This window comes from Pseudomonas sp. stari2 (assembly GCF_040760005.1).
Classification (GTDB): Bacteria; Pseudomonadota; Gammaproteobacteria; order Pseudomonadales; family Pseudomonadaceae; genus Aquipseudomonas.
Genome location: NZ_CP099760.1, coordinates 3783884 through 4005062 on the forward strand (window position 1 = coordinate 3783884; position 221179 = coordinate 4005062).

Annotated in this window: 231 protein-coding genes, 3 pseudogenes and 1 riboswitch (2 of these 235 cut by a window edge); of the genes and pseudogenes, 128 read left to right on the top strand and 106 right to left on the bottom strand. The window is 60.6% G+C overall.

The features are described from left to right. The 3 genes from NH234_RS17020 to NH234_RS17030 all read right to left on the bottom strand — a co-directional run. Window positions 1–1137, bottom strand: the 5' portion of a protein-coding gene (locus tag NH234_RS17020) for a cryptochrome/photolyase family protein (RefSeq protein ID WP_367253473.1). It extends 402 nt beyond the left edge of the window; 1137 of the gene's 1539 nt are visible here — the first part of the coding sequence; it begins with the start codon at window positions 1135–1137; its stop codon lies beyond the left edge, outside the window. Between the two features lie 204 nt (window positions 1138–1341). Then, window positions 1342–2700, bottom strand: a complete 1359-nt coding sequence (locus tag NH234_RS17025; RefSeq protein WP_367253475.1) for an ArnT family glycosyltransferase — start codon at window positions 2698–2700, stop codon at window positions 1342–1344. 285 nt (window positions 2701–2985) lie between these two features. Continuing rightward, window positions 2986–3507 (bottom strand): AidA/PixA family protein, encoded by a 522-nt coding sequence (locus NH234_RS17030; protein ID WP_085731812.1) that lies wholly within the window; start codon window positions 3505–3507, stop codon window positions 2986–2988. Between the two features lie 381 nt (window positions 3508–3888). On the opposite strand from NH234_RS17030, the gene NH234_RS17035 reads away from it, so the two are divergent. After that, window positions 3889–4269, top strand: a complete 381-nt coding sequence (locus tag NH234_RS17035) for a c-type cytochrome (protein ID WP_367253476.1) — start codon at window positions 3889–3891, stop codon at window positions 4267–4269. Between the two features lie 18 nt (window positions 4270–4287). Here the strand turns inward: NH234_RS17035 and NH234_RS17040 are convergent, their stop codons facing one another. Then, window positions 4288–4791, bottom strand: coding sequence for a hypothetical protein (locus tag NH234_RS17040; protein ID WP_367253477.1), 504 nt, complete (start codon window positions 4789–4791; stop codon window positions 4288–4290). Window positions 4792–4935: 144 nt separating this feature from the next. After that, entirely contained in the window at window positions 4936–5592 is a 657-nt protein-coding gene (locus NH234_RS17045; protein ID WP_367253478.1) for an O-methyltransferase, read from the bottom strand. Window positions 5593–5704: 112 nt separating this feature from the next. Here NH234_RS17045 and NH234_RS17050 point away from each other — a divergent pair, with 112 nt between their 5' ends. Continuing rightward, on the top strand, window positions 5705–6337 hold the full coding sequence (locus NH234_RS17050) for a TetR family transcriptional regulator (protein WP_367253479.1): 633 nt from the start codon (window positions 5705–5707) through the stop codon (window positions 6335–6337). Here NH234_RS17050 and mug read toward each other — a convergent pair. Further along, window positions 6310–6819, bottom strand: a complete 510-nt coding sequence (gene mug / locus NH234_RS17055; RefSeq protein WP_367253480.1) for a G/U mismatch-specific DNA glycosylase — start codon at window positions 6817–6819, stop codon at window positions 6310–6312. The two genes, NH234_RS17050 and mug, sit on opposite strands and share 28 nt — an antisense overlap. A 7-nt stretch (window positions 6820–6826) precedes the next feature. Beyond that, on the bottom strand, window positions 6827–7450 hold the full coding sequence (locus NH234_RS17060) for a TetR/AcrR family transcriptional regulator (protein WP_367253482.1): 624 nt from the start codon (window positions 7448–7450) through the stop codon (window positions 6827–6829). A gap of 250 nt (window positions 7451–7700) precedes the next feature. Between NH234_RS17060 and NH234_RS17065 the strand changes: the two genes are divergently transcribed. The 5 genes from NH234_RS17065 (at window position 7701) to NH234_RS17085 (ending at window position 13705) form a co-directional block, all read left to right on the top strand. Further along, window positions 7701–8825, top strand: a complete 1125-nt coding sequence (locus NH234_RS17065) for an HlyD family secretion protein (RefSeq protein WP_367253484.1) — start codon at window positions 7701–7703, stop codon at window positions 8823–8825. Beyond that, window positions 8825–10291, top strand: a complete 1467-nt coding sequence (locus NH234_RS17070) for a DHA2 family efflux MFS transporter permease subunit (RefSeq protein WP_367253486.1) — start codon at window positions 8825–8827, stop codon at window positions 10289–10291. The genes NH234_RS17065 and NH234_RS17070 overlap by 1 nt, the downstream gene beginning before the upstream one ends. A 19-nt stretch (window positions 10292–10310) precedes the next feature. Further along, window positions 10311–11729, top strand: a complete 1419-nt coding sequence (locus tag NH234_RS17075; RefSeq protein WP_367253488.1) for an efflux transporter outer membrane subunit — start codon at window positions 10311–10313, stop codon at window positions 11727–11729. A gap of 19 nt (window positions 11730–11748) precedes the next feature. Further along, window positions 11749–12699, top strand: a complete 951-nt coding sequence (locus NH234_RS17080; RefSeq protein WP_367253489.1) for an aldo/keto reductase — start codon at window positions 11749–11751, stop codon at window positions 12697–12699. Between the two features lie 70 nt (window positions 12700–12769). Continuing rightward, on the top strand, window positions 12770–13705 hold the full coding sequence (locus NH234_RS17085; protein ID WP_367253490.1) for a LysR family transcriptional regulator: 936 nt from the start codon (window positions 12770–12772) through the stop codon (window positions 13703–13705). 45 nt (window positions 13706–13750) lie between these two features. Here NH234_RS17085 and NH234_RS17090 read toward each other — a convergent pair whose 3' ends face one another. Then, window positions 13751–14011 carry a DUF2790 domain-containing protein gene (locus NH234_RS17090; RefSeq protein WP_367253491.1) on the bottom strand — a complete coding sequence of 87 codons (261 nt, stop codon included), beginning with the start codon at window positions 14009–14011 and terminating at the stop codon, window positions 13751–13753. A gap of 126 nt (window positions 14012–14137) precedes the next feature. On the opposite strand from NH234_RS17090, the gene NH234_RS17095 reads away from it, so the two are divergent. Next, a complete protein-coding gene (locus tag NH234_RS17095) occupies window positions 14138–14296 on the top strand; it encodes a hypothetical protein (protein WP_367257276.1) in 159 nt (52 codons plus the stop codon). 48 nt (window positions 14297–14344) lie between these two features. On the opposite strand, the pseudogene NH234_RS17100 reads toward NH234_RS17095, so the two are convergent. Beyond that, window positions 14345–14572: pseudogene (locus NH234_RS17100) on the bottom strand (pirin family protein); the annotation flags it as partial. 84 nt (window positions 14573–14656) lie between these two features. Next, window positions 14657–15094: a DoxX family protein gene (locus NH234_RS17105; protein WP_114882599.1), complete on the bottom strand. Its 438-nt coding sequence runs from the start codon at window positions 15092–15094 to the stop codon at window positions 14657–14659. A gap of 169 nt (window positions 15095–15263) precedes the next feature. On the opposite strand from NH234_RS17105, the gene NH234_RS17110 reads away from it, so the two are divergent. From NH234_RS17110 to NH234_RS17160, 11 genes are all read left to right on the top strand, one after another. Beyond that, window positions 15264–16172, top strand: a complete 909-nt coding sequence (locus NH234_RS17110) for a LysR family transcriptional regulator (RefSeq protein ID WP_367253493.1) — start codon at window positions 15264–15266, stop codon at window positions 16170–16172. Window positions 16173–16206: 34 nt separating this feature from the next. Continuing rightward, window positions 16207–16413: riboswitch (cobalamin riboswitch) on the top strand. A gap of 91 nt (window positions 16414–16504) precedes the next feature. Further along, window positions 16505–18442, top strand: coding sequence for a TonB-dependent receptor plug domain-containing protein (locus NH234_RS17115; protein WP_367253495.1), 1938 nt, complete (start codon window positions 16505–16507; stop codon window positions 18440–18442). Beyond that, entirely contained in the window at window positions 18442–18801 is a 360-nt protein-coding gene (locus NH234_RS17120) for a ferredoxin (protein ID WP_367253497.1), read from the top strand. Before NH234_RS17115 ends, NH234_RS17120 begins: the two co-directional genes overlap by 1 nt. Then, window positions 18798–19709, top strand: coding sequence for an ABC transporter substrate-binding protein (locus tag NH234_RS17125; RefSeq protein ID WP_367253498.1), 912 nt, complete (start codon window positions 18798–18800; stop codon window positions 19707–19709). Before NH234_RS17120 ends, NH234_RS17125 begins: the two co-directional genes overlap by 4 nt. Window positions 19710–19828: 119 nt before the next feature. After that, complete coding sequence (locus NH234_RS17130) at window positions 19829–20866, top strand: alpha/beta hydrolase family protein (protein ID WP_367253500.1); 1038 nt, start codon at window positions 19829–19831, stop codon at window positions 20864–20866. 65 nt (window positions 20867–20931) lie between these two features. Beyond that, window positions 20932–21255: a gamma-glutamylcyclotransferase gene (locus tag NH234_RS17135; protein ID WP_367253502.1), complete on the top strand. Its 324-nt coding sequence runs from the start codon at window positions 20932–20934 to the stop codon at window positions 21253–21255. After that, the gene (locus tag NH234_RS17140; protein ID WP_367257199.1) at window positions 21230–21910 is read left to right on the top strand and encodes a phytanoyl-CoA dioxygenase family protein; all 681 of its coding nucleotides are present in this window, start codon (window positions 21230–21232) and stop codon (window positions 21908–21910) included. Before NH234_RS17135 ends, NH234_RS17140 begins: the two co-directional genes overlap by 26 nt. 79 nt (window positions 21911–21989) lie before the next feature. Then, window positions 21990–22913 (top strand): helix-turn-helix domain-containing GNAT family N-acetyltransferase, encoded by a 924-nt coding sequence (locus NH234_RS17145; protein WP_085731826.1) that lies wholly within the window; start codon window positions 21990–21992, stop codon window positions 22911–22913. A 36-nt stretch (window positions 22914–22949) separates the two neighbouring features. Further along, a complete protein-coding gene (locus tag NH234_RS17150; protein ID WP_256576013.1) occupies window positions 22950–23219 on the top strand; it encodes a barstar family protein in 270 nt (89 codons plus the stop codon). Window positions 23220–23232: 13 nt separating this feature from the next. Continuing rightward, window positions 23233–23700 carry a metallophosphoesterase family protein gene (locus tag NH234_RS17155; protein ID WP_085731828.1) on the top strand — a complete coding sequence of 156 codons (468 nt, stop codon included), beginning with the start codon at window positions 23233–23235 and terminating at the stop codon, window positions 23698–23700. A 43-nt stretch (window positions 23701–23743) separates the two neighbouring features. After that, complete coding sequence (locus tag NH234_RS17160) at window positions 23744–24364, top strand: LysE family translocator (protein ID WP_367253504.1); 621 nt, start codon at window positions 23744–23746, stop codon at window positions 24362–24364. Between the two features lie 117 nt (window positions 24365–24481). On the opposite strand, the gene NH234_RS17165 is transcribed toward NH234_RS17160, so the two are convergent. Then, window positions 24482–24943, bottom strand: coding sequence for a hypothetical protein (locus tag NH234_RS17165; protein WP_367253506.1), 462 nt, complete (start codon window positions 24941–24943; stop codon window positions 24482–24484). A 50-nt stretch (window positions 24944–24993) separates the two neighbouring features. Further along, on the bottom strand, window positions 24994–25476 hold the full coding sequence (locus NH234_RS17170; RefSeq protein WP_367253507.1) for a hypothetical protein: 483 nt from the start codon (window positions 25474–25476) through the stop codon (window positions 24994–24996). Between the two features lie 100 nt (window positions 25477–25576). On the opposite strand from NH234_RS17170, the gene NH234_RS17175 reads away from it, so the two are divergent. The 3 genes from NH234_RS17175 to arsH are packed head-to-tail and all read left to right on the top strand — an operon-like array spanning window position 25577 to window position 27105. Then, the gene (locus tag NH234_RS17175) at window positions 25577–25924 is read left to right on the top strand and encodes a metalloregulator ArsR/SmtB family transcription factor (protein ID WP_085731831.1); all 348 of its coding nucleotides are present in this window, start codon (window positions 25577–25579) and stop codon (window positions 25922–25924) included. Between the two features lie 9 nt (window positions 25925–25933). Next, on the top strand, window positions 25934–26404 hold the full coding sequence (locus NH234_RS17180) for an arsenate reductase ArsC (protein ID WP_085731832.1): 471 nt from the start codon (window positions 25934–25936) through the stop codon (window positions 26402–26404). An 11-nt stretch (window positions 26405–26415) separates the two neighbouring features. After that, entirely contained in the window at window positions 26416–27105 is a 690-nt protein-coding gene (arsH, locus tag NH234_RS17185) for an arsenical resistance protein ArsH (RefSeq protein ID WP_085731833.1), read from the top strand. A gap of 56 nt (window positions 27106–27161) precedes the next feature. On the opposite strand, the gene NH234_RS17190 is transcribed toward arsH, so the two are convergent. From NH234_RS17190 to NH234_RS17210, 5 genes are all read right to left on the bottom strand, one after another. Beyond that, window positions 27162–27512, bottom strand: a complete 351-nt coding sequence (locus NH234_RS17190; RefSeq protein WP_367253509.1) for a copper-binding protein — start codon at window positions 27510–27512, stop codon at window positions 27162–27164. Beyond that, window positions 27509–30667: an efflux RND transporter permease subunit gene (locus NH234_RS17195; protein ID WP_367253510.1), complete on the bottom strand. Its 3159-nt coding sequence runs from the start codon at window positions 30665–30667 to the stop codon at window positions 27509–27511. Before NH234_RS17195 ends, NH234_RS17190 begins: the two co-directional genes overlap by 4 nt. Continuing rightward, window positions 30664–31911, bottom strand: coding sequence for an efflux RND transporter periplasmic adaptor subunit (locus tag NH234_RS17200; protein WP_367253512.1), 1248 nt, complete (start codon window positions 31909–31911; stop codon window positions 30664–30666). Before NH234_RS17200 ends, NH234_RS17195 begins: the two co-directional genes overlap by 4 nt. Continuing rightward, window positions 31908–33164 carry a TolC family protein gene (locus NH234_RS17205; RefSeq protein ID WP_367253514.1) on the bottom strand — a complete coding sequence of 419 codons (1257 nt, stop codon included), beginning with the start codon at window positions 33162–33164 and terminating at the stop codon, window positions 31908–31910. Before NH234_RS17205 ends, NH234_RS17200 begins: the two co-directional genes overlap by 4 nt. A gap of 99 nt (window positions 33165–33263) precedes the next feature. After that, window positions 33264–33605, bottom strand: coding sequence for a hypothetical protein (locus tag NH234_RS17210; RefSeq protein WP_367253516.1), 342 nt, complete (start codon window positions 33603–33605; stop codon window positions 33264–33266). Window positions 33606–33761: 156 nt separating this feature from the next. Between NH234_RS17210 and NH234_RS17215 the strand changes: the two genes are divergently transcribed. From NH234_RS17215 to NH234_RS17230, 4 genes and pseudogenes are all read left to right on the top strand, one after another. Beyond that, entirely contained in the window at window positions 33762–36146 is a 2385-nt protein-coding gene (locus NH234_RS17215; protein WP_367253518.1) for a DUF3772 domain-containing protein, read from the top strand. Window positions 36147–36283: 137 nt separating this feature from the next. Next, on the top strand, window positions 36284–37930 hold the full coding sequence (locus NH234_RS17220) for an alkaline phosphatase D family protein (RefSeq protein WP_367253520.1): 1647 nt from the start codon (window positions 36284–36286) through the stop codon (window positions 37928–37930). A gap of 113 nt (window positions 37931–38043) precedes the next feature. Further along, window positions 38044–38181 (top strand): annotated as a pseudogene (locus NH234_RS17225) (fluoride efflux transporter CrcB); the annotation flags it as partial. Window positions 38182–38191: 10 nt separating this feature from the next. Continuing rightward, window positions 38192–38527, top strand: a complete 336-nt coding sequence (locus NH234_RS17230) for a DUF190 domain-containing protein (RefSeq protein WP_367253522.1) — start codon at window positions 38192–38194, stop codon at window positions 38525–38527. A gap of 48 nt (window positions 38528–38575) precedes the next feature. Here the strand turns inward: NH234_RS17230 and NH234_RS17235 are convergent, their stop codons facing one another. Further along, complete coding sequence (locus NH234_RS17235; RefSeq protein ID WP_085731841.1) at window positions 38576–38740, bottom strand: DUF2986 domain-containing protein; 165 nt, start codon at window positions 38738–38740, stop codon at window positions 38576–38578. A gap of 68 nt (window positions 38741–38808) precedes the next feature. Further along, window positions 38809–39690: a LysR family transcriptional regulator gene (locus NH234_RS17240; RefSeq protein WP_367253524.1), complete on the bottom strand. Its 882-nt coding sequence runs from the start codon at window positions 39688–39690 to the stop codon at window positions 38809–38811. Between the two features lie 102 nt (window positions 39691–39792). Between NH234_RS17240 and NH234_RS17245 the strand changes: the two genes are divergently transcribed. After that, complete coding sequence (locus NH234_RS17245; protein WP_367253526.1) at window positions 39793–40386, top strand: isochorismatase family protein; 594 nt, start codon at window positions 39793–39795, stop codon at window positions 40384–40386. A gap of 62 nt (window positions 40387–40448) precedes the next feature. On the opposite strand, the gene NH234_RS17250 is transcribed toward NH234_RS17245, so the two are convergent. The 3 genes from NH234_RS17250 to NH234_RS17260 all read right to left on the bottom strand — a co-directional run bounded on the left by NH234_RS17250 (window position 40449) and on the right by NH234_RS17260 (window position 42734). Next, window positions 40449–41144, bottom strand: a complete 696-nt coding sequence (locus NH234_RS17250; RefSeq protein WP_367253528.1) for a tRNA (adenine(22)-N(1))-methyltransferase TrmK — start codon at window positions 41142–41144, stop codon at window positions 40449–40451. 105 nt (window positions 41145–41249) lie between these two features. Next, entirely contained in the window at window positions 41250–41846 is a 597-nt protein-coding gene (locus NH234_RS17255; RefSeq protein ID WP_367253530.1) for a LysE family translocator, read from the bottom strand. A gap of 51 nt (window positions 41847–41897) precedes the next feature. Further along, window positions 41898–42734 carry an AraC family transcriptional regulator gene (locus NH234_RS17260; protein ID WP_367253532.1) on the bottom strand — a complete coding sequence of 279 codons (837 nt, stop codon included), beginning with the start codon at window positions 42732–42734 and terminating at the stop codon, window positions 41898–41900. 159 nt (window positions 42735–42893) lie between these two features. Here NH234_RS17260 and NH234_RS17265 point away from each other — a divergent pair, with 159 nt between their 5' ends. Together NH234_RS17265 and NH234_RS17270 are read left to right on the top strand one after the other, a co-directional pair. After that, a complete protein-coding gene (locus NH234_RS17265) occupies window positions 42894–43088 on the top strand; it encodes a PLDc N-terminal domain-containing protein (protein WP_085731845.1) in 195 nt (64 codons plus the stop codon). A 220-nt stretch (window positions 43089–43308) separates the two neighbouring features. Beyond that, entirely contained in the window at window positions 43309–44370 is a 1062-nt protein-coding gene (locus NH234_RS17270) for an alpha/beta fold hydrolase (protein WP_367253534.1), read from the top strand. A gap of 21 nt (window positions 44371–44391) precedes the next feature. Here the strand turns inward: NH234_RS17270 and NH234_RS17275 are convergent, their stop codons facing one another. Then, on the bottom strand, window positions 44392–45417 hold the full coding sequence (locus NH234_RS17275; RefSeq protein ID WP_085731847.1) for a GlxA family transcriptional regulator: 1026 nt from the start codon (window positions 45415–45417) through the stop codon (window positions 44392–44394). Window positions 45418–45770: 353 nt separating this feature from the next. Here NH234_RS17275 and NH234_RS17280 point away from each other — a divergent pair, with 353 nt between their 5' ends. Further along, window positions 45771–47081: an MFS transporter gene (locus NH234_RS17280; protein ID WP_367253536.1), complete on the top strand. Its 1311-nt coding sequence runs from the start codon at window positions 45771–45773 to the stop codon at window positions 47079–47081. A gap of 60 nt (window positions 47082–47141) precedes the next feature. Here NH234_RS17280 and NH234_RS17285 read toward each other — a convergent pair whose 3' ends face one another. The 4 genes from NH234_RS17285 to NH234_RS17300 all read right to left on the bottom strand — a co-directional run bounded on the left by NH234_RS17285 (window position 47142) and on the right by NH234_RS17300 (window position 50897). Next, entirely contained in the window at window positions 47142–49130 is a 1989-nt protein-coding gene (locus tag NH234_RS17285) for a U32 family peptidase (protein WP_085731849.1), read from the bottom strand. 125 nt (window positions 49131–49255) lie between these two features. Then, window positions 49256–49636, bottom strand: a complete 381-nt coding sequence (locus tag NH234_RS17290; RefSeq protein ID WP_007955413.1) for a RidA family protein — start codon at window positions 49634–49636, stop codon at window positions 49256–49258. Window positions 49637–49737: 101 nt separating this feature from the next. Continuing rightward, window positions 49738–50469: a DUF72 domain-containing protein gene (locus NH234_RS17295; protein ID WP_367253538.1), complete on the bottom strand. Its 732-nt coding sequence runs from the start codon at window positions 50467–50469 to the stop codon at window positions 49738–49740. Continuing rightward, window positions 50466–50897, bottom strand: a complete 432-nt coding sequence (locus tag NH234_RS17300) for a DNA methylase (protein ID WP_085731851.1) — start codon at window positions 50895–50897, stop codon at window positions 50466–50468. Before NH234_RS17300 ends, NH234_RS17295 begins: the two co-directional genes overlap by 4 nt. Window positions 50898–51362: 465 nt before the next feature. Between NH234_RS17300 and NH234_RS17305 the strand changes: the two genes are divergently transcribed. Together NH234_RS17305 and NH234_RS17310 are read left to right on the top strand one after the other, a co-directional pair. Continuing rightward, window positions 51363–51746, top strand: coding sequence for a DUF6124 family protein (locus NH234_RS17305; RefSeq protein ID WP_085731852.1), 384 nt, complete (start codon window positions 51363–51365; stop codon window positions 51744–51746). A gap of 333 nt (window positions 51747–52079) precedes the next feature. Continuing rightward, window positions 52080–53762, top strand: a complete 1683-nt coding sequence (locus tag NH234_RS17310; protein ID WP_085731853.1) for an MFS transporter — start codon at window positions 52080–52082, stop codon at window positions 53760–53762. Window positions 53763–53806: 44 nt separating this feature from the next. Here NH234_RS17310 and NH234_RS17315 read toward each other — a convergent pair whose 3' ends face one another. The 5 genes from NH234_RS17315 to NH234_RS17335 are packed head-to-tail and all read right to left on the bottom strand — an operon-like array spanning window position 53807 to window position 58604. Beyond that, complete coding sequence (locus NH234_RS17315) at window positions 53807–55840, bottom strand: LTA synthase family protein (RefSeq protein WP_367253541.1); 2034 nt, start codon at window positions 55838–55840, stop codon at window positions 53807–53809. Window positions 55841–55843: 3 nt separating this feature from the next. Beyond that, the gene (locus NH234_RS17320; RefSeq protein WP_367253543.1) at window positions 55844–56446 is read right to left on the bottom strand and encodes a hypothetical protein; all 603 of its coding nucleotides are present in this window, start codon (window positions 56444–56446) and stop codon (window positions 55844–55846) included. Continuing rightward, window positions 56446–57741, bottom strand: a complete 1296-nt coding sequence (locus NH234_RS17325) for an exo-alpha-sialidase (RefSeq protein WP_367253545.1) — start codon at window positions 57739–57741, stop codon at window positions 56446–56448. The genes NH234_RS17320 and NH234_RS17325 overlap by 1 nt, the downstream gene beginning before the upstream one ends. Before the next feature lie 51 nt (window positions 57742–57792). Continuing rightward, on the bottom strand, window positions 57793–58338 hold the full coding sequence (locus tag NH234_RS17330; protein ID WP_367253547.1) for a cytochrome b/b6 domain-containing protein: 546 nt from the start codon (window positions 58336–58338) through the stop codon (window positions 57793–57795). Continuing rightward, window positions 58338–58604 carry a PepSY domain-containing protein gene (locus tag NH234_RS17335; RefSeq protein WP_085731858.1) on the bottom strand — a complete coding sequence of 89 codons (267 nt, stop codon included), beginning with the start codon at window positions 58602–58604 and terminating at the stop codon, window positions 58338–58340. The genes NH234_RS17330 and NH234_RS17335 overlap by 1 nt, the downstream gene beginning before the upstream one ends. A 169-nt stretch (window positions 58605–58773) precedes the next feature. Between NH234_RS17335 and NH234_RS17340 the strand changes: the two genes are divergently transcribed. The 4 genes from NH234_RS17340 to NH234_RS17355 all read left to right on the top strand — a co-directional run bounded on the left by NH234_RS17340 (window position 58774) and on the right by NH234_RS17355 (window position 62703). Next, window positions 58774–59436 carry a response regulator gene (locus NH234_RS17340; protein WP_367253549.1) on the top strand — a complete coding sequence of 221 codons (663 nt, stop codon included), beginning with the start codon at window positions 58774–58776 and terminating at the stop codon, window positions 59434–59436. Beyond that, window positions 59433–60824 carry an ATP-binding protein gene (locus NH234_RS17345; protein WP_367253550.1) on the top strand — a complete coding sequence of 464 codons (1392 nt, stop codon included), beginning with the start codon at window positions 59433–59435 and terminating at the stop codon, window positions 60822–60824. Before NH234_RS17340 ends, NH234_RS17345 begins: the two co-directional genes overlap by 4 nt. Window positions 60825–61032: 208 nt before the next feature. Then, on the top strand, window positions 61033–61596 hold the full coding sequence (gene mntP, locus NH234_RS17350) for a manganese efflux pump MntP (RefSeq protein ID WP_367253552.1): 564 nt from the start codon (window positions 61033–61035) through the stop codon (window positions 61594–61596). A gap of 132 nt (window positions 61597–61728) precedes the next feature. Further along, window positions 61729–62703 (top strand): AraC family transcriptional regulator, encoded by a 975-nt coding sequence (locus NH234_RS17355; protein ID WP_367253554.1) that lies wholly within the window; start codon window positions 61729–61731, stop codon window positions 62701–62703. Between the two features lie 28 nt (window positions 62704–62731). On the opposite strand, the gene NH234_RS17360 is transcribed toward NH234_RS17355, so the two are convergent. Continuing rightward, entirely contained in the window at window positions 62732–64642 is a 1911-nt protein-coding gene (locus NH234_RS17360) for a tyrosine-protein phosphatase (RefSeq protein WP_085731862.1), read from the bottom strand. Between the two features lie 214 nt (window positions 64643–64856). On the opposite strand from NH234_RS17360, the gene NH234_RS17365 reads away from it, so the two are divergent. From NH234_RS17365 to NH234_RS17385, 5 genes are all read left to right on the top strand, one after another. Beyond that, on the top strand, window positions 64857–65141 hold the full coding sequence (locus NH234_RS17365) for a DUF4880 domain-containing protein (protein WP_085731863.1): 285 nt from the start codon (window positions 64857–64859) through the stop codon (window positions 65139–65141). A 115-nt stretch (window positions 65142–65256) separates the two neighbouring features. Next, the gene (locus tag NH234_RS17370; protein WP_367253556.1) at window positions 65257–65763 is read left to right on the top strand and encodes a PaaI family thioesterase; all 507 of its coding nucleotides are present in this window, start codon (window positions 65257–65259) and stop codon (window positions 65761–65763) included. After that, the gene (locus NH234_RS17375; protein ID WP_367253557.1) at window positions 65760–66143 is read left to right on the top strand and encodes a hypothetical protein; all 384 of its coding nucleotides are present in this window, start codon (window positions 65760–65762) and stop codon (window positions 66141–66143) included. Before NH234_RS17370 ends, NH234_RS17375 begins: the two co-directional genes overlap by 4 nt. 32 nt (window positions 66144–66175) lie before the next feature. Next, window positions 66176–66583: a RidA family protein gene (locus NH234_RS17380; protein WP_367253559.1), complete on the top strand. Its 408-nt coding sequence runs from the start codon at window positions 66176–66178 to the stop codon at window positions 66581–66583. Window positions 66584–66613: 30 nt separating this feature from the next. Next, window positions 66614–67276, top strand: coding sequence for a glutathione S-transferase family protein (locus tag NH234_RS17385; RefSeq protein ID WP_367253561.1), 663 nt, complete (start codon window positions 66614–66616; stop codon window positions 67274–67276). Between the two features lie 9 nt (window positions 67277–67285). On the opposite strand, the gene NH234_RS17390 is transcribed toward NH234_RS17385, so the two are convergent. From NH234_RS17390 to NH234_RS17405, 4 genes are read right to left on the bottom strand one after another with little or no spacing between them, the layout of a single operon-like run. Beyond that, the gene (locus NH234_RS17390; RefSeq protein ID WP_367253563.1) at window positions 67286–68404 is read right to left on the bottom strand and encodes an agmatine/peptidylarginine deiminase; all 1119 of its coding nucleotides are present in this window, start codon (window positions 68402–68404) and stop codon (window positions 67286–67288) included. Window positions 68405–68451: 47 nt separating this feature from the next. Next, window positions 68452–69555, bottom strand: a complete 1104-nt coding sequence (locus NH234_RS17395; protein ID WP_367253564.1) for an extracellular solute-binding protein — start codon at window positions 69553–69555, stop codon at window positions 68452–68454. 1 nt (window position 69556) lies between these two features. After that, window positions 69557–70465, bottom strand: coding sequence for an N-carbamoylputrescine amidase (gene aguB, locus NH234_RS17400; RefSeq protein ID WP_367253566.1), 909 nt, complete (start codon window positions 70463–70465; stop codon window positions 69557–69559). A gap of 3 nt (window positions 70466–70468) precedes the next feature. Continuing rightward, window positions 70469–71521 carry an agmatine deiminase family protein gene (locus NH234_RS17405; RefSeq protein ID WP_367253567.1) on the bottom strand — a complete coding sequence of 351 codons (1053 nt, stop codon included), beginning with the start codon at window positions 71519–71521 and terminating at the stop codon, window positions 70469–70471. A gap of 137 nt (window positions 71522–71658) precedes the next feature. Here NH234_RS17405 and NH234_RS17410 point away from each other — a divergent pair, with 137 nt between their 5' ends. After that, window positions 71659–72519, top strand: a complete 861-nt coding sequence (locus NH234_RS17410) for a LysR substrate-binding domain-containing protein (protein WP_367253568.1) — start codon at window positions 71659–71661, stop codon at window positions 72517–72519. Here NH234_RS17410 and NH234_RS17415 read toward each other — a convergent pair. Next, window positions 72482–73423: a LysR family transcriptional regulator gene (locus NH234_RS17415; protein WP_367253570.1), complete on the bottom strand. Its 942-nt coding sequence runs from the start codon at window positions 73421–73423 to the stop codon at window positions 72482–72484. The two genes, NH234_RS17410 and NH234_RS17415, sit on opposite strands and share 38 nt — an antisense overlap. Before the next feature lie 133 nt (window positions 73424–73556). Between NH234_RS17415 and NH234_RS17420 the strand changes: the two genes are divergently transcribed. The 5 genes from NH234_RS17420 to NH234_RS17440 all read left to right on the top strand — a co-directional run bounded on the left by NH234_RS17420 (window position 73557) and on the right by NH234_RS17440 (window position 80218). Beyond that, window positions 73557–73964 carry a RidA family protein gene (locus NH234_RS17420; RefSeq protein ID WP_085731874.1) on the top strand — a complete coding sequence of 136 codons (408 nt, stop codon included), beginning with the start codon at window positions 73557–73559 and terminating at the stop codon, window positions 73962–73964. 90 nt (window positions 73965–74054) lie between these two features. Further along, complete coding sequence (locus NH234_RS17425) at window positions 74055–74561, top strand: GNAT family N-acetyltransferase (RefSeq protein ID WP_367253573.1); 507 nt, start codon at window positions 74055–74057, stop codon at window positions 74559–74561. A gap of 193 nt (window positions 74562–74754) precedes the next feature. Further along, the gene (locus tag NH234_RS17430) at window positions 74755–75999 is read left to right on the top strand and encodes an exonuclease SbcCD subunit D C-terminal domain-containing protein (RefSeq protein WP_367253575.1); all 1245 of its coding nucleotides are present in this window, start codon (window positions 74755–74757) and stop codon (window positions 75997–75999) included. Next, window positions 75996–79637 carry an AAA family ATPase gene (locus NH234_RS17435; protein ID WP_367253576.1) on the top strand — a complete coding sequence of 1214 codons (3642 nt, stop codon included), beginning with the start codon at window positions 75996–75998 and terminating at the stop codon, window positions 79635–79637. The genes NH234_RS17430 and NH234_RS17435 overlap by 4 nt, the downstream gene beginning before the upstream one ends. Then, the gene (locus tag NH234_RS17440) at window positions 79634–80218 is read left to right on the top strand and encodes a glutathione S-transferase (RefSeq protein ID WP_367253577.1); all 585 of its coding nucleotides are present in this window, start codon (window positions 79634–79636) and stop codon (window positions 80216–80218) included. The genes NH234_RS17435 and NH234_RS17440 overlap by 4 nt, the downstream gene beginning before the upstream one ends. 5 nt (window positions 80219–80223) lie before the next feature. Here NH234_RS17440 and NH234_RS17445 read toward each other — a convergent pair whose 3' ends face one another. The 8 genes from NH234_RS17445 to NH234_RS17480 all read right to left on the bottom strand — a co-directional run bounded on the left by NH234_RS17445 (window position 80224) and on the right by NH234_RS17480 (window position 86798). Beyond that, window positions 80224–80481, bottom strand: a complete 258-nt coding sequence (locus NH234_RS17445; RefSeq protein WP_085731879.1) for a hypothetical protein — start codon at window positions 80479–80481, stop codon at window positions 80224–80226. Beyond that, window positions 80478–80690, bottom strand: coding sequence for a hypothetical protein (locus NH234_RS17450; RefSeq protein ID WP_085731880.1), 213 nt, complete (start codon window positions 80688–80690; stop codon window positions 80478–80480). Before NH234_RS17450 ends, NH234_RS17445 begins: the two co-directional genes overlap by 4 nt. Window positions 80691–80944: 254 nt before the next feature. Further along, window positions 80945–81124, bottom strand: coding sequence for a hypothetical protein (locus tag NH234_RS17455; protein WP_011334602.1), 180 nt, complete (start codon window positions 81122–81124; stop codon window positions 80945–80947). 156 nt (window positions 81125–81280) lie between these two features. After that, on the bottom strand, window positions 81281–82456 hold the full coding sequence (locus NH234_RS17460; RefSeq protein ID WP_085731881.1) for a lactonase family protein: 1176 nt from the start codon (window positions 82454–82456) through the stop codon (window positions 81281–81283). Beyond that, window positions 82453–82761: a DUF5629 family protein gene (locus tag NH234_RS17465; RefSeq protein WP_085711602.1), complete on the bottom strand. Its 309-nt coding sequence runs from the start codon at window positions 82759–82761 to the stop codon at window positions 82453–82455. The genes NH234_RS17460 and NH234_RS17465 overlap by 4 nt, the downstream gene beginning before the upstream one ends. Window positions 82762–82857: 96 nt before the next feature. Further along, on the bottom strand, window positions 82858–84438 hold the full coding sequence (locus tag NH234_RS17470; protein WP_367253581.1) for an aldehyde dehydrogenase (NADP(+)): 1581 nt from the start codon (window positions 84436–84438) through the stop codon (window positions 82858–82860). A gap of 9 nt (window positions 84439–84447) precedes the next feature. Beyond that, the gene (gene araD1, locus NH234_RS17475) at window positions 84448–85440 is read right to left on the bottom strand and encodes an AraD1 family protein (RefSeq protein WP_367253583.1); all 993 of its coding nucleotides are present in this window, start codon (window positions 85438–85440) and stop codon (window positions 84448–84450) included. Window positions 85441–85475: 35 nt separating this feature from the next. Continuing rightward, a complete protein-coding gene (locus NH234_RS17480) occupies window positions 85476–86798 on the bottom strand; it encodes an MFS transporter (protein WP_085731884.1) in 1323 nt (440 codons plus the stop codon). Window positions 86799–86991: 193 nt separating this feature from the next. Here NH234_RS17480 and NH234_RS17485 point away from each other — a divergent pair, with 193 nt between their 5' ends. Continuing rightward, window positions 86992–88728, top strand: coding sequence for an IlvD/Edd family dehydratase (locus tag NH234_RS17485; RefSeq protein ID WP_085731885.1), 1737 nt, complete (start codon window positions 86992–86994; stop codon window positions 88726–88728). Between the two features lie 125 nt (window positions 88729–88853). Further along, complete coding sequence (locus tag NH234_RS17490) at window positions 88854–89573, top strand: FadR/GntR family transcriptional regulator (protein ID WP_085711331.1); 720 nt, start codon at window positions 88854–88856, stop codon at window positions 89571–89573. A 56-nt stretch (window positions 89574–89629) separates the two neighbouring features. On the opposite strand, the gene NH234_RS17495 is transcribed toward NH234_RS17490, so the two are convergent. After that, entirely contained in the window at window positions 89630–92014 is a 2385-nt protein-coding gene (locus NH234_RS17495) for an RND family transporter (RefSeq protein ID WP_085731886.1), read from the bottom strand. Window positions 92015–92042: 28 nt separating this feature from the next. After that, on the bottom strand, window positions 92043–93071 hold the full coding sequence (locus NH234_RS17500) for a WD40/YVTN/BNR-like repeat-containing protein (protein WP_367253586.1): 1029 nt from the start codon (window positions 93069–93071) through the stop codon (window positions 92043–92045). Between the two features lie 325 nt (window positions 93072–93396). Here NH234_RS17500 and NH234_RS17505 point away from each other — a divergent pair, with 325 nt between their 5' ends. The 7 genes from NH234_RS17505 to NH234_RS17535 are packed head-to-tail and all read left to right on the top strand — an operon-like array spanning window position 93397 to window position 98605. Next, a complete protein-coding gene (locus tag NH234_RS17505; RefSeq protein WP_085731888.1) occupies window positions 93397–93987 on the top strand; it encodes an amino acid synthesis family protein in 591 nt (196 codons plus the stop codon). Window positions 93988–94018: 31 nt separating this feature from the next. Then, window positions 94019–94852, top strand: coding sequence for an alpha/beta fold hydrolase (locus NH234_RS17510; protein WP_085731889.1), 834 nt, complete (start codon window positions 94019–94021; stop codon window positions 94850–94852). Further along, the gene (locus tag NH234_RS17515; RefSeq protein WP_085731890.1) at window positions 94849–96330 is read left to right on the top strand and encodes an aldehyde dehydrogenase; all 1482 of its coding nucleotides are present in this window, start codon (window positions 94849–94851) and stop codon (window positions 96328–96330) included. The genes NH234_RS17510 and NH234_RS17515 overlap by 4 nt, the downstream gene beginning before the upstream one ends. Window positions 96331–96342: 12 nt before the next feature. Beyond that, window positions 96343–96828 (top strand): flavin reductase family protein, encoded by a 486-nt coding sequence (locus NH234_RS17520; RefSeq protein WP_096820064.1) that lies wholly within the window; start codon window positions 96343–96345, stop codon window positions 96826–96828. 11 nt (window positions 96829–96839) lie between these two features. Then, a complete protein-coding gene (locus NH234_RS17525) occupies window positions 96840–97229 on the top strand; it encodes a carboxymuconolactone decarboxylase family protein (protein ID WP_085731892.1) in 390 nt (129 codons plus the stop codon). 58 nt (window positions 97230–97287) lie between these two features. Then, complete coding sequence (locus tag NH234_RS17530) at window positions 97288–98040, top strand: GntR family transcriptional regulator (protein ID WP_085731893.1); 753 nt, start codon at window positions 97288–97290, stop codon at window positions 98038–98040. Between the two features lies 1 nt (window position 98041). Then, on the top strand, window positions 98042–98605 hold the full coding sequence (locus NH234_RS17535) for an NUDIX hydrolase (RefSeq protein WP_367253587.1): 564 nt from the start codon (window positions 98042–98044) through the stop codon (window positions 98603–98605). 56 nt (window positions 98606–98661) lie between these two features. On the opposite strand, the gene NH234_RS17540 is transcribed toward NH234_RS17535, so the two are convergent. Continuing rightward, on the bottom strand, window positions 98662–99144 hold the full coding sequence (locus tag NH234_RS17540; RefSeq protein ID WP_367253589.1) for a hypothetical protein: 483 nt from the start codon (window positions 99142–99144) through the stop codon (window positions 98662–98664). Window positions 99145–99281: 137 nt separating this feature from the next. After that, complete coding sequence (locus NH234_RS17545) at window positions 99282–99575, bottom strand: DUF1330 domain-containing protein (RefSeq protein WP_367253590.1); 294 nt, start codon at window positions 99573–99575, stop codon at window positions 99282–99284. A 65-nt stretch (window positions 99576–99640) separates the two neighbouring features. Here NH234_RS17545 and ribBA point away from each other — a divergent pair, with 65 nt between their 5' ends. The 5 genes from ribBA (at window position 99641) to NH234_RS17570 (ending at window position 104873) form a co-directional block, all read left to right on the top strand. Beyond that, window positions 99641–100750 carry a bifunctional 3,4-dihydroxy-2-butanone-4-phosphate synthase/GTP cyclohydrolase II gene (gene ribBA, locus NH234_RS17550; protein ID WP_085711338.1) on the top strand — a complete coding sequence of 370 codons (1110 nt, stop codon included), beginning with the start codon at window positions 99641–99643 and terminating at the stop codon, window positions 100748–100750. Window positions 100751–100916: 166 nt separating this feature from the next. Then, window positions 100917–101942 (top strand): ABC transporter substrate-binding protein, encoded by a 1026-nt coding sequence (locus tag NH234_RS17555; protein ID WP_367253591.1) that lies wholly within the window; start codon window positions 100917–100919, stop codon window positions 101940–101942. After that, on the top strand, window positions 101939–102886 hold the full coding sequence (locus NH234_RS17560) for an ABC transporter permease (protein ID WP_085731897.1): 948 nt from the start codon (window positions 101939–101941) through the stop codon (window positions 102884–102886). The genes NH234_RS17555 and NH234_RS17560 overlap by 4 nt, the downstream gene beginning before the upstream one ends. A 6-nt stretch (window positions 102887–102892) precedes the next feature. Continuing rightward, a complete protein-coding gene (locus tag NH234_RS17565) occupies window positions 102893–103702 on the top strand; it encodes an ABC transporter permease (protein ID WP_085711341.1) in 810 nt (269 codons plus the stop codon). A 16-nt stretch (window positions 103703–103718) separates the two neighbouring features. Continuing rightward, window positions 103719–104873: an ABC transporter ATP-binding protein gene (locus tag NH234_RS17570; RefSeq protein ID WP_367253594.1), complete on the top strand. Its 1155-nt coding sequence runs from the start codon at window positions 103719–103721 to the stop codon at window positions 104871–104873. A gap of 62 nt (window positions 104874–104935) precedes the next feature. Here NH234_RS17570 and map read toward each other — a convergent pair whose 3' ends face one another. Together map and NH234_RS17580 are read right to left on the bottom strand one after the other, a co-directional pair. Further along, window positions 104936–105727, bottom strand: coding sequence for a type I methionyl aminopeptidase (map, locus tag NH234_RS17575; protein ID WP_367253595.1), 792 nt, complete (start codon window positions 105725–105727; stop codon window positions 104936–104938). Next, window positions 105724–105984 (bottom strand): ParD-like family protein, encoded by a 261-nt coding sequence (locus NH234_RS17580; RefSeq protein WP_085731900.1) that lies wholly within the window; start codon window positions 105982–105984, stop codon window positions 105724–105726. The genes map and NH234_RS17580 overlap by 4 nt, the downstream gene beginning before the upstream one ends. A gap of 296 nt (window positions 105985–106280) precedes the next feature. On the opposite strand from NH234_RS17580, the pseudogene NH234_RS17585 reads away from it, so the two are divergent. The 3 genes and pseudogenes from NH234_RS17585 (at window position 106281) to NH234_RS17595 (ending at window position 109758) form a co-directional block, all read left to right on the top strand. Next, window positions 106281–106947: pseudogene (locus NH234_RS17585) on the top strand (hypothetical protein). A gap of 259 nt (window positions 106948–107206) precedes the next feature. Then, window positions 107207–108583 carry a pyridoxal-phosphate dependent enzyme gene (locus tag NH234_RS17590; protein ID WP_085711346.1) on the top strand — a complete coding sequence of 459 codons (1377 nt, stop codon included), beginning with the start codon at window positions 107207–107209 and terminating at the stop codon, window positions 108581–108583. Next, complete coding sequence (locus tag NH234_RS17595) at window positions 108580–109758, top strand: cystathionine gamma-synthase (RefSeq protein WP_085731901.1); 1179 nt, start codon at window positions 108580–108582, stop codon at window positions 109756–109758. The genes NH234_RS17590 and NH234_RS17595 overlap by 4 nt, the downstream gene beginning before the upstream one ends. A gap of 566 nt (window positions 109759–110324) precedes the next feature. On the opposite strand, the gene NH234_RS17600 is transcribed toward NH234_RS17595, so the two are convergent. Beyond that, complete coding sequence (locus NH234_RS17600; protein ID WP_367253598.1) at window positions 110325–110849, bottom strand: hypothetical protein; 525 nt, start codon at window positions 110847–110849, stop codon at window positions 110325–110327. A gap of 327 nt (window positions 110850–111176) precedes the next feature. On the opposite strand from NH234_RS17600, the gene NH234_RS17605 reads away from it, so the two are divergent. Both NH234_RS17605 and yecR read left to right on the top strand, forming a co-directional pair. Beyond that, on the top strand, window positions 111177–111491 hold the full coding sequence (locus tag NH234_RS17605) for a hypothetical protein (protein WP_085731902.1): 315 nt from the start codon (window positions 111177–111179) through the stop codon (window positions 111489–111491). Between the two features lie 44 nt (window positions 111492–111535). Continuing rightward, window positions 111536–111844, top strand: coding sequence for a YecR family lipoprotein (yecR, locus tag NH234_RS17610; RefSeq protein WP_007950440.1), 309 nt, complete (start codon window positions 111536–111538; stop codon window positions 111842–111844). On the opposite strand, the gene NH234_RS17615 is transcribed toward yecR, so the two are convergent. After that, window positions 111816–113453, bottom strand: a complete 1638-nt coding sequence (locus NH234_RS17615) for a hybrid sensor histidine kinase/response regulator (RefSeq protein ID WP_367253601.1) — start codon at window positions 113451–113453, stop codon at window positions 111816–111818. The two genes, yecR and NH234_RS17615, sit on opposite strands and share 29 nt — an antisense overlap. Before the next feature lie 113 nt (window positions 113454–113566). On the opposite strand from NH234_RS17615, the gene NH234_RS17620 reads away from it, so the two are divergent. Next, window positions 113567–114172, top strand: a complete 606-nt coding sequence (locus NH234_RS17620) for a LuxR C-terminal-related transcriptional regulator (RefSeq protein ID WP_367253604.1) — start codon at window positions 113567–113569, stop codon at window positions 114170–114172. A 15-nt stretch (window positions 114173–114187) separates the two neighbouring features. Here the strand turns inward: NH234_RS17620 and NH234_RS17625 are convergent, their stop codons facing one another. After that, window positions 114188–115186, bottom strand: coding sequence for a bile acid:sodium symporter family protein (locus NH234_RS17625; RefSeq protein ID WP_265814171.1), 999 nt, complete (start codon window positions 115184–115186; stop codon window positions 114188–114190). An 84-nt stretch (window positions 115187–115270) separates the two neighbouring features. On the opposite strand from NH234_RS17625, the gene NH234_RS17630 reads away from it, so the two are divergent. Together NH234_RS17630 and NH234_RS17635 are read left to right on the top strand one after the other, a co-directional pair. Then, a complete protein-coding gene (locus tag NH234_RS17630) occupies window positions 115271–116059 on the top strand; it encodes a helix-turn-helix transcriptional regulator (protein WP_367253606.1) in 789 nt (262 codons plus the stop codon). A gap of 138 nt (window positions 116060–116197) precedes the next feature. Then, window positions 116198–117910, top strand: coding sequence for an amidase (locus NH234_RS17635; RefSeq protein WP_085731907.1), 1713 nt, complete (start codon window positions 116198–116200; stop codon window positions 117908–117910). A gap of 37 nt (window positions 117911–117947) precedes the next feature. On the opposite strand, the gene NH234_RS17640 is transcribed toward NH234_RS17635, so the two are convergent. Then, entirely contained in the window at window positions 117948–118883 is a 936-nt protein-coding gene (locus NH234_RS17640; protein WP_367257201.1) for a Dyp-type peroxidase, read from the bottom strand. Window positions 118884–119089: 206 nt separating this feature from the next. On the opposite strand from NH234_RS17640, the gene NH234_RS17645 reads away from it, so the two are divergent. After that, window positions 119090–120067 (top strand): TerC family protein, encoded by a 978-nt coding sequence (locus NH234_RS17645; protein ID WP_085731909.1) that lies wholly within the window; start codon window positions 119090–119092, stop codon window positions 120065–120067. Between the two features lie 36 nt (window positions 120068–120103). Here NH234_RS17645 and NH234_RS17650 read toward each other — a convergent pair whose 3' ends face one another. Further along, window positions 120104–121204: a polyamine ABC transporter substrate-binding protein gene (locus NH234_RS17650; RefSeq protein WP_367253608.1), complete on the bottom strand. Its 1101-nt coding sequence runs from the start codon at window positions 121202–121204 to the stop codon at window positions 120104–120106. 254 nt (window positions 121205–121458) lie between these two features. After that, window positions 121459–122865 (bottom strand): cytosine permease, encoded by a 1407-nt coding sequence (locus NH234_RS17655; RefSeq protein ID WP_367253609.1) that lies wholly within the window; start codon window positions 122863–122865, stop codon window positions 121459–121461. A gap of 322 nt (window positions 122866–123187) precedes the next feature. On the opposite strand from NH234_RS17655, the gene NH234_RS17660 reads away from it, so the two are divergent. Continuing rightward, window positions 123188–123673, top strand: a complete 486-nt coding sequence (locus NH234_RS17660) for a flavin reductase family protein (protein ID WP_007950450.1) — start codon at window positions 123188–123190, stop codon at window positions 123671–123673. Window positions 123674–123740: 67 nt separating this feature from the next. Further along, window positions 123741–124784: an LLM class flavin-dependent oxidoreductase gene (locus NH234_RS17665; RefSeq protein ID WP_367253611.1), complete on the top strand. Its 1044-nt coding sequence runs from the start codon at window positions 123741–123743 to the stop codon at window positions 124782–124784. Between the two features lie 47 nt (window positions 124785–124831). Here NH234_RS17665 and NH234_RS17670 read toward each other — a convergent pair whose 3' ends face one another. The 3 genes from NH234_RS17670 to NH234_RS17680 all read right to left on the bottom strand — a co-directional run bounded on the left by NH234_RS17670 (window position 124832) and on the right by NH234_RS17680 (window position 126367). Then, complete coding sequence (locus NH234_RS17670; protein WP_367257203.1) at window positions 124832–125311, bottom strand: hypothetical protein; 480 nt, start codon at window positions 125309–125311, stop codon at window positions 124832–124834. A gap of 55 nt (window positions 125312–125366) precedes the next feature. Then, a complete protein-coding gene (locus tag NH234_RS17675) occupies window positions 125367–125681 on the bottom strand; it encodes a hypothetical protein (RefSeq protein ID WP_367253613.1) in 315 nt (104 codons plus the stop codon). Between the two features lie 236 nt (window positions 125682–125917). After that, entirely contained in the window at window positions 125918–126367 is a 450-nt protein-coding gene (locus NH234_RS17680; protein WP_367253615.1) for a winged helix-turn-helix transcriptional regulator, read from the bottom strand. A gap of 183 nt (window positions 126368–126550) precedes the next feature. Here NH234_RS17680 and NH234_RS17685 point away from each other — a divergent pair, with 183 nt between their 5' ends. From NH234_RS17685 to NH234_RS17715, 7 genes are all read left to right on the top strand, one after another. Next, window positions 126551–127369 (top strand): alpha/beta hydrolase, encoded by an 819-nt coding sequence (locus NH234_RS17685; protein WP_085731915.1) that lies wholly within the window; start codon window positions 126551–126553, stop codon window positions 127367–127369. A gap of 259 nt (window positions 127370–127628) precedes the next feature. Beyond that, window positions 127629–128936, top strand: coding sequence for a flavin-containing monooxygenase (locus tag NH234_RS17690; RefSeq protein ID WP_367253616.1), 1308 nt, complete (start codon window positions 127629–127631; stop codon window positions 128934–128936). Between the two features lie 58 nt (window positions 128937–128994). Continuing rightward, the gene (locus tag NH234_RS17695; protein ID WP_007950460.1) at window positions 128995–129411 is read left to right on the top strand and encodes a RidA family protein; all 417 of its coding nucleotides are present in this window, start codon (window positions 128995–128997) and stop codon (window positions 129409–129411) included. Between the two features lie 27 nt (window positions 129412–129438). Continuing rightward, entirely contained in the window at window positions 129439–130116 is a 678-nt protein-coding gene (locus tag NH234_RS17700) for a DUF1028 domain-containing protein (protein ID WP_085731917.1), read from the top strand. After that, window positions 130113–131261 carry an acetylornithine deacetylase gene (gene argE / locus NH234_RS17705; protein WP_367253617.1) on the top strand — a complete coding sequence of 383 codons (1149 nt, stop codon included), beginning with the start codon at window positions 130113–130115 and terminating at the stop codon, window positions 131259–131261. The genes NH234_RS17700 and argE overlap by 4 nt, the downstream gene beginning before the upstream one ends. Before the next feature lie 289 nt (window positions 131262–131550). Further along, on the top strand, window positions 131551–132966 hold the full coding sequence (locus tag NH234_RS17710; protein ID WP_085731919.1) for a cytosine permease: 1416 nt from the start codon (window positions 131551–131553) through the stop codon (window positions 132964–132966). A 99-nt stretch (window positions 132967–133065) separates the two neighbouring features. Beyond that, entirely contained in the window at window positions 133066–133689 is a 624-nt protein-coding gene (locus NH234_RS17715; protein ID WP_367253618.1) for a glutathione S-transferase family protein, read from the top strand. A 6-nt stretch (window positions 133690–133695) separates the two neighbouring features. Here NH234_RS17715 and NH234_RS17720 read toward each other — a convergent pair whose 3' ends face one another. After that, window positions 133696–134193 carry a helix-turn-helix domain-containing protein gene (locus NH234_RS17720; RefSeq protein WP_065259801.1) on the bottom strand — a complete coding sequence of 166 codons (498 nt, stop codon included), beginning with the start codon at window positions 134191–134193 and terminating at the stop codon, window positions 133696–133698. A gap of 99 nt (window positions 134194–134292) precedes the next feature. On the opposite strand from NH234_RS17720, the gene NH234_RS17725 reads away from it, so the two are divergent. Next, window positions 134293–134931, top strand: a complete 639-nt coding sequence (locus tag NH234_RS17725; protein WP_085731921.1) for an isochorismatase family cysteine hydrolase — start codon at window positions 134293–134295, stop codon at window positions 134929–134931. Continuing rightward, window positions 134928–136493 carry an aldehyde dehydrogenase (NADP(+)) gene (locus NH234_RS17730; RefSeq protein ID WP_367253620.1) on the top strand — a complete coding sequence of 522 codons (1566 nt, stop codon included), beginning with the start codon at window positions 134928–134930 and terminating at the stop codon, window positions 136491–136493. The genes NH234_RS17725 and NH234_RS17730 overlap by 4 nt, the downstream gene beginning before the upstream one ends. Before the next feature lie 45 nt (window positions 136494–136538). On the opposite strand, the gene NH234_RS17735 is transcribed toward NH234_RS17730, so the two are convergent. Beyond that, the gene (locus NH234_RS17735; RefSeq protein WP_085731923.1) at window positions 136539–137201 is read right to left on the bottom strand and encodes a M24 family metallopeptidase; all 663 of its coding nucleotides are present in this window, start codon (window positions 137199–137201) and stop codon (window positions 136539–136541) included. A gap of 88 nt (window positions 137202–137289) precedes the next feature. Next, window positions 137290–138171, bottom strand: a complete 882-nt coding sequence (locus tag NH234_RS17740) for a LysR family transcriptional regulator (RefSeq protein WP_085711607.1) — start codon at window positions 138169–138171, stop codon at window positions 137290–137292. 103 nt (window positions 138172–138274) lie between these two features. Between NH234_RS17740 and NH234_RS17745 the strand changes: the two genes are divergently transcribed. Further along, window positions 138275–139666 carry an aldehyde dehydrogenase family protein gene (locus NH234_RS17745; RefSeq protein WP_367253622.1) on the top strand — a complete coding sequence of 464 codons (1392 nt, stop codon included), beginning with the start codon at window positions 138275–138277 and terminating at the stop codon, window positions 139664–139666. 198 nt (window positions 139667–139864) lie between these two features. Here NH234_RS17745 and NH234_RS17750 read toward each other — a convergent pair whose 3' ends face one another. Both NH234_RS17750 and NH234_RS17755 read right to left on the bottom strand, forming a co-directional pair. Further along, window positions 139865–141034 (bottom strand): DUF1624 domain-containing protein, encoded by a 1170-nt coding sequence (locus tag NH234_RS17750; protein WP_367253624.1) that lies wholly within the window; start codon window positions 141032–141034, stop codon window positions 139865–139867. Window positions 141035–141139: 105 nt separating this feature from the next. After that, window positions 141140–144169 (bottom strand): FAD-binding and (Fe-S)-binding domain-containing protein, encoded by a 3030-nt coding sequence (locus NH234_RS17755; protein ID WP_367257205.1) that lies wholly within the window; start codon window positions 144167–144169, stop codon window positions 141140–141142. A 159-nt stretch (window positions 144170–144328) separates the two neighbouring features. Between NH234_RS17755 and NH234_RS17760 the strand changes: the two genes are divergently transcribed. Continuing rightward, window positions 144329–145213, top strand: coding sequence for a LysR substrate-binding domain-containing protein (locus NH234_RS17760; RefSeq protein ID WP_367253625.1), 885 nt, complete (start codon window positions 144329–144331; stop codon window positions 145211–145213). Between the two features lie 189 nt (window positions 145214–145402). Here NH234_RS17760 and NH234_RS17765 read toward each other — a convergent pair whose 3' ends face one another. The 6 genes from NH234_RS17765 to NH234_RS17790 form a co-directional block, all read right to left on the bottom strand. Then, on the bottom strand, window positions 145403–146008 hold the full coding sequence (locus NH234_RS17765; RefSeq protein ID WP_367253627.1) for a DUF6338 family protein: 606 nt from the start codon (window positions 146006–146008) through the stop codon (window positions 145403–145405). A 123-nt stretch (window positions 146009–146131) separates the two neighbouring features. Next, entirely contained in the window at window positions 146132–147745 is a 1614-nt protein-coding gene (locus tag NH234_RS17770) for a GMC family oxidoreductase (protein WP_367253629.1), read from the bottom strand. Window positions 147746–147805: 60 nt separating this feature from the next. Next, on the bottom strand, window positions 147806–149023 hold the full coding sequence (locus NH234_RS17775) for a mandelate racemase/muconate lactonizing enzyme family protein (RefSeq protein ID WP_367253631.1): 1218 nt from the start codon (window positions 149021–149023) through the stop codon (window positions 147806–147808). A 1-nt stretch (window position 149024) separates the two neighbouring features. Continuing rightward, window positions 149025–150344 carry a nitrate/nitrite transporter gene (locus NH234_RS17780; RefSeq protein WP_085703614.1) on the bottom strand — a complete coding sequence of 440 codons (1320 nt, stop codon included), beginning with the start codon at window positions 150342–150344 and terminating at the stop codon, window positions 149025–149027. Window positions 150345–150426: 82 nt separating this feature from the next. Next, entirely contained in the window at window positions 150427–151851 is a 1425-nt protein-coding gene (aldA, locus tag NH234_RS17785; RefSeq protein WP_367257206.1) for an aldehyde dehydrogenase, read from the bottom strand. A 107-nt stretch (window positions 151852–151958) separates the two neighbouring features. Beyond that, entirely contained in the window at window positions 151959–152891 is a 933-nt protein-coding gene (locus NH234_RS17790) for a LysR substrate-binding domain-containing protein (RefSeq protein WP_367253633.1), read from the bottom strand. A gap of 185 nt (window positions 152892–153076) precedes the next feature. Here NH234_RS17790 and NH234_RS17795 point away from each other — a divergent pair, with 185 nt between their 5' ends. Then, window positions 153077–154255, top strand: coding sequence for a hypothetical protein (locus NH234_RS17795; RefSeq protein ID WP_367253635.1), 1179 nt, complete (start codon window positions 153077–153079; stop codon window positions 154253–154255). Window positions 154256–154395: 140 nt separating this feature from the next. Continuing rightward, window positions 154396–155271: a LysR substrate-binding domain-containing protein gene (locus NH234_RS17800; RefSeq protein ID WP_367253636.1), complete on the top strand. Its 876-nt coding sequence runs from the start codon at window positions 154396–154398 to the stop codon at window positions 155269–155271. 10 nt (window positions 155272–155281) lie between these two features. On the opposite strand, the gene NH234_RS17805 is transcribed toward NH234_RS17800, so the two are convergent. The 5 genes from NH234_RS17805 to NH234_RS17825 all read right to left on the bottom strand — a co-directional run bounded on the left by NH234_RS17805 (window position 155282) and on the right by NH234_RS17825 (window position 161219). After that, complete coding sequence (locus NH234_RS17805; protein ID WP_367253638.1) at window positions 155282–156646, bottom strand: MFS transporter; 1365 nt, start codon at window positions 156644–156646, stop codon at window positions 155282–155284. An 88-nt stretch (window positions 156647–156734) separates the two neighbouring features. Continuing rightward, a complete protein-coding gene (locus NH234_RS17810) occupies window positions 156735–158168 on the bottom strand; it encodes an NAD-dependent succinate-semialdehyde dehydrogenase (RefSeq protein ID WP_367253640.1) in 1434 nt (477 codons plus the stop codon). Next, the gene (locus NH234_RS17815) at window positions 158165–159199 is read right to left on the bottom strand and encodes an aldo/keto reductase (RefSeq protein ID WP_367253641.1); all 1035 of its coding nucleotides are present in this window, start codon (window positions 159197–159199) and stop codon (window positions 158165–158167) included. The genes NH234_RS17810 and NH234_RS17815 overlap by 4 nt, the downstream gene beginning before the upstream one ends. 10 nt (window positions 159200–159209) lie before the next feature. Then, window positions 159210–159722: a formaldehyde-activating enzyme gene (gene fae, locus NH234_RS17820; protein WP_367253642.1), complete on the bottom strand. Its 513-nt coding sequence runs from the start codon at window positions 159720–159722 to the stop codon at window positions 159210–159212. A gap of 291 nt (window positions 159723–160013) precedes the next feature. Further along, the gene (locus tag NH234_RS17825; protein WP_367253644.1) at window positions 160014–161219 is read right to left on the bottom strand and encodes an NAD(P)/FAD-dependent oxidoreductase; all 1206 of its coding nucleotides are present in this window, start codon (window positions 161217–161219) and stop codon (window positions 160014–160016) included. 336 nt (window positions 161220–161555) lie between these two features. On the opposite strand from NH234_RS17825, the gene NH234_RS17830 reads away from it, so the two are divergent. After that, complete coding sequence (locus tag NH234_RS17830) at window positions 161556–162104, top strand: Rrf2 family transcriptional regulator (protein WP_367253645.1); 549 nt, start codon at window positions 161556–161558, stop codon at window positions 162102–162104. 78 nt (window positions 162105–162182) lie between these two features. Here the strand turns inward: NH234_RS17830 and NH234_RS17835 are convergent, their stop codons facing one another. Beyond that, window positions 162183–162518, bottom strand: coding sequence for a hypothetical protein (locus tag NH234_RS17835; protein WP_085731937.1), 336 nt, complete (start codon window positions 162516–162518; stop codon window positions 162183–162185). 230 nt (window positions 162519–162748) lie between these two features. Here NH234_RS17835 and NH234_RS17840 point away from each other — a divergent pair, with 230 nt between their 5' ends. Then, entirely contained in the window at window positions 162749–162988 is a 240-nt protein-coding gene (locus NH234_RS17840; protein ID WP_065259780.1) for a hypothetical protein, read from the top strand. A 53-nt stretch (window positions 162989–163041) separates the two neighbouring features. On the opposite strand, the gene NH234_RS17845 is transcribed toward NH234_RS17840, so the two are convergent. Continuing rightward, window positions 163042–163230 (bottom strand): DUF2188 domain-containing protein, encoded by a 189-nt coding sequence (locus tag NH234_RS17845; protein ID WP_085731938.1) that lies wholly within the window; start codon window positions 163228–163230, stop codon window positions 163042–163044. A 216-nt stretch (window positions 163231–163446) separates the two neighbouring features. On the opposite strand from NH234_RS17845, the gene NH234_RS17850 reads away from it, so the two are divergent. Continuing rightward, window positions 163447–163809, top strand: coding sequence for an NUDIX hydrolase (locus NH234_RS17850; protein WP_367253647.1), 363 nt, complete (start codon window positions 163447–163449; stop codon window positions 163807–163809). Window position 163810: 1 nt separating this feature from the next. Here the strand turns inward: NH234_RS17850 and NH234_RS17855 are convergent, their stop codons facing one another. From NH234_RS17855 to NH234_RS17865, 3 genes are all read right to left on the bottom strand, one after another. Next, window positions 163811–164053: a DUF1652 domain-containing protein gene (locus tag NH234_RS17855; protein WP_085731940.1), complete on the bottom strand. Its 243-nt coding sequence runs from the start codon at window positions 164051–164053 to the stop codon at window positions 163811–163813. Window positions 164054–164171: 118 nt separating this feature from the next. Beyond that, complete coding sequence (locus tag NH234_RS17860; protein ID WP_367253649.1) at window positions 164172–165071, bottom strand: polysaccharide deacetylase family protein; 900 nt, start codon at window positions 165069–165071, stop codon at window positions 164172–164174. A gap of 133 nt (window positions 165072–165204) precedes the next feature. Continuing rightward, window positions 165205–166152 carry an ABC transporter substrate-binding protein gene (locus NH234_RS17865; protein ID WP_367253651.1) on the bottom strand — a complete coding sequence of 316 codons (948 nt, stop codon included), beginning with the start codon at window positions 166150–166152 and terminating at the stop codon, window positions 165205–165207. A 293-nt stretch (window positions 166153–166445) separates the two neighbouring features. On the opposite strand from NH234_RS17865, the gene NH234_RS17870 reads away from it, so the two are divergent. From NH234_RS17870 to NH234_RS17885, 4 genes are all read left to right on the top strand, one after another. Then, on the top strand, window positions 166446–167429 hold the full coding sequence (locus tag NH234_RS17870) for an aliphatic sulfonate ABC transporter substrate-binding protein (protein ID WP_367253653.1): 984 nt from the start codon (window positions 166446–166448) through the stop codon (window positions 167427–167429). 61 nt (window positions 167430–167490) lie between these two features. Beyond that, entirely contained in the window at window positions 167491–168327 is an 837-nt protein-coding gene (locus NH234_RS17875; RefSeq protein WP_085731944.1) for an ABC transporter permease, read from the top strand. 51 nt (window positions 168328–168378) lie between these two features. After that, window positions 168379–169059 (top strand): SOS response-associated peptidase family protein, encoded by a 681-nt coding sequence (locus tag NH234_RS17880; protein ID WP_367253655.1) that lies wholly within the window; start codon window positions 168379–168381, stop codon window positions 169057–169059. 290 nt (window positions 169060–169349) lie between these two features. Further along, on the top strand, window positions 169350–169622 hold the full coding sequence (locus NH234_RS17885; protein ID WP_085731946.1) for a hypothetical protein: 273 nt from the start codon (window positions 169350–169352) through the stop codon (window positions 169620–169622). A gap of 46 nt (window positions 169623–169668) precedes the next feature. On the opposite strand, the gene NH234_RS17890 is transcribed toward NH234_RS17885, so the two are convergent. The 3 genes from NH234_RS17890 to NH234_RS17900 all read right to left on the bottom strand — a co-directional run bounded on the left by NH234_RS17890 (window position 169669) and on the right by NH234_RS17900 (window position 170889). Next, a complete protein-coding gene (locus tag NH234_RS17890) occupies window positions 169669–169815 on the bottom strand; it encodes a hypothetical protein (RefSeq protein WP_169430743.1) in 147 nt (48 codons plus the stop codon). A gap of 64 nt (window positions 169816–169879) precedes the next feature. Beyond that, on the bottom strand, window positions 169880–170194 hold the full coding sequence (locus tag NH234_RS17895; protein WP_085731947.1) for an AzlD domain-containing protein: 315 nt from the start codon (window positions 170192–170194) through the stop codon (window positions 169880–169882). Further along, window positions 170191–170889 (bottom strand): AzlC family ABC transporter permease, encoded by a 699-nt coding sequence (locus NH234_RS17900; protein ID WP_085731948.1) that lies wholly within the window; start codon window positions 170887–170889, stop codon window positions 170191–170193. The genes NH234_RS17895 and NH234_RS17900 overlap by 4 nt, the downstream gene beginning before the upstream one ends. Window positions 170890–171043: 154 nt before the next feature. Between NH234_RS17900 and NH234_RS17905 the strand changes: the two genes are divergently transcribed. Further along, a complete protein-coding gene (locus NH234_RS17905) occupies window positions 171044–171430 on the top strand; it encodes a DUF2784 domain-containing protein (protein WP_367253657.1) in 387 nt (128 codons plus the stop codon). On the opposite strand, the gene NH234_RS17910 is transcribed toward NH234_RS17905, so the two are convergent. After that, entirely contained in the window at window positions 171427–171948 is a 522-nt protein-coding gene (locus tag NH234_RS17910; protein WP_085731950.1) for a DUF3087 domain-containing protein, read from the bottom strand. The two genes, NH234_RS17905 and NH234_RS17910, sit on opposite strands and share 4 nt — an antisense overlap. Here NH234_RS17910 and NH234_RS17915 point away from each other — a divergent pair. The 4 genes from NH234_RS17915 to NH234_RS17930 all read left to right on the top strand — a co-directional run bounded on the left by NH234_RS17915 (window position 171934) and on the right by NH234_RS17930 (window position 174746). Further along, window positions 171934–172164 carry a hypothetical protein gene (locus NH234_RS17915; RefSeq protein ID WP_139831729.1) on the top strand — a complete coding sequence of 77 codons (231 nt, stop codon included), beginning with the start codon at window positions 171934–171936 and terminating at the stop codon, window positions 172162–172164. The genes NH234_RS17910 and NH234_RS17915 overlap by 15 nt on opposite strands. Continuing rightward, window positions 172161–173534 carry a nucleotide 5'-monophosphate nucleosidase PpnN gene (ppnN, locus tag NH234_RS17920; protein WP_085731951.1) on the top strand — a complete coding sequence of 458 codons (1374 nt, stop codon included), beginning with the start codon at window positions 172161–172163 and terminating at the stop codon, window positions 173532–173534. Before NH234_RS17915 ends, ppnN begins: the two co-directional genes overlap by 4 nt. A 163-nt stretch (window positions 173535–173697) precedes the next feature. Next, complete coding sequence (locus NH234_RS17925; RefSeq protein WP_367253660.1) at window positions 173698–174432, top strand: substrate-binding periplasmic protein; 735 nt, start codon at window positions 173698–173700, stop codon at window positions 174430–174432. Between the two features lie 107 nt (window positions 174433–174539). After that, on the top strand, window positions 174540–174746 hold the full coding sequence (locus tag NH234_RS17930) for a hypothetical protein (RefSeq protein WP_085731953.1): 207 nt from the start codon (window positions 174540–174542) through the stop codon (window positions 174744–174746). Here NH234_RS17930 and NH234_RS17935 read toward each other — a convergent pair. The 3 genes from NH234_RS17935 to NH234_RS17945 all read right to left on the bottom strand — a co-directional run bounded on the left by NH234_RS17935 (window position 174740) and on the right by NH234_RS17945 (window position 178386). Further along, window positions 174740–176143: an FAD/NAD(P)-binding protein gene (locus NH234_RS17935; protein WP_367253661.1), complete on the bottom strand. Its 1404-nt coding sequence runs from the start codon at window positions 176141–176143 to the stop codon at window positions 174740–174742. The two genes, NH234_RS17930 and NH234_RS17935, sit on opposite strands and share 7 nt — an antisense overlap. Before the next feature lie 59 nt (window positions 176144–176202). Beyond that, window positions 176203–177606 (bottom strand): LLM class flavin-dependent oxidoreductase, encoded by a 1404-nt coding sequence (locus NH234_RS17940; protein ID WP_085731955.1) that lies wholly within the window; start codon window positions 177604–177606, stop codon window positions 176203–176205. A 216-nt stretch (window positions 177607–177822) separates the two neighbouring features. After that, complete coding sequence (locus NH234_RS17945; protein ID WP_085731956.1) at window positions 177823–178386, bottom strand: helix-turn-helix domain-containing protein; 564 nt, start codon at window positions 178384–178386, stop codon at window positions 177823–177825. 85 nt (window positions 178387–178471) lie between these two features. Here NH234_RS17945 and NH234_RS17950 point away from each other — a divergent pair, with 85 nt between their 5' ends. The 7 genes from NH234_RS17950 to NH234_RS17980 all read left to right on the top strand — a co-directional run bounded on the left by NH234_RS17950 (window position 178472) and on the right by NH234_RS17980 (window position 185556). After that, window positions 178472–179410, top strand: a complete 939-nt coding sequence (locus tag NH234_RS17950) for a DMT family transporter (RefSeq protein WP_085731957.1) — start codon at window positions 178472–178474, stop codon at window positions 179408–179410. A gap of 106 nt (window positions 179411–179516) precedes the next feature. Further along, a complete protein-coding gene (locus tag NH234_RS17955; protein ID WP_367253663.1) occupies window positions 179517–182417 on the top strand; it encodes a monovalent cation/H+ antiporter subunit A in 2901 nt (966 codons plus the stop codon). After that, entirely contained in the window at window positions 182417–182761 is a 345-nt protein-coding gene (locus NH234_RS17960) for a Na+/H+ antiporter subunit C (RefSeq protein ID WP_003192163.1), read from the top strand. The genes NH234_RS17955 and NH234_RS17960 overlap by 1 nt, the downstream gene beginning before the upstream one ends. Further along, entirely contained in the window at window positions 182758–184437 is a 1680-nt protein-coding gene (locus NH234_RS17965) for a monovalent cation/H+ antiporter subunit D (protein ID WP_085731959.1), read from the top strand. The genes NH234_RS17960 and NH234_RS17965 overlap by 4 nt, the downstream gene beginning before the upstream one ends. Next, window positions 184434–184922 (top strand): Na+/H+ antiporter subunit E, encoded by a 489-nt coding sequence (locus NH234_RS17970; RefSeq protein ID WP_085731960.1) that lies wholly within the window; start codon window positions 184434–184436, stop codon window positions 184920–184922. The genes NH234_RS17965 and NH234_RS17970 overlap by 4 nt, the downstream gene beginning before the upstream one ends. After that, entirely contained in the window at window positions 184919–185197 is a 279-nt protein-coding gene (locus NH234_RS17975) for a K+/H+ antiporter subunit F (protein ID WP_003225959.1), read from the top strand. The genes NH234_RS17970 and NH234_RS17975 overlap by 4 nt, the downstream gene beginning before the upstream one ends. After that, a complete protein-coding gene (locus NH234_RS17980; protein WP_085731961.1) occupies window positions 185194–185556 on the top strand; it encodes a Na+/H+ antiporter subunit G in 363 nt (120 codons plus the stop codon). The genes NH234_RS17975 and NH234_RS17980 overlap by 4 nt, the downstream gene beginning before the upstream one ends. Here NH234_RS17980 and NH234_RS17985 read toward each other — a convergent pair. After that, the gene (locus NH234_RS17985) at window positions 185553–185993 is read right to left on the bottom strand and encodes a DUF3995 domain-containing protein (protein ID WP_282317678.1); all 441 of its coding nucleotides are present in this window, start codon (window positions 185991–185993) and stop codon (window positions 185553–185555) included. The genes NH234_RS17980 and NH234_RS17985 overlap by 4 nt on opposite strands. 94 nt (window positions 185994–186087) lie before the next feature. Between NH234_RS17985 and NH234_RS17990 the strand changes: the two genes are divergently transcribed. Together NH234_RS17990 and NH234_RS17995 are read left to right on the top strand one after the other, a co-directional pair. Then, window positions 186088–186474 (top strand): DUF2946 domain-containing protein, encoded by a 387-nt coding sequence (locus NH234_RS17990; protein WP_085731963.1) that lies wholly within the window; start codon window positions 186088–186090, stop codon window positions 186472–186474. Between the two features lie 93 nt (window positions 186475–186567). After that, window positions 186568–188700 (top strand): TonB-dependent receptor, encoded by a 2133-nt coding sequence (locus NH234_RS17995; RefSeq protein WP_367253666.1) that lies wholly within the window; start codon window positions 186568–186570, stop codon window positions 188698–188700. A 30-nt stretch (window positions 188701–188730) separates the two neighbouring features. Here the strand turns inward: NH234_RS17995 and NH234_RS18000 are convergent, their stop codons facing one another. The 3 genes from NH234_RS18000 to NH234_RS18010 form a co-directional block, all read right to left on the bottom strand. Beyond that, window positions 188731–189744, bottom strand: a complete 1014-nt coding sequence (locus tag NH234_RS18000; RefSeq protein WP_367253668.1) for an ABC transporter substrate-binding protein — start codon at window positions 189742–189744, stop codon at window positions 188731–188733. Between the two features lie 127 nt (window positions 189745–189871). Beyond that, window positions 189872–190069: a hypothetical protein gene (locus tag NH234_RS18005; RefSeq protein ID WP_085731966.1), complete on the bottom strand. Its 198-nt coding sequence runs from the start codon at window positions 190067–190069 to the stop codon at window positions 189872–189874. A gap of 5 nt (window positions 190070–190074) precedes the next feature. Beyond that, a complete protein-coding gene (locus NH234_RS18010; protein WP_085711422.1) occupies window positions 190075–190545 on the bottom strand; it encodes a hypothetical protein in 471 nt (156 codons plus the stop codon). Between the two features lie 406 nt (window positions 190546–190951). Between NH234_RS18010 and NH234_RS18015 the strand changes: the two genes are divergently transcribed. Together NH234_RS18015 and NH234_RS18020 are read left to right on the top strand one after the other, a co-directional pair. Further along, window positions 190952–191215: a hypothetical protein gene (locus NH234_RS18015; RefSeq protein WP_367253671.1), complete on the top strand. Its 264-nt coding sequence runs from the start codon at window positions 190952–190954 to the stop codon at window positions 191213–191215. A gap of 39 nt (window positions 191216–191254) precedes the next feature. Beyond that, window positions 191255–191491 (top strand): DUF2789 family protein, encoded by a 237-nt coding sequence (locus tag NH234_RS18020; RefSeq protein ID WP_085687730.1) that lies wholly within the window; start codon window positions 191255–191257, stop codon window positions 191489–191491. A 6-nt stretch (window positions 191492–191497) separates the two neighbouring features. Here the strand turns inward: NH234_RS18020 and NH234_RS18025 are convergent, their stop codons facing one another. The 3 genes from NH234_RS18025 to NH234_RS18035 all read right to left on the bottom strand — a co-directional run bounded on the left by NH234_RS18025 (window position 191498) and on the right by NH234_RS18035 (window position 194052). After that, the gene (locus NH234_RS18025; RefSeq protein WP_367253673.1) at window positions 191498–191701 is read right to left on the bottom strand and encodes a hypothetical protein; all 204 of its coding nucleotides are present in this window, start codon (window positions 191699–191701) and stop codon (window positions 191498–191500) included. A 113-nt stretch (window positions 191702–191814) separates the two neighbouring features. After that, window positions 191815–193419 carry a methyl-accepting chemotaxis protein gene (locus NH234_RS18030; RefSeq protein ID WP_367253675.1) on the bottom strand — a complete coding sequence of 535 codons (1605 nt, stop codon included), beginning with the start codon at window positions 193417–193419 and terminating at the stop codon, window positions 191815–191817. A gap of 228 nt (window positions 193420–193647) precedes the next feature. Continuing rightward, a complete protein-coding gene (locus tag NH234_RS18035; RefSeq protein WP_007935965.1) occupies window positions 193648–194052 on the bottom strand; it encodes a TraR/DksA C4-type zinc finger protein in 405 nt (134 codons plus the stop codon). 413 nt (window positions 194053–194465) lie between these two features. Between NH234_RS18035 and NH234_RS18040 the strand changes: the two genes are divergently transcribed. Then, window positions 194466–195071: a glutathione S-transferase gene (locus NH234_RS18040; protein WP_085731970.1), complete on the top strand. Its 606-nt coding sequence runs from the start codon at window positions 194466–194468 to the stop codon at window positions 195069–195071. A gap of 2 nt (window positions 195072–195073) precedes the next feature. Then, window positions 195074–196180, top strand: a complete 1107-nt coding sequence (locus NH234_RS18045; protein ID WP_367253678.1) for a DNA alkylation repair protein — start codon at window positions 195074–195076, stop codon at window positions 196178–196180. Window positions 196181–196324: 144 nt separating this feature from the next. On the opposite strand, the gene NH234_RS18050 is transcribed toward NH234_RS18045, so the two are convergent. Next, on the bottom strand, window positions 196325–196594 hold the full coding sequence (locus NH234_RS18050) for a hypothetical protein (protein ID WP_085731972.1): 270 nt from the start codon (window positions 196592–196594) through the stop codon (window positions 196325–196327). A 247-nt stretch (window positions 196595–196841) separates the two neighbouring features. Here NH234_RS18050 and NH234_RS18055 point away from each other — a divergent pair, with 247 nt between their 5' ends. Continuing rightward, a complete protein-coding gene (locus tag NH234_RS18055) occupies window positions 196842–197243 on the top strand; it encodes a hypothetical protein (protein ID WP_256576014.1) in 402 nt (133 codons plus the stop codon). 68 nt (window positions 197244–197311) lie between these two features. Here the strand turns inward: NH234_RS18055 and NH234_RS18060 are convergent, their stop codons facing one another. Further along, window positions 197312–197674 carry a hypothetical protein gene (locus tag NH234_RS18060; protein ID WP_367253680.1) on the bottom strand — a complete coding sequence of 121 codons (363 nt, stop codon included), beginning with the start codon at window positions 197672–197674 and terminating at the stop codon, window positions 197312–197314. A 512-nt stretch (window positions 197675–198186) separates the two neighbouring features. Between NH234_RS18060 and NH234_RS18065 the strand changes: the two genes are divergently transcribed. Then, window positions 198187–198765 (top strand): DUF4337 domain-containing protein, encoded by a 579-nt coding sequence (locus NH234_RS18065; protein ID WP_085731974.1) that lies wholly within the window; start codon window positions 198187–198189, stop codon window positions 198763–198765. Between the two features lie 209 nt (window positions 198766–198974). On the opposite strand, the gene NH234_RS18070 is transcribed toward NH234_RS18065, so the two are convergent. Beyond that, window positions 198975–199529 (bottom strand): cytochrome b, encoded by a 555-nt coding sequence (locus NH234_RS18070; RefSeq protein ID WP_367253682.1) that lies wholly within the window; start codon window positions 199527–199529, stop codon window positions 198975–198977. A gap of 208 nt (window positions 199530–199737) precedes the next feature. On the opposite strand from NH234_RS18070, the gene NH234_RS18075 reads away from it, so the two are divergent. The 7 genes from NH234_RS18075 to NH234_RS18105 are packed head-to-tail and all read left to right on the top strand — an operon-like array spanning window position 199738 to window position 205638. Beyond that, window positions 199738–200415: a thermostable hemolysin gene (locus NH234_RS18075; RefSeq protein ID WP_367253684.1), complete on the top strand. Its 678-nt coding sequence runs from the start codon at window positions 199738–199740 to the stop codon at window positions 200413–200415. Continuing rightward, window positions 200405–201886: an AMP-binding protein gene (locus NH234_RS18080; RefSeq protein WP_367253686.1), complete on the top strand. Its 1482-nt coding sequence runs from the start codon at window positions 200405–200407 to the stop codon at window positions 201884–201886. Before NH234_RS18075 ends, NH234_RS18080 begins: the two co-directional genes overlap by 11 nt. Continuing rightward, a complete protein-coding gene (locus NH234_RS18085; RefSeq protein ID WP_367253688.1) occupies window positions 201883–202557 on the top strand; it encodes a TenA family transcriptional regulator in 675 nt (224 codons plus the stop codon). Before NH234_RS18080 ends, NH234_RS18085 begins: the two co-directional genes overlap by 4 nt. Continuing rightward, the gene (locus NH234_RS18090) at window positions 202544–203353 is read left to right on the top strand and encodes an SDR family oxidoreductase (RefSeq protein WP_367253690.1); all 810 of its coding nucleotides are present in this window, start codon (window positions 202544–202546) and stop codon (window positions 203351–203353) included. The genes NH234_RS18085 and NH234_RS18090 overlap by 14 nt, the downstream gene beginning before the upstream one ends. After that, complete coding sequence (locus NH234_RS18095; protein WP_085731980.1) at window positions 203319–203600, top strand: tetratricopeptide repeat protein; 282 nt, start codon at window positions 203319–203321, stop codon at window positions 203598–203600. Before NH234_RS18090 ends, NH234_RS18095 begins: the two co-directional genes overlap by 35 nt. 11 nt (window positions 203601–203611) lie before the next feature. Continuing rightward, on the top strand, window positions 203612–204274 hold the full coding sequence (locus NH234_RS18100; RefSeq protein WP_085731981.1) for a response regulator: 663 nt from the start codon (window positions 203612–203614) through the stop codon (window positions 204272–204274). Then, window positions 204271–205638, top strand: coding sequence for an ATP-binding protein (locus NH234_RS18105; protein ID WP_085731982.1), 1368 nt, complete (start codon window positions 204271–204273; stop codon window positions 205636–205638). Before NH234_RS18100 ends, NH234_RS18105 begins: the two co-directional genes overlap by 4 nt. 31 nt (window positions 205639–205669) lie before the next feature. Here NH234_RS18105 and NH234_RS18110 read toward each other — a convergent pair whose 3' ends face one another. Both NH234_RS18110 and NH234_RS18115 read right to left on the bottom strand, forming a co-directional pair. Beyond that, window positions 205670–206932 (bottom strand): MFS transporter, encoded by a 1263-nt coding sequence (locus tag NH234_RS18110; RefSeq protein WP_367253692.1) that lies wholly within the window; start codon window positions 206930–206932, stop codon window positions 205670–205672. A 99-nt stretch (window positions 206933–207031) separates the two neighbouring features. Beyond that, the gene (locus NH234_RS18115) at window positions 207032–207919 is read right to left on the bottom strand and encodes a LysR family transcriptional regulator (RefSeq protein WP_085731984.1); all 888 of its coding nucleotides are present in this window, start codon (window positions 207917–207919) and stop codon (window positions 207032–207034) included. A gap of 133 nt (window positions 207920–208052) precedes the next feature. Here NH234_RS18115 and NH234_RS18120 point away from each other — a divergent pair, with 133 nt between their 5' ends. Next, window positions 208053–209699, top strand: a complete 1647-nt coding sequence (locus tag NH234_RS18120; protein ID WP_367253694.1) for a GMC family oxidoreductase — start codon at window positions 208053–208055, stop codon at window positions 209697–209699. Window positions 209700–209769: 70 nt separating this feature from the next. Further along, window positions 209770–211392 (top strand): MFS transporter, encoded by a 1623-nt coding sequence (locus NH234_RS18125; protein ID WP_367253695.1) that lies wholly within the window; start codon window positions 209770–209772, stop codon window positions 211390–211392. Window positions 211393–211441: 49 nt separating this feature from the next. Here NH234_RS18125 and NH234_RS18130 read toward each other — a convergent pair whose 3' ends face one another. Then, window positions 211442–211810, bottom strand: coding sequence for a DUF427 domain-containing protein (locus NH234_RS18130; protein WP_085731987.1), 369 nt, complete (start codon window positions 211808–211810; stop codon window positions 211442–211444). Between the two features lie 153 nt (window positions 211811–211963). Next, the gene (locus NH234_RS18135) at window positions 211964–213370 is read right to left on the bottom strand and encodes a serralysin family metalloprotease (RefSeq protein ID WP_367253696.1); all 1407 of its coding nucleotides are present in this window, start codon (window positions 213368–213370) and stop codon (window positions 211964–211966) included. Window positions 213371–213649: 279 nt separating this feature from the next. Between NH234_RS18135 and NH234_RS18140 the strand changes: the two genes are divergently transcribed. Further along, complete coding sequence (locus NH234_RS18140) at window positions 213650–215593, top strand: DNA topoisomerase III (protein WP_367253698.1); 1944 nt, start codon at window positions 213650–213652, stop codon at window positions 215591–215593. A 47-nt stretch (window positions 215594–215640) separates the two neighbouring features. Next, the gene (locus NH234_RS18145; RefSeq protein ID WP_367253700.1) at window positions 215641–216144 is read left to right on the top strand and encodes a GNAT family N-acetyltransferase; all 504 of its coding nucleotides are present in this window, start codon (window positions 215641–215643) and stop codon (window positions 216142–216144) included. A gap of 12 nt (window positions 216145–216156) precedes the next feature. Here NH234_RS18145 and NH234_RS18150 read toward each other — a convergent pair whose 3' ends face one another. After that, window positions 216157–216528, bottom strand: a complete 372-nt coding sequence (locus NH234_RS18150) for a hypothetical protein (protein ID WP_367253702.1) — start codon at window positions 216526–216528, stop codon at window positions 216157–216159. A 127-nt stretch (window positions 216529–216655) separates the two neighbouring features. Here NH234_RS18150 and NH234_RS18155 point away from each other — a divergent pair, with 127 nt between their 5' ends. Continuing rightward, window positions 216656–216985 (top strand): hypothetical protein, encoded by a 330-nt coding sequence (locus NH234_RS18155; RefSeq protein WP_047293552.1) that lies wholly within the window; start codon window positions 216656–216658, stop codon window positions 216983–216985. Window positions 216986–217057: 72 nt separating this feature from the next. Here the strand turns inward: NH234_RS18155 and cynR are convergent, their stop codons facing one another. After that, window positions 217058–217936 carry a transcriptional regulator CynR gene (gene cynR, locus NH234_RS18160; RefSeq protein WP_085731992.1) on the bottom strand — a complete coding sequence of 293 codons (879 nt, stop codon included), beginning with the start codon at window positions 217934–217936 and terminating at the stop codon, window positions 217058–217060. A 119-nt stretch (window positions 217937–218055) separates the two neighbouring features. On the opposite strand from cynR, the gene cynS reads away from it, so the two are divergent. From cynS to NH234_RS18180, 4 genes are all read left to right on the top strand, one after another. Beyond that, complete coding sequence (gene cynS / locus NH234_RS18165; protein ID WP_367253704.1) at window positions 218056–218520, top strand: cyanase; 465 nt, start codon at window positions 218056–218058, stop codon at window positions 218518–218520. Between the two features lie 84 nt (window positions 218521–218604). Further along, entirely contained in the window at window positions 218605–218841 is a 237-nt protein-coding gene (locus tag NH234_RS18170) for a DUF2790 domain-containing protein (RefSeq protein WP_085731994.1), read from the top strand. Window positions 218842–218853: 12 nt separating this feature from the next. Next, window positions 218854–219513, top strand: a complete 660-nt coding sequence (locus NH234_RS18175; protein ID WP_119427328.1) for a carbonic anhydrase — start codon at window positions 218854–218856, stop codon at window positions 219511–219513. Window positions 219514–219684: 171 nt separating this feature from the next. Next, window positions 219685–220458 carry an alpha/beta fold hydrolase gene (locus NH234_RS18180; protein WP_367253707.1) on the top strand — a complete coding sequence of 258 codons (774 nt, stop codon included), beginning with the start codon at window positions 219685–219687 and terminating at the stop codon, window positions 220456–220458. 47 nt (window positions 220459–220505) lie between these two features. Here NH234_RS18180 and NH234_RS18185 read toward each other — a convergent pair whose 3' ends face one another. Then, window positions 220506–221179: the end of an aldehyde dehydrogenase family protein gene (locus tag NH234_RS18185; protein WP_085731997.1), read on the bottom strand. Its footprint extends 829 nt past the window's final position; only the last 674 of its 1503 coding nucleotides appear in the window; the start codon falls outside the window, past its right edge; the stop codon is at window positions 220506–220508.

Genomic DNA, 221179 nt, shown 5'->3' on the forward strand with positions numbered 1-221179 from the left:
GAGTAGTGCGAAGTTGCCGGTCACCATCAATCGCTGGATGTGGTGGGCGTAGGCATGTTCCAGGCTCTGGTTGATGGCCTGGCGCATGCAGTTCATCTGTGTTTGCCCCGTCCAGTAGAACTCTGGAAGCGAACGCGTATTACCAAAGGCATTTCCCTGGGCATAGTCAGGCATCTTCAGCCAGTAGACACCCCGGACATACTCACGCCAGCCGATCAGTTGCCGAATAAAGCCTTCGGCGGCGTTGAGTGCAATGCTGCCGGACCAATAGGCAGATTCCACATCGCTGCAAAGCTTACGAAGATCCAGCAAGCCGATATTCAGTGCCGCGCTGATACGCGCATGAAACAGAAACGGCTCATCGCTGGCCATGGCGTCTTGATAGTCGCCGAAGGCTGCCAGCCCCCAATCGAGAAAGTACTCCCACAGGGCCTGCGCTTCGGCGTGGGTGACCGGATAGTCGAACGTATCGAGGGCGCCGTAGTGGCCGGAAAAGTTGTTGGAAACTAACGCAAGCACCTCACGGGTGATTGCATCTGGCGTAAAACGGGCTGGCGAAGGCGGCCTGACACCCTTGGGCAAGGCTTTGCGGTTTTCCGCATCAAAATTCCAGGCGCCTCCGACCGGGCTGCCGTCGCCATTGAGCAACAACCTGCTCTTGCGGCGCATCTCTCGATAAAAGAACTCCATGCGCAGCTGTTTTTTGCCCTGCGCCCATTGAGCGAACTCGGCACGTGAGCAAAGAAAGCGATTATCGCAATGCCAGTGGATCGCCAGGCCACAGTCCCTGAGCGAATGCTCCAGTCGCCAGTCACCGCACTCTGTCATGTGCAGTTCATCCGGCTGTAGACGTGAGTGCCAGCGGTGCAACTCGCTCGGCACGGATCCGGTATTTTGCGGATCATCGAGCGTTACGTACTGCACCTTGACGCCTCTCTGCCGCAAGGCTTCGGCGAAGTGGCGCATGGCGCTGAATATGAGGGCGATCTTTTGCGGATGATGAGGAACATGGCTAGCCTCCTCCATCACCTCGACCAGCAGCACCGTATCGCTGTGTTGATCCAGCACCTGCAGAGAGGCGAGATCGAACGATAACTGGTCGCCCAGGACGAGGCACAATCGGCGAGTCGTGTTCATCAATCAGGTTCCAGTTGATGGGGGCGTTCAGGCTGACTGCGTAGAGTTGATCCACTGAACGGCTTTCAACAAGCGAGAGCCTGAATTCTTGTACAAGAGCACTAAAATGTACAATTTTATTGCAAGAGATTGGCTGGCCACACCATGAAATCAGCCCAGGCGTGGCGCCGTGTAGAGGCGGCCGATGGCTGCTTCTACAGCCATTTACCAAAACCAATACGGCAAAAACTTCGGCGTAGGCTCGATCATCAGTTCCAGGTGATAAGTGATCGGATTGAAGAAAAACATATCCAGAATCAAAAACGCCCCTACCCCAAACGACAACGTCATGAACTCGCGATAAGGATGTTCAGCAAAGTACTCGCGTTTGGCGTGATAGAAGCTCAACAGCGCAATCAATCCCAACCCTGCGCCCAGGTAGTTGGGCTGTAACGGGACTTCGGCGAAGTTGTTGTAGACCAGCACCGACACCAGCATCCCCAACCCAAGCATGGGCAACTTCAGGCAGAACTTCAGCAGGCCGTTTTTGGCGCGCACGAACGCGGCTTCCTGGCTGACAAAGATATACGCGGCCAGCAGTGAAATGGCCGGGGTGATTGCCAGGATGTAGCGTGCTTTTTTGGAACTCGGGATGGTGAACAGCACCAGCAGCACCAACAGCCACCCGGTCAGATAGAGCAACAGGTCGATGTCTTTGTCACGGGTCGGGCGGAAGAACAATTTGTACTTCTGCAGGATCACGTTGATGGCGTAAAACACCGTGAAGCCATAGGTAAACAGGCCTGCGGAGAAGTAGAAGTAATAGCGCGGCGCGTGGTCGGAGCCGAAGCGGCCGATGCCCTGCATGTTAAGCATGTCTTCGAGGAACGTTTGCCCCCCTTGCAGGTACGCCGCCCAGGCCAGCAGCACAACTCCGGCGGCCAGGATCAGGCCCGACAGAAATGAAAACAGCAGTAGCATGCGCCATTGGCGGCTCAGCAAGTAATAAGCCCCGATGACGCAAGCGGGCCCTATCAAACCGATCGGCCCACGAAACGCAAAGCCCAGCGCCAGCCCGACGAACAGAAAAGCCAGGCGTCGCGGGTCTTTTTTCAGTTCGGCGGAATAGGCCACGTAGAAGCACATCACCGTAAACAGCGCCGGGTAGATATCCAGTGCCAGCGAGTTCACGCCGTCGAGAAAGGCCCAGGTCAACAGGCTGAAAAGCACGCCGTACGCGCCCCACCTCTTGCTGTGCAGCGCCCCCAGCCGATAAATGAACACCAGCATCAGGGACGCGGCCACGCAGGACGGAAATCCCATGGAAAGTATCGACACCCGGCCGAAAGGCAAGGAAACCAGATAGACCAACAAGGTATTGAGGACGGTGTAGTCGGGATAAGGCTTGAGGTCGTCTGCAATGGGAAACAGCGTGACGCCGTGCTGCAACATGTACTCGGCAAAGTCGACAAAGCGTGTTGTGTAGTTGAGGACAGCAGGTTTGTACTGCAACACCATGAACACGGTCAGTGTCGTGAAGAAAATGCTCAGGCATGGATTTCTTGTAATCAATCCCTTCAACATGCCGGCCCGCCAAGTGCGCTCTACAACAAGCGGGGCATCATATCGATCCATCGTTAACCCTTTAGTGAAGTTGTTCTTTTGGCCACCATCCTGAAAGCCCGGATACACCGGAATTAATGTTCTGCTTTCCGGGAAGTTGAATTTGAGCCTAGCCCACAGCGGGGACTATTCAAGCATGACGCGCCCCAACACTCCCTGAACAAGATGGATGAAAGTCAACAAAAAAGCCCGGCCATAGACTCTCGTCATCCACGAGAGTCTATGGCCGGGCTGTGTACTTTTCAGTTACTGGTTATTCACGGTGATGTAGGGATCCCAGGTGTGGTCTGTGCCAATCTGGTTAAGGTCACGGTCGTACAGGGCGAAGTTGATGGTGTACCAGAGTTTGCCTGGATTCAGAGCAGTGGCTTGCCACAGGGAGTACGTCACATCGGTTTTGGAAATACCGCCGGGAGCCCCCTTGTTCAGATAGATCACCACACCGGGCACGTTGAAAGAGATAGGTGGAGAGATGGTGCCTCTGTAATCGCCGCCCTGGTGTGGGTCGCCGGGCTGGACGTTCTTGATTTGTGCGATGCGATCGAAGTTGCGCGACAGCGTGGTGGCACGCCAGCGGATGTTGTCGCCGGTTTTGACATCGATCCACAGCTCGTTGCCGCCTTCGCCGGTGTTGCCGCTGGCATGTGGATCGACGGCATCGCGCGTCACCAGCATGGAAATCGCACCGCCAACGTCGTTGGGATGGGCAATCAGGTAGTCGGCATCGATGTTGACGAGCACGTCGTAAGTATTGGTCGCACTGGACATTTTGCTGCTCCTTGATGGAATGGCATGAACGACCGCGCCCGCAAAGGCTGTCCGGCTCATCCGGTCCCTGGATGCGGTCTGCGAAGAACGATAGGAGATGGTTGGATGGTGTCAACGTGCGATCAGTTGACGCGGAAAAAATGCAGCGAAATACGCCGCTGCCAAAGCGTTGATCCAGGACTGTCCAAGTCGATCCCCTCATCGACTACGAGGCATTTTCTGACACGTTGAACCGCCGAAAACATATAGACGTTGCCGGTATTCACCGAATGGCATGTACCTGAAACCCCGCCATCGCCCAATGACGACAACAACAAGGAATATGGATAGTATTGCGGCGTTTTTTCCCAGCATTCAAAACGGACGAAAGCTGATTCCACAATGAAAACATCGCTCATTGTCTTGATGACTGTCGCGCTATCAATTCAAACCACACACGTCTTCGCCGATAACACCAACGGCAAGAACCTCTACGTTCAAAGATGCGCCGTGTGCCACGGACCCGATATCAAGGGAACAGGCCCACTGGCCCATAAAAGCAATCCACCGACACCTGATCTGACAACACCTGCCTTCAAGAAACGGCTCAATGACTATCCGGGCGTGATCGTCTCTTCGATCATCCTTCGCCCGAACGGAGACCTGATTCCAAAAACCTTGCGCGAGAATGGTGTGAAGATCCCGCCGCATGCCTGGAGCGTCAGCGATTTTCGCGATTTGAATCAGTACATGAACGATGTCATTTCAAAAAAGCAGCACTAAGCTGGACAACTATACCCTTCAGCGTTCGTCGGCCTTTTTGTCGGCGCCCTTTATGTTTTCAATCAGGTCAACGACATAGTCTTGATTGAAGCCCGCCACGAATGACCAGAACAGCAACTTGGCGTAGGCCGCGTACCCTTCCGCATGTTGGCAAAAAATATCGTTGAAGATTTGCTTCAAACATTTCGGATCGTCGTCCGGAACGATCACCGGAAACAGATCACCCCTGATAACGCCGGAAAGGAACAAGAGATACAAGAGCCCCGCCAAAATGCCGCCTATGAATGAAGGCAGTATCAAAGCGAACCAGGATTTGGAGAGGTTTTCGATTTCCGGATCGGTCAGTATCGACAGTCGTCTGTGAAACCCTACGTAGCCCCCGATATTCCCGGCGATACATACAATAAAGGGCACTTTGTAATCGGGCAGACTGTAAGTGACGGCAATTGCCAGCAACAACAGGGCTATGAAAATCCAGAATATCCGCTTCCAGATGATGTTTAGGTCGTCCTGACGATTCATGATCAGCTCCCTGATCCTGGCCATGTGTTGATCTTCATGACGATAGACGAATCCTGTCGCCCGCATGGAAGATCAAACCGAAAATGCCTCGAAAGTCCGCTTCTAAAGCAACACGCACCCTCGCGGCATATCGGATGCCGCCGCTCAGCCCAACCGCATCGACACTTCAATGTCATCGGCAAACGGCACGCTGAGATAGCCATTCTCTGGCAAGCGCACATGGGCCAGGTATTCCGGGCAGTAGTCGGTGTTGTCGGCGATCACCAGCGCGCCAGGTCGCAGGTGCTTTTCAACCAGCTTCAACACGTCGCCATACAACGCCTTGGCGCCATCGAGCAGCAACAGATCGACCGTGTCCGGCAGGCCGCTCGCCAAGGTCACCAGCGCGTCCCCTTCGCGAATTTCAATCAAATCACTGACGCCACCCTCAATAAAGTGATGCCGCGCCAGTTCGACTTTCGACGGTTCGAATTCGCTGCCGATCAGCACACCTCCGCCGTTGTCCCGCAGGGCCGCTGCCAGGTGCAGGGTCGACAGGCCGAACGACGTGCCGAACTCGACAATGGCTTTCGTCTTGCTGCTGCGCGCCAGCATGTACAGCAGTTTTCCGGTGTCGCGGGAGACGGGCAGCCACAGGTCTTTGAGCATGCCGTACAGCTCGCGGTACTCGGTTTTGCTGTGCATCAGGCGCTCGCGTTCTTCGTTGGATACGGAATTCAAAACCGGGCTGGTGGCGGCGCTGGCCTGGGTGTAGAGGCGTTCGATCAGGGTTACCAGAGGTTCGGTGGTCAATGTGGTCATGGTGGTTTTCCGTCAGTCGAGGGCTAAAATGCGAATGATTCGTCGCGTTTAAATGATGCGAGCGAATGGCCCGATTCGCTATTCGCATTCCCTCTTCACGCCTGAGCCGACCATGACCGACCGCCAGACCGCCCGTATTTCCTCACGCAAACAACCGCAACAGGCCCGCTCCGCCGAGTTGGTTTCGGCGATTCTTGAGGCGGCTATTCAGGTTTTGGCCAAGGAAGGCGCTGCCCGATTCACCACAGCGCGAGTTGCGGAGAAGGCTGGCGTGAGTGTTGGCTCGCTATATCAGTACTTCCCGAACAAGGCGGCGATTCTGTTTCGATTGCAGAGTGATGAGTGGCTGCAGACCACGGAGATGCTGCAGCGGATTCTGCAAAATCGGGATGCGCCGCCACTGGACCGTCTCCGCACGCTGGTGCATGCGTTCATTCGTTCGGAGTGTGAGGAGGCGCAGATGCGCGGCGCACTGAGCGATGCAGCGCCGCTTTATCGCGATGCGCCCGAGGCTCATGAAGTGCGGGCGGCGGGCAAACGAACCTTTGAGGCGTTCATGGTTGAGTTGCTGCCCGAGGCGAGTGAATCCACTCGCACACTGGCCTGCGATCTGATCCTGGCCACACTCAGTTCGGTGGGGAAGGATTTTTCACTCAGCCCGCGTACTGACGAGGAAATCACCGCGCGTGCGGACGCGATGGCGGACATGTTTCACGCTTACGTGGTTTCGCTCGATGCCAGGTAAAGCTGTCGGTACGCCGTCACCAGTTGCTCCTGGTTGAACGCCAGATTGCGGCCGCTGGGGTTGGGCAGGATCCACACCGCAGTGCCGCCGAACGTGGTGTCTTGCAGCCCCCATTCAACCGACTTATTACCGGACAACCCGGCATAGGCAGCCTTGCCGAGAAACGCCACGAAGCGCGGCGAATACCGGGCGATCTTGCGTTCGAAATTCGCAGCCGCAGCGGTGAATTCGTCCGCCGATAACTGATCCGCCCGGGCCGTCGCCCGCTCGACCACAGCGGTCAGCCCGCAATGAAATTCCAGAATCGAGCGATCGTTTTCCGGGCTCACCTCATGCGGTGTGAACCCGGCCAGATGCAACGTGCGCCAGAACCGATTGCTTCGCCCCGCGAAGTGATGCCCCTGCTCCGCCGCCAGAAGGCCGGGGTTAATGCCGCAGAACACCACAGCAAGGCCTTCGGTCAGGACGTCTTCCAATCCCATAAAAACCTCAGCCACAGATGACGCTGACGGCGTTGCGTGCCTGAGCGGTCAGTTCCTCGCGGGATTTACCGGCCCGGGCGCGGATCGAGATGCTGTGCAGCAGCGATGACGCGAGCATGGCCAGTGCAGCGAGATCGGTATCGGGTTTCAGTTCGCCGGTATCAAGTGCCTTCTGCAAGCGGGCTTCCAGATCCGCATCGAGCTGGCTGAGTCGTAGGGACAGCACCTTGCGGATTTCAGGGTCTTCGACGGCTTCAGTAGTCGCCGTGCCGATCGCGAAACAACCACGGGGCTGGCCATCACCGGAAAAGTAGATTGCCAATTGCCCTTCGTAAAAACCGGTCAGCGCCTGCTCCAGAGTCAGGTTGCTGTCGTTCAAAGCAGCCTGCATCGCGGCGTGGGCGGTTTCCCAATATTGGTCGAGTGCCTTGATGTAGAGCGCATGTTTGTCGCCGAACGCGGCGTACAGGCTGGGGCGATTCATGCCGGCGGCGGTGGCGATGCTGTCCAGTGAAGCAGCCGAATAACCGGTATTCCAGAACACGCCAAGCGCCTGTTGCAGCGCGGTTTGCGGGTCGTAGGCACGCGGGCGGCCACGGCCTTTTCCTTCTGTCGGTTTATTTTGTGCCATGTCGTATAAATTCCTTGCAGGAAAGATTGGTCGCTCATATTCTTACACCATCGCACAAAATTAAGGAACCAGAAATTCCTTGATCGGCAGGTTTGTTGTAACAGCGCTCGTACCGGGGCTGGCGACGACGAAACAGCGGCAGCGGAGCCACCCTCCCACACCGCGCACGGACTTGATGACGCACAGCTTTTAACGACGCCCGGGCCGCTGACGAATTCGCACAGGGACCCAGCCCTTTGGAGTACCGATCATGACTCAGCCATTCGATCTCGCCGCCGCACAAATCAGTGCCCACCCGGCTGACGCACCAGCGAAAAAACCGCTCAAGCAGAAGCTGCGACCGCTGCTGATGGGCGGCATCCCCGCCCTCTTCGCCGCGATTGGCTACGGCCAATACGTCGCCAACGAGCCCTTCGTTTCCACCGATAACGCCTATGCCCGCGTCGCCAAAGCGTCGATCAACGCACGCATTTCCGGGCAAGTGGTGGAGATCGCCGTCGACGACAACCAACCGGTGCAAAAAGGCCAGGTGCTGTTTCGCATCGACCCCAAGCCGTTGCAGATCGCCGTCGACCGCGCCGAAGCTCAGCTTGGCAGTGCTCGCCTGCGCATCGACGGCCTCAAGGCCAGCTATCGCCAGCAACAGGCTGAATTGCAATCGGCCAAGGCTTCGGCGGATTTCGACCAGAAAGAGTTCGCCCGCAAGAAAACCCTGGTCGCCACCGAGTTCGTTTCGCGGGCCGTTTACGAACGCGCCGAAACCGACTTGAAAGTTTCGCGCCAGCACATCGCATCCATCGAGCAACAGATCGCCAGCACCGTCGTCGCGTTGAACGGCAACCCGGACATCGCCATCGACAGCCACCCGACCGTACGCGAAGCCAAGGCCCAGCTCGACGAAGCGCAGCTGTATCTGTCCTATGCGACCGTCACCGCGCCAGACGATGGCATCGTTGCCAAGGTCGATGATTTGCAGGTCGGCAACTACGTCAACAACGGCGCACCGGCGTTCGCTTTGATTTCCGATCGGGAAATCTGGGTGGAAGCCAACTTCCGCGAAACGCAACTGACGCACATGCGCCCCGGCCAGCCGGCGACCATCACCCTCGATACCTACCCGGATCGTCAGTTCAAGGCGCACGTCATCAGCATGAGCCCCGGCGCCGGTGCCGACTTCGCCCTGCTGCCGCCGGAAAACGCCACCGGCAACTGGGTGAAGGTGGTGCAGCGGGTGCCGGTTCGCCTGGAGCTGGACGAGGCCGATCCTGCCCTGCCGCTGTTTTCCGGCACCAGCGCCACGGTCAAGGTCGATACAGGGCACCGCACGCCGTGGTGGCATCCGCTCAAGTCGCTGTTGTCCGCCGGTAACTCGTGATGAACACCTCAACAGCAGACGCCCGGGCGCTGAGGTTTGTCGCCCTGCTCGCCACCTACATGCAGTCGGCCAACCTGCCGTTGCCGAACGCCGCACTGCGCCTGATTCAGGGCAGCCTGTCGATGAGTGACGATCAGGCTGGATGGATTTTTACGTCCTATCTGGCAGCGAGCGCGATCACCCTGCCGGTCGCGCAATGGCTGGCCGGGCGCTTCGGTTTGAAGCGGGTTTACCAGATTGCACTTGCTGCATTCGCCCTCGGCTTGTGGCTCGGCACACTGGCCGACACGCCGCTGGAATTCATCGGCGCCCGCATCCTGCAAGGTCTGGCCAGCGGTGTGATCGCGCCGTTGTCCATGGCCATTGCGCTGGAAACGTTACCCGCTGAGCGCCGCCCCGCGTTCGGCCCGAAATGGACGGCGCTGGTGCTGTTCGGCATCGTCAGCGGCCCAAGCATTGGCGGTCTGATCTGCGAGTATTTCGACTGGCGCCCGATGTTCTACCTCAGCCTGCCGCTGACGGCGTACATCTTCATGGTGGTGACGTTGCTGCTGGCCGAGAAGAAAGCAAACCCTCGTCCGACGTTCGATTTCTTCGGTTTCGGCAGCTTCACCGTCAGCATGATCGGCCTGCAGATGCTGCTTGATCGGGGCGAACGGCTGGATTGGTTCGACTCGCCGGAAATATGGATCGAAGCACTGGCCTGCGCCCTCGGCACGTACTTGTTCATCGTCCATGCACTCACCCGCAAGGCGCATTTTCTCAGCAAAGGATTGTTCGGCGACCGCAACTTCATGTTGTCGACAGCGATGTTTTTCGCCCTCGGTTTCGTGTTGCTGTCGACCATGGCGCTGACCTCGCCGATGCTCGACGAAATACTCGGCTACCCGCCGGACACCACGGGGCTTCTGACCGTCCCGCGTGGTATCGGACTGGTGGGCGCGTTCCTGCTGATGGGGCGTGCGCCAACATGGATTGATTCCCGGCTGTTCGTCGCCACTGGCATCGCGCTGGTGGTCTACGCCAATTGGCTGATGCTCGGTTACTCACCGCTGATGGACTGGACGCCCGTGGCCGTCACCGGGTTCATCCAGGGCGTCGGCCTCGGCATCTTGATGCCGGCGCTCAGCAAAACAGCGTTCAGCACCCTCGACCCGAAACTGCGCCCGGAAGCCACCGGTTTCTTCAACCTGATGCGGGTCTACGGCAGCACCCTCGGCGTGGCCGTGGTGCAGATCTTTTTCTTCAACAACACCCAGGCGATGCACTCGGCGTTGGCCAGCCACCTGACGCCCTATCGTGGCTCGATGCCGACCTCGTTGCCGGCGCTTGAAGGGTTCAACCATCTGGTCACCCATCAAGCGGCGTTCATCGCGGTGATGGGTCAATTCAAGATTCTGATGCTGGCGATGCTCGTGGTGAGCCCGCTGGTGATGTTCCTGCGCAAGCCCGTTGCGGCCAACTGATTAACGTGGAGTCTGAACCATGAAAGCTTCTATGCGCTTCACCCCGCTGGCGATGATGGTGATGTTGTCCGCCTGCACCGTCGGCCCTGATTTCCAACGGCCTGACGCGAGTCAATCACAGCATTACGATCAAGCCGCCGAACAGCATTTCGACATGGGCAAACGCGTCAACGGCGACTGGTGGTCGGCGTTCCGCTCGCCAAAACTCGATCAGGTTGTGCGCCGCGCCATCGACGGTAACCTCGAACTGGTGGCCGCCGACGCGACCATTCGCCAGGCGGCATCTTCGGTTGCAGCGGCGGAAGGTGCGCTGTATCCGCAGGTGGATTTCGGCGCCTCGGCTGGTCGTCAACGCACTCACAACGGGCCGGAACCAACCGCTTCGAACTTCTATGCCATCGGCCCACGAGTCGCTTTCGATCTGGACGCATTCGGCGGCAACAAGCGTCGGGTCGAAGAGCAGCAGGCGCTGACCGATCTGCAAAAGCATCGCTACGAGGCCGCCTACCTGACCTTGACCGGCGACGTCGCCAGTCAGGCGTTGTTGCTCGCTTCTGCCAATGCGCAGATTCAGGCCGTGCAAACGTTGTTGGTCAATGACACGAAAAACCTCGACCTGGTGCGCAGGGCGCAGGCAAGCGGCACGACCACGCGGATCGATGTGTCGCTGGCCGAAACTCGCCTCGCTCAGGATCGCACGCTGCTGCCGCCCCTCGCCCAGCAGCGCGATGCGGCGCGACACGCGTTGTCGATTCTGGCCGGCAAAGGCCCGGCGGACTGGATTGCGCCGGACTTTACCCTCGATGAATTCGCCTTGCCGTCGAACATCCCGGTCAGCCTGCCGTCGGAAATGGCCCGCACCCGGCCGGACATCCTGCAAGCCGAATCCGAACTGCACATCGCCAGCGCGGCGGTGGGTGTGGCGACCGCCAACCTCTATCCCCGCATCGAGTTGTCCGCCTCTTTGGCGCAAGCCGCGTCGGGCAATGGCGGTGCTGCACTTTGGGGATTCGCCGCCGGGCTGACTGCGCCAATCTTCAATGGCGGCACGCTCAAGGCTGAACGCGAAGGCGCGGTCGAGGGCTACAACGCGTCACTCGCTCGCTATCGACAGACGGTGATTCAGTCCTTCGGCCAGGTCGCGGACACCTTGCAGGCGCTCAATCACGGCGCCGAACAAAACCTCGCCCAGGACGACGCCTTGCACGCCGCCGACACCAGCCTGCGCTTGAACCAACAGGCTTACGCCCAAGGCGAAAACAGCCTGCTGCAAGTGCTCGAGGCCGAGCGCGCCTACCAACAAGCGCTGCTCGGGCAGATTCAGGTGAAGACCGCGCGTTATCTCGACTCGGTGCGCCTGTTCGTGGCGCTGGGCGGCAACTCGGTGGGTGTCTTCGATCAGAAAGTCGCTATGCGCGAAACCTCAAAATCTCTTTAACGCCAAGCCGGAGAACGACATGACTTACGAAGCCTTTCACGATGAACTTCGCGACACCCGATTGCCGCTGAACAACGGCGCCGGCTCGATGCCGGCGGTGGGATTCGGCACGCTGTTTCGTGATTTGAGCACCACCACCGAAGCGGTCAAATGTGCGCTGGAAACCGGTTTTCGCCATTTCGACTGCGCCGAGCGTTATCGCAACGAAGCGCAGATTGGCGTGGCGTTCCAACAGACCTTCGCCGCCGGCCAGATCCGCCGGGAAGACGTGTTCGTCACCACCAAACTGTGGAACACCAACCACCGTCCCGAACGCGTAAAACCGGCGTTTGAAGCCAGTTGCCAGCGGCTGCAAGTCGACTATATCGACTGCTACTTGATCCACACGCCATTCGCCTTTCTGCCTGGCGACGATCAAGACCCTCGGGATGCTTTTGGACATGTGATCTACGATGGCGAAACCCGCCTGATCGACACCTGGCGCGCCCTCGAAAGTCTGGTGGATGAAGGACGTTGCAAGTCCATCGGACTCTCGGACATCACCCTCGACGCGCTGAAGGAAATCGTCGCCGTTGCGCGAATCAAACCGGCAGTGGTACAGATCGAATCCCACCCGTACCTACCCGAATGGGAGATGCTGGAATTCTGCAAGTCGCACGGCATTATCCTGCTTGCGTTCGCACCGCTGGGGCATGGCATGGAGCCGAATGTGCTCGAGGATTCGGTGCTTACCGGGATTGCTCGGCACGTACAGAAAACCCCGGCGCAAGTGGCACTGGCCTGGGCGGTGCAACGTGGTGCGGCGTTTTTGACGACCTCGGCGAACCCGGGTCGGATTCAGGAAAACTTCGACATCGCGACCCTGCCGCATCGGGCAATGCACGAAATCAAGGAAGAGATCACGACGCGGATTCGCTTCAACTCGGTGGTCGAGACTGGCGTGCCCGGTTTCATCCCCCGCAAGAAATGACGCATAGAAAGGGGCGGCCTCCAGCGAGGTCGCCCCTATACTCTTCCCACCCGATTGCCGAGAGACACCGATGGACGTTTTCCAGACCATGCGCTTCTTCATCGCAGTCGCCCAAAGCGGCAGCTTCACCGCCGCTGCCGAATTGCTGGACACCAACACCACCAACGTCTCCAAAGCCGTTTCCGCCCTCGAAGCACGCCTGCACACACGCCTGATCAACCGCACCACCCGCCGCCTGGCCCTGACCGAGGCCGGTGTGCGCTACCTGGAACGCTGCGAAAAAATCCTCGATGACCTGCGCGAAGCAGACGAAGAAGCCGGTACCGCCCAGACCCTGCCCGTCGGCCGCTTGAAGATTCACACCATGTCGGCCATCGGCAACCACTATGTGATCGACGCGATTGCCCGCTATCGCGAGATTCATCCGACAGTGATGTTCGACCTGAGCCTGACCAACCGCGTGCCGGACCTGCTCGAAGAAGGCTTCGACATGTCCATCGTGCTGGCCCGCGACCTGCCCGATTCCGGCTTCGTCGCCCAACGCCTGGGCATCACCTACAGCATCCTCTGCGCCTCACCTGGATACGTGGCAAAACGCGGTCTGCCCAAGTCGCCCGGCGAACTCTGCGAACACGAGTGCCTGCGGATCGTCAACACGGTGATGCCGGTGGAGAACTGGACCTTCGAAGGCCCCCAAGGCATGGAAACCATCACCATTCCCCTGTCGCCGTTTCATATCAACACCGCCGATGGCATGACCATCGCGATCAAAAAAGGCATGGGGATAGGCATTCAACCGATTGCATCAGCCGTGGATGGCTTGAGGGCGGGAACTCTGGTGCGGGTGTTGCCGGAATACCGGCTGGAGGAGTTGAACCTGTTCGCGATCTATCCGTCGCGCAAGTTCGTCGATGCGAAGATCAAGACGTGGGTTGAGTTTTTGAAGCAGTCGATCCCGGAACTGCTGGCATCGGATGAAGAAGTCGTTGGAGCAAAACAGGCGTGAGTACGGCAGATATGGAGTGTCGACCCTCCATCGTCTGCACCGGGCTCAACCGTTGGAACAACCACTGCCCATCACTTGATACTGCAGAACGTGTTGTTCACCGTAGGAATCTTCGTAGGTCATCTGAACCGGCGACGGTGCACATTCATTGGCAGGTTCGGAGATCGAGATGACGTGCGCGATGTCCAATTTGGTCGCATAACTGTAGGTCTCGACCGGGGTGTTATTGGCCTCGGCAGTGTCCGCATAGGCGTGCGCGCCAAAGCTGCCAAGCATTAAAACCAGTGCGATTTTCTTGAAGTTCATGATGTTCACCGTCTCGTTGAGGACCGTGTTCGTTCACGGGTTGGAGACAATGCTAAGGGTTGAGGCGGTGCTGAAAAATCGGCAGGTTGGACAAACACTGTTGCTGGAATTTGTATGAATACGTGATTGCTCGTCAGCCTGCTCGCCGCACCCAGCGGGGTCTGGCTGGGTTGGCGGCTGCATCCAAGTCTGGATCAGCGCCGAATGTACCGTGCCAGCTACGGCTTGCTGGTGGTCACGGCGCTGAAACTGCTGTGGGATGGCTTCGCGGGTTTTCTGGCCTGAACAGGGACCGGGCTTACTTGAACACCGGCAGCGCCCCATCCGCCTGCTTGAGATACTCGCGCAACCGCCCGCCGGGTGCATCGGCATGTTGTGAATGAACGAGGCTTCGCCTTCAAAGAGGTCGAGGAACACGAAGGGTTTGATCAACTGGCCCAGATCCGAAGAGCTCATCCGTCGCACGATCGAGCCGTGCCCGCTGCCGCTGGTGCGGTAGCGAAGGGCGCGGTGAGTGACGGGTTCGCGAGTGTAGCCGGGGAGGTGTTGCTGAACGGTCACGATGATTACTCGATGCTGTTACAGAGGGCGGCCAACAAACGGCAAAGCGCCGCGAGGGAACCTGTCCCTCGCGGCGCCCGGCTTTCAGCGGCGACGGGCGTCGAGGCTGAAGCGACCGGCACCGAAGGCCACGACTTGCAACAGGCCGCCGGCCATGGCGATGTTCTTGAAGAAGTGGATGAACTGGTTCTGGTCAGCCAGCGCATTGTGGAAGGCCAGTGCGGTGACCACGCTGAACGCGGCCAGCACAGCGGCGACGGTGCGAGTGCGGTAGCCGGCGATCAGCGCCAGGCCACCACCGATTTCGACGATGATTGCCAAAGCCAGCGCCACTTGCGGCAGCGGCAGCCCGACCGAGCCGATGTAGCCGATCATCATGGCCGGCGCGGCGAGTTTGGAAAAACCGGAGAGGATGAAAATCACGCTGAGCAAGACACGGCCGATCAAGGCAGCCGAGGCTTGTTTGGTGTCGGAAGCGTTCTGTACAGCAGTTGCTTGAGCGATGTTTGCAGAAGTAGCCATGGGAGTATTTCCTTCAATGGGGTCCGGTTCGACTTGAACCGTCCGGATGAAGAAATGTTGCGCCTCGACAGCTCATCTGAATAGACGACTAATTTAGATCGTTACGTTCGATAAAATAGGCAAGCTGTTCACCCAATATAGGCCTCCATGGCGACTCAAGGACACCGACATGATCTCCGACCCAGGCACACCGACACTCGATCAACTGCGGGTCTTTCTTACCGTCGTCGAAGTCGGCAGTTTTGCCGCCGCGGCGCGCAAGCTCCACCGGGCGACCTCGGTCATCAGCTACTCGATTGCCAATCTCGAAATGCAACTGGGCGTCACCCTCTTCGATCGTGAAACCACCCGCAAACCGCAACTCACCGACGCCGGCCGCACTGTGCTGGCCGAAGCCCGGACCATCGCCAACGGCGTGCATGGCTTGCGCGCCAAGGTCAAAGGCCTGCTGCAGGGGCTGGAAGCCGAAGTGCATGTCGTACTCGACGTAATGTTGCCCGCCGAGCGCGTGGTGGATGCGCTGAAATCCTTTCGCGAGGAATTCCCCACTGTTGCCCTGCATCTGCACATTGAAGCGCTCGGCGCCGTGACTGAGTTGGTAATCAATCGCGGCGCGGTGGTTGGCGTCAGCGGCCCGATGAATGACGGCATCAACGGCATCGAAAAAATCGGCATCGGCAGCGTCGAGCTGATTCCGGTGGCGGCGCCGAATCACCCGTTGGCGACCGCTGAAGGCAATGTTCCGGGTGCCGGGCGCGAGCACACGCAACTGGTGCTGTCGGATCGCTCGCAACTGACCAAAGACAAGGAATTCGCTGTGCTGAGCAACCGCACCTGGCGCCTGGCGGACCTGGGTGCCAAGCACATGCTGCTGCGCGAGGGCATCGGCTGGGGCAACATGCCCCGGCCGATGATCCAGGAAGATCTGGATACCGGCCGACTGGTGCAACTGGATCTGCCGGAATACACCAGCGGGCAATACACCTTCGACGCGATCTACCGCACCGATGTGCCACCGGGGCCGGCGGCGCGGTGGTTGATCGAGCGTTTCGTTCAGCAGAATACGCGCGAGGCTTGATCCGGCAAGTTGACGAGCGCCCATCCGGATGTTCAGATGCCGCCCTGTTTCAGGTGTCCCATGCCGCCGTGCATGGGGTGAAACGGGAAACCGGTACGTTCTTTTCGAACAAGTCCGGTGCTGCCCCCGCAACGGTAGGCGCGTGATGCTTTCGATACACCACTGTGGCCAGACGGCCATGGGAAGGTGAAAGCGTCCATACGCGCGAGCCCGGAGACCGGCCTGAAATTCTGTTTGGCAAACTCCTGCGGTGGGCGGGCATGGGCCGGTGTCGGCGTGTGCGCGATGCCTTCTCCTGCATGCTCTTCTGCGAAGATCCTTTCGAGAAGACAATGATTCGACCTTTCAACACTCCGGCTCCATCCCTGTTGTTCGGCTGCCTGTTCAGCCCCCTGCTGCTGGCGGATGATGCACCGCTCGAACTCACCCAGCAAATCGTTTCCGCGCCGTCGGTGGAGTCCACCACGGTGGCGGACATGGCGCAGTTCGGCAGCAAGGTCGAGGTCGTCACCCGTGAGCAGATCGAACGCGCCGGCCCCAGCGCCGATGTCACCCGCGTCATGCAGATGTTCATTCCCGGCCTGTACGTCGCGCCGAAAAACGGCCCGTTCGACTACGGCACCTATTCGCTGCTGGGTGGGCGCAACGATGACACGCTGATCCTGCTCGACGGCGTGCGCCTGAACAATCGCCTGTACGGCGGCCTGTATCTGGACACCCTGCCGGCCAACGCCATCGAACGCATCGAAGTGCTCAAGGGTGGGCAAAGTCTGTTGTTCGGCACCCAGGCCGTGTCCGGCGTGATCAACATCGTCACTCGTAGCCCGCAAAGTCGCAAAGCCTCCGGCGAAGTGAACATGGGCGTGGATACATTCGGCGGCACCACCGAGGATGCGCGGGTCGAGAACATCTTCACCAACGGTTTCGGCGACCTGGGCTTGCTGGCCTACGTCAGCCATAACGTCTCGGACGGCTATCAGCCGTTTCGCAATCGCGACATCAAGAACGACAGCGAAAAGAAGCGCGCCTACGAAGTCACCACCTTCGGCGGCAAGGCGATTCAGTCCTTTGGCGATGACGCGCGCCTGGAACTGTTCTACCAGTACGCTGACGCCAACCTCGACTTCGCCCGCCCGGTGGACAACCACAAGACCACCAACGACCGTATCCAGCAGATCGCCACGGCGACCTTTGAACAGAACGTCAACGAACGCCTGAGCTACTTCGTCAAAGGCCATATCAACGACTGGGATACCCGCTACACGCGCATCAACAACACGTCCGATGGCGGTGTAAAAACCATCAACCACAACGACTATTGGGGCTTCACCGACTGGGGTGTGCAGGCCGAAGGCAAGGCCGAATTGCCCGGCGGCCATGTGCTGGTGTTCGGCACGGACAACCAATGGTTCAAGGGCCAGGACGATGTGCTGATCATCGACAATGACAAGGCTGAAGCCCACGCGCTCTATACTCAAATGCGCCCGCAGATCGACGCCCTGCCCGACTGGCATCCGAGCATCGGTATTCGTCACGAAGCCATGAGCGGCGGCGACAGCGCAACGATCGGCATGCTCACTTCGTTGTATGACCTCAATGAACACTGGGCACTGCGCGGCCAGTACGGCACCGCCTACAAACTGCCGAACGCCGAGCAACTGTTCGTCAACGAACCGGGCGACGAGTTGGGCAACCGCAACCTGAAACCAGAGAAAAGTCGCAACGCCGAACTCGGCCTCGACTACAAAGGCTTGCTGCTCGATCGCGAGTTCAGCGCCAGCGTCACCCTGTTCAAACGCAAGATCGATGACCTGATTACTCTCGACGACATTCAGTGGGTCAATGGCCAGGGGCGGATACAGATGCGTGGTTTCGAGGCGGACGCAAAACTGGCGCTCAACGCGCAATGGAGCCTGCAAGCGGACATGACCCGCAACCTCACCGAGTCGCGTGCCGGCGTCACACTCAACGATGTTCCGAGCTTCTTCGCTCGTTCCCGCATCGGTTACGAGTCGGTTGACCGGATGTGGGGCGCCGGCAGTGCGATCCGCTATATCCGCGATGTGATCAGCTCGAAGCAGGTCGAGTACGGCCATTACTCCGTGGTGGATGCCGACGCTTATCGCTATCTCGACGGTGCCCATCAGCATCGCCTGAGCCTGCTGGTGGAAAACCTGTTCGACCGCGACTACGTCACCAGCCGTTCGAGCAACGTCGACAACCTCGGACGGCCGTTCACCTCCGAAGTGCGCTACACGTACCGTTTCTGATGGCTGAAATCAAAACCATCGACGGCGTCGACACGCACCCGGACTGGTCGCATGTTCCCGCCCATGCCCGCCACGTATTCCTCTGCACCGGCCCGCGCTGCACCCAGCGCGGCGCCTTGCAGCTATGGAAAACCCTGCGTCGGCACTTGCTGGCCCATGACCGCATCGAGACCCCCGGCGGCGTTTTGCTGACCCGCACGCACTGTCAATTCCCGTGCAACCTGGGGCCGGTCATGACGGTGTATCCGGAGACCTGCTGGTATGGCGTGCGCAGCCACGCGGATGCGCAACGGCTGGTCGAAGTGCACCTGGTGGGCGGCGAGGTGGTCGAGGATCTGTTGATCAAGGAGCGCTCATGAGAAGGCTGTGTTTTCTGGCGGGTGCCCTGCTCTGCACTTCGCCGGTTCTGGCAGATGATTATCGCAATTGTGGCGAGACCTGGCACCTGCCGGTGTCGCCACCGTCGCGGATTGTTGCGCTCAACCAGCATGCGGCCGATCTTGTGTTGGCGTTGGGCGCCGGCCCGGCGCTGGCCGGCGTCGCCTATCTGGATGACACCGGTACGCCGCAATCCGAGTACTTCGGCGTGCCGGTGATTTCGCCCCGCTATCCATCGAGCGAAGTGCTGTACGCGCAGAAACCGGATCTCGTGGTCGGCGGCTTCGCCACGGCGTTTGGCAACGGCGTCACGTCACGCAGCGGACTGGAGCGCAACGGCGTGGCTTCGTATTTGCTGGAGTCGGCCTGCAACGGACACTCGCTGGATTACTTCGAACTCATCCACAACGACCTCTCGACCCTCGGTGCCTTGCTGCACAAGCAGCAGCGCGCTCGGGAACTGAGCGATGCAATGGATGCCGATCTGGAAAAGGCCAAGGCTTTAACCCACCTGGACAGGCCGCTGTCAGTGTTCTACCTAGACAGCGAGGTCAACGGACTCGACAGCGAAGGCCGGCGTGGTTTTGTTACCAATCTGCTGGCCGCCGCCGGGGCACGAAACCTGTTCGCCGACATCAACCAATACCGGGTGACCGTCAGCCGCGAAACCCTGCTTGCCACGGACCCCGACGTGATCCTGCTGGCCGATGCCCAATGGTCACCGGCCAGCCGCAAACGTCAGTTGCTGATGCAGGATCCAGTGCTGTCGACCCTGCGGGCCGTGCGTGAGGGGCGGATGATCGATATTCCGTTTACGCATCTGTTGCCGACCGTCAGCAGCGGTCGGGTGGCGCTGGAGTTGGCAGAGCGGCTCAGGGCCTTGCCTTGAACATCAACACGAGATTTATCCGGAACGGCAATAAATGACGAGACGGTTATCCCGTAAGACTGGTAGAACGGCTGGGCAAACGTCCCGTTTGCTCACTTTGATCAAGGAAGAGAAAAACAATGAAAAAAGCTTTCGGCCTCTTGCTTCTGATCTGCCTTTCGACCAGCGCAAACGCTGACGAAAACCCCATCGGTTTCCGGACCTCCACACTGCCGGATGCACACAACGACCGTCCGCTGGAGATGGTCGTCTGGTATCCCGCCAGGACCACCGCCACCCCGCAGTTGATTGCAGACGATATTGTGTTTGTCGGGACGTCCGCCGTGCGCGATGCACCACCGACTGCCGGAGAGCATCCGTTACTGGTGCTTTCACACGGTTACCGAGGGAACTGGAGCAACCAGGCGTGGCTGGCCACAGCCTTGGCCCGTCAGGGTTACATCGTGGCGGCGGTCAACCATCCCGGCACCACGACACATGACCGCAGTCCTCAAGCGGCTGCCCAGTTGTGGCAACGACCTGCCGACATCAGCCGCGTCATTGATGCAGTGACCACTCGGCCCGAGCAACTGGGTGCCGTTTCGATGCGTCGAATTGCGGTAGCCGGCCATTCGCTTGGCGGCTGGACTGCCCTCGAACTCGCCGGCTCACGTTTCGACCCCGAGCGCTTTGCGAAGGACTGCGCAGCCCATCAAAAGCTGGCCAGTTGCTCGGTCTACAAGACGATCAACGTCGCCAATACGCCAGAATCAAAAGGCCGGATGAGCGCGGACTTGAGCGACAAACGCGTCGGCGCGATCGTTTCACTGGACCTGGGCCTGTCACGCGGGATGACCGATGCAAGCCTCGCTGAACTGCCGGTTCCGACGCTGGTGATTGGCGCTGGCGTGCCGTCCGAGGACCTGCCAGCCCAACTGGAGTCGGCCGATCTCGCCAAGCGGCTGCCTCCGGCATCGTCGCAGTATGTCGAGATCAGCGACGCCAGCCATTTCAGCTTCATGGCATCGTGCAAGGCCGGCGCAGTGGCGTTGCTTGAAGAAGACTCGCCGGGTGACGGCATCATTTGCGGGGATGGCGGCGGTCGTTCGCGTGAGATGATCCAGCAGCAGGTTGTGGCATTGATCGACGGGTTTCTGAACCGGTCACTCCCGAACTGATGACGGTGTTGCCTGTGGTTTCGTGATACATCAGGATCCCTCCTTTTTGATCGTCAGGAGCAATCGTGGAACGTCTCTTCATTTATGGAACCCTGGGCCCCGGCAGACCGAATGAACATGTGATGCTGAACATCGGCGGCACCTGGCAGGCCGCTTCGTTGAAGGGGCGTCTGTCGCACGCCGGCTGGGGTGCGGCGATGGGCTTTCCCGGTCTGGTGATTGCGGAAGATGGTGATGTCATTGAAGGCTTTGTATTCTCCTCCGAAAACTTCCAGCAGCACTGGGCGGCGCTCGATGAGTTTGAAGGGGCCGAGTATCAGCGGGTTTTGACCAAGGTGACTCTGGATGACGGGACGACAACGGATGCCTGGGTCTACTCCCTGCGCTAGGCAACTTCACCAAAACGGCTACGCCCTGCTCCACCAGGCAATCCCGGCTGCATGGCTGACCGAACTTCGGCATACGTTCGACACCGGCGTAAAGCCCTCAAGCGAATGGCCCGTGCCCCGTGGTATCGACTGGCGCCATTCGCTGCTGGACACTGATCCGACCGTCCAGGCTGTTTGCCGGTTGCCACAATTGCTGGCAGTGGTGGGCGAGTTGATCGGCGAGCACTTCTTCATCTCCCAGGTTGAAGGCCGCGAACCGCTCGCCAATGGCGGCCACCAGCAACTGCACCGGGACCTGTCGGCACAACGCCCCGGCGACACCGTCATCGCGCTGGTCTACCTCGACGATTATGGCCCGGAGAACGGCGCAACCCGCATCGTCCCCGGCAGCCATCGCCCTGCACTCGGCGAGCCCCCGTTCGACTTCTCTGATGAATCCCGATCCGTGCAACTGACGGGCAACGCCGGCGATATCCTGATATTCGATGCCGATCTCATTCACGCCGGCAGCCTGAACCCCGCAGGCGCCCGTCGTCGCACCCTGCTGATCACTTATTTTTCGGAAACGCTCTATGCATCACACCTGGAAACGGTGGGTCTCAGAAACATTCGAATGGACACCAGCGAAAGGTTCGATCCGGCGTGTTTGCCCTGAAAGAATCTGAGCAATTCATTTGACTTGATTGCCTTGGGCAACTATATAGTTGCTCAAGGCAACCATTAGAGCACATGTCATGTCCGCGAACCCACTGATCGAACGCGCCGACATCGTCCGGCAATTCAACCGCTTCTACACCCATCAGATCGGCGTTCTGCAGGAGCACCTGCTGCAAAGCGACTACTCGTTGACCGAGCTGCGCATCCTCTACGAACTGGCCTCCGGCGGCGATCTGACCAGCGCCGATCTGCGCCAGATGCTGAGCCTGGACGCCGGTTACATGAGCCGGATCATCAGCGGCTTCGACAAAAAAGGCCTGATCCAGAAAGTCCCCTCAGCCACCGACGCCCGCGCCAGCCAGCTGCACATCACCGACCTCGGCCGCGAAATCCTCGCCCCGCTGGAACAGGCCTCGCGGCAGGAAGTCATCACCCTGCTCGAACGCATGGCCGAGCCGCAGCAACTGCAATTGATCGAGTCCATGAAGCAGATCCAGACCCTGCTCGAGGGCGGCAAGCAACCCGCCTACCTGTTGCGCGATCCTCAGCCGGGCGACATGGGGCTGGTGGTGCAGCAGCAAACGGTGATCTACACCCGCGAATACGGCTGGAACTGGGAGTTCGAAGCGCTGGTCGCCGAGATCGTCGCCAAGTACCTGCGCGAGTTCGACCCTGCCAGCGAACGCTGCTGGATTGCGGAAAAGGACGGCAAGGTTGTCGGATCAGTATTTGTCATCCGGCACGACGCAACCACGGCAAAACTGCGCATGCTGTTTGTGGATGCCAGCGCACGGGGGTTGGGGATCGGCAATCGGCTGGTCGAGGAATGCCTGAGGTTTGCCCGGGATGTCGGGTACAAAAAGATGATTCTGTGGACGACCAGCAATCTGGTGGACGCGCGCAAGTTGTATCAGCGGGCGGGGTTTGAGTTGGTGGAGGAAGAGCCGATATTCAGCTTCGGGAAGGAGCTGGTGAGTCAGACGTGGGCGATTGGGTTGTGAGGTCTTTTAGCCCCAAGCAAAGGAAAAATGCTGCAGATGAATATTGATCTGGCGGAAGTATCGAGCGCTGAAGAGCTTCATTCAATCCTCAGAGATGCCCTCGGTTTCCCCGTCTGGTATGGCTGTAACTGGGATGCTTTCTGGGACGCGATCACGGGCCTCGTTCAAATGCCCGCTTACCTGAGATTTTCAGGGTGGGAGTCTTTTTCCACCCGACTACCAAGGGATGCGAAGCTACTGCAGGAATGCCTCGCGAATTTGAAAATCGAGTTTCCAGAACTTGCCCCCGATTTGGAATTTAGCTGAACGGAACCTCCGTATGAAAATCGGCCTCATCTCCGACACCCACAACCTCCTTCGCCCCGAAGCCCTCGCCGCGCTGCAAGGCTGCGATCAGATCATCCATGCCGGCGACATAGGTTGCGCGGACATCCTCGCGCAACTGACGGAAATCGCCCCCGTCCATGCAGTGCGCGGCAACAACGATCTGAACAGCCTGTGGGCCCAAGACCTTCCCGACCTCTTGAGCGTAAACCTCAACGGCTGGTCAACCCTCCTCGTCCACGACATCGTCGACGTCCCCACTGACCTGGACCCCGGCGTAAAACTCATCATCACCGGCCACTCCCACAAACCGCTTATTGAATGGCGTGGTGAGCGTCTCTACGTCAACCCGGGCAGCGCCGGCCCCCGTCGTTTCAAACTGCCGGTCACGCTGGCGATCCTTGAGATACAACCTGACGCCATCGAACCCCGCCTCATCTCCCTGCTGGATCCCCCAGCCTGAAACCGCTACCGTTCCCCCATCCAGAACAGGGAACCCACGCGCCATGTCCATCGCCGACAACCTCCTCGCTTTCACCTTCGCTGCCACGCTGTTGACCCTGACACCCGGCCTCGACACCGCGCTGGTCCTGCGCACCGCGACCGTCGAAGGCAAGCAACAGGCCTTGCGCGCGGCGTTGGGTATCAACGCCGGTTGTCTGTTGTGGGGCGCGGCGGTGGCGTTCGGGCTCGGGGCGTTGATTGCGGTGTCGGAGCTGGCCTACAACCTGTTGAAGTATTGCGGCGCGGCGTATCTGGCATGGCTCGGGTTGAACATGCTGCTGCGCCCTCGCCGCTCGCTGGCGCCCGCCGAAGCCAATGGCAAGCCGGGGGGCAACTGGTTCTTGAAGGGCATGCTGGGCAATGTGCTCAATCCCAAGGTGGGGATTTTCTACGTGTCGTTCCTGCCCCAGTTCATTCCGCAAGGGCAGCCACTGGTGCCGTGGACGTTCGCACTGGTGAGCATTCATGTGGTGCTCGGGCTGATCTGGTCGCTGGTGTTGATCGGCGCGACGCAACCGCTGTCGGGATTTCTGCGCCGCGAGAAGGTGATTCGCTGGATGGATCGCACCACCGGGATGATTTTCGTGTTGTTTGCGGCGCGACTGGCCTTCAGCAAGCGCTGAGTCGCCCGAAATTACGGAGTCAAAAAACAAGAGGGGGATTTTGAATAAGTATTCAAAATCCCCCTCTTCGTTCAATCGCTGAAAGCACGTTACTTCACAGCCATTGCTTTAACCTTGTCAGTGCACACGCTTACCAACGACTTCACCGGTAGCTGCGTCTTCCAACCATACTTCCAATCGGTTGAGGCCGACATATCGCGTACGAGCGATGATCTTTTGACCGGGCTTGCCTTCAAACTCCAGATCGGCAAACAAGAAGTGCAACGGCAGATTGTATTCCAGTTGAATCGTGTACTTACCCGGGATCAGCACTGCACGCTGGGGGGAATCATTCTTGTAGTAGTAAGTGGAAAACGGAATGTTCCCCACTTTCTTGTCGTTGATTCTAATGATGTTCAGGTTTGGCTCGCCGTCCCCCCAGGAGCGCTGGGGCCTTCCTGCATAGGTATCGGTTTCGATGACGGTGTAACGGGATTCGTCACTCGGCTCACCAGACTTAACGTTCGAATACGCAGGCATTTCTGCACACCCCTGCAGGCACAGCAGCAGGATGAGCGTCGGTATCGCAATCTTGATCATGGGTAAATCTGCATTGATTGAATATAAAAAACGGAGACGCTGAAAGGCAATCAAGCCAAAGCGTTGCTGATTTCGCCGCGCAAATAAGCAATGAAACCCGCCCAATCGTGCTGCTGATATTTATCCAGCATGCGTTTGGGCAGTTTTATCTGAGACAGGCGCCAATCAATGGATTGCGCCCACTCGGATTCGGCCAGAATTTGCTGGCCCGTGAAGTAGCGAACTTCATCGACGGTGGTGTTGTAGATCAGGAAGATCCGCTCGGGGTTCATGCTGACCGCTGCGCGACTGAGTCCGCGCTGGTTGTTCCAGTTCACCCCGCTTTTGACTTGCACTTCAAAGTATCGGCCGTTGTGCCCGACGATTCCGTCAATGCCTTTATCGTCGACCAGGGATGGGAAAACGTCGAAGCCTGCTTCCAGTAGATAACCCCAGATGGCGAACTCATTGCGTTTGCCGATGGCCAGTTTGTTCTTCATGCCTTGTGTCCTTGCACGCTGCCCGAGGAGGCTGTTTGTCAGCCTCACCTCCATGAAGGCCACATGCTATCACTCACCCCAGAAAAATTCAGACCTTGCCTAATACATATGGAAATCCGTATATTCGAATTTCCGCATATGCAAGGGCACTCCCATGCTCGACCCTACCTCCGTTTTCAAATGCCTCGCCGACGAAACCCGCGCCCGGGCCACGTTGCTGATCACCCGTGAAGGCGAGTTGTGCGTCTGCGAGCTGGTCTGCGCACTCGACGACAGCCAGCCGAAAATCTCCCGTCATCTCGCGCAGCTGCGCACTTGTGGCTTGTTGCTGGATCGCCGTCAGGGCCAGTGGGTGTATTACCGGCTCAACCCGCAGCTGCCGGAATGGGTAAGCGAGATATTGCAGACCACTCTCGCCGCCAACACCGCGTGGCTGGAAGAAAACAGCGCGCGACTCGCCGCGATGGGCGACCGCCCACTCAATACATCCGCCTGCTGCTGAGGACCGATCATGCGCGTTCTATTCATGTGTACCGCCAACAGTTGCCGCAGCATTCTGTCCGAAGCGATGTTCAATCACTTGGCGCCGCCAGGTTTCGAAGCGGTCAGCGCCGGCAGTTTCCCCAAAGGCCAGGTGTTGCCGCGCAGCCTGACCACGTTGCAGGAGGCCGGCATTTCCATCGCCGGCTTGAGCAGCAAGGGCAACGATGCCTTCGAGGACAACCCGCCGGACATCGTCATCACCGTGTGCGACAAGGCCGCCGGCGAAGCCTGCCCCGTCTACTTCGGCCCGGCCTTGAAGGCCCATTGGGGACTGGAGGATCCGTCGGAAGTGCGCGGCGATGAAGCCGCCATCAGCGCAGCCTTCCACGGGACCCTTGCCCGGATCGAAACCCGCTGCAGGGCCTTCCTCGCCCTGCCCTTCGCCGAACTCGACCGCGATGCCCTCAAGCGCGAGCTCGACCGCATCAGCCTGCTGTGACCGGAGCCGTCATGATCGACTTGCCCAATCTCGACCCATCACTGATTCAGAAAACCACCCGCGACGACGGCATACCCAAACCGCGCATTCTGTTGTTGTACGGCTCGACCCGCCCACGCTCGTTCAGCCGCTTGCTGGTGGAAGAAGCCGCCCGCCTGCTGGAGCACTTCGGCGCCGAGACGCGAATCTTCAACCCCTCGGGCTTGCCGCTGCCGGACGACGCGCCCGGCGATCATCCGAAAGTCCAGGAGCTGCTTGAGCTGATGCAATGGTCCGAAGGCCAGGTCTGGTGTTCGCCCGAACGTCACGGCGCGATGTCGGCGGTGTTCAAGGCGCAGATCGACTGGGTGCCGCTGGCGCTTGGCGCAGTGCGCCCGACCCAGGGCAAGACCCTGGCGGTGATGCAAGTCTGTGGTGGTTCTCAATCGTTCAACGTGGTCAATCAACTGCGGGTGCTGGGCCGCTGGATGCGCATGTTCACCATCCCCAATCAGTCTTCGGTGCCCAAGGCGTATCTGGAGTTTGACGAAGGCAATCGCATGAAGCCTTCGGCGCTGTATGACCGGGTGGTCGACGTGATGGAGGAACTGGTGAAATTCACGCTGTTGCTGCGTGATCGCCCGGACCTGGTGGATCGCTACTCGGAGCGCAAGGAGTCGGCGGAGGAACTGATGCAGCGAGTCAATCAGCGCTCGATCTGAAAACCCGAATAAAAACCGGCGCGATGATTCGCGCCGGTTTTTTTTACGTCACAGCCTTACTTGCTGATCGAAACCAGCGTTGCCTTGCTGCCCTCCATCCGGAACGAAAACTTCACCCGGTCGCCCACCGCCAACCCGGACAACTGCTCCTGAGTCGCCGCAAAGCCCATGGTCATCGGCGGCCACTGCAACGCCGCAACGGCGCCATGTGCAATGGTCACGGTGTGCTTCGCGGTATCGATTGTCTTGATCGTGCCCTCGGCATTCGCGGCCGGAGCCTGTTGCGTGGCGGCCTGCGTCTGCATGCCTTGCATGTCGTCCATCTTCATGCCGGGCATGTCCTCGGCGTGGGCGGTCAGTGCGAACGCTACCAGCGTGCCCGCAAAGGTGATCGGGATCAGTTTCATGAGGTTTTTCCTTCAGGTGGGAGGGTTTCAACGGACAAGTGACGGCGGCGCATCAATCGATACGCCGCCGGGATGACGAACAGAGACAACAAAGGCGCGGTAACCATGCCGCCAACCATGGGCGCGGCGATGCGGCTCATGACTTCGCTACCGGCGCCGCTGCCGAGCAGAATCGGCAACAGACCGGCAATGATCACGGCCACCGTCATGGCTTTGGGGCGCACGCGCTGCACGGCGCCTTCGCGAATCGCCGCGACCAGCCCGCGCTCGGTGCGATCGCCGAAGTCTTCGCGTTCGGCCCAGGCGTTTTTCAGATAGAGCAGCATGATCACGCCGAACTCGGCGGAGACCCCGGCCAGTGCAATGAAGCCGACTCCGGTGGCCACCGACAGGTTGTAGCCCAGCAGATAGAGAAACCACGCACCGCCACTCAGGGCGAACGGCAACGTGGCCATGATCAGCAGCGCTTCGTCGAAGCGGGCGAAGGTCAGGTAGAGCAGCACGAAGATGATCAGCAACGTGGCCGGCACCACCAGTTTCAGGCGAGCGTTGGCCCGTTCGAGAAACTCGAACTGCCCCGAGTAACTCAAGCTCATGCCGGGCTGCAATTTCACCTGCTCGCTGACCGCTCGACGCAAGTCACCCACCACCGAAGCGATGTCCCGCCCGCGCACATCGATGTACACCCAGCCGGACGGTCGGGCGTTTTCGCTCTTGAGCATCGGCGGGCCGTCCGTGACCCGGATTTTCGCCAGCATGCCGAGGGTGACCTGACTGCCCGAAGGCGTGTAGATCGGCAGTTGCTCCAGGGCACCGGGTGAATCGCGCCACTCTCGCGGGTAACGGATGTTGATCGGGAAACGTGCCAGTCCCTCAATGGTTTCTCCGACGGTTTCGCCGCCGATGGCCCCCGCGACGATGGACTGCACATCACTGATGTTCAGCCCGTAGCGGCCGGCGGCGTTGCGGTCGATATCGACGTCGATGTAGCGGCCACCGGTGAGGCGCTCGGCCAGCGCCGAACTGACGCCGGGCACGTCTTTGGCCACACGCTCGACGGCCTGGGTCACCGCATCGATCTGGGCCAGATCGTTGCCGGCGACCTTCACGCCGATGGGACTTTTGATCCCCGTGGCGAGCATGTCGATGCGGTTGCGGATCGGTGGAATCCAGATGTTGGTCAGCCCCGGCACTTTCACCACGCGGTCCAGTTCCTCCACGAGTTTTTCCGGGGTCATGCCCGGGCGCCATTGCTCGTGGGGCTTGAACTGGATCGTGGTTTCGAACATCTCCAGCGGCGCCGGATCGGTAGCCGTTTCGGCGCGGCCAGCCTTGCCGAACACATGCTCGACCTCGGGCACGGTCTTGATCAGCCGATCAGTCTGTTGCAGCAATTGCGCAGCTTTCTGCGCCGACAGCCCCGGCAGTGCCGACGGCATGTACAACAGATCGCCTTCGTCCAGCGGCGGCAGAAACTCGCCACCCAGGCGCGTAACCGGCCACGCCGCACTTATGAACACTAGCAGCGCCATCACCAGCGTTAACCTCGGTCGACGCAACACCGCATCCAGCGCTGGCTGGTAGATCCGGATCAGCCAACGGTTGAGCGGATTGTGGCGCTCATCCGGAATCCGCCCACGAATCCAGTAGCCCATCAGCACCGGCACCAGCGTCACCGACAACCCCGCTGCCGCCGCCATGGCGTAGGTCTTGGTGAACGCCAGCGGGCCGAACAACCGTCCTTCCTGAGCCTGCAAGGTAAACACCGGGATGAACGACAGCGTGATGATCAACAGGCAGAAAAACAGCGCCGGCCCGACCTCCGCCGCCGCGTCGGTCATCACCTGCCAATGGCGCTCGCCCTTGAGTTCCTCACCCGGATTGGCGGCGTGCCACGCCTCGATCTTCTTGTGCGCGTTCTCGATCATCACCACGGCGGCATCGACCATCGCACCAATGGCGATGGCAATTCCGCCCAGTGACATGATGTTGGCGTTCAGCCCCTGATGACGCATGACGATGAACGCAATCAGCACACCCACCGGCAACGAGATGATCGCCACCAATGAAGAGCGCAAATGCCAGAGGAAGATCCCGCAGACCAGCGCCACAACAATGAACTCTTCGAGCAGTTTTTGGCTGAGGTTGTCCACGGCGCGATCGATTAGCTTGCTGCGATCGTAGGTGGTGACGATTTCCACGCCGGGCGGCAGGCTGCTTTTCATGTCCTCGAGTTTGGCCTTGACCGCCGCGATGGTCTCGCGGGCATTCTTGCCGCTGCGCAGGATCACCACGCCACCGACGGTCTCGCCCTGGCCGTCCAGCTCGGTGATGCCCCGGCGCATGTCCGGCCCGGTCTGGATCGTCGCGACATCGCCCAGTGTCACCGGCACGCCGCCGGCGCCGAGTTTGAGCGGAATCGCCCGGAAGTCGTCGAGGGAATTCAGGTAACCGGAGGCCCGCACGATGAACTCGGTTTCGGCCATTTCCAGCACCGCACCGCCGGTTTCCTGATTGGCCTGGCCGATGGCTTCACGCACTTGCGCCAGGGTGATGCCGAGGCTGGCCAGTTTTACCGGATCGGGCTGTACCTGATACTGCTTGACCATGCCGCCGAGGGTGGCGACTTCGGCGACGTTGGGCAGGGTCTTGAGCTCGAACTTGAGGAACCAGTCCTGCAACGCCCGCAACTGCGCCAGATCGTGCTGGCCGCTGCGATCCACCAGCGCGTACTGATAGATCCAGCCGACCCCGGTGGCATCCGGGCCCAACGCCGGTTTGGCACTGGCCGGCAGACGACTCTGAATCTGGCTCAGGTACTCCAGCACCCGCGAGCGCGCCCAGTATTGATCGGTGCCATCCTCGAACAACACGTACACAAAGCTGTCACCGAAAAACGAATAGCCGCGCACGGTTTTCGCTCCCGGCACCGAAAGCATGGTGGTGGTCAGCGGATAGGTCACCTGGTTCTCGACGATCTGCGGCGCCTGTCCGGGGTACGGCGTGCGGATAATCACCTGCACATCGGACAAGTCCGGCAGTGCATCGATCGGCGTGCTCTGCACCGACCACGCACCCCATCCCGTGACGAACAGCGTCACCAGCAGCACCAGAAAACGGTTGGCCACGGACCAGCGAATCAGCGCGGCAATCATGGCTGGCGCCCCGAGGCTTGGCCGTCCGTCTCAAGCGGGGCGGCTACGATGCCTTTCAGGCTGGCCTCGGAGTCGAGCAGGAACTGGCCGGAAGTCACAACCTTCTGCCCTTCTTCCAGGCCTTGGAGGATCACCGTTTTGCCGTCGCTTTCCTGTCCGGGCCGTACCTCCACCGGGCGATAGTGACCCGCGTCCTCGGCCAGCATGACCAAGGCACGCTTGCCGGTGCGGATCACCGCTTCGCTCGGCACCCACAGGCTGTCCTGCCCGGTCAAGCGGTTCAGCCGTACTTGAACGGTCATTCCCGGACGCAAGCGACCCTCGGGGTTGGCCAGTTCGACGCGCACGCGCAGGGTGCGGCTGTCCGGGCTGGTGTCCGGCAGAATTGCGCTGACCTTGCCGTTGAACACGGTGCCGGGAAACGCCGGCAATCGTGCTTCGATGGATTGCCCTTCGGTGATGGAACCGGTCTGTGCTTCCGGCACCGCCACGGCGAGCCATACGCTTCCCAGACCATTGATCCGCGCCAGCGTCTCGCCGCTCGCCACGGTCATGCCGGTGCGCACATTGAGTTCCTGTACCACGCCGCCCACCGGGCTGGTGACGGTGAGGTTCGGCTGAACCTTGCCGCTGCGTTCCACCTGGGCAATCAGGCTCGATGGCATGCCGGTCAGTTGCAAGCGTTGGCGCGCCGCCGAAATCAGCTCTTGGTCGCCGCTGCGCCTGAGGGCCAGAAACTCGGTCTGCGATGCCGCCCAGTCCGGTACGAGAATGTCCGCCAATGGCGCCCCCGCCGCCAGCACATCTCCCGGTGCCAGGGCATAGACCCGTTCGACAAAACCGCTGGTGCGAGTCTGGATCACCGCCACATCGCGCTCGTTGAAGGCCAGTACACCGGTCACGTCGAGGCTGGAGGAAAACCGCCCGCGCACAACCGTTGCCGTGCGCAGCCCCAGATTCTGGGTCAGGCCCGGATCGATGCTGACCGTCGCATTGCCTGCGCCTTCGCTGGCGTATCGCGGCACCAGTTGCATGTCCATGAAGGGCGACTTGCCCGGTTTATCGAACTTCTGCTGCGGGTACATCGGGTCGTACCAGTACAGGGCCTTGGGTTCGGTGCCCTGCTCCGCTGCCGCACCGGATTCGCCAGCCATGCGCTGATAAGCCACGCCGTAGCCCGCAGCAACACCCACCGCAAGGGCGAGGCCGGCCAGCCAGAAGCTGTTGTGTTTTGGTAGGTTCACAGGCTGCTCTCCCCGTAGGCGAAATGCAGTCGCGCAGCGGTCAGTGCGCGCTGTTCTTCCACGTCGATCTGTTTGAAGCGAGCCTCGATCAGCTCACGGCGCGCGTTGACCACCGCGTTCAGATCGCCCTTGCCCGCGCGATAACTGGCCAGACTCAAGTCGACTTTTTCTTTGGCCAGCGGCACGAGACTTTGCTGACTGCGCAGCAGCGCCCGGTCGAGGCGCGCGTAGTCGGCCAACTGGTTTTCCAATTGCTCGGTGTGCTCACGGGACAGGGCTTCGCGCTCGGCTTCCAGTTGGCTGAGCTCGGCTTGTCGGGCGGCGATTGTCGGGTTCTGGCGCGTCTCGGGAAACAGCGGCAGATCCCAGGAAAACTGCACGCTGACCATGTCGCCGAATTCGCGGCCACGGTGCTGGTAATCCACTTCCCAGCTCCAATCGGACTTTTTCTCGGACACAGCTTCTTGCACCTTCGCCTGCGCTTCGCGGGTCATGGGCGCAAACGCGGCCAGTTCGGGATGGTGTTGCAGTTGGTGATTGAAGGTGACGGGCTCGACCGACCATTGCGGCAGGTTGCCTTCGGGTATGTCGTTGGCGGCGGTGCCGATCCAGCGTTTTAGCGCCGCCCGGGCCTGGGTGCGTTCCAGCGTCAGGTTGTCTTCTTGCTCCGCCAGTCGGGCAGCTTCCTGCTTGGGCGTTACAGCGTCGGCGGGTTGCGCCCGACCGCCGGCGATCTGCGCCCGCACGGTATCGCTCAGCAGGCGGTTCTCCTTGTAGAAGTCCTGAAGCAGCGCCTGTTTGCGCTCCACCGAATAGCTGCCGATCCATGCCAGCGCGGTGGCCTGACGGACTTTCAGCCGTTCGATGCGACGTTCTGCCGCCGCACGCTCGATGGCTGCATCGGCGACTTCGATGCGCGCCTTGCGCTTGTCGCCATTGGGCATTTCCTGGCGCCAGCCGACCATTTGCATGGTCATGAAGTCCTGGTCGAGGCTATAGCGATCCGGACCGCCCACGGGATAGTTCTGCACGCCCAGCACGAGTTTCGGATCGGGCAACTCCCCCGCCGGGATGGCGGCGCTGCTGGCGGCCTGGATCTTTGCATCTTGCGCATTCAGCGACGGCGCATTGGTTTCCGCCAGCCGCAGCGCTTCATCGAGTGTCAGCGCGGCGGCGAAACCCGGCCACGCCAGCACGCTTGCCGCGAGGCCGACCACCATGGGCCACCCCGTGCAATTGCACTTGAGTTTCATGTTTACGATTCCTGTGATCGTCCGCTGCGCGCGGCGTAAAACACGCGCACAGCCAATCCACTCCGCCGGGGCGGAATGAGTTTTCAAGGGAGACAGGAATCAGACGCGGGGCGGTCGCCAGACCCCGGACGGGGTCGCTACGGGCAGGGAATCACTGAAGAAAGAATGCGTCACGGGGCTAAACACGGTGACAGGCGGCTTGAGGATCGCGACTTGCAGCACGCCGCCGGTCTTGCACTCCTGGCCTGGCTTGCAGGGTGTGCCATGGTCGGCAGGACTTTTCATGTCCTTGCAGCAATCCATGCCCATGCCATCCATCATCGCCATGCCCATGGCTTGCATCGGGCAGGGTTCTGTCGGTGCCTGCACGCCCGCCATCCCGCTGAGGGGAAGCGCCAGGCTGATCAGGAAGACGAGACAAAACCGCAGGTAGCGTTTCATGGCCGGAAGTCTAGTTGCGAGAAACGGGATTCACAATCGGATGCCGGCGATATCAGCGGATGAGCATTAAGCCAGGATTAGCAGCGGAAAATCATGCAGCGCTCGAACGATCACCTAACCTCATTGATTGTGTGTTCAACCGGAATCGCCAGTCCCATGCGCAACGCCTTGAAGTCATTGATGTTCGTCGCCCTGATCCTGCTCGGTCCGGGGCTGGCCATGGTGTCGGCAGCTGAAGCGCCGGGCGCGGCCGACAGCGGTGCCCCGCTCCCCGGCGTGACCCAGAATGATCTGCAAGCCCTGCAACAACGCCTCGACGGCCTCAAGCAGCAGATCTCGTCCGCCAACAATTACAATCAGCTCGAAGGCCCGCAGGATCGGGTGCAGGCGTTCATTCTCGATATTGATCGGCTGTCGGCTTCGCTGTTGCCGCAACAGGCACAACTGACCGTGCAACTGGGCGTTCTGGGGGCGGCGCCCACGGAGACGGTAGCCGCCGAACAGGCCGATATCGCCGCACAACGGGCGGCGCTGATCGAGCAGAAGAACAAGGTCGATACCGCGCTGAAGAATCTGGCCACGCTCAAGCAGAACGCTACCGATCTGATCACCCAGATCGCCGGCATTCGCCGCACGTTGCTGGAAAGCGAACTCACCCTGCGTACCGACAGCGTGCTCAGCCCCGATTTCTGGTCGCCGATGGTCGACCCCGATCCTACCGATCGCCAACGCCTGCAGATGTTCGTCGACCAGATCAAGGAAACCGGCAACGAGGCCTGGCAGCCGGGGCAACGGATCTACACCAGCGTGCTGGTGGTGCTGTCCTTCATGGTCTGGACCCTGGGCCGACGGCTCGCCGACCGTTGGCTGGCGTGGGTGTGTATTCATCGCATGCCCGAAGGCCGCTTGCGCCGCAGTTCGCTGGCTTTCGCCTCGGCGCTGGCGACACTGGCAACCACCGCGATGGCCCTGGAGCTGCTGTATTACGCCTGCACCCGGCATGTGCCGCTGCCGCCGATGCTGGCGACGTTCTCCGACGAATTCCAGAAAGTCGTGTACGCCTGCGTGATGATCACCAGCCTGAGCCGCGCCTTGCTGTCCACCGAGCACCCGTCGTGGCGGTTGCCGGCGATTGCCGAACCGGTAGCCCTCACGCTCAAGCCTTTCGCCAGGGTCCTGGCCGCGACGCTGCTGGTGCTGGTAACGGCGGTGCAGGTCGGCAATTCGTCCGGCATGAGCAGCCAGATCGTGATCACCGGCCGTGGCGTCATCGCGCTGGTGGTATTGGCCATCGTCACCGTGCTGCTGATGCGCGTCGGCAAGGTGCGCAAGGCGCTGGCGGCGGCCGGAGATGCGCAGGTGACGGGCAACACCCTGACCGGGGTGATTTACACCGTGACCACGCTGGCGATGGTCATTTCACTCGGCGCGTTGCTGGCTGGCTACGTATCGCTGGCGCGGTTCATCACCTATGAACTGGTGTGGGCGTTTATCGTACTGTCCGGTTTCTACCTGCTGATGCAGTTGCTCAAGGACAGCTGCGAATACTTCTTCTCGCCCCGCCACTCCAGCGGCAAGGCCTTGAAGCAACTGCTGGGCGTCGGCGACCGGCGCCTCGAACAGGCCTCGACCCTGCTGGCCGGCGTGGGTCGGGCGGCGTTGCTGTTGCTGGCGGGGATCACGCTGTTCGTGGGCGGCATCGGCACCACGCTGGGTCAATTGGCCAACAGCATCGGCACCATTCTCGGCGGCGCCGGCCTGCGCAAGCTGAACATCGTTCCCGGGCATTTGCTCAACGCGGTGCTGGCGCTATTGATTGGTATCTACCTGATCCGTGCCCTGCGCCGCTGGCTCGACAATGAGTTCCTGCCCAAGACCGACATGGACCCCGGTATGTGTGCGTCGCTCAGCACGCTGTTTTCCAACATCGGCTACGCGGTGGTGATTCTGCTGACGCTGTCGTCGCTGGGCGTGCAGTGGACCAACCTGGCGTGGATCGTCAGCGCGCTGTCGGTGGGGATCGGTTTCGGTCTGCAGGAGATCGTGAAGAACTTTGTCTCGGGACTGATTCTGCTCACCGAACGCCCGGTCAAGGTCGGCGACCTGATCAGCATCAGCGGCGTCGAGGGCGACATCCGCCGGATCAACGTGCGCGCCACGGAAATCCAGCTCAGCGACCGCTCCATCGTGATCGTGCCCAACTCGCAACTGATCTCGCAGAACCTGCGCAACGTCACCCTCGGCGGCAGCGCCCAGGGCGTGGCGACGCTGGAGCTGATGTTCCCGCTGGATATCGACCCCGAGCAGGTCAAAGGCCTGCTGCTCGACACCTACAAAGAACACGAAACCATCCTCGGCAAACCGGCGCCGTTCGTGCGCTTCAGCAAACTTTCACCCGATGGCATTACGTTGACCGTGACGGGTTACGTCGACAGCCCGAGGATTGTCGGCAAGACCAAGAGTGATTTGTTGTTCGAGATTCTCAAGCGGCTGGGGGCGGCGGGGATTGAGTTGGCCAAGCCACCGCAGCCGGGCAGCTGAGGCCCTTCAGCCCAATGGCCCGATACCATCTATAGTCACATCGTTCACCTCATGGGGATTCGTCAGAAGTTTGCTGTTGGCCGTGTTCGATCAGAACTCCAGCTCCCCTGACAACCCAAGTGAAAATGGAGAAAGTCATGGCCTTGGTCGATCCGCGGAACAACGAATACGACGTGAACAAACTTGGCACTGCCAGCATCGTCGGGCACGTGAGCACTGACAGCGCCCGAATCTGGATTCGCGTCTATATGGCGGGAGAATGGACGCTGGTCTGGTCCGAAAAGGCGTTGGTCGGGGACCTGTTCACGCTAGATGGCAAAACCATTGAGCTGTTTCTAAAAGGTCAGGGATGCGACCCCAAAAACATACTGTCGTACAAGTTCAGTGAAGACTCGGATCTGACCAATACCTTCGACATTACCAATCTGAAACCGAACACCACCTACTACTATTACTTGATGAGTCAGAAGCCTACGTCCAAAAGTATGTGGCGCAGAACAGAAATCGGATATCAAAAGATCTACTCCTTTACCACCATGGCGCAATCCATGCCCGATTTCAGCTTCGGATTCTATAGCTGCCATGACCCGTTCAACGCCAATAACAGCAATGGTGCGTGGCCCTTGTTTCTCAGCAGAGCCAACAACGCAAAAGTCAGATTCGTCATTGGCGGTGGCGATCAGGTCTATGTGGACTGCCAGGAAAATAAATACTTTCCGGACATCTGGGAATGGCTGCAGAACAACAAGGACGATCTGATCGCGGCTTTTACAAAAGACGGAAAGCTGCTCACCGCGGGCCTTGATGCTTACCTTCTGAGCCTCTACCGCTGGTATTACCGTGTGTACTGGAATTTCCCTCAAATGCAGGAGATCTTTTCGAAAACGCCTCAATACATGATTTGGGATGACCATGAAATCATGGATGGCTGGGGATCGCGAACCAACAAGGAGCGTCTGGAAATTCTTTCAAGGTACTTCAAGAAAGACGACCCCGACATTGACCAGCAACTTATAGACTCGATGTGGAACGCGGCAAGAACAGCCTATTTTGAATATGGCCACAGTCACAATCCTCCCACCAACATTGTCAGGTCGTTGTTGAAAACGCCCGAAAAATGCGTCTGGGACTATAACTTCATCAAGGGGACAACCCCATTCTACGTGCTCGACCTGCGCGGGCATCATGATGTTGAAAGAGCCCAGAACAGACTGCTTGGAGATGATCAGGTTGCACGCTTTCTAGGCTGGCTGGATACGCCGCCCGTCAAAAAATCAAAAATCGTGTTTGTGGTCAGTTCCGTTCCAGTCGTTCACTGGCGATCCATCGTATTGACGGCAGGGTCCTTGATTAACAGCCTCAAGGACGACTTCATGGATGAATGGGATCATCCCTCCAACCATGTTGAAAGAAATCTTCTGCTGGAAAAAATATTCGCTGCCTTCGATGCCGAAGGCCGGACGTTGGTGTTCTTGAGCGGCGATGTTCATTGTGCTGCCGCCTTCAGGTTGCAACATAAAATCTATCGCCAGGCCAACGTTTACCAGATCACTTCTAGTGCCATTTCGCGAATGCCCGCCGGGCAGGCTGTCTCTGCCGGAATAGCCAAATCCGGTACGCTCAGTGGTAATGACAATGTCCAGTTCGAGCACCTGTTCAGCCATTCGGAAGACAAGAACTTCGCCATTTTCCATGTGAAAAACAGTGATTCGATAACCGTCGATCTCTGCTGGCCGGGCGGCACCGAAGGCGAAGCCGTCATCAAGACCATCGAGTTGGAATAGCGCACACAAAAGGCACACAAAAGGGGACAGATTTATTTTCTGAAAATAAATCTGTCCCCTTTTGTGCTGGTCCCCTTTTGTGCTGGTCCCCTTTTGTGCTGTGCCTTTTGTGCTTTGCGGCCGAAACCGTTGTTTTGATTCAGGAAGGCAGGCTGCTCTGGGCACTCGGCTCGATTTCGGTACACGTCGTCGGCTCGCTCGCAATGACTGCGATGGGGCTGTTGTCCTATCAATTGATTGGCACGCGTTAAGGAGACCGAAATGAAAGGTTTTCTGGTGATTTTCTTCACTCAACAAAACCGCCGCCATCAAGGAAAGATGCTCGGCGACTGGATTGTCGATCTGGCAAAGGAAATGGGCCTGCGAGGGGCGACCCTTTCCACCGGCATCGAGGGTTTTGGCCATACGGGCCGGCTGCATTCCTCGCATTTATTCGAGTTGGCGGATCAGCCGACCGAGATTCGCATGGCGATTACCGAGGAGGAGACCGAGCGATTGTTCAAACGGCTGGAGGCGGAAGACATCTCGGTGTTTTACATAAGGACGCCGATTGAAATGGGCTTTGTCGGTAAGAAGGCCGGCAGCCCTCCGCCATAGTGACGGCTTGCAGACAAAACCAAAACGATGCGGGTTATGGAATCTGCATCATTCTTCAGTAGAAAGGCTCGGCTCTTGACTGGCTTCAGCTTCCATCTTCAAGCGGTCAGCCTTGCTGATGTACTTGGGCTTGTTGCTTTTCGGCGCCAGTTTGGCGTTGGCCTTTCTGGACTTTTCCTTGAAGAGTTGTTGCAGTTTCTTTTGGCGATTCATGGTGTCTTGCCTGGCTTGAAAGTGGGTGGATGATATCAGCTTCGACCGGACGGGTTGCGCCGCATCCGTTAAGCACAATCGAGCCTCTCGCGCAGAAACTCGATAAAGCGTTGGGTCTTGGCCGGCAGCAGCCGGGTCTCGGTCAGCGCATAGACCGGGACTGGAGGGGCCTGCCATTGCGGCAAGACGCGCCGAAACGAACCGCTCGCCACGTCCTGCGCTGCGATGCCATCCGGTAATAGCGCGATGCCCAGGTCCAGAGAAGCCAGACGCCGAAGCATGCCCACGCTATTGACCTCGAATCGCCCACCGACAGCCACTTGCTCGATTCCTTTCTCGCTGGTCAGCGTCCAGCGGTCAGCATCGGGACCGCGCATTCTCAGGCATTCGTGATTCACCAGTTGAGCGGGTTGCTCCGGTTCCCCGGCGACATCCAGATACCCGGGCGACGCGTAGAAACCGCGTTTCAGGCTTGCGAGCTTGCGGGCGATCAGGTTTGAGTCAGGCGGCTCCCCCATGCGAATGACCACGTCTACAGGATCGCTGATCAGGTCTGCCTGATGCGGTGTGAGGTCGAAATCGAAGTGGATGCCGGGGTATTCACGAGAGAACTCCGCAATGAGCGGTGCCAGATAAATGTTGGCAAAATCCACCGGCAGCGAGGCCCGCAGCAGCCCGTTCGGCCGGGCGAGCATCTCGCCCAGCTGTTCGTGAGCCAGCCGCGCCTCTTCCACAATCCGCTTGCAGCGTTCGTAGTAAAGCTGTCCCGCTTCCGTCAGTTCGGTGCGGCGTGTGGTGCGATGCAACAGACGCAGGCCAATGGATTTCTCCAGGCCGCTGATCCGTCGGGAAAGCGTTGAATTGGGCATGCCCAGCGATTCCGCGGCCCCACGAAAACCACGCTTCTTCACGACTTCCACAAACAACGCCATGTCATTCAGGTATTCCAACGCCCATTGCTCCACCTATGGATCAGTCATTTCAATTTAACCGGATTTATCCCGTTTTTGAATTGACTGAAGATGCGCCCGACACTGTTGAGGAGCACCGCAATGAACGTACCCTTTTCCGAAGGTTTCAACGCTGACAATGCAGCCTTTCTGTTGATCGATCACCAGGTCGGCACCATGGGCTGGGCCAGATCGATGCCCTTTGAAGAACTCAAGCGCAACGCCCTGATGCTAGCCAAGGCCGCGTGCATTCTGAAAATGCCCGTCGTGTTGACGTCGAGCATGGAAGAACACGCACAAGGCCCGCTTCTGAGCGAGCTTGAGCAGATCCTGCCGACCGCGTTCGCAAGCCGCATCAAGCGCCTCGGCATCGTCAATGCGATGGACGACGAACACTTCGCCGCCGCCGTGAAAGCCACCGGGCGCCGGAAGCTCATCATCGCCGGCGTGACCAACGACGTTTGCACCGTTTACCCGGCGGTCTCGCTGGTGCGTGATGGCTATGAAGTCCAGGTGGTCGCCGATGCCGGTGCCTCACCGACCAAAATGGCCGATGACATCGCATTGCGTCGCATGGACAAGGCCGGGGTCACACTGACCAGCACCAATCAATTGATTGCCGAACTGGCGGGAAGCTGGGCGACGCCAGAGGGTGGCGAACTGGTACAGGTATTGATGGAGTCTTTTGGCAACTGAGCCGGTCAGCGAGTGAGTCCGGGATAGCGCCTCCCCGGACTCGCTCGAATGGAGGCGCCGTTTCAGGCCAGCACGTCGGTAATCCACCGCACCTGCTGTGTGAGTTCCTGCACTTTGCACTCGCAAACCCCGTGTCGCGCCCGCCCGAAGTGGTTCAGAGTTTGTTGCTTGTGCCGCAACCGGTGCCGCCACTTGCTGACAAACGCCGGGCTGCGCGCCTGCAATTGCAGCGGGCCGAAGTACAGTTCTTCGGCGGTGTACGTCACCGGGCCGTCGCGCTCGGCGACGATGATTTCGTAGTCGAAGCGGTTTTCCTGCAGGACTTCCTCGCAGAGGATCCGGTAGTCGTTGTCCATCAACCATTGGCGCAGCGGTTGTTCGCCGCCGTTGGGTTGCAGGATCAGGCGTTCACGGCCGCTCAGGCGCGCTTTGCCAGCTTCGAGAATGTCGCGGATGGTCTCACCACCCATGCCGCACATCGTAATTGCATTGATCCCGTCGTCCGGTTCGACAGCCATCAAGCCATTGGCCAGACGCACGGTGATCTGCTGCTGCAGATCGTTCTCGCACACGGTACGTTCAGCCGAGCGAAATGGCGTCAACGCCATCTCCCCCGCCACCGCTGCCTTGATCGCGCCACGGCGCATCAACGCCACCGGCAGGTAGCCGTGATCCGAGCCGATATCGGCCAGGCGCGCGCCGGCGGGTACGTGCGCAGCGACACGCTCCAGGCGCATGGACAAAGTCTGTTGGTTCAACCGCAACCCCTTTTACATTGAGCGTCCGGCACCAGTGGCCGGATCGGGGCGCGATTCTGGGGGGCTGCGCGGTGTATTTCAAATTTATATGACCGGGCGCAATGATCAGACCAACACCGTCAACCACGCCGACAACAACAGCAAAAACGCCAGCACGGCATTCATGCGCCTGAATGCCCGTGGCGATCCAAAGAACCGCGCACTGCCCACACCCAGCACCGCCCACGCCGTCATGCACGGCAGGCAGACCAGCAGAAACACAAACGCCAACAGCACCATCCGCATCTGTTCATCGCCATTTCCGCCAAACACGCTCACCACCGCCACCGCCATCATCCACACTTTGGGATTGATCAGTTGCAGGCCGGCGGCGCCATAAACACCAATTCCCTCTTCTCCCGCCGTTGCCGGGTCAAGGGACGGCGGCGTACTGCGGAAGATCTGCCACGCCAGCCAGCTCAGCCACAGCACTCCGGCCCAGGCCATTGCCTGTTGCACCCGGGGATAGCGCAGCAATGTTTCGCCAACGCCGAGCCCGACCACCAGCACCACCAGTGCCGCCGACACACAGGCGCCGAAGATGATCGGCAGCGTAGCGACCATCCCGCGCCGCGAACTGTGGCTCATCACCAGAATATTGGTCGGCCCCGGGGTGATCGAGGCAACGAAGGAAAACAGCAGGAAGGGCAACAACGATTCCATGGGATGGACTCCGGATCAGAACAAGAGTCCATGGTCGCGCTTGCTCGGGGTTCAGTCTGGAAGGTTTGAGCAACGCTTGCGGTAGTCCGCCGGCGTCAGGTGATAGGCGCGGCGAAACCAGCGGCCGAGATGACTTTGATCGGCAAACCCCAGCGCACTGGCGACGTCGGCGGGCGTTTCGCCTCGCGCCAGCATCTGCCGGGCCCGGGCCAGTCGCAACTGGATCAAGTAACCATGGGGCGCCAGCCCGAAGGCCGACTTGAAGGCCCGGGTCAGCCGAAAGCGATCAACCCCGCAGGCCCGGGCCAGATCATCCAGGCCGATGTCTTCGAAGGCATGGGCATGCAGGTAGTCCCGCGCCACCTGCGCCACGCGCGGCAAGCGTGGATCGAACGCCTGACGTTTGCGCCAGTCGAGGTGGGACGTCAAAGCCCCCAGCAAGTGGTCGACAGCGCTCTGCCGGACGATGCGCAGGTCGCCGTGATGCAAGGCGTGAAAGGCTTGATTGATGGAAGTGGCCAGACGCGGATCCTGGCTCAGGGTGTCGGCGAATCCGAGCTGGCGGTTGTCCGGCGCCTGCTCGAACAGCGCCAGCAACTCGCGCTCCAGCCAATGCGGATCGAGATAGAGCATCGAATAGGTAAAGCCTTCCTCGGTGGGCGCGTGCCCGTCGTGAATCTCCCCCGGCTCCAGCATGAAGATCTTGCCCGGCGTACTGAAGTGCCGCACCCGCCGGCAATCGAACTGTTGAACCCCTTGCTCGGTGACACCCACCAGAAAACTGTCATGCCAGTGCGGATCGTAGGCATGCCCCTGGAAATGGGCACGAATCGACTCGATGCCGGTATCGGCATCCTGGGACAGGTCGATCCAGTTGCGTTTGTCCACGCAAGGCTCCAGAAAAACGGGTTCAGCCGCTACGTTACCGCGCTTCACGTCGATGCGTTTAGAAGATTTGTGCAGGTTGCCCGACGCAGGCGAGACGCAAATTTAATGAACCCTCGGTTTCACCGCCCGCCTAACCGAATGACCATCAGGAGGTAGCTCATGCAAATCGAAACCACGTGGATCGTACTGGCCATCATTCTTTTGCTCGTGGAACTGTGGGCAATCAACCGAGTGCGCAAGAGCGAAGGGAAATCGAGCAACAAGGGCGTCTGGATCGTACTGATCGTGTTTGTACCACTACTGGGACTGATCGCCTGGGCGCTGGCCGGACCGAAACACGCAACCCAGGCCTGAATCTGCGAAAAGCGCAATACAACCAGGCCCCGATCATTCGGGGCTTTTTCATGGACGGCGGATTTGTATCGCACTGTGTACGCAATGCCTGCTGATACACACGCCCTTAACTCGGGAGCAAAACCGAAACAGCACGGATACACCGGCAGGCTTTACTGGGATCCAGTTCAGAAGGGTTCACCCAGAACCCCATCCCCGTCGATTGCAAAGGAGCCTGACCATGAAACAAGCACTGCACACCACCGCTACCGGCAACTCCCGTCGTCGCCTGCTGGGCCTGTCGATTCTCGCCACCGCCCTGATGCAATTCGGCGCGTACGCCAACGCGCAATCGGCGGCGCCGGAACCGGTCAAGGTCGTAGCCGCCAGCGTGAAAGCCGACCTGCCCTTCGGCCCGTTGAAACATGTGAAAGCCGGTGTGCTGGACGTGGCCTACGCCGAAACCGGCCCGGCCGATGGCCCGGTGGTAATTCTCCTGCACGGCTGGCCGTACGACATTCACAGCTACGACGAAGTCGCACCGATTCTGGCGGCCAAAGGTTATCGGGTGCTGATGCCGTACGCCCGGGGTTATGGCGACACGCACTTCCTTTCCGACAAGACTGTGCGTAATGGGCAGCCTGCGGCGCTCGCCAGTGACGTGATCGATTTCATGGATGCACTGAAAATCAAAAAAGCCGTACTCGGCGGCTATGACTGGGGCGCACGCTCGGCGGATATCGTCTCGGCGCTGTGGCCGGAGCGAGTCAAAGCGCTGGTGTCAGTCAGCGGCTACCTGATCGGCAATCAGGCCGCCGGCAAGAACCCGCTGCCGCCCAAGGCCGAGCTGCAATGGTGGTATCAGTTCTACTTCGCCACCGACCGTGGTGCCGCCGGTTACGCCAAGAACACCCACGACTTCGCCAAGCTGATCTGGCAGACCGCCTCACCAAAATGGGCCCTCGACGACGCCACGTTCGACCGCAGCGCCAAGGCCCTGGAAAACCCGGATCACGTCGCCATCACCGTGTTCAACTACCGCTGGCGTCTGGGCCTGGTGCAGGGTGAAAGCCAGTACGAAGCGCTGGAGCAGAAACTCGCCACCGCGCCATCGATCAGCGTGCCGACCATCACCCTGGAAGGCGATGCCAACGGCGCGCCACACCCGGCGCCCGAGGATTACGCCAAACGCTTCACCGGCAAGTACGAATTCCGGCTGATCAACGGCGGCATCGGCCACAACCTGCCGCAGGAAAGTCCGCAGACCTTCGCCAAGGCGATCATCGACGCCGATCACCTCTGAAGCAGTACGCCGAACGGCTCGTCATTTGACGAGCCGTTTTTCCTTGGACGGCCGATAACCGAAATAGGCGCTGTAGCACTTGCTGAAATGACTCGGCGACACAAACCCGCAAGCCACCAGCACATCCACTTGGGACAACTCGGTGTGTTGCAGCAGACGCCGGGCCTCGGTGATCCGCAATTCCATGTAATAACGCTGCGGTGTGGTGCCCAGTTGTTCCTTGAACAGCCGCTCCAGCTGACGCCGGGAACGCCCGGCATACACCGCCAGTTGTTCCAGCTCCAGCGGTTCTTCGAGGTTGGCATCCATCAGCTTCACCACTTCGCGCAACGGCGCGCTGACGCTGATGTTTTCGGTGGGTTTGATCCGCCGGTAACGCGATTCCTCGAACGCCAGAATGTCTTCAATGCCCTCGACCAGCGCCTTGTCGTGCAGACCCTTGATCCAGTCCAGCGCCATGTGGAATGCCCCGGACGGACTCGATGCCGTCAACCGGTCGCGGTCGATCACATAGGGCTCGCTGCTGACCTGGGTCGCTTTGGAGATTTCCGCCAACGCTGGCCGATGCTCCGGGTGAATTGCACAGCGATACCCTTCCAGCACCCCTGCCCGCCCCAGAAACCATGAGCCGTTCCACAACCCGGCGAGTATCACTCCCGCCTCGGCGGCCATTTTAAGCAGGCCGATGAACTCGTCGCTGGCCTTCAATTCCGTGCGGTAACCGCCGCAGATCACCAGCAGGTCCAGCTCCTGCAACACACTCGCCTCAAGCCGTGAATCCGGGCGGATCACCAGCCCCAGATCGCTGATCACTTCGCCGTCGCTCAGGCCGAAGGTGCGCGTGGAAAACAGACCGGGGCGCAGCAGATTGGCGGTGACAAGGGTGTCCAGCGCCTGGGTAAAGGCCGGCAGGGAAAAATGCTCCAGCAGCACGAACCCGGTGCGGGTCATGCGCCCCGCACCGGCGGAAGGCTCGTTCAGGTAGCGAAGGTTCTTGCCCTTCATGCCACCGCTGAATTGACGTCGTTCGATCAAGATGCGGTCCATCAGTTACTTGTTATGCCGCCATGCTAACCGCCGGGACGGCAAAATACTCGGGAATGAATGCACCGGGCCCAAACCTAAACGACCGTGCCTGAGGCCTGCGTCCCAACGTCGCAGGCCCGGCACCTTGGCAAACGCCGCACAAGGCTTAAAATCGCGCCTCCTCTTGCAGTCGCCCGACCGGCGCCTGCCCGCAGCCATGACAACCCTCAGGTTTGAACAGCCGGCCACTTTCACCAAGTGCGCCAGGCCCAATCGTCCTGCCCGTTCGGCGGTCGCTTGTCTTCAACACACTTCGGCTTGGCACTCGCATGCGCAGAGGCGCACGTTCCGCTGTTCGATCACTTGAGGTTTTTATGACACCGCGTTTGCTGGCCATGGCGCTGGCGCCCCTGCTCGGGCTGTTCATCGTTGCCCTGGGCAACGGTTTTCTGTCTTCTTTGACTACATTGCGCCTGGGCGCTGCCGGCGAATCGGCGACGATGATCGGCATCGTGTCCTCGGCCTATTTCGCCGGCCTGACGCTTGGCGCGATCTTCAATGACCGGCTGATCCTGCGCATCGGCCACATCCGCGCCTACAGCAGCTTCGCCTCGCTGATCGCCGCGACCATCCTGCTGCAAGGGCTGTTTTATGACACCTGGGGCTGGGTCGTCCTGCGCTTGATCAACGGCTGGGCCACGGTCGGCGTGTTTCTGGTGATCGAGAGCTGGCTGCTGCTGGCCGGTGACGCGAAAATTCGCGGCCGTCTGCTGGCGCTGTACATGATCGTCCTCTACGGCGCCGGGGTGCTGGGGCAGGCGTTTTTGGGGAAAATCACCGGTCTGGGCGATACCGCGCCGTTCATGGTCGCCGGCATGCTGGCGACCCTGTCGGTGTTGCCGATCGTGATCCTGCCGCGTGTTTCGCCGTTGCTGGAGCAGGTCGAACCGCTCAAGCCACGGGCACTGCTCGGCGTGTCGCCGACCGGGCTGGTCGGCTGCTTCGGCTCCGGCGTCACCATCGCGGCGATCTACACCTTGCTGCCGCTGTACCTGCAACGCATCGGCCTGAACGTCGGCGAAGTCGGCAGCATGATGGCATGGACGATCCTCGGCGCGATGCTCCTGCAATACCCGGTCGGGCGCTGGTCCGATCGCAAGGATCGTCTGCAAGTGCTGACCGTACTCTGCGCCGCGTGCACCGTGCTGTCGCTGGTGATCGTGCTGGTGCCGCTGTCCTCGGCCATGCTCGCGGCGATGTTGTTCCTGCTGGGTGGCGGCGTGTTCGCGTTGTACCCGGTTGCGGTTAGCCACGCTGCCGACCGTGCACCGGTCGAAACCTTGGTGCCGATGATTCAGGGCATGCTGCTGATCAATTCGCTGGGCTCGGCGATGAGCCCGCTGCTGATTTCCCCGGCGATGAACGCTCACGGCGAAACCGGCCTGTTCTGGGCCTTTGCTCTGGTCAACCTGGCCATGGTGACGTTCTTCTTCTGGCGCCGAGGCAAGCGCCCGGTGCCGGCCAACCCGGCGCCGTTTGCGGCGGCAGCGACGTTCTCGCCAACTGGCGCAGAGCTACGGGTGACCGAAGACTTGCGTCAAGCGGCCCAGGAACATCCGCCGATGGTCGATGCGTTGAGCGGCGAAACAGCGCCGCCAACGGGATCGCGCTACGAAGCCAGTTGAGTTTCTGGCACGCATAAAAAAACCGGTGACTTTCGTCACCGGTTTTTTATTGCCGCTGAATCAGTGCGGCGCCCGAGGAATGGTCTTCATCAGGTCTTCAGGGCTGATATGCCCCACCACACTGCCCGGCTGCGGCATGTTCAGGATGTGGCCCTTCATCTTGCCGATCACGTGCATCTCGCACGGTTTGCAGTCGAACTTCAGGGTCAGCACTTCATCACCGTGAATCAGCTGCATCGGCGCGACTTTGGTTTTCACGCCGGTCACGCCTTTGGCCTGTTTCGGGCACAGGTTGAAGGAGAATCGCAGGCAGTGCTTGGTGATCATCACCGGCACTTCGCCCGCCTCTTCGTGGGCCTCGTATGCCGCGTCGATCAGCTTCACGCCGTGGCGGTGGTAGAAGTCGCGGGCCTTCTGGTTGTAGACGTTGGCCAGGAACGACAGGTGCGCTTCCGGGTACACCGGCGGTGGCGTGGTCTCGGCCTTGCGCGAACCGCGCGGGTGGGCGGCAACGCGGGCGGCGGTCAGCGCTTCGATCACTTCGCGGCGCAACGACTTGAGCTGCGAGTTCGGAATGAAGAACGCTTGCGGCGCATCGAGTTTGATCGAGGTCGCGTGGTACTCGGTGGTGCCGAGCTGGCCGAGCAGGTCATGCAAGGTGTCCAGCGCCTGTTCCGGTTTGTTGGCGACGCCGAACGGGCCGTCCAGCGCAACGCTGGCGCTGATGCCCTCTTCACTGGTCACGGTCAGTTCCAGACGCTCTTCACGCAGCTTCGCCAGCCAGCTCACGCCGATACGACGCTCGGCGGAGGTCTTGAGCAAGGCCTGCTGCCAGTTGTGGTCGAGGTTGCGGTTCAGCGGGTGGTTCGGGCGTAGCTTGTACAGGCCTTCCGGCATTTCGTTCGGTTCGACGCGGTAGCGGTAGCGCTTCTCGCCTTCTTCCTCGAACTCGCCCTTGGCTTCGGCGATGTTGGCGCGGAAACCCACCACTTCGCGCTTGACCAGCACGTTGAGGCCGTCGCCGTTGGACAGCGGCTCGTGGGTGATCACTTGCATGTCACGCTTGCCGACTTTCTCGACCGTGCCCACCGCCAGACCGGTGAAGGTCGGCGAATCGAACGCGCCGATGTCGATCTTGCGCTCGCTGACGAAGTAGTCGGTGCTGCCACGGTGAAAGGTCTTTTCCGGGTCCGGCATGAAGAAATGCGCGGTGCGGCCGCTGGAGGCACGGGCCAGGTCCGGGCGGTCGTTGAGCACGTCGTCGAGGCGCTGGCGGTAATAGGCGGTGATGTTCTTCACATAGCCCATGTCCTTGTAGCGACCTTCGATCTTGAACGAACGCACACCGGCCTCGACCAGCGCGCGGATGTTGGCGCTCTGGTTGTTGTCCTTCATCGACAGCAGGTGTTTTTCGTAGGCGATCACGCCACCCTTTTCGTCTTTCAGGGTGTACGGCAGACGGCAGGCCTGGGAGCAGTCGCCACGGTTGGCACTGCGACCGGTCTGCGCGTGGGAAATGTTGCACTGACCGGAGAACGCCACGCACAACGCGCCGTGAATGAAGAACTCGATGGCGGCATCGGTTTCATCGGCGATCGCGCGGATTTCCTTGAGGTTCAGTTCACGGGCCAGTACCAGTTGCGAGAAACCGGCCTGATCGAGGAACTTCGCCCGCTCAAGGGTGCGGATATCGGTCTGGGTGCTGGCGTGCAGCTCGATGGGTGGAATGTCCAGCTCCATCACGCCCAGGTCCTGGACGATCAGCGCATCGACGCCGGCGTCGTACAACTGATGGATCAGCTTGCGCGCCGGCTCCAGTTCGTTGTCGTGCAGGATGGTGTTGATGGTGGTGAAGATGCGCGCGTGATAGCGACGGGCAAATTCCACCAGTTCGGCGATTTCGCTCACCTCGTTGCACGCGTTGTGGCGCGCACCGAAGCTCGGGCCGCCGATGTACACCGCGTCGGCGCCATGCAGGATGGCCTCGCGGGCGATGGCCACGTCACGGGCGGGGCTGAGCAGTTCCAGGTGATGTTTGGGCAAGGACATATGTTTTTTTAGTCAGGCTGTCACGGTCGAGGCGCGCATTGTAGCCGCGAAACGCGCGGGCGGCACGCCTGTGCTGCCGGGTGGCAGCCCTGCTCAGGGCAGAACTGCCAAACCGAACCGCAAACTCAGGCCTTCGCGGCCATCGCAGTCACTTCCACCTTCATTCCTTCAACCGCCAGCGCCGCCACGCCAACCGCCGCACGCACCGGCCATGGCTTGGCGAAGTAGCGCTTGTACACTTCGTTGAACGCAGCGCGATCAGCCATATCGGTCAGGTAAATGGTCAGGTGCAGCACGCGGTCCATCGAGCTGCCGGCCTTCTCCAGCGCGACTTTCAGCGCCTGCAACGTGCATTCGCTTTGCGCAGTGACGTCGCCCAGTTCCAGACTGCCGTCGGCACGGGTCGGGATCTGGGTCGACATCAGGATGCCGTTGAATTCGGTCACGTCCGAAGAGATCGAGTCTGCATCCGGATCCGGGGTGTAGGTGATGTCTTGGTTGGCCATGGGAAAGTCCTTCGCTGGCAGTGAGGACGGCGCCATCGCGCGCCGTTTCGGGCGGCCAGTTTACAGACACACTCGCCGGTTGGAAGACCAGACATCGAGTGTTACCCGTGCGCCAATATCCGTCGCAACTCCAGCGCATTGCCCAGCGCCGCTCCGCTGGCGGTATTGTCGAAGATGCACCAAGTGTCGACGCCATCGACAGCCGCCGCCCGCAAATCGCCGGCGAGCCTTTCCAGATACGCCGAGTCATAGGCGCTGAAATAAATGCGCGGCGAACCGTGCAACCGCCAGTAGCGCACGCCCGGCCAGCCGCACGGAGCCGCATCGGCGCTGATTCGCGAGGGATCGACCACCGCTTGCGCGATGCGATATGCCATCAACAACAGCTCGGCGGCGGCCCAGGTTTCGTGGCGCGGCTCCAACACCACGGCCCCGGAATAACGCTGGCGCAACGCGATGAAAAAGGCCTCGGCAATCGGTTCGTCAAACGCCAGCGACGGCGGCAATTGCAGCAGCAGACAACCCAGGCGATCTCCCAGTCCCGAACACTGCTCAAGAAATGCATCGAGCTCCGGTTCGCAGTCCCGCAGACGTTGCTCATGGCTGATCGACTTCGGCATCTTCACGCAGAAGCGAAAGCCGTCCGTTACCGACTCGGCCCAGCGGACGTAGGTTTGGCGCTTGTGCGGGCGATAAAAGGAGCTGTTGATTTCCACGCCATTGAGGTGTGCGGCATAGCGTTGCAGGTGGGTGCCCTGCTCCGGGAATGACGGCCAGTATTCGCGAGGCAGGCTCCAACCCGCGCAACCAATAAAGATCGACGACGCACTCAAAACAGCACCTTGCCCGCTTCGCGCATGAAGATTTCCACGGTTTTCGGGCCGATGCCGTCGAAGGCTTGCAAACGCTTTTCGAAGTCCTGGCGGTCGGTGCTCGCCTCGACCATGTTCATGACCCGCCCGGCATACTCTTCATTCAGTTGGGCAGCCAGCGCGAGCAGTCGCTTGGCGGTGGTTTCGTCGTAACGCACGTAATGCGCCTCGCCAAGCATCCGCACCAGTTCGCGGTGAGTGCAATGGCCGAGCTTGCGCGGCGTATCGCGCTGGTGTCGTTCAACGATCACTCGATAGGCTTCGGCCGCAATCTCGGCTTGGATGCGTTTGCCCATCAGGAAACTGGCGAGCAGCCATTTGAAAAGCGCTGATTCGCTTAGCGGGTGGAGGCTGATATGCAAGTCTTCGGCGTTGATGGTTTTGGTCATGCAGCTTTTGAGCGAACGTCGGCGTGATGAGTGCGAGGCAGGCGACGAATGGTTTTTGGGGCAAAAAGCGTCAGGCTTCTCCTCGTTGGGTGATGATCGATAAACAGGTTTGGGTCGCGCCGTTTAAAGGCATGTCGGAATGCGTCCGGATGCCTACAAATCCTTGCGCCAGAGCCTACCGCTACGCCAGAATCCGCCGGCTTGTGCGCCTTGGGGTCGGCCGGTAACTTGGATCGGGTCACTGATTTCCAGTGATCGGGTTTAGTAGCCCGTTGGTATTTGAAGAGTGCACAGGTGTCTGTCAGTCAGGTATTCCCATACCTGTATTTGATGGTGGTTGTGCGTAGGGTGCCCCCGGGCACGCCGGCTTTCTTCTTTTCCCCGGTCTACTAACCTGCGCACAGCTGCCTCCACCCCTGTTTAGTAGCTCGGGTCTGGCGGCTTCAAAACAGGAAAAGAATGAATATGTTCAAGGTAACTCCGAATCCTCCGGTCACCGAACCGGCCAGCATCACCGATCCAACTTCCCCCTACGAATGCCCTGACTCGAAGAAATTCAACGAAGCCGCCAACCGCGCCCTCGACTACCACCTGGGCCCGATATCAGCCCACATGATGGCCGCGCCCTACTCCCCCAACCGCCTCTACCAGGCCAACCCGGCCAGCAACAACGAATCCCTGCTCGCCGACGCCGTCGAAACCCTCGGTTCGGCCAACGTCATGCTCAACAACTTCGTCGACCTCCTCGAAGGCCCCCACCGCAAGACCGCGCAAGGCATCGCGCAGATCGTGATGCTGGCGGAACTGGCGGTGAATCAGGTGCTGGATAACGTTGTGCCGACGGAGTAATCCCTAGCACCGCAATACCCTGCGGGAGCTGCGGTGCGACGATTCGACTTGCCAGCGATGACGTGCGATAAGACGACATCGATATCGAATGTGCCAACCTCATCGCTGGCAAGCCAGCTCCCACAGATTTCGTGTGCAACCAGCCACCCCAAGTCTCGTCGAGTGGACATCCAACAGAACCCAATTATGCTCAAAGAAACCCCGCCCTCCCGCGAGGTCGACAGTCTGTGCACGCTCCACGAAACACCTGCTCCAGCACCAACCAAAGGCCTCGGGTACGCGACGTTGATGAAGTGCTCCGGCCTATAACAACAAGCACGACGGAGAACACCCATGGCCGTACTCGACAGCATGTCCACCGGCAGTGCGCCGCACCCGCACCACAGTGTCAGCAAAGAGGAGCGCAAGGTCATCTTCGCCTCGTCCCTCGGCACGGTGTTCGAGTGGTACGACTTTTACCTCTACGGCTCGCTCGCCGCGATCATCGCCAAGCACTTTTTCGCCGGAGTCAACGAGACCACGGCGTTCATCTTCGCCCTGCTCGCCTTCGCCGCCGGTTTTGCAGTGCGGCCGTTTGGGGCGGTGGTGTTCGGGCGCTTGGGCGACATGATCGGGCGCAAGCACACCTTTCTGATCACGATTGTGATCATGGGTGTGTCGACGGCGATTGTGGGGCTCCTGCCCGCTTACGCGACCATCGGGGTCGCGGCGCCGATCATTCTGATTACCCTGCGGTTGCTGCAAGGGCTGGCGTTGGGCGGTGAATACGGTGGCGCGGCGACTTATGTGGCCGAGCATGCACCGAAGGGCAAACGCGGGTATTTCACGTCGTGGATTCAGACCACCGCGACGCTGGGGCTGTTTCTCTCGCTGCTGGTGATTCTGGCCTGCCGCACCGCGCTGGGCACCGAGGCATTCGAGGCCTGGGGCTGGCGGATTCCGTTCCTGTTGTCGATCCTGCTGCTGGCGGTGTCGGTGTACATCCGTTTGCAGCTGAACGAATCACCGGTGTTCAAGAAAATGAAGGAAGAAGGTAAATCCTCCAAGGCGCCGCTGACCGAATCCTTCGCCCGCTGGGACAACCTGAAAATCGTGATCATGGCCCTGCTCGGCGGCACCGCCGGGCAAGCGGTGGTCTGGTACACCGGGCAGTTCTACGCGCTGTTTTTTCTGCTGCAAACCCTGAAGATCGACCCGCAGACCGCCAACCTGTTGATCGCCGGTTCGCTGTTGATCGGTACACCGTTCTTCGTGATTTTCGGCAGTCTGTCCGACCGCATCGGGCGCAAGGGCATCATCATGGCCGGGTGCATTCTGGCAGCGGTGACCTACTTCCCGATCTTCCACGCGCTGACCCAGTACGGTAACCCCGACGTGTTCGTCGCCCAGGAAAAGAACCCGGTCAAAGTGGTCGCCAACCCTGACCAATGCTCGTTCCAGTTCGACCCGGTGGGCAAGGCCAAATTCACCAGCTCCTGCGACCTGGCGAAAACCATCCTGGCCAAACGGGCCATCCCGTATGAAAACGTGGTGGCCGAACCGGGCACCGTGGCCCAGGTGCGCATTGGCGACAAGGTCATCGAAAGTTTCGAAGGCACGGCCATGCCGGCCGCCGACTTCAAGACCCGCAACGATGCCTTCACCGCCAGCCTCGGTACGGCGCTGAAAGAAGCCGGGTATCCGGAAAAGGCTGATCCGGCCAAGACCAATTATCCGATGGTGCTGCTTCTGCTGACCGTGCTGGTGATCTACGTGACCATGGTCTACGGCCCGATTGCGGCATGGCTGGTCGAGCTGTTCCCGGCGCGCATCCGCTACACCTCGATGTCGCTGCCCTACCACATCGGTAACGGCTGGTTCGGCGGGTTCCTGCCGACGGTGGCGTTCGCCATGGTCGCGGCTACCGGGGATATCTACTACGGCTTGTGGTACCCGATTGTCATCGCGGTGATGACGGCGATTCTCGGCATCTTCTTCATGCCGGAAACCAAGGATCGCGACATCCATCACACCTGACACCGTGGCGGCCCTCTTTCATCGAGAGAGGGCCGCCGCTTGTTTCAACGCACGTTGCGATACAGCATCAACCTTGCGCTTTCGTGCAGTCCCCGGGTCAGCTCGACCAGTCGTTGAAATTCCTCGGGATGCGCATCGGCGACGTTCTCCAGCGGTGTCGCCGATTTCAGGTCGTGCAACGTCGGCGCACTGCCGTCGTGTTGCATTTGCAGCAAGTGATCCTTCGTCACTCCGCCGATCAGCGGGAACGTTCCTTCGCGCAATACCAACGGCACCACCCGCTCGCCTTCAGGCGCCGGTTGCTGCAGGTCGCGGCCCATGGCACGGTTGTCGAAAGCCACGCCGGCCATACCCGCCACGGTTGGCAGCAGATCGGCAAGCCCCACCGACTCTTCGATCACCTTGGGTTTCAGCAGTCCCGGCGCATGAATCAACATCGGCACATGATTACTTTCCAGCCCCAGTTGTTCGAAGGCCGGCGGCATGTGCGGGATGCGGCTGATGCGCGTGTTGTGGTCGCCGAAGAACACGAAAATCGTGTTGTCGTAGTATCCGCCAGCCTTGGCCAGTTCCATCAGGCGACCGATGTTGAAGTCCAGCAGCCGCACCGCGTTGTATTGCTCGACGCTGCGCGAGCCGGCGTTTTGCACCTGCTCCAGCGAGAGATTGCTGACTTCGAATCCGTCGTTGTCCTTGGGAATGGTGAACGGCCGGTGATTGCCCGAGGTCTGCACGTAGGCGAAGAACGGTTTGTCCTTGGGCAGTGCGCGCAGAATCTCATCGCCTTCCTTGAACAGGTCCAGATCGGAAATCCCCCACACATCGACCCGTGGCGAAGGCCAGTCGCGCTCCTCGTACAGGCGCACGCCGTCGATGCTCTGCTGGATCAGTGCATTGATATTGGCCCAACCGGCGTTGCCGCCGATCATGTAGAGCTTCTGGTAGTCAGTGAACGCGTTGATCAGCGTGCGCTGGTTGGTGATCAGCGGATGGCGGGTAGCGGTCTCCTGACGGGTCACGTCGGGGACGCCGGTGATGCTCGCCCATACGGTTTTCGCGGTGCCGGTGACCGGGACGTAGAAATGTTTGAAGAACCAGCTCTCCTTTGCCAAACGATCAAGATTTGGTGTCGGGTTCAACGGGTTGCCATAGGCGCCCACCGCGCTGGTACCGAGGGATTCGAGCATGACAAACATCACGTTCGGCGCCCTCTTACCCGCGACGCGATAAGGCTGCACGGCTTGCTGACGCTCAAAGGTGAGGTTTTGCACATCCGGCCGATCCACCCCCAGATAACGGGAAATCACCGAGTAATGCGCCCGCACCTGCGCCTCGTCGAACTGCGCCTGCCCGGCCTTGAGCGTGTCGTAGAGAAACAGCACCGGGTTCAGGCCCACGGCGGCAATCTGTCCGTTGCCGGAAAAGAACGCATCGCTCCAGCGCAGCGGCACCGGGTTTTCCAGGTTGAGCTTGTCGACCCGGCCCAACAGCGCCAGCAGGACGGTCACCAACCCGAGCCCCGCGCCTATGGCGACTGAACGGCGCCGAATCGCCCGAGGTTCACGGGCCAGTGTCAGCCGTTCCAGGCGCACAAAACCGTAGAACCACAGCACAAGCACCGCGAGCCAGCCCAACGCAATCCACAGCACCGGATAGGTTTCCCAAACCATTTGCTGCGAGATCTGCGCATCGTCCAGATAACGCAGCACCGTGGCGTTGATCCGCACGCCGAGGTAGGCGTAATGGCCGAAGTCGATGATGTACACCAGACCGATCAGACCCAGCGCCAGCAACAGATAAACCCGGGCCACGCCGCGCAATGTCGGCACAGTGGTCAGATTCCAGCGCGGCAGCCACGCCAGCACCGCCAATGGCAACACCAGCAATAGCGCCAGCCTCAAGTCGAAACGAAAACCTATGCCCAGGGTTTGCAGCCAGTGTGGATCGATAAAGAACTGCGCGACATCCCCCCCGGAAAACCCGAACAAGAACACCAGCCGCAGCAAGGCAAACAGCAGAAACGCCAAACCTGTCGCGCCCAAGCCATAGCGCAGGCGACGCGATTGCAACCACCCCATTGTTTACCTCTGTGTTGTTCGTTGAGATGGCAGGGATTGCCACGCGGTCTTAATGCAAAGTCCAAATCCGGCAATCACGCAATAACCCGCCAGCAGCGGATCGATCAGGTAATCCCAGTAGTTTTCCGAAGGCTTGAGGCGCAGCGCGAACGCCAACGTGGCCAGTGCCAGCATCGCCACACCCAGCGAGTTACGCAGCCACAAGAGCACCAGAGTCGCCAGCCCGACAACCACGATCATCGGCCGTGGATTGAAGCCCCACCGGTAAGGATCGACATAGGTCAGGCCCATCGTCGCCGGGTACAACAGCACCGTCAGCACCACGAACAGTCCCAGAATCTGACCCCGTGTCAGCGGTGTCAGTTGAGGAACCACCCCCAGGCGCAACAACGCGGCCCAGCCGAGAAACACCAGCGTGGTGATCGCCAGATCATCGGTGAAACTACGCACATACGCCGCCAGCGGCAGGCCGTTGAGCGAAATGAAGCTGACCAGTGCCAGCGCCGGTAACAGCCACGGACGCCAGCGTTGAGTGAATTGAAAGGAACCCAGCAAAACAAAACCGAGCAGGATGAAACTCAAATGGGCTTGCCAGAGAAACAGCATCACAGGCGCTCCGCCAGCCAGGCATCGTTGAAGCTGACATGTTTGATGAAAGTGTTGTTCCAGGAATAAACCAAGTGATACAGGCCATCGCTGCCACGGCTGAAGTACGGGTATTCGTACTCGAATTCACAGCCTTCGGGCTTGCACACGCGGTAGTCGAGGTTGCTCAGGAAACGCTGTTCCAGCGGCAAACGCTGAGCGCCACTTGAGGCGCGAAAGCCTTCGCCGATGATTGCCTTGTAGGCCTCTGGTGAAAACGGCTGGCCGAGGGGATCGGGGGACTGGTCGAGTTCGATGACATTGCGCCAGTCGTTGAGGTTGGCATTGGTGCCGTACAGGCTGAGCTTGAAACGCCCGTCGCGCAGGTCATTGAGCGCCACCAGCAAACCGTCATCGGCGGTGCCCACGGCTGCCAGCGACGAGTTGGGGTTGGCCGGTTCCAGCGGATACGGTTCGCTCCAGGTTTGCCCGGCGTCTTCGGTGCGGCTGGCCAGCACCTTGTGATGGGTTTCACCGGCATAACGCAGCATCGCCACGGCGCGGCGCTCGTCCTGCGGCACGATAGTCGGTTGCAACGAATGCTTGCCCCGGCTGATGCGGAATTTGTCGATCACGGCGCCGTCCGTGCTCAGGTACAGGTATTCGGCGAACTTGCCCATGAACTCGTGATATACCGGCAGGCCGATCGAGCCGTCGGCATGAAACACAGGCGCGGCGCGCACCAGAGTGCTGATGTTGAAGAACGGCGAAGTGATCAGCTGTCGAGGTGCGGTCCAGTTGCGCCCCAAGTCATCGGAGACCATCACGTTGATCGCACTGGTGGCCCAGCCGCCGACGGACACCGACACGTAGAACATCCACAAACGCTGGTCCGGCGCGAGAGCGATCACCGGATTGCCGAGTTTACGGATGTAGCGCTGGGTGCCGGCCACCGTCGATTCGCGTGTGGCCAACACTTGTTCGGCGCCCCACTCCGCAGTCTTGGCGTTGAAGCGCGCGGTGCGGATCTGCACGTCGGCGGCGCCTTCGCGCGAGCCGGCGAACCACACGGCCATCAGGTCGCCGCCGGGCACCGCAGTGACCGAAGACGAGTGCACGAAATCATCCAGTTCCGAGGACACGAAACGACTGCTGTACACCGGCTCGGCCGCATTCGCCGAGGCCCGGGCGGCAGGCGTTTCAACTGCGAACGGCGCCAGCACATGCTCCGGGTGACTGCGCCACGCCGCGATAAAAATCAGGCTCACCGCAAGCGCGGCGACAACGAACTTCAAACGAAAGGACAAGGCACGCATAGGCAGCTCATGGCGGTTACGAGATGGCAGACCATCGAAAGAACATCCCTGTCATCGGCCCGGATCGTCCGGCAAACGGCGCCGGCGCCCGGTAAGCATCGACAACGGCAGGTTGTCGCGTACCTGAACACTTTCAAACAGCGCGGCCGCGATGTGCACGATGACCAGCGCCAGCAAGGCATCGGCGGCAGTTTCGTGGACTTGCAACGGCCAGTCGGCCCCCCACAGGGCATCGATTTCTTCCATGGCCCAGCCGCTGAGGCCGACGGTCAGCATCGCCAGCAGCATCGCGATCATCACCAGTGCGCCAATCGGCGAATGCCCGAGACGATGCTCGGGCCGCCCGGCGATCAGCGACCGGGCATGGGCCGCCAACCGTGACGGCGTCGGCCAGAAGTCCGACCAGCGCGCACTGCGCGGCCCGACGAATCCCCACACCAGACGCACCAGCAGCCAGCCCATGGCGTAATAACCGAGCCAGACATGCCAGTCGTCACCGGCTTCATTGAAGAAGTAGTTGGCGGCAAAGACCCCGGCGATGGACAGGTGAAACATCCGTACCACCGGGTCCCAGAGGCGCAGGGACTCGCGTGGCATCAGCCCTTGATCTCGGTTTTCACCGCTTTGCCGCTGACCGGATCGTGATAGATCTCGACCTTGCGTTTGTCCTTGTCGAAGCCATAGATCTCGTAGCAGTTGCCGTCGGTGACCTTGAACTTGCTGATTTCGTAGCCCTGGGATTTCAGTTGTTCCTGAAAGGCTTTCTGGTCCTGCCACTGCGAACGTTCGGCCGTGGTGCATTGCGGGCCGGCGACGGCCAGGGGGCTGGCGACAATCAGGGACAACAGCATAAGTTTGCGCATGGAAGCACTCTCGCTGGATGGAAAGGCCTCACTGTGCAAAACCAAGCTTAACGAAAGCTTAGTTGGCAACGAGTCGTAACATCTTCGCCGCCACAAGGGCTGCCACGGCAGCAAAGCGAGCGGCATGATGCCGCCGAACACGCGCCCGATTTCCTACAGAGAAAATGCCATGCGCCTACTTCTGGTCGAAGATGACCGCGCCCTCGGCCAGGGCATCCGCGTCGCCCTGAGCAACGAGGGCTACACCCTCGACTGGCTGCAGGACGGCGTCAGTGCGCTGCATGCATTGCGCAGCGAAAGCTTCGATCTGTTGCTGCTCGACCTCGGCCTGCCAAGGCTCGACGGGCTGGCGCTGCTGCAACAATTGCGTGCCACGCAGCACGATTTGCCGGTGTTGATCCTCACCGCCCGAGACGGCACCGCCGAACGCATCGCCGGGCTGGATGCAGGCGCTGACGATTATCTGGTCAAGCCGTTCGATGTCGACGAACTCAAAGCGCGCATCCGTGCTCTGCTACGACGCAGTCAGGGCCGGGCGCAACCGGTGCTGGAACATGCTGGCGTCTGCCTCGACCCAATCAGCCAGCAAGTCACCTGGCGCGGCAGCACGGTGGTGGTCACGCCGATGGAATATCAGTTGTTGCATCAACTGATGGCCCGCCCCGGCAAAGTCGTCACCCGCGAACGCCTGTCGCGCACCTTGTACGGCTGGCAGGAACGGGTCGAAAGCAACACCCTGGAGGTGCTGATTCACAACCTGCGCAAGAAGCTTTCCGCCGAACTGATCCGCACCGTGCGCGGTGTGGGTTACGTCGTGGAACTCAAGCCATGAACTCGATACGCGCGCGGATTCTGCTGCCGGTGCTGTTTCTAGTGTTGCTCGGCGATGTGCTGATCAGTTGGGCGGTTTTGCGTTACAGCCACCATGAAATCGAAGAAATCTACGACGCCCAACTGGCGCAAAGTGCTCGCCTGCTGCAAGGCGTGCTGGCGCAGCGTGCGCCCGGCGACAACGATTGGGAGCGTCTGCATCAGGCCTTCGACGAAGCGATGAGCCGGGTCGGTGATGGCGAGGCGGCTCATCCCTATGAGACACGGTTGACCTTTCAGGTCTGGCGCAACGACGGTCAGTTGCTGATGCGTTCGGCCGAAGCGCCGATTCTGGATGCACCGCCCGCCACCCTCGGCGCCCATGACCTGATGGAAAACGGTCGCGACTGGTGCGCCTTCCTGCTCCAGGATCCGCGACAAGGCCTGTTGATCTGGGTCGGTGAGCGCGACGATATTCGCCAGGACCTGATCACCCGCATCGTCGGCCATACCCTGTGGCCGAGCCTGATCGGCGTGCCGTTGCTGACCATTTTGATCTGGCTGACCATCGGCTGGGGTTTGCAACCGCTGCGGGCCATGGCCCGCTCGATCCGTGGTCGCGACACCGACACCCTGAAACCGCTGCACCTGAGCCCCCTGCCCCAGGATCTGGAGCCGATGCAGACCGCGCTCAACCGCTTGCTGCAACAGATCGACAACCTGCTGGCCCGGGAGCGACGCTTTATCGCCGATGCCGCCCACGAGCTGCGCACGCCGTTGGCAATCCTGCGGATTCACGCGCAGAACGCGCAGTTGGCCAACACCCCGCAACAACGCGAAGAAGCACTGGAGTTTCTGGTCAGCGCCGTGGACCGCGCCACGCGCATCGCCAGCCAGTTGCTGACCATGGCGCGCATCGAACCGCGTCTGGCGTCCCCGGAAAACTCTCACGTCGAATTGACCGCGCTGGTGCGCGAGGAACTGGCCGAGCTGACGCCACTGGCCCTGGAAAAAGACGTCGAGCTGATCCTCGACAGCGATCATCACTGCCCGGTCGACACCGATCCGGTAGCGTTGGCCATCGCTCTGCAAAATCTGGTAACCAATGCGCTGAACTTCGCGCCACCCGGCAGCGAGGTGCGGGTTCAGGTGCAGCCACAGGCCTGCGGTTCGGTGTCGATCAGCGTCGAAGATGCCGGCCCTGGCATCGATGAGCAGCAATATGCGCGGCTGTTCGAACGCTTCTACAGCGAGGGCCACGCCAATGGCGCCGGTCTCGGGCTGGCCATCGTGCAGATGATCGTGAGCAAGATCGGCAGCACCTTGCAGCTGTACAACCGACCCGAAGGCGGGCTGTGCGCCGAGCTGCGAATCCCTGCGGGATCAACCGAACCTGCGCCGGGCATTTAACGAAATTTTCATGTTTGCCTGCCTATGATCCGGGCCTTCGTTGGGGAGTAACCTGCTTCCGAGCTCCTCGGAAGCGTTCGTATCAACATATTCGGCAACATGCCGTGGTGCGAACACCTTCGGGTTGGTGAGACCGACGACACATCCATGCCGAAAGTCGGGCGTGTGGTTGTGTCGTTGACTCATGGCCCGACTGGAAGTATTGCCCGTGAATCCTGTTTCCCTGATCTTCCTCGCACTCGCCATGTCCACGGATGCCTTCGCGGCCGCCATCGGCAAGGGCTCCAGCCTGCACAAACCACGCCTGACCGAAGCCCTGCGCACCGGCCTGATCTTCGGCGTCATTGAGGCGATCACCCCGATCATCGGCTGGCTCATCGGCCAGGCCGCCACTCGCTGGGTGGAAAGCTGGGACCACTGGATCGCCTTCACCCTGCTGGTCGCGCTGGGCCTGCACATGATCTACAACGGCCTCAAGCATGAGGAAGCCGAAGAAGAAAAACCGGGGCAGCACTCGTTCTTCATTCTCGCTGTCACGGCCTTCGCCACCAGCATCGACGCGCTGGCCGTCGGCGTCGGCCTGGCGTTTGTCGATGTGAATATCTGGGTAGCCGCAGCCGCGATTGGCCTGGCGACCATGACCATGGTCACCATTGGCGTGATGCTGGGTCGGGTGCTCGGCACCGTGGTCGGCAAGCGTGCGGAAATCGTCGGTGGCGTGGTGTTGATGATCGTCGGCGCGACAATTCTCTACGAACACCTTTCGGCCTGATCCCGAATGCCGGTGTCAGGGCGTTTGCCAACGTCCCGGCACCGGCGTAATCCGTTTGTGTCATGTCGCTGTCATTCTCGGTTGCTAACGTCGTTGCGCCTCTTTGCTCCGACTGCCAAGGTGACCTTCCCGGTGTACTCAAGCCCGACGCGCCAGACCATCATCCTCAGATCCGCCGATATGTCCTGCGACGACTTCGGCGCGTTGTTCTCCCGTATGTTCGGCAATCGTTACGGCGACACACCGCCACCGCCCAAGGACATCATCATCGGCGGCGTCTACGGGCGGCACGACGGGGTCAGTTTCCGGCGCATGCATTACCGGGGCGATTTCATGGTGGCGTTCCCCGAGCCCTACGACGAAATCACCTTCGTGATTCCCACCGCCGGCCGGATCATCTTCAACGACTCCGCCGAATCCCTGGGCCTGCCGCACATCGGGCTGGCCATCGACAAGGCGGATCTGCGCTCGATGCGCTTCGTCGACAATCATGCCCAGCACGGCATGTCGATCAGCCGCGCCGCGCTCACCGAACGCCTGTCGTCGCTGCTAGGACGGCCGATCGTGCACAAGCTGCATTTCGAGCCGAGGGTGGATCTGAACAGCCCGGCGTTTCAGGGCATTCGCGCATTGATCGACCTGGCCACCGGCACCGAATTCGACCTGTTGTTGAACGCCGGTTCGCTGATGCCATCGCGCCTGCGGGAGATGCTGGTGGACGCCGTGCTGGAAGCCTGGCCGCACAATTTCAGCGAAGCCTTGCGCCGCCCCGAAGCATCGATTGCGCCACGGCATGTGAAGCAAGCCATCGAGTACATTCAGGCGCATCCCGAACAATTGGTCAGCGGGACGGATCTGGCGGGGCTGGTCAACGTCAGCCTGCGGGCGTTGCAGGAAGGTTTCCGGCGTTTTGTCGGCACCTCGATTGTCGCCTACCAGCGACAGGTCAGGCTGGAGCGTGCCTGCGAAGCGCTGAAGCGAGGTCCATCGTCTTCGGTGACCGACGTGGCCCTGCAATACGGATTCAGCAACGTCGGCCGGTTCTGCCAGTATTTTCAGGATGCCTACGGCGTGAGCCCCGCAGAAATGCGAAAAGGACTGCGCTGAGGCAGTCCTTTTCTTCACCTTTGGTTGATCAGAACTGATAGCTGGCCTTGAGCCCGCCGCTGAAGCCGTGGCTGTCGCCCCCGCCGCTGGCTCCGACTTCGGCGCCCAGGCTAAGCGCGCCGAGGTTGGCCATCAGGTTGACGCCGCCGCTGAACTGATCGCGGTTGTCGAACGCCGCGCGCTGTTCGATATCCAGCCCCAGCAGATGGCCTTCGCTGTCGACCTGATGATCGCCCAGCACACGCTCGTAGCCGACCCGCACACCCGGCACCAGTTGCCACGCGCCCACCGGCATCGGGGCGAACGAGACGTCGAGATTGGCCACGGCGCTGCGGCGGGTTTGCTGGAGACTGTCAACGTCGAGGGCCAGTTCGCTGCCCGTCTCCCGGAAGCCCGACAGGTCCAGACGGCTGACGCGCACACCGAGGCTCGGCTCCAGAACCACATCGTTCATCGGCAGGCGATAACCCAGCGCCAGCGTCGCGCCGCTGAGATTACCGTGGGTGTCGCCCTTCGCCGAACCGAGGCCGCCGCCGAGGTCGCGCTTGCTGTCGTAGTCAACGTAACCGGCGCTGAGGTTGGCATCGGCAAACAAACCACGCTCCAGACTGGTGAAGCCATAACGGGCACCAAGATTGAGGAAGGTGAAATCAGTGTCAGCCTCGCCACCCGCCCCGCCGACAGTGCCTTTGCTGTAACCGATACCGCCGCGCGCGCTGAGTTGTTCGGAGAAGCGCTGGGTGACGCCAACCATCAGGCCCTGACTGTGTTCGTTGCTGCTTTGCGCATGGGCCGAGCCGTCGGTGCCCAGATAACCGGCGAGCACGGTGCTCCACAACCGGTACTGGCCGACTTTCAGGTCGGTGCCACTGGCGAATGGCGAGGCGGCTTGTTCAATCATCGCGTTCTGACGCAGCAAGTAACTGGCGGCGTCCGCATGGACCTGGCCGCCCACCGTGGACTCGACGCCACCGAGGGTGCCGGCGTCGATAGCCGATTGCAGGTAGTAGTTATAGGCGCTGTAGGTGCCGGACAGTTTGCTGTTCTGCATCTCCTGCAACAGTTGCGCACCGGCGGCGGCGTTGCCGATCAGCCCGGCCTGACCCGGCAGGCTGTTGTACTCGACCATTTTGCCGCGCAACACGTAAATGGTTTCCTGGGACAGACCCAGGCCCTGTTTGAGGTAGTTGTCCATGCTGCCGTATTGCGCGGTCACCTGGTCCAGGCCCGCTTGCAGATAACTCGCTTCCACACCCAGCAGCGGCGCGTAAACCGCGGCCATGCTCGGCGGCATCATCGCCAACGTCTTGGCCACACGGGCGGCGGTGTAGTCGTTGGTCGCCAGGTAGTTGCTCATGATCGTTGCGTTGTCGACCCCGGCGATGCTTTGCAGCACGGCGGCCGTCCAGCCGGTGCGGTCTTTGCCGGCGGTGCAATGGAACAGCGCGGCACCGTCGACGCCCGCCAGTTCATTGAACAGCACGCCCAACTGACCGCGCATGCCGGCGTCGCTGACAAAGGCGCGGTTGGTCTCCTGCATCATCGCAATCGCATCGGCCGCGCTCTTGAACGAGACCGTGGTGATGTTCGCGCCCGACGTGGTGGCGCCGATGATGTCGATGTTCTGGTAGGTCGCACCGCTGATCATCGTGTCCGGCGTACCGGCGATTTCGCTGGGCGTACGCAGGTCATAAACGGCCTTGATCCCTAGACCGTTGAGGGTCGCCAGATCCGACGCTGTCGGCGTCAGCGCATTCGAGCGATAAAACACACCGGCGCGCATCGTGCCGTCATGGGTCGTCGAGTAGGCCGTGGTGATACCGGCGACATCGCGGAAGTTGTCGATGCCCTGCAGGCGCGGGGTATCAAGGGTGGCCGCGTGGGCGACGGCAATGGACAAACTCAACACGGACAGCGAACACAGAAGACGTGGAAACACGATGCAGCCTCATTGGAAACCGGTTGGGCTGCCCACTATCTATAACGAAATGTGACTGAATATGGCAAAACCTCGAAAAGCGTAAATGGCGGCGCGATCTGTCCGGTGGGCGCGCGTTCTGTCCGTCAGGCAGGCTAAATCCCTGCCGAACTTTGACGTTTTTTTTGCAAGAGGCAGGGTAAAGTGCCCTCTCCGGCCATCCTGGAAGCAGTCAATGAACCTCCAAAGCCCTCAAGACGCCGACGATGAAATCCTCAATCAGGCGGCGCACTGGTGCCTGCGCCTGCAAGACGAAACCTGCACACCTGACGAACGCCAGGCCTTCCAGCAATGGATTCAGAGCAGTCCGCGCCATGCCTTCGAGTACGCGAAGATGCTTGAGGTCTGGGAGTTGAGCGATCAATTGCCCGACGAGCAAGACAAGTCGAAAAAACGCAAAGCCACGACGCTGCCGTGCAGCTTCGAAGAGTTTCAACGCAACCTGGCGCAGCGCAATTAGCATCGTGCGAGGATCGACGCCAACAGCAGAAGGCGTCACTTGAGGCAACGCCTTGTCCTTGATTGAGGGTTAGAATCCCTCGGGTTCGGCTAACCAGCTTAAGGATGATCCCGGCATGTCCTCCCTCGACACCTCCCTGCAAGACACCGCCGCCCCCGACGGCGTCTGCTTCGGCTGCGGCGGCAGCAACCCGCACGGCTTGCACATCAAGAGTTTCTGGCATGAAGACGGCGTGCACGTCATGGCCGAGCACGTGCCCGAGGCCAAATACTGCGGCTGGCCGGAGCTGGTTTACGGCGGTTTGATCGCGATGCTGGTGGACTGCCATTCCAACTGGACGGCGATGGCTTATCACTACCGGGCCGAAGGGCGTGAAGCCGAAAGCCTGTCACGCATCAACTGCGTCACCGGCAACCTCGGCATCAAGTTCATCAAGCCGACGCCGATGGGAGTACCGCTGACGTTGAAGGCGAAAGTCGAAGGTGAAGTCGGGCGCAAGAGCCGGGTGATCTGCGAGGTGTATGCCGGGGATGTGCTGACGGCGATGGGTGATTCGGTGTTTGTGCGGGTGGATGCGGGGCAGTTGGCAGCGGCTGCTCATGGGCGGAATGAAGACCAATGAGTACCAAAGCAATAAACATGGCGCTGATTGTCGCCATCAGCCTGATGGTGGTGGGCGGCCTGAATTGGCTGATGAACGAATCCTGGCTGATCGCCACGCAAGCAAGCGGCGAAGATGCGTTCTCGTATCTGATAATCGAGATTTTGCAGGCGGTGGCCATCCACTCGGTGGTAGTGGCATTCATCCCGCTGCTGTTGGCGTTCTTTAGAAAAACACTCGCCAGTTATGTCGTGCTGTTACTGATGCTGTCGCTCTACATGCTGCTTATCACCGGTATCAACGCGGTCGGCCCGGCCATCGCCGGACTCATGATCGCAGCAGTGGTTTATGCGGTGTTCACAAATTCAGTCAACCTGATCCGGTACTTTCGCGCGAAGTGACCCGATTCACCGTTTTACCTGGAGCCTCCGCCATGCCCGATCGCAAAATCATCATCCCCGAATCCATGAAAACCATCGTCGAACGCGCCGGTTACGCCCCGGCGGTTCTGGTCGGCGACACGCTTTATTGCGCCGGCCAGGTGGGCCGGACGGCTGATTTGAAGGTCATCGAAGACCCCGAGCAGCAATTCATCCGTGCCTGGGAAAACCTCGACGAAGTGCTAAAAGCCGGTGATTGCACCTTCAACGATGTGGTGGAGATGACCACCTATCACGTCGACATGAGCCAACACATGCCGGTGTTCCGTGACGTGAAAAACCGCGTATTCCCCAAAGGCTTCTGCGCCTGGACCTGCATCGGCGTCAGCGAACTGGCCCATCCGGGGCTGCTGGTGGAAATCAAATGTGTGGCGGTGCGCAGGCGCGCTATACCTGAGTAACGCCATTCCCCCTCATTGAGGTGTTGAACGATGGACTTGACCCTCTACTACCACCCGTTGTCGTCCTACTGCCACAAGGCGTTGATCGCCCTCTACGAACACGGCATCGCCTTCGAGAAACGTTTGATCGACCTGTCCAGCGAAGCCGAACGGGCCGAGCTTCAGGCGTTGTGGCCGCTGGTCAAATTCCCGGTGCTGCGCGATCACGCCCGCCAGCGCACGGTGCCGGAATCAAGCGTGATCATCGAGTATCTGGATCATCAACCGGGCCAGTCGAAGCGACTGATTCCCGAAGACTGGGAGGCCGCACTGGACGTGCGTCTGTGGGACCGGTTCTTCGACCATTACGTGATGACGCCGATGCAGCAGATCGTCGCCGACCGCATCCAGTCCGCCAATGGCGACCTGAGCAGTCAGCGAGCGCTGCTGGCCACGGCGTACGGCATGCTTGAACAGCAACTGGCGGACCGCGAATGGATCGCCAGCGCGGATTTCAGTCTGGCCGATTGCTCCGCCGCGCCGGCCCTGTTCTACGCCAGCACGCTGGTGCCGTTTGCCACTGAGCAACCGCGCCTGAGCGCCTATTTCGAACGGCTGGTGCAGCGCCCGTCGTTCAGTCGGGTCATCGAAGAAGCCAAACCGTGGTTCGACTTCTATCCCTTTGCCGAGGCCCTGCCCCAACGGTTTCGCTGAGGAACGACCTCACGCCGGCTGGTGACTGGTCACGCAGTGAATCCCGCCACCGCCGGCCGCGATGGCGTCGATGTTGATCTGCACCACGTCGCGGTTCGGATAGAGTTTTTTCAGCAGGTCGAAGGCTTTCTTGTCGGCGTCCTTGTCGCCAAACTCCGGGGCGATCACCGCGCCGTTGATCACGAAATAGTTGATGTAGCCGGCCGCAAAATCGTCATTGTCCTTGTTGAACTTGGTATTGCGCGGCTTCAACGGTGGCGAAACGGTGTGGATTTGCAACGGGCGACCTTCGGCGTCGGTGGCGTTTTTCAGGATTTCCAGATGCGCCAGCGTGACCTTGTTGTCGTAGGATTTCGGGTCGGTGTCGAGGTTGGCGATCACCACGCCGGGCGTGACGAAGCGCGCGTAGAAATCGACGTGGGCATCGGTGATGTCCTTGCCCTTGATGCCCGGCAGCCAGATGATCTTGCGCAAACCGAGGCGCGCTTTCAGTTCCGCCTCGACATCAGCCTTGCTCCAGCCGGGGTTGCGGTTTTCATTGACCCAGCAGCTTTCGGTCATGATCGCGGTGCCGTGGCCGTCGACTTCAATGCCCCCGCCCTCGCCCACCAGTTCGCTGCGGACGTAGGTCGCTTGCGCGTCTTGCGCCACGCGTTTGGCGATCTTCGCGTCCTTCGAGTGCTGCTGCTTGTTGCCCCAGCCGCTGAAGTTGAAATCCACCGCGCCCAGGCCGTTCTTGTCGTCGATGACAAAATTGGCGCTGATGTCACGCATCCAGATGTCGTCGAGGTTGGCGATCTGGTAGGTGATGTTGGACGTGCCGCAAATCTCTTCCGCAAGGCTGCGTTCGCTGCTGCGGCAGTAGATGGTCAGCGGTTCGTAGCGAGCGATGGCACGGGCGATCCGGCCCAGCGCTTCCTGGACATCTTCGGTGAAGTCTTCCCAGATCGCGTCCTGCGCGCCGAAGGCCATGTAGGCGCGTTCGTGCTTGTCGCCCTCGTCGGGCATGAACCAGCGACCTTCGCTGGCCGCCAGCACGCGCGCCGGGGACAGGCCGAGGCTCATGACGGCAGCGCCTACGCCGGCGGCGACTGAAACCTGTTTGATGAACTCGCGACGAGTCGGCATGTGTACGTTCCTGATGTGGAAGGGGCCACCGAAGCGGCCCGGAAAAATCACTTTGCAGTGGCGGTCTTGAACTTGGTCCAGGTGCGCATGCGGGCGCGCATGTCAGCCTGGGGAATATCCTTGCCCGGTATCAGACGAGCATAGGTCGCATCGTCGAGGTAGATGTCCGGGTTGTTGCGCATCGCCTCATCCACGCTTGGCCGGGCCTTGGCATTGGAGGTCGGGTAGCCGGTGAAATTGCTGATCGCGGCCATGTTCTCCGGGCGCATCACGAAATTGATGAACGCGTAGGCATATTCCGGGTGTTTGGCATCCACCGGAATGGCCATGGTGTCCATCCACACCGTGGTGCCCTCGCGGGGCACGCGGTACTGGAAGCGGGTCTGCTTGCCGGCGCTGTCCGAGGTGCGCTGGGCCTGGGTCATGTCGCCGCTGTAGCCGAGGGACAGGCACAGGTTGCCGTTGACCAGATCGGTCACCGGTTGCGACTGGAACTTGCGGACGTACGGCCGCAGCTTCATCAGCAAGTCACTGGCCGCCGCCAGATCCGCAGGCTTGGCGCTGCGCGGATCACGACCGAGATAATTGAGCACCACGGCCAGCACTTCGTCCGGCGAGTCGATCATCGAAATCCCGCAATCGGCGAACTTCGCCGCCAGCTCCGGCTTGAACAGCATGTCGAGGCTGTTGACCGGCGCATCGGCCATGCGCTGCTTGATCTGCTCGGCGTTGTAGGTCAGGCCGATAGTGCCCCAGGTATACGGCACGGTGGCCTTGTTCGAATGCTCGTAATGGCTGCGCAGTTTTTGCAGGCCCGGCTCGATGTCGTTCATCGCCGTGATCTTCGAAGCATCCAGTGGCAACAGGCTGCCGGCGCGCATCAGGCGTTCAGCCACGGTGTCACCGGGGAAGATCAGGTCGTAGCCGCTGCCGCCGGAGAGCATCTTGGCCTCCAGGGTTTCGCTGCCGTCCATCACGTCGTAGACCACCTTGATCCCGGTTTCGGCGGTGAACTTTGTGAGCGTGTCTTCAGCGAAATAGTCCGCCCAGTTGTACAGGCGCAAGGTCTTGTCTTCAGCGTGTACGGCGGGCATCAAACCGGCCAGCGCCAGGCCCAGAGCGCCCAGCAACCACTTGTGTGAGGTATGCATATCAGACTCCTTGATGATTCCAGCGGGCGTGAAGGTGACGGCCGTCCTGACTCAACAACGCGCCGTACATTTCCGGGCGACGGTCGCGGTAGATGCCCCAGCTCAGGCGCTCTTCACGCATGGCTGCCAGATCCAGGCTTTGCACCAATACGCCGGTGCTGGCGCGATCCGCTTCGGCGAGCATTTTTCCCTTGTGGTTGCAGATGAACGACGAGCCGTAGAAATTCATTTGCAGCGTCGCATTGGTGCCGGCCACTTCGCGGCCAACGCGGTTGGAGGCGATCACCGGCAGCAGGTTGGCGGCAGCGTGGCCGCGCATGGTCATCTGCCAGTGATCCCGCGAATCCAGATCCGCGCAGCCCGGTTCCGATCCGATGGCGGTCGGGAACAGCAGCATTTCAGCGCCCCTCAACGCCAGGCAGCGGGCGGTTTCCGGGAACCACTGATCCCAGCAGATGCCCACGCCGAGGCGACCGAACGCGGTGTCCCAGACCTTGAAGCCGGTGTCGCCGGGACTGAAATATTCCTTCTCCTGATAGCCGATGGCGTTGGGGATGTGGGTCTTGCGGTACACGCCCAACAGCCGCCCGTCGGCATCGGCCACGCTCAGGGAATTGAAGTAGGCATTGCCGGCCTTCTCGTACCAGCTCAGCGGCAGCACCACGCCCAGTTCTCGGGCCAGTGCAGCGAAGCGCGACAACACCTGACTGTCACGGTATTCCTCGGCCAACTCCATGTGATGGTGACTCTGCTCGATGCAGAAATACGGCGTGGCGAACAATTCCTGCAACAGGATCACTTGCGCACCCTGCGCTGCTGCTTCACGCACCAATTGCTCGGCGCGGTCGAGGTTGCTTTTCAGGTCCCAGGTGCACGGCATCTGGGTGGTGGCGACTTTGAGCATCGTCATCGATCACCCCTCCACCGGACAGGCAGGCTGCTGTTGGGTGATGCAGTGCACACCGCCGCCGCCATGGGCCAGATGATTGATCCGTACCGGCACCACTTCACGGCCCGGGAACGCCTTGGCCAGGGTTTCTGCCGCGACATGGTCGGCCTCGATGCCGTACGCCGGCATGATGATCGCGCCGTTGGCGATGTAGAAATTGGTGTACGAGGCGCAGAACACTTCGGCTTCGGTGTCCACCGCATCGGTGGCTTCATACAGCTCGATCAGCTCGAACTTGCGGCCCTGAGCATCGGTGGCCAGTTCCAGAGCACGGCGGTTTTCCCGCACGACTTCGGCGTACACCGAGCTGCGATCGTGAGTGGCATCCACCAGTAAAACGCCGGGACGGGCGAAGGCGCAGACGCCATCGACGTGGCCGTCGGTCATGTCGCCGGTAACGTAATCCGGATCACCCGGCAGCCAGATGGTTTTCTTCACGCCGAGCAGGCGGCTGAAGATCTCCTCCATCTCGGACTTGCTCACGCCGGGGTTGCGATTGGGGTTGAGCAGCACCGATTCGGTGGTGATCAACGTGCCCTCGCCGTCCACGTGGATCGCGCCGCCCTCGTTGCTCAGTGCCGTGCCGAAGCACTCGCCCCCCAGATGATTGAGTACGCGACGGGCCAGACTCTCGTCCAGTTCGTGGGCAGACTTGCCACCCCACGCGTTGAAGCGCCAGCTCACCCCGGCCAGGCCGTGCTCCGGGTGAACCACGAAGCTTGGACCGGAGTCGCGGCACCAGCTGTCGTTGACTGCCAACGGAATCAGCTCGATGTTCGGCCCGCAAAAGGCTTTGGCGCTGGCGATGGCCGACGGATCGACGACCATTTTCACCGGCTCGAACCGGGCGATGGCGTTGGCGACGCGGGCGAAATCTTCTTGCACCAACGGCAGGGTCGCGCGCCAGCCCGACTCCCACAGGGCCTTGTTGTGAGGCCAGACCATCCAGGTCGCCGCGTGCGTCACCCACTCTGCCGGCATCATCCAACCGCTGTTGTTGTTTTTGTTCTGCTGCATGGTAAAAAGCCCTTTGAGTTAAGCCATTGTGTTCAATGAAAACAGCCTTGGCGGCGTTGACGTGCATGCTAATGGCGGCCTGACGGGCAAACAAACGATGGATTTAGCGGAAAACTGATTAGAGAAACTTATCGATCATGCTGAAACACTGGCCACCCCTCAGCTCGTTGCGCGGCTTCGAAGCCGCCGCAAGGCTGGGCAGTTTTCACAAAGCCGCCGAGGAACTGAGCCTCACGCAGTCGGCCATCAGCCAGCAGATCCGCAGCCTTGAGGCGTACCTGGAGCAGCCGCTGTTTTTCCGCAGCGGGCGCAGCGTCAGTCTGACCGACGCAGGTCACGATCTGCTCAGCACCACCCAGGCGATGCTGCAGCAACTGTCGGTGGGGATTCGGCGGCTGGGGCAATACCAGAAACCCAATCAACTGGTGCTTAACACCACGCCGGCGTTTGCCCGGCATTGGTTATTGCCACGGCTGGGGGATTTCCGCCGTCAGCATCCGAATGTGGATCTGTGGATTTTCAGCACCGATGAAGTGCCGGACATGGCGACCCAGACCATCGATCTGGCGGTGCGCGACGACATCAGTTCCCAGGCCGAATGCAGCTTCAAAGTGCTGCACGCTGATCGACTTTATCCGGCGTGCCATCCGAGCCTGCTGAGCATGCCGAACGCACAGCGGACGACGCTGCACGGCGAGCGGGAAATGGACTGGAGCCATTGGGCGGTGGAGTCCGGGATCGACGTCGGCCAGCAGGATCAGGGCCTGAACTTCTCCGATCCAGGCCTGTTGCTGGACGCTGCCTGCGGTGGGCTCGGCATTGCGCTGGTCAGCCAGTTGCTCAGTCGCAAGGCCCGGGCCGACGGGCTGTTGCAGCCCTTGGTGGACGACACTATTCGCGGCCCGAACTGGGCGCTGCTGACTCACCGCGACAGCGAAGGCGATCCGATGGCCCGCAGTTTCACCGAGTGGTTGCTGGCGAACCTGAGCGATCAATAACCGGAGCGTGGCGGGCCATCACCTCGGCGATCCAGTCGATGAACACCCGCAGCTTGCGGCTGATGTGGCGGTTCGGCGGGTAGGCAACGTAGAGCGGCATCGGATCGAGGCGCCAGTCTTCGAACAGCGGCACCAGATCACCGCTGGCCTCGTGGGCCCTGGACATGTACTTGGGCAACCACAACACGCCCAGCCCCGCGAGGCCCGCCGACAGGTAGGCATTGCCGTCATCGACGGCCAGCACGTGGCGGCCCTTGATCTGCAGATCTTCGTGTTCGTTGTGCAGGGCATACGGCACCGGTTTGCCGGTGCGTGCCCAGAGGAAACCGACCACCCGGTGATGGCTGTCTTCCAGCTCCCGGGGATGCGCCGGGGTGCCGGCGCGGGCCAGGTAACTCGGCGCGGCGTACACGCCAAGTTGAAGATCCGCCACCTTCCGGGCCATCAGCGACTGATCCCGTAGCTCCCCGCCACGCAACACGCAGTCAACGTTTTCATCAATGATGTCGACGATCCGGTCGCTGACGCCCATGTCGATCTGGATTTCCGGGTAACGCGCACAAAACTCGGGCAGCGCCGGCACCAGAATCAGATTGGCCAGAGGGCTCGGCACATCGACCCGCAAGCGACCCTTGGGCTGCGCCGCCGCGCCAGGAAGACTGGTTTCGGCATCGTCCATGTCCGCCAGCAGCTTGATCACCCGCTCGTAGTAAGCCGCGCCGTCCGCCGTGGCGTTGACCTTGCGCGTGGTGCGATTGAGCAACTTGACCCGCAGGCGTGCCTCCAGTTGCTGAATGAGCTGGGTCACGGTGGTCTTGCTCATGTGCAGGGTCTCGGCAGCCTTGGTGAAACTGCCCGCCTCCACCACCCGTGCGAAGGCCTGCATCGCGTCAAAGCGGTCCATATTCAACCTCTAATGGCGGCTCGATTGTTTGGAATTTGCAAACAGTGATCGCCAAGGTTGCGCGTTTATCGCGTCGACGCAAGTCCCTAGAGTTACTCCATCACAGGTTTCAAACCATTGAAGGAGACACCCCATGCCCCATGCCCAGCCAAAACGCGACGTGGTTTTCCCGCCCGGACGCCATGCCCTCTACGAGCGCAATCGCTATTCGCCGGCGGTTCGCTCCAACGGTTTTCTGTTCGTCTCAGGGCAAGTCGGCAGTCTTGAGGACGGCTCGCCCGAGCAGGATCTGAAGCAGCAGGTGCGACTGGCTTTCACCAACCTGAATTCGATTCTCGGCGCAGCCGGTGGCAGCTTCGATGACGTGGTGGACGTGACCGTGTTCATTGTCGACCCGCAATCGACCTTCGAAACCATCTGGGAAGTGGTGCCCGAGTTCTGGGGCGAGGCGCCGTATCCGACCATTACGGCGGTCGGCGTGACGTGGCTTTACGGGTTTCAATTCGAGATCAAGGTGATTGCCAAAGTGCCGGAGGCGTAAGTCGGTGCGCAGGGAGCGCTCACACTTTTGCAACACACTCGGGAGCGTAATCCGCCAGACTTTTCCCCGAACTCCCGAGAACGAGTAAGCATGAACATTACGATCCGCAACGAACGCCCTGAAGACATCAGTGCCATCGCCCGAATCACCGAGGCCGCGTTCCAGCACGAAGAACACTCCAGCCACACCGAACAATTCATCGTCAACGCGTTGCGCCGCGCCGGTCAGCTCAGCGTTTCACTGGTGGCGGTGGAGAACGACACGGTGGTCGGCCATGTCGCCATTTCACCGGTCACGATTTCCTCCGGAACACAGGACTGGTACGGCCTCGGCCCGATCTCCGTGTGCCCGACCCGCCAGCAGCAAGGCATCGGCTCGGCACTGATGAAAGCCTCGCTGGCGGAGTTGCAGCGTATCGGTGGTGTTGGTTGCGTGGTGCTTGGCGATCCGGGCTACTACGGCCGCTTCGGCTTCAAGGCCCATGCAGGCCTGGAACTGCCAGGGATTCCGGAGGAGTACTTTCAGGCGTTGTCGTTTGGCGGCGAGTTGCCGGTGGGTACCGTCAAGTATCACGAGGCTTTCGACGCTACTGCATAAAAACCAAAAGGGGACATAACCAAAAGGGGACAGATTTATTAAATCAAATAAATCTGTCCCCTTTGTCCCCTTTTAAGATCGCGGCCTCCACCTTCCGGACAAGCCTGCCCGTCGCAATAATCTGTAAACTCTCCCCTCTTTCACCGCCCTCTCATCCTGGCGGCCATCACCTCTTTATATTGCGGAGTCAGCCTTGCGTCTGTTTCACACCTCCGACTGGCACCTTGGGCAGAACCTGCACGGCCAGGAGCGCGATTTCGAGCACGCCTGTTTTCTCGAGTGGCTGCTGCGCCAATTGAAGCTGGCGCAGCCGGACGTGCTGCTGATCGCTGGCGACATTTTTGACACGGTGAACCCGCCGGTCAAAGCTCAGGAACGCCTCTACGACTTCATCGTCAGCGCCCACGAGCAGCAGCCGTTGCTGACCATCGTGATGATCGCCGGCAACCACGACTCCGGCTCGCGGATCGAACTGCCCGCACCGTTGATGCGGCGTTTGCGCACCCATGCGTTGGGCCGGGTGTTGTGGCTGGATGACGGCCAGCTCGATTCGGAACGTCTGTTGTTGCCGCTGCCGGATGCGTCCGGCGAGATCGCCGCGTGGTGCCTGGCGCTGCCGTTTCTGCGGCCTGCCGAGGTGACTGGCGCGCATCTGGGTGACAACTATCTGCGCGGCATTGGCCAGGTGCATGAATGGCTGATCGAAGCGGCCAACGCCAAGCGCCAGCCGGGTCAGGCACTGGTCGCCATCAGCCATGCACACATGGCCGGTGGGTCGGTATCGGAAGACTCCGAACGCAGCCTGATCATCGGCAACGCCGAAGCCCTGCCTGCCAGTCTGTTCGGGCCGAGCATCAGCTACGTCGCCCTCGGCCATTTGCACAAGCCGCAGAAGGTCAATGGCGAAGAACGGATTCGCTACAGCGGCTCGCCGATCCCGTTGTCGTTTTCCGAAATCAGTTATCAGCATCAGGTGCTCGACGTCGTTCTGGACGGCGAAACCCTGGTCAGCGTCGAGCCAATGCTGATCCCCCGCTCCGTCAATCTGCAACGCCTCGGTCCTGCGCCGCTGGCGGAAATCCTGCTGCAACTGGCCGACCTGCCGAACATCGACCTGCTGGCCGAAACCCAGCGCCAGCCGTGGCTGGAAGTGCGCGTGACCCTCGACGAGCCGCAACCGGATCTGCGCCATCAGGTCGAAAGCTCCCTGCAAGGCAAGGCCGTGCGACTGGTGCGAATCTCCGCCGAATACGCTGGCAATCGTGGCGCTGACGGCGTCGAGGACGGCGGCCCTCTGATCGAGCTGGACCAACTCACGCCGCAGGAATTGTTCCGCCGCGCCTGGCTCGACAATTATGGCAACGAGGTCGACGAGCAGACCCTCAAGGACTTCGCCACGCTGCTGCAGGACGTACAAATGGAGGGCGAGCAGCCATGAAGATTCTCGCCATTCGTTTGAAGAACCTTGCCTCGCTAGCCGGCCCGTTCGAGATCGATTTCACCGCCGAACCGCTGGCCAGTGCCGGTCTGTTCGCCATCACCGGCCCCACCGGTGCCGGCAAAAGTACCTTGCTCGATGCCTTGTGCCTGGCGCTGTTCGGCGCTGTGCCGCGTCTGAACAACACCGGGCGTGACGCCAAGGTCCCGGACGCCGACGGTGAAATCGCCACCGGCGACCCGCGTACCCTGCTGCGTCGTGGTACAGGCGAAGGGTTTGCCGAAGTGGATTTTGTCGGTGTCGATGGCCGCCGCTATCGCGCTCGCTGGGAAGCCAACCGCGCCCGGGAAAAGGCTGGCGGCAAGTTGCAGACCAGCCGCCAGAGCCTGCGCGACATCGATCAGGATCAACTGCTCGCCAGCCAGAAAGGCGAGTACAAGGTTCAGCTCGAAGCCGCGCTGGGCCTGAACTTCGAACAGTTCACCCGCGCCGTGCTGCTGGCCCAGAGTGAGTTCAGTGCGTTCCTCAAGGCCGATGACAACGACCGCAGCGAACTGCTGGAAAAACTCACCGACACGGCGCTCTACACCCGCCTCGGCCGCCGCGCGTTCGACAAGACCAAAGAGGCTCGCGAAGCCCACAAGCAGCTGCAGGATCAGGCTACCGGCGTGACCCCGCTGCCGCCCGAGGCCCGTGCCGAACTCGACGAACGCTTCAACGCTGCCCAGCAGCAATTGAAGTTGCAGCAGGCGCAGCTCAAACAGATCGAGCAACAGCACGACTGGCTCAAGGAACTGCTGCGACTGCAAGACTCGCAACAAGCCGCCGCCGAACAGCTGCGCAGCGCCGAGCACGAGCGAGAGTCGCTGGCCGGTGAGCGTCTGAAGCTCACCCGCCTGGAACAGCTCGCCCCGCAACGGCACCAGTTCGCCCGTAAAACCGAACTGGATGCACAGCTGACGCCACTCGCTGCGCAGATCCACGCGCACACCCAACAGCAAGGCGAACTGGCTGAGCGCCAGACGCGACTGGAACAGGATCTCGCCGCAGCGCAGATCGCCCTGACCCAGGCGCAAGCGCAGCAAAGCGAAAGCGCACCGCTGTTGCGTCAGGCCTTCGAAGAGCAAAGCACCCTCGCCCGCCTCGCCAAGGATGTCGCGTCCGGCACCGAAGCGAAGCAATCCGCCGAACAAGCCTGCACCCAGGGCCAGAGCACAATCCAGACCTTGCTCGATCAGCAGAAACAGGTCGCCGAACGCTTGCAGCGCATTGCCGCCGATCTTGAGCAGAGCGCTCAATTGGCACCGTTGAGCGAAGCCTGGAATGCCTACCGCGACCGCTTGCAGCAACTGATGCTGATCGGCAACCGGTTGAACAAGGGCGAGAGCGAACTGGCGAATCTCCAACAGAACGCCGCCCGAGCAACCGAAGAACTCGCCACACAAAAGCAGCAGCTGGAAGTGCTGTTCAAGGAGGCTGGCGCGGAGCCGGACGCCGTCGCCGAGCAGATCGGCATCCTCGGCACCCTGCTACAGGACAACCGCAAACAACTGCGCGCGGTAGAAGACCTGGCGCGCCTGTGGGCCAGTCAGCAGGACCTGGACAAGCGCAGTGCCGAGTTGCAACAGCGTCAGCTCGATGCGCAACAGGAGCGCGAGCGCCTGACCCAGGACGGGGTGAAAACCAAATCTGAACTGATCGTCGCCGAACAGACCTTCAACGTCACCCGTGAACTGCTCGAACGTCAGCGTCTGGCCCGCAGTGCCAGCGTCGAAGAGCTGCGTGCGCAGTTGCAGGACGACCAGCCGTGCCCGGTCTGCGGCAGCAACGAACATCCATATCACCAGCCGGAAGCTCTTCTGCAAAGCCTCGGCCGTCACGATGAAAGCGAGCAGGCCAGCGCGCAGCAAGCGGTCGATCAACTGAAGGAAAAACTCACCGAACTGCGTACCAGCGTCGGTGGCGTGATTGCCCAACAGAAAGAGTTGCTGCAACAGCAGGAACAACTGGCGGCACAACAGCAAGCACTGACGCCGAGCATCGAGTCTCATCCGCTGGCCGCGCAATTATTGAATCAGGACAGCGACAAGCGCGCGGCCTGGCTGACGCGCCAGAACGATCAACTGAACCAGAGCATCACCCAGGACGAACAGCGCCAGACCGCCCTGCTTACCTTGCAAAAGGACGCGGCGCGTCTGACCCAGCAATTGCGTCACGCTGAAACCGCACACCAGCAAGCAACGCAGCACCTGAGCAATCAGCAGCGCGAGTTGAGCGCTGACCGTCAACGTCTGGACGAAGAGCTCGCAGCCTTCGCCACACTGCTGCCCTCCGAGACGCACGAAGCCCTGCGCGCCGAACCGGCCGCGACCTTCATGCAGCTTGACCGGCAGATCGCCGAGCGTCTGGCGCAAGTTGATCAGCAAAAAGACGAACTGGCCGAACAGCAACAACGCCAGCAGACGCTTGAGAAGGAACAGGATCGCCAGCAAAGCCGCGTGCAGCAACTGCAAAACGCTGAACAGCAGCTCAACGCACTGACCGCTCAGCAACAGGCCAGCCAGGAGAAACTGGCGCAATTGCTGGGCGCTCACAACTGCGCCGAACACTGGCAGCAGCAGCTGGAGCAGGCTGTGGAACAGGCGCGCAACGCCGAATCCACCAAGACTCAGGCGCTGCAAGCCGTACGCACGCAGCTTGTGCAAATCGCCGCCGAACTCAAAGCGCAGCAGGAGCGTTTGCAGGCGCTGGAAACCGAAGATCGCGATCTGGCCGGCAAAATTGCCGACTGGCGCGCTCGTCACCCGGAACTGGATGACGGCGGTCTCGAAGATCTGTTGCGGGTCGACGACGCGCAGGTCGGCGAGCTGCGCGAGCGTTTGCAGCGCAACGAAAAGGCCCTGGAACACGCCAAAGTGCTGTTGCAGGAGCGCGATCGCCAGTTGCTTGAACATCAGGCACAACACAACGGCGACCTCGAAGCCGAGCAACTTGTCACTGCCCTCGCCGACCTGCAGAACCAGTGCGGCGTCAGTGAACAGCTCTGTGCCGAACTGCGTGCCGAGCAAGTCGAAGATCAGCGACGGCAGAACGCCAACGCCGCACTGGCGCAGCAGATCGCCGACGCCTATGCCGAGTATCAGCGCTGGGCGCGCCTCAATGCCTTGATCGGTTCGGCCACCGGCGACACCTTCCGCAAGATCGCCCAGGCCTACAACCTCGACCTGCTGGTGCATCACGCCAACGCGCAACTGCGCCAACTGGTCAAACGCTATCGCCTCAAGCGGGGCGGCAGCATGCTCGGCCTGCTGGTGATGGACACCGAGATGGGCGATGAACTGCGCTCGGTGCATTCGCTGTCCGGCGGCGAGACCTTCCTGGTGTCGCTGGCCCTTGCATTGGGTCTGGCATCGATGGCATCGAGCACGCTGAAGATTGAATCGCTGTTCATCGACGAAGGCTTTGGCAGCCTCGATCCGGAGTCCCTGCAACTGGCCATGGACGCCCTCGACGGTTTGCAGGCTCAGGGTCGCAAAGTCGCGGTAATTTCCCACGTGCAGGAAATGCACGAGCGGATTCCGGTACAGATTCAGGTACAGCGCCAGGGCAATGGTTTGAGCACACTGGAGGTGAAATGAACACGCTGTATTCGTTCCGCCGCTGCCCGTACGCGATGCGCGCGCGGATGGCCCTGCGCTATTCGGGCGTGCCGGTAGAGATCGTTGAAGTCAGCCTCAAGGCCAAACCGGCCGAGATGCTGGCGATCTCGCCCAAGGGCACGGTGCCGGTGCTGGATGCGGATGGCCAGGTGATCGATGAGAGCCTGGAGATCATGCGTTGGGCGCTGGCGAAGAACGATCGGGATGACTGGCTACTCGGTGGCGACTCCAGGATTGTCGAGTTGATCGAAGCCAACGATCAAGTGTTCAAGGTGCACCTGAATCGCTACAAGTACGCCGAACGTTATCCGGAACAGCCGATGGAGGTCTATCGCGCGGAAGGTGCGCTGTTCCTGCAGAAGCTCAATGAGTTACTCGAGAACCGCGACTACTTGCTGACCGATCATCCTTGCCTGGCCGATATCGCGCTGCTGCCCTTCGTACGCCAGTTTGCCCATGTCGATCGCGACTGGTTTGCGACGACGCCTTATGAGCGATTGCAGGCTTGGCTACAGCGCTTTCTTGAGTCGGACCTGTTTACCGCCATCATGAAAAAGTAAGCGCCTTACGCCAGCACCTGGCACATGCCGATGGCCGAGCAATCCACTTGGAACGGTCCGAAAAAACTCGCTTCGGTTTTCACCGGTGGATTGCCGGCCAGCAGCCCTAGCGCATTGGCCCGTTCGATGTTGTGGGCGATGGTGTGATTGGCCTCTATGGCCCGGGCCAGCCCGCCGACCGAGCCCTGGCCGAATCCCAACAGGGACGCGCCATTGGTCATGATCGCCAGACCGGCGATGACCCAGAATCTGTAGCCTTTCATGCTCCGACGGCTCCCGCGAGTTCAACTGAATCTACCGCTGCGTTTTGCGAGCGGAGTTCGAACTGGACGGCGGGATGCGCGACCTGGATCGGCGCTTCGAATGTGTGTTGCGACTGCGACGAGAGGCTGACGAACAGCACCATGACCAGGTACAGACCGATGGCCAGGTAGGCGCCGCGTTTGGCGGAAGTGATGATTGAACTGGCCATGATGTGTGCTCCGTGGACAATGTTTCGACGCCCACAGAATCAATCAAAAAAGCCGGGGTAACCACTCAGCGTTTACCATAGTAACCATCAGCTTCGTTGATTATTTAGCCGGTCTATCTCGGCGTTTGAAAATGTCTATCGCCTGACAATACACGCGCAAAAAACTGCCCAAGGCTGCGATCTTTTGATTTTGCTTTTGATAAACAAGATCAAAGGATCGCAGCCTTGGGCAGTTCCAGGGCGTGACGGAAATTTCAGTGTTGGGCTTTGTGATCCAGCGCGGCGTAGAAGTTGGCGCTCTGTTGCAGGTATTTCTGGGTGTAGCTCTGGGTGTGGGATTTTTTGTCGCTGATTTCAACGTTGGCGCTGGCTGGCAGAGCCACGGTGGCGGAGATGGCGGAAGCGGCGATGATCGAGAAGAGATTGAAGTTCATGGCGGTAACCCTCGTGTTCGGTTGGCTTGCTTGCCCGGTTGGGCCGTGAAGCAAACTTAACGCTCGAGGGTTGCTCGCTTGAAATGCTTTGTACCATTACCTGTTATCAGCAGGATTAATACAAAGCGTCAGGCCCCGTAGACCGGGGCCTGCGGCTTATTGACGCACGATAAACTTGAGGTCGCTCGGGGCATCCATCGGCAGTTTCTGCACGGTTTTGCCCAGCAGACCGGTCTTGCCGTCGCGCTCGACCACGACAATCTGGTTGCTCTTCTGGTTGGCGATCAGCAGAAATTTACCGCTCGGATCGAGGCTGAATTCACGCGGGTGATCGCCTTCCACCGAACGTCGCTGCAGTTCCTTGAGCTGGCCGTTGGCCGGGTCGATGGCAAATACCAGCAGTTGATTGGCGGTGCCACGGTTGCTGACGTAGAGGAATTTCCCATCGGCGGACGCATGCAGCGCCGCAGCGGCTTTGTCCGACGTCGGCTGGCCGCCCGCCAGATCAACCATTTGCGTCTGGGTCAGCACGCCGTCCTTGTAGTCGAACACCGCGACTTGCGCGCTCATTTCCATGGTCAGCCAGGCATGCTTGCCGTCAGCGCTGAACAACAGATGACGCGGCCCGCTGCCCGGTGGCAGTTGCACCGAGGCGGTTTTTGCCGGGGTCAGCGGCAGGTCCGGGTTGGCCTTCGGATCAAATTGATAGATGAAGACCTTGTCCGCGCCCAGGTCATTGGAGAACACATAACGGCCGTCCGGCGAGGAAATCGTCGAGTGCACGTGGTTCGAGGCCTGACGCTCGGGATTGACCCGGCTCGCCGGGTGCGCGCTCATCTGCACCACCGGCTTGAGCTTGCCGTCGCTGCCCACCGGCAACACCGCGAGGGTGCCGCCCGGATCTTCAACCACCGAGTAGTTGCTGACGAACAGATGACTGGCGTCGCCGCTGAGGCTCGAATGGGTCGGCTCGTTGCCCAGGCTCTGGACCTGATTGATCAGGGTCAGGGCGTGAGTCTTGGGATCGATCGAATAACTGCTGACGCGACCGACCGGGTCTTTCTGGCCCGGACCGTTTTCGTTGACCACGAACAACCGATGCTGGTCCTTGGACAGGGTCAGCCACGACGGGTTTTCGCTCTTGATCACTTGCAGCGGCTTGGCGGCGATCTGGCCGGTGGCGCTGTCGAAGCTCATCCGGTAGATGCCCTGGCTGGTGCCGGCGGTGTAGGAGCCGACCAGCAACTGGAAGCTTTCGGCCGAGGCACTGGACAGGCCCATCGCACCGACGCTGCCGGCCATCAGCAACGGCCAGAATTTACGCATGTTCATTCGGTTTCATCCTCGTCGTCGGCGCTGCTGAGCACATCGCCGAGGCAGACCAGACGGTGTTCGCCGACAGTTTTGGTGTCGCTGGCAAAACCGATGATCAACCAGCTCTGCAGGTCCTGGTCAAACGTCGCCGCTTCAACCTGGGCCGGTGTGAACTCCCAATGCTTGGCCGTTCGGCCATCGATGCACTCGATATGCAGGTTATCGTCTTCATCGAGGGCGAATTCGAAGGCGTGCAGGCCGTCGATTTCGACCATACCGCAGTGTTCGAGGGCGTTGAGAAGGGTGTCTGGTACGGCAGTCATGTCGATCATGTCTTTCAGGGGGAAAGTGGCAATGATAGCTCAATGTGGCCGCCGGGCCTCAGGGGACCTTGTCCACACAAGGCCCGGCGATTCGACTTAGAGCGCTTCGCGTGAAGGCTTGCCGTCGACCAGTCGCTGAATCCGCAGCGGGTTGGCGTTTTTCAGCGGTTCCGGCAGCAGGTTGTCGGGGTAGTTCTGAAAGCACACCGGGCGCAGGAAACGATCGATGGCCAGGGTGCCGACCGAGGTGCCGCGCGCATCGGACGTCGCCGGATACGGTCCGCCGTGGACCATCGAATCACACACCTCGACGCCGGTCGGGTAACCGTTAAGCAGAATTCGGCCGACCTTCTGTTCCAGCAACGGCGTCAGCTCCGGGAATTGCGCAAAGTCAGCCGGTTCGCCAATGATCGTCGCCGTCAGTTGCCCATGCAGACCGTGCAGCGCCGCACTCAGTTGCACCTGATCCGCCACTTCGACGATCACCGTAGTCGGGCCGAACACTTCCTCTTGAAGTACTTCATCGACATCGATCAACAGGCTGGCATTGGCCTTGAACAACTGCGGATGTGCTTGATTACCCAACTGAGGGTTGCCGGCCAGATGCTCGATACCGGCATGCGCCAAGAGTTTTTCCAGACCCTTGCCGTAGCTGCCGAGGGTCCCGGCATTGAGCATGGTTTGCGCCGGTTGATCAGCGATCAGCGCGGCGAGTTGCTCGACGAACGTCGTGAACTGCGGCGAGCGAATGCCGATCACTAATCCCGGGTTGGTACAGAACTGACCGCAGCCCTGCACCACCGATGCAGTGAGATCTCGAGCGACGGATTCCGAACGAACGGCCAAGGCCTGAGGCAGGATGATCACAGGGTTGATGCTCGACATCTCGGCGAACACCGGGATCGGTTGGGGCCGTGCCGCTGCCATGTCGCACAGTGCCCGTCCACCCTTCAGCGAACCGGTGAAGCCGACGGCTTGAATGGCGGGATGCTTGACCAGCCATTCACCCACGCCGCCGCCATAAATCATGTTGAACACGCCGGCCGGCATCGCGGTTTTTTCTGCCGCCCGAATCACCGCGTCGGCCACGAGTTCGGCCGTGGCCATGTGACCGCTGTGGGCCTTGAACACCACCGGGCAACCGGCGGCCAGCGCCGACGCGGTGTCGCCGCCAGCGGTGGAGAATGCCAGCGGAAAGTTGCTCGCGCCGAACACCGCCACCGGGCCCAAGCCGATGCGGTATTGGCGCAGATCGGGACGCGGCAGCGGCTGGCGATCCGGCAGCGGCAGATCAATCCGCGCACCGTAGAAATCACCACGCCGCAGGACTTTGGCGAACAACCGCATCTGGCCGCTGGTGCGGCCACGCTCACCCTGAATCCGCCCGGCAGGCAGCGCGGTCTCACGGCAGACCACCGCGACAAAATCATCGCCCAGCGCGTCCAGTTCATCGGCGATTGCATCGAGGAACTGCGCGCGTCGTTCGGCGCTCAAGCTGCGATAGGCCGGGTAGGCAGAAGCGGCCGCTTTGGCGGCAGCGTCCACTTCCTCTTCCGTGGCCTGGATGAAATCGTGAGGCAAGGGTTCACCCGTCGTGGCGTCGATGCTGTGCAACTTGACGCTGCCCGCCGCGCTGCGACGCCCGCCGATGTAGTTGTGACCGAGAATCTGAGTCATGGGATCTCCTTAAAGGGTGCCGATGCTGTCCGGTTGGAAAACCGCTTCAACCGGGGCGATGCCGTTGACCAGCGGCGCGCCGAATTCGGCCTGGCTGATCTCGAACACGTCGCCGGGCTGTGTGCGAACGCCGTCAGCGAACGACAGGGTCGCGGTGCCGAAAAAGTGAATGTGCACGTCGCCCGGACGCAGGAACTGGCTGTACTTGAAGTGGTGGTATTCGAGGTTCGCCAGGCTATGGCACATGTTGGCCTCGCCGCTGAGGAACTCGTTCTGCCACAGCACTTCGCCGTCGCGCAGGATGCGGCTGGTACCGGCCAGGTGTTGCGGCAATTCACCCACGCGCAGTTCCGGGCCGTAGCTGCAACTGCGCAGTTTCGAGTGAGCCAGGTACAGGTAGTTCTTGCGCTCCATGACGTGATCGGAGAATTCGTTGCCCACCGCGAAACCGAGGCGATACGGCTTGCCGTCGTGGCCGATAACATAGAGGCCGGCCATCTCCGGCTCTTCGCCGGCGTCTTCGGCAAACGGCGGCAGCGGGAACGGCTGCCCCGGGCGCACGACGATGCCGCCATCACCCTTATAGAACCATTCCGGTTGCACCCCGGCCTGCCCCGCCGCCGGTTTGCCGCCCTCCACGCCCCATTTGAAGATGCGCATGGTGTCGGTCATCGCCGCTTCGTCGCCGGCCTGCTGGTGCATCTTGTCCCGGGCCGAGGCGCTGCCAAGATGTGTAAGGCCGGTGCCGCTGACCAGCAGGTGCGCGGGGTCCGGGTGATCCAGCGGCGGCAGGATGCGCAGGTCTTTGAGCAACTGCGCGTATTCGTGGCTGATGCCTAGGCCGAGGGCCTGCACTTGCTGCGCGAGGGTGCTGCCGGCTTCAATCGCGGCCAGGGCGAGATCACGAACCGTGCGCGCATCCTGCACTTCGCGAACCAGACCGCCCTCGACCACCCCGACGCGGCGCTCGCCGTTACTCAATTCGAATTGAACCAGATGCATGATGTTCTCCTGTTGAATCAAACGCTGAATCGGTATCAGGTGCGCGTTGCGCCGCGTGCACTCGCTGCAAATTGGTCGACTGGCAATACGTGTTTACGCTCCAGCAAGCGATAGACGACGCCCGTCAAAATCAGCCCGAACACCATCACCCCGGACAGGAAGTACAGGCCCGACGCGAGGTTGCCGGTGTATTCCTTCAACGCGCCGATCACGAACGGGCCGATGTAGCCGCCGAGGTTGCCAACCGAGTTGATCAAGGCAATGCCCGCCGCCGCACTGGCACCGGCAAAGAACCGCCCCGGCAAAGTCCAGAACACCGCCGTGCAGGAAAACAGCGCGAACGCCACCAGACACAACGCGGCCAGTTGCGCCACCGGCAAGGACAGCCAGGCACTGAGGAACAGGCCGAGGGCGCCCAGCACATAAAGCACCGCCAGATGCCCGTAGCGATCATTCATGCGGTCGGAACTGCGCGGCACGATCAGCAGGCCGACGATGCCGAAGATGTACGGCACCGACGAGACGAAACCGGTCACCAGATCGCTGCCGCCGAACTGTTTGATCAGAGTCGGCAGCCACAGGCCAAGTCCATAGATGCTCAGTGTCACCGGCAGATAGAACAGCGCCAGCAGCAACACACGTTTGTCCTTGAGCGCATGCAGCGGATTGCCGTGGCGGGTCTGGCCGTACTCCTGCAGATCCTTTTTCAGCTCGCCGGTCAGCCAGTCCTTCTCCCCCTGATCCATCCATTTCACTTGCTGCGGGCCATCCGGCAGCCAGCGCAATACCGGCCAGGTCAGCAGGATCGCCGGGGTGCCGATGACGATGAACAGCCATTGCCAGCCATGCAGACCGAGGATGCCGTCCATGCCCAGCAGGCCGCCGGACACGGGGCCGGTGATCATCATCGCGATCGGTTGGGAAAGGATGAACAGCCCGAGGATCTTGCCGCGATGGCGCACCGGGAACCATTGGGTGATGTAGTACAGAACGCCGGGAAAGAACCCCGCCTCCGCCGCGCCAAGCAGAAAGCGCATGACGTAGAAACTGTGCGGACCCTGGACAAAAGCCATGCCGATGGTAATCGCGCCCCAGGTGATCATGATCCGCGCGAACCAGCGCCGCGCACCGAAGCGTTCGAGCATCAGGTTGCTGGGGATCTCCAGCAGAAAGTAGCCAATGAAAAACAGCCCGGCCCCGAGGCCGTAGGCGGCATCGCCGATGCCGATATCAGCGCCCATGTGCAGCTTGGCGAAGCCGACGGCGGAGCGATCCACATAGGCAATCAGGTACAGCAGGATCAGGAATGGAATCAGTTTCAGCGTGATGCGCCGGACAAGCCGCAGTTCCTGGCTCATGGGATCGGTCTCCGATTGTTGTTTTTATGGAACCTCGGGGGACGCCTCTCGCGGAAAACCGCCAGGGCCATCCCTCCGTCGAAAACGACTATATAGTAATACTAATTACCCAACAACACTTCCAAACAGTCGATTTTGCGCTTATGTTTAGCCGAGGCTCGCAAACAATAGTCTTACAATAAGAGAATCGATCATGTCTGATAAGCACCCCACCCTGCGCTCCGCCCAATGGTTTGGCACGGCCGACAAGAACGGCTTCATGTACCGCAGCTGGATGAAGAATCAGGGCATCGCCGACCATCAGTTCCATGGCAAACCGATCATCGGCATCTGCAACACCTGGTCGGAACTGACGCCGTGCAACGCGCACTTCCGCCAGATTGCCGAGCACGTCAAACGCGGTGTGATCGAGGCCGGCGGCTTCCCGGTGGAATTCCCGGTGTTCTCCAACGGCGAATCAAACCTGCGCCCGACTGCCATGCTCACCCGCAACCTGGCGAGCATGGACGTCGAGGAAGCGATTCGCGGCAACCCGATTGACGGCGTGGTGCTGCTGACCGGTTGCGACAAGACCACCCCGGCGCTGCTGATGGGCGCGGCCAGTTGCGACGTGCCGGCGATCGTCGTCACTGGCGGGCCGATGCTCAACGGCAAGCACAAGGGTAAGGACATTGGCTCCGGCACGGTGGTCTGGCAGCTCAGCGAACAGGTCAAGGCCGGCACCATCACGATTGACGATTTCCTTGCGGCCGAGGGCGGCATGTCCCGCTCGGCCGGCACCTGCAACACCATGGGCACCGCGTCGACCATGGCCTGCATGGCCGAAGCACTGGGCACGTCCCTGCCGCACAACGCGGCGATTCCGGCGGTGGATGCGCGGCGTTATGTGCTGGCGCACATGTCCGGCATGCGTGCGGTCGAGATGGTGCGAGAAGACTTGAAGCTGTCGAAAATCCTGACCAAGGAGGCTTTCGAAAACGCGATCCGGGTCAACGCAGCGATTGGCGGTTCGACCAACGCGGTGATCCACCTCAAAGCCATCGCCGGGCGCATTGGTGTCGAGCTGGATCTGGACGACTGGACCCGCATCGGCCGTGGCATGCCAACCATCGTCGACCTGCAACCGTCCGGACGTTTCCTGATGGAAGAGTTCTACTACGCGGGCGGCTTGCCGGCCGTGCTCCGGCGCCTCGGCGAGGCCAATCTGATTCCGAATCCGGACGCGTTGACGGTCAATGGCAAATCCATCGGCGAGAACACCAAGGACGCACCGATCTACGGCGAAGACGAAGTAATCCGCACCCTCGACAATCCGATCCGCGCCGACGGCGGGATCTGCGTGTTACGCGGCAACCTGGCTCCCCTGGGCGCGGTGCTCAAGCCGTCCGCCGCCACGCCGGAACTGATGCAGCACCGTGGCCGCGCGGTCGTATTCGAGAATTTCGATATGTACAAGGCGCGGATCAACGACCCGGAGCTGGATGTCGATGCGAACTCGATTCTGGTGATGAAAAACTGCGGGCCGAAGGGTTATCCGGGCATGGCCGAAGTCGGCAACATGGGTTTGCCGGCCAAGTTGCTGGCCCAGGGTGTGACGGATATGGTGCGCATTTCTGATGCACGCATGAGCGGCACCGCGTATGGCACCGTCGTGTTGCACGTCGCCCCGGAAGCGGCGGCCGGCGGGCCGTTGGCGGTGGTTAAGGAAGGCGACTGGATCGAGCTGGACTGCGCCAGTGGGCGTTTACACCTGGATATTCCGGACGCTGAACTGGCGGCGCGCATGGCGGATCTGCAACCACCGCAGCAGCTGTTGGTGGGTGGTTATCGTCAGTTGTACATCGACCATGTGCTGCAGGCGGATCAGGGTTGCGACTTTGATTTCCTGGTCGGCTGTCGAGGTGCTGAAGTCCCCCGCCACTCCCATTAACACCGCTGTCCTCTGTGGGAGCTGGCAAGCCAGCTCCCACATTTGCTTTGTGTATCTGCCTCAAGATTGTGTGGTGCCTGCTATGATGCGCGGCATCTCCATCGCTCAGGATCGTGCCGCTCCCCATGGATTACCGCAAACCTTCCGACCGCAAAAGCATGCACTCGCGCATTGTCCAGGAACTGGGCATGCAGATCGTCTCCGGCCGTTTTCTGCCCGACGACAAACTGCCCGCCGAAGCCTTGCTCTGCGAGGAATACGCGGTCAGTCGGCCGGTGTTGCGCGAAGCCACGCGGGTGTTGGTGGCCAAGGGGCTGGTGTACTCGAAACCGCGGGTCGGCACCGTGGTCAAACCGCGCCGCGAATGGCACATGCTCGACCCGGACGTACTGCACTGGCTGATGCAAAGCAGCCCGCAGAATGAGTTCTTCAACGTGCTGACCAGCGTGCGCAGCATCATCGAACCGGCCGCCGCCGCCCTCGCCGCCCAACACGCCACGGATGCCGACATCGCCGCCATCGGCGAAGCCTACCAACGCATGGAAGCTGCACCGACCCCGGAAGCCTTGCTGCAACCGGATCTGGATTTCCACAGCCGCATCGCCGACGCAACCCACAACGACTTGCTGGCGAACCTGTGCAACATGCTGTCGGTGGCAATTGCCGAGGCGTTGAAGCATTCCAACCAGCGGCCGAATCTGCATGAACTGGCGTTGCCTCGGCACAAGGCGATTCTGACCGCCATCGAGAACCGTGATGCGTTGGGGGCTCGGCATGCGACGTTGGTGCAGCTGGATGATGCGCGGAGTGCGCTGAGTGTTGTGCTCGGCACCGAACTTTCCTGAAGACATAAAAAAGCCGCAACCCTTGGGTTGCGGCTTTTTCGTTTCAGGCTCGCCGATCAGTGAGCAAACAACGAATTGCCCTTCTGCCCCGCCAGTTTCTCCGGCTTGATCAGGAACTTGGCCAGTGCCGGCAGCAGCCACAGCGCACCGAACATGTTCCACAGCAGCATGAAGGTCAGCATCAGGCCCATGTCGGCCTGGAACTTGATCGCCGAGAAGATCCAGGTGCACACGCCGATGGCCAGGCACAGGCCGGTGAACAGTACCGCTTTACCGGTCGACTTCAGGGTCTGGTAATAGGCTTCCTGCAACGGCAGGCCGGCACGCAGGAAACTTTCCAGACGGCTGTAGATGTAGATGCCGTAGTCCACGCCGATCCCCACACCCAGCGCCACCACCGGCAGCGTCGCTACCTTCACGCCGATGCCCATGAACGCCATCAGCGCGTTGCCCAGCACCGAGGTCAGCACCAGCGGCAGCACGATGCACAGGGTCGCCGCCCAGGAACGGAAGGTGATCATGCACATCACCGCCACGCAGATGTACACCAGAATCAGGATGGTCAGTTCAGCCTGCTTGATGACTTCGTTGGTGGCTGCTTCGATCCCGGCGTTACCCGCCGCGAGTATGAATTCCAGACCGTCCTTGTTGTTGTCCCTGGCGAATTCCTGCACGGCTTTCACCGCACGGTCGAGGGTTTCAGCCTTGTGGTCGTTGAGGAACACCAGCACCGGCGCCAGCGAGCAACTGTTGTTGTACAGGCCATCGGCACGGGCGATGGAGTTGTTCAGCACGTCCGGGTTACGCGACAGGGTTTCCCATTTCAGGTTGCCCTCGTTCATGCCCTTGATCATCTGCTTGGACACGGTCACCAGCGAGATCGCCGACTGCACGCCCTCGGTGTTCTGCATCTTCCACATCAGCTCATCGATCGGCGCCATGGCTTCGTAGCGCGAACAGCCTTCGGACTTGGTCTTGACCATCACCACCAGTACGTCGGAGCTGGTGGAGTAGTTGTTGATGATGAAGTTGTTGTCCTTGTTGTAGCGCGAGTCCGGACGCAGTTCCGGCGCACCCTGGTCGAGGTCGCCGATCTTCAGGTTCTGGCTGTACCAGAGGCCGCCACCGAAGGCGATCAGCGCCAGCGCGATGGACACCGGTGCGACTTTCGGGCTGGCGAAATTCGACAGCAGGCGCCAAAACGGATGTTCGCGGTTCGCATCCTTCTTGCTCTTGGCGATGGCGCGCTTGCTGATGCCAACGTAGGAAATCGCCACCGGTAGCAGGATCAGGTTGGTGAACACGATCACCGCAACGCCGATGGACGCGCCGATAGCCAGTTCGCGGATCACGCCGATGTCGATGATCAGCAACGTGATGAAGCCCACCGCATCCGCGAGAATCGCGATCATCCCCGGCAGGAACAACTGCCGGAAGGTGCGCCGCGCGGCGGTCAGGGCGTTGTCCGCCTCGCTCGATTGCAGGGCAATACCGTTGATCTTCTGCACGCCGTGGGAAATCCCGATGGCAAAGATCAGGAACGGCACCAGCATCGAATACGGATCGAGGCCGAATCCGAAGAAGTGCATCAACCCCAGTTGCCAGACCACCGCCACCAGCGTGGTGCTCAACACCGCCACGGTACTGCGCAGGCAGTTGGTGAACCACAGCAGCAGGATCAGGGTGATGACGAAAGCGATGCCGAAGAACATCACCACCATCACCAGGCCATCGATCAGGTCCCCGACCTTCTTGGCGAAACCGACGATGTGGATCTTGACGTTGGGGTTCTGCGCCTCGAACTTGTTGCGGATCTTGTCCTCCAGTTCATGGGAGAACTGGCGGTAGTCCAGCGCCAGCAACTTGCCCTGGTCCTGCGGGTCGGGGTAGGACTCCAACAGCGGGATGTCGACGATGCTCGACTTGAAGTCGTTGGCCACCAGACGCCCGACCTGACCAGACTTGAGCACGTTGTTGCGCAGCATGTCGAGGCTGTCCTGGGAGCCGTCGTAGCTCTGCGGGATCACTTCACCGCCGGCGAAACCTTCCTCGGTCACTTCGGTCCAGCGCACGCTCGGGCTCCACAGCGATTTCAGGCCGGAGCGGTCGACGCCGGAGATGTAGAACACCTCGTCGTTGATCTGGCGCAGGGTCTCCATGTACTCCTTGGAGAAGATGTCACCGTCCTTGGCCTCCACCGAAATGCGCACGGTGTTGCCCAGGTTCGTCAGATCGTTGCGGTGCTCCATCATCTTCTCGATGAACGGATGCTTGAGCGGGATCATTTTTTCGAAACTGGTGGACGGCCGGATCAGCGTGGCCTGCCAGAACAGGAAAATGCTGACCAGCAGGCAGATCACGATCACTGCCGGGCGGTTGTTGAAGATCAGGCGTTCGAGGAACGTCGCCTTGTCCTGATGATGAGTGCTCAAGGAAGTCATAGCCCCGCCTTCTTATTATTGATTCGGCTCATTTGCCCAGCTCGGTGCCGTTTGGCGTGGTGGTGTGGACGCCACCCTGCCCGCTCAGGATCAGGTTGCCGTTGCCGGCGGCGGTGACCGACGACAGCGAGATGCGATCCGGGCGGTTGAACACGCTGAAGGTTTCACCGTTGTCGCTGCTGCTGATCACCGTGCCGCCGTTGCCGACGATGATGATGGAGCCGTCGTCGAGCCGCGTGGCACCGGACAGGCCGAACTCCAGCGCACCGCGCGCAGCCTTCAGTTCAACCTGCTGCCAGGTGCTGCCGAAATCGGTGGAGCGGTAGAGGTTGCCGCGCAGTCCGTAGGCCAGCAGCGTGGAAGGCTGGGCGGTGCCGATCACACCAAACAGCGAGCCTTGATACGGGCCGTCGATTTTTTCCCAGGTCTGGCCCCAGTCGGCGGAACGAAACATCGCGCCCTGCTCGCCCACAATGAACAGCCCGGCGTCCTTGACGGCGGCGATGGCGTTGAGGTGGAACTGGTCCTGGTTGTCGAGGCGGTCGCTGACGTCTTGCCAGTGCTTGCCGCCATCGGTGGTCTCGAACAATGCGCCGTAGGCACCCACGGCCAGGCCGTTGTTGAGGTCCTTGAACCAGAGGTCGAGCAGCGGCGATTCGCGCTTGAGGTCTTCGAACTGTTTGGTCCAGGTCTGACCACCGTCTTCACTGGCGAGGATCTGCGCGTCATGGCCGACAGCCCAGCCGTGCTTGTCATCGACGAAATACACGGCCGTCAGCAACTGGCGGCTCGGCACCTTGGCCTGGGTCCAGGACTTGCCCTGGTCGTCGGAATAGAGAATGTGCCCGCGATCCCCGACCGCCACCAGCCGGGATCCGGCGTGAACGACATCGAGCATCAGGCTTTTCGGGGCCTTGGCCGATTCGATGGCGTAGACCACGTCGGCGGGCGCTTCGGCAGCCAGGACAGGCGCCGACAAGGTGGCAAAGCCCAGCAGAGAGAGTGCTGTGGCCAGCAACGCGGTGTTGCGAAACGCCGGCGGGCGGCAACGACTCATAGACCTTCCCCTATTTATTATTGTTAGGCCATTCGGCCTTCAAGGGCGCCGCAAGCGTGCTCCGGCGGCGGTTGGTCAGAAGCATAGTCCTGAAACCCGCAATCCAGAGCCACTTCGGAAGCTGGCTCATCCTATCGGGCATTCGAAACGTCTGACAATCGGCGCAACGTTATCTTTTGTTAACCGAAAGGGATTACGTCGGCGGCTGAATGCGCGGGCATTCGTCCGACTGATGGAAGGGAATCTTGCGTGGGGGACTTGCACGATCGGTATTATGGTATACCATCAGACGCACAGACACTCTTTATCCCCTACGGAGCAGCTCATGAGTTTCGAAATTCGCAAGATCGTCAGCTATGTCGAAGAGACGTTCATTGAAGGCGGCAAAGCGGCCGACACGCCTGTAACCATGGCCGGCCTGGCCGTCGTGATGAAAAACCCGTGGGTCGGAAATGGCTTTGTCGAAGACCTCAAGCCGCAGATCCGAGCCAACTGCTCCGACCTCGGCGCGATGATGGTCGAGCGTCTGGTGGGCATCATCGGCGGCGCCGAGAAGATCGAGGCTTACGGCAAGGCTGCGGTGGTCGGTGCCGATGGCGAGATCGAACACGCCTCGGCGGTGATCCACACCCTGCGTTTCGGCAACCACTACCGCGAAGCGGTGAAGGCCAAGAGTTACCTGAGTTTCACCAACAAGCGTGGCGGTCCGGGCACTTCGATTCAGATCCCGATGATGCACAAGGACGACGAAGGCCTGCGCTCGCACTACATCACTCTGGAAATGCAGATCGAAGACGCCCCGCGTGCCGACGAAATCGTCGTGGTGCTCGGTTGTGCCGACGGAGGCCGCCTGCACCCGCGCATCGGTAACCGTTACATCGATCTTGAAGAACTGGCTGCCGAAAAAGCCCAGTAATCACAATAAAAAGGCATTGCAGGAGCGCTCCATGATTCGGCCTACCGCTGAACTCACCCCGGCCGGCACCAGTTATCTGGCGACCGGCCAAGGCCAACCCGTGGTGTTGATCCACGGTGTGGGCCTGAACAAAGAAATGTGGGGCGGCCAGATCGTTGGCCTGGCCACGCAATACCGGGTGATCGCCTACGACATGCTCGGCCATGGCGCCAGCCCGCGACCGGCCAGCGGCACCGCCCTGCTCGGTTATGCCGATCAGTTGCTGGAGCTGCTCGACCACCTGCAATTGCCCTTGGCATCAGTGATCGGTTTTTCCATGGGCGGTCTGGTGGCGCGGGCCTTTGCCCTGCATTACCCGGAGCGCCTGAAAAGCCTGGTGGTGCTCAACAGCGTGTTCAACCGCAGCGAAGAGCAGCGCGCCGGGGTCATCGCCCGCACCGCGCAGGCTGCCGAACATGGGCCGGACGCGAATGCCGAAGCGGCGCTGTCGCGCTGGTTCAGCCGTGAGTATCAGGCGGCCAACCCGGCGCAGATCGCCGCGATTCGCCAGACCCTGGCCGGCAATGACCCGCAGGGTTACCTGACCACCTACGAATTGTTCGCCACCCAGGACATGTACCGCGCCGACGATCTGGGCAGCATTCAGGCGCCGACGCTAATCGCCACCGGCGAGCTGGACCCCGGATCGACGCCGGAAATGGCCGAGCAACTGGCCGCGCGCATTCCCGGCGCGAAGGTTGCCGTGCTGCCCGAGCAACGGCATATGATGCCGGTAGAGTCGCCTCGGCTGGTGAACCAGACACTGCTGGAATTTCTCGAAACCGCACACGCCCGACAAAACCATATAAAGGGGATCGTTGCATGACACTCGCACGCTTCCAGATGTGCATCGGCGGAGAATGGGTCGACGCCCTCTCCGGCAAGACTTTCGAAAGCCTCAACCCTGCGCTGGCCGAGCCTTGGGCCGAACTGCCCGACGCCGATGAAGCCGATGTCGAACGCGCCGTGCAAGCCGCACAGACCGCCTTCGAAAGCCCGGCATGGCGTGGCCTGACCGCCACCGCTCGCGGCAAGCTGCTGCGTCGTCTCGGTGACCTGATCGCAGAAAACAAGGAACAACTGGCGCAGCTGGAAAGCCGCGACAACGGCAAACTGATCCGCGAAACTCGGGGTCAGGTCGGTTATCTGCCGGAGTTTTTCCACTACACTGCCGGCCTTGCCGACAAGCTCGAAGGCGGCACCCTGCCGCTGGACAAGCCCGACCTGTTTGCCTACACCGTGCACGAAGCCATGGGTGTGGTCGCCGCGATCATTCCGTGGAACAGCCCGCTCTATCTGACCGCGATCAAACTGGCGCCGGCGCTGGCAGCGGGCAACACCATCGTGATCAAGCCGTCGGAACACGCCTCGGCGACCATTCTGGAATTGGCGCGCCTGGCCCTCGAAGCCGGAATTCCACCGGGCGTGGTCAACGTCGTCACCGGTTACGGCCCGAGCACCGGCGCCGCCCTCACCCGTCATCCACTGATCCGCAAGATCGCCTTCACCGGCGGCGCGGCCACGGCCCGACATGTGGTGCGCAGCAGCGCCGAGAATTTCGCCAAGCTGTCGCTGGAACTGGGCGGCAAGTCGCCGAACATCATCTTCGCCGACGCTGATCTCGACAGCGCAATCAATGGTGCAATTGCCGGGATTTACGCGGCGTCCGGCCAGAGCTGCGTATCCGGTTCGCGACTGCTGGTGCAGGACGAAATCTACGACGAGTTCGTCAGCCGACTGGTGGAACGCGCCCGGCGCATCCGCATCGGTAACCCGCAGGATGACAGCAGCGAGATGGGCCCGATGGCTACCGCGCAGCAACTGGCGGTGGTTGAAGGTCTGGTGGCTGATGCCATCGCTGAGGGTGCGCGCCTGCGACTGGGTGGCAAGCGCCCGAGTGGCGTCGGTGACGGCTGGTTCTATGAACCGACGCTGTTCGAGTGCGACCGCAATTCGATGAAGATCATGCAGGAAGAAGTCTTTGGTCCGGTGGCCTCGGTGATTCGTTTCAAAGATGAAGCCGAAGCACTGGCGATTGCCAACGACTCGCAGTTCGGCCTCGCCGCCGGCATCTGGACCCGTGATCTGGGCCGCGCCCATCGCCTGGCCCGGGACGTGCGTTCGGGAATCATCTGGGTCAACACCTACCGCGCGGTGTCGGCGATGGCACCGATCGGAGGCTTCAAGAACAGTGGCTATGGACGCGAAAGCGGCATCGACTCGGTGCTGGCCTACACCGAACTGAAAACGGTGTGGATCAACCTCTCCCAGGCACCGATGCCTGATCCGTTTGTGATGCGCTAGGAGTCCAGCGACATGATCGAACCCGGCATTTACAAAGACGTCATGAGCTCGTTTCCGTCCGGGGTCACGGTGGTCACCACCCTCGACCCGGACGGCGGCATCGTCGGGATCACCGCCAGCGCCTTCAGTGCGCTGTCGATTGATCCGGCGCTGGTACTGTTCTGCCCCAACTACGCCTCCGACACCTACCCGGTGCTGCGCGACAGCAAGCGTTTCGCGATCCATTTGCTGTCCGCCGACCAGACCGCCGAGGCCTACGCTTTCGCTGGCAAAGGCAAGGACAAGGCCAACGGCATCGACTGGCATTTGAGCGAGCTCGGTAACCCGATCCTCGCCAAGGCCACGGCGATCATCGAGTGCGAGCTGTGGCGCGAATACGACGGCGGCGACCACGCGATCATCGTTGGCGCGGTGAAGAACCTGATCCTGCCGGAGCAACCGGTGACGCCGATGATTTATCACAAGGGCAAGCTCGGCGCGTTGCCGACACTGGGTTGAGCGGAGGACACATGAGCAACGAGAAATATGAGCAAGGCCTGAAGATCCGCACCCAGGTGCTCGGCAAAGACTATGTGCAGCGCTCGATCAAGAACGCCGACGACTTCAACCGCCCGCTGCAGGAAATGGTCACCGAATACTGCTGGGGCCATGTCTGGGGGCGCGAGGGCCTGTCGCTCAAGGAGCGCAGCATGATCAACCTGGCGATGATCTCCGCGCTGAACCGCCCGCACGAACTGAAACTGCATGTGCGTGGCGCCTTGCGTAACGGCCTGAGTCGTGAGCAAATACGCGAAATTCTGCTTCAGGTCGGTATTTATTGCGGCGTCCCGGCAGCCGTGGACAGTTTCCGGCTCGCCCGTGAAGCCTTCGCCGAAGCCGACGCCGAGGCCTCCAGTTAACCCCTCGGCTGTTTTGATGCCCGTCTGGCATGGACAGCCACCTTAAAGAGCGGACCCCATGAAACGCCTGCCACTCGACGACAGCTTCAAGGTCAATCGCAACCCCGTCACCCTGCGCGAAATCGTGCTGGATAAACTGCGAAGCGCCATCATGAACTTCCAGCTGCTACCGGGCGATCGCCTGGTGGAGCGCGATCTGTGCGATCGCCTGGGCGTGAGCCGTACGTCGGTCCGGGAAGCCTTGCGTCACCTGGAATCCGAAGGCCTGGTGGAGTTCGCCGACGCCAAGGGTCCGCGCGTGGCGATCATCACCCTCGCCGATGCCGTCGACATCTATGAACTGCGCTGCGTACTCGAAGGCCTGATCGTCCAGTTGTTCACCCTGCGCGCCAAGGCCAAGGACATCAAGGCCCTGGAAAAAGCCCTCGACGAGAACCGCAAGGCGCTCAAGGACGGCGAGTTGCAACAGGTGATCGACTCGGTGCAGGGTTTCTACGACGTGCTGCTGGAAGGCTCGGGCAACCATGTGGCGGCCACCCAGTTGCGTCAGTTGCAGGCGCGCATCAGCTACCTGCGAGCAACGTCGGTATCCCAGGAAAACCGTCGCGGCGCCAGTAATCACGAGATGGAAAAAATGGTCGAGGCGATCAAGAGCGGCGATCCGCTGGCGGCGCATCAGGCGTGCGTCGATCACGTTCGTGCGGCGGCGGCAGTGGCCCTCGATTACCTGAAGCGCAAACAGGAAGAAACCGGCGCCACACCGGCGATCACCCTGCCCATCGCGCTGAAAGAACCGCGCATAGGTCACTGACATGTTCAGCCCGAGCTTTTGCCCGAAATGCGGTGGCGCTGACCTTGGTCAGCAGGTGCCGCCGGGCGATACGCACGAGCGCCTGATGTGCCGCGGCTGCGGCTACATCCACTATGTGAACCCGAAAATCATCGCCGGCTGCATCATTGAGCAGGACGGCAAATACCTCTTGTGCCAACGGGCGATTCCTCCGCGCCCGGGCACCTGGACCCTGCCCGCCGGTTTCATGGAAAGCGGCGAAACCACCGAACAGGCCGCCCTGCGCGAAGTCTGGGAAGAAAGCGGCGTGCGCGCGGAAATCGTCTCGCCGTACTCGATCTTCAGCGTGCCGAAGATCAGCGAGGTCTACATCATCTTCCGCGCCCTCGCACTGGAAATCACCGGCCAATACGGCCCGGAAACCCAGGACTGCAAATTCTTCGCCCCCGAAGACATCCCGTGGGACCAGATCTACTACCCGGCGATCCGGCAGATCCTCGAACGCTACATCGAGGAACGCCAGGCCGGGGTGTATGGCATGTATATGGGTAATGACGACAGTGGCAAGATTCATTTCATGCGTTGATCAGCCGTCACTTGCAAGAGATACAGAGCCCGCCCGACTCTTCGGTCGATGTCTATTCAGTCCGGCATCGAACGAATGATGTCAGCCAGATCATCTTTGGTGATTTCATTGGCTTTGAGAGCAGCGAAGATGTCTTTCCTGGAGAGCGGGAAACGCTTGAAAATGTCTTTCAAGGTATCGGCATCAATATTGGCCAGCCAAAGAGGATCGATAAAAGAACCGCCATATTCAGGCTTCATTGGGGTTTCTTCGTGGGCAATGGCACCTTTGTGATTCAGATACACCACATAACGATCGTGCCCTTCAGGAAAGCTTTTATCGTGATAAAGCGTTGTTCCCATCGGCAGGACATAGTAATTGTCATCGCCACCTTGCCCTTCGATCAGCAGTGGTTCTTGGGTTTTAACCATCTCCAGATCGCGTCCCTTCGCACTGTTCCCCAAAATCAGAAAAGCCAGAAAGACCGCATTTACCAATAGAGCAGCCACTAGCCAGAGACCCACTCGCGTACCTGTAAACATTCCTTTTGTCATGCGCATCAATATTCCCTTAGAGCAACCCGTGCAAAACCGCAGGCATTAAATCCCATCCGGCAGGCGATCTCCTGATCCAGAAAAAAACAAAAGATCGCGGCCATGTTCGATTCTGTGGTTCCTGCGGGTTTACAGGCAAGACGTTACGGCGCCATCCCTTCGACAATAACGATCTCCGCCCTCGCCCACTCCTCCCGGTAGCACTTCGCTTCCTGATACGCCGCCGAGCGATAGCACGCCACCGCCTGCTCGTAACTGTCGAACTCGATCACCACACTGCGCTGCGGCGTCGTCCGGCCTTCCATCGCTTCGCTGCGCCCGCCTCTCGCCAGAAACTTCGCACCAAACTCGGCGAACGCTTTCGGCGCGCGCTGGGTGTATTGGCTGTAGTGATCGGGATCGGTGATGTCCACGTGAGCAATCCAGTACGCCTTCATAGTGACCTCTTGGTTGAATTTGTATTATGGTATACCACGAATTTCATCCACATCGAGAGTCCAGCATGGCCTTCAACAGCATCGAAGAAATCATCGAAGATTATCGCCTCGGCAAAATGGTGTTGCTGGTCGATGACGAAGACCGGGAAAACGAAGGCGACCTGCTACTGGCCGCCGACCGTTGCACGCCCGAAGCGATCAGTTTCATGGCTCGTGAGGCTCGGGGGCTGATCTGCCTGACGTTGACCGACGATCACTGCCAGCGCCTGGGGCTGGAGCAGATGGTACCGAGCAATGGCAGCGTGTTCAGCACCGCGTTCACAGTTTCCATTGAAGCGGCGGTCGGCGTGACTACCGGGATTTCCGCCGCTGACCGCGCTTGTACGGTGGCCGCTGCGGTGGCGCCAAATGCTCGCGCAGAAGACTTGGTGCAACCCGGCCATATCTTCCCGCTGCGCGCCAAGGAAGGTGGCGTGCTGACCCGTGCCGGCCACACCGAGGCCGGTTGCGATCTGGCGCGTCTGGCGGGTTTCACCCCGGCCTCGGTGATCGTCGAGGTGATGAACGACGACGGCACCATGGCCCGTCGTCCGGATCTGGAAGTCTTTGCGCGCAAGCACGGGATCAAGATCGGCACCATCGCCGACCTGATCCACTATCGCCTGAGCACCGAACACACCATCGAACGCATCGGCGAACGGGAATTGCCGACGGTGCATGGCACCTTCCGTTTGATCACCTTCGAAGACCGCATCGAGGGCGGCGTACACATGGCGATGGTCATGGGTGAATTGCGCCGTGAGGAACCGACGCTGGTGCGTGTGCATGTGATCGACCCGCTGCGGGATCTGGTCGGCGCCGAGTACAGCGGGCCGACGAACTGGACGCTGTGGGCAGCGCTGCAACGGGTCGCCGCCGAAGGCCATGGCGTGGTCGTGGTGCTGGCCAATCATGAGTCGTCGCAGGCGTTGCTGGAGCGGGTGCCGCAACTGACACAGCCGCCACGGCAGTTCAGTCGTTCGCAATCGCGGATCTATTCGGAGGTTGGCACCGGGGCGCAGATTCTGCAGAACCTGGGCGTCGGCAAGCTGCGCCACCTGGGCCCGCCGCTGAAATACGCCGGTTTGACTGGCTACGATCTGGAAGTGGTCGAGAGCATTCCGTTCACCGAATAACCCTGTTTGCCAGATAGCCGGTAAGGCAAAGTGCTTGCACAAAGTTTGGAATACCATAATATGATATTCCATAGACCGGACGACCTGAAAAACCGTCCAGCTACTGCTCCCGACAGGCGGGCAACAACGCAAGCCCGCTCAAAAACACAACAATGAGGGCGTAAAAATGGTGTTGAACAAAGCTGCAACCGCGATCTTTCTTGCGGGACTGCTGAGCGTGACCGGTCAGGCCGCGATGGCCGCCGAGAGTGTGAACTTTGTCAGCTGGGGCGGTAGCACCCAGGATGCGCAGAAACAGGCTTGGGCTGATCCGTTCAGCAAGGCCAGCGGCATCACCGTCGTGCAGGACGGCCCGACCGACTACGGCAAACTCAAGGCCATGGTCGAAAGCGGCAACGTTCAATGGGACGTGGTCGACGTCGAAGCCGATTTCGCCCTGCGCGCCGCGTCCGAGGGCCTGCTCGAACCCCTCGATTTCAAACAGATCCAGCGCGACAAGATCGACCCACGCTTCGTCAGCGACTATGGCGTCGGCTCGTTCTTCTTCTCCTTCGTCCTCGGCTATAACGAGGGCAAACTCGGCGCCAACAAGCCGCAGGACTGGAGCGCACTGTTCGACACCAAGACCTACCCCGGCAAACGCGCCCTGTACAAATGGCCGAGCCCCGGCGTGCTTGAACTGGCCCTGCTCGCCGACGGCGTACCGGCCGACAAGCTCTACCCGCTGGACCTGGATCGCGCCTTCAAGAAACTCGACACCATCAAGAAAGACATCGTCTGGTGGGGCGGCGGCGCGCAATCGCAGCAACTGCTGGCCTCCGGTGAAGCGAGCATGGGCCAGTTCTGGAACGGCCGGATTCACGCCCTGCAAGAAGACGGCGCACCGGTGGGCGTGAGCTGGAAACAGAACCTCGTAATGGCTGACATTCTGGTCGTGCCAAAGGGCTCGAAAAACAAGGACGCGGCGATGAAGTTCCTGGCCAGCGCCAGCAGTGCCAAGGGTCAAGCGGACTTCTCCAACCTGACCGCCTATGCCCCGGTCAACGTCGACAGTGTGCAGCGTCTGGACTCGACGCTGGCCCCGAACCTGCCGACTGCCTACGCTAAGGATCAGATCACTCTTGATTTCGCGTACTGGGCCAAGAATGGCCAGTCCATCGCGACACGGTGGAACGAATGGCTGGTCAAATGAAAATGGCGGCCACCGCGTCCCGTCCCTCCACTGCCACCGGGAGCGCCGCCAGCGCTGCCGGGTCGGCCGCCGGAAAAAAGGCCAGTACGATGGCGCCAGCCCCGTCCCTCAAGCAACGCTGGCGCGGCGCCGGCAACCTCGCGCCGGCGCTGCTGTTCCTCGGCCTGTTCTTTCTCGCGCCGTTGATTGGCCTGCTGTTGCGCGGCGTGCTGGAACCGGTGCCGGGCCTTGGTAACTACGAACAACTGTTCGCCAACTCGGCTTACGCACGGGTGCTGTTCAACACCTTCTCGGTGGCAGGACTGGTGACGGTGTTCAGCCTGTTGCTGGGCTTTCCGCTGGCATGGGCGATCACTCTGGTGCCGCGCGGCTGGGGCCGCTGGATCCTCAACATCGTGCTGCTGTCGATGTGGACCAGTCTCCTCGCCCGCACCTATTCGTGGCTGGTGCTGTTACAGGCTTCGGGCGTCATCAATAAAGCCTTGATGGCCATGGGCATCATCGATCAGCCGCTGGAAATGGTGCACAACCTGACCGGCGTGGTGATCGGCATGAGCTACATCATGATCCCGTTCATCGTGCTGCCGTTGCAGGCGACCATGCAGGCCATCGACCCGATGATCCTGCAGGCCGGCTCGATCTGTGGCGCGAGCCCGTGGACCAACTTCTTCCGGGTGTTCCTGCCGCTGTGCCGGCCGGGTCTGGCGTCCGGCGGGTTGATGGTGTTCGTGATGTCGCTCGGTTACTACGTCACCCCGGCGCTGCTGGGCGGGGCGCAGAACATGATGCTGCCGGAGTTCATCATTCAGCAGGTGCAGTCGTTCCTCAACTGGGGCCTGGCCAGCGCCGGCGCCGCGTTGCTGATCGTCATCACGCTGGTGCTGTTCTACGTCTACCTGAAGCTGCAGCCGGAATCCCCGGTTGGCGCCAGTAACGCGAGGTAAGCCGAGATGCTCCTGACCCCCAATGCCATGAGCCGCCGGATGCGCTTCGGCCTGTACGCCACCACCGGGCTGATCGCGCTGTTTCTGCTGCTGCCGATCGTTTTTATTGTCCTGCTGTCGTTCGGCTCGTCCCAGTGGCTGGTATTCCCGCCGCCGGGCTGGACGCTGAAATGGTACGGCCAGTTCTTCTCCAACGCCGACTGGATGAACGCAGCGGCAGCCAGCCTCAAGGTTGCGGTACTGACCACGATCTGCGCCGTGGCCCTAGGTTTGCCGACTGCTTTTGCCCTGGTGCGCGGACGCTTCCCCGGCCGGGAAATGCTCTACGGCCTGTTCACCCTGCCGATGATCGTGCCGCTGGTGATCATCGCCGTGGCGGTGTACGCGCTGTTCCTCAAGCTCGGCTACACCGGGACGATGTTCGCCTTCGTCGTCAGCCATGTGATCGTTGCGCTGCCGTTCACCATCATCTCGATCATCAACTCGCTGAAGCTGTTCGATCAGTCGATTGAAGATGCGGCGGTGATCTGCGGGGCGTCACGCCTGCAAGCGGTGTTCAAGGTGACCTTTCCGGCGATTCGTCCGGGGATGGTGGCCGGCGCCCTCTTCGCTTTCCTGGTTTCGTGGGACGAAGTAGTGCTGAGCGTGATGATGGCCAGCCCGACCCTGCAAACCCTTCCCGTGAAAATGTGGACCACCCTGCGCCAGGACCTGACGCCCGTGATCGCCGTCGCCTCGACGCTGCTGATCGGCCTGTCGGTATTGGTCATGGTGATCGCCGCCGCGCTGCGCCGGCGCAACGAAATCAGCGCCTGAGCGCCAGGAGTACGACATGAGTGCCGTGATCAAAGACGCATCCCAGCAGAACGACAAACCCCTGGTCAGCCTGCGCAACCTGAACAAGCACTACGGCGATTTCGCCGCCGTGGACAACATCTCGCTGGACATCAAGGACGGCGAGTTCCTGACCTTTCTCGGCTCCAGCGGCTCGGGCAAAAGCACCACACTGTCGATGCTCGCCGGGTTCGAAACCCCGAGCAGCGGCGAGATCCTGGTCAACGGCCAGTCGCTGGTCAACGTGCCGCCGCACAAGCGCGACATCGGCATGGTGTTCCAGCGTTACTCGCTGTTCCCGCATCTGTCGGTGCGCGACAACATCGCGTTCCCGCTGGCGATCCGCAAACTCGCGGCGGCCGAGCGTGACAAACGTGTCGACGCGATGCTGAAACTGGTGCAACTGGAGCAGTTCGCCCATCGCCGCCCTTCGCAACTGTCCGGCGGCCAGCAGCAACGGGTCGCCATCGCCCGGGCGCTGGTTTACGAGCCACGCATCCTGTTGATGGACGAACCCCTCGGCGCGCTGGACAAGAAACTTCGTGAAGATTTGCAGGATGAATTGCGCCAACTGCACCGCCGCCTCGGCATCACCATCGTCTACGTGACCCACGATCAGGAAGAAGCCATGCGCCTGTCCCAGCGCATCGCGATTTTCAGTCACGGCAAGATTGTCGGGCTCGGCAGCGGTTATGACCTGTACCAGAATCCGCCGAATGCATTTGTGGCGTCGTTCCTCGGCAACTCGAACTTCCTCAAGCTCAAGGCACAGGGCAACGGCGCGGCGAGTTTTGAAGGGCAGTCGCTGTCGATTCGCCTGACTGCCGGATTGCAGACCGGGCAGGATGTTTTGCTGATGGTGCGCCCGGAAAAGGCGTTGGCGTTGAGTGTGCAGCAGGCGAATGACGAGCCGTTGGCGGCGGGTTGGAACGAAGTTTCGGCGAAGGTGGTCGAGGTGCTGTTTCTGGGTGAGAGCCAGACCTGCAGTGTGGTGACTTCCGGCGGGACTTCGATGACGGTGAAGGCGCTGTCGGCGGCGGGGATGCCGTTGAAGGCTGGCGATCCGGTGCAGGTGCGCTGGGCGACGTCTGATGCCTGCGTCTACACCGAGTGGGCCGAAAGCGATCTGAACAAAGCCGCGGGTGCTCACTGACCTGCGGACGTTTCGCGTGTTACTTGCGGCCACCGCAACGTCGGGTTGCGGTGGCCTTTTTTTCAAGCGATGGCCGTAAAACCTTCGATCTGATCAGGCCAGGTCGTCAACACCTCAAACCCGTCCTCCGTCACCGCCACCATGTGTTCCCACTGCGCCGACAGCGAGCCATCCTTGGTCAGCACGGTCCAGCCATCCGGCATGTTCTTCACATGGCGCTTGCCGGCATTGAGCATCGGCTCAATGGTGAAGATCATCCCCGCTTTCAGCTTCAGGCCCTGATTCGGGTAGCCGTAATGCAGCACTTGCGGCTCATCGTGATAGACCTTGCCGATCCCGTGCCCGCAGTATTCGCGCACCACGCTGAAACCTTCCCTTTCCGCCAGACTTTGAATCGCATGACCGATGTCACCCAGGGTGGCGCCCGGACGCACCACGCGAATACCGGCGCACATGGCCTCATAGGTGGTCTTGATCAGATGCTGCGCCTCGGCTGAAGCCTCGCCGACCACGTACATGCGGCTGGTGTCACCGAACCAGCCGTCCTTGATCACGGCGATGTCGAGGTTGAGGATGTCGCCATCCTTCAAAGGCGTGCCCGATGGAATGCCGTGACAGACCACGTCGTTGACCGACGCGCAGACGGTTTTCGGGAAGCCGTGATAACCGACGTTGGCCGGAATGGCTTTCTGCACATTGACGATGTAGTCGTTGCACAAGCGGTCGAGTTGATCAGTGGTAACGCCAGCCTTGACGTGCGGCACCAGCATCGCCAGTACCTCGGCTGCCAGTTGGCCGGCCACGCGGGATTGGGCGATTTCAGCCCGGGTATTGATCTTGATCGGGTTTCTCATGCCTTGGCTGCCTCTTGAACCGGGATGTTCTGCGCGGCATCGGCCAAGGCACAGATTTGTTGCAGATCCAGACCACCCGCCAGCTCGGCGCGAATCAGCAACCGGCAAATGGCGTGGTGATCAAGGTCGGGATAGAGCTCGGCGAGCATGCCGATGCGCATCCAGTGCTCGGCCTGCGCGTTGATCGAGCGGCTCAGTGCGTTGCTGGAGATGCGCAGATTCTCGTGCATGTCCTCTGAAATCTTTACGATGCCCATGACAAAATCCGATATGGAATATATATGGAACGTATATTAATCGGGCATTCCTTAGAATTGCAAATTTCGCTGACGAGTCAAATCGCAGGCAAAAAAAAGCTGCCAGAGTTGGCAGCCAAAATCATGAAAAGCACGCGATGTATTGAGGGCAAGTATGGACACCCGATAATGACAGTGTCATGACAGCGCTAGATTCATTGAACCGCCCTCCGCGCGTCATCAGGTTGTCATTGAAGCCATTGCAGAATCCTCGCAAACCGCCCGGGCCTGGGGCGGTGGATTTTGCAAGGATTCCCATGAAAGAAGACGCCTCGGTATTTGCTGCCATCGATCTCGGTTCGAATGCGTTTCGAATGATGATCGGCCAGTCGGTCCGCAGCAGAAAGGGCTTCATGATTCAGGAAGTGAAAACCTTGCGTGAACCGGTGCGGCTGGCCGAGGGATTCGATGGCCGGGCGCTCGACGAAATGGCGCTGGATCGCGGCTGGCAGGCCTTGGCGCGGTTCGGCAAAAAGCTGCGCGGATTCGAGCAGGGCCCTGAGCGCCCGCTACTTTCGCAATGGCGAGATTTCCCCCGGAGCCCTTCAAGAGGCTGAGCGTGTGGCCATCCTGCAATTCGAGAAAGTCGCCCGCCGCTATCGCGCCCAGGGCTGGCAGCAGACCATCGGCTCCTCGGGCACGGCACGGATGTTGGCCAAAGTGCTCAAGGCCAATCGCCTGAACGACTACGGTCATGGCGGCATCACCTACGGCGGCCTGTTGCGGCTGTCGCTTCGCCTGCTGGAAGTCAGCAATGTGCGGCAACTGAAACTCGCCGGTCTGCAGCCCCATCGTCAGAGCATCCTGCCCGGCGGTCTGGTGGTCATGCTCGCCGCCTTCAAGGTGTTCGGCATCGCGCAAATGCAGCCGTCGGAAACCGGTTTGAGGCTGGGTGTTCTGCACGGCCTTATGAGCAACCACTGATCGGTTTTCGCAGCCGGATATTCATCGTCAGATCAAGCTGTTCATGCCGCTGAAGACGCCCTTTGAATACTCGATGACGCCTCTGTGTAAACCTCGGTAAATCGCTCCCTTCCCCTCTCTGATTTCGTTCTATGGTTAGATCGAAATGGCTGAATTGCACGCTGACTAATGGTTGCGACAGTTGATGTCTGCGCCTATGTTGCACGCGAGCTTTTCCCCCGCGAATGGAACGCGATCAACACCACAAAGAGGTGAAGAAATGTCAAAGGAATCACGCCCTGCCGTACTTGGGCTGATCGGCAATACTCCGCTGGTACAAGTCACCCGCTTCGATACCGGTCTGTGCACTCTGTTTCTCAAGCTCGAATCCCAGAACCCCGGCGGCTCGATCAAGGATCGTATCGGCCTGGCGATGATCGACGCCGCCGAGCGCGACGGTCGCCTGCAACCCGGTGGCACCATCGTTGAAGCCACTGCCGGCAACACCGGCCTGGGCCTGGCATTGGTAGGCCGCGCCAAGGGCTACCGCGTCGTGCTGGTGGTGCCGGACAAGATGTCCACGGAAAAAGTCCTGCACCTCAAGGCCATGGGCGCCGAAGTGCACATCACCCGCTCCGATGTCGGCAAGGGCCACCCCGAGTATTACCAGGACGTCGCCGCCCGTCTGGCGAAAGACATCCCCGGCGCATTCTTCGCCGACCAGTTCAACAACCCCGCCAACCCGCTGGCCCACGAATGCAGCACCGCGCCGGAAATCTGGGCGCAAACCGAGCATGATCTGGATGCCATCGTGGTCGGCGTCGGTTCCGCCGGTACGCTGACCGGCCTGACCCGTTTCTTCAAACGCGTACAACCAGACCTCGAGATGGTCCTGGCCGACCCGGTCGGTTCGGTCATGGCTGAATACAGCCGCAGCAAGCACCTCGGCACTGCCGGTTCGTGGGCGGTGGAAGGCATCGGCGAAGACTTCATTCCGTCGATCACCGACCTGTCGAGCGTGCGCAGCGCCTACTCGATCAGCGACGAAGAAAGCTTCGATCACGCCCGCCAGTTGCTGCGTTCCGAGGGCATTCTCGGTGGTTCGTCCACCGGCACCCTGCTCGCTGCCGCGCTGCGTTACTGCCGTGAGCAGACTGTGCCGAAACGTGTGGTCAGCTTCGTCTGCGACACCGGTACTCGCTACCTGTCGAAGGTCTACAACGACCAGTGGATGACCGATCAGGGCCTGTTGCAGCGCAAACGCTACGGCGATTTGCGCGACCTCATTGCCCGTCGCTTCGAAGACGGCAAAGTGGTCAGCGTCGGCCCGGACGACACCCTGATGACCGCGTTCCAACGCATGCGCCTGGCGGATGTTTCGCAACTGCCGGTGCTGGTGGAAGGCAAACAACTGGTCGGCGTGATCGACGAATCGGACATCCTGGTGCGCGTACACGAAGATGCCACGCTCTTCAGCAAACCCGTCGCCAGCGCGATGACGGACAAACTGCAAACCCTCGCCCCCGCCGCGACCCTGGCTGAACTGGAAGCCGTGCTCAGCAGCGGCCTGGTGGCGATCATTGCCGACGCCTCGGGCTTCCACGGCCTGATCACCCGCGTCGACATGCTCAACCAACTACGGAGATCCCTTGCATGAGTCAGCACGACAAGAACGCCCGCCCGCAGGGTTTCGCCACTCGCGTGATCCACGCCGGACAAACGCCGGACCCGACCACCGGCGCGCTGATGCCGCCGATCTACGCCAACTCCACCTATCTGCAAGACAGCCCCGGCGTGCACAAGGGGTTCGACTACGGCCGCTCGCACAACCCGACGCGTTTTGCCCTGGAGCGTTGCGTGGCGGATCTGGAGGGTGGCACTCAGGCGTTTGCCTTCGCGTCCGGGCTGGCGACCATTTCCACCGTGCTCGAACTGATCGACGCCGGGTCGCACATCGTCTCCGGCAATGACTTGTATGGCGGAACGTTCCGCCTGTTCGACAAGGTGCGCCAGCGCAGCGCCGGGCATCGTTTCAGTTACGTCGACCTGGCCGACCTGTCGGCGTTCGAAGCATCGTTGCAAGACGACACACGCATGGTCATGGTCGAAACCCCGACCAACCCGTTGCTGAGTCTGTCCGACCTCGCCGCCATCGCGCGCATCTGCAAGGCGCGCGGGATCATCTGCGTGGCCGACAACACCTTCGCCAGCCCGTGGATCCAGCGTCCGCTGGAACTGGGTTTCGACATCGTGCTGCACTCGACCACCAAATACCTGAACGGTCACTCCGACGTGATCGGCGGCATCGCGGTGGTTGGCGACAATCCTGCGCTGGCCGAGCGCCTGGGCTTCCTGCAGAACGCTGTCGGCGCCATCTCGGGCCCGTTCGACGCTTTCCTCACCCTGCGCGGCGTGAAGACACTGGCGCTGCGCATGGAACGTCATTGCAGTAACGCACTGGATCTGGCTCGCTGGCTGGAACAACAGCCTCAGGTGAAGCGCGTCTACTACCCTGGCCTGGAATCCCATCCGCAGCACGAACTGGCCAGGCGTCAGATGCGTGGTTTCGGCGGGATGATTTCCCTGGATCTGAACAGTGATCTGGCAGGCGCTCGCCGCTTCCTGGAGAACGTGCAGATTTTCGCCCTGGCCGAAAGCCTCGGCGGTGTGGAAAGCTTGATCGAGCACCCGGCGATCATGACTCACGCGACCATCCCGGCCGAAACCCGTGCCAAGCTTGGCATCGGTGACAGCCTGGTGCGTCTGTCGGTGGGCGTCGAGGATATCGAAGACCTGCGGGCGGATCTGGCGCAGGCCCTGGCCAGTATCTAATCCGCAAAAACGTCAAAGCCCGCACGAGGCGGGCTTTGGTGTTTGAGTAGGCGGCCAGTGCTGGTCTCTGGCTTACGAGGTTTATCAGGACTCCCACAGTACAGGCAATGTGCTCTGCTGCTTCACACGGCATAAGGGCTGGAACCCAGCGCGGGGTTCTTTCTAACCGTGTACCCTTCGGAACGCGCCCAACGCCTCCTCGCTATCCGCTTGCGCATCAGTCTGCGTCTTCGCCTACATTCTTGAGCCTAGCAAACACGCTGTGTTGCGCTACGCGTTTTTTAGATTGATTGTTTTCTAGCGTTTGCCTGCAAGAAAGCTAACCGACTATCGCCTTCAAGGCCCTTCCTCCTGCCACCCGCCGAGGGCGAACTATACTTTTGAATTCGCTGTCCGGATTTCATGTAAACCGTCGACACCCGTGCGCCTTGTGGTGCGCCCGTGCCAATCGCCAATCTGGTTAACCCCGGGCCAACGAGCCGCGCCGTCACCGATGTTCGACGGGCAATGCTCGGATGCTTTGTGGCTGATGGGTCGTGGAGAAAATCATGAAACACAAGCTTTGGTCAGGCCTGGTCCTGGCGGTCGCGGCAATGATGGTGGTGATGCCCGAAGTCTGGGCGGCGCAGGCGCAGGCTGTGGCATCTGACGGGGCGGATCATGTGGGTGCAGGTTCGGTAGCCTCGGATGGCTCGGATCACGTTGGCGCCAAAGCCGTCGCATCTGACGGTGCCGATCATGTGGGCGCTGGGGCCGTCGCCTCTGATGGGGCCGATCACGTGGGCGCTGGGGCCGTCGCTTCCGATGGGGCCGATCACGTGGGCGCTGGGGCCGTCGCCTCTGATGGGGCCGATCACGTGGGTGCCGGCACAGTCGCTTCCGATGGGGCCGATCACGTGGGCGCTGGGGCCGTCGCCTCTGATGGGGCCGATCACGTGGATGCCGGCGCAGTCGCTTCCGATGGGGCCGATCACGTGGGTGCCGGCGCAGTCGCTTCCGATGGGGCCGATCACGTGGGCGCTGGGGCCGTCGCCTCTGATGGGGCCGATCACGTGGGCGCTGGGGCCGTCGCTTCCGATGGTGCCGACCACGTGGGCGCCGGCGCAGTCGCCTCCGATGGCGCAGACAAGGTGGACGCCAGACGGCTCGCCTACTCTCGCCGTGGCGTGGGCTCCGATCAGGTAGCGTCCGCCCTCATGACCGGCAGCTATTCAGACCAGTTCAACAGTCCTCAGTAGTGCTTTTTGGCGCGACCGGCGGCCCGCCGGTTGCGCCGCACTAGCACATTTGTGCTAATCGACCACCCCGTTCCCTGGCGTTATATTCCCTCGCAACCCCCGACATTCCCCAACATTGCCGCTGCGCAGTGCGCGGGATCGTTGTGCCTGGAAAAACAACAACATCAAGGAAGCAACACCATGAAACTGCATCTCTGCCTCACCAGAATCACCGTCCTGGGTGCCCTGCTCCTCGGCGCCACCGGTTGCCAGACCGCCAAGCCCACCGAAGACAGCATGCGCGAACGGGCCCAGACCGTCATCGGCAAGCCTGTTTCCAAAATCGGCAACATCCGCAACGACAGCACCCTGACCTACTACACCGCCTACACCGCCGCCGGCGAATACAACTGCGAACTGCCCAGTGGCGCAATCATCGCGGTCGCCAGCATGGGCATCATGACGCCTCCGCTGTCCTGCCTGCCCAAAGGCGCGTCGCCGATTCCGGTCCAGTAAACCGTTACACCGCCTTCTCATCCGGTAAAGGATTCCGTTAGATCATGAAAACACTCATCGCCACTCTCAGCCTCGCCGCCGTCGTGCTCACCGGCTGCGCCACACCGAAACAATGGGAAGCCACCGGCGGCAGCAAGACCGATGGCGTCGTCCAGGTTTCCTATGAACTGGGCCAGTTCGAAAGCGGGCAAACCTCCGCTGCACAGGGGCTGGCCACGGCCGAAGGACGCTGCAAAGTCTGGGGCTACAAGAGCGCCGAAGTCTCCGGCTCGGAGAAAAATATCTGCCGCACCATGGGCCAGTACAACTGCCTGCAAACCACCATCACGCAGGACTATCTGTGTAAGCGCTGACCGCTTCGGTCTGCCGGTCGCGCAGCGCACGCAAGGTCGCGCGCAGCTCGGCCGGGCGTACCGGTTTGGAAAGAATAGCTATCTGGCGGTCATGCAGGGCCGCCTGGATTTTCTCGATGTCGTGCCCGGTGATGATCATGGCCGGCACCGCAAAACCCCGCTGACGGCGAACTTCGTCGATGCACTCGATACCGGTGCTGTGCGAGCCGAGATCATAGTCGGCAACGATGATGTCGCAATCGGTGACCAGCCCCTGCCCCGTCAGTTCGGCCTGCACGACACAGCCCCAGCGCTCCAGCAACGCCGAGGTCGCCAGCAGAACGTTATGGTCATCCTCCACCAGACACACCTTCAACCCCGTCAGCAATCCGACTTGACGAACCTCGTCGCGACTGACCGGCAACTGCGGTGCCGCCCGTGACAACCCCTGCAGCGTCACAGCCGTGCCATGCCCCAGCCGCGAGCGAATCAACACATCGACACCGATCATCTGCCCCAGCCGCTTGACGATCGACAGGCCCAGCCCCACGCCTTCAACGTCCTTGTCACGCAATTGACGGGCCCGATAAAACTCCTCGAAAACCCTGGGCAGATGCTCCTCGGCGATGCCGCTGCCACGGTCATACACCACGATGGCCAACCCCGCGCCCTTTCTACGCACGCCCACCAGCACCGGCCGCTGCGCGCCATATTTGAAGCAGTTGGAAAGCACGTTCTGCACCATGGTCGCCAACAGGGCCGGGTCGGTGCGCACCCAATGCTCGAAGCGGTGCAGGCGCAGATCGACCCCGGCCCAACGCGCGGCTTCGGCATTCTGACGAATCAGTTCCGTCAGCCACTGCCCCAGCTCCAGCGTTTGCATCCTGGGTTGAACCCGGCCGTTATCGAGGGTGTACAGATCGAGGATCGAGCGGAAAAGCTGCGACACGTTGAGCAGCGACCGGTCGATATTGTCCACCAGCCGCCGCTCTTCCTCGCCCAGCCGCGACTCGCGAAGACACGCGGTAAACAGGCCGATGGAGTGGATCGGCTGGCGCAGGTCGTGACTGGCCTGGGCCAGGAATCGCGATTTCTCCAGATTCGCCGCGACGGCCTCTTCAGAGGCCTTGCGCGTGCGCTCCAGCAGCAAGTGCGCGTACACCGGAATCACCGTGCTGGTGATCATCAGCATCAGCACCATGAACGGTTGCGCCTGCCAGTACGGCGTCAACCGATAGACCGCCAACAGTGCCAGCAAGGCCAGCACCGTGGCAATCGCCAGATAGCGCGAGCCGTAGCGCATGCCGTTACCGAGGTTGACCCAAACCATGACGGCATAGATGGGCAGCGCCGCCTCGCCACCGACCACCAGACCAAAGCAGGTGCCGGTGTAATCGTGGACCATGCCGAAAATCCGCCGCGCCGGATAATGCCCCGGCCAACGCACGATGGCCTGGCGCAGCCCGACGGAGGCCAGCAAAAACAGGGCAATGTAAGTGACGACCGGCAGATAGGTATCGAAGTGCTGGTCCGGCAGGAAACCGAGCACGGTCATGTAAACCAAGGCGATACTGGCGATGATGATGCGCAGGTTAGCCTGGTCGAGCTCGGTGTTCTTCTCGAACTTCATGGGGAACGTCCTTGTGCGGTAATCGTCAGATTCAGCACGAATCGACAGGCAATGCCTTCGCCCGGTGCTAAGGTGCACGCCGTGAGCAATGCCTACCCAGGGAGGGTTGTGCCATGACATGCCGAATCATCATAGCCGACGATCATCCGCTGTTTCGCGAAGCGATGCTGCGCACGGTTCAGCGCCTGCTGCCTGAAGCACTGATCGACGAAGCCGGCGACCTCGACAGCGTGCTCGCCCTGCTGCCTTCCGGTGATGAGCCGGACACCTTGATCCTCGATCTGCGCTTCCCCGGCCTGACTTGCGTCAGCCAGCTCGGTGAGCTGCGCCGACGTTTGCCGCGTACCACGCTGATCGTGGTGTCGATGGTGGATGACGAGGCGCTGATCGGCGAAGTCATGTCAGCGGGCATCGACGGTTTCATCGGCAAGAACATCGCCCCCGATGAAATCGGCGAGGCCATCCTGGCGATCCGCGAAGGCGAAGTGCTGGTGAAGTTCGCCCCGTCGGGCCTGCTGCCACTGGAAACCGGCGCCGCCCTCACCCCGCGCCAGCAGGATGTCCTGCGGCTGATCGCCCAGGGCAAGACCAACAAGGAAATCGCCCGTGAGCTGGATATTTCCCCGTTCACGGTGCGGATTCATGTGTCGTCGTTGTTGCGGGTGCTCAACGTGCCATCGCGAGCTGCGGCGGCAGTCAAGTATTCCGGTGCGGGTTAGTGTCCGCAGCCGTGATTACGGATCAACCTGTGCCATCAGTTCCTGCACCGACTCCTGGCGTTTCGCATAACGCTGCGCCAGCACCGCACAGACCATCAACTGGATCTGGTGAAACAACATCAGCGGCAGGATCAGCACACCGATCGTGCTACCGGCGAACAACACCTGGGCCATCGGCACACCGGTGGCCAGGCTCTTTTTCGAGCCGCAGAACAGGATGGTGATGCGATCTTCCAGGTTGAAGCCAAACAGCTTGCCCAGTAGCGTCGACGCCAGCAGCACTAGCCCCAGCAGGATGCAGCAGGCCACCACCAGCCCCAGCAGGTCGATGACCGGGATCTGATGCCAGATGCCTTCGTTCACCGCCTCGCTGAACGCGCCATAGACCACCAGCAGAATCGAACCCTGATCGACGAACTTCAGCCAGTTCTTGTTGCGACCGACCCAGGCGCCGATCCAGCGACGGGCGATCTGACCGGCGATGAACGGCAGCAGCAGTTGCACGCTGATTTTCAGGATCGCGTCGACGGTCGAACCGCCGTCACCATGCACGTTCAGCAACAACGTCACCAGCAACGGTGTGAGAAAGATCCCGAACAGGCTGGACGCCGCCGCACTGCAAATTGCAGCCGGAATATTGCCCCGGGCCAGCGACGTGAAAGCAATCGCCGACTGCACCGTGGCCGGCAATGCGCAGAGGTAAAGCATGCCCATGTACAGGTTGTCACCGATCATCGGCGACAACAGCGGTTTGAGCGCCAGCCCCAGCAGCGGGAACAGGACAAAGGTCAGGCTGAACACCAACAGATGCAGGCGCCAGTGACCGGCGCCAGCAATGATCGATTCGCGGGAAAGCTTGGCGCCGTGCAGGAAAAACAGCAGCGCAATTGCAATGTTGGTCAGCCAGCCGAAGCCGACCGCGACCTGGCCGCTGGCGGGCAGGAAGCTGGCAAGCAGCACCACGGCGACGAGGGTCAGGGTGAAGTTGTCGGGCAGGAATCTTGGGCGCGTCATGGTTTGTTCATCCGGGGGTTGCCAGTACGTGGAAGCGACTCTAACGTGACTGGAAATTACCGACTAACGCCGAAGAGCCGCAAGATGCCGCCAAAAGGACACGACAAGAGCGTCAGACGCAGCATCCCCGGGCTGCCGAGCCTGCCGCGCCCGTTGTACGGACGCACCGAATCGCTGCCCAATCGCGCCCTGACCCGCCGCCACAGTCATCCGTGGGTGCAATTGTCCTACGCGATCCAGGGCGTGCTCGAAGTGCAGACCGCCGTCGGTCGTTTCGTTGCGCCGCCGGAGCGGGCCGTGTGGATTCCTGCGGGCGTGCCGCATCGGGTATTCAGTTCGCCGCACACGGAAATGCGCAGCCTGTACATCGATTGCAGCGTGGCGGGTTGGGCGCTGGAGCGCTGTCATGTGCTCGGCGTCAGCGATCTTTTGCGTGAGTTGATCCGGGCCTTCAGTCAGATTCCTGTCGAGTATGACCAGAGCGGCCCTCACGGACGCTTGGCACAGGTGATCCTCGATCAATTGGCCGAGGCCCCGCAAATCGACCTGATGCTGCCACTGCCTCAGGACATCCGCCTGCGGCAGATTTATCAAAGTCTCGAGCAACATCCGGAACAGCAGACCACACTCAGTCACTGGAGCGAAAAGTTCGGCGTGACCGAGAAAACCCTCAGCCGGCTGTTCCTGCGCGATACCGGCCTGACTTTTCGCGCATGGCGCCAGCGCTTGCGTCTGCTGGGAGCGCTGACGCCGCTGGAGCGTGGCGAACGGGTCACCGAAGTGGCTCTGGCCTGCGGTTATGATTCGACATCGGCGTTCATCGCAGCCTTTCGCCAGCAGTTCGGCGAGACGCCCGGAGAATTTTTTCGCTGATTTTTGTCGATATTTATCGAATTAGGACATGCCAATCGACAAACTTCAGGGTAGAGTTTCGCCCATCAAGAATGATTGACACGTTTCGACGATAACAATGATCAACCACCCTTTAGCGAACCTGTCGGCGGTAACAGCATGATCGAAGTCACTGAAGTCTCCATTGCTCAACTGCGCTCGGCGCTCGAATCCGGCCAGACCACCGCGGTTGAACTGGTCCAGGCCTATCTGGCGCGCATCGATGCCTTTGACGGCCCGGACACCGCCACTGCCCTGAACGCGGTGGTCGTGCGCAACCCCGAAGCCCTGAAAGAAGCCCAGGCCTCCGATGCCCGCCGCGCCAAGGGGCAAACCCTTGGTCCGCTGGACGGCATCCCCTACACCGCCAAGGACAGCTATCTGGTCAAAGGCCTGACCGCTGCGTCCGGCAGCCCTGCGTTCGCCGATCTGGTGGCCCAGCGTGATGCGTTCACCATCGAGCGCCTGCGTGCGGGCGGCGCGATCTGCCTGGGCAAGACCAACATGCCGCCGATGGCCAATGGCGGGATGCAGCGCGGGGTCTACGGCCGCGCTGAAAGCCCGTACAACGCCGCTTATCTGACTGCGCCGTTTGCTTCCGGCTCGTCGAACGGTGCCGGCACCGCCACTGCTGCAAGCTTCTCGGCATTCGGTCTGGCGGAAGAGACCTGGTCGAGCGGTCGTGGCCCGGCATCCAACAATGGCCTGTGCGCCTACACGCCATCCCGCGGGGTGATTTCGGTGCGCGGCAACTGGCCGCTGACGCCGACCATGGACGTGGTGGTGCCCTACGCCCGCACCATGGCCGATCTGCTGGAAGTGCTCGACGTGGTGGTCGCCGAAGACACCGACACCCGTGGCGACCTGTGGCGCCTGCAACCCTGGGTGCCGATCCCGAGCGTCGCCTCGGTACGCCCTGCTTCCTATCTCGATCTGGCGGTGAAAAGTGACGCCCTGGCTGGCAAACGCCTGGGCGTGCCGCGCATGTACATCAACGCCGACCCTGAGGCCGGCACCAGCGAAGCACCGGGCATCGGCGGCCCGACCGGGCAACGCATCAACACCCGCGCTTCGGTGATCGACCTGTGGAAACAGGCCCGTCAGGCCCTCGAAGCGGCCGGCGCCGAAGTCATCGAAGTGGATTTCCCGCTGGTGTCAAACTGCGAAGGCGATCGTCCGGGCGCACCGACCGTGTTCAATCGCGGCATCGTCTCTAAAGAGTTCATGCACGATGAGCTGTGGGATTTGTCTGCCTGGGCGTTCGATGATTTCCTGCGCGCCAATGGCGATCCGAAACTCAATCGTCTGGCCGACGTCGACGGGCCGAAAATATTCCCTCACGATCCGGGCACCCTGCCCAACCGTGAAGGCGACCTCGCCGCCGGGATGGACGAATACGTGCGCATGGCCGAACGCGGCATCACGCCGTGGGATCAGATCCCGACTTTGCCGGACGGTCTGCGCGGCCTGGAGAAGACCCGCAAGCTCGACCTCGAAGACTGGATGGATCGCCTGGGCCTCGACGCTGTGCTGTTCCCGACCAACGCTGACGTGGGTCCGGCTGACGCCGACGTCAACCCGGCCTCGGCGGACATCGCCTGGAGCAACGGCATCTGGGTTGCCAATGGCAACCTCGCGATCCGCCACCTCGGCGTGCCGACCGTCACCGTGCCGATGGGCGTGATGGCCGATATTGGCATGCCAGTGGGGCTGACGTTTGCTGGTCGTGCCTATGACGACTCGACGTTGCTGCGCTTGGCGGCGGCGTTTGAAGCGACAGGGTCGAAACGCCTGGTGCCGCCACGTACGCCGGCACTGGTGGCAGGCAAGTAAATGCAAAACGGCGGGATCAATTGATCCCGCCATTTTTTTATCGCTCTGCCAGTTCTTCCAGCAAATCCGCCGAAGGCACGAAGAACAGACTGCCGGTCACCGCCGTGCTGAAGTCCAGCAACCGATCATAGTTTCCGGGTGGCTTTCCGACGAACATGTTTTCCAGCATCTGCTCCAGCGGTTCGGGCGAACGTGCATAACCGATGAAGTAAGTGCCAAATTCACCTGCGCCGGGCCGACCGAACGGCATATTGTCGCGCAGGATCTTCACTTCCTCGCCGTCCTTGGTGATGGTGGTCAACGCGCTGTGGGAGTTGCTCGGCTTGACCGAATCGTCGAGCTCGATATCGGACAGTTTGGTCCGCCCGATCACCCGTTCCTGCGCTTCGACCGGCAATTCGTTCCACGCCTTCATGTTGTGCAGATACTTCTGCACCAGCACGTAACTGCCACCGCTGAACGCGGGATCTTCATCGCCGACGAGCGTGAAATGCTCGGCTTTGCGTCCGACCGGGTTCTCCGTGCCGTCGACAAAACCGATGATGCTGCGCATGTCGAAATAGCGGAAACCCTGCACTTCGTCGGTCACGGTCACGACGCCGTCCAGCGACGACATCAATTGCGTGGCCAACTCGAAACACAGGTCCATCTGATCGGCACGAATGTGCAGCAGCAAATCACCGGGCGTGGAAACCGCGCGCCGTCCTTCTACACCGAATTCACGAAAGTCATGCAGCGACGCCGGTCGCGGACTGCCGAACAGGCGATCCCAGGCGCTGGAAGAAAACCCGCAAACGCAGGACAGGTTGCCCGAGGGCACGCGCTTGCCGACCGAGCGTGTCAGGCCTGCGATATCGGCGCACCAGCCGCGGACTGTTTCAGCCGCCTCGGCTTCGGCATTGAGGGTCGCCACGATGAATATCGCAGCGCTGGTGATCGGGCTGCAGACGGCTTGAGGATCTGGCGTGTCGATGATCGTCGCTCCTGGCGTGATGGACTGACTCGATAGCGAGGTTAGCAAAGAAGTGTTGAATGAAGTATTACCCGCATCTGCCCATCTCACCTGACAGTTCGTTATTCACGAACAATACCCACGAAATAAACGATTTTTCTTCCTCGGAATTCTCCTACTAGCATGGCCCCGTCTACCCCGAAAAACATAAAGACAGGGAGAACGACATGCATCCCCTCAACATCGGCGAACCCTGGATGTGGGCCGCCTTCATCGTTTTTGTCCTCGCCATGCTGGCCGTTGACCTGTTTGTCTTCGGCGGGCGCAAGGCACATCGGGTCTCGGTGCGCGAAGCCTCATCCTGGGTGATTGCGTGGTGCATGCTGGCAATGGCCTTTGCCGGGCTGCTCTGGTGGTACCTGAACGGCGAATTCGGGCCCGAAATCGCCCAGCGCAAGACCCTGGAATTCCTCACCGGTTATTTGATCGAGCAGTCGCTGTCGATCGACAACATGTTCGTCTTCGTGATGATTTTCGGCTATTTCGCCGTGCCGCCGGAGTTGCAGCGTCGGGTGCTGTTGTACGGCGTGCTCGGCGCGATCGTGATGCGCGCGGCGATGATCTTCGCCGGGGTGTGGCTGGTCTCGCAGTTCACGTGGCTGCTGTATGTGTTCGGCGTGTTCCTGATCATCACCGGGATCAAGATGCTGGTGTTCGCCGAACAGCAACCGGACCTCGATAACAATCCGCTTCTGCGCTGGGTGCGCGGGCATCTACGGATCACCAACGGCTTTCACGGTGAACGCTTTTTCGTGCTGCAGAACGGTGTGCGCTGGGCCACGCCGATGTTTCTGGTGCTGGTGCTGATCGAGGCCAGCGACTTGATGTTCGCGGTCGACAGCATCCCGGCAATTTTCGCCGTGACGACCGATCCGTTCATCATTTTCACCTCGAACATCTTCGCGATCATGGGCCTGCGGGCGCTGTACTTTTTGCTGGCGGACATGGCCGACCGCTTTCACCTGCTCAAGTACGGACTGGCGCTGGTGCTGGTGTTCATCGGCGGGAAGATGACGGCGATGCCGTGGTTTCACATGCCGGTGGAGTGGTCGCTGGCGATTGTCGGCGGGCTGATTCTGGCGTCGGTGTTGCTCAGTCTGGTGCTGACGAAGGGTCAATCGCCCGAGGAAAGTCAGGCGAAATAAAAGCCGTGGGAGCAAATGGCTCCCACGGCTTTGAACCTATTTATCGGACTTGATGCTGGTCCACACCCGCGTCCGCACCCGCTCCAGTTTCTGCGGCAATGGCTGCACCACATACAGCGTCTTCAGCGCCTCGCTGGTCGGTGTCAGGTTCGGGTTGTCGGTGATTTCCTTGTTGATCAACGGCAGCGAATCCTTGTTGGCATTCGGGTAGCCGAGGAAGTCACTGATTGAGGCGATGACCTTCGGATCGAGCAGGTTGTTGAGGAACTCGTGAGCCTCTTCAACGTTCTTCGCGCTCTTCGGAATGGCGAAGGTGTCGAACCAGATCGGCGCGCCCTCCTTCGGCAGACGCCAGTCGACCACCACGCCGTTCTTCGCCTCTTTGGCGCGGTTACCAAACTGGTAGAAGCTGCCGGAATAACCGATGGCCACGCAGATGTCGCCGTTGGCGATGTCGGTCATGTACTTGGCCGAGTTGAAATAGGTGACGTAAGGGCGAACCTTGAGCATCAGGTCCTTGGCTTTCTCATAGTCGGCCGGGTTCTGGCTGTTCGGGTCGAGGCCCAGGTAATGCAGCGCCAGCGGGAGGATTTCCGACGGCGAATCGAGCATCGCCACGCCGCAGGATTTGAGCTTTTCCATGTTCTCGGGCTTGAACACCAGATCCCAACTGTCCACTGGTGCATTCTCGCCGAGTGCAGCCTTGACCTTGGCCGGGTTGAAACCGATCAGCACCGTGCCGACCATGTACGGCACGCCGTACTGATTGCCAGGGTCGTTGGAATCGAGCAACTTGAGCAGCGCCGGGTCCTGATGGCTCCAGTTCGGCAGTTTGGACTTGTCGAGTTTCTGGAACACGCCGGCCTTGATCTGGGTATCGAGGAACTGGTTCGACGGCACCACCAGGTCGTAGCCGGAGTTGCCGGTCAGCAGTTTGGCTTCGAGGGATTCGTTGGTGTCGAAGGTGTCCCAGGTCACTTTGATGTTGCTTTTGGCGGCGAAATCCTTGGGCACCGACGGCAGGATGTAGTCCGCCCAGTTGTACACCCGCAGTTCGCGCTGTTCGGCCTGCACGGCGCCGGCCAGCAGCGTCAGCCCGCAGACAGTGGCGCCCAGAATGCGTTTCATCGTGACCATGTTGTGTTTCCCCGAATGCAGCGTGAGTCGATGGTTTTTATGTTCTGTACACGGCAGCGGCTGTCAGGTCAGCCAAGGGCAAGGAAAGTGCAGCGTCTTGTTGTGGCTTCGATTCTTGCCGACAGCGTAGCCGCAGCACAGTAGCCGGTTGGCCAAAAGGAGATCGATATGGCCAATTTGCGTGACCATCAGAATACTGAAACGACAATGCCCGGTGAATGGCCGGGCATTGTGTGAAGCAGCTGTGCAGGCGATCAGTCAGTGAAACCCAACCGCGCCGCCCTGCTCTGCTGCGTCTGCCCGCGCGTCGCCAGGCAGTAATACAACGGGCAGGTCACGATCAGGCCGACCAGCCAAGACAGGTCCGCGCCGTCCACCAGGTTGGCGTAGGGGCCAACGTACAACGAGGTATTGGCAAACGGCAGCTGCACGATGATGCCGATGAAATAGGCAATGATCGCGTGCAGATTGAAGCGCCCGTAGATCCCGCCATCGGCGCGGAAGATCGAGGCGATGTCGTAGCTGCCGCGCTTGATCAGGTAGAAGTCGATCAGGTTGATCGACGCCCACGGCACCAGTACCAACAGCAGCGCCAGAATCAGGCCGATGAACTCGGAAATGAAATCCGCCGACGCCCCCAGCGCCACCACGCAGCAGCCCGCCAGCACCACGCTGGACAGTATCACCCGCACCTTGATGCTCGGCGTCCATTGGCTGGCGAAGGTCTGGATCGAGGTGATGATCGACAGCACCGCGCCATACAGATTCAGCGCGTTGTGGCTGATGATGTTGAGCAAAAACAGCACCATCAGAATCGGCCCCAGCCAACCGGTGGACTGCTTGACCGCCGCCATCGCCTCGGTGCCCTCGGGTGTCGCCAGCACCGCCACCGCACCGAACGTGAACGACAGAATCGTGCCCAGCGTGGCGCCCAGGTAAGTCGCGATAAATGGCTTGCTGATACCGATGTCCGCCGGCAGGTACCGGGAATAGTCCGAGACGTACGGCGAGAAACTGATCTGCCAGATAATCCCCAGCGACACCGTTGCCAGCCACCCGGACAGATTAAAGCTGCCACGGGTGAAGAAGTCCGCCGGCAAGTCGTGGGCAAAGATGTAGATGAAGCCGGCCAGCAACGCACTGCCCATCACCCAGGTGCCGATGCGGTTGAGCGTATGGATGAAGTTGTAGCCGATCACGCCGATGGCCGTAGCACTGAGGGCGCCGATCAGAATGCTCAGCGGCGCAGGCACCGACGGCGCAATGCCGACGATGGATTTGCCGGCGAGCACGATGTTGGAAATGAAGAAACCGATGTAGATGATTGCGGCGAAAAACACGATCAGCAGCGCACCGTAACGCCCGAACTGACCACGACTCTGCACCATCTGCGGAATGCCCATGCGCGGGCCTTGCGCCGACGCCAGGGCAATCACCACCCCGCCGATCATGTGCCCCAGCGCAATCGCCAGCAGCCCCCAGAACAGGTCGAGATGAAACACCTGAACCACCATGGCGCCGGTGACGATGGGCAGTGGCGCAATGTTGGTGCTGAACCAAAGGGTGAAAAGGTCGCGGGCCTTCCCGTGGCGTTCCGCGAGTGGGACGTAGTCGACCGTGTGATTCTCGATCAACGGATCTTGCCGGGACATCTGGGACATATATGAACTCGATTGGGTCTGTTCTTATCGTTGTATGAAGCCAAACCGGGGACGTTCTTCGTCGCCCCTCAGATGAACACCATATTATGGTATTCCAACTTTTTCACAAGACTGATCCGCTGTTTACGGCGATAACTGATCCGGCATCCTCCCCGATAGCCAGGCTTTACGGATAGATGAAAGGCCCGTAAATGTTGAGTTTCCGACGAATGCACCACGTTTATCGTTTCACCAAAAAAGCACTTGCAATCGATGTATTACGGTATACCATCAGACCCACAAACGAATAAAAACACGCTTCAACGCACTCGAGGATTGACCAATGATCGATGCTGCCGTCTACAAACAAGTCATGGGCTCGTTCCCGTCCGGCGTCACCGTCATCACCACGCTTGATGACGACGGCCAGATCGTCGGCCTGACCGCCAGCGCGTTCAGTTCGCTGTCGATGGACCCGGCCCTGGTGCTGTTCTGCCCCAACTACAGTTCCGACTCCTATCCCGTCCTGATCAAGAACAAACGCTTTGCCATTCACGTACTGTCCGGCGGCCAGCAGAGCGAAGCCTACGCCTTCGCCCGCAAAGGCAAGGACAAGGCGCAGGGCATCGAGTGGACGCTGAGCGAACTGGGCAACCCGATTCTGGCGAACGCGACAGCTATCATCGAGTGTGAGCTGTGGCGCGAATACGAAGGCGGCGACCACGCGATCATGGTCGGCGCGGTGAAAAACCTCATCGTCCCTCAGCAGGACGCCGGCCCGCTGGTGTATTGCCACGGCAAGATGGGCGCCCTGCCCGCCTTCGCCTGATCCGCACCATTGCACTTAAACAGGCCGGCAAGCGACCGGCCGACCACAAGAGATTCGAGGTAGCGTCATGAAATTTTCCCTGTTCGTACACATGGAACGCTGGGACGAAAGCGTCAGCCACCGTCAACTGTTCGAAGACCTGACCGAACTGACGTTGATGGCCGAGGCCGGTGGTTTCAGCACCGTGTGGATCGGCGAACACCATGCCATGGAATACACCATCTCGCCGAGCCCGATGCCGCTGCTGGCCTACCTCGCCGCCAAAACCACCACCATTCATCTGGGCGCCGGCACCATCATTGCGCCGTTCTGGCATCCGCTGCGGGTCGCGGGTGAATGCGCCCTGCTCGATGTGATCAGCAACGGCCGGATGGAAGTCGGCCTGGCCCGTGGCGCCTATCAGGTGGAATTCGACCGCATGGCCGGCGGCATGCCTGCTTCCAGCGGCGGCCAGGCGTTGCGGGAAATGGTCCCGGTGGTCCGCGCCCTGTGGCAAGGCGACTATGCCCACAACGGCGAGATCTGGAAATTCCCTACTTCCACCAGCGTGCCGAAACCGGTCCAGAAGCCGAACCCGCCGATGTGGATCGCCGCCCGGGACCCGGACTCGCACAACTTCGCCGTGGCCAACGGCTGCAATGTGATGGTCACGCCACTGATGAAAGGCGATGAAGAAGTCCTCGACCTGAAGAACAAATTCCAGACCGCACTGGACAACAACCCGGATGTGCCGCGTCCACAATTGATGGTGCTGCGTCATACCCACGTGCACGCGGCGGATGACCCGGAAGGCTGGAAGGTTGGCGCGAAAGCCATTTCACGTTTCTATCGCACCTTCGATGCGTGGTTCGGCAACAAGGAAACTCCGATTAATGGCTTCCTCGCCCCGAGCCCGGAAGAGAAATTTGCCGGCCGGCCGGAGTTTGAACTGGAGAGCCTGCACAAGACCGCGATGATCGGCACGCCGGAAGAGATCATTCCGCGTATCAAGTACTACCAGGAACTGGGGGTGGATGAGTTCAGTTTCTGGTGCGACAACAGCTTGCCGCATGCGGAGAAGAAGAAGTCGCTGGAGTTGTTTATCAAGCACGTGGTGCCGGCGTTTAGATAAGCCTGCTGCCCGATATATGAAAACGCCCCGAAATGTTCGGGGCGTTTTCATTTGGGGATTAAAGGCAACGATGGCTCTGTCGGATCAGGCAGAAAGAAGCGCGCTGTCAGCCAGCATGTTGCCATTGCCGTGACGAACAGTACGACCATTCCGAACATCTCATCGGAAAAGGTCGCTCCCTTAACGTCCGATACAACGGCCAGGACAAACGGTGTCACCCATAAAGTCGCCAACGCGGCGCCCGTCAGTGCAATCACTGAGCAGGCTCGGTTCGTCCGTTTGACCTTCATCAGTGCAATCACCATCGCGAACACCAAAAACGGTACAAGAAATATCACCTCAGCGAGCAAGGGACCGAGAAACGGCATCAACATCAGCTCACCTCCCACAACCTCGCCCATCAGCCGAGAATTCATGGCCAGATGGAAGATTGTTGCAAGGGTCTTGATGATGCTGCCAATGAAACCCGGAACCAGTGGACAAAGAAGAAAAGCGAGGAACACTTTCAGACGCGGGTATTTTTCCACTTCACTCAATGTCTGGATCCTTTTCGGACAATTAGCTCCGTCATTGTTTTGGTCCCTAGTCGAAAAATTCTTTTCGTCGATAAACAACTCGGTCAGTTTGCGGCGTCACCGGGAGTTCACCAGCACCAAATGAAACTACCCAATTACACTCCAGATTGGAGTCCTGATAGGCGGCGTATTGACACACTATGCCCTCCACTTCTTCAGCGTCCTCCTCGCTATCCTCCTCAAGATAAAACTTGATCAACCATCCATGTTCATCTCGAGATAAAACCACCATCCTGAAGTTTGGAGTAATTGCACCCAGCATTGCTTGAACAAGCATCAAAACCTGGAAATTCCAGTCTTTCAGATCCGCCAGATCTTTCATCTTTGAGTCCAGTAAGGGTTGGTAGGGACAATGCTTGGTTTTGTTCTCCCCTTAATAATAAAGACATTGGTCGGCTGGTTATCATAACCAGCGCCCTTATTCACATTAATCCCGGTCACGCCTTCATTTTGACAATCGGAACCCGGATGTTTCGCAGATCAACCAGGGAAAACCGGCCACAGCATCTGAGAACGTTCCAAGAAGCGAAACATCCGACAGATCCGGCGCACTTCACTTCAATGCTCAACAGCCCGTTTCGTCGCCACATCCTCCGGCGCCAGTACCCGACCATCGGCTGACAGCAACTCCAGCTTCCTGATCGGCTTCCCCTTCTGCGCATCGACCATCACCGACCCCGGCTCACCGGGCTCGAACATGAACTCCCCGCCCCACTGCGACAGCGCGACGATCACGGTTTGCAGCGCCCGCCCCTTTTCCGTCAGCACGTATTCCTTGTAGGCACTACCATCGGACGCCGGCACCAGGCGCAGGATGTCGCGCTCCACCAGGCCTTTGAGGCGAACGCTCAAGATGTTCTTGGCGATTTCCAGACTTCTCTCGAAATCGCCGAAACGGCGGATGCCTTCCAGTGCATCACGGACGATCAGCAACGACCACCAATCGCCGATCAGGTCCAGCGTCCGGGCGACCGGGCAGACATTGCCGGCAAGGCTTTTGCGCTTCATTTCGGGTGTCTCCAGCAATTCGGCAGGTTCGATTCGGTTGCATCTTACAACCTGCGTTGCAAAAACCGATAACGCCATGCGCCACGAACTTAGCACCTGCGTACAAGTGGCCGAACTGCTTTCCCGCGATAGTGATTGCTGCCACCACGGCAACCACATAGAGCCAACCTCCAAGGAGTTTCCATGAGCACGTTCACCACCCAAGACGGCACCGAGATCTATTTCAAGGACTGGGGCAGCGGCAAGCCCGTGTTGTTCAGCCATGGCTGGCCGCTGGACGCCGACATGTGGGAATACCAGATGGAGTACCTGAGCAGCCGCGGCTACCGCACCATCGCCTTCGACCGTCGTGGTTTCGGGCGCTCCGAGCAGCCATGGACCGGTTACGACTACGACACCTTCGCCGATGACATCGCGCAACTGATCGAGCACCTGGATCTACGTGACGTGACCCTCGTCGGTTTCTCCATGGGCGGCGGCGATGTCAGCCGCTACATTGCGCGTCACGGCAACGAACGTGTTGCCGGGCTGGTGCTGCTGGGCGCGGTGACGCCGCTGTTCGGACAGAAACCGGACTTCGCCGAAGGCGTCGACAAGTCGGTGTTCGACGGGATCAAGGCCGGCCTGCTGAAGGATCGTGCACAGTTCATCGCCGATTTCGCCGCACCGTTCTACGGCACCAACCAGGGCCAGAAGGTCTCCGATGGCGTACTGACGCAAACCTTGAACATCGCCCTGCTGGCTTCGCTGAAAGGCACGCTGGATTGCGTCACCGCTTTCTCGGAAACCGACTTCCGCCCGGACATGGCGAAAATCGATGTGCCGACCCTGGTGATTCATGGCGACGGCGACCAGATCGTGCCGTTCGAAACCACCGGCAAACGCGCCGCCGCACAGATCAAGGGCGCCGAACTGAAGGTGTATGCCGGGGCGCCCCACGGCTTCGCCGTGACCCATGCGCAGCAATTGAATGAAGACCTGCTGGCGTTTCTCAATCGCTGAGTCCGTGTGATCTGAACACACCTTGCAAAGGGCCGCCGACAACCCTGTCGGCGGCCCTTTTTTTCGTTGTCCCGGATTCCGGTGCCATGGCGAGACCCAGCATTTACGGGGCTTCTAAGCCTCTGCATCACGTTTTTATCTTCACATGCCAGCTTAATAATATTTTACCGATAACCACCCCCTCCCTAGTCTGATCCCAAGCACAGAGAACAGGTCGACAGCGGCCTGAATCCAACGGCCTCGTGAGAAGGGATCAGAGATGACCACTGAAATAATAAAAACAGACACGCTTGTTGTCGGCGCCGGTCAAGCGGGTGTGGCCATGAGTGAACACCTGAGCAAACTCGGTGTACCGCACCTGGTGCTGGAGCGCAGTCGCATTGCCGAACGCTGGCGCACCGGGCGCTGGGATTCGCTGGTGGCCAATGGTCCGGCGTGGCACGACCGCTTTCCGGGGATGGAATTCGACGATGTCGATCCGGATGGTTTTGCCCACAAGGAACGCGTTGCGGACTACTTCGAAGCCTATGCGAAGAAATTCAATGCGCCAATCCGCACCGGCGTCGATGTGAAAAGCGTGGTGCGCAATGTCGGGCGTCCGGGTTTCACCGTAGAGACCTCCGAGGGCGTGATTGAAGCGGCCCGCGTCGTCGCCGCCACCGGCCCGTTCCAGCGTCCGGTGATTCCGGCGATTGCGCCGAAAGATGAACGTCTGCTGCAGATTCACTCGGCCGACTATCGCAACCCGCAACAGCTGCCGGCCGGTGCGGTGCTAGTGGTCGGTGCCGGTTCGTCGGGCGTGCAGATCGCCGACGAATTGCAGCGTTCGGGCAAGCAGGTTTACCTCTCGGTCGGTGCCCATGACCGTCCTCCTCGCGCTTATCGCAACCGCGATTTCTGCTGGTGGCTCGGCGTACTCGGTGAGTGGGATCAGGCCGCAATGAAACCCGGCCGCGAACACGTGACCATCGCCGTCAGCGGCGCCCACGGTGGCCGCACCATCGACTTCCGTGGCCTGGCCCATCGCGGCATGACTCTGGTCGGTGTGACCGAGTCATTCAGTAACGGTGTGGTGACCTTCAAGCACGACCTGCGCGACAACCTCAAGCGTGGCGACGAGAACTACCTCGCGCTGCTGGAAGCCGCCGACGCCTACATCGAACGCAACGGCCTCGATCTGCCACTGGAACCGGAAGCCCGGGAGACGTATCCGGACCCTGAATGCGTGAAGAACCCGCTGACCGATCTCGATCTGGCTGCCGCCGGGATCACCTCGATCATCTGGGCCACCGGTTTTGCCGTGGATTATTCCTGGCTGAAAGTTGCCGCGTTCGACGACAACGGCAAACCACAACACCAGCGCGGTGTGTCCAGCGAAGCGGGTGTGTATTTCCTCGGTCTGCCGTGGCAGTCACGACGCGGGTCGTCGTTCATCTGGGGCGTGTGGCACGACGCCAAGCACGTGGCCGATCACATCGCCACCCAGCGCAAATACCTGGCCTATCGCGATGCCGAACAACGCGAAGCCGCGCTGCACAACAACGCTGTCGACACCGTCGACGCTTGATTTCCCTCTTCCATACCGGCGCCTGTCGCGCCGGGATCGATTTCGTCAGGAGCCTCACATGAGTCAGCCAACACACACCCGCATTCGCATGTTCAACACCAAGGACACTTACCCGAACCAGACCCTGGACAACGATCTGTGCCAGGCCGTGCGTGCCGGCAACACCGTGTATGTCCGTGGTCAGGTCGGCACCAATTTCGATGGCGAACTGGTCGGCCTCGGCGACCCGCGCGCGCAGACCGAACAGGCCATGCGCAACGTCAAGCAATTGCTCGAAGAGGCCGGCAGCGACCTGAGCCATATCGTCAAGACCACCACTTACCTGATCGACCCGCGCTACCGCGAGCCGGTGTATCAGGAAGTCGGCAAATGGCTGAAAGGCGTGTTCCCGATTTCCACCGGGCTGGTGGTGTCGGCCTTGGGTCAGCCGCAGTGGCTGATGGAGATCGATGTGGTTGCGGTGATTCCCGAGTAATTCGACCTTAGCGAAAGGAGGCCACACATGACATTTTCCATCGCCGCCCGTTGCCCCGAAACCGGTCAGTTCGGCATCGCCATCAGTTCCTCCAGCATCGCCGTCGGTGCCCGCTGCCCGTGGCTGCTGCCCGGTGTCGGCGCGGTGTCGAGCCAGAACATCACCCTGCCGTCGCTCGGCCCGGAAGTGCTCGCCTTGATGGAGCAAGGCCTGGCGCCGGAGGCGGCGCTGGACAAGGTGCTGACCCGCAACGGCTACAGCCAGTACCGGCAGATCACGGCGATCAACCACCTCGGCCAGACCGCACATTTCAGCGGCGCGCAAACCCTGGGCGTGCACAACGCCGTGTCTGGCGAACAGTGCGTGGCGGCAGGCAACATGCTCGCCGGGCGCTCGGTGATCGAAGCCATGGTCAGCGCCTTCGAGGATGGCGAAGGCCAATTGGCCGATCGCCTGCTCAAGGCTTTACACGCCGCTCAGGCCTTGGGCGGTGAAGCGGGTCCGGTGCATTCAGCGGCCGTGGTTGTGGTCGGCGAGCTGACCTGGCCCATCGTCAACCTGCGGGTGGACTGGGCCGATGAAGACCCGATCGGGCAATTGCAAAAACTCTGGGACGCCTATCGCCCGCAGCTTCAGGACTACATCGATCGCGCCCTCGATCCGGCCAAGGCGCCGGGCTACGGGGTTGCCGGAGACGACCGATGAGCGACAGCGTCGCGTTGCTCAAGACGCTGGTGGGGTTCGACACCACCAGCCGCGAGTCCAACCTGCAATTGATCGACTTCGTGCGCAGCTACCTCGAAGGTTTCGATGTGCCGTGCGAGCTGATCTACAACGATGAGCGCAGCAAGGCCAATCTGTTCGCCACGATTGGACCGGCGGATTTGCCTGGCGTCGTGTTGTCGGGGCACACCGATGTGGTGCCTGCCGATGGTCAGCCATGGACCGTGCCGCCGTTCGAATTGAGCGAGCGCGACGGCAAGCTTTACGGTCGCGGCACCGCAGACATGAAGGGCTACATCGCCTGCGTGCTCGCATTGGTGCCGTCGTTGATCGAAGCACCTTTGCGTATGCCGGTGCACATTGCCCTGTCCTATGACGAAGAGGTCGGCTGCCTCGGCGTGCGTTCGTTGCTCAAGGTGTTGGAGCAGCGTCCGGTCAAACCGCTGTTGTGCATCATCGGCGAGCCAACCGAACTCAAACCGGTGCTCGGGCACAAGGGCAAACTGGCGATGCGCTGCGATGTCCAGGGTCACGCCTGCCATTCGGCCTACGCGCCGCTCGGGGTCAACGCCATCGAATGCGCCGCCGAGCTGATCGGCGAACTGGGACGCATCGGTCGGCAGCTCAAGGACGAACATCTCGACCCGCGTTTCGACCCGCCGTACTCCACGGTGCAAACCGGTGTGATCAGCGGCGGAAAAGCCCTGAACATCGTCCCTGCCGACTGCCGTTTCGACTTCGAAATCCGCGCCCTGCCCTCGCAGGATCCGGCGGTCGTCGCCCAGCAGCTCAAGGTTTACGCCGAACAACAAATGCTGCCGCGCATGCGGGCCGTCAGCGAACAAAGCGATATCCGCTTCAGCGAACTGTCGGCGTATCCGGGGTTGGCGACTGATTCCCGGAGTCAGGCTGCGCAATTGGTCGCCACGTTCTGTGGTTCGGATGATTTCGGCACTGTTGCGTTTGGGACCGAAGGCGGCTTGTTCGACGCAGTGGGGATCCCCACAGTTGTGTGCGGCCCCGGGAGCATGGATCAGGGCCACAAGCCGGACGAGTTCGTCAGCGTCGATCAACTCAAGGCCTGTGATGAGATGCTGCAACGGATGCTGGCTTCGATTCGTCTTTGAAAAAACGGTCTGGCTGCTGGATAAAAGTCCACAGCCAAGCCGCAGTAACACCCACAGACAGCTGCTCCCATGGAGCTCAGCTGCGTTGTCGTTCATGGTTCTGAAACACCCGAAACAGAGGGTTTTCACCTGACCGGAGAGCCTCGCTTTTTTAACGCCTGAAGCAACAAAACTACTAATTTATCTCTCCCCTTTCCTTGCCCATGATCGACCCCAACAAGAAATGCGCCGTCCGTGCCGGCGCTCACTGAAGTACGTCCACGTACTCGTCCTTGCCTTGGAGTTCGTCATGGCCACCTCTGCAACAACGTCCGCACCGCTCATTGAGAAACACACGATCGGCTACGTGCCGCCCGAAGATCGCCACGGAAAGGTCAGGGATCTGTTCACCCTCTGGTTCGGCGGCAATATCGCGCCGTTGCCCATCGTCACCGGCGCCCTCGGCGTGCAGTTGTTCCACCTGAATCTGGTGTGGGGCATCGTCGCCATTCTGGTCGGCCATCTGGTCGGCGGTGTGTTGATGGCGCTGCACTCGGCGCAAGGCCCGCAGATGGGCATTCCGCAGATGATCCAGAGCCGCGCGCAGTTCGGCTCCCTTGGCGCGCTGCTGGTGGTGTTGATTGCCGGCGTCATGTACATCGGTTTCTTCGCCTCCAACATCGTGCTCGCCGGCAAGTCGCTGCATGGCGTCGTCGACAGCGTTCCGGTGCCGGTCGGCATCGTCATCGGCGCGCTGGGCTCGGGAATCATCGGGATCATCGGTTACCGCTTCATCCACGTGCTCAACCGCATCGGCACCTGGGTACTGGGGATCGGGATTGTGGTCGGCTTCGGCTACATCCTGACTCACGTGCAGACCGCCGACTTCCTCACCCGTGGCAGTTTCAATCTCTCGGGCTGGCTCGCGACGGTGTCGCTGGCGGCGTTGTGGCAGATCGCGTTTGCGCCTTACGTTTCGGACTATTCGCGTTACCTGCCGGCCAATGTGCCGGTGGCCGCGACGTTCTGGACCACTTACCTTGGCTCCGCACTGGGCTCCAGCCTGTCGTTCATTTTCGGTGCGGTCGCCGTGCTGGCAACGCCGGTGGGCATGGACACCATGGACGCGGTGAAACTCGCCACCGGCTCGATCGGCCCGTTGATGCTGGTGCTGTTCCTGCTCAGCGTGATCAGCCACAACGCGCTCAACCTGTACGGCGCGGTGCTGTCGCTGATCACCTTGGTGCAGACCTTCGCCTACCGCTGGATTCCGACCGCCAAGAGCCGCGCGGTGATTTCGCTGATCGTGCTGCTGGCCTGCTGCTTCGCTGCGGTCGGCGCATCGTCGGACTTCATTGGCCATTTCGTCGACATGGTGCTGGTGCTGCTGGTGGTGTTGGTACCGTGGACAGCGATCAACCTGATCGACTTCTACGCCATCCACAAAGGCCAGTACGACATCGCCTCGATCTTCCAGGTCGACGGCGGCATCTATGGCCGCTACAACCCGCAAGCCTTGCTGGCGTACGCGATCGGCATTGTGGTGCAGATTCCGTTCATGAACACGCCGCTGTACGTCGGCCCGGTGTCGGCGCACATCAACGGCGCGGACCTTTCCTGGCTGGTGGGATTGCTGGTGACGTCGCCGCTGTATTTCTGGCTGGCCAGTCGGGACAGTGCTTATCGCCGGCGGCTGATGACCGGGAAACTGGCGGGCACTCTCTGAGATTGACTCGATGCACCAACAAGGCCCGCCCTGTGCGGGCCTTCTGCATTGCGTTGTGCTATTTCTTTACGCCCGACCACAACCGGAGATGGAATTCCAATGCTGCGAATTCTGGGCAAAGCCTCATCAATCAATGTGCGCAAAGTGCTGTGGACCTGTGCTGAATTGAACCTTTCCTTCGAACGCGAGGACTGGGGCTCAGGTTTTCAATCGACATGGACGCCGGAGTTCCTCGCACTCAATCCCTGCGCGATGGTGCCGGTGATTCAAGACGATGACTTCACGCTGTGGGAATCGAACTCGATCATTCGCTATCTGGCATCGCGTTATAGCGGCGAACAGCTTTACCCGAGCGAGGCGCGCGCCCGCGCGCGGGTGGACCAATGGATAGACTGGCAGGCTTCGGAGCTGAACAAGTCCTGGTCGTACGCGTTCATGTCGCTGGTACGCCAGTCACCCGCGCATCAGGACAGCCATACTCTTGCGGCCGGTTGCCGGGAGTGGGCAAGGCACATGGAGATCCTCGACCGGCAACTGCAAAAGACCGGTGCCTATGTCAGCGGCGAGCAGTTTTCCCTCGCCGACATTCCGATCGGTCTGTCGGTCAATCGCTGGTTCGAGACGCCGCTGGAACATCCGCACTTGCCGGCGGTGAGCGCTTATTACGAACGCTTGAGTCAGCGCCCCGCTTACCGATTGCATGGACGAAACGGCACGCCTTGATGCCGGTCATTTGTTTTTGAACGCCTCACGCCGCGCCTGTCGTTCGGCGGCGTACGCCTCTTGCGGCTGGCTGATCAGATCCTCGCGCCGCAACAGTTCCCCGCAGTGGTCGCACAGCGGTCCGAGGCCGGCGCTGTGGTTGCAGTTTTTGTGGGTCATGTTCACGGCCAGCCCCTCCTCCGGCGACTTGCACCAGGTTTCGCCCCAGGCGCGCAACGCAATCACCACCGGGTAGAACGCCTCGCCTTTCGCGGTTAGGTGGTACTCGTAGCGTTTCGGCCGCTCGTTGTACAAGCGACGCTCGACCAGTCCATCCGCCTCCAGGCTTTTCAGACGGGCGGCGACCATCTGCGGCGTACCGCCCGTCTGGGCCTGGATCTCGTCGTAGCGATGGCTGCCCATGAACAACTCGCGCAAAACCAGCACCGTCCAGCGGTCGCCGACGATCGCCTCGGCCCGGGAAATCGGGCACAGCGTATCGGGAAGACTATCGTTTACAGCCATCAGGGCTTGCCTCTTCTACAGTTACTATGATTATCATATCAGCACGATGCGGGAACAAGCCCTGAGCATCGATCACTCTCATTGCCGGAGTACATCGTCATGTCGAAACCTCTCTATCCACTCGACAGAACTGCCTACCTGCTGGTCGATCCGTACAACGATTTCCTCTCGGACGGCGGCAAGATCTTTCCGCTGATCAAACCGATCGCCGATCAGAACGGCTTGCTCGACAACCTGCGCAAACTCGACCGCGCCGTGCGGGGCCTGCAGATTCCGGTGGTCATCGTACCGCATCACCGCTGGGTCAAAGGCGACTACGAGAACTGGGATCACCCGACACCCACCCAAAACAAGATCATGCACATGCACCACTTCGCCCGAGGCGAATGGGGCGGTGAATGGCACCCGGATTTTGCGCCGAAGGATGGCGACATCATCGCTCAGGAGCATTGGGGCTCCAGCGGTTTTGCCAACACCGACCTGGATTTTCGCCTGAAACAAAAAAGCATCACCCACGTAATCATCGTCGGACTGCTGGCCAACACCTGCATCGAAGCCACAGCGCGCTATGCATCGGAACTCGGCTATCACGTCACGCTGGTGCGCGACGCCACTGCCGCCTTCAAGGAGGAAATGATGCACGCGGCCCACGAACTCAACGGCCCGACCTTCGCCCATGTCGTCACGACCACCGACGAACTGATTGCCAGCCTCGACACTCAGGGTGAGTCGAAATGAGTCTGACCGGCCACCTGCTGATTGGCGCCTCTGACGCCCCTGCCACCGAGGGCACGATGAAAGCGCTGAATCCGGCAACCAATCAACTGATCGAACCAGAGTTCGCCTTTGGCGGCGCGGCCCAGGTCGATCAGGCTGCAACCCTTGCCGACGCGGCATTAGACAGCTACAGCCATACCTCGCTGGCCGAACGCGCGGCGTTTCTGGAGAGTATCGCCGACAACCTCGACGCCGTTCGTGAGGAACTGGCCGCCCGCGCCGCGCTGGAAACCGGTCTGCCCCAAGCGCAACTGGAAGGCGAAGCCGCCAAGGCCGCTATCCAGTTCCGCCAGTTCGCCGACGTGGTGCGCAAAGGTCGCTTCCTGCAACTGGCCATCGACCCGGCGCAACCTGAGCGTCAGCCACGGCCACGCATGGATCACCGCCTGCAGAAAGTCGCCATCGGCCCGGTGGCGATCTTCGGCGCCAGCAACTTCCCGATCTCCTATTCGGTGGCCGGCGGCGACACCGCCTCGGCACTCGCGGCCGGTGCGACGGTGATTCTCAAGGCCCACAACGCCCACCCCGGGGCCTCGGAAATCCAGGCCCGCGCCATTCGCAAGGCCGTGCAGGCGCACGGTTTGCACGAAGGTGTTTTCTCCATGCTGCGCGGCAGCGGCAATGCCATCGGTGAGGCGCTGGTCGATCACCCGCTCATCAAGGCGGTGACCTTCACCGGTTCGGAACTGGGCGGCATGGCGCTTTATCGTCGTGCACAGTTGCGTCCTGATCCGATTCCGGTGTTCACCGAAATGACCAGCGTCAACCCGACCTTCATCCTGCCCGCAGCAATGGCGGCACGTGGCGCAGAGATCGGTGACGGTTTCGCCGAGCGGATGCTGGTCAATGTCGGGCAAGCCTGCCTGTGTCCGTCGATCCTGATCGCGGTCAAGGGCAATGGCTTGCAGGCATTGCGCAGCGCCATGATCAAACGAATCAGCGATGCGCCGGCACGCACGATGCTGACCCCGGGGATTCACGGTTCATACGTCAAAGGGCTGGTGGCAATGGAAAGCGTCGGAGCGAATCTGGTGGCAGTCGGCGCGCCAGCGGATGGCCCATTCGAGGGCCTCTCGGCGCTGCTGGAAGTGGATGGCCAACGCCTGCTCAGCGAACCGGCGCTGGCCCATGAAGTGTTCGGCCCGGCGGCGTTGTTGGTAACGGTCAACGATGAAGAAGAGATGCTGGGGGTCGCCCGATCATTCAAGGGTCAACTGAGCGCAGCCATTCACCTTGAAGACCGCGATCTGGACCTGGCCCGGCGTCTGCTGCCGATCCTCGAACGCCGCACCGGACGCATTGTGGTCAACGCTTTCGCCCATCCGCAGGAAGTGACTTTCGCCACCGTACACGGCGGGCCGTTCCCGGCCACCTCGGACAGTCGCTTCACCTCGGTCGGCATGACCTCGGTCGAGCGCTTTTTGCGGCCGGTGGCGTATCAGGGCTTTCCCGATGCATTGCTGCCGGAGGTGTTGCGCAACGCCAATCCACTCGATCTGCCCCGCAGCATCGACGGCCAATAAAAAATGCCCGGTTCGGCGGATCACCGAACCGGGCACTTTTTTCAATCAAATAAGAAGGTCTTCATAGAAAGCACCGTACGCCAGTTCAGGGTGTTCGATCTGGATCTCCAGAATCCAAACACCGGCATTCGGCGCCTGATCGAAGTCACCAAGATTGCCGCCGCGGTAGATCGCATGAGGAAAATCGCTGACCCGGTGGCCCTTGATGTCCAGGTTCAACTTCCAGCCCATGGCCTCGGCCTGATCGGTGGCGTAGCGGTACAGTTCGACACCCGTTACGCCTTGGCGCCAGAAGGCTTCGACCTTGTCGAAGAGTTCCTTGGAGGCCGCCGCACAGGCAATCATCTGCGGATCGGAACCGGTGACGAACGTCGCCCCGGCATCGCCTTCATGGCCTTCCCAGACCACGCCCATGTCGATGAAGAAAATGTCTTCCTCACCCAGTACTGGGTCGCCTTCGGAGCGCTCCTTGAAAGTCTTGAGCGTATTGGAGCCGAAGCGGATCAGCAGCGGATGCCAGATCCGGTCCATACCCAGTTCGACGAGGATCTCTTTGCCCCGTGCATGAGCTTCCGATTCGCGCATGCCAGGTTTGATCACCCTGGCGATCTCGTCCACCGCCTTCCAGGTCAACTGCTGGGCGTGGCGCATGGTTTCCAGCACAAAACGCCCACCTACTGCTTCTTTACCGCTCAGGGCTGTGGTCATCGCTGATTCCTTCTGGCTAATCGCTTGCGCTGTATAGTTTTTTATATTGCGAAACAGGACGCCTAAGATACAACCATGACACAACGTGTCAATTCTCTTCTGCGCGCACCACACCGCGCTCCTCGAGCAAGCGCACAAACATGCTCAGACTGCGCGACACCGTACCCCGCCGCCACACCAGCCACGTCGTCAGGTAGCGAAAATCCGCCGCCAGCGGCCAGACACTCACCGTCGCGCAACCGGGCATGCTCTGCAGCATGCTGCGCGGCATCAGGGCCAGACCGGCACCGGCGCTGACGCAGGCGAGCATGCCGTGATAGGACTCCATTTCGAAGATCTTGCCGGGCACCGCCGCGTCGGTGCTGAACCATTTTTCGAAGTGATGGCGATAGGAGCAGTTCGAGCGAAACGCATAGATGTTCTCGCCGTTCACGTCCGCAGCACGCTTGATCGGACCGTGGTGGAGCGGCGAGATGATGACCATTTCCTCTTCGAATGCCGGAATGCCTTCCAGCGCCGGATGCAAGACCGGACCATCGACGAACGCAGCCGCCAGGCGCCCGGAAAGCACACCGTCAATCATCGTCCCCGACGGGCCGGTCGACAGGTCCAGATCGACCTTCGGGTGTTGCTGGTTGTAGGTCGCCAGCAAACCGGGAATGCGCACCGCTGCGGTACTTTCCAGCGAGCCCAGCGGGAATGCGCCTTGCGGTTCCTCGCCGGCCACTGTAGCTCGCGCTTCCTGCACCAGGTCGAGAATCCGCCGCGCATATTCCAGAAAACTCCAGCCCGCCGGCGACAGACGCAAGCGGCTTTTCTCGCGGATGAACAAGTCGACGCCCAGATCCTCCTCCAACTGCTTGATGCGCGTCGTCAGGTTCGACGGCACGCGATGGATCTGCGCCGCCGCCGCACTGATGCTGCCGTGCTCGGCAACAGCCTTGAAGATTTCCAGTTGCACCAGATCCACAGTCATTCTCCAATCGTGAAAGAAACTATCTTTATTATTCAGTTTCCAGAAATCAAATGCCACCCTACTCTGAGCGCATCCACTGACCTCGCAGGACGATGCCATGAGCCCGATTTCCAGCCAGACCCACGCCATCTCGATCAACCCCGCCACCGGCGAGCAGATCGGTCACTACGCTTTCGAATCCGCCGAGGCCCTCGACGCCGCTCTGACCCGTGCCGCGTTCGGTTTCGGCAAGTGGAAACGCAAGCCACTGCAAGACCGCTCCCGCGCCTTGACCGCGCTGGCCGGTGCCCTGCGTGACAGCAGCGAAGCCATGGCGACCATGATCACTCGGGAAATGGGCAAGCCGATCGCCCAGGCCCGCGGCGAAATCGAGAAATGCGCCAAACTCTGCGAGTGGTACGCCGAACACGGCCCGGCCATGCTCAACGCCGAAGCAACGCTGGTCGAAGGCGGCAAGGCGCGCATCGAATACCGTCCTCTGGGGCCGATCCTCGCCGTGATGCCGTGGAACTTCCCGATCTGGCAAGTGCTGCGTGGCGCCGTCCCGGCGCTGATTGCCGGCAACACCTACGTGCTCAAACATGCGCCGAACGTGATGGGCAGCGCCTACCTGTTGCGTGACGCCTTCACCCGCGCCGGTTTTGCCGATGGCGTGTTTGAAGTGATCAACGTCACCCCGGAAGGCGTGTCCAGCGCCATCGCCGATCCGCGCATTGCCGCCGTGACGCTGACCGGCAGCGTCCGCGCCGGCATGGCCATCGGCGCACAGGCCGGTGCCGCACTGAAAAAATGCGTACTGGAGCTGGGCGGCTCTGATCCATTCATCGTGCTCAACGACGCCGATATCGATGAAGCCGTGCAAGCAGCAGTGATCGGTCGTTACCAGAACTCCGGCCAGGTCTGTGCCGCCGCCAAACGCCTGATCATCGAAGAAGGCGTGGTCGAAGAGTTCACTCGCAAATTCGTCGAAGCCACCCGCCAGTTGAAGATGGGTGATCCGTTGTCCGCCGACAACTACATCGGCCCGATGGCCCGTTTCGATCTGCGTGACGAACTGGATCAACAAGTGCGCGACACCCTAGAAGAAGGCGCCACCCTGCTGCTCGGCGGCGGCAAGGCCCAAGGGCCTGGCAACTACTATGAGCCAACCGTGCTGGCCGACGTCACCGACCGCATGACCTCGTTCAAACAGGAACTGTTCGGCCCGGTGGCATCGATCATCACCGCTCGCGACTGTGCTCACGCCGTGGCCCTGGCCAACGACAGCGAGTTCGGTCTGACCGCCACGATCTACACCGCCAACGTCGCCCTGGCCCAGCAACTGACCAGCGAACTGGAAACCGGCGGCGTGTTCATCAACGGCTACTCCGCCAGCGACCCGCGCGTGACCTTCGGCGGCGTTAAGAAAAGCGGCTTCGGCCGCGAGCTGTCGCACTTCGGTGTGCGCGAGTTCTGCAATGCGCAGACCGTGTGGCTGGATCGCCGCTGATCCAATGAACAAAGCCCGGAAGCGTTTGCGCTTCCGGGCTTTTTCATTTACGCCGCAGCCTGTTGAGGCTCCGATACCGTCCGATCTTTACTTAGCAGCCCCAGCACGACGGCCGCCGACGCCAGCAACCATGTACCGGCGCCGCTCAAGGCTTTCATCGACTTTGCCCGCAACGTTCGCGACGGCAAAACGAGCTAGTTACAGATACTTCAACCACGCGATGTCCCGTCGCCGGGCCTTCAATGCCGAGAACCAGCGCACGGCCGGGAACAACGCAACCGCCAGCACCATCGCCGCCAGCCACACCGCCGCCACCGACGAGAAGCCGAAATAACTGCCCTGATTGAGCCCGACCAACGCCACACCGATCAGGTACAGCACCTTCAGTGCATACAGATGCAGCAGATAGAAAAACATCGGCGCCGAACCGAACACCGTCAGCCAGCGAATCCAGCGTCGATCCTGCGCGCGCTCGAACACCAGCAACAGCAGCAGCCCGACGCTCACCGTCAGCATGATGAATAACAGCGACGGCGGGTACTTGGTGATGTTGAGAAAACTCATCAGGGTTTGCAGGCTGCTGTCACTGATCGACCACGGTTTCTCGCCGTAACCGTTGACCAGCCGCAACGTCACGAAACCCAGCAGCCCGGCGATACCAACGATCAGCAAACGTCGCTGACGCACACCCACATCGGCCATTCGGGCAAACCATGGCCCCAGCGCGTACCCCAGACCGATCACACCGATCCATGGCAGCAGTGGGTACGAGGTGCGCAGACGCAAGCTTTCACTGACTTCGATCCAGCCCCGATCATGCAGGATTGCCCATGGCACGTGCAGTGCCGACTCGGTTCCAAAGTGCAGTCCGTCGAGCAGGTTGTGCCCGGCGATGATCGCCAGGCTCAGCGTCAACAGCAGCCAGCGTGGCAGCCAGACCAGCAGCGACAGCGCGATCATGCTCAGGCCGATCGCCCAGATCACTTGCAGGTAGATCACGGTCGGTGGCAGCTGGAACGTCCAGGCGAAATTCACCAGGGTGAATTCGAGCGCTACCAGAAACAGTCCGCGCTTGAACAGGAAGGCACTGACATCAGCCTTGCCGTCGTACTTCTCGCCGAACAGCCACGCCGACAACCCGGTCAGGAGCACAAACACCGGCGCGCACAGATGCGCCAGAGTGCGGCTGAAAAACAGCGCCGGTTCCGTACTGGCGATGTCCATTGGATCGGACACCTGACGATGCAACAGAAAGGTTTCGCGCACGTGATCCAGCAACATGAACAGAATCACCAGGCCACGCAGCGCATCAATGGACAACAACCGGCCAGTCGCCGGCGGGACGTTTCGGGGAACAGCAAGGCTCATGAAAGGTTCGCAATCGAGTGAGGAGTTCGACCGGGCCGCGTGCAAACGGCCCGACTATTTACGTTACCTTATAACATAAAAACCCGCTTCAATTGCTAACGGCTCTCAAGCCGTGCGCAGTTGCTCAAGCAGCACCTGCAACGGATGACGCACTGCTCGGTCGGCCTGGCGCTTGACCTGGCTGCGGCACGAATAACCGGTCGCCAGTGCTTCGCCCCGCTCTGCCGGCGCCTCGATCTGCTTTGCCCAGGACTGCTCGTAAATCACCGCCGAGGTCTCGCGATTGCGCGCTTCGTGCCCGTAGGTGCCGGACATTCCGCAGCAGCCGGTAGCCTGAGTCGTCAGTTTCAAGCCGACACGTTCGAACACTTGCTCCCATTGGCGAGTCGCGGCGGGTGCGTTGGTTTTTTCGGTGCAGTGCGCCAGCAGGCGGAAGCTTTCAACCTCTCGCGAATCCGTCCGCTGCGGCATGACCTTTAGCAGCCACTCCTGCACCAGCGCCACCTCCGGGCATTTTTCCATCCCCGGCACTTTCAGATATTCCTGGCGATAAACCAGCGTCATCGCCGGATCTAGCCCCACGAGCGGCACACCGATCTCGGCCAGCGCGCGCAGTTGCCCGGCATTGCGCAACGCCGCGCGATTGAACGCCGACAGGAAGCCCTGCACATGCAGCGGCTTGCCGTTGGCGCTGAACGGCGCCAGATAAACCTGATACCCCAGTCGCGAAATCAGCTCGATCAGATCCGCCAGCAGTGGCGCCTCGAAATACCGGGTGAACGCATCTTGTACCAGCACCACGCTGCGCTCACGTTGCGCCCGGGTCAGCGCCGCAAGCACCTCGACCGACGCTGGCTGAACCTGCCAGCGGCGCATCGCTGCGTGGAAATCGAAACGGCTGAGCAACGGCACATCGACCATGCCGCCGAGACGCTCGATCAAGCGACGGCTGAACGAGGCCCCCATCAAGCCGTTATAGAGCAACGGAATCCGCGCCATGTACGGAATCGTGTATTCCAGCGAGGCGATCAGATAATCCCGCGCCGGCCGCAGGTAACGGGTGTGGTACAGCTCGAGGAACCGCGAACGGAAGTCCGGTACATTGACCTTCACCGGGCACTGCCCCGCGCAGGACTTGCACGCCAGGCAGCCGGCCATGGCGTCGTACACCTCGTGGGAGAAGTCTTGTTCCTGCGCGCGGCTGTTGCGCCAGCGCTGCAATAACGTGCTGAAAAACGGCGGACGGCGACTGGCATCGGACAACACATCGACACCCGCTTCGCCCTGCAAACGCAGCCACTCGCGAATCAGCGAGGCGCGGCCTTTTGGTGATTGCGCGCGCTGGCGGGTGGCTTTCCACGACGGGCACATCGCATCGTCGGGATCGAAGTTGTAGCAGGCGCCGTTGCCGTTGCAGTGCATGGCCGCGCCGTAGTCCTGCCAGACTTTTTCGTCGATCTGCCGATCAAGTTCGCCGCGCAGGGTCACTTCGTCGATCTTCAGCAATGCAGCGTCGGGAATATCCGGCGTGGCGATCTTGCCGGGATTGAACTGGTTGAACGGATCGAATGCCGCCTTCAAGGCTTGCAGCGCCGGGTACAACGCGCCGAAGAAGGCCGGCGCGTATTCCGAGCGCAGGCCTTTGCCGTGCTCGCCCCACAGCAGGCCGCCGTAACGCTGGGTCAGTGCGGCGACGCCGTCCGAAACGGGACGCACCAGTGCGGCTTGTTGCGGATCCTTCATGTCGAGAATCGGCCGCACGTGCAACACGCCGGCATCGACGTGGCCGAACATGCCGTACTGCAATTGGTGACTGTCGAGCAGGTCGCGCAGTTCGGCGATGTACTCGGCAAGATGTTGCGGCGGCACGGCGGTGTCTTCGACAAAGGGCTGCGGCCGCGCTTCACCGGCAACGTTACCGAGCAAACCCACCGCACGCTTGCGCATGCCATAAACGCGGTTCACCGCCGCATGACCGACGGCCAGAGTGTGGCCCAATCGCTCGACTGTCGCATCGTTACCCAAGTGCTGAACGAAAGCCTCGACCCGGCCTTGCAGCTCCTCGGGATCGTCGCCGCAGAACTCCACCAGATTGATCCCCAGCGTCGGCCGTTCGGCGCTTTCCGGGAAATACTCGGCGACGCCGTGCCAGACGATGTCCTGCATCGCCAGCAACAACACTTTGGAGTCGACGGTTTCAATCGACAGCGGCTTGAGCGCCATCAACGCCCGCGCGTCACGCAACGCGTCCATGAAGCCGGCGTAACGAATGTTCACCAGCATGGTGTGCTTGGGGATCGGCAACACGTTGAGCTTGGCCTCGACCACAAACCCCAGCGAACCTTCGGCGCCGCACAGCACGCTGTTGAGGTTGAAACGGTTGTCGGCCTCGCGCAGGTGCGCCAGGTCGTATCCGGTCAGGCAGCGGTTGAGGTCGGGGAAGGTTTCCTGGATCAACTCGCCCTGCTCATCGATGATCTGCCGCGCGCAGCGATACACCTCGCCGGCCCGGCCCTCGCGGGCGCATTCTGCTGCCAGCTCACTTTCTTCCAGTGGACGACCGTGCAAGCGCTCGCCACCGCGCAGGACCATGTGCAGTTCCAGAACGTGGTCGCGGGTCTTGCCATAAGTGCAACTGCCCTGGCCGCTGGCGTCGGTGTTGATCATGCCGCCGACGGTGGCGCGGTTCGACGTGGACAGCTCCGGAGCGAAAAACAGCCCGGCGGATTTCAGTGCCGCGTTCAGTTGATCCTTCACCACGCCGGCCTGTACCCGCACCCAGCGCTGTTCAACGTTGATTTCAAGAATGCGGTTCATGTGCCGCGACAGGTCGACGACGATGCCGTCGGTCAACGACTGACCGTTGGTGCCAGTACCGCCACCGCGAGGGGTGATCACGACTTTCTGGTACGCCGGCTCGGCAATCAGGCGTGCCAGCAGCGCCACGTCGTCAGCATCGCGCGGGAATACCGCCGCTTGCGGCAAGCGCTGATAGATCGAGTTGTCAGTGGCCAGCACCACGCGGCTGGCGTAGTCGGCACTGATTTCGCCACGAAAACCACTGGCTTCAAGAGCTTTGAGAAACTGTTGGTAATCGGTGTTCAACGTGGTGGAAGGCGACAGCTGGGCAATCATCGGGCGTGCAATCTCGGTCAAAAACGGGCCGTGTGGCGGTGAACAGTTGTGCGCAATGAATGATTGCGTCACGCTCCCGCCATCTCATAGGCCTTATGTTCATTGCAGAGCGATGCCGGGACAACCGTAAAATCGACCCGCAATCCATGACTAAAACGAATGAATCCGCGAACCCTCACTCCCTCGATGTCGTTGCTGCTGGCGTTTGAAGCCGCCGCACGCCATGAAAGCTACACCCGCGCCGCCCACGAACTGTCGCTGACCCAGAGTGCGGTCAGTCGTCAGGTGCAGATTCTGGAAAAGATGCTCGGCATGCGCCTGTTCAGTCGCGAAGGCCGGCGGGTGATCCTTACCGACGTCGGGCGCATGTATCAGCGCGAACTGTCTGAAGCCCTCGGGCAGATCCGCAGTGCGACGTTGCAGGCAATGGCGTTCGGCTCGGGAATTCATAGCCTGCGCCTGGCGACTCTGCCGACCTTCGGCTCGAAATGGCTGTTGCCGCGCCTGAAGGATTTCTACACCGCGCACCCCGGCATGACCGTGCACCTGCATTCGCGCATCGAAGCCATCGACTTCGACACCAGTGAAATCGACGCGGCGATTTGTGTTGGCGGCGGTGACTGGCCGGGGCTGACTGCCCACCGCTTGCACACCGAAGAACTGGTAGTGATCGCCAGCGCGCAGTTATCCGATACCGAACGTCGTGCGGCCAACGAAGATATCGCCGGGCAACTGCTGCTCAACGTCAGCAGCAATGCTCAAGCGTGGTCCGAGTGGTTCAGCCATCACGCCCTGCCCCATCGCAGCATGCGTATCGGCCCGAGTTTCGAGATGACCTCGCACCTGATCCAGGCCGTGCGCGCCAATATCGGCATCGGGCTGGTGCCGAGGATTCTGGTGGAGGATGAGTTGCACAACGGCGAGCTGCTGCAACTGGGGGAGCCGATCAGCAGTCGGCGCAGCTATTACCTGGTGTACCCGGCGCGCAATGAGTCGTTGGCGTCGTTGAAGGCGTTTCGGGATTGGTTGGTGCAGACGCTCTGAGTTGATTTACCGATGTCCGGGTTGGCGGAGGCAACCCGGGGGCGAATAATCGCCCCCCCTGCATTGGCTAGCGTTTCAACGGTGGTGGCGCCTTGGGACCTTTGATCAGTGGTTTCTCCAACTGTTTCCCATCTGCCCCGTAGAACAGGCGCGCGATGTGCGGCGGCATTGGCTGTGGCGCTCTGGCGGTCATGATGAACCCTCTGAAATCGGATTGAATTCAACCCATTTAACCTTCGCGGAATCTATCAATAAAAATTCAGCACCAAAAGGTACGTCGGTTCCATCGCTGTTCAGCCAACACGGAGATTGCAACAGAAACTGCCCACTTGAAGATTCGGGCGGCCACTCCACCGGCCAGCCTAGAACGCGCCTTTCATCATCCAGATGCAGGGTGATGACGCGATCATATTTCGCAAATGCGCTGAACCATTGGCTAGGGTAGGAAGATTGTTTCGTTACGTTTCTGCTACGCAACCAACCATGTAAGTTGCCACTGGCGGACACGCAACAAGCCAGCAACCCAAACACCAGCGAAGCAAAAAACGCCCATGCTGTTTCAGCTTTGGAATCCCACGTTCCTACAGAAAAACCCTCTCTCCCCACCCACAAACAGACCTCACCAACGCCCAAAACGGCCCCTTGAATCACAAACGTGAAAATCAACGCCTGCACAATCTGCCCGAACGTATCCGGCCGCTTGAACGCCGTCAGGGTGTAGAAAATCCAGGTCGAGACAAACCCCGGGATCAGGTACTGCAACAGCGGAATCACCTCTTTCACCAGATCATCCATGATCGGTCGCTCCTTGAATCAAAAAACCAATCCTCCAGAAACAGCAATGCCGGCCCGTAATGGGCCGGCATTCAAAGCCTAGTGCACGCTGGAAAGACGCTTGCGATCAACTGTCACCGCGCATTACGCATCCTGCAGAATCAGATCCGCGCCCTTCTCCGCCACCATCAGCACCGCCGCATGGGTGTTGCCTGACGTGACGTTGGGGAAGATCGACGCATCGACGATCCGCAACCCGTCAAGGCCATGCACCTTGAGGCGCTTGTCGACCACCGAAGTCTGCTCATCCGCGCCCATCGCACAGGAACCGCACAGGTGATAGATCGAACCGCAGTTATCTCGGAAGTACTGCAGCATCTGCTCGTCGCTTTCCACCGCCGGCCCCGGCAAGACTTCATCAACCGTGATGCCCTTCAGCGCCGGAGCGCCCATGATCTTGCGCATCAGGCGACTGCCCTGGATGACCTCGTCGATGTCCTTCTGCGTGCTCAGGTAGTTCGGGTCGATCATCGCTGCATCGCGCGGATTTTTCGAAGCAATCTCGATGCGCCCACGACTGGTCGGGCGGCACGGGTTGAAGCACAGCAGAAAGCCTGAATACGGCTCGGGCTTGAGGCTGGCCTTGTTGTTTTTCGGAATCTGGTACGACAGCGGGTTGAAATACAGCTGCAGGTTCGGATGACTCTGTTCCGAATTGCCACGGAAGAATCCGCCGGCCTGATTGACGCTCATCGCCAGCGCGCCTTTGCGGGTCAGCAGGTATTTCACGCCGAGCTTGAACTGGCCAAACAGCGAGCTGAGCTCATCGTTCAGGGTCGGGACGTTGGCCTTGTAGTAATAGCTGACGCACAGGTGATCCTGCAGGTTCTGCCCCACCGCCGGCAGGTGCTTGACCAGCGGAATCTGGTGCTTTTCCAACAACGCACGATCAGCCACGCCGGACAGTTGCAGGATCTTCGGTGTGTCGACGGCGCCCGCACACAGGATCACTTCCTTGCGCGCCGTGAAGGTCCGCACCACGCCATGCTGAGTGATGGAAATGCCGGTGGCGCGCTGCTGGCTTTCATCGAACAGGACACGATCGACCAACGCGTAATGCTCGACCGTCAGATTCGGCCGACTCAGCGCCGGGTGCAGATGGGCGAAGCTGCTGGAGCTGCGTTGACCGTTGCGGGTGTTGACGTCATAGATGCCCGCACCTTCGAATTTCGGCCCGTTGAAATCGTCGCTGCGCGGGTAACCGAGTTCATCACAGCCCTTGAGGAACACGTCGCAGATCGGGTGGGTCTGGCCGGCCATCGGGGTGATGCTGATCGGGCCGCTGCCGCCGTGATATTCGCTGTCGCCCAGCGGATGGTTTTCCAGCTTGCGAAAGTACGGCAGCACGTCCTTGAAGCCCCACCCGTCGTTGCCGTTGGCCGCCCAGTCGTTGAAGTCATGGGCCTGGCCGCGCACGTAGATCATCGCGTTGATCGAGCCCGAGCCGCCCTGGACCTTGCCGCGCGGGGCGTAGATTTCGCGATTGCCCAACTGCTTCTGCGGCTGGCTGTAGTACATCCAGTTGAAGGTCGGGTTGTAATACATTTTGGCGAAGCCGACCGGGATCTTGAACCACAGGGAACTGTCCTTGCCGCCCGCCTCCAGCAGCAGCACCGTGTGTTGGCCCGAGGCCGAGAGCCGATTGGCCAGGACGCAGCCAGCGGCGCCTGCGCCAGCGATGATGTAGTCGTATGTCATGCACGGTTACCGCGTAAGTCTTTTTATCGAACCCGCCCGTTGCCGGGCGGGGAAATCCCGTCAGCCCTTGGCCGGCGATGTGTCTTTGACGTCGGCCGGAGTCGGGGCCATCTGCAGGTGCAGGCGTTCACCGGTGTACGGCGAATGCTTGCGCACCACGTCCATGTTCAGCTCCACGCCCAGGCCCGGCTCGGTGGACGGGATGATGTAACCTTCCTCCCACTGCAACGGCTTTTTCAGGACCTCGGCGTGGAAGCCGCCCCAGGTCTCGATGCTTTCCTGGATCAGGAAGTTCGGCGTGCAGGCCGCGAGCTGGAAACTCGCCGCCGCACCAATCGGCCCGTTGTACAGATGCGGGGCGATTTGCGCGTAATAGGCCTCGGCCATGCTGGCAATCTTCTTGCCTTCGAGCAGGCCGCCGCAGCGCGCCACGTTCATCTGCAGAATCGACGCACCGCCGGCCTGCAACAGCTTGAAGAACTCGTACTTGGTGGTCAGGCGTTCGCCAGTGGCGATCGGAATGCTGGTCTTGGCCGCGACTTGCGCCATGGCCTCTTCCTGGCCTGGCGGCACCGGTTCTTCGAACCACAGCGGATCGTATTTCTCCAGGCGCTTGGCCAGACGAATTGCCGAGGACGGCACCATTTGTCCGTGGGTACCGAACAGCAGATCGCACTTGTTGCCCACCGCTTCGCGGATCTTGCGGCAGAAAGTTTCGCAGCGCTCCAGCACTTCCAGCGAAATCTGGTGCCCGGAGTACGCGGTGTACGGCCCGGCCGGGTCAAACTTCACGGCGGTGAAGCCCTTGTTCATGTTGTCGATGGCGCACTCGGCGGCCAGGTCCGGGTCGTCATAGTCGTACTCGCCACGGCTGTTGACCGGGTACAGGTAGGTGTAGGAACGCAGGCGTTCGTGAACCTTGCCGCCGAGCAGTTCGTAGACCGGCTTGTTCGCAGCCTTGCCGATGATGTCCCAGCAGGCCATTTCCAGACCGCTGACCACGCCCATCATGGTCAGGTCGGGACGCTGGGTGAAACCGCTCGAATAGGCCTGACGGAAGAAGCGTTCGATGTGGTGCGGATCCTGATTCAGCAGGTAGCGCTCGAACACGTCTTCGATGATCGGCAGCATGGCTTTGGGGCCGAAGGTCGCTGCGTAGATTTCGCCGACACCTTCGATGCCGCAGTCTGTCTTGAGCTTGACGAACAGCCAGTACATGCCGCCGATGTGCGGTGGCGGTACGGCAACGATATGGGTTTCAAGGGCGACGATTTTCATCTCAGGCACCTGTCTTTTTCAGAGATTTGCGATTGATTCGGGCACGCAGGGTCACGGCAGCCAGGGTGCCGATCAGACCGATGGCGGCGATGTAGCCGAAATAGAGCTTGTAACCGAGGGCGCCCGGAAAATGCTCAGTGAGGTAGCCGTTGATCAACGGGATAAAAGCATCCGGCATGTAACCGACCACCGAAACGATGCCGATGGCCAGTCCGGTGATGCGCAGCGGAATGTTGCAGCTGTCGAGGATCGCCCAGTACAGACCGCGAATCGCGTAGGTCATCAGGCCGATGAAAATCACTGTCGCGATCAGCAGCCCCATGCTGTTGAGCGCCGGGAACACGATCAGGCCGACAATCGCCAGACTCGCCAGCAACAGCGCAACGATCAGCACCGAGATGTTCGAAAACTTGTCCCCCAACCAACCGCCACCGATGCCGCCGATCGGGCGCATCCACAGTTTGATCGTGGTGATGGTGCCGGCCATGACGGCGGTCAGGCCGCTGCCTTGCAGGTAGTCCGAGAAACTGTAGGTGGCCCAGAAGATGTGATAACCGCAAAACACGATCGCGGTGACCAGCCACAGTTCAGGAATCTTCACCAATGTCGCCAGATCAGTGAACAGATTGAACTTACCCTTCTCCACCGGCGGCGTGTCCTCCATCGACTTCGGGTCCTTGATCAGCACCAGCACACAGCCGATGGCGATACAGGTGAAGGCGTAGAGATAAACCACGTGTTTGAAACCTTCGGCAGTGGACTCGCCACGGGTTTCGGTGGCGTAGGCGAACAGCCCGAGCGCAACCGTTGCCAGCAGCGCTTCGACCAGTCCGCGCCCCCCATCGAGGATGCCGAAGAAACGGCCCTGTTCGGTGTGATGGGCAATCATCTTCACGCGCTTGAGCACCGAGGCCCAGAACGTCAGGCCGGTGGTCAGCCCCCAGCAGCCGAAGATGATCATCAGCCCGGTCATCGACGGCGCCGTCGAATACCACAGACCCAGCGCGCCAGTGGCCACCAGCGAAAAGAAAATCAGGAAACGCGGCGCGATACGGTCGGCCAGCCAGCCGCTCGGCAAGTAACTGAGCAGGAAAATCGTCCCCAGCATCGAGTACAGATAACCCAGCTCGCTGTGGCTGATCTGGAACACCTCGAGCATGGTCGTCTGATAGACCTGACGCAGGTACAGAATCGGGTAGATCGCACCGGCGGCGAGCACCAGCAACATCAGTTGGAAATAGCGACTTCCCTTGTCGCTGCGGCTTTTCGAAGCCGAGTTGGAACCCTGAACAGCGGCAGCAGTGGATGCATGCTTGGACATTGAAGTGACCTCGGGCGACCCGTGCTCCGGGCGCCCCTGATAATTGTTTTTATAGGTGTAGCGTGAGGCGTGCTGCGGTGGATCAGTACTTCATGACCACAAGGCGGGTCTGGGTGAATTCGAGCATGCCGTGCTTGCCGTCATCGCCGCCCAGGCCCGAGCGTTTCCAGCCGGCGTGGTAGCCCTGATACGGATCGGCCGGGGTACGGTTGACGTACAACTCGCCGGCTTCGATGGCGTTGGCGACTTTCTGCGCGGTGCGGTAGTTCTCGGTGTACAGCACCGACGACAGGCCGAACTGGTGATCGTTGGCCATGGCCAGCGCTTCGTCGATGTCGCGGTACGTGAGCACCGGCAGCACAGGGCCGAAGATTTCTTCCTGGACGATTTCCATGTCCTGACGGCAACCGCTGAGCAGCGTTGGCGGGTAGAAATGCCCCGGCCCCTCAGGCAGCACACCGCCGCTTTCGAGGACGGCGCCGTCGGCAATCGCGCGCTCGACCATGGCGTGAATGTTCTTCTGCGAACTGGCGTTGACCAGCGGGCCCATCAGGCTGGCGTCCGAGGCGCGGTCACCGAACTTCACGGCGACGATCTTCGCTTTGAGTAATGCGAGGAATTGGTCGTGAACGCTTTCCTGCACGTAGACCCGCTCCACCGCCGTGCACAACTGGCCGCAGTGAGTGGTCTTGGAGGCGATGATTGCGCTCGCGGCGGCTTCAAGATCAGCGTCGGCTTCGATGATTGCCGGGGTCTTGCCGCCCAGTTCCAGCGACGGCTTGGCAATGTTGGCCTTGCAGTAGTCGAGGACGATGCGCCCGGCGTTGACGCTGCCGGTCAGGGTAATCAGGCCCACGGCTTTATGCGTGCAAACGGCTGCAGCGGTGGCGTGATCCATGGTCAGGATGTTGACCACGCCGGCCGGCATGCCCGATTGCTCCACGGCTTTGGCGATTTCGAACGCCGATGTCGGGGTGTTGTTGCTCGGGCGCACCACCACGGTGTTGCCGGCAATCAGCGCCGGAGCGATTTTGCGCAGCAAGGTGTAGACCGGATAGTTGAACGGAATCAGGCACGCAACGACGCCAATCGGCTCGCGGTGCAGAAACAGGTTTTCGTCGGGGCTGTCGCTGGGAATGATCTCGCCTTCGATGCGGCGCGCCCACTCGGCGTGGTAACGGGTGATCTGCGCGGCATAACGGGCTTCGCTGCTGGCGTCGCTCAGGCTCTTGCCGGACTCGGCAGCCAGGGCGGCGCCGATGGATTCGGCGCGATCCTCAAGGGCAGCCGCAAACGCTCGCAGGTGTTCGGCGCGTTCGATGCTGGTGAGTTTGCCCCAGGTCTTTTGCGCCTTGGCGGCGATATCGACTGCCGCGGTGGCTTCTTCGGCAGTGGCGGCCGACACCTGGCCAATCAATGCTTCGGTGGCCGGGTTGTAGACCGCAATCAGCGCCGCGCTGGCCGGTTCGATGAAGTGGCCGTTAACAAAATTTCGCTCGACTCGCATGTGCATCGCCCATCGTTTGTTTTTATCGATGGCGCCAGTCTTGTCATCGACAGCGGGTTCAACAAACGATTTATCCGGCGATCAAACATTCGAAAAAGGCACGTTACTCAGGAAATCGCCTTCGAAGGCTCAAGCTGGCGCTGCGCCAGCCAGATCTCTTCCTGCAACCACTGACTGAACGCCTGCAATTGCGGCATCTGCGTCTGTTCCGGGCGGGTCACCAGCCAGTAGGACTGGTGACCCTCGACATGGACGTTATGCACTTGGGTCAACTGCCCGCTGGCCAGCTCCGAGGCAACCATGTGCCAGTCGGCAATGGTGATCCCCAGGCCATCGACCGCTGCCTGAATCGCCAGATCCAGCAGGTCGAATTCATAACCGCCTTGGGTATCGACGCCGCTGATGCGCGCCGCGTCGAGCCAGTGTTTCCAGGTCAGGTAGCGCTGATCTTCCCGGGCCAGCACATGAAGCAGCGTCAGGCGATTGAGGTCGATGTCCTGCTCGCCGCCCTCCCGCGCATACAGGGTCGGTGCGCACACGGCAATATGCCGCTCCTGAATCAGCAGTGAACTGTCGAGCCCGTCCCACTCGCCGTCGCCAAAACGGATCGCGCAATCGAGTGTGCTGGTTTCCGCGAGGCTGTCCTGCAAGCGGGTGGTGATGCTCAGTTCCAGTTCCGGATGCTGCTCGCGCAATCGCCCGAGGCGTGGCATCAACCAGCGGCTGGTGAAGGTGGGCGGCGCGTTGATGTGCAAGCGGTTGGCGTGGGTTTTCTGCTGGATGCTGCGCACCGTCAGCTCGATCTTGTCGAACGACTGATGCAGCGCCCGCAGCAGAATCTTGCCGGCGCCGGTCAGTTCGAGATGGTGATGGCGGCGCTCCAGCAGACTCTCGCCGAGCTGTTCTTCCAGCTGCCGCACCTGACGACTGACCGCGCTCTGGGTGACATTGAGCAACTCGGCGGCGCGGGTGAAGCTGCCGGTGCTGCCAGCCACTTCGAATGCTTTGAGCGCATTCAGGCCGGGCATTTTGCGTTTCATACAAGGCACTCGAAAACCACTGACAAGGCGCAAAGCATCCCACGACACTGGCGAATTGTCCTACAGGATTTTCTGAGTAACATGCATTCGATGCAGGTTTCCCTGACGTTTTTATCGTTTGTTCTGCAGCGGGCGGATGGCAAAACTGCGCGGCATCTCTAATAAAAACAATCGAGAGCCGCTCCATGCCCTTCCCTGCATTTTTGCGCCTGCGCACCACCTCCATCGCTCTGTTCTGCAGCATTGCCGCCCCGGCCATGGCGGTCCAGGTCACCGACAATCTCGACCTTGGCGGCGCCATTCGTGCCCGTTGGGACGTGGACCCGGATCGCGACATCCAGAAGTTCGGCCTCGACACGGTGTTCCTCAGCGCCAAGTACAACTCCGACTCGTGGATCGGTGAAGCGCAATACCGCTTCTACGGCCGCTCCTACCCGTATCAGTACACCAAAAACTACGGCGACATCCGCTTCGCCAAGTTCGCGTGGGTCGGCTACAAGTTCAATCCCGACCAGCAAGTGCAAGTGGGCCTGAACACCGTGCCGTTCGGTTTGCAGCCGTACTTCGGTAGCACCTTCTACGAAACCCTGGGCAACGTCATCGGCCTGGAAGACGTGCAACAGATCGGCACCAAATACATCCAGCAAAGCGGCGACTGGAATATCCAGGCCGGCTACTACCTGCGTCCGGCCTGGCAAGGCAAAGGCACTAGCAAAGGCGTGACGTATTCGAGCGTGGTGTCCGAAGCCGACAGCTACGTGGCCGACGGCAGCAACAACCAGGAGCGCAACACCGTGGTGCTGCGGGTCGCCAGGTCGCTGGATCTGGGGCCTTGGAAATCCGAAGTCGGAATCTCCGCCCTGACCTCGACCCTCGAAAACAAAGACACCGACAACGACGGCCGACGCAACGCCGTGGCCGTGCATTACCTCGGCAAGAATGGCCCTTGGGGCGTGCAGTTGCAGGCGGCGCGGCAGCAGATGTCGCCACGCAATGCCAGCACCGATGAACTGGTGACGCTCGGCGGATACGACGGCACTTACAACGTCGCCAGTCGCGGCAATCTGTATGTGGCTGATTTGAGTTACGACGTCGGCGGCAAATATCTGTTCGACCAAGTCAGCGGGATCAAGCTGTACGCCAACTACAGCGCCTTCGACAAGTCTGCAAGCGGCTTCAAGACGTCCGAGCGAATGATCCTCGGTACCTCATTCTCGGTAAGCAAGTTGTGGGTCGCGACCGAATGGCTGTTCGGCAAAAACGATCCGTACATCGGGGGCGGCAGCTACACCCAGAGCCTTGGCGCCGGCGGGCTGGATCAGTGGGAGAACCAGTTATATGTGAACGTCGGGTATTACTTCTGACGTTAAAAAAAATCGCAGCCAGGGCTGCGATTTTTTTTGCCTGCCCGTTGCGAATTCACCTTGCATCCGCACCGCCTCGATAGTCAGATAGCCCTCACCCCAAAACAACAATAAACCGCCCGATCCGGAGTCCCGCCTCCATGCGTCAACTGCCCTCGCTCAACACCCTGCGCGTGTTCGAAGAAGTCGCCCGTCATCGCAGTTTCAGTCAGGCCGCCATTGGGCTGAACGTCACCCAGGGCGCGGTCAGTCGCCAGATCAAACAGCTTGAAGACTACCTCGGCGTGGCGCTGTTCGTGCGCACGCCTCAAGGGCTGTCGCTGACCGAAGCCGGCAGCAATCTTTCCCCGCATCTGGCCGAAGCCTTCGACCACATCGAACGTTCTCTGCAAGCGGTGCGCGTGCCCAATCTGCGCCAGCGCTTGAAAGTGCTCGCACCGCCGACCTGGGCCACGCGCTGGCTGTCGCCACACCTGCGCGCATTCTGCCAGCGCTACCCGGACATCAACCTCAGCGTGACCAACCAGATCGGCCACGACAGCCTTACGGAAGTCGATTGCCACATCCGCTTCGGCCTTGCGGCTGCGCCCCACTGTGTCAGTCAGTTGTTGGTGATGGAACGCCACATCGCAGTGGCCAGCCCGGAGCTGTTCAACGGCGATCAGCCGCCGGATCTGCGGGAATATCCATTGCTGCACATCCTGCACGACGGCAAGCGCTTGAAGGTCTGGGAGAACTGGTTGGCGGCCATGGGCCGGGACGACATCGATGCCGGGCAAGGGCTGGAATTCAGCACCCTGGACCAGGTGATCCACACCACGCTGGCCGGCGGCGGTCTGGCGGTGATCGACCGGCAGATGATCGAAAAGGAACTGGCCAACGGCAGCCTGCTGCCGATCACCCCGATTGAGGTGATCGGCCCTTATGGCTATTGGCTGGATGTGGCGAATGACAAGCAGGGGTTGTCGAAGGTGAAGCTGTTTACCGAGTGGCTAGGAGTTGTCAGCAACCCCTGACCTGTATTCCTCAGACGGGCGTGGCGACTTTGCCGACCGGTCCTACCCCGACGTCCACCGGACTCTGCGCCTTGCACGCCTGACTCAACGTCAACGACTTGGTCTCCGGCGCCCAGGCCCACGACAGCCACGCACCGATCGCCAGGATCGCCGCAAGAATCCCCATCGTCGGGCTCAACCCGATCCCTGCCACACTCACCGGCAACAGGAACGTACTCACCGCCGAGCCCAGACGACTCACCGCCGTCGCCAGACCAATCCCGCTGGCCCGCACTTCCGTCGGGAAACTTTCCGCCGGGAACACGCCCACCAGATTGCTCACCGCCGACAACACCAGCGTGAACACGCCGAACACCAGCACCATCAGCCACGCCGCACTGCCCGGCAACACCGCCAGCAGAAACAACGCTACCGCCAGAATGATGAACGAGTTGATCAGGAACCCGCGTCGGGTGAACTTGATCGTGCACCAGATGCCGATCAACGCGCCGAGGATCAGGAGCAAGTTGAGCATCAGCTCGGTACCGAAGCCTTCGGCCAGGCCCATCTTCTGCAGGATCGACGGCAGGAAGGTGTAGATGGCGAAGTACGGCATGACGATGCAGACGAAGAACAGGCAGTTGAACGCCGTGCGCTTGCGGTATTCGCGGCTGAACAGCACCGCATAGCCCGAACGGGTTTCGCTGGAGCGGGTTTCATCCAGCTCGACATTGTCGCCCAAGTGTTTTTTAACGATGGCACGGGCTTCCGCCACCCGACCCTGATTGACCAGCCAGCGCGGCGACTCCGGCGTGCCGATTCGCGCGATCAGAATCAGCGCAGCGGGGACCGCCGACGACGCCAGCATCCAGCGCCAGGCATCGTCACCGAGACTGAGCATGGCCGTACCGACGAAGGTCGCTGCAACATAGCCGAAGGTCCAGATCACGCTGAACGAACCCAACAACACGCCGCGATGTTTCTTCGGCGCGAACTCGGCGAGCATCGCGTGGCCGACGCTGAAATCCCCGCCCAGACCGATGCCGATCAGCACCCGGCAGAGAAACAGGCTCATGGCGGTTTCGACGTAGAACTGCATCACCGAAGCGATAGTGATCAGCACGAAGCTGACCAGGAAGATTTTCTGCCGGCCGACCTTGTCCGAGATCCAGCCGAAAAACAGACTGCCGAGAAACAGGCCGATCAGCGCCGATGCGCCGATCAGGCCCTGCCAGAACGCATCGAGCTGCATCTGCGGGCTGAGCAAGGTGAATGCGATACCGATCAGGCCAAGAATGTAGCCGTCGGTGAAGTGCGCGCCGAAGGTCAGGCCAGCAATCTTGATGTGGAAGCGCCCGATGGGCAGGTCATCGATCTTTGCGGGTTGAGCGGACATATTCGTCTCCAATTGTTGTTATTGACGGAGAAACGGAAAGCGCTGGGAGAAACCTGCGGGAGCAAACTCCCACAGGATTCGGGGTGGTCTATAGACCGCCCATCAACAGGTATTTGATCTCCAGATAGTCATCCAGACCGTACTTCGAACCTTCACGCCCAAGGCCCGATTCCTTGATGCCACCGAACGGCGCCACCTCCGTGGAGATGATCCCTTCGTTGATGCCGACCATCCCGGCCTCCAGCCCTTCGGCCATGCGCCAGACCCGGCCGATGTTGCGGCTGTAGAAATACGCCGACAAGCCGAACGGCGTATCGTTGGCCCGCGCCAGCACCTCGGCCTCGTCCTTGAAACGGAAGCACGCGGCCACCGGGCCGAAGGTTTCGTCCTGGGCGATCAGCATGTCGCCGTTGGCTTCGGTGAGGATGGTCGGCTCGTAGAACGTGCCGCCCAAGGCATGACGACGGCCGCCGCACAACAGCGTGGCGCCCTTCTCCAGCGCATCGCTCACGTGGGCTTCAACCTTGGCCAGCGCAGCGGCATTGATCAGCGGACCTTGCTCAGTCTCGCCGTCCAGCGCGCTGCCCACGCGCATCGCCGCCACGGCTTCGGCGAGTTTGCCGGTGAAGGCTTCGTAGACACCGTCCTGAATGAAGAAGCGGTTGACGCACACGCAGGTCTGCCCGGTGTTGCGGAATTTCGAGGCCATTGCGCCCTTCACGGCCGCATCGATGTCGGCATCGTCGAAGACAATGAACGGCGCGTTGCCGCCCAGTTCCAGCGAGACCTTTTTAAGGGTGTCGGCAGCCTGGCGCATCAGCAATTTGCCGGTGCGGGTCGAGCCGGTGAACGACAGCTTGCGCACCACGCTGGATGCTTGCAGCGCGCCGCCGATGGCCACCGCGTCGCCGGAGACGATGTTGAATACACCGGCCGGAATCCCGGCCTGCTCGGCCAGCACCGCCAGGGCGAACGCCGACAGCGGGGTTTCTTCCGACGGTTTGAGGATCATCGTGCAACCCGCCGCCAGCGCCGGGCCGACCTTGCGGGTGACCATCGCCAGCGGGAAGTTCCACGGTGTGATCGCCGCAACCACACCGATGGCCTCCTTGGTCACGATGATCCGCGCATCGGCCTTGTGGCTCGGGACCACATCGCCATAGGCACGCTTGGCTTCTTCACCGAACCACTCGAGAAAACTCGCGGCGTAGACCACCTCGCCCTTGGCTTCGGCCAGCGGTTTACCCTGCTCGCGGCTGAGCAGGGTCGCCAGATCCTGCTGGTTGGCGAGCATCAGATCGCTCCAGCGTTTCAGGCGCTGACTGCGCTCTTTGGCGGTGAATTTGCGCCAGGCCGGCAAGGCACGATTGGCCGCCTCGATAGCGAGGTTGGTTTCCTCGGCACCAGCCTTTTGCACGTCGGTGATCAACTCACCGTTGGCCGGGTTGCGCACCGGGTAAGTGGCGCCGCCCTGGCCCCACTGACCGTCGATAAAGTTGCCGTGACGGATCAACTCGCTCATGCCACCGCCCCCTGCAACGTGAAGCGCTCATTCCCCGGACGGGCCGTGCGCAGGATGCGTTTGCCGGCGGTGTAATCGTTGATCACATCGCACGGGGTGTAGTTGCGTTCCAGCTCGTGCAGCTCTTCCGCATCGAGTTTTGTTTCCAACGCCGCCAGTGCGCTGTCGAACTGCGCCGTGGTGTCGGCGCCGACCAGCATGCAGTCCACGCCCGGATGATTGGCGACCCAGGCCTGAGCGATCTGCGCGTTCGACACGCCACGGGCACGGGCCACGCGCTGCACCGAATGAGCGATTTCGAAAGAGGCTTCGTCGCTGTACATCTGCTGGGTGAAGAAGTCGGTCTGGTTGCGGGTCGATTGCACGTCACCGGTCAACAGACCACGGGCCAGCGGACTGAACACCGACACGCCGATGCCCTGATCGCGGCAGAACGGAATCATCTCGCGCTCTTCTTCGCGGTAAGCGCAGTTCAGTTGCAGCTGCATGTTGATCGGCTTGACCCAACCGTTGCGCTCGCAGGCCATGAGGATTTTCGCCAGTTGACCGGTGAGCATGGTCGAGACGCCGATGTAACGCGCCTTGCCGGAACGCACGATGTCGTTCAGTGCGCCCATGGTTTCTTCGACCGGGGTGTTCACATCGAAATAATGCAGCATGAACACATCGACATAATCCATGTCCAGACGCTTCAGCGAGGCATCGATGCTGTCCATGATGTGCTTGCGCGAATGGCCGCTGGCATTGATTGCGTTGCGGGTGCCGTAGCCGACCTTGGTGGTGATCACCAGGTCTTCGCGACGGGCCAGACGCTTGACAATGCGCCCCACCACTTCCTCGCCGACACCGGCGGAATAGAAGTCCGCCAGGTCAATGAAGTTCACACCGTTGTTGAGGGCGTGGGCGACGATCGGCTCGCTTTGTTTTTCATTGAAGATCCACGGCTTCCAGTCCGGGGTGCCCATGTTCATGGTACCCAGGCACAGGCGGGAGACTTGCAGGCCGGAGTTGCCCAAACGAATGTATTGCATGGCGTGGACCTCAGGCTTTTGGCGTGTAGAAAGGGTTGCTGATGTGGTTGACCACATCTTTGAGCTGCGCGGTTTCCGGCTTGCCGGTCAGGGCGGCGCGGATCGCGGTGCGGCAGGCGTTGTAGTTGTTCAGGTAGACCGCATCGAGGTCATCGCAGGCCGGGTTGACCCAGTTGGCGGTGACGATGGCCCACTCGTCTTCGGCTTCCGGCGGCAGCTTGCCGTCGAGCAGCGCTTCGAGCACAGCCTTGGCGATACCGGCCTGGGAAGCGCCCCACGTTGCGTTGCCGTGCAGGTCGCTGCTGATCGCAGCCTTGTTGACGTACAGGGTCATCGGCTTGACCGGAATGTTCGGCTGGGCGATCACCATGAACGGGCAATGGCCCTGGCTCGGCGAAGCCAGGCTGTTGGCAAACGCCAGCCCCGCCGGGCCATTGCGCGGGCCGATCAGGATGTTGATGTGCGCGGCGTTCACGCCCGGGCCTTCGAAACCTTCACCGATGTACAGGTCGAGTTCTTTCATCAGTCATTACTCTTTGCGATGCAGAGGGATTTTTTGGGGGTGATCGACAGCTCACGCAGACCGAATAGCCAACGGGATCAATAACGGACGTGGGGAGACGCGAAGGGAGAATCGGGACATGGCTGCAAACGCTCTCTGGTTGTTATTGATGAGCTGTGTTTGCGATTTTTTAACACCGGGCATCGGGGCACCCGTAACCATTAAAAATCATGGGGCAATGACTTTTAGTCATAGCCTTTTGTGGTGGCGAAAAAATCCCGCTCGAAAGCGGGACTTTTCGGACTGCGCCGGTTACGCGACGACGGGGATCATCGGATCAGCAGCCGCCAGCGCGATGGCACGGTCAGCGGCCGGCGGGTAGATCCACTGAGTGTTGATCTGGGTCTTGAGCGATTTGCCCTCCTCCTTGACCAGTTTCACCTGACGATCCCAGCCTTCTGTGTACACAGCGCCCCAGGCGCCGAGGTCGAGGCAGGTCACGTATTTCGGCTGACTGTATGGCGTCGGGTCGACACCCAGAATCTGCGCCGCGACGTTGTTGCCGGCATGTCGGCCGAGGGAAATCGCATGCTGGCAGGTCATCAGGGCGAAGTTGCCGATATCGTCGGTGGCCGCATAAGCCACGTCACCGGTGGCGAAGATATCGTCCTGACCGATGACTTTCAGGTGTGCATCAACATGCAGGCGCCCCTGACGATCACGTTCGGCTGGAATCTGCTCGGTCAGGGAGCTGGCGCGTACGCCGGTAGTCCAGACCACGGTTTTTGCCTCGATGCGCTGGCCGTCCGACAGGGTCACGCCGTTTTCATCGACGGACAGCACCGACACACCCAGTCGCCATTCGACGCCCAACTCAGTGCTCGCTTCGGCAATCGACACGCTGATGGCTTCGCCCATGGACGCGCCGACTTTCTGCCCACGGTCGACGATGATCACTTGAACCTCAGCCTGATCGCCCAGCACTTCGCGCAGACGTGCCGGCATCTCGGTTGCGGTTTCGATCCCGGTGAAGCCGCCGCCGGCGACCACTACGGTGTTGCGCGCCTGGCTGGCGGGCTGATCGGCCAGGGACTTGAGGTGGTTTTCCAGGCGAATCGCGGCTTCGATCTGGTCAACGTCAAAGGCGTGCTCTGCTACGCCAGGGGCGTCCGGCAGAGCCAGACCACTGCCGGAAGCCAGCACCAGTTTGTCGTAATGGAAAACCTGAGCGGCGCCGTTGGCGTCGGTGTAGCCCACGGTCTTGGCGCTCACGTCGATGGTGTTCGCGGCGCCCTTGATGAAGTTGACACCCACCGCGTCGAACAGATCGCCCAGCGGCGCAGCCAACGTGTGGGCATTCGGCTCGTAGAAACGCGGACGTACACGCAGTTCTGCCTGCGGAGCCAGCACGGTGACGTCGATGTTGTCCCGATTGTGAATATCCACCAGACGTGTGGCGCTCAACGCCGTCCACATGCCACCGAAACCTGCGCCGATTACCAGAATGTGCTGTTTCATTGTTGTCTCCAGGCCCGAAGCCAAGTCGTAGAAAGAGGTTCAAAAATTCACGTTTATCGGGAGTCGGCACGCTTGGGGTTTCTGAAAGCGTTGAACACTGCTCACCGGATAACGGCGACTGTATTGGTCGCCGTTACATCCAACAAGTCAGATTATCCGATTATTCGAATCGAAATTATCGATAACTAACATGACCTATCCTGCAGGTGCACAAATCATCCAGACCACTGGATTCCATGCCTTAAGGGCTTCAAGCCAACAAAACTGATTCACACCCAATTTGTCCGCCACGAATTACCCTGCTAACATCTGCGACAACTACAGTCGGAGATAGCTATGTCGCTTTACAGTGCGGGCGTCGAGTACGGCATCCATTGCCTGGCATTTCTGGTGGGCAGCGGCGGTGACAGTCGCGAAGCGAGCGTGCGCGACCTGGCGGACCTGCAAGGGGTGCCTCTGGATTACCTGGCGAAGATCTTCACCAAACTGGCCAAGGGCAAACTGGTGGTGGCCACCGGCGGCGTGCGCGGCGGTTTTACCCTGGCGCGCCCGGCGGACGAGATCACCCTGCTCGATATCGTCAACGCCATCGACGGCCCGAAGAACATTTTCGAATGCAGGGATATCCGCGGGCGTTGTGCGCTGTTTGACGGCTCGCCGCCGGATTGGGCCGTGGACGGAACCTGTTCGATCCACGGGGCGATGATGGTTGCGCAGAAGCGCATGGAAGAAGCCCTCGCCCAGCAGACCATTCTCGACATCGCCAGAAAGGTCGGGCGCAAGGCGCCGGCGGAGTTCAACAGGCAGGTGGAAAACTGGATTCAGGACCGTCGCGACAAGAAGACCGCCGGCTCGGGTATCCCGCTCACCGACATCACCGACTGAGCCATTCCGGCAGGCAGGCGAAAAAAAAGCAGAAACCGATCACACGGTTTCTGCTTTTTCATTTCGGCCGCTCTGCCCTCAGAGGCAATCACGCACCGATTTGCGCAACGAGCCGGACTTGGCCCATGGCGGCCCCTGGTACAACGACACGCGGCTGCCGTCCTTGTATTTGACGATATCGAGAATCTCGTCAGCGGTGACGATACTCGGCGCTGTGATCCTGTAACCGTTGGAAATCGCGACCTGCGAGGTCTTGGGAATGTCCTGCTGCCATAGCGGCAACACACATGCGGCGTAGTCTTTGGGAGCCTTGCCGCTGATCTTGCTGAAGTTCGGTTCGCCCGGCACCAGAGATGCCGGCAGTGAACAACCGGCCAACGCTGCCATCAGCAGGCCCCCGATCAACATCCGCATAATCAAACCTTCATCTGAAAAAACGCGAATTTACCCTTTAACTGTTCGAACATCCATCGTGGCGCAATGCTTTTGCTCCCTGAAAATCGGTGCTGTCTGCTCCTCAGCCGCCGATTGCTCCGACCAACGGCAGCTGATTCGTGCCCGTTCAGTTCACTGACCAGAACCGCTTGCCTTGCTCCCGGAAAATACGACTACTATTTTCTACCGAGAATGTTCAGGAGGTGATCATGCGGCTCAATGAATACGAACACGAACTTCAACGTGACCTGCAAAGCGTGGCATCGGATCTGAGATGGTCGGCCGTCGACCTCAAGCGCATTGCCGAGCAGTTGCGCAAATCCGGCAACGAGGCGGATGCACAAACGGTGCTCAGGTCCTGCGAGGTGCTGCAAAGCGATGAAGAACGTCTGCAACTCTATGCCAGGGAAGTGAAGGCCCGTGCCATCAGCCGAACGAAAGTCCACTGACACCCTGCAACAAAAAGCCCCGGAAAATCCGGGGCTTTTTTCATTACAGGCCTTCAGCCAGTCTTACGGCCGTGCGTGCGACTCTTGTAACCGGGAAGCGCAGCGGCATACGCCAGCGCTTCCTCCCGGCTGGCGAACGACGCCAGTCGATCACCCTGCGTGCAGACCCGCCACGGGCCGTTATTCACGCTGAGTACGTCGTAGCCATTCATGTGCATTCTGTTCAGCATCGCCATGCTCATAGGCACCTCCTGTCGACCATCGATCAACTGCACTTTTGCACCTTACACCGGGTTCGCCAGCCTGTGCCGACCAGACGTCGCCCCATATCGGCGTCAAGTGTCTGGCACTTTTGCGCTTTGCGACCACTCTGACATCACAACGGCGTCTAAACCAAGGCACGGCTTGAATATTGCATTTTGATGACAGATTCATGACATTCGGCAATCGGGTAACAAATGAAAGTACGTGCAACCATCATCTGCGAACAGGATCGACACATTCTCCTGGTGCGCAAATCCCGATGCCGCTGGAACTTGCCGGGGGGCAAGGTCGAGCCCGGCGAGACCAGGACTGACGCCGCGACGCGTGAACTTGAGGAAGAAACCGGACTGCTCGCCGATAGCATGCTGTATCTGATGGAGCTGGAGGCTGGCGGCACGCGCCACCATGTCTACGAGGCGTCGGTACTGAATATTGATGAAGTACAGCCACAGAACGAAATCGTCGATTGCATCTGGCACCCGCTGAACGCGGTACAGAACCTGACTGTCAGTGAGGCGACCCTGCAAATCGTCCGCGCCTTTCAGCGCCGGCTCTGATTCAACCGGCGAACGCCCGGCGCCCGGCACTCATCTCAGTGCGCAACTCACCGATGAAGTTGGAGATGTCACGAATGGTGACCAGATGCTCCGGTGACACGCCGTTGAGCAGCAGATCGACACGCCCGCTGTCGGGTTCGTAAACCTTGATCTGCAACAAGCCCTGCCCCGTTTGTGTGCAATCACAGTAAAGGGGCGAAAAGCCGGATTCGACGATGCGGCAAATGTCGGCAATGGCAAGCATGGGCAGACGCCTCGCAGGCGAAAGATCGATCGATTTAGCATAGATGAGCTTTTTCGACCTTGCGCGAGCGCCCCTCCGTAGAAAACGCCAACCGCTTCACATCCTTGCGCAACACCGATCAGTTGGCGTCGCGCCCCCAGATCCAGTTCCAGATCCCCGGCAATTGCACCGGATCCGAGCTCTTCTGCACCGTGCGCGCCAGTGCTGCTTTTTCCAGCAGTGCATGATCGTCATAGAACGGTTTGTCGGCCAGGCGCACGCCTGTGGCAGCAGCGCTGTCGAGCAGAATTTGCAGATACTCGCGGGCATGTCGCGCGGTATAGCGGTTGAGGTCATGGAACGTGACCACCACCGGAATCACCCCGTCCACCGTCGGCAGCTCGCCGAGGGCGATTCGCTCACGCACTTCCGACAGCTGACGCAACATATTGGCCCGGCGTCGGGGACTGCCATTGAAACCCCAGATCTTGCCGTCGTTGGCGCTCAGATCTGTAAGCAATACATGCAGGCCATGTCGCTGATAGGCCGCGAACGTACGTTTGTCGTAGTTCCAGAAGGGTGGGCGCAGCAAAATCGGTGGTGCGCCGGTGATCGCTGCGATGTCCGCCGTGCCGTTGGTCAATGAGGTTTCGAGTTCCTGCGGATCGAGCGATCGGTGGTTGGTGTGCCAATGGGTCGCCGTGTGAAAACCAAGAATGTGCCCTTCATCGTGCTCGCGATGCATGATGCGCCGGCCGATCTCGCTGTTGCCGGCCCTCGGCGCGCGGGTCTGGACGAAAAACACCGCTTTGATATTGGGCTGCAACGGGTTGTCTTTCAGGCTGTCGAGCACGGTTTCGGTGGGGTTGTAGAAACTTGAAGCGCTGGGACCGTCATCGAAGGTCAGCAGAAACCTGACCGGCGCCTGCGCATCCAGCCGCGCCCGGGTTTGCGCGGTCATTTCGATGGGAGCCGCAATGCAACCGGCCAGCCCGGTGATGATGGACGCAGCGCAGAAAAGCTTGAACCAGAGTTTCATGTTTTGCCTTGAGCCCGACCGTCACGGTCACGTTGTCGATTGGCAAAACTCCCTCGCCGCTGCTGCCTCCCTGCGACCCACCGAAATGGGCCGAGGTTGGATAAAGATAACAGGGTTTGGTTCCGGCGCTCGCTCAGCGCGCCAGCGCCTGCTGAAACGACGTATCGATGACGCCTGCCGTGGCCAGCGGAGCCGGCAGCGCCTTGACCTTGAACAGGAAATCCGCGGTGCCTTGCAAGTCGTCAGCAGCTTGCTGATCCACCGGGCCGACGGTCATGTGCGCCTGGCGCAACCAGTGCCGCGAGACTTCCTGATCGAGATTGGCCTTCTTCGCCCACAAGTCCGCATATTCGTCGGTGTGGCTGTCGACCCAGGCTCGGGCCAATTTCAGGCGTCCGAGAAAATCGGCGATCGCTTCACGCTTGCTGTCGATGGACGGTGCAGAAGCCGCTATGGCGCTCAAGCCCGGCATCAGGTTTTTCGCGGTCAGAATAGGTCGTGCACCGGAGAACACGACCTGCTGGGAAATGTACGGTTCCCATACCGGGAAGGCATCGATGCTGCCTTGAGGCAACGCGGCAGAGGCATCGATCGGCATCAGCTTGACGAAGTCGACGTAATTCTCCGGCAACCCATTCTGCTCCAGAGCGCGCAAGGTCAACTGCTGGCTCCAGGCACCCGGCCAGTAAGCGACTTTCTTGCCCTTCAAATCCTCAATGGTTTTCACCGGCGAATCCTTTGGCACCAACAGTGCGATGGTGTCCGGGTTCTGCCGCGACACGCCGATCAGTTTCACCGGTGCCTGTTTCGCGGCGAGGAACAGAAAACCCGAATCGCCGAGAAAACCCAGATCCAGCGAACCGGTCTGTAACGCTTCGGCCAACGGCGCGGCGGCCTGGAAGTGTTTCCAGTCGACCGTGTAAGGCGCGTCCTTCAATACCCCGGAAGCTTCTACCGAGGCGCGGATGTTGTAGTAATTCTGGTCACCGACGTGCAGGACCACAGGTTCGACAGCGTAAGTCAGAGGCGAGGCAATCAAGGCGCTGGTCAACGCAGCGCGTAGGAAACGGGAGAGCTTCATGGCGAGTCCTGCAAAGGGGTTTTATATAGACCATAACGCTCTTACAAATCGCATTTGAAATTCGATTAATGAATAAGCTCAGCACCGCCGACAAGCGCTGTTGGTCTAGCAACAGTGGCCCGGCACAGTGTTTTCCCGGCAACAGTTCAAAGCGCGTAAATCGCATCAAAACCCCGTAAACACGGGGCTCAAGGCATATGGCACAGAGCCTGCAATATTCCATTCATGCAGGAAGCATTCGATAAAAATATCTTTCTGGACATAAGAAACTGTTGCCTTGCCGGAGCGTGCCCATGAAATCCCGCTTACCGTTTTCCCGCATCAAAACGCTGCTCGCGGCCTGCGCTGTGGCCCTGAGCCTGCAACCTCTCGCCCACGCAGCGGAAACGCCGCCCGCCGAAGTGCATCTGGACTATGCCTATTACTCCCCCGTCAGCCTGGCGCTGAAACATCTGGGTTATCTGGAAAAGGCCCTGCCCCAGAGCAAGGTCAACTGGGTACTGAGCCAGGGCAGCAACCGTTCGTTGGAATACCTCAACAGCGGCGGCGTGGATTTCGCCTCGTCGGCCAGCCTCGCGGCAGTATTGAGCCGCGCCAACGGCAGCCCGATCAAATCGGTGTACGTTTACAGCCGCGCCGAGTGGACCGCACTGGTGGTGCGCAAAGACTCGCCGTACCAGACCGTTGCCGACCTCAAGGGCAAGAAAATCGCCGCCACCAAAGGCACCGACCCGTACCTGTTCACCCTGCGCAGCCTGCAACAGACCGGGCTGAAAAAGGACGACGTGGAGCTGGTGCACCTGCAACACCCGGACGGCCGCACCGCGCTGGAAAAAGGTGACGTCGACGCCTGGGCCGGCCTCGATCCGCACATGGCCGCCAGCCAGGTACAGGCCGGTTCGCGCCTGCTGTATCGCAACCGCGACTTCAACAGCTACGGCGTGGTCAGCGTCACCGAGCAGTACGCCAAGGAACACCCACAAACCATCGACACCGTGATCAAGGCCTATGAACAGGCTCGCGAGTGGTCGGTAAAGAACCCGGACGAACTGGCCAAACTGCTCGCCAGCGAATCCGGCCTGCCGCTGGATGTGGCCAAACTGCAACTGTCGCGCACCGACCTGAGCAGCCCGCAACTCACCGCCGCCGACGTACTGGCGTCGAAAGCCGCCGCGCCGATTCTGGTCTCCGAAGAACTGGTGCGCCGTGGGGTGAATGTCGATCATGTCATCGATCAATTGATCGACACCGGTTTCCAGCAAGTCGCCGCCCAGTAACCAATCGGGCTCACAACAAGTCCGCGCCCGTCGCGGATTTGTCGTGAGCGGAGAACCGCCCATGAGCAATGACCTGCCCGCCCGCCTCGCCGTGCCGCTGTCGCGCCGACAAATCCTGCCGTTGAATCCGCCCTGGCGGCGCCTTAGAGGGTTGGCCCTGCCGCTGCTGATCGTGATCGCCCTGGAGATCATCGTGCGCGTCGGCTGGCTGCCGTCCTATCAAATGCCTGCGCCGAGCGAGATCGCCCTGACCCTCTTCGATCTGGCCGAAGGCGCACTGTGGAAACACATCGGCGCCAGCCTGATCCGCGTGCTGATCGGGTTTGCCATCGGCGCGAGTCTGGCCTTGGTATTTGCTGCGTGGGTCGGCCTGAGCCGTGAGGCGGAGGCGTACCTGGAGCCAACCTTTGCCGCGCTTCGCTCGATTCCCAGTCTGGCCTGGGTGCCGCTGTTGCTATTGTGGCTGGGCATCGACGAGACCTCGAAAATCGTCCTGATCGCCATTGGTGCGTTCTTCCCGGTATACGTCAACGTCGTCGCGGCAATCCGCAACATCGACCGCAAACTGGTGGAAGTCGGCCGCATCTATGGTTTCAGTCGCCTGCAACTGGTGCATCGGATTCTGCTGCCCGCTGCCCTGCCCGGCCTGTTCACCGGGCTACGCAGCGGCATGAGTCTGGCGTGGATGTTTCTGGTGGCGGCCGAGCTGATCGCGGCGACCAAGGGGCTGGGTTACCTGTTGAGTGACGGGCGCGAAACCTCGCGACCGGACATCGTACTGGCGGCGATTATCGTGTTGGCGCTGCTGGGCAAACTCAGCGATGGGCTGCTCGCCGCGCTCGAGCGCCGCTGGCTGGCCTGGCGCGACACCTTTACCGGCCAGGGCAGCAAGGACTGATCTGCACAACTAAGCTGAATCTTCAGGCAGTGTTCGCCGGAGGTTCGGCCAATGTGCGGAAGACTTTCGCAATACCGCGGCATCCACGATTTTGTCGCGGTGCTGAGCATTCCCGATGCGCTGATCAATCACGTCGGCGACGCACCGCTCGCGCACTACAACGCGGCGCCCACCACCGCGCTGGCCATTCTTCATCAACACGAACAACGCTTGTACGCCGATAACCTGCGCTGGGGTTGGCGCCCGCACTGGGCCAGGGACCGCGCGGCGCCGATCAATGCGCGAGTCGAAAAAGTCGTCCACGGCCTGTTCTTTCGGGCGATCTGGCGTCACCGGCTGATCGTCCCGGTCGACAACTGGTTCGAATGGGTCGACGGGCCGGACAAGAGCCGCCAGCCCTGGCTGATCCATCGGATCGATCATCAGCCGGTTTTCTGCGCCGCCATCGGCCAGTTTCCGACACCCGATGCGCAATCGAGGAAAGACGACGGTTTCGTGATCATCACCGCCGACAGTGAAGGTGGCCTGCTCGATCTGCATGATCGCCGGCCCATCGTGTTGTCCGCCGAGGGGGCACGGGAATGGCTCGATCCCGCCACACCCGTTGAGCGTGCCGAGCAAATGCTCCTGTCCGAAGGGTTGGGCAGCGAAGCGTTCAAATGGCACAAAGTCGGCAAAGCTGTCGGCAATTCACGCAATCAGGGTGCGGAGTTGATTGAAGTGGTGACTTAAATATTTTGCGGGCCGGCACGTCTATCGAATAATCGGAAGACGTGAGTCAAATTGACATCACGCAGCAAGTGAGAACCGTTCGTTACAGACAGTGTTTCAAACTCGAAACAATCATTGAATCAGTCGCTTGATTAAAAGCAACCGCCTGTCTGACATTTCAATCGTCATACATACATTTAGTAACGCTACAGATAGCATGCGCGCCGCATTTCCTATTGGCATACCAGTTGACCAAAGAGTCAACAAACCGGGAATACCCTACAAACTTACAAGCCTTGCAGAGAACTAAGTTGCGCGACGATTTTGCAATCAAACAGGCCAACGGCCTGGAGTGTATTTATCTGTCCATGACAGAACGCTTTCAACTCGACTGTTTTATCGCCCACTACATAAAGACTCGAAACCTGCGTGACGTACCCGAGATCGACCGCATCCTGCGCGCCACTCTCCAAAACTATCCCTGCCACCCGCCGGTGATGGTCAACGAGCTGAATGCCTGGATCGACAAGACCTTGGGTTATCGGGCTTCGCACCCCGATTTCACACAGCTGGACGATCTTTGATGAAACGAAAAAGCCCCGCAATCGCGGGGCTTTTTCGTGGTAGCGCTCAAGGTTTGAGCGGGCGTTCCTGGTCGCGATCGGACAACTCGCGGCTGTCGTCATGTTTCCAGGTCTGCTCCTTGTGTTTCTCCCGCTCGATCTCTTCTTCGCTCGGTTCTTCATCTTCTTCGGGACGTTTCTGCTCGGTTGCCATGTTCACCTCGCTGCCATAAGTCGTCAGTCATCCTTACAGCGTAGAACAGATTCAGACAGGCAACTTACAACCACCAGCGCAACAGAAAGAAGAACGCCATGCTCAATAGCATGCTAAGCAACGTATTACGCGTGTAAATCACTAATCCAATCGCCACTAATGAACTCAGCAGATAAGGGTTATCCCACTGCAGATTCAGCTGTTTATCCGGCATGAACACGATCGGCCCGCAAATCGCGGTCAACATACCCGGTACGGCGAAACCCAGAAATTGCCGTGCGTTACTGCTCAAACGCACCGGCAAGCGCGGCTCAAGAAACACGTAGCGGTTGAGGAACACAAGAATCCCCATGCCGAAAATCACTGCCCAGATGATCATGTGCGCTCCCGATATAGCTTGTTGCAAATAAACCCTGCGGTCATTCCCGCCAGCCCCGACAGCACCAGCGCCGAGCCCCACTGCCAATAACTGAACAACACCGAGCAGAACAGCGACACCGCCACGCAAACCACGGTCGGCACGTTGCGCACCACCGGGGTGATCAGGGCGATGAAGGTCGCGGCAATCGAGAAGTCCAGTCCCAGATGCTCAAGCCCCGGAATGCTGCTGCCGAGCACGATGCCGGCCAGGGTGAAGAGGTTCCAGGCGATATAGAACGTCAGGCCGACGCCGAGGGCATACCAGCGATTGAACTGCTGACGGTCGTGCTGACTGGTCAGGGCGAACAGTTCGTCGGTGAGCAAAAAGCCCAGGCCAATGCGCCAGCGACCCGGCAACGGCGAAATCACATGGCGCATGCTCATGCCGTAGAGCAAATGCTGCGAAGTCAGCAGCAGCGTGGTCAGCAGAATCGAGAAAATCCCGGCCCCTCCCTTGAGCATGCCGATCGCCACCAGTTGCGCAGCGCCGGCAAATACAATGCTCGACAAGCCCTGCCCTTGCAGCGGCGTAAGGTTGGCTTCGATCGCCATGGAGCCGGCCAGCAGCCCCCATGGCGCGGTCGCCAAGGATAACGGCATGATCGCCGCGGCTCCGCGAAAAAAGGCACTGCGCGGAATTAATGAGTCGGACATAACGCTCTTCAACCGTGAGAAAAGACCCCGGACTCTGCCAGCAAATGCCTTTTGCTGGCTTGAACAATCTTGCGCAATTGCCGGAAATCGCCCAGCTGCAAACCGATTAGCGGCGTACCATGACAGCCATTCACATCTGCGTCAGGGAGACGACATGCTGTATCGAATTGCCGCCGACGGGCTGGTGCTGTTTCACCTATCGTTCATTCTGTTCGTGCTGTTTGGCGGGCTATTGGTGCTCAAGTGGCACCGAGTGGCGTGGCTGCATCTGCCGGCCGCAACCTGGGGCGTGATGGTCGAGGTGTTGCACCTGACCTGCCCGCTGACCTACTGGGAAAACCTGATGCGCCACGCTGCCGGGCAAACCGAGTATGCCGGCGGCTTCATCGAGAATTACGTCTGGCCGATCATCTACCCGGCGGGACTGACCTCGCAGATTCAGCTTGTGCTGGGGGGAGTGGTGCTGATGATCAACCTGCTGGTATACGGACGTCTGATCCGTCAGTGGAAACTGCGTCGCGCCGCCCGCATTCCGTTCTAACGCGACTTCAAGGCTTCCAGCCAGGCCGGATCGAGGCGCATCTGATCGGTATCCAGACCGAGCGCCTCCATCCGCGCCTTGTGCGCCTCGACTTCGCGGCGTAATTGCGAATGATCGCTGGAGTTACCGTCCAGTTCATGCATCTGCGTCAAGCCCAGGTGATAGAAGCGCAGCACTTTCATCGCTGTCGGATCACCCCTCTCGACCGCCGCCGTCACGTGATGCATGACATTGGTGACACTCATCAGGCTGCGCTTGAGCCGCCAGCCGTACACCGCCGGGGCCATCCAGGTCTGATTCCAGAAACGTCCGCGCAACAACGCCGCCGTCAACAGAAATGCGCCGAACACCCCGCCTACATTGAACCGCAGGTTATCGCCACCCGGCTCGCCGAACAGCGCCACCGCCACGGTCGAAAACGCCATCGCCAGCACCAGGAACAGCACCGCGATAATCAGCGTGCTGCGCCGGGTCTGCTGGCGATAGGTGATGGCATCGATCGGTTGAATCTCGAACATCGCGACAGGCTTCCATGGCTTGAAATAAAAAGAGGCCGGCGCATTATCGCCTCTGAGGCGGATTTAGCTATGCTGGAGCTCCTTTTCATCTTTTCATCGTCCAGCGGGGGACATGGCGATACCACGCAGATCGTGCCATCTTCATTCATGGATACACTCTATTCGGATGCCATTGGCCAGGCCGGCAATGGCATCGTTTTAAGGATCACTGCATGACCCAACGACACGTAATCAATGCCTCAGTCAGCCCAAAAGGCAGCCTGGAAACTCTTTCCCAACGTGAAGTTCAGCAACTGAGCCAGGCCGGAACCGGCAGCACCTATACCCTTTTTCGCCAGTGCGCCCTGGCCATCCTCAATACTGGCGCCCATGTCGACAACGCGAAAACCATTCTGGAAGCCTACAAGGACTTCGAAATCCGCATCCACCAACAGGATCGCGGCGTGCGCCTGGAACTGTTGAACGCCCCGGCCGACGCCTTCGTCGACGGCGAAATGATCGCCAGCACCCGGGAAATGCTGTTCAGCGCCCTGCGCGACATCGTCTACACCGAAAACGAACTCGATGCCCTGAGCATCGACCTCAGCACCTCCCAGGGCATCAGCGACTACGTCTTCCACCTGTTGCGCAACGCACGCACTCTGCGCCCGGGCGTCGAGCCGAAAATCGTCGTGTGCTGGGGCGGCCACTCGATCAACACCGAAGAATACAAATACACCAAGAAAGTCGGCCACGAACTGGGCCTGCGCAGCCTCGACATCTGCACCGGATGCGGCCCGGGCGTGATGAAAGGCCCGATGAAAGGCGCGACAATCGCCCACGCCAAGCAACGTATTCACGGCGGCCGCTACCTGGGCCTGACCGAGCCGGGCATCATTGCCGCCGAAGCGCCGAACCCGATCGTCAATGAGCTGGTGATCCTGCCAGACATCGAAAAGCGCCTGGAAGCCTTCGTCCGCGTCGGCCACGGCATCATCATCTTCCCAGGCGGCGCCGGTACTGCCGAAGAGTTCCTGTATCTGCTGGGCATCCTGATGCACCCGGACAACGCCGGCCTCCCGTTCCCGGTAATTCTCACCGGACCGAAACATGCCGCGCCGTATCTGGAACAGCTCGACGCCTTCGTCACCGCCACCCTCGGCGAAGCGGCGAAACAGCACTACGAAATCATCATCGACGACCCGGCCGAAGTGGCACGTCAGATGACTGCAGGCCTCAAAGCGGTCAAGCAGTTCCGCCGCGAACGCGCCGACGCGTTCCACTTCAACTGGCTTCTGAAGATCGACGAGGGCTTCCAGCGCCCGTTCGACCCGACCCACGAAAACATGGCCAACCTCAAGCTGCATCGCGACCAGCCTCCGCATGAACTGGCAGCCAACCTGCGCCGCGCGTTCTCCGGAATCGTCGCCGGCAACGTCAAGGACAAGGGCATTCGCCTGATCGAAGAACACGGTCCGTATCAGATCCGTGGCGACGCCGCGATCATGCAACCGCTCGATCTGCTGCTCAAAGCCTTCGTCGCCCAGCACCGAATGAAACTGCCGGGCGGCGCGGCGTATGTGCCGTGCTATCGCGTTGTTTCCTGACCGCACTCGATGCAGTTTGCCTGTGAGGGAGTGAGCGCACTCCCTCATGGCGCATCGACACTACCGAACCGCCCTGTTCTCTGACACAAAAGCCCCTCTGATTCCCCACGACAGCCATCGTGTGGCCGTCTAAGCTGGGCGTTTGTTTTTTCAGGGACGATCCATGAAACGTTTTGCCGCCAGCCTGTTGTCTCTTCTGGCTCTGACAGCCAATGCGGCAGATCTGCAACTGCTCACCGACAATCATCCTCCGCTGCATTTCCTTCAGGGCGATCAACTGGTGGGCTTCGGCGTGGATGTGGTGCAAGCCCTGGCCGCGCAGACCGGCGATCGCATTCACCTGCAGCAAGTGCCATTGCTGCGTGCCCTGCGCATGGCCAGCGAGACTCCGGATACCGGCGTATTTACCGTGCTGCGCACCGACGCACGGGATGACCGCTACCAATGGGTCGGGCCGTTGATCGAAGTCGAAACCGCGCTTTACGCCCGGGATAGCTTCCATCCACCCGTGCGCAGCCTGCGCGAGGCCGATCACCTGGGCCGGATCACCGTGCCACGCAAATGGCTGGTCTACAGCTATTTGCAGGAACAGGACCTGACCAACCTCTACGGCGTGGAAACTCCGGAACAGATGATGCGTTTGTTCAGTCTCGGGCGGACCGACTTTGTGGTGTCCGACACCTTGTCCAGCGCCGCCCTCGCCCGCGAGCAAGGCATGGAACCGGGGCGTTTGCAGTACCAGTTGTCGTTGATGAAGCAAGACACGTACATCGCATTCTCCCGACAGACCGACCCCAAACAAGTCGCACGCTGGCAGCAAGCGCTGGATACTCTGCGCGCCGACGGTCGCCTGGAGAAAATGCGCCAGCGCTGGCTGAGCAATACCCTGCCGCGCTGATCACGCATCAACACCTTTGATAACAACTATCTGAAAAGGTGTTTTTTCTTCTGGCGTCCGTGGCCATAAAGTGGCGGTCATCTTCTTCCCGTTTTCTGGTGCACCCCATGAAAGACTTTATCGCCCTCGGGTTCATCATCGCGCTGATCGGCGCCACCTCCGCGATTGCCAACGCCCATGGCAACGGGCACGTCGTTGCCATGACGAGTGTCGGCCAGTCCGGCATCGTCGGCCTTGGCAGCGCAGCCACGGGCAGCCTGGAGCAGACGCTCTACGTTGCGCAGAACGCCTCCGAGTACGGTTACAACTACTGAGCCACCAGGCGCACCGCCAACGCCTTGGCCTGCGACGCAACATCGGTCACCGCCGTACTTTCCCACCACATCCCTCTCAGTGGCGGGCCCATCGCGAACAGTCGTTGTGACACGTTTCCCTGCGCATCCAGCACCGCACCGTCCACCGCCGCCGCAATTCCCAGCGCCAAAGGCCCCGGTTGCACCAGCCCACGGGCCAGCAATTGTTGCGGCAAGGGTCGGTCGACGCGGCGCCAGTCATACTCGATACCGCTGGAATTGATCAGCGCCGCGCCTTGCACCACGCGTGTTTCATTTTCACCCCGACGACGGATGCGAATCCCGACACCAGCGCCCGACACCGGTTCCAGACCTTTATAGGACGCTGCGTGAATACGCAGGCGTCCTTCGCGGTGCAGACGCGCAACCAACTCCGCACTCAGTGGAGGCGAACGATGGTGATGGCTCTCCCACCACGGCCGCACATGCCGCACGAATTGCCGGCGCTGTACATCGCTCGCCTGGCTCCACAGCCGACCGATGTGCGCGCGTACGGTGTCCAGCGGTGCCTGCCAGTCGATGCCTTGATTGATGGCATCCCGGCAATGCCGGCGCAATTCACGCAGTAACTGGCGTGGCGTGCGGATACTGTGATCCTCGGCGAGGAAGTCCACCCACGCAGGCGGCTGGCGACGGACATGGGGCAGCAGCCCGTGCCGGGAAAACACCTCGATCGGCCCGCGATGCCCGGCCTGCTCCAGCGAAACCACGGCATCGACCATGGTCAGGCCGGAGCCGATGATCAGCACGGTCGATTGCGGATCGAGCTGGCGCATGGCGCCCACATCCCAAGGATCGAGCCCAGCCGCGTTGAGGCCGCTGGATTGCGTTTGCGGCGTACGGGCGGCGGGGAACATACCGGTGGCGAGCACCGCAAAAGCGCCTTGCAGTCGCCGGCCATCGCTCAAGGAGAGCTGCACCGAATCGGCTGAAGCCTGTACATCAATCACCTCTGCGCGCACGTGCTCGACCGTCGAACCATGCTGCCTGCCCACCAGCTGCGCTTCAGCCAGTCGCTGCTGCACATACACACCGAACAGACCTCGTGGCGGAAACAGTTCGCTGACTGGTACATGTTGCTGATCCGACTCCGGCCAGCCGCCGCTGGCAATGTGATCAGTCAGCCATTGAGTCAGGTCCTCGGCGTTGCTGGGGTCGACGCTCATTCGCGCTGCGTTGCCATTGAGCGTATGGCCCAGTTCAACCGCGCTGTACGCTTCGCCCCGGCCCAATTCGGCCCGGGGCTCGACTACCAGAATCCGTCGCCGCCCCGGCAGGCGCAGCAATTGCACCGCCAGCATCGTGCCGCTGAGGCCGCCGCCGACAATCAGGATGTCGGCCGTATCGGTTTGAGTCATGCCGTTCTCGCTGCAGAGGATTTGCTCAAGTCAGTGTCGTGCAGACGCTGCGAGCGAGTCTAGACAGACGTAACCTTTTTCTCCTGCCGACGCAGTTCACCCAGGTTTCGATAACCGCTGCCCGGATGGATCTGCGGCAATTTCGGCCCTTCGCCAAACAGCTTCTCGCGTAACGTTCCGGGTGCGTAATCGGTCTTGTAGACGCCGCGTTTCTGCAGCTCAGGCACCAACAATTCCACGGCGTCGATGAAGGTTTCGTGGGTCAATGCGTAGGCCAGGTTGAAGCCATCGACGTCGGTTTCGTCGACCCATTCCTGTAGCAGGTCAGCGACGGTTTCCGGGCTGCCGACGAACAACGGGCCGAAACCGCCGATACCGACCCAGTCGGCCAGCTCATTCGGAGTCCAGACCTTGTTCGGGTCCGCTGTCGAAAACGCTTCCACGGCAGACTGAATCGCGTTGGTATGTACGTGCTTGAGCGGTTCGTCCGGTTTGAAGCGGCTGAAGTCGATACCGGTCCAGCCCGAAATCAGCGCCATCGCACCCTCGTAACTCACCCAGGATTTGTATTCTTCGAACTTGGCTTTGGCCTTGGCATCGGTCTCGCCGAGGATCACGGTTTGCAGGTTGAAGATCAGGATCTTCGACGGATCTCGCCCGGCCTCGGCGGCGCGACGGCGAATGTCGGCCACGGTTTTCTTGAGTAGCACTTTCGACGGTGCCGCGACAAATACGCACTCGGCATGTTCAGCGGCAAACTGTTTGCCACGGCTGGACGCGCCCGCCTGATAGAGAACCGGTGTGCGCTGCGGCGACGGCTCGCAAAGGTGAATGCCCGGCACGTGGAAGTGTTTACCGTGGTGGCGGATCTCGTGGATCTTGCTCGGGTCACTGAAGATCCGCCGCTCGCGATCCCGCAAAATCGCGCCATCTTCCCAGCTGCCTTCCCAGAGTTTGTAGCAGACCTCCAGGTATTCCTCGGCGAAGTCGTAGCGCGCGTCGTGTTCGGTCTGGGCTTGCTGGCCGATGTTTTTCGCACCGCTCTCCAGATAGGACGTGACGATGTTCCAGCCGGCGCGGCCCTTGGTCAGGTGATCGAGGGTCGACAGGCGTCGGGCAAATGGATACGGATGCTCGAAGGACAACGATGCGGTCAGACCGAAACCCAAGTGCTCGGTGACCAGAGCCATCGGCGGGATCAATTGCAACGGATCGTTGACCGGCACCTGCGCCGCCTGCCGGATCGCTGCTTTGCCGTTGCCGTTGTACACGTCGTAGATGCCCAGCACGTCGGCGATGAACAAGCCGTCGAACTTGCCGCGCTCGAGGATTTTCGCCAGATCGATCCAGTACTCCAGATCCTTGTACTGCCAGGAACGATCGCGAGGGTGCGCCCACAGGCCCGGCGACTGGTGGCCGACGCAGTTCATGTCGAAGGCGTTGAGACGGATTTCGCGGGGCATCAGGCGGCACTCCCGATGTTCAGGAGGCGTTTAGAGGTTTGATTTGAAGCGGTCATGTAAGGCGACTCCGTGGTTTCCGGATGAGGATGCGGAATCGTTTGCAGGAGTCGTGCCTGAATATATTTTCTTTATTTATCAATAAATTGAGACAACAACTTAAAGCAATCCGAGCGAAAGACAGAGCAAACTGTTTATCCGCTGTCGGCCTTGCAACAGTCAGATCACCACATTGCGCACAAACCGTACGGCCACTGCCCCGTCATTGCGATAGGTGTGCGGCTGGTTGCTGGCGAACATGAAAAACTCACCGGCGGCGATGTGCTGGGGTTGATCGCCGAGTATCAGCGTCAGGCAGCCCTCGAACACGAAAATCTGTTCGCTCCAGCCTTCGGCATCGGCTTGCGAAGGATAAACCTCCCCAGGTTGCAGGCACCATTCCCATTGCTCCACTTCCCGGGTGGCCGCTGCCTTGGACAACAGCACCGCTTTACTGCCGGGAATGCTGCCGGCCCAGGCCAGTTCGTTGATACGGCCCGGATCGCGGTTATCCGGGGCCTGGATCAGATCACTGAAGGCCACACCCAGAGCTTCGGCAACCCGGTCAAGCGTCGTCAGGCTGACGTTTTTTTCACCTGCCTCGATGGCCACCAACATGCGCCGGCTGACCCCGGACTTTTCCGCGAGAGTCGTCTGGCTCATGTCGGCGGCGTGGCGCAGGCGTCGGACGTTCTGGCTGACGTGTTGCAGGACCGAAGCCCGTTGTACAGAATCTTTGTGCACTATATTGCTCACTGGCTAGGGTTGGGCAGTATACTGCGCAACATTTGGCGCATTGTGCGTCCCCTCTTCAAAAGTGCGCAAGATCATGACGTCAGCCAGCTCCCCCCAAACTCCCCTGCGCTTTTCCCGGTTCAGCAAAGCCGAGTGCGTGCTCGTGCTGATCACCATGCTCTGGGGCGGTACCTTTCTGCTGGTGCAGCACGCGATGACCGTCAGCGGCCCGATGTTTTTCGTCGGCCTGCGCTTTGCCGCTGCGGCGAGCATCGTGGCGATGTTTTCGTGGAAACACATGCGTGAACTGACCTTGTTCGAGCTCAAGGCCGGTGCGTTCATTGGCGTGGCGATCATGCTCGGTTATGGCTTGCAGACCGTTGGCTTGCAGAGTATCCCGAGCAGCCAGTCGGCGTTCATCACTGCGCTATACGTGCCGTTCGTGCCGTTGCTGCAATGGTTGGTGCTCGGTCGTCGTCCCGGTTTGATGCCGAGCATCGGGATCATGCTGGCGTTTACCGGGTTGATGCTGCTGTCGGGGCCGGCCGGTGCATCGTTGAATTTCAGTCCCGGTGAAATCGCCACACTGATCAGCGCCATCGCCATAGCGGCGGAGATCATCCTGATCAGCACCTATGCCGGACAAGTCGACGTGCGTCGGGTGACGGTGGTGCAACTGGCGATGACCTCGGCGCTGGCGTTTTTGATGGTGGTGCCGACCGGTGAGGCGCTTCCAGACTTTTCATGGCTACTGCTGAGTACAGCCCTGGGGCTGGGCGCAATGAGTGCGGCGATTCAGGTGGCCATGAACTGGGCGCAGAAAAGTGTTTCGCCCACCCGCGCGACCTTGATCTACGCCGGAGAACCGGTGTGGGCCGGGATCGCCGGACGAATTGCCGGCGAGCGACTGCCAGCGATTGCACTGGTGGGCGCCGGGCTGATCGTGGCAGCGGTGATTGTCAGTGAGTTGAAGACCAAGGGCAAAGCGACACAAGCGGTCACAGAAGAGTTCGAGCGCGAGACAGAAGGCTAAGCGAGGTTTTTGCGACTACCTTGTAGGATTCAGAGACATCCTCGCGTTTGGCGATCCGGGAGCTGGCACGTATGATGCTTCACAAACTTCCGCAGATTAGAAGCCTATGTCCCTGATAGTTCTACTGCTTCTGCCTTTTGTGGGCAGCTGTCTGGCAGCCGTGCTGCCGCACAACGCACGTAACGCCGAATCCCTGCTGGCAGGCCTGGTCGCTTTGATCGGCACGGTCCAGGTCGCCTTGCTGTTCCCGCAGATTGCCCATGGCGGCGTGATCCGTGAAGAGTTCACGTGGCTGCCCAGCCTGGGCCTGAACTTCGTCCTGCGCATGGACGGTTTCGCCTGGCTGTTCTCAATGCTGGTGCTGGGCATCGGCACTCTCGTTTCCTTATATGCCCGCTATTACATGTCGCCGGATGACCCGGTGCCGCGTTTCTTCGCATTCTTTCTGGCGTTCATGGGCGCCATGCTCGGGCTGGTGATCTCCGGCAACCTGATCCAGATCGTGTTCTTCTGGGAGCTGACCAGCCTCTTCTCGTTCCTGTTGATCGGCTACTGGCACCACCGCCACGACGCGCGCCGTGGTGCATACATGGCGTTGATGGTCACCGGTGCGGGAGGGCTATGCCTGCTGGCGGGGGTCATGATCCTCGGCCATGTGGTCGGCAGCTATGACCTGGACAAGGTCCTGGCCGCCGGCGATCTGATTCGTGCACATGCCCTCTACCCCATCCTGCTTCCCCTCATTCTCATCGGCGCCCTCAGCAAAAGCGCCCAGTTCCCCTTCCACTTCTGGCTGCCCCACGCGATGGCGGCGCCGACACCGGTTTCGGCCTATCTGCACTCGGCGACCATGGTCAAGGCCGGGGTTTTCCTGCTCGCCCGGTTGTGGCCGTCGCTGTCCGGCAGCGAAGAATGGTTCTACATCGTCAGCGGCGCTGGAGCCGCCACACTGTTGCTCGGCGCGTACTGCGCGATGTTCCAGAACGACCTCAAGGGCCTGCTGGCCTACTCGACCATCAGCCACCTCGGTCTGATCACGTTGCTGCTGGGCCTGAACAGTCCACTGGCGGCCGTCGCAGCGGTGTTCCACATTCTCAACCACGCAACCTTCAAGGCCTCGCTGTTCATGGCCGCCGGGATCATCGACCACGAAAGTGGTACCCGCGACATCCGCAAGCTCAACGGTCTGTTCAAACTGATTCCGTTCACCGCCACCCTGGCGATGGTCGCCAGTGCGTCCATGGCCGGCGTGCCGTTGCTCAATGGTTTCCTGTCGAAAGAAATGTTTTTCGCCGAAACCGTGTTCATCAATGCCACCGCGTGGGTTGAAGCTGCACTGCCAATCGTGGCGACCATCGCCGGTACGTTCAGCGTTGCGTACTCGCTGCGCTTTACCGTCGACGTGTTCTTCGGCCCGACCGCCACCGACCTGCCGCACACACCGCACGAGCCGCCACGCTGGATGCGTGCACCGGTCGAGTTGCTGGTTTTCACCTGTTTGCTGGTAGGGATTTTCCCGGCACAAGTGGTCGGCCCGTTGCTGGCCGCTGCCGCGTTGCCGGTGGTGGGTGGCGTGCTGCCTGAATACAGCCTGGCGATCTGGCACGGCCTCAATGCTCCGATGATCATGAGTCTGATCGCCATGTCCGGCGGCATCGTGGTCTATCTGCTGCTGCGCAATCAGCTCAAGCGCGGTCGTTTCAAATTCCCGCCACTGGTAGGCCGCTTCAACGGCAAGCGCCTTTTCGAGCGCAGTCTGGTGGCAATGATGCGTCTGGCCCGACGCCTGGAGCGGCGGATCGGCACCAAACGCCTGCAAACCCAACTGTTCCTGATGGTGTTGGCGGCAGTGCTGGCCGGCCTGATCCCGATGCTGCACAGCAGCCTGAGCTGGGGCGACCGGCCGAAGATCCCTGGCTCCATCGTGTTCGTGACCCTGTGGCTGCTGGCAATCGCCTGCGCCCTCGGCGCCGCGTGGCAGGCCAAGTATCACCGTCTCGCCGCCCTGACCATGGTCAGCGTCTGCGGTCTGATGACGTGCGTGACCTTCGTCTGGTTCTCGGCACCGGACCTGGCCCTGACGCAACTAGTGGTCGAAGTGGTGACCACGGTGCTGATCCTGCTCGGCCTGCGCTGGCTGCCACGGCGGATCGAAGAGGTTTCGCCGCTACCGAGCAGCCTGCGCAAGGCCCGTGTGCGGCGTCTGCGCGACTTGCTGTTGTCGATTGCCGTCGGTGGCGGCATGGCGCTGCTGTCCTACGCAATGCTCACCCGGCAGACCCCGAACGACATTTCCTCGTTCTACCTGAGTCGCGCCCTGCCTGAAGGCGGCGGCAGCAATGTGGTCAACGTGATGCTGGTGGACTTCCGTGGTTTCGACACCCTCGGTGAAATCACCGTGCTGGTGGCCGTGGCGCTGACCGTATTCGCCCTGCTGCGACGCTTCCGCCCACCGAAAGAAAGCCTGCAACGGCCAGCCCAGCAACGCCTGCTGGCGCCGGACGTAGTCACCGATCTAGTCAATCCGCGTTCGGCCAGCGACACCGCGCTCGGTTTCATGATGGTGCCGGCGGTGCTGGTGCGCCTGCTGCTGCCGATTGCGCTGGTGGTGTCGTTCTACCTGTTCCTGCGCGGGCACAACCAGCCGGGTGGCGGTTTTGTCGCCGGTCTGGTGATGTCAGTGGCGTTCATCCTGCAATACATGGTCGCCGGCACCCAGTGGGTCGAGGCGCAAATGAGCCTGCGACCGCTGCGCTGGATGGGCACCGGGTTGCTGTTCGCCACGGTCACTGGCCTCGGCGCAATGGTGGCGGGTTATCCGTTCCTCACCACTCACACCTGGCATTTCAGCGTGCCGGTGCTGGGCGACATCCATATCGCCAGCGCACTGTTCTTCGACATCGGCGTGTACGGGGTGGTAGTCGGTTCGACATTGCTGATCCTCACCGCCCTCGCCCACCAATCGGTCCGGGGCCACAAAACCGCCGCCATCAAGGGAGCCGTCTGATGGAAGAAGTCATCGCAATCGCCATCGGAGTGCTCGCCGCCTCCGGCGTCTGGCTGATCCTGCGTCCACGGACATTCCAGGTGGTCATGGGCCTGTGCCTGCTGTCCTACGGCGTCAACCTGTTCATCTTCAGCATGGGCAGCCTGTTCATCGGCAAAGAACCGATCATCAAGGACGGCGTACCTCAGGACCTGCTCAATTACACCGACCCGTTGCCTCAGGCGCTGGTGCTGACGGCGATCGTTATCAGCTTCGCCATGACCGCGCTGTTCCTCGTGGTGCTGCTCGCGTCGCGGGGCCTGACCGGCACCGACCACGTTGACGGAAGGGAGCCCAAGGAATGACGGCGATGACCCACCTGATCGCCGCACCGATCCTGCTGCCGCTGCTGACGGCTGCCATCATGCTGATGCTTGGCGAAAAGCACCGGCCGCTGAAGGCGAAGATCAACCTGTTCTCCACCATGCTGGGCCTTGTGGTTTCCTTGCTGTTGCTGCAATGGACCCAGACCACCGGCGTGCCCGGCTCCATCGGCGTCTACCTTCCGGGCAACTGGCAGGTGCCATTCGGCATCGTGCTGGTGGTCGATCGGCTGTCGGCCTTGATGCTGGTACTGACCGGGATCATCGGCGTCAGCGCTTTGCTGTTCGCCATGGCGCGCTGGGATGGCGCAGGCTCGAGCTTCCACGCACTGTTCCAGATTCAGTTGATGGGCCTGTACGGCGCATTCCTGACAGCGGACCTGTTCAACCTGTTCGTGTTTTTCGAAGTGCTGCTTGCGGCATCGTACGGTTTACTGCTTCACGGCTCGGGCCGGGCGCGGGTGTCGTCGGGGCTGCATTACATCTCGATCAACCTGCTGGCATCGTCGCTGTTCCTGATTGGCGCGGCGCTGATCTACGGCGTCACCGGCACGCTGAACATGGCTGACCTCGCGATGAAGATTCCGCTGGTGCCGGAAGCCGACCGCGGCTTGCTGCATGCTGGTGCGGCGATTCTTGCGGTGGCGTTCCTGGCCAAGGCCGGAATGTGGCCGCTGAACTTCTGGCTGGTGCCGGCTTATTCCTCGGCCAGCGCGCCGGTTGCGGCGATGTTCGCGATCATGACCAAGGTCGGCGTCTACACCCTGCTGCGCCTGTGGACGCTGCTGTTCTCCGGCCAAGCCGGGGCTTCGGCTTACTTCGGCGGCGACTGGCTGATCTACGGCGGCATGGCGACCATGCTCTGCGCAGGCGTGGCGATCATCGCCGCACAACGCCTGGAACGCATGGCCAGTCTGAGCATTCTGGTGTCGGCCGGGATTCTGCTGTCTGCCGTGGGTTTCGCCCAGCCGAACCTGATCGGCGCGGCGCTGTTCTATCTGGTCAGCTCGACCCTGGCACTCAGCGCGCTGTTCCTGCTGGCGGAACTGATCGAACGTTCACGCACCGCCGTCGAAGTGCCTCTGGAAGACGAAAACGAACTGTTGCCACGTCCGCAGCAATGGCAACCGCCGGTCAAGGGCATCAACCTCGACGATGACCAGAAAGCCGTGGTCGGCCAAGTGATTCCGTGGACCATGGCCTTCCTCGGCCTGAGCTTCATCGCCTGCGCGCTGCTGATCATTGGCATGCCGCCGCTGTCGGGGTTCATCGGCAAGCTGAGCCTGATCGGCGCCCTGCTCAATCCGTTGGGGCTCGGCACTGGCGAACCGATCTCGAATGCTGCCTGGGCGTTGCTGGCACTGTTGATCCTGACCGGACTCGGCTCGCTGATGGCGTTCTCGCGCCTGGGCATCCAGCGCTTCTGGTCGCCGGAGGAGCGCCCGTCACCCGTGTTGCGCAAACTGGAATGCACGCCGATTTTCCTGCTGCTCGGTCTGAGCATCGCCCTGACCTTCAAGGCTGAACCACTGCTGCGTTACACCCAGGCCGCCGCAGACGCGTTGAACAACCCGCAGCAATACGTGATGGCGGTGCTTGGCACTCGCGCCGTACCAAGCCCGGAAGCCAAGGCTGCGTTGCTGGAGGTGCAACCATGAAGCGCCTGTTCCCTGCTCCGTGGCTGTCACTTGCATTGTGGTTGCTATGGCTGGTGCTGAACCTGTCGATCAGCCCCGGCAACCTGCTGCTGGGCGCAGCACTGGGTTTCTGCGCGCCGCTGATGATGCGCAAACTGCGCCCGCAACAGATCCATATCCGCCGCCCCGGTACAATCCTGCGCCTGTTCCTGCTGGTTGGACGTGATGTGGTCATTTCCAATCTGGTGGTGGCGTGGGGTGTGCTCAACGCGGGACGCCGGCCGCCCCGTTCGCGCTTCATCAAGGTGCCTCTGGACCTGCGTGATGCGAACGGTCTGGCGGCGCTATCGATGATCTGTACGGTAGTGCCCGGCACGGTGTGGTCAGAGCTGGCGCTGGATCGCAGCATTCTGTTGCTGCACGTCTGGGATCTGGATGACGAGGCGCAATTCATCCAGCACTTCAAGGTCACTTACGAGCGGCCGTTGATGGAGATTTTCGAATGAGCCCGCTGCTGTCGAATGCCATTCTGCTGACGCTGTTCCTGTTCTCGCTGGCGATGGTGCTGACACTGATCCGCCTGTTCAAAGGGCCATCGGCACAGGACCGGGTACTCGCACTGGACTACCTGTACATCGTCGCCATGCTGATGATGCTGACCCTGGGGATTCGTTATTCCAGTGACACCTATTTCGAAGCGGCGCTGCTGATCGCGCTTTTCGGTTTCGTCGGCTCGTTTGCCCTGGCGAAATTCCTGCTGCGTGGAGAGGTGATCGAATGAACGTTGAATTGTCTCTGTGGGTGGAAATTCCGGTGGCGATCCTACTGGTACTCAGCGGCGTGTTTGCCCTGATCGGTGCAGCCGGGTTGTTGCGGATGAAGGATTACTTCCAGCGCATGCACCCCCCGGCGCTGGCCTCGACCCTGGGCGCGTGGTGCGTGGCGCTGGCGTCGATCATCTGTTTTTCCGCGCTCAAGTCCGGGCCGGTGCTGCACGCGTGGTTGATCCCGATCCTACTGGCGATCACCGTGCCGGTGACCACCCTGCTACTGGCGCGTGCGGCGCTGTTCCGCAAGCGCATGGCCGGGGATGATGTGCCGGCCGAGGTCAGCAGCCGCCGTACTGAAACCGGCAGTTAGAGCCAGGCGACGGCCAACAGCCCGGCTCCCAGAATCAGACATAACGGTGAGTAAACCCAAGTGTCGAGCCGGGCAAAGCGCGATCCCTTCACTTCCTTGAAAAAACCCACCAGTTCCGAATCGCCGATCGCCCGCGCAAACATCAGCAGCGCAATTGCACTGATCACCCACTGCAACGCCCAGTGATGCACCGGCGAAAACCACCAGCCCACCCTCATGCACACCAGTGCGGCAATCAGTAGCAGGGCCGCCGCTACCACCAGCGTGATCCAGCCTGACGGTTTGAACGCCGGTTTGAGCGCCTGCCCGCCGTTATCCACCGGAACCTGCGGTATCACCGCCACGGTCGCCCACTGTCCACCCATCGCCCAATACACGTGCATCAGGCTGATCGCCGCAAATATCGTCACCAGCCATTGAGCCAACACAAAGGTCATGGTCGAGAATCCTTGAAAGGGATTTGAACAAAACATCCTAGTCGGCATTTTTCCATATGCACGACCGGTCGGCAGTGCGGTAAAGTGCCGCCCCATGAAACTCACACGTTCCGATCGCTCACTGCTGGCCTGGATGCTCTATTGCTGCGTCCTGTTCAATGTGTTCGCCTGCAGCATCGGTCACGGACAAATGGTCGGCATGCAGCTCAACGGTACTGGTGGCCAGTTCTGCACCGTCGACCCGAGCACCCAGGCGCCACTCGCGTCCAATCCCACTGAAGAAAAATTGCCGACCCTGGCCAAAGCCTTTGGCTGCCCGCTGTGCTCTACCGGCGGCATGGGCCCGGCGTTCAACTCCAGTCTGACCCTGGCGATCCTGCCGGAACAACACAGCCCACCGCTGCCGGTCATCGTCAGCGCCGACCTCCCTGCCCGGTTCACCTGGCCTTCGGCCAATCCCCGCGCCCCGCCGCTCGCCTGAGTGTCTTTACCTTTTTGATTTGTCAGCCCACTGCGCCAGCGCGCGGCGTTCGCCTGTGCGCTGACTCCTAGACAAGCATTCAGGATTCAATCAATGAAACAACTTACCTTGCTGGCGAGCCTGTGCGGCTGCCTGTCCGTCAACGCCTGGGCACAATCCACGGTGGATCTGGCGCCGATCACCATTGACGGCGAATCCGCCGCCGAACCGGGACTGAGCCTCGACCAGCCCAGCGGCATGGCCTCGCGCCTCGGCTTGAGCATACGCGACACCCCGGCCTCGGTGGCCATCGCCAATCGCAATGACATCGAACGCCACGGTGCGCAGAACTTCCAGGACGCCGCCAACACCCTGCCCGGCGTCAACGCCAGTGCCCCGCCGGGCTTCGGCGGTTTCGTCTCCTATCGCGGTTTCACCAGCAGCCAGATCACTCAGATGTTCAATGGCGTCAACGTCTCCGGCGGACTGGCGCGGCCAGTGGATTCGTGGATTTATGACCGGGTGGAACTGGTCGGCGGCCCGTCGTCGCTGATCAATGGCGCAGGCTCGGTGGGCGGCTCGCTGAACTACGTGACCAAACTGGCCACTCGCGACGAGCAAGTCGCCGAGGGCCGGGTCAGCTACGGCACCTATGACACTACCGAAACCGCGTTCGGCCTCAACCACGCTCTGAGCCAGCCCGGCGCCGACGTGCAGCATTACACGCGTCTCGACGTCAGCCACAACACCAGCAACGGCTACATCGACCGTCAGGAGCGCGATGCCTGGAGCATGGCGTTCTCGCTGCTCAGCGACCTGACGCCGAACCTGTCGCACACTCTGGCCCTGGAATATCAGGACGAACACGAAGACAGCCCGTACTGGGGCACCCCGGTGCTCAACCCCAAGGCTGGCGAGTTGAAAATCGACCGGCACAACCGCTTCAACAACTACAACGTTGAGAACGGTCGCTACGAGCAACGGACGATCTGGGTGCGCTCGATCATCGATTACCGGATCAACGACAGCACGACCCTGCGCAACACGCTCTATCACCTCGACAGCCAGCGTGATTACCGCAACCTGGAAACCTACCAGTACAACGCTGACAACAGCGCGGTGAATCGCTCCACGGCCTATCAGGTCCGGCACCAGGGTGAGCAGGACGGCAACCAGTTCGAGTTACGCCATGACAGCACGCTGTTCGGCCTCGCCACCACTTGGTCCGGCGGCTTCGAATACAAGGTCAACCAGACCACCAATTCGCCGCTTAACGTCAAAGGCGCGAGCACCGTGGACCCGAACAATTATCGTCCGGGGCACTTCTATGACATTCCGGGCACGAAGCCCGGCTTTGTCAGCGACAAGACCAACGAGGTCACCACCAAGGCCCTGTTCGCCGAGAACCGCCTGGCGTTGACCGACAAGCTTTCGTTGCTCACCGGCCTGCGCTACGACGACATTGATCTGGACGTGACCAACCATCGCACGGTGACGGCGAGCAACCCGCGCCATCTCAAGCGCAGCTGGGAACCGGTCACCGGGCGCGTCGGCCTGACGTATCAATTCATTCCGGCAGCCAATGTCTACGTGCAATACAGCACCGCCGCCGAACAACCCGGTGGTACTCAGGACTTCGATGTTTCAACGGGCAAGCAATGGGAAATCGGCAGCAAATTCGACTACCTGAACGGCCGTGGTTCGGCGACGGTGGCCGCCTACACCATTGAGCGGAAAGACTTTGCCATCACTGATCCGCTGGACCCGACCAACAGCATTCCAGTCGGCCAGCAGACGTCCAAAGGCATCGAGATTGCCAGCTCACTACGGATTACCGACAAGCTGCTGGCCGAGGGCAACGTCGCCTGGGTCGATGCGCAATACGACGAGTTCAACGAGAAGAACGCTGCCGGCGTGGTGGTTTCACGCAAGGGCAACACGCCGACCAACGTGCCGGACCGGGTCGGCAATCTGTGGTTGACTTATGACTTCTCCCCACAGTGGCAAGGCGGGGTTGATGCGCGGTATGTGGCGTCGGTGTATGCAGACAATGCCAACACCATGACCGTGCCGTCATACACCTTGTTCGGGAGTTTCCTCAGCTACAAGGTCGATTCGCACACCACCGTCACTGGCCGCGTGCGTAACCTGACGAACGAGGTGTATGCCGAATTCGCCCATGTGTCGCCGGCGTATTACTTGGGCACGCCGCGCACCTTTGAACTGGCGGTACAGACCCGATTCTGATTCACCCTGGCGAGGGAGCACGCTCCCTCACTACAAACCTGCCTGAACCTTGTCTGCTACATCCTTCGGCAACCATGCCTGCCAAACATCCGGATGGGCCTTCATGAACGCCTCCGCCGCTTCCCGTGGCGGGGTGTGTTTCTCGCTCATTTCGGCCAGTGCCTTGTTCAGATCCTCGATCGGAAAATCGACTTTGCTGAAGAACGCCGCGATCTGTGGGTATTGCTTCTGGAATGGCGTAGATACCCCGATCGATAGCTTCGAAGCCAGTGAACGGGTCGGTTTCGGATTGGGATTGTCGGCGTCCGTCAGGGTCTTCCAGGCCTCGGCGTCGAACGGCGGCTCTTCCAGCTGTACCAGTTTGAACTTGCCGAGCAACGGCGTCGGCGACCAGTAATAGAACAGTACCGGTTTGCCCCGGCGGATCGACGAACTGATTTCGGCATCCAGCGCCGCGCCGGAGCCGCTGCGAAAATTGGTGAAGTCATCCTGCAGCCCATAAGCCGTGAGCTTCTGCTTGTTCACCACTTCCGAGGTCCAGCCGATCGGGCTGTTGAGGAACCGCCCCTTGCTCGGGGTTTCCGGATCCTTGAATACGTCCTTGTACTTCTTCAGGTCACTGACGCTACGCAGGTCCGGTGCCAGCGGCTTGATGCCTTTGGCGGCATCGCCCTTGATCACGTACTCCGGCACCCACCAGCCTTCGGTGGCACCCTTGACCGTATCGCCCAGGCTGGCGACCTTGCCTTCAGCCTCGGCCTTGACCCACACCGGACTTCGCCCGGCCCACTCCTCACCGATAACCTGAATGTCATTGTTGGCCAGCGCGGTTTCCAGGGTAATGGTGGTGCCTGGCAACGTGTCCGTCGGCAGGCCGTAACCCTTCTCGACGATGATCCGCAGGACATCGGTGATCAGGCTGCCGCTTTCCCAGTTCAGGTCCGCGAAGTGAATCGGGGTCTGTGCCGCATTGGCCGCCGGCACCGCAGCTATCAAGCCCATTGTGGCCAGCCCTGCGGCCAGCCACCGTCGAAATCCGTTCATGCTTTGCACCTCGTGCTGTTCACAGCAATAGCAGGATGGCCTGACAGAAGACCGCCAGCCTCTGAATACTCAGTCAACTGACTGTAGACGAGGTTCCTGCTTTTTCAGGGGCATCACACGGACGAGGCTACTTTTCAGACATTTCCTTCAAGCGTTGAAGCTCGCGTCTGACCATGCTGGCGTATTCAGCAGGCTGCAAAGCGTAGATCTGCGAGGCGACCCAACCGAGCCAGGCACCCTTCAATTCGGCCTTTGCATCGAACAGGCGCCGGGCTTCGTCGCGGGCGCTGTCGAGGTTCTGCAGATGGAAATCGGCGCGACTCACAGCTGTCACTCGCTGGCCTTGAAGGTCACCAGCTCGCCCTTGCGCCATTTGGCGGCTTTGGCGGTGACGGCTTTCAGGGTCTTGGTCAGGCCTTCCTGCAATTGCTCATTGGCAGCGAACACGGTGACCGCGCTGTGACCTTCCTTGAACACGATGGCATGGCCGTCGGCCGTGCTGACGAAGGCATAGTCGCCCAGTCCGTACACGGTCATCTTGATCTCGCGAAAACGGATATCCATCTTGCCGCCTTCACGGCTGGGCAGTACCGAAGCGCTGAAATGATCGCCGACCTTGAGCTTGAGGCCGGGCTTGTCGTCGACCACCAATGCGCTTTCGGTGTCGATTTCGGCAACGTAAATGCCTTCGGCGTTTTGCTCGGTGATGTAAACAAAACGCGATTGAAACTGCTTGACCAGCTTTGCCCGCAAATCACCCAGCACGAACAAAGCATGCATATCGAGGTTACTGACTGCCAAAGAAACATCCCCACACTTGAAAGAGTGCCGCACGCGAAAAACGCGCACGACGTTAAAAACGGCCAGGCCGATGATGTTGCGTAATGACTCGAATAAAAGCCTGAACGAGCCAAGTGCTCATTCAACGCGAGGTTCACAAGACTACTGGAATGCCACTCGCGAAACCTGCAAAGACGTTCTCCAAATGTTGAAGGAAAACGCCTCACGGTCGGCCAGAGAAAACTGACTACGAACTTTAGGGAAAAAACCCACCAAGAAAAGCACTTTTCCGACATATCGCACGCAAAAAATTGCTTTAGATAACGTCATGCCGTCAACAGGTGTTGGCGATTCTAGAGCAGCGACGCCGCTCACGACTACCCGCAACCGTCTGTAAATGCGGGTCAATCCATGAAAAGGACTTCATATGTGCACTTTGACGCATTTTGCCGTGAATCACGAACCCGTCTTTGCCTTGAACACTCCAGTGTTCGAGACTGATCCTACAATCGATCCTTGTGGACGGGAGCCGTTGTTTCAGGTGGTCCCGGCGGGCAACAGCTTTTTCCATATCAGGGAAAAGTCGACGGGGCTTGTCAGAGGTTTCCGCGAAGATCATAACGCCGCCTGCGCCCTCGCCCGTTCTCTGGAATCGCGAATCGAACTCCTGACCAGCGAGCACCTCAGATAAAGAGAGTGATCGATCCCGCCATCCTTCAAGGAGTACACCATGGAACTGCCTGCCTACAACCTGACAACCCTGTTCGATCAATTGGGGCTGCCTTCGGAGGAAGCGGCGATTGACGATTTCATCGAAGCCCATCCGCTGGAAGCCGATACCAAGTTGATCGACGCCGACTTCTGGAGCCCGCAACAAGCGCAGTTGCTCAAGGAATGGCTGCGTGCCGATGGCGAAGAAGCGGTGATGGTCGACGAGCTGAATGTGCGCCTGCACCGGGGCAAATGATTTCGATCAGTGCAGGCTGTTCTCTGGTCTGGCGTCCAACTGCGCGAGCCACGCCGCCCTGCACTCCTCGGCTTCATCGCGACTGGCGAAAGCGGTGCCGCGCTGCTCGCCATTGAGCAGCACCACCCAGCAGACACTTTGCCCCATCGCGCGCAGTCCGGCGGGTACACCACTGCCGATCATCACCGCGACATCGACTCTGCATTGCATGCTGACCTCCCAACTTCATTAGCAACCTAACTATGTAGGCATGTTAATGAAGTGGATCAAGAGGAAACAGCAACGCCGCTGCACAGCTTAATTGCAGTTCCGGCAACAATGCCTCAGCGCGGCTTCTCCGGTTTGTAGCCCAGACGCAATCCACCCCAGTGGCGACCCTTGACGATGATCGGCACCGACAGGTCGTGCATCAGCTCGCCGGTATCGCGGGTGTAGGTCTGCAACAGCACCGGTTGCTGATGACTGCCGCAACGGATGCCAGTGCGGTCAGCGAATTTGCGTTTGGTGCGATTGTTGAGGGTATCGACCTGCACATCCCCGGTCAGCGGCTGGCTGAACACCTGATTGTGGGTCGGCACATAACCTTGCTGCGTGCAGGCGATGGCGAACACCAGGCCTTCGTGGCGCGGCAGTAACGGCTCCTGAATCGCCGGCAGCACCTGATCGGTGTAGCGGTCAAAACGAGTCTGGAACTTGGCAGGCTGGGTGTTCGGGATGGGCTGATACTGGCGGTCAAACAAATCTTCCAGACTGATCCGCCCCTGCTCGATATCGGCCTCGAAGCGCGCGGCAATCTGGCTCGCACCTTCGCGGGCCAGGTCGTAGATGCGCTGGTGATAGTCATCCAGACCGACTTCGGCCAGGCGCTCGCTGATGGTTTCCGCCTGTCCCTCCATCTGCACCGCCGCCTCGGCCAGGCGCCGGGTCTGCTGATCGCTGATCGCCAGATCGCTGCGCATCTGCTCGATGGCGGTGAACAGGCTGTCAAGCTGTTCGCGGTTGGTCTCGGCACCCCGGGCGATTTCGCCGACCTGGGTTTCAACCCCGGCAGCCAAGCGCGCGATGTTTTCCAGGTGCTGCCCGGTGTGTTCGACCTGCTCGACACCAGTGTGCAAATCGTCGGAGAGCTGGCGGATCTGCTCCACCACCTGCGCCGTGCGTTGCTGAATGTCGGCGACCATCTCACCCACTTCGCCAGTGGCCGTCGCGGTGCGAGCCGCGAGGCCGCGCACCTCATCCGCCACCACCGCAAAACCGCGACCGTGTTCGCCGGCCCGGGCCGCTTCAATGGCGGCGTTCAATGCAAGTAGGTTGGTCTGGCTGGCGATGGACTGAATGACCAGCGTCACGCGCTGGATGTCATCGCTGCGCTGGCTCAAGGCTTCGATCAATTCGCGGCTGGCATTGGCACGCTGGCTGAGTTGATGCATGCGCGAGATCGAATCCACCAGTTCGGTGCGCCCCGCCGCGCTGCTGTAATGGGCTTCGCTGGCAGCACCCAATGCTTCACGACTGAGCTGCGAAGTGGCCTGCTCAGTGGCGATCATGACTTCTGCGTTGTTGACGATCTGAGCGGCAGCATCGAGTTGCGATTGCAGTTTTCCGGCCAGTTCCTTGACGGAAAACGCCACACCGGCAGCTGACAGCGCGTTATGACTGGTGGTGTAGGAAAGGTCGCGAGTCAGCTCGGACATCGCGTTGCTGCTATCGACCGGCTGCGCATCGGGGACCGCACGGGAGCGCAGGCGCGGCAGCCAGACAATCAGCACCGCCAGCGGCATACCCACGTATAACGGCCATTCGCCGAAGGTCATCCCGGCCAGCAAAAGCATCAGGGCGATGCTCTGCAAGGTCGGCGTCAGCCAGCGATTCTTCGGCAAAACAACTGGTGCAGGCAGAGCCGCAACCAGAGATCCATCTCTCGTCATTTTGTTACCCCACGCTTGTTCTCATTGTTGTGACTGCATTAAACGCCACTACAAGGCCATTATCCATGGTCCGTTAGTCGTGGGTCTGTGGCAGGTCAATGGAACGGTGCGGGTGTTTCCGGCAGACGAGAAAAAGCAAAGATCGCAGCCTTCTGCCGCTTTGAACAAAAGCTGCAGAAGGCTGCGATCTTTTCGCGACGACCCGCATTGAAGGGGTCGCCTCAGGAATCAGGCCTGACGCTGGTGCTTGTCGATCTGCTCGTGACGCTCTTGAGCTTCGATGCAGTACTTGGTGGTCGGGCTGATCAGCAGGCGTTTCAGGCCGATAGGCTCGCCGCTGTCGTCGCACCAGCCAAAGCTGTCTTCCTTGATACGCTCAAGGGCTTGTTCCAGTTGAGGCAGCATGCGCTGGTCGCGATCGATCGCGTTTACCAGCCAAGTGCGCTCTTCTTCCACCGAGGCGGCGTCCGCCGGGTCAGCCGGAGTGTCCAGGCTCTCGATGGCAATACGGTTCTGCTCAATGCGCTCGTGGGTTTCGACTTTCATGTTCTGCAACAGCTCACTGAAGAAAGCGTGTTGCTCGGCATTCATGTAGTCATCTGCCGGCATGGCCAGCAACTTGTCCTTTGTCATTGATATCTCTATAAAAAAACGTGCATTAAGGCGAATTAGGGAGCGTTCCGGCGAACCGCCTGCGGTCATCGGAAAGGCATCGTTTATTGCAAACGCCACCCGGCACTCAATTTACGAAGGGGCGGCAGTCTAAGGCCCGTTTGAGGCCTCAGCAACTGTAAATACCGGGAATTTGTCCGACAAGGCTCGGAAACTGCTCTGACACAAGCTTCACAGCGCTCATCGGAGTGCGTTTATAGCAAGAAATTCAGTCGAGCGGCTGTATATAGAAGACAAACGGTGGACGAGCGGCGCTTTGTCGCAATTCGTTACGGTCGGTCACCGCAAAACCCACCCCATCGCAAAGACTGACAAATCCCCCCAACCTCAGCTACGTTATGCCCTCTCCCCGGTTTGACTTGAAGGAACGCGTCATGAAACTGATCGGCATGCTGGACTCCCCTTACGTGCGCCGCGTGGCGATCTCCGCCAAGTGCCTGGGGATCGAACTGGAACACGATCCGGTGTCGGTGTTCCGTCACTTCGAGCGCTTCCAGCAGATCAATCCGGTGGTCAAGGCGCCGACTCTGGTGCTCGATGACGGCGAAGTGCTGATCGACTCGACCCTGATCCTCGACTACCTCGAAGCCCTGATCGGCAAAACCCTGCTGCCCGCCGACCTGTCGCAACGGGTAAAAGCCCTGCGCCTGATCGGTCTCGGCCTCGCCGCCTGCGAAAAAGCCGTGCAGCTTTACTACGAGCGCAACCTGCGCCCGGCCGACATTCAATATCAACCATGGGTCGAACGCGTCGAAGGCCAACTCGCCGCCGCCTTTACCGCCCTCGAACACGAACTCGAAAAACACCCGCTGCCCACCGACGGCCCGCTCCAACAGGACGGCATCACCCTCGCCGTCGCCTGGAGCTTCACCGGCCTCGTCGTCCCCGACCAAATCGACGCGGAGCGCTTCCCGCGCATCGCCCAATACACCGAGTACGCCGAAAGCACCCAGGCGTTCATCAGCACACCGATGACCTGACCATGAGCGCCACTGAAACCGCCGCCCCGGCCCTGAAAGAAATCTTCAACGCCGAGCGCCTGCAACATATCGCCACAGAAATGAGCGCCGTGTACCCGGCGTTCAAGGCCAAGGCCTTTCTCAAGCACGCCAACGACGGCCTAGCCGACCTTTCGGTCATGCAACGCATGGCCCGCGTCAGCGAAAGCCTGCACGCCGTGCTGCCACTGGACTACGCCGATTCCCTCGACGTACTACGCGAACTCGCTCCACGCCTGAACAGCGGCTTCGTCAGCATGTGCCTGCCGCACTACGTCGCGAGCTACGGCGCGCACGCGTTCGACACTTCAATGGAAGCCCTGAAGTATTTCACCACCTTCGGCTCTTCCGAATTCGCCATCCGCCACTTCCTGCGCAACGACCTGGAACGCTCGCTGGAACTGATGCACGACTGGGCACGAGACGAAAACCACCACGTCCGCCGCCTCGCCAGCGAAGGCAGCCGCCCTCGCCTCCCATGGTCGTTTCGCCTGGAGCCGGTGCAGGCAAACCCGCACCTGGCCGCAGGGATTCTTGACCGGTTGAAGGCGGATGAGAGTTTGTACGTGCGCAAGTCCGTGGCGAATCATTTGAATGACGTGACCAAGGAGCATCCGGAGTGGGTGCTGGATACGGTTGAGGGATGGGCGCTGGAGAACAAGCACACGGCTTGGATTGCCAAACATGCGTTGCGGAGTTTGATCAAACAGGGCGTTATGCGGGCTCTCACTGTTATTGGTGCGGGGGCCAAGGCTGAGGTTGAGTTGCTGGATGTGAAGGTGGAGCCGGCAGTTGTGCGGCTTGGTGAGACGATCACTCTGTCGTTTACGGTTCGGTCGTTGGTGCCGGTGGAACAGCGGTTGGTGATTGATTACGCGATTGACTATGTGAAGGCGAATGGCGGGACTTCGACCAAGGTTTTCAAGTTGAAGACGTTGATGTTTGCGGGTTTTGGGAGTGAGCTAGTGTCGCGCAGGCAAGTGATCAAGGACTTCACCACGCGCAAGCACTATGCGGGGGAGCATGCGGTGCATGTGATGGTTAATGGGGAGCGGTTGGGGAGTACTGCCGTTAACATTCTCACTTCATAGTTATAAAAGACAGTTTCGCCCTTTTGGCTCGGAATTGAGTTTATGCGTTGAGTTCCTGATCCAGCACCTGAATCACAACCAACCTCACAACAAGCGCTGGTGCGCACTCGCCACGCAAGTCACGCACCAGGCCCATCTGCACAGTTACCACTGGCCGCTTGCGAGACAGCCGACGATTTCCCAACCGCTGTATTCCCACCAGGAATATCGATCATCGGAGCAACTTCTGGCCAGACTGGCCATGTGGATTTCACCCGCTGTTTGTTGGGTACCGAAAGGCGTGCCAACAGAAGCTGTTATTTGATTGACAGTTTGAGGAGCCTTAATGGTGATCGGATGTACAGAAGCATTCGCAACGGTGGCGGTGAAAGCGAGCGTTGCGGATACGGCCAGAGCAGTGATGGACTTTTTCATTTTCGAATCCTTTCAGTTATCTGACATGCGTCTTGTGCATTGGCCTGACCTGCCTTAATCAATAATCTGAACAGATCGGGCGCTCGTAAAAAGCCTACCACCGCGCTGCCGGCTGCACAGTCGCTCAACTGTGCTATTGACAAGCTGATGGAGTGAGGGGAGAGATCTTTTTGAACGCTCACGACTCGGGCAACGCGTCGGGTTCTTTTCCTGTCTATCACCCTGCGCGCAATGGTGGCGCCACGCCATGAATGATAAGGTTCAGCCTCAAAATCACGGACGACACCTCGTGCACAAACGATCTCTTGCTGCAGCAGCAATAACCTTCACCATCAGTCTTTCCGCTCTCGCCTCTCCTGTGCCGCAGGAAGAGCTCGAAGAGTGCCAACGAATAGAAAACTCGGCCAAACAGGTCATGAAAAGCAGGCAGCAAGGCGCGCCCATGGATTCGGTGTGGGAACTGGCCGAAGCGGCAGCCAAGCAGAACGAGTATGTGGGTGAGTTGTTCAAGACGCTGATTCGCGAGGCGTACGCGATTCCTCAGTACTCAAGCGAGAGCTTGCAGCAGAAAGCGATCAGCGATTTCCATTCCAATTTCTACAAGGCTTGCATCGTGACGGCGGAAAAGCGAGCAGGCGCCAACGGCTGAGCTCATCGAACAAAAAAAGGGAGCAGATTCAGGTAATGAATCTGCTCCCTTTTCCTTGAGGGCAGCCTCTACGCTTTCAGTTCTACCTTATCCAGCGCCTGATTCACGGCCAACCCCGCGACCATGACCACTTGCGCGATGCCCAAAGCAGTCTTGCGATGTGCAGGCTCAAGGATGGCGGCGAAGTTGCTGAGCATTTCGCTAGCGGAATCGAGGGATTCGCTGGCGTTGGCCAACAGCGATTCGCTGTTGTAGGCGGGGTTGGCCAGGAACATGGGGTCGTGTGTGGTGTGGCTGCCCATGATGCGTTGTTGCGGGGTCAGGTAATGGTCGAGGGCGCGTTCTGCGGCTTCGTTCAAGATTCGGGAATCGGGAAATTTGTAGGGTGAGACCGGATCAGTTTCTGGCGGATTCGGTGTTGGTTTGATCATGGTGAAACTCCTGATTTTGATTAGGAGCTACCAGCATCACTTGCAGATGATGGGTGGCAGCCAAGTGCGGGTCTGCAAGACCGGGAAACCAGGCACCCGGCAGACCCGAAGGTCTCCCGCACAAAGCCGCCATTGGGCGGACACAAACGAGCGTCCTTTTGGCAGGGCTGTGCGACTGGTTTTTCCGGCGGGCTTGCAGACCCGATCACTGATGGGCAGTGACGGGAATCAAGTTACGGAGGGAGCGCCAGACGCACAAGCCGGCGGATTCTGTCTTAGGTGTAGGGCGTGGCGCAAGGCGTTGTGGGCATCGGGATGTGACGAAAGACCTCGAATAAACAGGCCACGTATTCCGTGTTTAATGCCTGACAAAAAACTGTTTCGCAGTCCGACGGGACTACGTAAATCAGCTCGTCAGCTTTCATCCAGACACCGCCAGTCCCCTGTGTCTAAAAAACCGGCCACCCGGCATAATCCGCGCAATTTTCTCCATCAACCCAAGTCCGACCGTCATGCCTGAAGAGTTCGAAGTCCCCAGTCCTCACGAGCAACACGTTGAACACACCACCCATCATGCCCACGCAAAAGGTGATCGCTTTGCCAGCAAGATCGCGGTCATGACGGCGATCATGGCGACGGTCGGCGCCTTGATGAGTTATCAGGCCGGTTCGACGGAGAGTGAAGCGGCCATGGACAAAAACAACGCCGCCATCCAGAAAACCGAAGCCGCCAACGAGTGGAACTACTACCAGGCCAAGTCCAGTCGGCAGAACCTGTCGGAACTGGCCAGCCATCTTCCGGGACTTGATTCCGCTCATTACGTTGCCGAGGCTCGGCGCTATGCGGAGCAGAAAGAGGAAGCCCGCAAAAAGGCGGAAACTCTGGAGCAACAGGCGCGAGAGTGGGACGAGAAGTCAGAGCAGGTTTTGCACCAGCATCACCGCTGGGCCCAGGCCATGACAGCCATTCAAATCGCCATTTCACTGGCGGCCATCACCCTGCTGACGCGCAAGGAGTGGCTCAGGCGCGTCTCGTTTGGCGCGGCGGGCTTGGGGGTCATGCTGGGCTCGCTGGCCTGGTTGCATATCTGAATGAGGTAGAAACCGCTGAAGCCGACGAAAAAAGGAACAGATTCAGTGCATGAATCTGTTCCTTTTCGCTTGGGAACGGCCCCAGCCCCTTCGGTTCCACGTTCTCCAATGCCTGCTTCACCGCCAATGCCCCTGACATCATTCTCGGCGCGGTCTTGCGGCGGGCAGGTGCCAGAATGGCGACCTTCCAGGGATTGACTCGAACGGGCCTACTGCGAATTGCTGCGCCCCGGCAACATCCGCACCAAGGTGTTATCCCGCACCCAGTAGTGGTGAAAAAGCCCCGCCGCCGCATGCAGACCGATCAGCCAGTAGCCGGTGCTGCCCAGCAGTTCATGCCAGTATTTGAGTCGTTTGGCAAAGTCCGGATCGATAGCCACCGGAGCCGGGAGATGGAAGCCGAAGTACGGAAACGGTTTGTCGGCAGCGGCGAGCATCAGCCAGGCCAGTACCGGAGTGACGATCATCAGTACGTACAACGCCAGGTGCATCAGGTGTGATATGCCGGTCTGCCAGGCTGGCGGCTTGGGGGTGATCGGCGGCTGCGGCGTCAGGCGCCCGAGCAGGCGAATCCATACCAGGGCGAAGATACCCGCACCAAATGCGCCATGCAGGCCCATCAGCAGACCTCGGGCTTCACTGCCTTTAGGCATAAAACCTTTGATTTCAACACAGGCATACACGCCGACGAACAGCGCCAGCATCAGCCAGTGAAGCGTGATTGATAGTTTTCCATAACGGGTTACGGTGTTGTCGCGGGTCATAAGAAGCGCCTCGTGATTGTCGTGGGCGACGGTCGATTCGTTCGACTGTCTCGATCTTGTTGCCGGGCAAACCGACGGTGCCACCCTGCCTGCCCAGTCTTAAGGCAGTCTGAAGATAGACTGCTCGTTAACTTTTTTTCACCTTCAGACTTCGTTAAGAAATGGTTTGGATACTTCCCTCGAACCTAATGAGGGAGGTGTTAAGCCCATGCCCGATTCCGTCTGGAACATTCCCCTGCCCCTGCACTTCGGCCAGGCCGAAACCCCGCCGATGACATTGAACGGCGCCTTGCCGGACGATGCGCTGCGAGAGACGTTCGAAGCCTTCATCCAGCATCGGTTCCGCAAGGCCTATGGCGCCGATATCCGGCACTTCATGCCCGAGCTGTTCGGTGTTCACACCGGCGATGGCGAGTTGTGCGCGGTGGCCGGGGTACGCCGCGCCCATCTTGAACCGCTGTTTCTGGAGCGTTATCTGGACGAGCCTATCGAACCTTTGATCAGTGCCTCTGCCGGTCGACCGGTGGAGCGCCGCGACATTGTCGAAGTCGGCAACCTCGCCTCCAGCGATACCGGCAGCGCGCGTATGAGCATCATCGCCATCACCTATCTGCTGGCCATGGGTGGCCTGGAATGGGTGACCTTCACCGGCAATGTCGGGCTAGTCAACAGCTTCCATCGTCTGGGCCTCAAACCCGTGACATTGTGCGCCGCGGATCCGGAACGCCTGGGTGACGAGCGTCAACACTGGGGCAGTTATTACGAAAGCAAGCCCTGGGTGCATGTCGGCAATATCCGCGCAGGCTTCTTTCATTTACGCAATATCGGCCTTTTTACCCGGCTTGGACTGCAGACCTCGCTGGAAGGAGCCTGCCATGTCGCTTGAACGGCAACAATTCCAGGAAACCCTGCGCAGCCATGCCGGGCGCAACGACAACACTATCGCGCTGTGGGGTGACAACCTGAAGCTCGATTACACGACGCTGTACAGCGAAGTGATGTATCGCCAGCAACGTCTGCGCGATGAGCACGTGACGGTCATTGCGCTGGCATTGGAAAACGGGGTCCAGGCAATGCTCTGGGATCTGGCGGTGCTGTTCGAAGGTTTGACGTGCGTGACTCTGCCACCGTTTTTCAGCCCGGCACAACGCGCCCATTGCCTGTTGCAAAGCAAGGCTGAATGGGTGATCGCGGGGCCGGAGCAGGAGCGAGAGTTAAGCGCCGCGGGGTATGAACAACACGGCGAGTTCTGGCACCGCCGCTTCAGCGGTCCCAGTGGGGTGCTCGCCGGCACCGCCAAACTGACATTTACCTCCGGCACCACTGGCACCCCGAAAGGCGTGTGTCTGAGCGCGGACAGCCTGCTTCGGGTAGCGCGCGAACTCGATCAGGCCAGCAAACCCAACGCACCGCGCCATCACCTGGCGTTGTTGCCGTTGGCGATTCTGCTGGAAAACCTCGGTTGCTACGCCGCGTTGTATGCCGGCGCGACACTGAGTGTGCCAAGCCAGAAGACCCTGGGCATCCAGGGGGCGAGCAGTGTCGACCTGCCGCGCCTGCTTGGCTGTCTGGCCAGTCGGGCACCCGAAAGCCTGATTCTGGTGCCGCAACTGTTGTTGCTGTTGGTCAGTGCCGCCGAACAGAAAGTCTTCGATCCGCAATCCCTGCGTTTTGCTGCGGTCGGTGGTGCGCGGGTTTGCGAAGATCTGTTGCACCGAGCCCAACGAGTGGGCCTGCCCGTGTACGAGGGTTACGGATTGTCCGAGTGCGCCTCGGTGGTCTGCCTCAATCGTCCCGGGGCGCGCCGTCCGGGAAGCGTCGGGCACCCTCTGCCCCATGTGGAGGTGCGCCTGGCCGAAGACGGAGAGGTACTGGTCAAGGGGGCGACCCTGCTCGGTTATCTCGGTGAGCCGGCCTGCACCGAGCAATGGTGGCCGAGCGGTGATCTGGGTGAATTCGACCCGGAAGGTTTTCTCTATCTCAAGGGTCGCAAGAAGCATCAGTTCGTCACCAGTTTCGGGCGCAACGTCAACCCGGAATGGGTCGAATCGGAACTGACCCAACGCCGTCACATCGCTCAGGCCTTCGTCTACGGCGAAGCCATGCCACATAACCACGCCTTGCTCTGGCCACACAGCCCGGCGTGTACCGATGCGCAACTGGCGGCCGATGTCGCCGCCACCAACGAGACCTTGCCCGACTATGCCCAGGTGCACCACTGGACACGCCTGACGCACCCCTTCACTTCGGCCAACGGTCTGCTCACCGCCAATGGTCGCCCACGCCGTGACGCCATTGTTTCGCTGTACCAGGCGCAACTGACTGAATTCGCCAAATCTCGGGAGTCCGCATCATGAGTTTTTTCGACACCCTGCAAGAAGCCACACACGAGGAGCGTCACGCGCTGTTCAACCTGCCGATCATCCTCGACGCCCTGCAGGGCAAGGTCAGCCTTGAGAGCTACCGGGCATTTCTTGCCCAGGCCTACTACCACGTACGCCACACCGTACCGCTGATGATGGCGTGCGGCGCTCGCCTACCGACGCACCTTGAATGGCTGCGCAAAGCGGTGTGCGAATACATCGAGGACGAATATGGTCATGAACAGTGGGTACTCGACGATATCGAAGCCTGTGGCGGCGACCGGGAGGCTGTGCGTGACGGGCAGCCATCACTGCCGATCGAGTTGATGGTCAGCTTCCTTTACGATCTGATCGCTCGGGGTAACCCGGTGGGTCTGTTCGGTATGGTCAATGTGCTGGAAGGCACCAGCATCGCCCTGGCCACCCATGCGGCCGGCAGTATCCGCGAGCGCCTGGGGTTGCCGGAAACCGCTTTCAGTTATCTCAGTTCTCACGGCGCACTCGACATCGAGCACATGCAAACCTATCGGCACCTGATGAATCAGTTGCAGGATCCCGCCGACCAGGCCGCGGTGATCCACGCCTCAAAAGTCGTCTATCACCTCTATGCCGATATGTTCCGTGGCCTGCCCCGCGATGCGGAGGCCCATCATGCAGTTGCATGAAACCCGGGTGGTCCTGACCGGTGCCAGCGGCGGCATCGGCCTGGCCATCGCCGACGCCCTTTGCGCAGCCGGCGCGCAGGTACTGGCAGTCGCAAGGCATCAGGCAGTTTTGCAGCCATTGCTTGAGCGTTATCCGCAGAACCTGTGCTGGGTCGCCGCCGATCTGACGTTTCTGAGCGACCGGCGCAAGGTGCTGGCCGCCGCCGAGGCGATTGGCGGCCTCAACCTGCTGATCAACGCAGCCGGGATCAATCACTTCGCCATGCTCGAACAGCTCGACGACAGCGAAATCAACGCGATGCTGGCGGTGAACATCAGTGCGCCGATCTGCCTGACCAGACTGTTGCTGCCACTACTCAAGCAGGCTGATAGCGCGATGGTGGTCAATGTCGGCTCGACCTACGGTTCGATCGGCTACCCAGGCTACGCCAGTTACTGCGCAACCAAGTTCGCCTTGCGCGGATTTTCCGAAGCCTTGCGCCGCGAACTGGCAGACACCCGCGTCGGCGTGCTGTACGTCGCCCCCCGTGCCACCCGCACATCGATGAACAGTCTCGCGGCCCAAGCACTGAACGATGCGCTCAACGCCAGCGTCGACGACCCGCAAACCGTGGCCGCTGCAGTGGTGCATGCGATTGTCGGTGATCGACGCGACCTTTATCTGGGTTGGCCCGAGCGGTTTTTCGTGCGCCTGAACAGCCTGCTGCCCATTCTGGTGGATCGCGGTCTGCGCAAGCAGTTGCCATTGATCCGTCGCTTGAGTGAAAAAATCGACAGCGAGGCGCCAAAGCCATGAAACGACTCTTCGCGCCTATATTGCTGGGTGCCTCACACAGTCTGGGCACTGGACGCCGTCGATCAGCAGCGACAGCCTGTACTTCCGGGGCGATCATCTCTACCGTCAAAAACGCTACGCTGAAGCCAGGGCAGCGCTGCTCAAGGCCCGGCAGGCCGCTCCCCGTCCTGGCCGGGAAAGTGCCGATGCAGGGCGCTACAAAGAAATCGACGCGTTGCTGGTGGACGTGAACAAGAAACTCGAATGACAGGAGTCCGTGTGCGTTTATTACTGATTGAGGATGACGTTGCGCTCGGTGAAGGCATTCACCAGGCGCTGGGTCGCGAAGGTTATACCGTCGACTGGCTCAAGGATGGCAGCAGCGCCCTGCACGCCTTGCTCAGTGAATCCTTTGACCTGGCGGTGCTGGATCTCGGCCTGCCACGCATGGACGGCCTGGATGTACTGCGTCGGGTCCGTGCCAGCGGCGCCAACCTGCCGGTGCTGATCCTCACCGCTCGAGATGCCACCGAGGATCGCATCGCCGGTCTCGACGCCGGTGCCGACGATTACCTGGTCAAACCCTTTGATCTGGCAGAGCTCAAGGCACGTCTTCGCGCCTTGCTGCGGCGCAGCGCCGGCCGCGCACAGATGCTGATCGAGCATGCCGGCATCAGCCTCAACCCCGGTACCCAGCAAGTCAGCTATCTGGGCGAACCGGTGGTGCTGACGCCCAAGGAGTATCAACTGCTGCATGAATTGTTGTCGCCGCCGGGGCGGGTCCTGACCCGCGATCACTTGACGCGACTGCTCTATGGCTGGAACGAAGAAGCCGAAAGCAACACCCTGGAAGTGCACATTCACCATCTGCGGAAAAAATTCTCCACCGAGCTGATCCGTACCATCCGTGGTGTGGGGTATCTGGTGGAGGAGCGTCAATGACCTCGATCCGTCGTCGTACCCTGACCCTGATAACCGGCCTCCTGCTTGCCGGCCTGTTGGTACTCAGCGTGTTCAACCTGCACGACAGCAACCATGAAATCGCCGAAGTCTACGACGCGCAACTGGCGCAGAACGCGCGTCTGCTGCAGGGCGTCATGCGCATGCCTTTGACGGGGCACGAACACGCGGACCTGTACCGCGCCTTCAACGCTGCGCTGGCTGAAGGGGTCCCTCGGGGCGACGGTCATCCCTATGAGCGAAAGCTCGCCTTTCAGGTGTGGAACGCCAGGGGCGAGGTATTGGTACACACCGCCAGCGCACCGACTTTCACCACGCCACCGTCCCAGCCTGGCTTCAGCGATGTGGTGGACCTTGACCAGCGCCAGTGGCGAGCCTTCATCCTCGAAGACCCGCAGAACGGTTTCCGTATCTGGGCCGGCGAACGCAGTGATGTCCGTGCCGACCTGGTCGACCGCATCGTCCGTCACACGCTATGGCCGAACGTAGTCGGCAGCCTGATCCTCGCGGCAATGGTCTGGCTCGCCATCGGCTGGGGGCTCAAGCCCCTGGCCAATATGGCGGCGACACTTCGTGCCCGGCACAGTGGTTCCCTCGAGCCCTTGCAACTGACGCCGTTGCCCAGCGAGCTGGAACCCATGCAGGCGGCGCTCAATCGCATGCTTGCGCAGATTCAGGAAGTACTGGGGCGCGAACGTCGCTTCATCGCCGATGCCGCCCATGAGATGCGCACGCCGCTCGCCGTGTTGCGTTTGCATGCGCAAAACCTGCAGGAAGCCGGCACCGAAAAGGAGCGGCGCGAATCGCTGGATTTCCTGATCGCAGGCGTGGACCGCACCAGCCGCCTGGTCAACCAGCTGCTGACCATGGCCCGCCTGGAGCCCAAGGCTGACGCGCCCGTCCACCCACGAATCGACCTCGGCGAAACCGTGCGCAACACGCTGGTGCAACTTGCGCCGTGGCTGCTGAGCCGGCATCTGGAAGTGGCATTCGATACCAGCGACCACCCTTTCAACGTTTACGCCGATGCGGCCGTCATCGACATCGCGCTGAACAACCTGATCACCAATGCCGCCAATTTCTCACCCGAGCATGGCGTGATTTCAGTGTTTCTTCATCAGGCAGACGGCTTCTATCACCTGAGTGTCGAGGACCAGGGGCCAGGCATTGATGAAGCGGACAGGCCCCGGTTGTTCGAGCGCTTTTACAGTCGTGGCAATCCGCAGGGGGCAGGACTGGGATTGGCCATCGTCAATACCATCGCAACGCGCTTGCACGGACGCATCACGCTGGCCAACCGGGCAGAGGGCGGGTTACGGGCGACGTTGTCGATTCCGGTCGGCTGAGTATTGCGCGGTTTGCCGTTCAGAAGAGAAATCAAGATGACACGATTGGCCGTGCGGCAGCGTTTGACTCGGCGGATTCCATTCGGGAGCGCGGCAAGGTTTCCGGCACCGCCACCCAAAGCAGCACCAGCGCTGCCATCGCCACCGTCGCCAACGTCAGAAACGCAGCGCTGTAGCCTGCCTCCTGAACCACAATCCCCGCCAGGCTGTTGCTCAATGCCGCCCCCAGACCGAACACCGTCGAAATCGCCCCGAGGCTGACGTTGAAGTGCCCGGTCCCCTGCGTCAGGTCTTTCACCACCACCGGAAACAGCGCGCCGAAAATCCCCGCGCCGATACCATCGAGCAGTTGCACCGAAACCAGCCACCACGGATCGTTGGACAGCACATACAACACACCGCGCAGCGGCAGGATCAGAAAACCCGCCAGTAGCAAAGGCTTGCGCCCCCACAGGTCGGCTTTCGCCCCCACCAGCAGCGCAACCGGCACCATCACCAGTTGCGCCGCGATGATGCAGGCGGACGTGAGCGGCGTGGCCATCTGCAGATTGGCCTGTGCCAGTTTTTGACTCACCAGCGGCAACATCGCCGCATTCGCCAGATGAAACAGCGCACAGCAAATTGCGAACATCAGCAGCGGCCGGTTAGTGAGCAATACGGAAAGCCCCGAAGGCTGCTTGCCCTGCCCCGATTCGCTGGGTGAAAGACCTCGTGCGAGATCGTGGTCAATGGCGTCGGCCGATACGAACGAGACGGCAATCACACTGGCCAGCGCCATGACCGCCATCAAATAAAACACCGCGACCGGGCCGAACAGATACGCGGACAAACCGGCCAGCAGTGCGGCGCAGGCGTTGCCGGCGTGGTTGAAGGTTTCGTTGCGTCCGGTTCTTCGCGTGAAGGCGCGAGGCCCGGTGATCCCGAGAGTGATTGCGCAAATGGCCGGGGCGAAGATCGATGCGGCAGCGGCACTGATGGCTTGCGTCACAGCCACCAGGCTGAAAGAAGTCACGAACGGCAGCAGCAGACAGCTTCCGGTCACCACCAGCGCAGCAATCGCGATCAATGCCCGTTTGCAGCGTGTGCTGTCGACCAGCGCGCCCGCCGGGGTTTGGGTGATGAGCGCGGCGATCCCGGCAATCGTCATGACCAGCCCGATACTCGCCGGCTCCCAGTGGTGAACCGCCAGCAGATAAATCGCCAGATAAGGACCGAGCCCGTCGCGTACGTCGGCGAGGAAGAAATTCAGGCTGTCGAGGGACAGGTTATTGCGGCGATCAAGGTGAGTGGCCACGGGAAGCGTCTTCGTTGTCGAGGTTCTGCGAGATGACTCAACCTCCGCAATTTGAATGACCTTTTGCCGGGCGTTTTAGTTGCATGAAACAGCCGTCCTTTACCGGCCCATCAACAGTTCGCGCTCGCCTTCACACAACCCCACCACATAATCCCAAACCACCCGTAACCGCACCGACTTGTGCAACTCCCGCCGAGTGCTGATCCAGTAACTGCGCTCGATGCTCTCGTCCGGCAACAGTGCCACCAGATCAGGATCGGCCGCCGCCATATAACAAGGCAGCACCGCAATCCCCAGCCCCGAACGCGCTGCCTGTTGCTGGGCGATCACGCTGGTGCTGTGAAACACCACGCGCGGATTGCGGCAGAAGCTGTTGAGAAACATCAGCTCCTGACTGAACAGCAGATCATCGACATAGCCGATCCACGCATGCCGCCCGAGATCCTCGCGACTGCGCAGCGGCGGCGCGCTGTCGAGATAAACGCGGCTGGCATAGAGCGCAAGCCGGTAATCGGTGAGTTTGCGGGTGACCAGCATGTCTGCCGCCGGCCGTTCGAGATGAATGCTGATTTCCGCCTCGCGGTTGAGGATGCTGACGAAGCGCGGCACCGCCACCAGTTCCACTTCCAGCCCCGGATAGCGCTCGAACAGCCCGATCATGCGGCTGGCGAGAAACATGATGCCCAGCCCTTCCGTCACGCCGACGCGGATTTTGCCCAGCGGCGCGGTGGACTGGGTGATTTCTTCCTGGGCCAGCAGCGCGACGTTTTCCATGGCTTCGGCGTGTTTGAGCAGCGCCTCCCCCGCCGGGGTCATTTCGTAGCCTTGGGCATGCTGGACGAACAGCGCGGTGCCGAGGCTTTTTTCGATGGCCTCGATATGCCGGGCGACGGTGGCGTGGGTGGTGTTCAGGCGGCGGGCGGCCGTGAGCAAGCGACCGCTGCGTTGCAGCTCAAGAAAGAACCGCAGGTCGTTCCAGTCGAACATGGCTTGTCCTTGTGGGCTATCGTCAGGAAGCGCTGTTTGAAAACGCACAGCGGCTGCGCAAAAACTAACATTCTTTTAACGAAAGCTAACAACTAGGATGACTGACAACAAAAACAATAAGCGAGGTCAGGGAATGCAGACTTCCCTTGATGAATTCGATTACATCGTGGTCGGCGCCGGGCCGGCCGGGTGTTTGCTGGCCAATCGACTGTCGGCGGATCCGCAGCAGCGCGTACTGTTGCTGGAGGCCGGCGGGCGCGACAACTACCCGTGGATTCACATCCCCGTGGGTTACCTGTTCTGCATCGGCAACCCGCGCACCGACTGGTGCTTCAAGACCGAAGAACAACCGGGCCTCAATGGCCGCGCGCTGAGTTATCCGCGCGGCAAGGTGCTGGGTGGCTGTTCGTCGATCAACGGCATGATCTACATGCGTGGGCAGGCCAATGACTATGACGGTTGGGCCGCCGAGGGCAATCCGGGATGGGCCTGGAGCGATGTTCTGCCGCTGTTCAAGCAGAGCGAAAACCACTTCGCCGGCGCGGCGGATTTCCATGGCGACCAGGGTGAATGGCGGGTCGAACGCCAGCGCCTGTCATGGCCGATTCTCGATGCGTTTCGCAACGCTGCCGAACAGAGCGGCATCGCCAGCATCGATGACTTCAACCAGGGCGACAACGAGGGCTGCGGTTACTTTCAGGTCAACCAGAAGGCCGGGGTGCGCTGGAATGCGGCGAAGGCTTTTCTGAAGCCGATTCGCGATCGGGCCAATCTCACGGTGTTGACCGACGTCGAGGTGGATCGCGTGTTGTTCGAGGACGGTCGCGCCTCGAAGGTCAGCGCCCGTTTGCAGGGTCAGGTGAAAAGCTTCAAGGCGCGCAAGGAGATTGTGTTGTGCGCCGGCTCCATAGGATCGCCGAGCATTCTGCAACGCTCCGGAATCGGCCCGCGTCCGCTGCTGGAAAAGCTCGGTATCGGCGTGGTGCATGAACTGCCGGGCGTCGGCGGCAATCTGCAGGATCACCTGCAACTGCGGCTGATCTACAAACTGGAAAATGCCCGCACCCTCAACCAGATCGCCGGCAGCGTGTGGGGCAAGATGGGCATGGGCCTGCGCTATCTGTATGACCGCAGCGGGCCGTTGTCGATGGCGCCGAGTCAGTTGGGCGCGTTTGCCCGCTCAGGGCCGGAACAGACCTCGGCCAACCTCGAATACCACGTGCAGCCGCTGTCGCTGGAGCGCTTTGGCGAACCGCTGCACAGCTTCCCCGCGTTCACCGCATCGGTGTGTGATTTGCGGCCGCAGAGCCGTGGCCGCATCGAGATTCGCTCCGCCGATCCGCAAGCAGCGCCGTTGATTCAGCCCAATTACCTCAGTCACCCCGAAGACCTGCGCGTGGCCGCCGATGCGATCCGTCTGACCCGGCGCATCGTCAGCGCCCCGGCCCTGCAAGCCTTCAACCCGGTGGAGTACCTGCCCGGTGCCAGCCTGCAAACCGAGGAGCAACTGCACGAGGCGGCGGCGAAGATCGGCACGACGATTTTCCACCCGGTCGGCACTTGTCGCATGGGCAACGACGCGGACGCGGTGGTCGATGCGCAGTTGCGGGTGCATGGCGTGCCGGGGCTGCGAATTGCCGATGCGTCGATCATGCCGCGCATTACCTCCGGCAACACCTGTTCGCCTACGCTGATGATTGCTGAAAAAGCGGCACAGCTGATGCTCAACCCCGAGACAAGGAACATCACACCGAAAACGGAAATGGCCCACACCCTGTAGACATCGCGCATCACCCGGACACGCAACACCAGTGGAAACAACAAAAACAATCACTGTGAGGGATACCGATATGTCAGAACACGCTCAGCCGCTGGACGCCGTGCGCAGCACGGACGCCGGCTCCGATACCCGAAAGGTCATCTTCGCCTCGTCCCTGGGGACGGTGTTCGAGTGGTATGACTTCTTTCTCTACGGCGCCCTGGCGGCGGTGATCAGCAAGCAGTTCTTCGCCGGGGTCAACGACACCACGGCGTTCATCTTCGCGCTGATGGCGTTTGCCGCAGGCTTCATCGTGCGGCCGTTCGGGGCGCTGGTGTTCGGTCGGTTGGGGGACATGATCGGGCGCAAATACACGTTCCTTGCGACCATCATCCTGATGGGCGTAGCGACGTTCGCCGTGGGCCTGCTGCCGACCTACGCCAGCATCGGCATTGCTGCGCCGATCATTCTGGTGGTGCTGCGCATGCTTCAGGGCCTGGCTCTTGGCGGCGAGTATGGTGGGGCCGCGACTTACGTGGCGGAACACGCGCCGATCGGCAAACGCGGTTTTAATACCAGCTGGATTCAATCCACCGCGACCCTCGGTCTGTTGCTGTCGCTGCTGGTCGTTCTCGGTTGCCGCTACTTCACCGGTGACCAGTTCGAAGTCTGGGGCTGGCGTATTCCGTTCCTGCTGTCGATCGTGCTGCTGGGGATTTCCACCTGGATTCGCCTGAGCCTGCACGAGTCGCCGGCCTATCTGAAAATGAAAGAGGAAGGCAAGGCCAGCAAGGCGCCGATCCGCGAATCCTTCGGCAAATGGGAAAACCTCAAAGTCGTGCTGATCGCCCTGTTCAGCATCAACGCCGGGCAAGCGGTGACCTTCTACGCCGCGCAGTTCTACGTACTGTTCTTCCTCACCCAATTCCTGAAAATGGACCCGGCGGTGGCCAACAGTCTGCTGATCATCAGCGTAGTGATCGGCGCACCGTTCTTCATCATTTTCGGCTGGCTATCGGACAAGGTCGGACGCAAACCGGTGCTGATGCTTGGCTTGCTGCTGGCCACCGCGCTGTACTTCCCGATTTTCAAATCCCTGGCCCAATATGCCAACCCGGCCATCGACCACGCCAGCCAACAGGCGCCGATCACCGTTGTCGCAGACCCGGCCACCTGCACCTTCCAGTTCGATCCGGTGGGCAAGGCCAAATTCGACAGCCCGTGCGACAAGGTCAAGACCTTCCTGGTCAAGCAAGGCCTACCCTACTCCAGCGTCGCAGCGCCTGCCGGCAGCGCGGTGCAAGTGAGCGTCGGCGATGTGAAAATCGACGGCTTCGACGAGGCCGCCCTGCGCGGCGCAATCACCCTCGCCGGCTATCCACAACAGGCTGATATGCAGCAGATCAACAAGCCGATGATCGTGGCCCTGATCGTCGCGCTGATCATCATCTCTGCCATGTGCTATGGCCCACTCGCAGCACTGATGGTCGAACTGTTCCCGACCCGCATCCGCTACACCTCGATGTCCCTGCCGTACCACATCGGCAACGGCTGGTTCGGCGGTTTCCTGCCGACCGTGTCGTTTGCGCTGGTGGTGTACACCGGGGATATTTTCTACGGGCTGTGGTACCCGGTGCTGATTACCGGGGTGAGCCTGGTGGTGGGGATGATCTGCCTGCGTGAGACGAAGAATATCGATCTGGACAAGAACTGATTGATCGGCGTGTGGCGAGGGCGCAATGCCCTCGCCACCCTGCGGCATTTCAGACCTCCGCCTCCAGCAATTCAAACTTCACCTGATCGGGATAAAACGCGACGTAGTCCTTGATCTGGCTGACCGAAATCTTTGGATGTTCGTACGTCCATACCGCATTCGCCCCTTCATGCCCCGGGACTTGCAGACTGAAATAGTTGGCATCGCCCTTGTACGGGCAATAACTCGTGTGGTCGGTGCGGGCGAAGTACTTCTCGTCGATGTCTTCGCGGGGGATGTAGTAGACCGGCGGGTAATTGGCTTCGAGCAGTACCAGTGCTCGGGCCGAGGCGGCGACCTGGATGCCATGGAACTTAACCAACACACAACCTGGTTGCTCGGCGATGGTGATGACGGGGCTGGGACCGGAGGTTTTCATCGGTTTCTCCTGACTGCGGCGAAGGGAGCGTTTCAGGTATAACCCATGCGACCGGATTACGCCGGGTTCGCAGCCGAACGGTTTTTCCGCCCATAAAAAAACCGCGGCCGGCGAAGGCTGCGGTTTTCCCGTTTCAGATTGTCCGTTTTCAGATCAGGCGACGATATCGGTCGACACGGCCTGCCCCACCACGCCCACCGCGAAGTCCACTGAGCCCTGGCCTGTCAGGTCGATCATCAGGCTGGTCTGGTTGGTCTCTGCGAAGTAAGTCAGGATCGCGTCACCCGCGTGGCCGGTGAAGCCGCTGACGAAGTTCAGCGTGGCCGCGCCGGTGACAAACCCGGCGATGCCCGACAGGTCGATCTTGTCCAGGCCGCTGGTGAAATCCATGATCCAGTCCGGCGCGGTCATGGTCGAGTCGCTGGCTGCGCCGAATACGAAGGTGTCCGCGCCTTCACCGCCCCACAGCGTGTCACCGCCGCCACCGCCGTAGATGATGTCGTTGCCGGCACCGCCGATGAGTTCGTTGGCCGCGCTGTTGCCGATCAACAGGTCATTGCCCGAACCGCCGATGGCGTTTTCCACGGTCACGCCATAGGCGATGGACACGTTGCCCACCAGACCGCCGACGTCGGAGAACGAACCTTCGTTGAGGTTGATCTTCTGGTTCTGGCTGAAGCCGGAGAAGTCCAGGGTGTCGTTGCCGCCTCCATCCCACACTGAGAACACCACTTTGGAGGTGTTCGAAGTAGCGCTGTAGTAGTCGCGGTCGGCGTTGGAGTTGAAGCCGTACACGGTGTCATCGGCGCGGGTTTCGAAGTTGGCCCCGTAGAGTTTCTGCACGGCGACGATGTCGTCCAGCAATGGAGCCGAAGCGTAGGCGCCGCTGCCGTCCTTGCTGAAGTTTTGGTCGGTGTTGGCTTCGCTCCAGTAGCTCATCAGGCTGTAGCCACGGGTGTCTTCGGCGTATTTGGCGTCGTTGTAGGTCGGGCTGCCGTTGCCGGCGTTGTAGGCGCCCGGGTGCGACAGGCCGAGGGTGTGGCCGATTTCGTGGGTCAGGGTCTGACGCCCGTAGTTGTTGGTGTCCGGGGTCTTGTTGACCTGATATTGATCGTTGATCAGGTACCACGACTGGCCGTCATAGCTGCTGCCCTGTGGCAGGTAGGCGAACGCCGCGCCGCCGGTGCTGACGTCGTAATTGCCAAACGTCATGTGACCGTCGCCGCCCTTGCCTTCGGTGAAGGTGACTTTGGCCACGTCTGACCACGATTGCATCGACAGCACGGCCTGGGCTTTCTGCTGGGCGCTGAACTCGCTGAAGTTGCCGAGTTTCGGGTTGTAGTTCGACGGTTTGTCGGTCAGGAAGGTGTAAGTCAGATCAATCTTGCCGTCGGCATTCTTGTCCTGCCATGACATGCCCTTGCGCAGGATTTCGTCGGCGGCCTGGTCGGCGGTGAACGACGGTTTGCCGTTGACGGTCCCGGTGCCACGGTCATACAGGTGGCTGAAGGTGTCGACGGCGGTGAAGGCGCTGCTGGCCTGGGAGGAAGGTTGAGACATGGTGTACGTCCTTGTTGCTGAAGAGTCAGTGTCAGACAGTAAAACGGCGATCTTCTGGCGAGATCGTCCTGTCACTCGCCCTGTTGAGGCGATTCGAACCTGACACAGTGCCAGTCGTGAGCGCCATTCAATTTCTCGATAGCGTCCCCGATTGCCCTGACGCGGACGGTCATTACCGGAAATCTTTTTATCTGTATATCCATACAGATAAAAGTTGCCCCGGCGCCCGACTCAGGCCATCCTGTGCGCCTCTTCGGGCAATGATCGACGACGGTGGTTATGCGGCTGTACCTCTGTGAAAAACCTTCCCAGGCCAAAGATATTGCGGCCGTGCTGGGCGCAAGGCGCCGGGGCGACGGCTGCTGGCTGGGAACGGACGTCACGGTGACCTGGTGCATCGGCCACCTGCTGGAAACTGCTCCGCCGGACGCCTACGACGCGCGCTACAAACGCTGGGTGCTGGCGGATCTGCCGATCATCCCCGACAAATGGAAAATGACCGTCAAGCCGCGCACCGCCAGCCAGTATAAAGCGGTCAAGCGTCTGCTCGGCGAGGCCAGCGAACTGATCATCGCCACCGACGCCGACCGTGAGGGCGAGATGATCGCCCGGGAACTGGTGGAACATTGCCGCTATCGCGGGCCGATCCGCCGCTTGTGGCTGTCGGCGCTGGACGAAGCATCGATCCGCAAGGCCTTGGCGGCGCTCAAACCGGGCGCTGAAACCTTCAGCCTCTATCACTCGGCATTGGGGCGCTCGCGGGCGGACTGGCTGATCGGGATGAACATGAGTCGGCTGTTCACCCTGCTCGGCCGGCAATCGGGCTATCAAGGCGTGTTGCCGGTGGGCCGGGTGCAGACGCCGACCCTGCGGCTGGTGGTGGATCGCGACCGCAGCATTGCCGATTTCGTACCCGTCGCGTACTGGGCCATCGATGTGCAACTGCTGCATGACGGCACGGCGTTTACGGCGCAATGGCGTGCACCGAGCGATGCCTGTGACGATCAGGATCGTTGCCTCAATCAGGCTCTCGCCCAACAAGCGGCCGCCGCAATCAGCAGCGCCGCCAGCGCCCGGGTGGTCAAGCTGCGCACCGAGCGCATACGCGAAGTGGCGCCCCTGCCCTTCGATCTGGGCACGTTGCAGGAAGTCTGCTCGAAGAAACTCGGCCTTGGCGCCCAGGAAACCCTCGACATCGCCCAGGCCCTCTACGAAACCTACAAAGTCATCACCTACCCGCGTAGCGATTGCGGCTACCTGCCCCTGAGCCAGCACAGCGAAGCGCCGGGGATTCTCGCGGCGCTGCGCCAAGCCGACCCGAGCCTCGAAGCACTGCGCGAACATCTGGAGCCGCAGCGCCGCTCCCGCGCCTGGAACGACGCCAGGGTCAGCGCCCACCACGGCATCATTCCCACCGCCGCCGCGAAGAATCTCGAACGCCTGGCCGGCAAGCACCGGGCGGTCTACACCTTGATTCGCGCGCGGTATCTGGCGCAGTTCCTGCCCAATCACGAATACGACCGCACCCAGGCCGATTTCGATTGCGCCGGGGAAGCCTTGCGCGCGGTCGGCAAGCAGATCATCGAGCCAGGCTGGAAACGCGCGCTGCCGGAAGCACTGGCCCCGGCCAAGGGCCGTGAAGCCCCCGCACCACAAACTTTGCCGACGCTGACCCAAGGAGCCGAGTGCGCCGTTGCTGACGTGAAACTCAAGGACCTGTGGACGCAGCCGCCCAAGCCCTACACCGAAGGCGATCTGATCAAGGCGATGAAGAACGTCGCCAAACTGGTGGAAGATCCGCTGCTCAAGCAGAAACTCAAGGACACCACCGGGATCGGTACCGAAGCTACCCGCGCCTCGATCATTCAGGGCCTGCTGGATCGCGGTTATCTGGTGAAAAGCGGCAAGGCCCTGTCCGCCACACCTGCCGCGTTCAGCCTGATCGACGCGGTGCCGCGCGCGATTGCCGACCCTGGCACCACCGCGATCTGGGAACAGGCGCTGGACATGGTGCAGAGCGGCGAGATGAGCCTGGAAGAGTTCGTCACCAAGCAGGCCGCGTGGATGAGCAAGCAAGTGACCCGTTGCGCCGGCCTGAGCCTGACCATCAGCGGCCCACCCCCTGCCGGCAAAGCCGCTGCACCGTGGAAGAACAAGCGCAAGACCACTCGGCGCAAAGCCACCGGTACCAGCAAACGTGCAGCGAAACCGGCAGCTAAATAGCTCGCTGCGCGCTACTGTTTCTGCAGTGATTGTCAGGAGCCAGCGGCATGTCTGTCATCGAACTGCGCGTCGCCCGGCGCGACGAACTGGACACCATCGAAAACCTGATGCAGTTCTACACCTACGACTTCAGCGAATGGCTGCCGCTGAAACTGTGCGGGCATGGTTTCTTCCCGATCCAGTTGAAGGACGATTACTGGCGCCAACCGGCAACCCGGCCATTCCTGATTCACGTCGACGGCGAACTGGCGGGGTTCGTGACCGTCGATGATCACATCCTCATGGAAGGTGTCGACTACAACATCGGCTATTTCTTCGTCAGCCGGCGATGGCGTGGCCAAGGCGTCGCGCAGTTTGTCGCCTCTGCCCTCTTGAGCCACTTGCCCGGTCGATGGCAGATTTTCCATGTCGACGCCAACCTGCCTGCGCAGCGGTTCTGGGCCAGGGTGATCCCCGAGGTGAGCGGCGGCGACTTCACTCGCCAGCAGAAAACCGTAGACGGTTACCCCTGCACGTTCTACTGCCTACGCAGCCCTTCCCACGCTGCCTGAACGGCCCTTTTCTCATTCCAGAAAGACTTTGTCCGACAATATGTAGTGACCAAAAATAATCACTACAAAACCGTTGACGGCGTCGTTTGGCTTTTGCATGATGCAGACGTCTCCCCGATCGGGAGCACTGGCAACACGCTTGAGCAAGCTCGTCTGACCGCCGAGCTGTTTTTTCCGGATACACGCTGCCCACAAGGCAGATTGAAGAAGCTGACCTGGCCTGAACGTCCAGTACAAGGACGAGAAGCGCTGGCGAAAATTCTCAAGACGCTTGTGGTCGACCCTGAAAACGTCGTCAAGGAGCCTCCCGGTTTTCGCTGCTTCTCCTCGTTGTGACGCTATTGCGTAGCAGTTATTCAACACGACTACATGCAACAGACGCATGACCCCGTACTTCACACGGGCGACCGCTGACGTCCTGGTTTCGGTGCCAGGGATCAACTAACCGATGGGCTACCTGTATTAGCGAATCAACTTTGAAAGATCACCAGACTGGTCAAGGGGCAATATCATGAATCTGAACAATCAACCTACTATCGAAGAACTGGCTCGTATGTTCGCTGCGCAAAAAGACAGCCACGACAGCCATATTCTGTGGATCAGCAAGTCGGGTCAGGTCCATATCGACTGCCTGTCGCCCCATGCTGGTGAAGAAGAGTTCGACCGGAATAACCAGAACCTGCTGGCCCGCCTGAAGATGTACCGCCGCGGCCACGGCTATGTCGGCAAGAAAGCCGCGGCCGACAAGGACTTCATCGGTAATGTTCTGCAAACGCTGAAACAGGCGTGGGACTCGATGCAGAACAAGAACGAAGTTCGGGTGATTGATCGGTTCTGCTAAGTTAAAACTTCAATAGACAAAGGGCCTGCTTCGGAAACGAAGCAGGCCCTTTTTATTGCTCGCAAACAATGCTCATGAACGAGTTTCAAGTACCAGCTTCATGAACGCCTCCGCCGCCGCACTGTGATAGTTGTTCTGGCGCCGCAACAACGCCGCCCCCCGCTGCGGCGCCTCACTCTCGACCCGCAACCGGCGCAACGCCCGATCCTCGGTCGCAATCGCCTCCGGCAACATGGTCGCAATCGGCGCATGCCGAATCACTTCCAGCAACGTACTCACCGAATTCACCTCGATCTGCACCTTGGGCGTAATCCCGTGCTGGCGAAAATACTCGTCAATAGACAGCCGCGTGATGAAGTCCGGCGCCAACAGAGCGAAATCCAGCTGCGCAATGTCATCCGGCGTCAGCACAGAAGCACTGTCATACAGTGGATGCTCACGCCCGACCATCACCCCGAGTGTCTCGACAAATGCCGGAATGCATTCAATGTCCGGGCTGCGCACCGGGGTGAAGGCAATCGCGATATCCAGCGAGTCATCCGCCAGTCCGGCCTCGATGTCATCCATCGACAGCTCGAAAATCTCCAGGTGAATCCCCGGATATCGCGCCACGTAATCGCGCACCAACGGCCCGACCAGATACGCCATGAAGGTCGGCGTCATGGCCAGGCGCAGCGAGCCTCGGGACAGATCCTTCACGTCATGCAACGCGCGCCTGCCCGCCTCCAGCTCCACCAGCACCCGCCGCGCACATTCGATGTAGGCCTGGCCGGCATCGGTGGGTTTTACGGAGCGCGAGGTGCGGTCGAACAGATCCACGCCAAGGCTTTCCTCCAACTGGCGAATCTGTTGCGACAGGGTCGGCTGCGACACGTGCAGCGCTTCGGCCGCCCGGGTGAAACCGCCGTGATCGGCCACGGCCAGCAGGTAACGCAAATGTCGCAGCAGCATGGACTCTCCATCTATAGGCAGTACTTATGCCTTGCATTGTATATCGGTCTTGGACGCTATGGATCAATCGGCAGAAGATGAATTCCACACAGCAAGCCAACCCCGAAAGGAGAAACACCATGCAATCTCAAGCCTACAACGACAGCCGTATCGCCCTGACCACTCGCGCCCTGGATGCCAAAGCACAGAGAAACCTGTCATGGCAGGACCTGGCCGACGGCACCGGCCTGAGCCTGGCCTACGTGACCGCCGCCCTGCTCGGCCAGCACCCGCTGCCAAAAGCCGCTGCCGAAGTGGTCGGCGACAAGCTGCAACTGAGCGCCGAAGACGTCGCCGCCCTGCAAATCATCCCGCTGCGCGGCAGCCTCGATGGTGTGCCGACCGACCCGACCATCTACCGCTTCCACGAAATGATCCAGATCTACGGCACCACCCTGAAGGCACTGGTTCACGAACAATTCGGCGACGGCATCATCAGCGCGATCAACTTCAAACTCGACATCAAAAAAGTCGAAGACCCTGAAGGCGGTTCCCGCGCCGTGGTCACCCTCGACGGCAAGTTCCTCCCGCTGCGTCCGTTCTGATCCCTCCGGGCCCGCACCCCGTGTGCGGGCCCCATCCAAACCTGAATTGCCAAGTCGTCACCACATCCGTCTGGAGGCTGTCCCATGAAAAAAATTCTGCTGTCCCTGGCCCTGCTCGCCGGCCTTTGCGCTCAAGCCCAGGCCAGTGAAGAAGCTGTCGCCTATCGCTACGGCATGCAACTGGACATCGCGCAAGTCGTGAGCATCACCCCGGTCGCCGACGTCTGCGGCGTGGTGCCGGTCGAAATGACCTACCTCGACAGCAATGGCACAAAACACATTCTTCAATACAGCGAATTCGGTACCGGCTGTTCGAACTGAGAGGACAACACCATGAAAAACCTGATCGAAGGATTCCTGAAGTTCCAGAGCGAAGCGTTTCCGCAACGCACTGAACTGTTCAAATACCTGGCGACTACCCAAACTCCGGGCACCTTGTTCATTACTTGCTCCGACAGCCGTGTCGTACCGGAACTGCTGACCCAGCAAGAACCCGGCGAACTGTTCGTGATCCGCAACGCCGGCAATATCGTACCGTCCTACAGTCCGCACCCTGGCGGGGTTTCGGCGACGGTGGAGTACGCGGTAGCCGTGCTCGGCGTCACCGACATCGTGATCTGCGGCCACTCCGATTGCGGCGCCATGACTGCCATCGCCCAGTGCAAATGCATGGATCACCTGCCCGCCGTCAGCGGCTGGCTGCAACATGCAGAGTCGGCGAAAGTGGTCAACGAATCGCGACCACACGCCAATGACGCCGCCAAGCTCAGTTCGATGGTGCGCGAAAACGTGATCGCCCAACTGGCGAACATTCAGACTCATCCAAGCGTGCGCCTGGCCCAGGAAAAAGGCCTGCTGAACCTGCACGGCTGGGTCTACGACATCGAGACCGGTTCCATCGATGCCCTCACAGCCGACCGTCGCACCTTCGTCTCGCTGGCCGAGCAACCGTCGACCTGCGCAGTGCATGGCCAAACGGTCAATGCCGCCTGAACCGGACGCCCCGCACCTGCCGGGGCGTTTGCTTTGTATCAGCGTGTAGCCAGCGCCCTGCCAGACACAGTTCCATGCACCCGCACCGGGAGGCGGACACATCAGCGATACAGCGGGCGACTTGAATAAGCCCTGACGCTGCATCCCTCCTCCCGACACAAGGAACATTCGATGAACAAGCTGTTTGCAGGACTGGCCCTTGCCGCCGCCATGGCCGGCGCCACCTCGGCGATGGCCGCCGAGAAACCTACCGTAGTGCTGGTGCACGGTGCCTTTGCCGATTCCAGCAGCTGGAACGGTGTAGTGAAAATTCTGGAAAAGGACGGTTATCCGGTGATCGCGACGGCCAACCCGCTGCGTACGCTCAAGGGTGATGCGCAATCGGTCGCCGATGTGTTGGCTGGAATCAAGTCACCTGTGGTGCTGGTCGGTCACTCCTATGGCGGGCCGGTGATCAGTGAAGCCGCGTACGGCAACGCCAACGTCAAGGCACTGGTGTATGTCGCGGCACTGGCGCCCGAAGCAGGTGAAACCGTGGCCGGGCTGGCCGGTAAATTCCCCGGCAGCACTCTCGGCCCGACCCTCGCGCCGCCCGTTGCCCTGAAGGACGGCGGCAAGGATCTGTATATCCAGCAGGACAAGTTCCACGACCAGTTCGCCGCCGATGTACCGAACGCCGACGCGAAACTGATGGCCGCCACCCAGCGCCCGGTCACCGAGGCCGCGCTGAACGAGGCCGCCAGCGAGCCGGCGTGGAAATCGATTCCATCGTGGTTCGTATACGGCGACAAGGACAAGAACATCCCGCCGCAAGCCATGGCGTTCATGGCCGAACGGGCGCACGCCAAAAAGACCGTAGTGGTCAAGGGTGCGTCCCATGTGGTGATGGTGTCGAATCCGAAAGCCGTGGCCAGCCTGATCGAATCCGCCGCCACCGCCAAGTGACACGAAAACGCCGCGCCTGTCATTGCGACAGGTGCGGCGTTTGTGTTTTAGCGTTTTACGCCCAGATCGATTTGCGTCATTCGGCTGCGGACAGTGAACACACCGTCACCCGAAAGAATCGCGCTGCGGGCAAACAGGCGACCGCTTTCCCAGTTCGAAAGCCCCAGCTCCGGCTTGTTCAGCGCGTACTGGCCATCGACCCAACGGGTAATGCCGTTACCCACGAACGGCGCATTGACCGCGCTGTAGAAACGCTCCTGAACCGCCGCGTCTTCGCTGATCAGCGACACCGTGAATTGCGGGCTGTAGCGGTTGAAAAGCGCGATGGCCTGATCCAGATCGTCGACGATCATCAGGCTGGTTTCCGGGGTCTCTTCCCATTCCCACTCACGGCCCAGTTGCGCTTGCGGCAATGGCTCGGCCAAGGCTTCGGTCTGATAACCCTCGGCACGATAGACCTCAACCGTCGCGTTCTGCCACTCGCTCGGCAGATAACCTTCACTGCCTTCGACGATGTGCAATTTGCAGCCCTGACCGCGCGCGGTGCCGGCCTGCTGCAAGGCATCGAGGAACAACGGCACCAGCTCAGCGGCACGGTCGCGCTGGATCAAGCAGACGTTCAAGGTGTTGCAGACCTTACGATCCAGCGAATTACGCACCACGGCGGCAAAACGTTTTGCGTCTGCATCACGATCGGCAATCAGCCACGCGCCACCGGTGC

What these genes read in the sequence shown, in the direction of transcription:
- NH234_RS18180 (WP_367253707.1), top strand. Translation starts at nt 219,685, where the DNA reads ATGAACAAGCTGTTTGCAGGACTGGCCCTTGCCGCCGCCATGGCCGGC.
- NH234_RS17595 (WP_085731901.1), top strand. Translation starts at nt 108,580, where the DNA reads ATGAGTCAGCACGACAAGAACGCCCGCCCGCAGGGTTTCGCCACTCGC.
- NH234_RS17700 (WP_085731917.1), top strand. Translation starts at nt 129,439, where the DNA reads ATGACATTTTCCATCGCCGCCCGTTGCCCCGAAACCGGTCAGTTCGGC.
- NH234_RS17130 (WP_367253500.1), top strand. Translation starts at nt 19,829, where the DNA reads ATGAAAAAAGCTTTCGGCCTCTTGCTTCTGATCTGCCTTTCGACCAGC.
- NH234_RS17170 (WP_367253507.1), bottom strand. Translation starts at nt 25,476, where the DNA reads ATGGAGGTGAGGCTGACAAACAGCCTCCTCGGGCAGCGTGCAAGGACA.
- NH234_RS17555 (WP_367253591.1), top strand. Translation starts at nt 100,917, where the DNA reads ATGGTGTTGAACAAAGCTGCAACCGCGATCTTTCTTGCGGGACTGCTG.
- NH234_RS17735 (WP_085731923.1), bottom strand. Translation starts at nt 137,201, where the DNA reads ATGACCACAGCCCTGAGCGGTAAAGAAGCAGTAGGTGGGCGTTTTGTG.
- NH234_RS17030 (WP_085731812.1), bottom strand. Translation starts at nt 3,507, where the DNA reads ATGTCCAGTGCGACCAATACTTACGACGTGCTCGTCAACATCGATGCC.
- NH234_RS18115 (WP_085731984.1), bottom strand. Translation starts at nt 207,919, where the DNA reads ATGTTCGACTGGAACGACCTGCGGTTCTTTCTTGAGCTGCAACGCAGC.
- NH234_RS17105 (WP_114882599.1), bottom strand. Translation starts at nt 15,094, where the DNA reads ATGGCTACTTCTGCAAACATCGCTCAAGCAACTGCTGTACAGAACGCT.
- NH234_RS17280 (WP_367253536.1), top strand. Translation starts at nt 45,771, where the DNA reads ATGACACCGCGTTTGCTGGCCATGGCGCTGGCGCCCCTGCTCGGGCTG.
- NH234_RS17265 (WP_085731845.1), top strand. Translation starts at nt 42,894, where the DNA reads ATGCAAATCGAAACCACGTGGATCGTACTGGCCATCATTCTTTTGCTC.
- map (WP_367253595.1), bottom strand. Translation starts at nt 105,727, where the DNA reads ATGAGAAACCCGATCAAGATCAATACCCGGGCTGAAATCGCCCAATCC.
- NH234_RS17255 (WP_367253530.1), bottom strand. Translation starts at nt 41,846, where the DNA reads ATGGAATCGTTGTTGCCCTTCCTGCTGTTTTCCTTCGTTGCCTCGATC.
- NH234_RS17505 (WP_085731888.1), top strand. Translation starts at nt 93,397, where the DNA reads ATGAGTTTCGAAATTCGCAAGATCGTCAGCTATGTCGAAGAGACGTTC.
- NH234_RS18020 (WP_085687730.1), top strand. Translation starts at nt 191,255, where the DNA reads ATGGAACTGCCTGCCTACAACCTGACAACCCTGTTCGATCAATTGGGG.
- NH234_RS17725 (WP_085731921.1), top strand. Translation starts at nt 134,293, where the DNA reads ATGTCGAAACCTCTCTATCCACTCGACAGAACTGCCTACCTGCTGGTC.
- NH234_RS17950 (WP_085731957.1), top strand. Translation starts at nt 178,472, where the DNA reads ATGACGTCAGCCAGCTCCCCCCAAACTCCCCTGCGCTTTTCCCGGTTC.
- NH234_RS17795 (WP_367253635.1), top strand. Translation starts at nt 153,077, where the DNA reads ATGCCCTTCCCTGCATTTTTGCGCCTGCGCACCACCTCCATCGCTCTG.
- NH234_RS17440 (WP_367253577.1), top strand. Translation starts at nt 79,634, where the DNA reads ATGAACACGCTGTATTCGTTCCGCCGCTGCCCGTACGCGATGCGCGCG.
- NH234_RS17335 (WP_085731858.1), bottom strand. Translation starts at nt 58,604, where the DNA reads ATGCGCAAACTTATGCTGTTGTCCCTGATTGTCGCCAGCCCCCTGGCC.
- NH234_RS17880 (WP_367253655.1), top strand. Translation starts at nt 168,379, where the DNA reads ATGTGCGGAAGACTTTCGCAATACCGCGGCATCCACGATTTTGTCGCG.
- NH234_RS18140 (WP_367253698.1), top strand. Translation starts at nt 213,650, where the DNA reads ATGCGGCTGTACCTCTGTGAAAAACCTTCCCAGGCCAAAGATATTGCG.
- NH234_RS17330 (WP_367253547.1), bottom strand. Translation starts at nt 58,338, where the DNA reads ATGCCACGCGAGTCCCTGCGCCTCTGGGACCCGGTGGTACGGATGTTT.
- NH234_RS17110 (WP_367253493.1), top strand. Translation starts at nt 15,264, where the DNA reads ATGATCTCCGACCCAGGCACACCGACACTCGATCAACTGCGGGTCTTT.
- NH234_RS18040 (WP_085731970.1), top strand. Translation starts at nt 194,466, where the DNA reads ATGAAACTGATCGGCATGCTGGACTCCCCTTACGTGCGCCGCGTGGCG.
- NH234_RS17830 (WP_367253645.1), top strand. Translation starts at nt 161,556, where the DNA reads ATGTCGCTTTACAGTGCGGGCGTCGAGTACGGCATCCATTGCCTGGCA.
- NH234_RS17115 (WP_367253495.1), top strand. Translation starts at nt 16,505, where the DNA reads ATGATTCGACCTTTCAACACTCCGGCTCCATCCCTGTTGTTCGGCTGC.
- NH234_RS17235 (WP_085731841.1), bottom strand. Translation starts at nt 38,740, where the DNA reads ATGAATCGCCAAAAGAAACTGCAACAACTCTTCAAGGAAAAGTCCAGA.
- NH234_RS17630 (WP_367253606.1), top strand. Translation starts at nt 115,271, where the DNA reads ATGCCGCCAAAAGGACACGACAAGAGCGTCAGACGCAGCATCCCCGGG.
- NH234_RS17810 (WP_367253640.1), bottom strand. Translation starts at nt 158,168, where the DNA reads ATGAGCGAGTTGATCCGTCACGGCAACTTTATCGACGGTCAGTGGGGC.
- NH234_RS18050 (WP_085731972.1), bottom strand. Translation starts at nt 196,594, where the DNA reads ATGAAAAAGTCCATCACTGCTCTGGCCGTATCCGCAACGCTCGCTTTC.
- fae (WP_367253642.1), bottom strand. Translation starts at nt 159,722, where the DNA reads ATGAAAGAACTCGACCTGTACATCGGTGAAGGTTTCGAAGGCCCGGGC.
- NH234_RS17515 (WP_085731890.1), top strand. Translation starts at nt 94,849, where the DNA reads ATGACACTCGCACGCTTCCAGATGTGCATCGGCGGAGAATGGGTCGAC.
- NH234_RS17955 (WP_367253663.1), top strand. Translation starts at nt 179,517, where the DNA reads ATGTCCCTGATAGTTCTACTGCTTCTGCCTTTTGTGGGCAGCTGTCTG.
- cynS (WP_367253704.1), top strand. Translation starts at nt 218,056, where the DNA reads ATGCAATCTCAAGCCTACAACGACAGCCGTATCGCCCTGACCACTCGC.
- yecR (WP_007950440.1), top strand. Translation starts at nt 111,536, where the DNA reads ATGAAAACACTCATCGCCACTCTCAGCCTCGCCGCCGTCGTGCTCACC.
- NH234_RS17070 (WP_367253486.1), top strand. Translation starts at nt 8,825, where the DNA reads ATGAACACCTCAACAGCAGACGCCCGGGCGCTGAGGTTTGTCGCCCTG.
- NH234_RS17635 (WP_085731907.1), top strand. Translation starts at nt 116,198, where the DNA reads ATGATCGAAGTCACTGAAGTCTCCATTGCTCAACTGCGCTCGGCGCTC.
- NH234_RS18130 (WP_085731987.1), bottom strand. Translation starts at nt 211,810, where the DNA reads ATGAAAACCTCCGGTCCCAGCCCCGTCATCACCATCGCCGAGCAACCA.
- NH234_RS17935 (WP_367253661.1), bottom strand. Translation starts at nt 176,143, where the DNA reads ATGACTCAAACCGATACGGCCGACATCCTGATTGTCGGCGGCGGCCTC.
- NH234_RS17675 (WP_367253613.1), bottom strand. Translation starts at nt 125,681, where the DNA reads ATGAAAGATCTGGCGGATCTGAAAGACTGGAATTTCCAGGTTTTGATG.
- NH234_RS17840 (WP_065259780.1), top strand. Translation starts at nt 162,749, where the DNA reads ATGCGGCTCAATGAATACGAACACGAACTTCAACGTGACCTGCAAAGC.
- NH234_RS17650 (WP_367253608.1), bottom strand. Translation starts at nt 121,204, where the DNA reads ATGGTCACGATGAAACGCATTCTGGGCGCCACTGTCTGCGGGCTGACG.
- NH234_RS18170 (WP_085731994.1), top strand. Translation starts at nt 218,605, where the DNA reads ATGAAAAAAATTCTGCTGTCCCTGGCCCTGCTCGCCGGCCTTTGCGCT.
- NH234_RS17215 (WP_367253518.1), top strand. Translation starts at nt 33,762, where the DNA reads ATGCGCAACGCCTTGAAGTCATTGATGTTCGTCGCCCTGATCCTGCTC.
- NH234_RS17980 (WP_085731961.1), top strand. Translation starts at nt 185,194, where the DNA reads ATGAACGTTGAATTGTCTCTGTGGGTGGAAATTCCGGTGGCGATCCTA.
- NH234_RS17495 (WP_085731886.1), bottom strand. Translation starts at nt 92,014, where the DNA reads ATGACTTCCTTGAGCACTCATCATCAGGACAAGGCGACGTTCCTCGAA.
- NH234_RS18065 (WP_085731974.1), top strand. Translation starts at nt 198,187, where the DNA reads ATGCCTGAAGAGTTCGAAGTCCCCAGTCCTCACGAGCAACACGTTGAA.
- NH234_RS17720 (WP_065259801.1), bottom strand. Translation starts at nt 134,193, where the DNA reads ATGGCTGTAAACGATAGTCTTCCCGATACGCTGTGCCCGATTTCCCGG.
- NH234_RS17865 (WP_367253651.1), bottom strand. Translation starts at nt 166,152, where the DNA reads ATGAAGCTCTCCCGTTTCCTACGCGCTGCGTTGACCAGCGCCTTGATT.
- NH234_RS18145 (WP_367253700.1), top strand. Translation starts at nt 215,641, where the DNA reads ATGTCTGTCATCGAACTGCGCGTCGCCCGGCGCGACGAACTGGACACC.
- NH234_RS17560 (WP_085731897.1), top strand. Translation starts at nt 101,939, where the DNA reads ATGAAAATGGCGGCCACCGCGTCCCGTCCCTCCACTGCCACCGGGAGC.
- NH234_RS17165 (WP_367253506.1), bottom strand. Translation starts at nt 24,943, where the DNA reads ATGATCAAGATTGCGATACCGACGCTCATCCTGCTGCTGTGCCTGCAG.
- NH234_RS17390 (WP_367253563.1), bottom strand. Translation starts at nt 68,404, where the DNA reads ATGCCGACTCGTCGCGAGTTCATCAAACAGGTTTCAGTCGCCGCCGGC.
- NH234_RS18035 (WP_007935965.1), bottom strand. Translation starts at nt 194,052, where the DNA reads ATGACAAAGGACAAGTTGCTGGCCATGCCGGCAGATGACTACATGAAT.
- NH234_RS17305 (WP_085731852.1), top strand. Translation starts at nt 51,363, where the DNA reads ATGTTCAAGGTAACTCCGAATCCTCCGGTCACCGAACCGGCCAGCATC.
- NH234_RS17210 (WP_367253516.1), bottom strand. Translation starts at nt 33,605, where the DNA reads ATGAAACGCTACCTGCGGTTTTGTCTCGTCTTCCTGATCAGCCTGGCG.
- NH234_RS17035 (WP_367253476.1), top strand. Translation starts at nt 3,889, where the DNA reads ATGAAAACATCGCTCATTGTCTTGATGACTGTCGCGCTATCAATTCAA.
- NH234_RS17375 (WP_367253557.1), top strand. Translation starts at nt 65,760, where the DNA reads ATGAGTACCAAAGCAATAAACATGGCGCTGATTGTCGCCATCAGCCTG.
- NH234_RS17715 (WP_367253618.1), top strand. Translation starts at nt 133,066, where the DNA reads ATGCTGCGAATTCTGGGCAAAGCCTCATCAATCAATGTGCGCAAAGTG.
- NH234_RS17365 (WP_085731863.1), top strand. Translation starts at nt 64,857, where the DNA reads ATGAACCTCCAAAGCCCTCAAGACGCCGACGATGAAATCCTCAATCAG.
- NH234_RS17445 (WP_085731879.1), bottom strand. Translation starts at nt 80,481, where the DNA reads ATGAAAGGCTACAGATTCTGGGTCATCGCCGGTCTGGCGATCATGACC.
- NH234_RS17965 (WP_085731959.1), top strand. Translation starts at nt 182,758, where the DNA reads ATGACGGCGATGACCCACCTGATCGCCGCACCGATCCTGCTGCCGCTG.
- NH234_RS18090 (WP_367253690.1), top strand. Translation starts at nt 202,544, where the DNA reads ATGCAGTTGCATGAAACCCGGGTGGTCCTGACCGGTGCCAGCGGCGGC.
- NH234_RS17655 (WP_367253609.1), bottom strand. Translation starts at nt 122,865, where the DNA reads ATGTCCCAGATGTCCCGGCAAGATCCGTTGATCGAGAATCACACGGTC.
- NH234_RS17860 (WP_367253649.1), bottom strand. Translation starts at nt 165,071, where the DNA reads ATGAAACTCTGGTTCAAGCTTTTCTGCGCTGCGTCCATCATCACCGGG.
- NH234_RS18015 (WP_367253671.1), top strand. Translation starts at nt 190,952, where the DNA reads ATGTGCACTTTGACGCATTTTGCCGTGAATCACGAACCCGTCTTTGCC.
- NH234_RS17325 (WP_367253545.1), bottom strand. Translation starts at nt 57,741, where the DNA reads ATGCGTGCCTTGTCCTTTCGTTTGAAGTTCGTTGTCGCCGCGCTTGCG.
- aldA (WP_367257206.1), bottom strand. Translation starts at nt 151,851, where the DNA reads ATGCGAGTCGAGCGAAATTTTGTTAACGGCCACTTCATCGAACCGGCC.
- NH234_RS17500 (WP_367253586.1), bottom strand. Translation starts at nt 93,071, where the DNA reads ATGAGTCGTTGCCGCCCGCCGGCGTTTCGCAACACCGCGTTGCTGGCC.
- NH234_RS18155 (WP_047293552.1), top strand. Translation starts at nt 216,656, where the DNA reads ATGAATCTGAACAATCAACCTACTATCGAAGAACTGGCTCGTATGTTC.
- NH234_RS17900 (WP_085731948.1), bottom strand. Translation starts at nt 170,889, where the DNA reads ATGTCCGACTCATTAATTCCGCGCAGTGCCTTTTTTCGCGGAGCCGCG.
- NH234_RS17090 (WP_367253491.1), bottom strand. Translation starts at nt 14,011, where the DNA reads ATGAACTTCAAGAAAATCGCACTGGTTTTAATGCTTGGCAGCTTTGGC.
- NH234_RS17605 (WP_085731902.1), top strand. Translation starts at nt 111,177, where the DNA reads ATGAAACTGCATCTCTGCCTCACCAGAATCACCGTCCTGGGTGCCCTG.
- NH234_RS18025 (WP_367253673.1), bottom strand. Translation starts at nt 191,701, where the DNA reads ATGCAATGCAGAGTCGATGTCGCGGTGATGATCGGCAGTGGTGTACCC.
- NH234_RS17975 (WP_003225959.1), top strand. Translation starts at nt 184,919, where the DNA reads ATGAGCCCGCTGCTGTCGAATGCCATTCTGCTGACGCTGTTCCTGTTC.
- NH234_RS17465 (WP_085711602.1), bottom strand. Translation starts at nt 82,761, where the DNA reads ATGACTGCCGTACCAGACACCCTTCTCAACGCCCTCGAACACTGCGGT.
- NH234_RS17345 (WP_367253550.1), top strand. Translation starts at nt 59,433, where the DNA reads ATGAACTCGATACGCGCGCGGATTCTGCTGCCGGTGCTGTTTCTAGTG.
- cynR (WP_085731992.1), bottom strand. Translation starts at nt 217,936, where the DNA reads ATGCTGCTGCGACATTTGCGTTACCTGCTGGCCGTGGCCGATCACGGC.
- NH234_RS17590 (WP_085711346.1), top strand. Translation starts at nt 107,207, where the DNA reads ATGTCAAAGGAATCACGCCCTGCCGTACTTGGGCTGATCGGCAATACT.
- aguB (WP_367253566.1), bottom strand. Translation starts at nt 70,465, where the DNA reads ATGACGATGCTCAAAGTCGCCACCACCCAGATGCCGTGCACCTGGGAC.
- arsH (WP_085731833.1), top strand. Translation starts at nt 26,416, where the DNA reads ATGATCGACTTGCCCAATCTCGACCCATCACTGATTCAGAAAACCACC.
- NH234_RS17665 (WP_367253611.1), top strand. Translation starts at nt 123,741, where the DNA reads ATGAAATTTTCCCTGTTCGTACACATGGAACGCTGGGACGAAAGCGTC.
- NH234_RS17970 (WP_085731960.1), top strand. Translation starts at nt 184,434, where the DNA reads ATGAAGCGCCTGTTCCCTGCTCCGTGGCTGTCACTTGCATTGTGGTTG.
- NH234_RS17540 (WP_367253589.1), bottom strand. Translation starts at nt 99,144, where the DNA reads ATGCGCATGACAAAAGGAATGTTTACAGGTACGCGAGTGGGTCTCTGG.
- NH234_RS17545 (WP_367253590.1), bottom strand. Translation starts at nt 99,575, where the DNA reads ATGAAGGCGTACTGGATTGCTCACGTGGACATCACCGATCCCGATCAC.
- ribBA (WP_085711338.1), top strand. Translation starts at nt 99,641, where the DNA reads ATGGCCTTCAACAGCATCGAAGAAATCATCGAAGATTATCGCCTCGGC.
- NH234_RS17300 (WP_085731851.1), bottom strand. Translation starts at nt 50,897, where the DNA reads ATGACCAAAACCATCAACGCCGAAGACTTGCATATCAGCCTCCACCCG.
- NH234_RS17835 (WP_085731937.1), bottom strand. Translation starts at nt 162,518, where the DNA reads ATGCGGATGTTGATCGGGGGCCTGCTGATGGCAGCGTTGGCCGGTTGT.
- NH234_RS17125 (WP_367253498.1), top strand. Translation starts at nt 18,798, where the DNA reads ATGAGAAGGCTGTGTTTTCTGGCGGGTGCCCTGCTCTGCACTTCGCCG.
- NH234_RS17530 (WP_085731893.1), top strand. Translation starts at nt 97,288, where the DNA reads ATGAAACGCCTGCCACTCGACGACAGCTTCAAGGTCAATCGCAACCCC.
- ppnN (WP_085731951.1), top strand. Translation starts at nt 172,161, where the DNA reads ATGACCCAACGACACGTAATCAATGCCTCAGTCAGCCCAAAAGGCAGC.
- NH234_RS17875 (WP_085731944.1), top strand. Translation starts at nt 167,491, where the DNA reads ATGAGCAATGACCTGCCCGCCCGCCTCGCCGTGCCGCTGTCGCGCCGA.
- NH234_RS17150 (WP_256576013.1), top strand. Translation starts at nt 22,950, where the DNA reads ATGAATATTGATCTGGCGGAAGTATCGAGCGCTGAAGAGCTTCATTCA.
- NH234_RS17180 (WP_085731832.1), top strand. Translation starts at nt 25,934, where the DNA reads ATGCGCGTTCTATTCATGTGTACCGCCAACAGTTGCCGCAGCATTCTG.
- NH234_RS17205 (WP_367253514.1), bottom strand. Translation starts at nt 33,164, where the DNA reads ATGAAACTCAAGTGCAATTGCACGGGGTGGCCCATGGTGGTCGGCCTC.
- NH234_RS17660 (WP_007950450.1), top strand. Translation starts at nt 123,188, where the DNA reads ATGATCGATGCTGCCGTCTACAAACAAGTCATGGGCTCGTTCCCGTCC.
- NH234_RS18105 (WP_085731982.1), top strand. Translation starts at nt 204,271, where the DNA reads ATGACCTCGATCCGTCGTCGTACCCTGACCCTGATAACCGGCCTCCTG.
- NH234_RS17385 (WP_367253561.1), top strand. Translation starts at nt 66,614, where the DNA reads ATGGACTTGACCCTCTACTACCACCCGTTGTCGTCCTACTGCCACAAG.
- NH234_RS17680 (WP_367253615.1), bottom strand. Translation starts at nt 126,367, where the DNA reads ATGAAGCGCAAAAGCCTTGCCGGCAATGTCTGCCCGGTCGCCCGGACG.
- NH234_RS17075 (WP_367253488.1), top strand. Translation starts at nt 10,311, where the DNA reads ATGAAAGCTTCTATGCGCTTCACCCCGCTGGCGATGATGGTGATGTTG.
- NH234_RS17145 (WP_085731826.1), top strand. Translation starts at nt 21,990, where the DNA reads ATGTCCGCGAACCCACTGATCGAACGCGCCGACATCGTCCGGCAATTC.
- NH234_RS17710 (WP_085731919.1), top strand. Translation starts at nt 131,551, where the DNA reads ATGGCCACCTCTGCAACAACGTCCGCACCGCTCATTGAGAAACACACG.
- NH234_RS17960 (WP_003192163.1), top strand. Translation starts at nt 182,417, where the DNA reads ATGGAAGAAGTCATCGCAATCGCCATCGGAGTGCTCGCCGCCTCCGGC.
- NH234_RS17620 (WP_367253604.1), top strand. Translation starts at nt 113,567, where the DNA reads ATGACATGCCGAATCATCATAGCCGACGATCATCCGCTGTTTCGCGAA.
- NH234_RS18125 (WP_367253695.1), top strand. Translation starts at nt 209,770, where the DNA reads ATGTCAGAACACGCTCAGCCGCTGGACGCCGTGCGCAGCACGGACGCC.
- NH234_RS17160 (WP_367253504.1), top strand. Translation starts at nt 23,744, where the DNA reads ATGTCCATCGCCGACAACCTCCTCGCTTTCACCTTCGCTGCCACGCTG.
- NH234_RS17435 (WP_367253576.1), top strand. Translation starts at nt 75,996, where the DNA reads ATGAAGATTCTCGCCATTCGTTTGAAGAACCTTGCCTCGCTAGCCGGC.
- NH234_RS18175 (WP_119427328.1), top strand. Translation starts at nt 218,854, where the DNA reads ATGAAAAACCTGATCGAAGGATTCCTGAAGTTCCAGAGCGAAGCGTTT.
- NH234_RS17310 (WP_085731853.1), top strand. Translation starts at nt 52,080, where the DNA reads ATGGCCGTACTCGACAGCATGTCCACCGGCAGTGCGCCGCACCCGCAC.
- NH234_RS17405 (WP_367253567.1), bottom strand. Translation starts at nt 71,521, where the DNA reads ATGCAGCAGAACAAAAACAACAACAGCGGTTGGATGATGCCGGCAGAG.
- NH234_RS17570 (WP_367253594.1), top strand. Translation starts at nt 103,719, where the DNA reads ATGAGTGCCGTGATCAAAGACGCATCCCAGCAGAACGACAAACCCCTG.
- NH234_RS18045 (WP_367253678.1), top strand. Translation starts at nt 195,074, where the DNA reads ATGAGCGCCACTGAAACCGCCGCCCCGGCCCTGAAAGAAATCTTCAAC.
- NH234_RS17415 (WP_367253570.1), bottom strand. Translation starts at nt 73,423, where the DNA reads ATGGACCGCTTTGACGCGATGCAGGCCTTCGCACGGGTGGTGGAGGCG.
- NH234_RS17790 (WP_367253633.1), bottom strand. Translation starts at nt 152,891, where the DNA reads ATGAAACGCAAAATGCCCGGCCTGAATGCGCTCAAAGCATTCGAAGTG.
- NH234_RS17120 (WP_367253497.1), top strand. Translation starts at nt 18,442, where the DNA reads ATGGCTGAAATCAAAACCATCGACGGCGTCGACACGCACCCGGACTGG.
- NH234_RS17765 (WP_367253627.1), bottom strand. Translation starts at nt 146,008, where the DNA reads ATGGATGATCTGGTGAAAGAGGTGATTCCGCTGTTGCAGTACCTGATC.
- NH234_RS18060 (WP_367253680.1), bottom strand. Translation starts at nt 197,674, where the DNA reads ATGATCAAACCAACACCGAATCCGCCAGAAACTGATCCGGTCTCACCC.
- NH234_RS17925 (WP_367253660.1), top strand. Translation starts at nt 173,698, where the DNA reads ATGAAACGTTTTGCCGCCAGCCTGTTGTCTCTTCTGGCTCTGACAGCC.
- NH234_RS17315 (WP_367253541.1), bottom strand. Translation starts at nt 55,840, where the DNA reads ATGGGGTGGTTGCAATCGCGTCGCCTGCGCTATGGCTTGGGCGCGACA.
- NH234_RS17750 (WP_367253624.1), bottom strand. Translation starts at nt 141,034, where the DNA reads ATGAGCCTTGCTGTTCCCCGAAACGTCCCGCCGGCGACTGGCCGGTTG.
- NH234_RS17800 (WP_367253636.1), top strand. Translation starts at nt 154,396, where the DNA reads ATGCGTCAACTGCCCTCGCTCAACACCCTGCGCGTGTTCGAAGAAGTC.
- NH234_RS17460 (WP_085731881.1), bottom strand. Translation starts at nt 82,456, where the DNA reads ATGAACATGCGTAAATTCTGGCCGTTGCTGATGGCCGGCAGCGTCGGT.
- NH234_RS17695 (WP_007950460.1), top strand. Translation starts at nt 128,995, where the DNA reads ATGAGTCAGCCAACACACACCCGCATTCGCATGTTCAACACCAAGGAC.
- NH234_RS17270 (WP_367253534.1), top strand. Translation starts at nt 43,309, where the DNA reads ATGAAACAAGCACTGCACACCACCGCTACCGGCAACTCCCGTCGTCGC.
- NH234_RS17140 (WP_367257199.1), top strand. Translation starts at nt 21,230, where the DNA reads ATGCCTGGGTCTACTCCCTGCGCTAGGCAACTTCACCAAAACGGCTAC.
- NH234_RS17195 (WP_367253510.1), bottom strand. Translation starts at nt 30,667, where the DNA reads ATGATTGCCGCGCTGATTCGCTGGTCCGTGGCCAACCGTTTTCTGGTG.
- NH234_RS17175 (WP_085731831.1), top strand. Translation starts at nt 25,577, where the DNA reads ATGCTCGACCCTACCTCCGTTTTCAAATGCCTCGCCGACGAAACCCGC.
- NH234_RS17780 (WP_085703614.1), bottom strand. Translation starts at nt 150,344, where the DNA reads ATGTCCAAGCATGCATCCACTGCTGCCGCTGTTCAGGGTTCCAACTCG.
- NH234_RS17340 (WP_367253549.1), top strand. Translation starts at nt 58,774, where the DNA reads ATGCGCCTACTTCTGGTCGAAGATGACCGCGCCCTCGGCCAGGGCATC.
- NH234_RS17565 (WP_085711341.1), top strand. Translation starts at nt 102,893, where the DNA reads ATGCTCCTGACCCCCAATGCCATGAGCCGCCGGATGCGCTTCGGCCTG.
- NH234_RS17155 (WP_085731828.1), top strand. Translation starts at nt 23,233, where the DNA reads ATGAAAATCGGCCTCATCTCCGACACCCACAACCTCCTTCGCCCCGAA.
- NH234_RS17815 (WP_367253641.1), bottom strand. Translation starts at nt 159,199, where the DNA reads ATGCAATACATTCGTTTGGGCAACTCCGGCCTGCAAGTCTCCCGCCTG.
- NH234_RS17245 (WP_367253526.1), top strand. Translation starts at nt 39,793, where the DNA reads ATGAACGTACCCTTTTCCGAAGGTTTCAACGCTGACAATGCAGCCTTT.
- NH234_RS17450 (WP_085731880.1), bottom strand. Translation starts at nt 80,690, where the DNA reads ATGGCCAGTTCAATCATCACTTCCGCCAAACGCGGCGCCTACCTGGCC.
- NH234_RS17755 (WP_367257205.1), bottom strand. Translation starts at nt 144,169, where the DNA reads ATGATTGCCCAGCTGTCGCCTTCCACCACGTTGAACACCGATTACCAA.
- NH234_RS17615 (WP_367253601.1), bottom strand. Translation starts at nt 113,453, where the DNA reads ATGAAGTTCGAGAAGAACACCGAGCTCGACCAGGCTAACCTGCGCATC.
- NH234_RS17060 (WP_367253482.1), bottom strand. Translation starts at nt 7,450, where the DNA reads ATGGCACAAAATAAACCGACAGAAGGAAAAGGCCGTGGCCGCCCGCGT.
- NH234_RS17990 (WP_085731963.1), top strand. Translation starts at nt 186,088, where the DNA reads ATGAAACTCACACGTTCCGATCGCTCACTGCTGGCCTGGATGCTCTAT.
- NH234_RS17025 (WP_367253475.1), bottom strand. Translation starts at nt 2,700, where the DNA reads ATGTTGAAGGGATTGATTACAAGAAATCCATGCCTGAGCATTTTCTTC.
- NH234_RS17080 (WP_367253489.1), top strand. Translation starts at nt 11,749, where the DNA reads ATGACTTACGAAGCCTTTCACGATGAACTTCGCGACACCCGATTGCCG.
- argE (WP_367253617.1), top strand. Translation starts at nt 130,113, where the DNA reads ATGAGCGACAGCGTCGCGTTGCTCAAGACGCTGGTGGGGTTCGACACC.
- NH234_RS17995 (WP_367253666.1), top strand. Translation starts at nt 186,568, where the DNA reads ATGAAACAACTTACCTTGCTGGCGAGCCTGTGCGGCTGCCTGTCCGTC.
- NH234_RS17690 (WP_367253616.1), top strand. Translation starts at nt 127,629, where the DNA reads ATGACCACTGAAATAATAAAAACAGACACGCTTGTTGTCGGCGCCGGT.
- NH234_RS17985 (WP_282317678.1), bottom strand. Translation starts at nt 185,993, where the DNA reads ATGACCTTTGTGTTGGCTCAATGGCTGGTGACGATATTTGCGGCGATC.
- NH234_RS17730 (WP_367253620.1), top strand. Translation starts at nt 134,928, where the DNA reads ATGAGTCTGACCGGCCACCTGCTGATTGGCGCCTCTGACGCCCCTGCC.
- NH234_RS18070 (WP_367253682.1), bottom strand. Translation starts at nt 199,529, where the DNA reads ATGACCCGCGACAACACCGTAACCCGTTATGGAAAACTATCAATCACG.
- NH234_RS17745 (WP_367253622.1), top strand. Translation starts at nt 138,275, where the DNA reads ATGAGCCCGATTTCCAGCCAGACCCACGCCATCTCGATCAACCCCGCC.
- NH234_RS17645 (WP_085731909.1), top strand. Translation starts at nt 119,090, where the DNA reads ATGCATCCCCTCAACATCGGCGAACCCTGGATGTGGGCCGCCTTCATC.
- NH234_RS18085 (WP_367253688.1), top strand. Translation starts at nt 201,883, where the DNA reads ATGAGTTTTTTCGACACCCTGCAAGAAGCCACACACGAGGAGCGTCAC.
- NH234_RS17085 (WP_367253490.1), top strand. Translation starts at nt 12,770, where the DNA reads ATGGACGTTTTCCAGACCATGCGCTTCTTCATCGCAGTCGCCCAAAGC.
- NH234_RS17470 (WP_367253581.1), bottom strand. Translation starts at nt 84,438, where the DNA reads ATGACTCAGATTCTCGGTCACAACTACATCGGCGGGCGTCGCAGCGCG.
- NH234_RS17890 (WP_169430743.1), bottom strand. Translation starts at nt 169,815, where the DNA reads ATGGCAACCGAGCAGAAACGTCCCGAAGAAGATGAAGAACCGAGCGAA.
- NH234_RS17625 (WP_265814171.1), bottom strand. Translation starts at nt 115,186, where the DNA reads ATGACGCGCCCAAGATTCCTGCCCGACAACTTCACCCTGACCCTCGTC.
- NH234_RS17850 (WP_367253647.1), top strand. Translation starts at nt 163,447, where the DNA reads ATGAAAGTACGTGCAACCATCATCTGCGAACAGGATCGACACATTCTC.
- NH234_RS17410 (WP_367253568.1), top strand. Translation starts at nt 71,659, where the DNA reads ATGCTGAAACACTGGCCACCCCTCAGCTCGTTGCGCGGCTTCGAAGCC.
- NH234_RS17040 (WP_367253477.1), bottom strand. Translation starts at nt 4,791, where the DNA reads ATGAATCGTCAGGACGACCTAAACATCATCTGGAAGCGGATATTCTGG.
- NH234_RS17510 (WP_085731889.1), top strand. Translation starts at nt 94,019, where the DNA reads ATGATTCGGCCTACCGCTGAACTCACCCCGGCCGGCACCAGTTATCTG.
- NH234_RS17190 (WP_367253509.1), bottom strand. Translation starts at nt 27,512, where the DNA reads ATGAAACTGATCCCGATCACCTTTGCGGGCACGCTGGTAGCGTTCGCA.
- NH234_RS18080 (WP_367253686.1), top strand. Translation starts at nt 200,405, where the DNA reads ATGTCGCTTGAACGGCAACAATTCCAGGAAACCCTGCGCAGCCATGCC.
- NH234_RS17065 (WP_367253484.1), top strand. Translation starts at nt 7,701, where the DNA reads ATGACTCAGCCATTCGATCTCGCCGCCGCACAAATCAGTGCCCACCCG.
- NH234_RS17525 (WP_085731892.1), top strand. Translation starts at nt 96,840, where the DNA reads ATGAGCAACGAGAAATATGAGCAAGGCCTGAAGATCCGCACCCAGGTG.
- NH234_RS17930 (WP_085731953.1), top strand. Translation starts at nt 174,540, where the DNA reads ATGAAAGACTTTATCGCCCTCGGGTTCATCATCGCGCTGATCGGCGCC.
- NH234_RS17910 (WP_085731950.1), bottom strand. Translation starts at nt 171,948, where the DNA reads ATGTTCGAGATTCAACCGATCGATGCCATCACCTATCGCCAGCAGACC.
- NH234_RS17535 (WP_367253587.1), top strand. Translation starts at nt 98,042, where the DNA reads ATGTTCAGCCCGAGCTTTTGCCCGAAATGCGGTGGCGCTGACCTTGGT.
- NH234_RS18075 (WP_367253684.1), top strand. Translation starts at nt 199,738, where the DNA reads ATGCCCGATTCCGTCTGGAACATTCCCCTGCCCCTGCACTTCGGCCAG.
- NH234_RS17490 (WP_085711331.1), top strand. Translation starts at nt 88,854, where the DNA reads ATGGATTACCGCAAACCTTCCGACCGCAAAAGCATGCACTCGCGCATT.
- araD1 (WP_367253583.1), bottom strand. Translation starts at nt 85,440, where the DNA reads ATGCATCTGGTTCAATTCGAATTGAGTAACGGCGAGCGCCGCGTCGGG.
- NH234_RS17420 (WP_085731874.1), top strand. Translation starts at nt 73,557, where the DNA reads ATGCCCCATGCCCAGCCAAAACGCGACGTGGTTTTCCCGCCCGGACGC.
- NH234_RS17285 (WP_085731849.1), bottom strand. Translation starts at nt 49,130, where the DNA reads ATGTCCTTGCCCAAACATCACCTGGAACTGCTCAGCCCCGCCCGTGAC.
- NH234_RS17220 (WP_367253520.1), top strand. Translation starts at nt 36,284, where the DNA reads ATGGCCTTGGTCGATCCGCGGAACAACGAATACGACGTGAACAAACTT.
- NH234_RS17580 (WP_085731900.1), bottom strand. Translation starts at nt 105,984, where the DNA reads ATGGGCATCGTAAAGATTTCAGAGGACATGCACGAGAATCTGCGCATC.
- NH234_RS17775 (WP_367253631.1), bottom strand. Translation starts at nt 149,023, where the DNA reads ATGAAAATCGTCGCCCTTGAAACCCATATCGTTGCCGTACCGCCACCG.
- NH234_RS17895 (WP_085731947.1), bottom strand. Translation starts at nt 170,194, where the DNA reads ATGATCATCTGGGCAGTGATTTTCGGCATGGGGATTCTTGTGTTCCTC.
- NH234_RS17455 (WP_011334602.1), bottom strand. Translation starts at nt 81,124, where the DNA reads ATGAACTTCAATCTCTTCTCGATCATCGCCGCTTCCGCCATCTCCGCC.
- NH234_RS17480 (WP_085731884.1), bottom strand. Translation starts at nt 86,798, where the DNA reads ATGAGCCAGGAACTGCGGCTTGTCCGGCGCATCACGCTGAAACTGATT.
- NH234_RS18120 (WP_367253694.1), top strand. Translation starts at nt 208,053, where the DNA reads ATGCAGACTTCCCTTGATGAATTCGATTACATCGTGGTCGGCGCCGGG.
- NH234_RS17805 (WP_367253638.1), bottom strand. Translation starts at nt 156,646, where the DNA reads ATGTCCGCTCAACCCGCAAAGATCGATGACCTGCCCATCGGGCGCTTC.
- NH234_RS18030 (WP_367253675.1), bottom strand. Translation starts at nt 193,419, where the DNA reads ATGACGAGAGATGGATCTCTGGTTGCGGCTCTGCCTGCACCAGTTGTT.
- NH234_RS17425 (WP_367253573.1), top strand. Translation starts at nt 74,055, where the DNA reads ATGAACATTACGATCCGCAACGAACGCCCTGAAGACATCAGTGCCATC.
- NH234_RS17045 (WP_367253478.1), bottom strand. Translation starts at nt 5,592, where the DNA reads ATGACCACATTGACCACCGAACCTCTGGTAACCCTGATCGAACGCCTC.
- NH234_RS17290 (WP_007955413.1), bottom strand. Translation starts at nt 49,636, where the DNA reads ATGGCCAACCAAGACATCACCTACACCCCGGATCCGGATGCAGACTCG.
- NH234_RS17395 (WP_367253564.1), bottom strand. Translation starts at nt 69,555, where the DNA reads ATGCATACCTCACACAAGTGGTTGCTGGGCGCTCTGGGCCTGGCGCTG.
- NH234_RS17050 (WP_367253479.1), top strand. Translation starts at nt 5,705, where the DNA reads ATGACCGACCGCCAGACCGCCCGTATTTCCTCACGCAAACAACCGCAA.
- NH234_RS17380 (WP_367253559.1), top strand. Translation starts at nt 66,176, where the DNA reads ATGCCCGATCGCAAAATCATCATCCCCGAATCCATGAAAACCATCGTC.
- NH234_RS17760 (WP_367253625.1), top strand. Translation starts at nt 144,329, where the DNA reads ATGAATCCGCGAACCCTCACTCCCTCGATGTCGTTGCTGCTGGCGTTT.
- NH234_RS18000 (WP_367253668.1), bottom strand. Translation starts at nt 189,744, where the DNA reads ATGAACGGATTTCGACGGTGGCTGGCCGCAGGGCTGGCCACAATGGGC.
- NH234_RS17905 (WP_367253657.1), top strand. Translation starts at nt 171,044, where the DNA reads ATGCTGTATCGAATTGCCGCCGACGGGCTGGTGCTGTTTCACCTATCG.
- NH234_RS17940 (WP_085731955.1), bottom strand. Translation starts at nt 177,606, where the DNA reads ATGCCCCGCGAAATCCGTCTCAACGCCTTCGACATGAACTGCGTCGGC.
- NH234_RS17520 (WP_096820064.1), top strand. Translation starts at nt 96,343, where the DNA reads ATGATCGAACCCGGCATTTACAAAGACGTCATGAGCTCGTTTCCGTCC.
- NH234_RS17825 (WP_367253644.1), bottom strand. Translation starts at nt 161,219, where the DNA reads ATGAAACAGCACATTCTGGTAATCGGCGCAGGTTTCGGTGGCATGTGG.
- NH234_RS18150 (WP_367253702.1), bottom strand. Translation starts at nt 216,528, where the DNA reads ATGCGTCTGTTGCATGTAGTCGTGTTGAATAACTGCTACGCAATAGCG.
- NH234_RS17770 (WP_367253629.1), bottom strand. Translation starts at nt 147,745, where the DNA reads ATGACATACGACTACATCATCGCTGGCGCAGGCGCCGCTGGCTGCGTC.
- mug (WP_367253480.1), bottom strand. Translation starts at nt 6,819, where the DNA reads ATGGGATTGGAAGACGTCCTGACCGAAGGCCTTGCTGTGGTGTTCTGC.
- NH234_RS17870 (WP_367253653.1), top strand. Translation starts at nt 166,446, where the DNA reads ATGAAATCCCGCTTACCGTTTTCCCGCATCAAAACGCTGCTCGCGGCC.
- NH234_RS17685 (WP_085731915.1), top strand. Translation starts at nt 126,551, where the DNA reads ATGAGCACGTTCACCACCCAAGACGGCACCGAGATCTATTTCAAGGAC.
- NH234_RS17230 (WP_367253522.1), top strand. Translation starts at nt 38,192, where the DNA reads ATGAAAGGTTTTCTGGTGATTTTCTTCACTCAACAAAACCGCCGCCAT.
- NH234_RS17275 (WP_085731847.1), bottom strand. Translation starts at nt 45,417, where the DNA reads ATGGACCGCATCTTGATCGAACGACGTCAATTCAGCGGTGGCATGAAG.
- NH234_RS18135 (WP_367253696.1), bottom strand. Translation starts at nt 213,370, where the DNA reads ATGTCTCAACCTTCCTCCCAGGCCAGCAGCGCCTTCACCGCCGTCGAC.
- NH234_RS18055 (WP_256576014.1), top strand. Translation starts at nt 196,842, where the DNA reads ATGAATGATAAGGTTCAGCCTCAAAATCACGGACGACACCTCGTGCAC.
- NH234_RS17845 (WP_085731938.1), bottom strand. Translation starts at nt 163,230, where the DNA reads ATGAGCATGGCGATGCTGAACAGAATGCACATGAATGGCTACGACGTA.
- NH234_RS17320 (WP_367253543.1), bottom strand. Translation starts at nt 56,446, where the DNA reads ATGCTGTTTCTCTGGCAAGCCCATTTGAGTTTCATCCTGCTCGGTTTT.
- NH234_RS17485 (WP_085731885.1), top strand. Translation starts at nt 86,992, where the DNA reads ATGTCTGATAAGCACCCCACCCTGCGCTCCGCCCAATGGTTTGGCACG.
- NH234_RS17855 (WP_085731940.1), bottom strand. Translation starts at nt 164,053, where the DNA reads ATGCTTGCCATTGCCGACATTTGCCGCATCGTCGAATCCGGCTTTTCG.
- NH234_RS17370 (WP_367253556.1), top strand. Translation starts at nt 65,257, where the DNA reads ATGTCCTCCCTCGACACCTCCCTGCAAGACACCGCCGCCCCCGACGGC.